Source organism: Subtercola sp. PAMC28395, from assembly GCF_018889995.1.
GTDB lineage: Bacteria > Actinomycetota > Actinomycetes > Actinomycetales > Microbacteriaceae > Subtercola.
The window spans coordinates 1,314,333-1,545,018 of record NZ_CP076547.1 but is presented as its reverse complement, the minus strand read 5'-3'; the positions used below and the strand labels follow the sequence as shown (position 1 = coordinate 1,545,018).

Genomic DNA, 230,686 nt, shown 5'->3' with positions numbered 1-230,686 from the left:
ACAGGTTCGCGGCGTCTTTGTCGAACGGGATGTAGCCGACCTCGTCGACGATGATCAGTCCGTACCGGCGGAGTTTGCCGAGTTCTTGCGGGAGCCGCCCGAGTGTGTGCGCGGTTTGCAGTCTTGTGATCCAGTCCGTCGCAGTGGCGAACAGCACCCGGTAGCCGGCGTGTGACGCTTTGATGCCCAGGCCGATCGCGAGGTGCGTTTTCCCGGTACCGGGCGGGCCGAGGAGGACGACGTTCTGGGCGTCGGCGAGCCAGCTGTTGGTGCCGAGGTGCGCGATGGTGTCGCGCTTCAGAGCGGGTTGGTGATCGAACGCGAAGTCCTCGATCGATTTACGTCCCGGAAACCCCGCAGCGCGAATCCGGAGCTCGGCGCCGGACGCTTCGCGGGCAGATACTTCACGAGAGAGCACCGCGGCGAGGTACTCCTCGTGCGTCCAGGAGGCGTCACGGGCTTGTATGGCGAGCCGGGCCGCGGCCTCCCGAATGCGTGGCGCTTTCAATGCTCGGGCGTAGTACTCGATTTGGCTGACGGTCTCGTTGCTCATCAGGCGACCTCACCGGCCGGGTCGAAGCTGACCCCGAACGCCTGGTCGTAGTCGGCGAGGTCACGGTCATACCGTTCCGGTACCGCAGGAGTTCGGGTTTGAAACAAAGTCCGTAACGTCTTGGCTGAGCCAACATGGGTTGGGTCGGCGATCGACTGACCCCTGGCCCATACCCGGTCGTGCTGCGCGAGCAACTTCCCGTCGAGGGTGACGGTCACGGTACGCAAGTTCGCGCGCACGTCAACCATCCGGCCGATACCAGCAGGGTCGACGGAATAGTCGTTACCGAGCACGGTGACGTAGTAATCCCTCGGCAGCCTGACCTTCGAGCTGAAGCCAACGTTCGGCGCGATCGGCGGCAGCGGCACCATCGCAGCACGGTCCACGCCGATCAGCTCGGAAGGTTTCGCGGCGAGGCGGCGAACCTGCCGGTTATTGGCCCGCCGCAACCACACGACCAGCTGGTCGTTGAAATCGGCGGGTGAGGTGAACGTACGGCCAGGTAGGAACGAGGTTTCTAAGTATTGGTTCGCTCGTTCAACGATGCCCTTGGATTCCGGGTCGAACGGTTTCAGCTGCACGATCCGGGTCGCGAGGGTACCGGTGAACGAGGCAACACCTTCGGCGAACGAGTTCCGCCGGCCGATCCCGGCCTCGTTATCCCAAATCAGCCGATGCGGCACGGCCCCGAGCTGACCCTGCAGCAGCTCCCACATCCCAGCGAGCAGATCGGGTGTCGTGCGGGTGGGCAGCATCATCGCGGTGATGAACCGTGAATTCGAGGGCACGATCACAAGTACCGGCGGTGACCCTGTTTGACCGTGACCGAGCGGGATCTTCACCGGCGGGAACCACAGATCACATTGCGCCTGATCACCCGGCCGGTAGCTGAGCCGGTCAGCCGGGTCAGCGGGTGCGTACTCCGGGCGGAGCCGGGCCACATTCTGACGAAACCAGGTGATCGAGCCCTGCCAACCCAACCGCTCCGCGATCACCGTCGCAGGCATCCGCGGATACGCCTTCAGCAATTCCCTGATCGCCGGCTCGAGATCGCGCACCTCCGACGGCCTCGGCGGCCGGACGTACTTCGGTGGCCCATCAGTACTAATCGCTTTCGCGACCGTGTCCCTGGCCAGCCCGAGCCGTTTAGCGATCTCTCGCTGCGACAGCCCCTCACCCTTATGAAGGCGACGAATCAACGCCCAATCTTCCACTGTGATCACCCAATCAATCGTTCCTCGGGTGGCCTAGTTTTCGACCGTCGATCCTGGCCTACATTTCAACCGTCGCTGACAAGGACCAAGCGCCCGCCTTCCTATCTTCGAGGGCACGACCCGGCTGAGGCGTTCATACAACGGAGCGATCGAGGACAGGGGCATCGGGGTGATCGACGGCCACATCAGAGCGATGCCTTGGGATGAAGTTCTGCGCTATCGAGCGGCCGCTCATCAACTTGGACAGGACCTGCAGCCGAACGGGTGGGCTGCAGCGAAAGGCTCAAGCTCCGAGACGAAGCCCGTCGCCAACTAAATCGAGGATGACACCGTGTTCAATCAGCGTCGGATGAAGGATGGGTACACCTTCGATAGTGATGACGACCGAATCCGGTATTTCCACGTACCGGGCTGGCATGAGCATCCAATCCAGGATTGGCAGTCCGACAAGTTGCCGATAGATCTCGGAGTAGGCGCAAGCCCCGCATCGAACAAATCGTCGCCGGTAAACTCGGGCTCGTCACGCGTTACTTCATCGATGAAATCGAAATCGGGGCCAACCGCGCGGAGTTCATTGGAGAATGCTGCAAGGCAGTGTTGGCTGGAGGAAACATCTCCGATCGAAATAGCGTCTGCAACTTGTCGAGCCGCCACCATCGCTTTCAAAGCTTCCTCCGTTCGAATCGTTGCAAATTTCTAGTCTCGCGCATTGACTCCCATATAGAGAAGCTGAAGACATTGCGCTCTGAAAGCGGGCGTCAAGGTTTGTCGCTGCTCAGTCCGCTTTAGAGTCATTCAATTTGCTCAACCGGGACTTACGCTTCTCGTACAGTTCAGTAATCTCAACCGCCAGGGTCTTGAAGAACGAGATCCCCAAGGCTCCGGCGACCGTAATCGCGATGCCGCCGACAAATATCTGCAACTCTCGTGTTGCCTGTCCCGCACTATCAACATATTGAAGAGCTAAAGGTTGAGTTGAAACCTCTGGGCGCTGGACGTCCCAGGACTGAAGACTTGAACTGTACTGCAGATTGCCAGATGCTTGAGTTACGGCATCTCCTTGCGCCTGAGTTAGTCGGTCCAAGACTGGGTCAACACTTTCTACCGACCGCCAATCACTAACTACTGATGCACTGGTACCGTCGCCTGGACTGACAGCCGTTTGCATTGGATAGTCGAAAGCGTTGAAACCGGCTCCCGGCTGCCAGAGCCCGACCTTTGCAAACGTGCAGGTGAATGAAGCGAAGTATCCGTCGTAATATCGATCCCCACTATCTTTCGTTAGGTTCCAGCTCCACCGATAAGCCTTGAACACGCTCGGCTGAAGCACGGTGTATTTGAGCGCACTCGCCTGGTCAGCCGGCGTTTGAGTGAGCTGATCCGCCTGAAGATTGGGAGCAGGCTGGCTTTCGCTCGGGCTACCCGCAGTGTTTGAGATGCTCGTCAAAGACACGACTGCTCCACGCTGTTCAGCGGTGCTCAGATCTTCGTATGACAGATTTCGGGTGACCCGCACCGATAGGTCGTCACACGATTGAAGCGACTCCGCGATCGCTCCGCTTAGAACTACCGACACTCCCGCTGGATCTTTGGTCAAGCCGGTTTGGTCTATTGGCTGAGAATGTAGGCTTCTCGTCTGTAGATCGGGCGTCTGAAGTGCGACGTCTTTCTGAGACGCGTGACCATAGCTCATTCCGAAAAATATACGAGGTAGATCCGTCGCGGCCGGATCGACATTGAGCATTTTGGTCGTTGTAGCGAGCGCGGTGGCGGGATCGTTTTGGGCAAACGCTACAAATTCTGAGCTCAGCTGGGTTGAGCTTGGCGGAACTGAAAGCGCGGCAAGGCCCGGAGCAACAAACGCAAGGCAGATTATCGCGATCAGGATCGCCGCACCAATAAGGCGCACCCAAGGTTTCATCAGCCGTCTTTGCCTTTGCGGGCTTGCGGCCACCAAGAAACGACACGATCGCTCGTCCAGTCGGCTAAATGCTTGAGGATAGCGATCAGCAAAGTTGCGCATGTCGCGAACGCTAGACCGAGGAAAAGGAGTTGGAGATCACGCTGATTTTGAGCGTCGGCTTTTTGGTAGGTGGCCTGGAACTGGTTGAGGGACATCCTGTCGTGCGGTGCAGATGGCTGCGTGTTCCACGCTTCCCATGACCCTTCAAACGTTGTCAGGCCAGTCGATCCGTAGTCGGGCTTCTGGCTCGAGAACTGTAAGGGATCTGCTCTGTCATACTTCAGTACTATCTTGCGGTCGATGTAGAGCGACGAGTCCCCACCACTGAATCCGGTTTCGGTAAACAACGAAGGAAAGGTGAAGATCTGCTGATCCCCTTGTGACGACCAGAACGCCTCCGGCTTGATACTGCAAGTGAACTGAGTCTCAAAAGAGTTGAGGGTTCGATTCACTGACTGGGTCGCATCAACGGCACTGGTGCCAACAAACGTGCGTTGATCGGGCAAGTACACCGTCGGAACCAAAACAGAATAAGAACGTCCTTCGGCCTGATTTCGCGCATCAGACTCACTCATTATTCGGCCGTCCTCACTATCGTCTGTCAGCCCAGTGGTCGAGGAGAATTGGAGGGAATCAAGCACACTTGCTTTCTGAAAGTCTGTTAGAGCGGAATACGAACTGAGCTTTTCAGACCAGGTCAGACCGTCCCCATAACAAGTTCCCACATTTCTTGCTATCGGTCCAGATAGAACGAAGGCTGCAGAGCTTTCGGTGCCTGTGGAGGGAATAGTGGTCGAAACGGCGAAACGGAGAACGACTGTGTCGGTATGTTCGGGGTCCAACGACCCATCACTGTAGACCCAGCCCCATGCGGCTCCTGACTGTTGAGGCAGCGCTAGCACGACGAGACTACCGGTTGTCTTGTTGCCTGATGACTTCTGGAATACAGCAGATGTTGAAGAGATAGCCCAAATAATGTATGCAAGCACCACAAAGAGCGTCGCTACTGCGCCAAAGAAGAGCACGCGTCGCGTCAGCCTCGATTTCCCCTCCATGATGTGATGTTAGTGGGTAATTTCGCCACCCCGGGGGGGCTCGGAGTGCAGCAGTCGCCGTTCCGCTGTTGGAGTACATCCGTGGCTATTAATCATTACTCAGCTTCAATGGGGTGATGACAGGGTCGGAGCGTGGTGTGTCGTCGGGTGTTGTGCGGAAGAAGCCGACCGAGCAGTCGTATGCGAACGAGCTAGGAATCGTCGTGATCCACTCCGTTTGCGCCAAGCAATTGAACGCAGTTAGGGCCGGTAGCGCTTTAAAGCAGTCAACCGATCAGTTTCAGGGCATGCTCCACCTGTGCTCGTAAAGTAGGCAACAGGGAAACGCGTCGAATTGCTTTTGGAATGCGGTTCATTCTTTGCGGGGTGGGACATAAACGTCCAATAAAAGAAGTGCCATCGCGTCGGCTGCAAGGTGGCGGCCTTCACGACCAGAGGAAACGGCTCGGCGGGGCCTTGAAGTTGCACGCAGACAACTGACAAACGACAAACTTCACATCGCGCAGTCACCGCGGGCCGCCCTGCGGTCGGCAACATAGGAGAGCTGAACTTGGAGAATCTCAGCTGGCGTGAGCTGCAAGTGACCCATGTGTCTCGGCGGCCGGGACGCACGCTCAATGTGGAGAAGTTGTACCTAGACCGGCCTGGGTCCGATGTGGAAGAGGGTTACCAACTGTGAGCGCCGAGCAAGTTGGATTCGCCCGCGACTTGGGTGAGAACGGCTACGCCGAAGCACATATCAGAGAGGCTGCGGGTCTCGGAGTAACGAACATCTTCCATTTCGGAAGCTACGGGTTGGCCCATGGTGGGCGGGGCGAAATCGACAAAAACGGGCGCAATTGGACCCTCGAACATATTGAGGGTCTGTGCGTCGAGTTTGGTGTCACCGGTATCTTCATCACGCCGAGCGGCGGTGACAGACTCGCCCTGGCCAACTCGGAACCTGGCGATGGGCTGCCTCTCCGACCGCACGCAGCAAGGCGCCAAGTGATCGCTCCTGCGGATGCTGTCATCTGGTTCGCGAAGGAACTCGCAAGGCCGCCGTCGCGCCTTCTCCAAGTGACAGCTCTGGGAAGTGACGGTCCCCGAGGAGGTCCATCTCCAAAAGACGATCTAAGCGTGACGCGTTGCGGTACACCTTCGAAGTGTTCGAGCGGCATGAATCGATTCTCATCACCTATCAGTGGAAGCCGTTCGCCGTCATTCGGCCTATCGACACCCACTTCCCTGTCACGATCACGCGCGGCCAGCTCGTCCGGCTGAGTGCGCTCTTCGGCGACGAGCTCACGCCACCGCAACTTGCCGAACTGGCTATCACTACGTTCACCGAGCGCCTCCCCGAGTAGCCCCGACCAAGACAGGTAGCTCGACCGGGGCAGGATCGAGAGCTAAATGAGGAGCGTAGTTTCATCTTGAGAAACAGATTCTTCCGCCTTCGTTGTGGGGTCGGCAGCCTCCGCCTCGCGTCGAAGCTCGTCTAGCTCGCCGGGAACCTCAAACAAATTGCGCAATACCTGCGTGGTGAAACGAAGTGAACGCTCAACCTCGGGCGCCGTAAGCCTCTCATCCGTGTAGTGCGCACCGCTGTTTCCGATCTGACGAATGTGAGTCATGACATCCTTGAAATCGAGTGTCACGTAACCCTCCTCGACCAGTTTCCTGATCGAACTAACGAGCTGCTTCTCTTTAATTCCTTTATGAGCAGCAGCAGCCTCGAGCGTCTTTCGAAGTTGCACCGCCGCGGCGTCTGGCACACCGGCTTGGAGAACCCTCGAGGCGTCCTCATAGAACCCACGAACGTCGTCGGGGAGATGACTTACCGCCACAGCGGGGTCCTCGCCGCTGGGCGTCGCGCGCAAGGCGGTCACATCAGATCTCGGACTAATGCTTGAGTCGCCGGAATTGACATCGTCCTGCATGGACATTTCAACCAGGGTGACGCGCCCGCATCGAGGACAAGAAAGGGCGGCCCAGTAATGTTGAACGTTCTGGGCGTCCTTCAGTCTCCGATCCGACCACTGCACAGTCATCGCTACCTGTACCGTTCGACAATAGCCACAATCGCGATACTTGACTTCCTCGAATTTCATAAGTACATCTTGGCCCAACGGTACGAGTCGCGCAGACCAGTAACGTGTGCACTTGCACCTGACGGCGGTGTCTCGTATCTCTAGAGATACACGACACAGTCAGCGCCCTGTTCGAGCGGCATTGTCAAAAGGAGGCCAATTGTCGAGGCTCTGCTGACTCGTAATCGCAGTAAATGGGCGAGAATACCGACTCGCGTCTAATACGACCGTTCATCGAAACGAAAAAAGCCCCGAAATTCCCGGGGCTTTGAAGCTGGGGTACCTGGACTCGAACCAAGAACAAAAGAATCAGAATCTTCCGTGTTGCCAATTACACCATACCCCAAGGGCCCCAACCGAAGCTCGGGCGCCAGCTATCGACTCTAGCTTATGGCGGCCGTACTCCCAAACCGGCGCGGGCCGCCGGGAGAGTCTGCCGCTGTCAGACGGCTTCTAGAGAATGCCGATCAGGTGCCGGTTGATCGCGGCCGCCACCTTGGCACCCTCGCCCGCCGCGACGATGAGCTGCTGCGCGCCTGGCGGGGTCGAGTCGCCGGCCGCGAAGACGCCGGAAACCGAGGTGCGCCCGTTGCCGTCGACCACCAGCAGGTTCTCGTCGTCGGTCTGAAGGCCGAGCATCGATTCGTAGTCGAGGGCGGTGGTCCACTCGGGGCGCACGAAACCGCCGCTTCGCGCAATGACGGTGCCGTCTGTGAGGGAGATGCCGGTCATCCCGCTGCGGTCGCCCTCGATGTCGGCGATCGGGCGGCGTTCGACGCCGATTCCGCGCGCATCGAGCGCTGCCGCGTCTGCCGGGGTGAGCACGTCGGCCCCATTCGTGAACACGATGAGGTCGTTCGACCACTGCGAGAGCAGCAGGGCCCGTTCGGCGAGGTCTCCGGTTTCGCCGATGAGGGCGAGCGGGGCATTCGACTTCTCGTAGCCGTCGCATTCGGTGCAGCTGTGCATGCTTGTGCCGTAAAAGGCCCGGATGCTCGGCAGCGCCGGCAGCGTCTCGAGGAGCCCGGTCGCAATGAGCAGGGTGCGGGCCGTCGCCGTTCGGTCGCCCGAACCACGGATGCCCTTGGAGTGCACCACGATCAGCTCGCCCACCGGCTCGCCGTCTGGGCCGGGCTCCTCGATGCGTTCGATCGAAATGACCATGGCCTGGTGGAAGCTGGCTTCGGGGTACTTCTCGAACTCCTCACGGCCGAGCTTGCGCAGCAGCAGCGGGGGCACGCCGTCGCGGGTCAGGAACCCGTGCGACATGAGGGTGGCCGAGTGTCGGGGTCGATTGCTGTCGAGCATCAGCACGCGGCGGCGCGCCCGCACCAGGTTGAGCCCGGCGCTGAGCCCGGCCGGACCCGCGCCGATGATGATGACGTCGAACACCTCGTCGGCAGCCTCAGTCACGTCAGCGCTCCTGCGTGAGACGCACGAGTCGCGCGATCGACTCCTGCTTGCCGAGGATCTGCATCGACTCGAAGAGAGGCGGCGAGATCTTGCGCCCACTCAACGCGACCCGCAGCGGCCCGTACGCGATGCGCGGCTTGAGGCCGAGCCCGTCGATGAGCGCGATGGCGAGGTCGTCTTTGATGCGCTCGTGCGTGAAATTCTCGAGTTCGATCAACTCGAGGGCCCCGACGGCAGCGGCCAGAATGACGCCGGTGTTCTCGGGGAGGGTGGCCAGGGCATCCGGCTGGTACTCGACATCGGCGGCCTGCTGGAACAGGAAGCCGAGCATGGCGGGCGCCTCGCCGAGCAGGGCCATGCGCTCCTGCACGAGGGGGGCTGCTTCGGCGAGAACGGTGGCCTGGGCATCCGTCAGCGGTTCGGTCAGGATGCCCGCGCCCACCAGGTACGGAACCGTGCGTGCGGCGAAGTCATCGACCGCGAGCAGGCGGATGTGGTCACCGTTGATCGACTCGGCCTTCTTCAGGTCGAATCGCGCGGGGTTCGGGTTGACATCGACCACGTCGAACGCGGCGACCATCTCGTCGATCGAGAACACGTCGCGGTCGTGGGTGAGCGACCAGCCGAGCAGGGCCAGGTAGTTGATGAGGCCTTCGGGAATGAAGCCCCGGTCGCGGTGGTGGAAGAGGTTCGCCTCGGGGTCGCGCTTGCTCAGCTTCTTGTTGCCCTCGCCCATGACGTACGGCAGGTGACCGAAGCGCGGGATGAACGTGGTGACGCCGATCGACACCAGGGCGTCGTACAGGGCGATCTGCCGCGGGGTCGAACTCAGCAGGTCTTCGCCGCGCAGCACGTGGGTGATGCCCATCAGGGCATCGTCGACGGGGTTCACGAAAGTGTAGAGCGGGGCGCCGTTGGGGCGAACGACGACGAAGTCGACGAAGCTGCCGGCCGGGAAGGTGATCTCGCCGCGCACGAGGTCGTCGAAGCTGAGGTCGGTGTCTGGAACGCGCAGGCGGAGCGCGGGCACGCGGCCCTCCGCACGGAAGGCCTCGCGAGCGGCATCGGTCAGGGTGCGGTCGAAGTTGTCGTAGCCGAGCTGCTTGGCGCGGCCGTTCGCCTCGTTGCGAGCGTCGATCTCTTCGGCGGTCGAGAAGCTCTCGTAGAGGTGGCCGCTAGCCTTCAGCTTCTCGATGATCTCCTCGTAGATGCTGGTGCGCTGCGACTGCCGGTAGGGGGCGTGCGGACCGCCCTTGACGACACCCTCGTCCCAGTCGATGCGCAACCAGGTGAGCGCGTCGAGCAGCTGCTCGTAGCTCTCTTCGGAGTCGCGGGCGGCATCGGTGTCTTCGATGCGGAAGATCAGCTTGCCGCCTGTGTGGCGCGCATACGCCCAATTGAACAGGGCGGTTCTGATCAGGCCGACGTGCGGCGTACCGGTGGGCGACGGGCAGAAACGAACACGAACGTCGGTGCCGGTTGCGGTGGAGAACGGGGGGAGCTCTGAGATTGACATACTGTCGATAATTCTACCGCTCGGCCCCGGGGTGGCCAGTGCAGGGCTGGGTAGCCCGTCTTGCCTCGGGCATGGGTCAGAGGCCGCGTTCGACCATGTCGAGCAGGCGCACGGTGGCCTGGTCGACGAGGTCGTCGCTGAGGCCGCGCAGCGGCCCGTCGATCACGAGCATCCCGAGCCCGTGCACGGCAGACCACGCGTACAGCTCGGCGTACGCGCGACGCTCCGGCGGCAGGATGCCCGCGGCCGACCATGCGTCGAGAGCCGCGCCCAGTATCTGGAACGGCGTGCGGCCCGCGACACCGGCTTTCGCTGGGTCGCCGCTGTTGGCCAGGTGGTCTGGCACAGAGAACGCGGCACGGAAGAGGCCGGGTTCGTCTCGGGCGAACCGCAGGTAGCCGGTGCCGACGGCTCGCAGCAGCAGTCGGGCCGCGACGGCGGGCGCGGTGACGGACGGCGAGCTGGGTGACATCGGCAGTGCCGCGATCTCCGCCTCCATGCAGTCGGCAGCCGTGCCTTGCGCGGCGTCTGACACGGCTCGCAGCAGCGCCTGGCGGTCGGCGAAGTGCCGGTAGGCCGCGTTCGGTGAAACTCCCGCGCGGCGGGTGGCCTCACGCAGCACGACGGCATCGGGGCCGCCGGAGCGTGCCATGGCGATGCCTGCCTCGACGAGCGCGTCGCGAAGGTCTCCGTGCCGATAGGTCGAACGGCTTGACGCAGCCGAGGGGGGCAGGCTCATCTTTCTGCACGCTCCCTCTAGACTTCAGGCCGCGCACGTGTGATCGTGAAGAGCGGCGCTGATGTGAACATCGTACACATTACCGCGGGAACGTGTCTGCGCCGCTGGAGCCCGCGAGCCGCGCGGTTTCACCCCAGCTCTCTGCACTTCCCGCACCACCCAGCACCACCCCGCACCACACCGAGATCAGGAGCCACCATGTTCACTGCAGCACACGCATTCAGCGGATTCTCCGTCACTGACGTCGCAGCCGCCCACACCTTCTACGGAGAGACGCTCGGCCTCGACGTGAGCCTGAACTCGATGGGATTCCTCGAATTGAACCTGGCCAGCGGTGGCAAGGTTCTCGCGTACGGCAAGCCCAACCACTCCCCCGCATCGTTCACGATCCTGAACTTTCCGGTCGACGACATCGAGTCCGCTGTGGATGATCTGATCGCCCGGGGTGTCGAAACGAAAATCTACTCCGACGATGAGTTCCCGACCGACTCCAAGGGAATCGCCCGCGGCAACGGCTACGGCCCCGACATCGCGTGGTTCCGCGACCCGGCAGGCAACGTGCTGGCCGTGATGCAGGCCAGTTAATCGCGCAAGAACGCACAATCCTCGCTATCGCGGCCGTGCACGTAGCTATTTGGCCAGCTGCATGCCCAGTTTCGTGCACGCATCGATGGCCGGAGGCAGCGGCGGAGCACCATCGGTGAGTGTCAGGTTGTCAGAGTTCTTGATACCCCAGGGAAAGTCAAGGTTCGGCGACATGACTGAATGAGCGGGGTCGTTGAACGGAATGTGGCCAAACCCGAGCACGTGAAGAATTTCATGGGCCACGGTGCGCTCAGTCAGGTCGGCTGGGCGCGACGAGAGGTAGAGGGTCCCGTTCTTGTAGTGCCTCAATCCGTCAGGCGTCGTTTCGAACTCTCGCGGAGCCGTCTCGGCCGCGTCGATCCTGTCGCCGATGTGCGCTGTTCCGTCTTCGAACGAGATCGTTGGCGTCTCGGTTCCGGTGGCGAGCTCGATCTTCGGAAGAGTGGTACCCACCCTGGCCTCATCGTAGGCGAGTAGACCGCCCATGATCGTGGTTCGCTGCTCAGCCGTCAGGCCTTCCTTCAGTGAATACGTGATCGTTCCCGTACCTCCGTCAGGCTTAGGGATCGGGGCCAGCCAATAGTTGTACGTCGAGCTTCGATTGTCATCTTCCGTCCACCGAACCGGGTATACCTGACAGGCGTCAGAGATCACAACGGAATCTCTCGCCGAGACAGCTCGGGGTTTCGCACTCAGCGCCTTTTGCGCATAGTCGACAAGTGGCCTCCAACTGACCGGATCCGTGTACAGCTCGCGGGCCTTCCGATAGGCGTAACCATCAGCGGCGTAGGGGTTGACCGAACCGTACCCTGAATAGTCGAAGCTGACCAGCCGAGGCTCGGAGATGACCATGTGTTCGTCGTAGGAGTAGTAGGTCGCCGTGGTCTCCCATCGACCGCTGTCAGTGCACACCTGCACCATCATCAACGTGTCACCGGTACCCCCACCCTGAACCATCTGAGTCGCCTTCGGGTCGCACTCGCCGTCTTCGTGATACCCGGCGAAAGCAGGTTGCGCCCACGCAATACTGCACAGCAGGAGCACAGCGGCCCCACCGGCGACACCCTTCCGGATGCCAGCCCGACGCGAAGCTTCAGCGTCCACGAACGTCTTCTTAGCGAACATGAATTGTCACCGTTCCGATGTTTGAATCCGAATGGGCATCAGGGCCGTACGCCCTGTACCGAAAAACCGCATCCCCGGTGAATCCCGGAGCTGGGGAATAGACGAAGGCCCCCGTTTGGTCATCGATCTTCACCGTCCCGTGGTCTGGAGGATTGCCCTCGTCCAAATGCCATTCGGCTCGGTTCGTCGGGAAGATGTCGTTTGATAGGAGCCCGTGTGCGGCGTCGACGACTAGATCTTCGCCGACCCGCGCGGTATAGGGATCGTCGAGGGCGAGCGCAGGCGACCCGACGGCGACAGCAATGGCGGTAGGAAGACTGACGCGACCAGCAGCATCGGTGGCTTTGACCTCGAGCGTCTCTGGCCCGCGGTAGGCGGAATCCGGAGTGTACGTCAGTACGCCACTTGCCGTCGCAGAGGCAACACCGTGAGGCGCGACAGCGCTGATGGTTGCCGACTCCGAAAGGCATTGCACTCCGCGAAGCGCTGTTGCCAGGCCCGCGATGATCACAGGGGGTTGACCGGTGGTGCCAGCGCAGACTGGCGCACTCGGCCGCACGATGAGGCTCGTGGAAGCGGTCGCACCGTTCACCTCTGCTGTGACACTGGCCTTTGCCGGTGCTCCCGTGTCAACCTCGGTGACCGTCAACGCGAACTCTGCGACATCTCCAGCCGACACGTGCGCCTTCGTGAAGGTCAGCGTGCCAGCGACGTCGTCGGTCGCGCGATCCCAGCCGGTGGGGATGCTCGGCACAGCATCGATCGAGAGGTGGTCGAAATCGTATTCGACGACGGCCGAGCCCGAAGTATGTGCCGTGACAGTGAGTTGATACGTCGTTCCGCTGGTGCCTGCGCTAACGGAATCTGTCGAGAACCGACCGGTGGCTGAGAGCTGTGCAGGCTTCTCCTTGAGCGAAGGCAGAGAGGTGGTACGAGTGTTGTACTCCACGGATTCCGTCTGCCTGGTTGCCAGGGATCCGGTTGCGACTGCTCCGGGATGGAGGTGCGACGCGAAGCCGTTCGTGTCCGCCTGAAACAGCCGGACTGTGGTCGGCGTCGAACCGGGGAATCCTCCGTCGAGATAGTGTGGCACCCACATGGCTCCGGCGGCCGCAGTGTCATCCTTCCAGCGAGGCTTTGGTGCTGGGTTGAAATCAAGATCACCCGCAAGGACCTTACGTGTGGAGTCCCAGCCGCGGAGGTCATCCGCGATGGAGCCGAAGACGACAGTCTGCCCATCTGCTGTCACGGGCGTCGTGCCATCGGCAATGGAATCGCCAGTGCCTGTATCCGAGTTCAACGCATAGGCGACGCCCAAGCCGTCGGTACTGAAGTCGTCGAGATTCTTACGCATCGACACGGGCTGAACCGACTGCGGCCGCCCCTCGGGGGACAACCCGACCGAGTAGACGTCGAGGGCGTCATTGTCATCCACAAAGGTCTGACACCCGCTGCAGTCGCCCGTGATTGAGAGGAGCGGATTGATCGACGTCACGACCACGCTTGCTCCGTTCGCTGCAATCGACACGGCGATCGACCCTCCGAATGCTTCCAACCAGCGCCGCGTTCGGTGCGTCGATTGAGCTTTGGCTGCGACCTCGGCGTCTGACGGAGACGCTGAATCGTCGAGGAGGAGAGACACGCGATGCGTGTGTGCTGACGTCAGGTCACGCACGTAGGCATCGAGCATCTGACTTGTCTTCGGAAGATCACCCGACTCAACCAGATCGGACGCGCCAGACATGAACGCAACCCGGGAGCCGTCTGCCGAGATGCTTGGTCGCGATGAGTCACCGTCAGCGGGTGACGCTGTGCCTGCCGCATTCGAGACCATCGCCGCAGTTGCGTCGACGCGATCGTAGCGGAAGACCTGTGAAGGCTTGGGCTTGTCAGCGCCTGGTGCGCCGGTCTTGCCACTTTCGGCAGACGCCGTACCCGCACCAGAGGTGAAAGCGATGTACCGACCGTCTGCGGAAATCGACGGCTGGCGGCCCTCGTGCACGCTGGTGACGTCGTCGGTCTCACTGTCGTAGACCTCGATCGTCGGTACCCCCGTGAAGTCTGGACCGAGGTTGTTGACGCCCGGAACGGTCGACACGAATGCGACGTGACGACCGTCTGCAGAGATGACGGGCGACGCATTCTCGCCATCGTCGACCTGTGCTCGAGCGGCCAGCGTTTCTGTCTCTGGCGCATGCCGAGAGGTGATGAGGCGAGCGGAGGCCTCGTTCATGTCTCGATACGCGATCTGTGCGCCGCCATTCGGGCCAGGGTCACTGGAGAACACATCCCGATCGGTCGTCATGAAGGTGACGAAGCGGCCGTCGCCAGAGATCGATGCAGAGAACGACGAACCGGTGGAAGTGGAGTCACGTGCGTGCGTGGACACCAGGTCGACCGAGCCGGACACGGTGTTCTTACGGTAGACGTGTCGTTCGTCGCCCTGAGCATCCGGAGTGAGCTTTGCGGTTGATTCGAACACCGTATATGCACCATCGCCCGAGATTGACACTGTTGTGCCCGTTTCGACCAGCGAGGGGCCTGAGTTCTCCCAGACGTTTCGTGGCACGTAATAGTCCGAGTGTGGACTCGCGAATGCCATTGGTGCGAAAGCGACGATGGCTGAACAAACGAACGCGGTGCCCACTACGGCGCGAGCGAGAGGTCGTATTCGGGCAGGAGAGTGACAGGGAGAAGGATCGGGTTTCATCACAGACTTTCGACGGCGGAGGCACAATGCGTTCCACAGAAGAGAGTCTCGAACCTTCAATCCATTACGGCACTTGCCCGAAGAAGGCTCACCCTGCCATTCTCATGCCCCCGGAGCGGCCACCGAATCTCAGGGGGCGAGCGCCACTTCGACCGCAGCGATCTCGGCCGCATCGAGCGCGGGGGCAGCGAGGGCCGCAACGTTCTGCTCGAGCTGCTCGACCGAGCTCGCGCCGATGATGGCCGAGGTGACGGGCGAGGTCTCACCCTGCTGCCGCAGCACCCAGAGCAGGGCGAGCTGGGCGAGGGTCTGGCCCCGGGCATCCGCGATCTCGTTCAGAGCACGGGCCTTGCCGAGGTAGCCCTGCACCTTCTCGGGAGTGAGGAAGTGCCCGACCGCGGCTCGCGACGACTCGGGAATGTTGCCGTCGAGATAGCGGCTGGTGAGCAACCCCTGCTCGAGCGGTGAGAAGACGATTGCGCCGATTCCCTCTTCACGGACAGTGTCGAGCAGGCCGGTTTCTTCGGGTCGACGGTCGAGCATCGAGTACCGGGGCTGGTGGATGAGCAGCGGCACCTTGTGCTCGGCCAGGGCAGCCTTCGCGGCGAGGGTCTGCTCAGGTGAGTAGTTGGAAATGCCGACGTAGAGCGCCTTGCCCTGGTGCACGGCCGTGGCGAGCGCGCCCATGGTCTCTTCGATCGGGGTCTCGGGATCGGGCCGGTGCGAGTAGAAGATGTCGACATAGTCGAGCCCGAGGCGGCCGAGGCTCTGGTCGAGCGACGAGAGCACGTACTTGCGTGAGCCGAAATCGCCATACGGGCCCGGCCACATGTCGTAGCCGGCCTTCGACGAGATGATGAGCTCATCGCGGTACGGCTTCAGGTCTTCGGCGAACAGGCGGCCGAAGTTGGTCTCTGCTGAGCCGTAGGGCGGCCCGTAGTTGTTTGCGAGGTCGAAGTGGGTGATTCCGAGGTCGAACGCCCGGCGCACGATGGCGCGCTGCACGTCGAGCGGCTTGGTGTGGCCGAAGTTGTGCCAGAGCCCGAGCGAGAGCGCCGGGAGCTTGAGCCCGCTGCGGCCGACCCGGCGGTACTGCATGTCGTCATAGCGGGTGGAGTCGGCTAGATAGGTCATGGAGTAATTCTGCTTTCGGAAGAGGTGGTGGAGCCCAGCGTACTGATGCCACCGGCACGAGCGGATGCCCGACAGAAGCTGTTCGAAAAGAGTTCAGTTCAGTCGGCTGCGAGGGAGAAGCTGAGCGCAAACGCGGGGGTGTGAACTCGAATGGCAAGGGTTAACGCACGGGGTTCGACAGCGTGCCGATTCCCGCAATGCTGACGTCGACGACCTGGCCCGAAGTGATCGGCCCGACTCCGGCGGGAGTGCCCGTGAGAATCACGTCTCCCGGCAACAGCGTGAACACCCGCGACACGAAGGCCACGATCTCGGGAATGCCGAAGATCATGTCTGCTGTGGTGCCCTGCTGCTTCACAACTCCATCGACGCGGGCCTCGATGCGGGCATCCGTGAAGTCGAACTCGGTCTCAATCACCGGGCCGAGCGGGCAGAACGTGTCGTAACTCTTCGCCCTGGCCCACTGGCCGTCGAGCTTCTGGATGTCGCGCGCAGTCACGTCATTCGCCACCGTGTAGCCGAACACCACCGATGCGTAGTCCTCTGCGCGCACGTTCTTCGCCACACTGCCGATCACGATGGCAAGCTCCGCCTCGTGCTCGACCTGCTCGCTGTCTGACGGCAGAACGATCGCGTCGCCGGTACCGATCACCGAGGTGTTCGGTTTGAGAAAGATGATCGGATGATCGGGCACCTCCCCGCCCATCTCCCTGGCGTGGTCCGCATAGTTCTTGCCCACCGCGACCACCTTCGACCTCGGGATGACCGGGGCAAGCAGTTTCACGCCCGCAAGCGGCACCCGCTCCCCCGTGGTCTCGAACCCCTGGAACATCGGGTCGCCGACCAGCACGACCAGGTCGTCGCCGTCGGGCCCGCTGTCGAGGATGCCGTACCGCGGGTCGTCGCCCGCACTGAATCGCACAATTTTCACCCGTTCAGCCTATCCCCGTGCATCCAAAGTGCACTTCGGGAGGAGGTGAACGGATTCGCGGCCACCAGCCGCCCACAGTGCCCGTTCTCCGCCCGAAGTACAGGGTGGTTCAGTGGGAGGAGGTCGGCGGTGCGCCGCGGGCGTGTCAGCGAGCCGGCGTCAGGCGTCGAGCCGCGTAAGCCAGCCGTGGCGGTCGGGGATGCGGCCGTACTGGATGTCGGTGAGCTCCTGGCGCAGTGACATCGTCAGCTCGCCGGCCGGAGCCCCCGCGGTACCGAGCGCGAAGTCCTCGCCGAGCAGCTGGGCGACGGGCGCGATCACAGCCGCCGTTCCGCAGGCGAACACCTCGACGATGTCGCCCGACGCCGAGCCGGCCTTCCACTCCTCGATCTCGACCTGGCGGATCTCGACGTTGTGGCCGCGATCCCGCGCGAGCTGCATGATGCTGTCGCGCGTGATCCCCTCGAGGATGCTCGACGACGCGGGCGTGACGAGCGTGCCGTCTTTGTAGACGAGAAAGAGGTTCATTCCGCCGAGCTCTTCGAGGTATTTGCCCTCCTGCGAGTCGAGAAAGAGAACCTGCGCGCAGCCCTTCTCGTAGGCGAGCTCCTGGGGCAGCAGCGACGAGGCGTAGTTGCCGCCGGTCTTCGCCGCACCCATTCCCCCGCGGCCGGCACGGTTGAACTCCGTCGAGAGCCAGATGTTCACCGGGGCGACTCCTCCGGTGAAGTAGGTACCCGCCGGGCTGGCGATCACGTAGAACCCGACCTTGCGAGCGGCACGCACGCCGAGAAAGCTCTCTGTGGCGAACATGAACGGCCGAAGGTACAGGCTCGTCTCCGGGGCATCGGGGACCCACGAGCCATCGACGGCGATCAGCTGCTTGAGCGATTCGACGAAGTCCGTGGTCGAGAGCTGGGGCAGCGCGAGGCGGCCCGCAGAGCGCTGGAGCCGGGCCGCATTCGCCTCGGGCCGGAAGGTGTGGATCGACCCGTCGGCGTGCCGGTAGGCCTTCAGCCCCTCGAAGATCTCCTGCGCGTAGTGCAGCACCGAAGCCGCGGGGTCGAGCGAGATCGGCCCGTATGGCATCACCTCGGCGTTGTGCCAGCCGTCATCGATGGTCCACTCGATCGAGACCATGTGGTCGGTGAAGTGCTTGCCGAAGCCGGGGTCGGCAAGGATGGCCTCGCGCTCGGCCTCTGCCCGGGCATCCGTCGACGGAGTGAGCTGGAAGGCCAGCGGGAATTCGGTTGCCGATTCGCCGGCAGTGGGGGCTGGTGTCGAAGCGGTGGTCGTCATGGGGTGTGTCCTCAGGTCATGAAATGGATTTCGAGGGGTGGTGCAGCGCCGGTTGGGCTGGCTGGGTGTGCGCCGATCAAGGTCAGTGTGCGGCGACCGCAAGCGATCCGAGCGCCGCCACGATCGCATCGCCCACTTCTGCAGTGCTCCGTGCGGGCAGTGCGTCAGCACCCGAGACTCTGGATGCTGCACTCGCCCGCTCCGCAAGGTCGCCGGTCACAGCATCCCGAATGCGGGCCGCTGCCCCAGGTAGCCCCTGCTGGTCGAGCAGGAGCGCCACCGACAGGATCGCGGCAGTCGGGTCGGCGATCTGCTTGCCTGCGATGTCGGGTGCAGATCCGTGCACGGGTTCGAACATGCTGGGGAAGGTGCCGGTCGGGTTGATGTTGCCCGAGGCCGCCAGCCCGATGCCGCCGCTGATCGCGCCGGCCAGGTCGGTGAGAATGTCGCCGAAGAGGTTGTCTGTGACGATCACGTCGAATTTAGCAGGGTTCGTCACGAAGAAGATGGTCGCTGCGTCGACGTGCAGGTAGTCGACGGAGACGTCGGGGAACTCGGCTGCGATTGCGTTGACTGTGCGCTGCCAGAGGCTGCCCGAGAAGACCAGCACGTTCGTCTTGTGCACGAGCGTGAGCTTCTTTCGGGGGCGGCTGGCGGCGAGTTCGAACGCGAAGCGCACCACGCGTTCGACGCCGTAGGCCGTGTTGACCGAGACCTCGTTGGCGATCTCGTGGGGCGTGCCGACGCGGATCGCGCCGCCGTTGCCGACGTACGGCCCCTCTGTGCCCTCGCGCACGACCACAAAGTCGACCTCGCCGGGATTCGAGAGCGGGCTCGTCACACCCGGGTAGATCGTCGTGGGTCGCAGGTTCACGAAGTGGTCGAGGGCAAAACGCAGCCGCAGCAGCAATCCGCGCTCGATGTTCGCGTCTTTCAGGCGCGGGTCGCCCGGCACCCCACCGACCGCACCGAGCAGAATGGCGTCGTGCGAGGCGATGGCGGCGAGATCCTCGTCGGTGAGCACGTCACCGGTCTCGAGGTAACGCGCAGCCCCGAGCGAGAAGTGTGTCTTCTCGACGGTCACTGCTTCGTCGGACGCCACGGCACCGGATGCTCCGACCGCCGCATCGAGCACCTTCAGTGCCTCGGCGATGACCTCGGGGCCGATTCCGTCTCCGGGGATGACGGCTAGGCGAATGACACGAGGCATGACTGGCTCCAACGCTGGAATGAAAAGGTTCACCCCAGATTACAGCCCGCCGCCTTCCGCACCTGCGGTGACCTTCCCGGGCGAGTGATCAGGCGCGCGCCTTGCGCAGCGTCACCAGGGCCAGGATGGTCGCGGCGACCATGAGCGCAGCGCCAATGGCCGAGGTGGTGACCACGCCACTGTCGAAGGCCTGTCGCGCGGACTCGAGCAGCACCGTGCCGAGGCTCCACGGGATCTCGCCCGAAACACCGACCGCTCCGCCCAGCGTCTCTGACGCCGAAGTGGCCTGCTCGGTCGTGAGCCCGTGCGGCAGCACGATGCTCGAACGGTAGAACGCCGTGAGAATGCTGCCGAGCACGGCCGTGCCGAGCACTGCACCGAGTTCATAGGCGGTCTCAGACACGGCCGAGGCCGCTCCTGCCTTCTCTTCTGGCACCACAGAGATGATCAGGTCGTTAGAGATCGTCTCCGCAGCCCCGATCCCGAGGGCGAGCACCGCGAAGGCAATGGCGAGGGTCCCGGCCGTCGCTCCGGCGCCGGTGAGCATGACGATCACGTAGGCGGTCGCCGAGAGCATCAGCCCGCCGGCAACCACGATGCCCGGTTTGACGAGGCGCACGAGCGGAACGACGGCAAGGCCGGCCACGACCATCACGATGAGGCCCGGCACCAGGGCGAGCGCAGCATCCATCGGCCGCAGCCCCAGCACCAACTGGAGGTGCTGCGACACGAAGAAGAGAAAGCCGACCAGCGAGACGACGCTGAGCAGGTTGACGAGCACTGCGCCGCTGAAAGCGCCGACGCGGAACAGCCTCATGTCGAGCATCGGGTTCTCACGTGAGAGCTGGCGCCGGACGAACGCGCACCCTGCGGCAAGCCCCAGGGCGAACAGGCCGATGGATGCCCAGCTGAACCCCTCGATGGCGAACTCCTTGATCGCATAGACGATCGGCACGAGCATCACGAGCGAGAGGCCGATGCTCACGAGGTCGAGCTTGCCCGGGTTCGGGTCACGCGATTCGGGAATCAGCAGGGGCGCGAAGATCAACAGAGGAATCAGCACCGGTACGGCGATGAGGAAGACGGATCCCCACCAGAAGTGCTCGAGCAGCAGACCGCCGACGATCGGGCCGAGGGCGGCTCCCGCAGCGAAGCCGGAGGCCCAGATCGCGATGGCGAGACGGCGTTGCTGCCGGTCGGCGAAGATGTTGCGCAGCAGCGAGAGCGTAGAGGGCATGAGCATCGCGCCGAAGAAAGCGAGGGCCGCGCGGGCGGCGATGAGCAGTTCGGCTGTTGGCGCGAACGCAGCGATGATCGAGACGACTCCGAATCCGACGGCACCGATCAGCAGAAGCCTGCGGCGGCCGATGCGGTCGCCGAGGTTGCCCATCGAGACGAGCAGGCCGGCGAGCACCAGCGGGTACATGTCGATGATCCACAGCTGCGCGGTGGCGCTGGGGTGCAGTGACTCGGAGATGACGGGCAGAGCGAAGCTGAGCACGGTGTTGTCAACCGAGATGAGGAGCACAGGAAGCATCAGGACGGCCAGCGCGAGCCAGCCACGCAGGCCGACGCGGAGGTCTGGGGCCGACGAACCGGTCGTCTGGCTGGATGCGACCGCGTCGGGGCGTGCGGGACGGACCGGCTCACCCTGGGTCGGAAGAGTGCGGGGGCGGGTGGGCGCGGAGACGGAGTTCGCCGCGGAGAGGTGATTCGTGGTCGAAACGGGGTTCGGGGTGAGGAGGGAGCTGGACATGAGGAGACCTGGTGTGCGTTCTGCTTCGGTGATGCTGGTGGTGCCCGGACAGGGGCGTTCAGACAATGCCCGGGTTGATCATCCCCTAGTATACCGTCTAGTCGGTACAGTAAGCCACTTCGTGTGTAATTGCTTGTCGAGCACGACTCCACGGGCGCGCTCAGCGCAGGTCGGTACGATGTGGGGATGACTTCAGCGCCGTCTGCTCGCGATCGGGTTCTCGACGCCTTCGAGACGATCCTCATCAACCAGGGTGAGCGCGCAGCGACGCTCGATGCTGTGGCAGCAGAAGCGGGCGTGAGCAAAGGCGGGTTGCTCTACCACTTCGGCTCGAAAGATGCCCTCGTCGACGGCCTGATCGAACGGCTGTCGGCGCTGGTCACCGAAGACGTCGAGAACATCCGCACGGCTCCTGCCGGCGTCGTCGACTACTTCATTCGCAGTTCGGTCAACATCGAGAGCCCGCTCGACCGGGCGATCATCTCGGCAACCCGGCTCGCCCAGGGCTCGCAGCCCAAGGCCCAGGAGGCCTTGAAGTCCATGCAGCGCGACTGGTTCGACGTTCTGGCCACGGCCGTGGGCGACGACGCCGTTGCCCGCACGATCATGCTCATCAGCGATGGGCTGTACTACAACTCGGCGCTGCTGCCGTCTGCGCTCACCGAGACCTCGAGCCGAGTCACTGCGAACATGAATGAGCTGGTTGCGATCGCCGAGGGACTGGTCGCATCACGCCGCACGGGCGCGAACGAGACTCGCTGAACTGACGCATGCGCGCTGCCCTTCGCGCGATAAGCGTCGCGGATGGGCCTCGGGTTGAAGGAAGTGACACGAAATGCTCTGACCGATCATCCGGAGCGCAGATCACGTCACTTTCTTCGACGTCAGTCGGTGATGTCGATCTCGGTGAGCACGTCGGCGTCGATCGCGATGCGCACACGCTCGAGCAGCGCCTCGGGCGCCGGTGAGTCGATCGTGAGAACACTCAGGGCCTTGCCGCCCGCGTTGGTTCGCGCGATCTGCATTCCGGCGATGTTGATGGATGCGTCGCCGAACTCCTTGCCGTAGATGGCGACGATGCCGGGGCGGTCGTCGTAGATCATCACGAGCAGGTGTTCGGCGAACGGCACCTCGACGTCGTAGCCGTTGATCTCGACGATCTTCTCGATCTGCTTGGTGCCGGTGAGGGTGCCTGAGACAGAGAGCTGCGAACCGTCGCTGAGGGCACCGGTGAGCGTGAGGATGTTGCGGTACTCCTCGCTTACCGGGTCGGTGATCAGGCGAACGGTCACCCCACGCTGCTCGGCGAGCAGGGGTGCGTTGACGTACGAGACGCTCTCGCTGACGACGTTCGTGAAGATGCCCTTGAGGGCTGCGAGCTTGAGCACACTGACATCGAAGGCGGCGATCTCGCCGCGAACGACGACATCGACGCTCGTCAACGGGCTCTTCGCGAGGCCCGAGAAGACCTGGCCGAGCTTCTCGATGAGCGCGATGCCGGGGCGCACCGACGGGTCGATGACACCGCCGGCGACGTTGACCGCGTCGGGAACGAGTTCACCCGAGAGCGCAAGGCGCACCGAACGGGCGACCGAGACGCCGGCCTTCTCCTGCGCCTCATCGGTCGACGCACCCAGATGGGGCGTGACGACGACGTTCTCGAGGCTGAGCAGCTTCTCGTCTTTCGGCGGCTCGCTGACGAAGACGTCGAGGCCTGCGCCGGCGATCACTCCGCTGGTGAGGGCGCGGTAGAGCGCGTCTTCGTCGATGAGGCCGCCGCGGGCGACGTTCACGATGAAGGCTGTCGGCTTCATGAGGGCGAGCTGGGCATCCGAGATCATGCCGGTGGTCTCCGGCGTCTTGGGCATGTGGATGGTGATGAAGTCCGACTCGGCGAGCAGCTCCTCGAGGCTGAGCAGGGTCACACCGAGCTGCTGGGCGCGGGCGGAGGTGATGTACGGGTCGTACGCGACGACGTTGACGCCGAAGGCCTGCATGCGGGCGGTGATGAGGGCGCCGATGCGGCCGAGGCCGATGATGCCGAGGGTCTTCTCGTAGAGCTCGACGCCGGTGTACTTGGAGCGCTTCCACTGGCCCTGGGCGAGAGCGCTGTGGGCCGCCGGAATGTGGCGGGCAAGGCTCAGGATGTGGCCGACGGTGAGTTCGGCGGCCGAGATGATGTTCGACGTGGGGGCGTTGACGACCATGACACCGGCCACTGTCGCAGCCTTGATGTCGACGTTGTCGAGACCGACACCCGCACGCGCAATGACCTTCAGGTGGGGCGCTGCCGCGATGGCCTCGGCGTCGACCTTCGTCGCCGATCGCACCAGGATGGCACTGGCATTCGCCAGTGCGGCAAGCAGGGCCGGCCGGTCGGTGCCGTCGACATTGACGACCTCGAAGTCGGGGCCGAGTGCGTCGACGGTGGCGGGCGAAAGTTCTTCTGCGATCAACACGACCGGTTTTGACACGAGAGTGGGTTCCTTACGGTGGGTGCGCCGGGCTGTGGCGCTGGATACACGCGGCACGGCGGCGTGACCACTCAACTTTAGTGCCTGGCGCTCCGGCGGGTCGCACTGTGACGAAACGCCCCTCACGGCACGGTGCACCGCAGAATGGGAGCATGAACCCTGAAACCGTGACTGCTGTGAAACTCGGCGCGGCCATCGTGCTCGGCATCGTCTTCGTCGTGATGGGCATCAATCACTTTTTGCCGTCGGGGCGCCGGACCATGGCGGCGATGATCCCGCCCTCGATGAGACGGGCCGGGATACTCAGTCCATCGAATCTCGTTCTCTTCACCGGGCTCTGCGAGATCGCGGGCGGAGTCGGGTTGTTCCTCCCGGCGACGCGGCCCATCGCGGCGGTCGCCCTCGCGGTGTTCCTCGTGGCCGTCTTTCCGGCGAATGCCTATGCGGCCGCCCACAAGGACCGCTTCGGCGCCCTGGCCATTCCCCTTGTACCGCGTGCGATCGCGCAGGTTGTGCTCATTGCCATTCTGCTCTTCGTGGCCTTCGGCTAGCGTTGCCGGTCGGCTGGCCCGGCTGACCGTCGTGGGCTAAGCGGGAATCACGAGGGGAACGATGCCGCGGTAGAGGCTCTGCAGGTCGAGGGTGATGACGGCAACGACGGCGAAGCCGACGAGGAACACGAGCGCGGCCCGGCCTGCACCGACCCGGCGGGTACCCCAGAGAACGAGCCCGTAGACGACGAACGGTGCAGCGATCAGTCCGATCAGCGTCCAGAGGGCGTTGGCGGGCATCGCGACGTCGACCGACGAAGCGAAGGACTGGGTGAGGCCGATGAGGTTCGAGAGGGCCTCGAAAGCTGCGATGGCGAACAGGAAGGCGAAGACGATCGCCACGATCCATCCGCCGCGGCCACGAACGCGTTTCGCGGGAGCGCTTTGTTCGCTGCGGGCGGTCGTCGCAGCTGTCGTGCCAGCCTCTGCCCCATTGGGAGCGGCCTTGGAGTTGCCAACACCCGTACCGGAAGAGGGCGCGCTACCTGAACCGGCGGTCGAAGGCTCGTGGTTCTTCTCAGAATCGGTCATCGCTTCTACCTTCCAGTGATGAACGGCCAGGGGATGAGCACAAGAACGCCGATGATCAGCCACAGCAGCCTCACCGCAACCCTGCGCCGCGCCCCGAGGAGCAGTGTCGCCAGGAACCAGAGCGCCGGTGCGGCGATGGCCAGCACACCCTGCACATCTTGCACGATTTCGGCGAGGCCGGTCGGCGCGAGCCAGGTACGCGTGAAGACGACGAGCCAGCCCACGGTGTACAGCAGGTAGATGCCGCCGATCACCCCGAAAGCGATGAGCGCCGGCGAGCTCAGCTGCGCACCGGCCTTTTCAGCGGCTGCGAGTTCGTCTTCGGCAGCGGCGTCTTCAGCAGCTTCGGCCTGCTTCACTCGGGCGTCTGCCACCGCGGCTTCGTTGGCGGCAGCGAGTGCTGCGGCCGCTTTCGCGCTGTCGGCCGATGGTGGGGTTACGAGCGAGCCGGGTTCGGCAGCCGGAACCGAGTCGGGTGTTGAGACGACGGCGGGGGCATCCGGAGCTTTGGCGGCCTTCGCGGCAGTGCGGGAGTCGAACGCGTACGTCGGGTCGTTGTCGTCACCCCAACTGAGGGCGTCGTCATCAGGGTCGCGGGGCATGACTTCAGCGTACCCCGAGCCGAAACGACGAAAACCGACGAACCTCAGCCCCTCCGTCGCACACAGCGGGGAGGTCGGGCTGAGGTTCGTCGGTTTTCGGGCGCTACCTGCAGATGATCAGCGTGCAGCGCTGCCCTCGGTGTAGTCCGCGTCGGTCTGCTTCCAGGCGAAGAGGGCGCGCAGCTCGCGACCGGTCTCCTCGATCGGGTGCTGGGCACCCTTCTCGCGGAGGGCGAGGAACTCGGGTGCTCCGGCATCCTGGTCGGCGATGAACCGCTCGGCGAATGCACCGGACTGGATGTCGGCGAGAACGGCCTTCATGTTCTCCTTGACGTCGGGCGTGATGACGCGCGGGCCCGAGACATAGTCGCCGTATTCTGCGGTGTCGGAGACGCTCCAGCGCTGCTTGGCGATGCCACCCTCCCACATGAGGTCGACGATGAGCTTGAGCTCGTGAAGAACCTCGAAGTAGGCGATCTGGGGCTGGTAGCCGGCTTCGGTGAGAACCTCGAAGCCGTACTGCACGAGCTGCGATGTGCCGCCGCAGAGAACAGCCTGCTCACCGAACAGGTCGGTCTCGGTCTCTTCGGTGAAGGTGGTCTTGATTCCACCGGCACGAAGGCCACCGATGGCACGGGCGTACGACCAGGCGAGTGCCCAGGCCGAACCCGAGGCGTCTTCTTCGACGGCGACGATGACGGGAACGCCGCGGCCGGCTTCGAATTCGCGGCGCACGGTGTGGCCCGGGCCCTTGGGGGCGACGAGAACGACATCGGTACCCTCTGGTGCCTGGATGTAGCCGAAGCGGATGTTGAAGCCGTGGCCGAAGACGAGCGTCGAACCGGGCTTGAGGTTCGGGGCGATGTCGGTCGCGTAGATGCCGCGCTGGTGCTGGTCGGGCGCGAGGATGACGATGACGTCGGCCCAGGCGGTTGCCTCGGCGACGGAGAGAACCGTGAAGCCGGCCTCTTCTGCCTTGGCGATCGACTTCGAGCCTGCCTTGAGGGCGACGACGACCTCGACACCGGAGTCACGCAGGTTCAGTGCGTGTGCGTGGCCCTGTGAACCGTAACCGACAACGGCTACCTTCTTCGACTGGATGAGCGACAGATCGGCATCTGCGTCATAAAAGATTTCAGTCACGTGAGTTCTTGCTCCTTGTTTGTATGGCGGATGGTGCGAAAAATGTTGTGCATGGTGCGGGGTCGGCCGCGATTCGTTCGACGCGGCTGTGAAAGCGAGCGATCAGTTCTTGTAGACGCGTTCGGTGATCGATTTGCTGCCGCGACCGATGGCCAGGAGCCCCGACTGCGCCAGCTCCTTGATTCCATAGGGCTCGACTACGCGCAGGAACGCGTTCGTCTTTCCGGTGTCACCGGTCACCTCGATGACAAGCGCATCGCTCGACACGTCGACAACGCGCGCCCGAAAGAGGTTGACGGCTTCGAGAACGTGCGACCGCGTCGAGTTGTCGACCTTGACCTTCACCAGCAGGTGTTCGCGCTGAACGGACTGGCTCTGGTCGAGCTCGACGATCTTGATCACGTTGACGAGCTTGTTCAGCTGCTTCGTGACCTGCTCGAGCGGGGCGTCTTCGACGTCGACCACCACGGTGATTCGCGAAAGGCCTTCGATCTCGCTCGCACCGACGGCGAGCGACTCGATGTTGAACCCGCGACGGGCGAAGAGGCCGGCAACACGGGTCAGCAGACCCGGTTTGTCTTCGACCAGAAGGGAGAGTACGTGGCTCATGGTCTTTACTCCTCTTCCCACTCTGGGGCGTGCTCGCGCGCGTACTGAACAGATGAATTGCTGAGTCCCTGCGGAACCATCGGCCAGACCATCGAGTCGCGGCTCACCACGAAGTCGATGACCACGGGGCGATCGTTGGTCTCGATCGCCAGCTTGATCGCGGCGTCGACGTCTTCCTTCTTGGTGACGCGGATGCCCAGTGCACCGTATGCTTCAGCCATCTTCACGAAGTCGGGAATCATGATCGTTCCGTCGCCGGTGTTCAGGTCGGTGAAGCTGTGACGGCCGTCGTAGAAGAGGGTCTGCCACTGCCGCACCATGCCGAGCGAGGAGTTGTTGATGATCGCGACCTTGATCGGGATCTTGTTGATCGTGCAGGTGGCCAGCTCCTGGTTGGTCATCTGGAAGCACCCGTCGCCGTCGATCGCCCAGACTGTGCGGTCGGGGTTCGCGACCTTCGCGCCCATGGCCGCGGGAACGCCATAGCCCATCGTGCCGGCGCCTCCCGAGTTCAGCCAGGCGTTGGGGCGCTCGTATTTGATGAACTGGGCAGCCCACATCTGGTGCTGGCCGACACCGGAGGCATAGACGCCCTCAGGGCCGGTGATCTGGCCGATGCGTTCAATGACGTACTGCGGCGACAGCAGTCCGTCTTCAGGCTCGTCGTAGCCCAGCGGGTACTGGCGCTTGAGCTCGCGAAGGCGATCCCACCAGTCGGAGATGTCGGGCACAGCGTCGACGGTTGGCTGGGCCTGCACTTCATCGTCGGGTCCGGCAACCTCGGCAGCGGCAGCGGCAGCGCTGGCCGCACCAGCTGCGGCCTCGGCGGCAGCAACGGTGAAGGCGGCGATCAGGTCGATGATGACGTCTTTGGCGTCGCCCACGATCGGCACATCGGCCATACGGATCTTCGAGATCTCAGCCGGGTCGATGTCGACGTGCACGACCTTGGCATCAGGTGCGAACTCGCTGACCTTACCCGTAACGCGGTCGTCGAAACGCGCGCCGAGGGAGATGAGCAGGTCGCTCTCCTGCAGTGCGAGCACCGCGGGAACCGTACCGTGCATGCCCGGCATGCCGAGGGCCTGCGGGTGTGAGTCGGGGAACGCGCCGCGCGCCATCAGCGTCGTGACGACGGGCACGCCGGTGAGTTCGGCCAGGGCCAGCAGTTCGGCCGATGCCTCGGCTCGGATGACACCGCCACCCACGTAGAAGACGGGCCGCTTGGCTTCGACCAGCAGCTGCGCCGCAGCCTGGATCTGCTTGCCGTGCGCCTTGACGACGGGCCGGTACCCGGGCAGCTCGACTTTGGCCGGCCACACGAAGGGCGCCTTGTTCTGCTGGGCATCCTTGGTGATGTCGACGAGAACGGGGCCGGGTCGGCCGGTCGACGCGATGAGATACGCCGCAGCCAGGGTCGCCGGAATGTCTTCAGGCTTGGTGACGAGGAACGAGTGCTTCGTGATCGGCATCGTGATGCCGACGATGTCGACCTCCTGAAAGCCGTCTGTTCCCATCAGATGCGAGAAGATCTGGCCGGTGATGCACAGGAGCGGAACCGAGTCCATGTACGCATCAGCGATGGCGGTGACGAGGTTCGTGGCTCCCGGCCCTGAGGTCGCGATGGCAACTCCGACCTTGCCGGTCGACGACGCGTAGCCCTCTGCCGCGTGCCCGGCACCCTGCTCGTGGCGCACGAGGATGTGCCTGATCGTCGACGACGCCATCAGCTCGTCGTAGAACGGGATGATCGCGCCACCGGGAAGCCCGAAGACGTCGGTGACGCCGAGGATCTCGAGCGAACGCAGAATCGCGCCCGACCCGGTGAGAATTTCTGACTCCAGCTTCGGAGCAGCTGGCCTGGCCGTCGGTCGGGCGCCGGAGAACGCGGAATTCGACGGCACGGGAAGTGATTCCGTGGACATAGTGGGGGGTCCTAATACTTGCAAGCGAAGTGTTGACCGGTGCACACGCACCGACGCAACCTGGTGAGGGGCTTCGTTACCCGGTGATCGCGCCTTCTGCTGCAGAATGCACGAGCTTCGAGTACTTGGCCAGAACGCCACGGGTATAGCGCGGAGGAAGCGGAGCCCAGCCGTCTCGGCGGGCTGCAAGCTCTGAGGGCTCGACCAGTAGGTCAAGCGAGCGAGCTGCGATATCGACCCGTATTAGATCACCATCGCGCACGAAGGCAATCGGACCTGCGTCGACTGCTTCGGGTGCTATGTGGCCGATACACAGTCCGGTTGTGCCGCCTGAGAATCTGCCGTCTGTCAAGAGTAGTACATCTTTGCCGAGGCCTGCACCCTTGATGGCGGCGGTGATCGCGAGCATCTCCCGCATGCCGGGGCCACCCTTCGGGCCCTCGTACCGGATGACCACGACATCGCCGTGCTGGATCTCTCCGTTGGTCAGCGCATCCATGGCGGCGCGTTCCCGCTCGAACACCTTTGCGGGGCCTTCGAAGACGGACGCATCGAACCCTGCCGTCTTCACAACGCTGCCCTCAGGAGCCAGCGAGCCCTTCAGCACGGTGAGGCCACCGGTGGGGTGGATCGGGTTGTCGAGCGTGCGAAGCACTTTGCCATCGAGCGCGGGAATGTCGATCTCAGCGAGGTTCTCGGCCAGGGTCTTGCCCGTCACGGTGAGTGCATCGCCGTGCAGCAGCCCGGCATCGAGCAGCGCCTTCATGAGAACGGGCAGGCCTCCGTGGCGGTCGAGGTCGTTCATGACGTACTGGCCGAAGGGCTTCATATCGGCGAGGTGCGGGATGGTGTCGCCGATGCGGTTGAAGTCGTCGATGGTGAGGTCGACCTCGGCTTCGTACGCGATGGCCAGCAGGTGCAGGATGACGTTGGTCGACCCTCCGAGCGCCATAGCGACGGCGATGGCGTTCTCGAACGCGTCTTTAGTGAGGATGTCGCGGGTCGTGATGCCGAGGCGCAGCAGGTTGACGACGGCCTCACCCGAGCGGTGTGCGTAGTAGTCGCGACGGCGGTCGGCACTCGCGGGCGAAGCGGAGCCGGGCAGGCTCATGCCGAGGGCCTCTGCGACGCTCGCCATGGTGTTGGCGGTGTACATGCCGCCACAGGCACCCTCGCCAGGGGCGAAGGCGCACTCGATGCGCTTGGCGTCGGCCTCGCTCATGGTGCCTGCCTTGACCCCACCGACAGCCTCGAACGAGTCGATGATCGTGATGTCTTTCTCGGTGCCGTCGCTGAGCTTGACCCAGCCGGGCGCGATCGAGCCCGCGTAGAGGAAGACGCTCGCAAGGTCGAGGCGTGCTGCCGCCATGAGCATTCCGGGCAGCGACTTGTCGCAGCCCGCCAGGAGAATCGAGCCGTCGAGGCGCTCGGCCTGCATGACGGTTTCGACGCTGTCGGCGATGACCTCGCGAGAGACGAGCGAGAAGTGCATGCCCTCGTGGCCCATCGAGATGCCGTCGGAGACCGAGATCGTTCCGAATTGCAGCGGGTAACCGCCACCGGAGTGCACGCCCTCTTTCGAGGCCTGTGCGAGACGGTCGAGGGAGAGGTTGCAGGGGGTGATCTCGTTCCACGAGCTCGCGATGCCGATCTGCGGCTTGTCCCAGTCGGCGTCGCCCATGCCCACAGCACGGAGCATTCCGCGAGAGGTGGTGGCTTCGATTCCATCGGTGACGACGCGACTGCGCGGCTTCATGTCTATTTCGGGCATGTTACGAGTCTAGAACGCGCGGGGGCGGCATTCTGTCTGCTCAGGAGGGCAGAATCGCGTGTTTTTCGCGGAGTGACGCGAGGTCGTGGAGCACCGCGCCCACCTCGGCAGGCTTCGCCACACGGAATCCCGCGGCAGTCGCGCCTTGCCCGCACTTCAGGCCGAGGTCGTTCGGCCCGAGCACCCGGAACGCATCTTCGTCGGTGACATCGTCGCCGGCGTAGAAGACCGCCGTCGCGCCGGTGAACTCCGCGAGGTGTCGAAGGGCGTCACCCTTGGTGGCACTCCGCAGCGAGAACTCGATCACGTTCTTGCCGTCGCGAACCGTGAGAGCGTCGACCGCATCCGCCGTCTCTGTGAGCGCCGCCTCGTGTGCGGCACGGCTGTCTTCCTCTGACGCCAACCGGGTGTGCAGCGCAAAACCGGCGGGCTTCGTCTCGACCCAGACCTGATCGAAGCGCGCCGCAACGGCCTCGAGTGTCTCGCCCAACCGGTCGACCTGTTCGCGCTCCCCCGCGCTCTGGTCGAGGGTGATCTCAGGCGAGTCCAACCGGAATTCAACCCCGTGCGAACCGACGAGCAGCAGCGAGTCGGGTGCCTCTGCAACGTGCTGCAGACTGGCCATGGCTCGGCCCGACACGAGCGCGACGCGGGTGTCGGGCAGCTCGAGCAGGCGCAGGATGGCCGCGCGGGCCTCTGGCAGTGCGCGGGCGTTCTCGGGGGCATCCACCTCGGGAGCGAGTGTGCCGTCGAAGTCGAGCGCAACGAGCAGTCGTTCGGTTGCCGCGAGTTGAGTCAGCTTCTCAGCCAGGTCCGACGCGCCGGTCACTGTTCTGAGCCCTGGCCTGCGCTCGCTGTGCCCCGCTGGCCGGCGGCCTGACTCTCGTCGTCGCCCTCGTCATCGCGCCTATCAGACTCGTCACTCGCGGCATCCGCCGCTTCGGCAGCCGCGTCAGCGGCGCTCTGGGCGAGCGTCTGCGCGGCCAGAGCATCGAGGAACGACTGCGACCAGCGGGCGACATCGAATTCGATCACACGCTTGCGCATGCTGCGCATGCGACGCGAGCGCTCGTGGCGGGGCATCGCGATGGCCTTCAGAACTGCTTCCTTCAGGCCCTCGATGTCGTGCGGGTTGACCAGCAGCGCGGCTTTCAGCTCATCGGCGGCGCCCGCGAACTCACTGAGCACCAGCACGCCGTCGTTGTCGAAACGGCTCGCGACGTACTCCTTGGCTACCAGGTTCATGCCGTCGCGGAGTGCAGTGACGAGCATCACGTCGGCCGCCAGGTAGAGGGCCACCATCTCTTCACGCGGAAAACCCTGGTGCAGGTAGCTGATCGCCGCGTGGCTGATCGTCGAGAAGTCGCCGTTGATACGGCCCACCGTGAGTTCGATCTCGTCGCGCAGCATCATGTAGGTCTTGACCCGTTCGCGACTCGGGCTGGCCACCTGGATCAGGCTGGTGTCTTCGACGCTGAGCTTGCCGTCTTCGAGAAGCTCGCCATAGGCCTTGAGCCGGTGCCCGATGCCCTTCGTGTAGTCGAGGCGGTCGACGCCCAGCAGCACGACGTCGGGGTCACCCAGGTCGTGCCTGATCTCCCGTGCCCTCGCCTGGATCTCAGGGCTGCGCGCCAGTTCTTCGAAGCTCGCTGCGTCGATCGAGATCGGAAACGCACGGGCTTCGACGGTGCGAACCCGGATGCCCCGGCGCGACACCTTCGCCCTGGCCTGGTTGCCCTGCACCTCTGCCTCGTCGTCGATCGGCACGTCGATGTTCGTGCCCTTGGTGGTGTGGCCGAGCAGGCGCCGCACGGCACGGGTGAAGTTGCCCGCGTCGGCCACGCGCTGGAACCCGATCACGTCGGCACCGAGCAGGCCCTCGATGATCTGCGTGCGCCACGGGAGCTGCGAGAAGATGCCATATGCCGGAAACGGAATGTGATTGAAGAAGCCGATGACCAGATCGGGCCGCAGCTGGCGAAGCATCTTCGGAACGAGCTGGAGCTGGTAGTCCTGCACCCAGACGGTGGCCCCGTGGGCGGCAACGGCGGCGGCCGCGTCGGCGAAACGCTGGTTGACCGCCAGGTACGACTCCCACCAGTCGCGGTGGTACGTGGGGGGCGCGATCACGTCATGATAGAGCGGCCACAGGGTGTCGTTGGAGAACCCCTCGTAGTAGAGCTCGACGTCGTCGTGACTGAGCGCGATCGGAACGATCGAGATGCCATCGTTTTCGAACGGCTCGGAGTCATCGTCGGGCACTCCCGTCCAGCCGACCCAGGCACCTTCGCTGGCCTTCATGACCGGTTCGAGCGCAGTGACCAGCCCTCCGGGTGAAGCCCGCCAGGAGCTCGTGCCGTCGTCGGCGATGACCTTGTCGACGGGCAGCCGGTTGGAGACGACAACGAAGTCGTACTGTTCGGACTCCGTGCGACTGGCCGCCGACGGGTCGGCGTTCGGCTGGGGGGCGGCTGAAGTGATGGGAGGAGTCCTTACGCTGTCGAAAGTTCTCCCTCCACGGTATCAGGCACCCAACGGACGGTGTCGGGGGAGTGAATATGCTGTCAATCCCTGTCTTCTGCACGCGAGTGAGGTTTAGGCTTCACACGATGATTCGTGTAGGGATGAGTACGTCGTGCGTCTACCCTCTGGGGGTCGAAGAGGGCTTTCGGCACGCCAGCCTGGCGGGGTTTGACGGAGTCGAAGTGATGGTCACCCGGGATGAGGTGACACAGTCACCCGACACGCTTCTCGCGCTCTCGGAGAAGTACGGCGTGCCGATTCTCTCGATCCATGCGCCGGTACTGCTGCTGACCCACTTCGTGTGGGGCCGGGACCCGCAGATCAAACTCGAGAAGTCGGCCGAGCTGGCCAAGGCTGTCGGTGCCACAGCGGTGGTCGTGCATCCACCGTTCCGCTGGCAGGCCGGGTATGCCGAGAACTTCCTGCGGATCGTGCGCGAGACGACCGAGACCTTCGACATCGAGATCGCCGTCGAGAACATGTTCCCGTGGAAGGTCAAGAACACAAGCCTGAAAGCGTATTCTCCCGGCTGGGACCCCGTGGTCATGGACTGTGATGCGGTAACCCTCGACTTCTCGCACGCAGCGCTCTCAGGGCGCGATTCGCTCGAGATGGCCGAGGCCCTGGGTTCGCGGCTGCGGCACGTGCACCTCTGCGACGGCTCTGCCTCGCTCGACGAGGGTCGCATCTTCGACGAGCACCTGCTGCCGGGCTACGGCAGCCAGCCCGTGCGCGAAGTGCTCCAGTTCCTTCGCAGCACCGATTGGTCGGGCAACATCGTCGCCGAAGTGAACACGCGGAAGGCGAAGACTGAGGATGATCGGCTCGAGCTCCTGCGCGAGACAGCCGCTTTCGGTCGAGGGGAAGAGTGGCTGAAGGCCGAGGCAGCCGACGGAACGAAGCACACGCAGAAGAAGCGGAGCCAGAAGAAGCGGAGCCTGAAGAAGGCGGCACGTGCCTCAGCGAAGCTGGAAATCGAAGCGGACGGCCAGAATCAGGGCACGACGGCCAGAGGCGATGACACGAGCGTCTGGCCAGAGTTCAGGTCAGACGAGAAACTCGAGAAGCAGAGGGCGAAGGCGGTGAAGAAAGCGCACAAGCAGGCACGCCGGGCCGGTCAGTCTGCCTGAACGCAGCGCGAAGCGAAACCCCCGGCTGCCCTCTCGGCAGTCATCGCGCGTTTTGGATAACGTTGGTCTTCGACGGTCACAACGAAAGGCTCGCCATGCGTAAGTTCATTTTCAACACCAGCATCATCGGTGCCGTCGCAAGCGGATTCGCGGTCATCCAGACCTCTCGCAAGGGCCCGCGCGACTGGCGCCTCGTTCTCATGTGGATCAGCTGGGGCCTCACTGTCGCCCTCGCTGTCGGCAGCGTTCTTCAAGACGACAAAGACGCCCTCGAGCTGAACAGCTGACTCGGTCTTCGCACTACCCGACCGCTGCAGCCTCTGCTGCGGTTCGACTGTAGCGATAGTCGCGCGAAGCACGCACCAGGCCGGTGAACAACCGGAGATCGTCGGACGATTCTTCGGGGTGCCACTGCACTGCGACGGCGAACGGCGCGCTCTCGAGTTCTATGGCCTCCACGATCCCGTCGTCAGTGGCAGCGGTGATGCGCAGTCCGTCGCCGAGCTGGTCGATGGACTGGTGGTGGTAGACAGGCACGTTCAGCGCTCCCGGATCCGGGAGGAGACTGGCCAGTTTCGATGTCGGGTCGATATCGACGGGCACGGTGGTGAATTCTCCTCCACCGAGTCGGTATCGCGACCCGTCCACGAGGTCGGGAACGTGCTGGTGCAGGGTACCGCCGAGCGCCACGTTGAGCACCTGTGCTCCGCGGCAGATGCCGAGGAAGGGCAACTCCCGCTCGAGAGCCCCCAGCAGCAGGGCCTGCTCCCAGGCATCGCGATCTCGGCGGGGCGCATCGGTCGATGGATGCGCAGCCTGCCCGTACAGCGCCGGGTCGACGTCGGTACCCCCGGTGACGATGAGCCCGTCGAGTGCGTCGAGCACCCGGGCGGCGATCGCTTTCGAGGCCGGCTGCGGTGGAAGCAGAACGGCGATACCTCCGGCCCGAGTGACAGCCTCGACGTAGACCTGCGGCAGGTAGGCAGCGGGGTGATCCCACACGCCGGACTGCACCTGCTCGAGGTAGGTGGTCAGACCGATGATCGGCGCGCCGGACGGAGGCCGATCATCCGATTTGTTGCCTGTAGTCACTGTGCGAACTTCTCTCTGCCGCGATTCGGCCGATCGGCACGGTGCACTCTGCACTGTTCGGTCGGGTAACGCTGCGGCGTGTCACCGTGGTTCCGGGCGGAGTCGGCGCAAACTGATACAAATGTAACGCTGTGAGAGGTGCTCATCATGTTCAGTTGGCGTCGTAAAGCCAAAGCAGAGCGCGAGAACGTGATCAGCTCCGAGCGCCTCCACGACCTGGTCAACCAGGCATTGCTCAGCAACTTCGGGCCCCTGGGGTCGTACGCGATAGCGCGGCGATCGGCCAGCGACTGCGATGACATCTTCCACACCATGCTCGCCTCCTCTGTCGCCCGCAACATCGTGTCGAGCCTGATCGAGCACAAGGTCGTCATCGTGGCAGACGCGTCGCTGCCCTCAGCGCTGACTCCCGAGGTGCCGCAGCCGAGCGTACCGAAGCCGAGTGCGCCGAAGCCTGCCCCGCCTCGCCCGTCGTCATACGCACCGGCCTCGCTTGCGCCGATCGACGTCGTACCGGTTCCGCCAGACCTCGCTGCGGCCGTCTCTGAGCTCTCGCTGGGCCGCGATGTACACGTCACGCACGTGGCGATCAGCCTCGCCACGTCAGCTCCCGTGGACCGCGCGCACGACGAGTCTCGGTCGCGAGCTGATGAGATGATCGCCGGGGCGGCGCGCGTCGAAACCGGCCTCGAGGCCGAACTGCCCGGCCGTACTCACGCCGATCTTGTGCTGGCGAGTCTGGTGAACGCCGAATCAGACCGCTCAGAAGACGTGGCCGAACACGCGCCCGATCTCAGCGTCGCGAACTGACCCATCCGCCCAGCTCGGCGCCCGAAGTTCAGATGCGCGGCCAGAGCGCGGGGCCTGCGCTGCCGGCAGGGTAGTCGTCGATCGGCACCTCGTGCTCATGCCAGGCCTTCACGACCGGGCCGACGATCCGCCAGCCCTCCACGGCGGAGTCACCGCGCACCGACAGCGACGAGTCGCCGTCGAGGATGCCCGCCAGCACTTCACGGTAGGCCAGCAGTTGCCCGTCGCCGAAGTGGGCGTCGAGGCTGATGCGCTCGAGTTCGTAGGGATCACCCGGGCCGTTGATGTTGATCTCGAGCGACATCTCGTCAGGGGCGAGGAAGACCCGCAGCACAGTGGGATCGTTGTGACCCTTGAGCCCGACCGGGAGTTGCCTCGCCGGGCGGAACGTGATGACGATCTCGCGCCGACGTTCGGCCAGCGCCTTGCCCGAGCGCAGCGTGAACGGCACCCCGGCCCAGCGCCAGGTGTTGATCTCGAAGGTCACCTCGGCGAGCGTCTCGGTCTCGTGGGCAGGGTCGACGCCCTTCTCGTCGATGTACGAAGGCAGCTCGCGGCCCTGCACCTCTCCCGCGGTGTACCGGGCACGGCGGCTCGCCGCGATCGGGTCGCCCTGCCACACCTGGGTGGCCCGCAACACGAGTTGCTTGGCGTCGCGTAGGTCGTGCGAGCGCAGCGTAGAGGGTGGTTCCATGGCAACGACCGCCATCACCTGCAGCAGGTGACTCTGGATCATGTCGACGAGCGCACCCGCTTTGTCGTAGTACCGCGCGCGACCTTCGAGAGCGAGCTGCTCGTCGTAGATGATCTCGACCTTTTCGATGTGCTCGGCGTTCCACACCGGTTCGAAGATGCGGTTGGCGAAACGCAGGCCGAGGAGGTTGAGCACGGTCGACCGGCCCAGGAAGTGGTCGACCCGGTGGATCTGCTCTTCTGGCACCAGCTTCAGCAGCAACTCGTTGAGGGCGATGGCGCTGTGCTCGTCGGTTCCGAAGGGCTTCTCGAGCGCAAGCGTCGTTCCGCTGGGCAGGGTCACGTTCTGAAGTGCGGCGCAGGCCAGTGCCGCGACAGCGGGAGGCAGCGCGAAGTAGATCGCTGGCACACCCTCGCAGGCGCCGATCAGTTTCGCGAGGTCATCGGACTTGGTGACGTCGACCTGAAAGTAGTGAGACCCCTCGAGGATGCCCGCGACCGTCTCGCCCGAGGCATTCACTTCAGCGAATGAGGTTGTCACGACCTCGTGCCACTTCGTGTCGTCCCACTCCTCGGCGCCCGCGCCGATGAGCACCATCGTGCGCTCGGAATCAGCGGTCAGAAGCTGCGCCAGACCCGGAAGAAGTAGCCGCGCCGACAGGTCTCCACTGGCACCGAGAATGATGAGGGTGCCGATCAATTGACTCATGTGATCACCCTACCGAGCCGCGCGCCCGGAACGGATACGCGGCCCGGTTCGGTTCAGTTTCGTTCGGCTCGGCTCAGTCGGGGAGCCGGTTCGAGGCAGCAAGCTCGGCGTACCAGAGCGCGCTGTCTTTCTTGGTGCGCACCAGCGTGTCGTAGTCGACCCGCACGATCCCGAATCGCTTCGAGTACCCGTAGCTCCACTCGAAGTTGTCCATGAGCGACCAGACGAAGTACCCGCGGAGATCGACTCCCTGCTGAACGGCCCGGTGGGCGGCCGTCAGGTGTCGCCTCAGGTAGTCGATGCGATCGACGTCATGGATGGCACCGTCTTCGACGACGTCGTCGAACGCCGCACCGTTCTCGGTGATCATCATCGGCTGGCCGGGGAACTGGCCATGGAGCGACAGCAGCAGCTCTTCAAGCCCCGAAGGCTCGATGTTCCAGCCCATCTCGGTATACGGCCCTGGCTGCGCCAGGAACTCGACCCGCCCGGCCCCGGGCCACGGTGAGCCACCGACGTCTTTGTGGCCGTCGGCGTTCTGCTTGGGGCCGTCACCGGGCCACACACGCACGAGGTTCGTCGAGTAGTAGTTCACACCGAGCACGTCAAGCGGCTGGTTGATGATGTGCAGGTCGTTGCTGAAGACGAATGACCAGTCGGTGATCGCCTTGGTGTCTTCGAACAGGTCGGCAGGGTATGCGCCAAGGAGCATCGGGCCGGTGAAGGCACGATTGCCGAGGGCCTCGATCTGTCGCACCGCATCGGCGTCTTCGGCGGAGTCTGTCGCCGGCCGCACCACGTGGAGGTTGAGCGTGACCGAGAATTGCGGGTCGTTGCTCGCCACTTCGCGGATGGCCATGATGGCCAGCCCGTGGGCCAGATTCAGGTGATGCACGGCACGCAGCGCCGACTCGGGGTCGGTGACGCCCGGAGCGTGCGCCCCGGAACCGTACCCGAGGTACGCGGAGCACCACGGCTCGTTGAGAGTGGTCCAGGTGTGGATACGGTCACCGAAGGCCTCACCGACGATTCGGGCGTAGTCGCCGAACGCCTCGGCCGTCGACCGCACGCGCCAGCCACCTTCGTCTTCGAGGGCCTGCGGGAGATCCCAGTGGTAGAGGGTCGCCACTGGCCTGATTCCGCGGGCGATCAGCCCGTCTATCAGCCGCGAGTAGAAGTCGAGCCCGGCCTGGTTCGCGGGGCCGCGACCCGTCGGCTGGATTCGTGGCCAGGCAATCGAGAACCGGTACGCCTGCAGGTTCAGGGACTTCATCAGGTCGAGGTCTTCTTCGAGCCGGTGGTAGTGATCATCGGCAACGTCACCTGTGTCTCCGTCGACAACCAACCCGGGCGTGTGACTGAAGGTGTCCCAGATTGACGGCCCGCGACCGTCTTCGTTCACTGCACCCTCGATCTGGTACGACGCCGTCGCCGAACCGAAGATGAACGATGCGGGGAACTCCAGCCCACCGTCGCGGTAGTCTGCGTTGCCCGTATCGGGCTTGCCATGCGTCATAGCGAAAACACTGCCTCTCCGTTGACGGCCTCGATAGTCTGACCGTGCTCTATGACTTTAATGCTCCACGGGCGATCTGACGAAGAGGTCACGCGAAGCTGTTCAGAACTTCGCTCGATCACGAACTGTGCAGTAGTGCCGTCGGGGTTCGTCACCACCAGCTCACGAGTGGTCTGCTCCGCGGCCGAAGAGGGGTATAGCTCCAGGGTGAGCCCGTCGAGAAAGTCGTAGTCGGGTAGGTCTGTGCGAGCACCCACCGGCAACACGGCGCCGTCGCGTACGTAGAGCGGCAGCGTCACAAACCCGTGCTGCTCCGAACGCCAGACGGGCCCCGCGACTGTCTCACCGGTGAAGTAGTTCGTCCACGTGCCCGCCGGCAGGTAGAACTCGACACGACCGTCCGCAGTGAACACCGGTGCCACGAGCAGCTCTGCACCCAGAAGGTACTGTGCCTCGAGGTGACCGACGCCGGGGTCTGACGGAAACTCGAGTTGGGTTGGCCGCAGAACCGGAGTGCCCGTGGCCGTCGCTTCGAGGCCGGCAGCGTACAGATAGGGCATGAGCGCGAGCTTCAGCTTCGTGAAGACGCGCGTGACATCGACCGCCTCTTCGTCGAAGACCCACGGCACCCGGTACGAATCCGAGCCGTGAAAGCGGCTGTGCGACGAAAGAAGCCCGAACGCCGTCCAGCGCTTGAACACTCCAGCGTCGGGCGTGCCCTCGAATCCTCCGATGTCGTGGCTCCAGAACCCGAAACCGCTGAACGCGAGAGAGAGGCCGCCGCGCAGGGTCTCGGCCATCGACTCGAAGCTCGAAGTCGAATCGCCGCCCCAGTGCACGGGCATCTGCTGCCCGCCGGCGGTGGCCGAGCGGGCGAACAACACCGCGTCACCCTCGCCCCGGGCATCCTGAAGCACCTCGAAGACGGCCTGGTTGTAGAGGTGCGTGTAATGGTTGTGCATGCGCTCAGGGCTCGAACCGTCGAAATAGTCGACTTCGAGCGGAATGCGCTCACCGAAGTCCGTCTTGAACGCATCGACGCCCTGGTCGAGCAGTACGCGCAGTTTCGACTGGTACCACGCGGTGGCATCGGCGTTGGTGAAGTCGACGAGTGCCATGCCTGCCTGCCAGAGATCCCACTGCCAGACGCTGCCGTCAGGTCGCTTCACTAAGTAGCCGAGGGCCTTGCCCTCGGCGAAGAGCTGCGAGCGCTGCGCGATGTAGGGATTGATCCAGACGCAGACGTGCAGGTTCTTGTCGTGCAGGCGGGCGAGCATGCCCTCAGGGTCGGGGAAGACCCGGGTGTCCCATTCGAAATCGCTCCAGTTGAACTCGCGCATCCAGAAGCAGTCGAAGTGGAAGACACTGAGGGGCAGATCGCGCTCGGCCATCGCGTCGATGAAGCCGGTCACGGTCTCTTCGTCGTAGTTGGTCGTGAATGACGTGGTCAACCACAAACCGTACGACCAGGCCGGCACATGCGCTGGGCGGCCGGTGAGTGCGGTGTAGCGCTCGAGAATCGCCTTCGGTGTGTCGCCGTAGATCACGAAGTACTCGAGGCTCTCCCCCGGCACCGAGAACTGCACGCGTTCGACCGACTCGGAGCCGACCTCGTATGAGACGTGACCCTGATAGTTGACGAAGACACCATATCCGCGGTTCGTCAGGTAGAACGGCACATTCTTGTAGGCCTGCTCGCTCGACGTTCCGCCGTCGGCGTTCCAGATGTCGACGACCTGGCCGTTCTTCACGACGGGCCCGAAACGCTCCCCAAGCCCGTAGATGAGCTCCCCGACACCGAGTGAGAGCTGTTCGTGCACGTACGTGGGGTGCACCGAACCGGGGGAACGGATGCCCGTGGATGCACCGACCCGGGCATTTCCCACCAGCCCCGTGCTGACCTGGGCGTCGCCCGAAAGCTCCATGTACCCGACCGACTTCGCCCCGCTCGAGGTGAGCACGCGACCGCCGGCCGAGAACGTCAGGTTCCAGGGGGCGCCGTGGGTGACGGTAGCGGTGAGGGACCCTGAGGTGAGGGATCCCCGATCATCCACCACCGTCACCTCGCCGTGGCCCGCTTCAGCACCGACCAGCTCGAAACCCGGCTGGTCGAGGGTGCCCTGGAAGTGCTCGATCTTCACCCCGACGACATCGGGCAGGGGCGAGCTGAGGGTGACAGTGAGCAGCGGCCGGTTGAGTGTGTCGCCGCGGGTCGCGATCACTTTGGTCGGCGCCGTGACGACGAGCGAGTTCTCGCCGGCGACGATGTCGAATGCCTCCTGCGCGTACAGGGGCGTGACCCCGGGCCTGGTCTGCCAGAAACCGTCGGTGAACTTCATGAGCGGGTGGATCCTTACGTTGGGAAGTCGAACTATTTGACGGCGCCGGCGGTGATGCCGCGGGTCAGTGTGCGCTGGAAGAGGAGGAAGAACACGAGCGTCGGGATCAGTCCGAGCAATGCCGAGGCGCTGGTGGTCGTGACATCCATCAGCCGGTCGCCCTGCAGCACGGCGATCGCCACCGGTACGGTCTGGTTCGCGTTGCTCACCAGGAACGTGAGCGGAATCAGGAACTCGTTCCAGGTCCAGATGAAGAAGAAGATCAGAATCACGGCGAGCGTCGGGCGGCTGATCGGCACGATCACGCGCCACAGGATGGTCCAGCGGCTGGCCCCGTCGAGCGCGGCTGCCTCGAGGATCTCCTTCGGGAAGGTGCCGTAGACGCTCGACAGCAGGTAGGTGCCGAAGGCGCTCTGGATGACCGTGAAGATGATGATCACACTCCAGACGTTGTCGTAGAGCCCGACCTGCTTGAACATGAAGTACAGCGGGTAGAGGAGCGCCTCCTGCGGCAGAACATTCGCCAGCAGGAAGAGCACGACGATCCAGGTGCGGCCGCGAACCCGGCCGATGCCGATCGCGTAGGCGTTCAGCACCGAGACGATGACGGCGAAGATCGCCACCAGCCCCGAGATGAAGAAACTGTTCCAGAGCTTCTCCGGAAAGTTGACCCGGTTCCAGAACTTGGCCAGGCCGTCGAAATTCAGCGCCGTCGGCCACTGCAGCGGGCCGCCGGAGGCATAGTCGGCGGGCGACTTGAACGAATTGATCAGGATCAGGTAGAACGGGATCGCGATGGCGATGCCGATCAGGATCGCCGCAGCGAGAAGCGCCCAGTCGCCCGCACTGCGTTTCGACTTCTTCTTTCGCGGAACATACTTCACATTCGAGGGCGAACCCGCCCTGCCGCCCGAACCGTTGTCGCCGTCGGCCAGCCCGGCCTTCGCCGCCGCCGAACGCCTGCCGTCGTACCCGCGACCGCTTCGCCCGTCTGACGCCTGGTCAGTGATGATGCTCGCCATCAGCGCCCACTCTCCGCTCGCTCTGCCCGGTTCTGGGCCTTGATGAAGAACACAGCCACCACGATGGTCACGATCGTGAGCGCCGTCGCGATGGTCGCGCCGTAGCCGACCTGCTGGCTCTGGAAGAACTCGCTGTACGAGTAGTAGCTCGGCACGATCGTCGAGGTACCCGGGCCACCGCGCGTCAGCGTAAAGATCGGCCCGAAGACCTTGAGGGCCGCGATCGTGCTGGTGAGGGTGACCACGAAGATCTCGGGCCGGATGATCGTGACGGTGATCGACCGGAACCGCTGGAGCCAGTTCGCCCCATCCAGCTCCGCAGCCTCGTAGAGCTCGGGGTCGACCCGCTGCAGCGCGGCCATGAAGATCACGACCGGGTACCCGAGTTGCACCCACACCATCACGAACATGATGCTGAGCAGTGCCGTGTCGGGGCTGCCGAGCCAGTTGTGCTGCAGGTCACCGAGGCCGATGGCCGCGAGCACCTCGTTGAGCGCCCCGTTGTCTGGCCGGAGGATCCAGCCGATCACGACCGCCGCAATGGCGACGGGCAGAATCTGCGGCAGGTAGTAGGTGGCCCGCAGGAAGCTGGCCACCCGCCCACCGAACTTCTTGCCGACCAGGTCGAACAGCATCGCCGCGAGCACCAGGCCGACGAGCGTCGGGATGATCACCATGGCCACGATCATGGCGATGCTGTTGCCGAAGCTGGTCCAGAACTTCGTGTCGCCCATCAGCTCGACCCAGTTGTCGAGGCCGATGAACTTCGGCGGCTTGATGCCGCGGTACGAGGTGAAGCTCAGGTAGATGTTCCACACCAGGGGCACGATCACGATGGCGGTGAGCAGCACGAATCCCGGGATCAGGTAGAGCCAGAAGCCGCCCCCGCCTTTGCCGCTGTTCGGCAGCAGGGGTTCTTCGCGAACCCGCTCCTTCTTCGCTCGCGGCGGTCTGCCCGCTGCGGTGAGTGTCGCCATGATGCGCCCTTCGTGTCTCGTCTCAATGCCATCGACTTTCCCCGAGGTGCACGATTTCGCGCTGTTTGCTGCACCTTCGGGAAAGTCGACGGGGGTGGATGCCCGGGGCTGGGTGTCACGCGGAGTGACGCTCAGCCCCGGGCATCCGGTTGCGGGTTACGTCAGCCCTTGGTGATGGTGTCGACGCCCGCCTGGTACTCCGTGCCGATCTCGGTGAGGAAGTCGGTGGGGGTCTTGGTGCCGTTGACGAGCTCCTGCAGGCCGGCGTTCAGCTGGTCGTAGAAGGTCGGGGTGGGCCAGTCGGGGTAGAACGCGAGACCGTCGCGAGCGGTGAGCGTGTTGAAGTTGTCGATCAGCTCTTTGCTCTTCGGGTCAGTGATGTCACTCGCGGTCGCGGCCACAGGAATGCCACCGTTGTTGCCGATCAGGGCCTGCATCGGCGCGCTCATGGTGATGTCGATGAACTTGTACGCGAGATCTTTGTTCTTCGAGTTCTCGGGGACGACCCAGAGGTTTCCGCTGGAGCCCGGAGCCATGGTGGAACCGGGGAAGAGGAACGACGACCACTGGAAGTTCGTGATCTCCTTCACGAAGCGGCCGTACCACCAGGAGCCGGAGTAGAAGATCGGGTTGGTGCCCGCTTCGAAGGCGGTGCCGGCGTCTTCTGCCTTGAGGCCGGTCGCGCTCGAGGAGATGTAGCCCTTGTCGACCCAGTCCTTGATCGTGTTCGCGGCGAAGGTGAAGTCCTTGTCCTGGAAGTCGACCTTGCCGGTGTAGGTCTGGTAGTCGGTGACCCACTGGCGCGTGGCACTCGACAGGGCCAGCTGGTAGAAGAGCTGGCCGAGCGGGTATTCGGCTGCCGACTCTGCAAGAGGGGTGATGCCGGCGTCTTTGAAGGTCTTCAGCGCCGTCTCGAACTCGGCGAAGGTGGTGGGAACCGCGAGGTTGTACTTCGCGAACATGTCTTTGTTGTAGTAGACGTCGACGAACTCACCGTAGTTGGGAATGCCGTAGTAGCTCCCCGAGCCCATGATGCCCTTCTCGTCGTACTTCGCCGTGGTCTGCAGTGACGGGGCGAGCTTCTTGTCCCAGCCGTATGCGGCAACGGCGGCGTCGAGGTTCGACAGGAGGCCCTGGCTGGCGAGGAGGCCGGCCGTGGCGTTGCCCTTGTTGTATTCGAGGATGTCGGGGGCGGCGTCGGAGTTCAGGACCTGGCTCGCGGTGGAGCGGATGCCCTCGAAGCTCTTCGCCTCGAACTTCACCGTGGCGCCGGTCTCCTTCTCGAACTCTGCGATGGAGGCCTTCCAGGCCATTCCCATTGCACTGGTGTCGTCTTCGTAGTCCCACAGGGTCAGGGTCTTGCCCTTGCCGTCGGGGCTGGTGTTCACCGCGTTGCTGCTGGTACCACTGCTGGAGCCTCCAGAGCAGCCTGCGAGCAGTAGAGCGCTGGCCGCCAGAATGGCGCCTGTCGCGAGAAGTCTTCTTCGCATCACATACCTCCTTGTAAAAAAGGAGTGGATGCTGCGTGTGCTGGGCAGCCACTCCGATGCCGTTTGTTGATATCCACAACATACGCAGAGGAGTGCGCGCAGCGCAAGTCGAATTTCGCACCCCGTCAAGGCGATGACAGGCCTGAATTGGCCAAGAAGCCCGGATTATCAGGGATTGGAGGGATGGTAACGTCGCACCCGATATAAGTTTGTTACATAAACAATCGTAAAACACAAGGCAAAGAGAGCGGTTACATCTCAGTCAGAGGAAGCTCGGTGCCCATCGACGATGCCGGATCGAGCAGGAGCTGGGAGAAGACCAGCTCGCCGGCTCCGATCAGGAGCTGGTCGGCTCCCAGTTCCGCCAGCGCCACCGTGAGTTCCTCGCGCGGAGTCGAGAGAGCCTCTGCCGCGAGCCCGTCGCCGGTCGGAAACAGCGCGGTCAGAAACCCGCCGACGATGATCAACCTCGGGTTGAACAGGTTCACGGCGTTCCGCACGGCCACTCGCACCAACGCGACATCCCTGGCGACGAGTTCCGCGACAGCGGGGTCGTCCGATGCCTCGATCAGCCCCGCGAGCAGCTCGGCCTGCGCTGCACCGAGGCCTACAGCATCCAGAAGCTCAGACTGCGTCACCTCTGCCTCAAGACACCCCTGCGAACCGCACGTGCAGTCGGTGCCGTTCGTCGTCACGAACGTGTGGCCGAACTCCGCGGCATACCCGTCAGCCCCGGTGAGCAGTTGCCCACCCGTCACCACCCCACCGCCGATGCCACTCGCACCCCCGATGAGGTAGACCAGGTCATCCACCCCCCTGCCGGCGCCGAAGAGGCTCTCGGCGCGCATGCCGAGCTGCGCCGCATTGGCCGCCACCGTTCGATGCCCGGTGGCCATGGACATCATTTCGGTCAACGGCTCGTCGATCCAGTCGAGGTGGTCGGCAATGCGCACCTGGCCGTCGCTGCGGCGCACGAGGCCCGGAACGGCGAGGCCGATGCCGACGATCGTCAGTGCCTGTTCGGATCCGGCGACGAGGCCGGCGATCGCTGCCCGCGTCATCTCGACGACCTCGCGTGACGTCGGCGCGGCCTCGGTCTCGAGCCTGATCCGCTTCAGCACGCGCCCGCCGAGCGCGACGAGGCCGATGTGGATCGCGTCGACCTCCGGGTTCACGGCGATCGCCACGACAGACTGCGATGGATGCACGACCGGACTCGGCCGGCCGGCCCTGTTGCCCTCGCCGCTGCCGGGCATGGTCTCGAAGGCGAGGCCCAGTTCGCGCAGCTCAGCGACCAGGCCGCCGATCGTCGAACGATTCAGGCCGGTGAGACGCGTGAGCTCAGCTCGGGAGAGTGCTCCGCCCCGGTGGATCAGCGTGAGGATTCGGGCGAGGTTGCTTCGCCGGAGTTCTTCGGTGGTGCCGCTGCTTGCACTTGTGCGGGCAAAGTGGTCAGCACCAAGAGACATGAGTTGACCCTATAGGGTAGGGCGAGCATCCGGCCCGATCACAGGCGCCGAGTCAGTCGCAGGGCTCGTGCGGCACCCCGACGTGGCGTGGTCGTGCACAGCACTCTCGGTATACGCTTCCTCTGACCGCTCCTTCACCGGATGCCCTCACAGGAGGTCCTCGCCATTTCGACCACACCGGCGGCTGCACACCCGGGTCGACGGGTGCACTGGCTCGAACTCTTCTTCGACCTGGTCATGGCTGCCTACATCGGCCAGATCGCCCACACCATGCACGGGGATCCGTCATGGCTTGACGCCGTGGCATTCGTCGCCTTCCTGGCGGCGGCCTGGTGGGCGTGGGTGAACGCCACCGTCACCATGAATCTGTTCGGCGTGCGCATCACGCCGTCGATCTGGGTGTCGGTGACGATCGCAATGATCGCAATCGGTGTGATGGCTGCCGCGGTTCCCGACGCGCTCGGGGAACGGGCAGCCGCGTTCGCGGTCGGCAATGCCGTGATCCGTTTGATCTGGGCCGTGCCGTGGTTCGCCAATCGACGAAAGATCGGTGTGCCCTGGTGGCGATCGGTGCTCTACAGCATTGTTCCGGCATCGTTGTGGCTGGCGTCGATCGGGGTCGCGCCACCGTGGCAGTACGCACTGTGGGCACTGGCCGTGGCGATCGAGATTGTGCTGCTCAGCTTTCTCAGTGGCCAGCAGGCGTGGCTGCAATCGGCCCTCGATGTCGATCACCTCGCAGAAAGGGTGGGCCTGCTCGTCGTGATCGTCTTCGGCGAATCGATCCTGAGCATCATCGCCGAACTGAACACGCAATGGACTGCGCTGTCGGGCCTGGCCGCCGTGCTCGGTTTTGCAGCGGTCGCGATGCTGGCCTGGATCTACTTCGGCTACGCGACCTCCGCCGTCGAGCGCGGTCTGCGACAACTGCAATTGCGCGGGAGCATCGGGGGACTCCGCGATACGGTGATGTATCTGCCGTTCCTGCTCATCGCCGGCGTCACGCTTTTCGCCTCCGCTCTCGGCACTGCGGTTGCCGAGGCCGGGCACCAGCTGCCGGCAGGAGCCGCTTTCTGCCTCAGCGCCGGTATCAGTCTGTTCTTCGTGGCCAGCACAGCCGAGTCGCTCCGTTACGGCGCCCCACGCGGCGATGTCATTCTCTGGGGGCCGGCGGGCATCCTGCTGCCCTGGGTGCTGCCATTACTCTCGGCACAGATTGATGCAGAGGCGGTGGTCGCAGTGTGTGGCGGCATCATTGCCATCATGCTCGCGCTCACTGCTTTCAACTCTCGGCGCGTGCAAGCCCGGCTCGAGACACACGCAGCCCAGGAACAACAGTCCTAGCGTCGTTCTGCTCATCTTTGTCGCTCGTGAGGCTGTCGAATCGCTCGCCGGACTGATGCCTGTGAGTGCCGACAATCCCCCGGTGGCCTGGCATTCCGGCCAGAATGCTCTTGTCGCCGTGGCTAGTGCAGCACGGCGACAACGACGAGGACCGCCGTGATCGCGGTGAGAATGCTCAGCCCGGTGGCCGTGAAGACTCTCTTGATGCCCGCGTGCGGGTCGGATTCAGCTATGTGGCTCTGGGTCATGGCGGTCTCCTTTGACCGGTCAGATGGTGCTCACAAGGTGGTGCTCAGGCAGTGATGAAAAGTGCACCCCCCCGGACTTGAACCGGGAACCCACTGATTAAGAGTCAGTTGCTCTGCCAATTGAGCTAGAGGTGCGTAGCGCTACTTTTGTGAAAGCCGAGCCGGGGATAAACACTAGCATGAGATCAGAAGGCCTGCGAACTGCCGACCGAGACGAAAGAGAATCACTGTGACAGACACCTCCGAACGCCTGGTTGCCGGTGTTCAGGCTCCCGATTTCACCCTGCCGGACGAGAACGGCTCGCCCGTCTCGCTCGCCGATTTCCGCGGATCCAAAGTCGTCGTGTACTTCTACCCTGCAGCAGGAACACCCGGCTGCACCACACAGGCCTGTGATTTTCGCGACAACATCAACTCGCTGAAGAGTGCGGGTTACCAGGTGCTCGGCGTGTCGAAAGACGAACCGGCCGCTCTCGCGAAGTTCACCGCAGAGCAGGGTCTGAACTTTCCATTGCTCTCCGACGTCGACCTCGAGGTTCACCGCGCCTATGCCGCCTGGGGCGAGAAGTCGCTGTACGGCAAGACGGTCACCGGTGTTCTGCGCTCGACGTTCGTTCTCGACGAGTCCGGCGTGGTGACCCTGGCCCTCTACAACGTGAAGGCCACTGGGCACGTGGCATCGCTCCGCAAGAAGCTCGGCATCGACTCGTAGCTGCCGAACGACGGGGTGGTTGCCCCGTCACTGCGGTCGACCCTCAATGCTGTCGACCCTCATTGCTGTCGACCCTCAATGCGGTCGACTCTCAATGCTGCCGACCCTCAATGCTGTCGACCCGTCAGTCTCGTCGAGCCCTCAGACCTCGCGACGAGTCACAGCGACCACGCTCGGCGACAGCAGAAGGGCTATGCCCACAACCGCGACGATGAGCAGGGGCCACCCGTCGGCCGGTTCACCCAGCACTCCCTGGAAGCACGCCACAGCAACCACGATCTGCAGCACCTGCCAGGTGATCCCGGCGCCGCGAATCCACGGGCGCATGCGGTACGTGCCCACCGCGATGGCCAGGAGCCACGCTCCGGCAGCGAAGATCAGCACCAGGAGCGCGACGGCCGTCGCATACGATGCCGGGGGTGAGCTGACCAACTGCACCAGCGACCAGACACCCACGCCGAGTACAGTCACCGCCTCGGCAAACAGCACAAGCGTGAGCACCAGCAGCAGAACTGGTCGCCTCACAGCGGGTTCAGGATGCCCGGATCCGGGCTCACTCGGCATGCTCTGTTGCTCAGTCATCGCCCTACACCTTCGAAAAACTCTTGATTTGCCACTACCAGTATGCGACGATGTTCGAGGTCGATTGTTGCTCACAATGTCGTGGGGGTGCGACGTGAGAATTATCCCAAGCACCCAATGCTGGTCTTTGCAGACGCACCTTCTGAGGTGCGCCGGTCGAGTCTGAGATTCGGTCACAACGCGAACATGCTGGTTCTTACCCGACCTGCAGCATCGTGTAGTGGCAAGTCAAGCAGAAGAGCGGTCGAACGAAAAACCCGAACCTGAGGTCTGCTCGACCGAAGCACCCCGCAATACCAAGGAGTACCCCCCATGGACTGGCGCGACAAAGCAGCCTGCTTGACAGCAGACCCTGAGCTCTTCTTTCCCGTCGGCAACACCGGCCCCGCAGTCGACCAGATCGACAAGGCCAAATCCGTGTGCGCCCGATGCTCCGTCACCGAGATCTGCCTGCAGTACGCGCTCGAGACCGGGCAGGATTCCGGCGTCTGGGGTGGCCTCAGCGAAGACGAGCGTCGCGCACTCAAACGCCGCGCCGCGCGCGCCCGCCGCGCCTCCTAGTACCGTCACCTGCGCCAGCCTGTCGCGCCCTGTGGCACGACGATGCTCTGGCACTGCACCGAAATTCGGGCGAACCTCAGCCTGACCCATGCGCATAGCTCTCCGGTCAGGCTGAGGTTCGTCCGTTTTATGGACGCGACAGCTCCGCTCGGTGCGTCAGCGCTTCTTGAGCCAGCGGAACGGGATCTCGATGGTCACGACAGTTCCGCTGCCCACCATGGTGTGCCAGTCGATGATCCCACCGAGTTCACCCTGGATGAGCGTGCGAACGATCTGCGTACCGAGACCCGAACCGACTTTGCCCTCAGGCAGGCCTGAACCCGTGTCGCGAACCTCCACAGTGAGGATCTCCTCGGAACGACTGGCGACGATTTCGACTTCGCCCTCCTGGCCGGCGAGGCCGTGCTCGACGGCATTCGTCACAAGCTCGGTCAGAGCGAGCGCGAGCGGAGTCGCGTACTCACTCGGCAGCACTCCGAAGCTCCCGCTGAACTTCGGATGCACGGTGGTGTTGTGAGCCGAAGCAACCTCCGTCACCAGCATGAGCACGCGTGCGAAGACAACGTCGAAGTCGACCTTCTGGCTGAGGCCCTCAGAGAGCGTGTCATGCACCACGGCAATGGCCGCCACCCGTCGCATGGCCTGCGACAGCGCATCCTTCGCATCGTCTGAGTGCGTACGTCGTGCCTGGATGCGAAGCAGCGACGCGACGGTCTGCAGGTTGTTCTTGACACGATGGTGGATCTCGCGGATCGTCGCATCTTTGGTGATCAGTTCCCGCTCGTCGTGGCGCAGTTCGGTGACATCCCGGCAGAGAACGATCGCACCGAAACGCTGGCCCTTGGTGCGGAGGGGAATCGCACGGAGCGAGACGGTGACCCCTCTGGCCTCGACGTCTGTGCGCCACGGCGCACGGCCGGTGACGACGAGTGGGAGCGACTCGTCAACCACCAGGGTTCCGCTGAGCAGCCCCGTCGTGACCTCGGCAAGAGACTGCCCTTCGAGCTCTTCACCGAAACCCATGCGGTTGAAAGCAGAGAGCCCGTTCGGGCTCGCAAACGTCACCACTCCGTCGACATCGAGGCGGATGAGACCATCGGATGCCCGGGGCGCACCCCTTCGCGGACCCGTCGGCGCCCCGAGGTCAGGAAAGTCTCCGGCGGCGATCATGGCAAAGAGATCGTTCGCACACTCGTTGAAGGTGAGCTCCTGGCGACTCGGAGTCCTGGCTTCACTGAGATTGGTGTGACGGGTGACCACCGCGATCGGCTTGTCGGTCGTGGTGGTCTCGCTGGGCGTGAGACGGCGGAGAACGGGCACGGCACGCACACGGGTGGGCGTCTCCTCGTACCAGTCCGGCGCAGCGGTGTCGACGATCTGGGCACTCTCGAACGCGTCAGTGACCTGTTTGCGCCACTCGGCCTTGACGGCCTGGCCGACGAAGTCCCGGTAGAAGAGGGTCGCCGAACTGGAGGGGCGGGCATGAGCGACGGCAACAAAACTGCCGTCGTTCGACGGCACCCACAGAACGATGTCGGCAAAAGCGAGGTCGGCGAGGAGCTGCCAGTCCCCGACCAGGAGATGGAGCCACTCGATGTCTGCTTCGGTGGAGTTGCCCTGCGCCAGGACGAGATCGCTGAGTGTGGACACAGTTCCTAGACTACGGCTCTCGCGGGCAGGCTCGATCTACCCGCACACATCTGCGCGAGCCGCAGAATCTATCCACAGAGCATGACCGGCGCTTTACAGCGGCACACGCACCTGATTGAGTTGCTTCACCCGCAGAATCGAGGAACTCTCACCACATCATGCCTCTGTCCAGAGGTGCACCCACCCAGCGTGCCTCACCACGACACGGCCACATTTCGAAAGTACACAATGAGCCAAGCACTGCCCGTCGAACGCACGCCCACGCCGATGTTCGCGGAGCGCCCGGTACCGCCGAACGCGCCGCACCCCAGCAGTCGAAACCAGAATCCGCGCGAATTCATCGAGAACCTGACACGATGCGTTCTCGAAGTCCTGGCTGGCGTACGAGATCTCGACCAGCTCGCGAGATGGGTTTCCGATGACGTCTACCGGCACCTGTCAAAACGGGTCGTACTGTCGACACGGGCCCGACAACTCAAGGGCCAGCGCTCGATTCGCCCGACTTTCACCATCGGGCGGACCCTGCTCTCCGAGCCGTGCCCAGGGGTGATCGAGGGTGTCGTCATTGTGCACGGCAAGGCCCGCAGCCGCGCAGTCGCACTGCGCGTCGAACGGCTCGGTGCACGCTGGCGAGCCAGTGCGATCACAGTGCTGTGAGGCTGCCAGGCATAGTGCGCTTCCACTGCACCGAGTAAGGCGCGCGGAGCGGAGCACCGGCCCAGGTGTACCGAACAGGTGCTCCGCGCGAGGAGGCGGCTACTTCTTCTTCGTCTGGGCTCGCCTGTCGGCACGATTCACTGCCGGAGCCGCGTTCGCAGGGGTCTTCTGACCGAATGCGCCCGTTGTGGTGGGAGCTGGCCGCGAAGGCTGCGCAGTGGCGGCCGGCGCACGACGCTGGGAAGTCGACGCCTCAGAAGAAGCGGGTGAAGCATCCTGTTGCGCTCGCTGGGCGAGTGCGGTTGCTGCCTGCTCGAGCTGGCCGCGCTGGTTTCGCACTTCGACTCCGCCCGAGTCGCTGGGAGCGGTGTAACTCAGCCCGGTCTCTTCTGCACTGCCCGTCTCGAGCCCCTTGGCCTGCACGCTCGGTGCGTCGACCGACCCCGCGGGTGTGTTGACTTCGACTTCGAGGTTGAACAGGAATCCGACGGCTTCTTCGCGGATCTGGCCCATCATCTGCTGGAAGAGCAGGTAACCCTCACGCTGGTATTCGACGAGCGGGTCACGCTGGGCCATCGCCCGCAGGCCGATGCCGTCTTTCAGGTAGTCCATCTCGTAGAGGTGGTCACGCCAACGGCGGTCGATCACGGTGAGCACGACGCGGCGTTCCAGCTCACGCATCGCAGCCTCGCCCAGCGTCTCTTCACGCTTCTGGTAGGCGAGCTTGGCGTCGGACAGAATCTCTCGGCCGACGAACTCGCGGCTGATCTTGCCCCGGCTGCCGGCCTCGGCGATGACCTCGTCGATGGAGATGGAGACGGGATACAGCGTCTTGAGCTCGGTCCACATCGCGTCGAAGTCCCAGTCGTCGCCATTTCCCTCGCCCGCGTGGGTCTCGAGCACGTCGTCGACGACGTCGTGCAGGAACTTCTGTGCCCGCTCGTGCAGATCGTCACCCTCGAGGATGTGACGGCGGTCGCTGTAGATGGCTTCGCGCTGCCGGTTGAGAACGTCGTCGTACTTGAGCACGTTCTTGCGGATCTCGGCGTTGCGGCCTTCTACCTGTGACTGGGCACTGCGGATGGCGCGTGAGACGACCTTGGACTCGATGGCCAGGTCGTCGGGCACATTGCCGCGGCCCATGAGGCTCTCTGCGGCGCCGGCGTTGAAGAGACGCATGAGGTCGTCGGTCAGGGAGAGATAGAAGCGGCTCTCGCCCGGGTCACCCTGGCGACCGCTGCGGCCTCTCAGCTGGTTGTCGATACGACGCGACTCGTGGCGCTCGGTGCCGAGCACGTAGAGGCCGCCTGCTTCGACGACCTTCTCCGCCTCCTCTTCGACCCCGGCCTTGACCTCGGCGAAGACGTCGTCCCAGGCGAGCTCGTATTCCTCTGGGGTGTCGACCGGGCTGAGTCCGCGTGCGTTCATCTGGGCGACAGCGAGGAACTCGGTGTTGCCGCCGAGCATGATGTCCGTGCCACGGCCTGCCATGTTCGTCGCAACAGTCACCGCGCCGAGGCGGCCTGCCTGGGCGATGATCGCGGCCTCGCGGGCGTGGTTCTTCGCGTTCAGCACTTCGTGCCGCACGCCCTTCTTTGCCAGGAGCCTGGAGAGGTACTCACTCTTTTCGACACTCGTCGTGCCCACCAGAACGGGCTGGCCGGTCTCGTGACGCTTGACGATGTCTTCGACGACCTGCTCGAACTTCGCCTGTTCGTTCTTGTACACGAGGTCAGGCTGGTCTTTGCGCTGCATGGGCCGGTTGGTCGGAATCGCAACCACTCCGAGCTTGTACGTTCCGTTGAACTCAGCGGCTTCGGTCTCGGCTGTACCGGTCATGCCGGCGAGCTTGTCATAGAGACGGAAGTAGTTCTGCAGCGTCACCGTGGCAAGAGTCTGGTTCTCAGCCTTGACGACGACGCCCTCTTTGGCCTCGATCGCCTGGTGGATTCCCTCGTTGTACCGCCGGCCGGCGAGAATGCGGCCGGTGTGCTCGTCGACGATGAGGACCTCGCCGTTCATCACGACGTAGTCCTTGTCTTTCTTGAAGAGCGCAGATGCCTTGAGCGAGTTGTTGAGGAACGAGATGAGCGGAGTATTGGCGGATTCGTAGAGGTTGTCGATGCCGAGGTAGTCCTCGACCTTCTCGATGCCGGGCTCGAGAATACCGACCGTGCGCTTCTTCTCGTCGATCTCGTAGTCTTCGTCGGCCACGAGGCGGGTCGCGATCGAGGCGAACTCTGTGAACCACCTGTTGGCCTCGCCCGAGGCCGGCCCCGAGATGATGAGGGGCGTGCGGGCCTCGTCGATCAGGATGCTGTCGACCTCGTCGACAATGGCGAAGTAGTGGCCCCGCTGAACCATGTCGGAGGCCTGCCAGGCCATGTTGTCACGCAGGTAGTCGAAGCCGAACTCGTTGTTGGTGCCGTAGGTGATGTCAGAGGCGTACTGTTCGCGTCGCTCTGCCGGAGTCTGGCCACTGAGGATGACACCCGTCGTCATGCCGAGCGCGCGGAACACCCGCCCCATGAGTTCACTCTGGTAGTTGGCAAGGTAGTCGTTGACGGTGACGATGTGCACACCCTCGCCCGCAATGGCATTCAGGTAGGCCGGAAGCGTTGCGACGAGGGTCTTGCCTTCACCGGTCTTCATCTCGGCGATGTTGCCGAGGTGCAGCGCTGCTCCACCCATGAGTTGCACGTCGAAGTGGCGGAGACCCAACGTTCGCCGTGACGCCTCGCGGACCGCCGCAAACGCCTCTGGCAGCAGGTGGTCGAGGCTCTCGCCCTCTGCAAACCTCTCGCGCAGCCGCGGGGTCTCTTCTCTGAGCTCGTCGTCGCTCAGATGAGTGAAATCTTCTTCCAGCGCATTGATTGCCTTTGCGTAGTTCTCGAGGCGACGGAGTACCCGACCCTCACCGACTCGGAGAACCTTTTCCAGAACTGAAGCCACAATAAATCTCCTACCGAACCAGCCATGATCCAGCCGGTAATCATAGCAATACTAGTTGTCGTAGCTGAACGCCCACGGGACGGCAGAGCACTGGGGGCACAGCAACCGTGTCGCTGTGCCCCCAGGCGTTCTGCGGCGACCCTTCATCGAGGGTCGTGTGGGCCGGCCCTAGGAGAAGACCCGCTCGGCTTGACGACTTTCAGCCGGCAGCTCAGCAGAGGCGCTGTCGTCGAGGCCGATCACTCCGTAATCCCAGCCCTTCCGGCGGTAGACAACGCTCGGACGCTGTGTCTCAGCGTCGATGAACAGGTAGAAATCGTGCCCCACCAACTCCATCAGATACAGAGCGTCATCAACAGTCATGGGAGCCGCGGCGAAGACCTTCTTGCGGATCACCACGGGCGACCAGGCTTCTTCGGTCTCTTCCGCCTCTGCGGCTGCCGGCTGCACCGGCATTGTGCCCGTCGCGGCCCGAGCCAGAACATCCGCCTCGGCGGGAACCACATCGATGCCGCTGAAGTCGGCTGCGCTGGCTTCACGCAGCGAGACGGGCCGGTGCTGGCCGCGGTGGGTCTTCTTTCGATCTTTCGCGCGGCGCAATCGCTCGAGCAGCTTTGCGATCGCCAGATCGAAGGCAACGTACTTGTCAGAGCCGGCACTCTCGGCCCTCACTATCGGGCCAGGACCGATGAGTGTGAGTTCCACCCGGTCGTCACCACCCGAGGTGTTCGCCGAACTGTGGCGGCAGACTTTGACTTCAAGCGCGAGAGCACGATCCGCAAGGTGTTCGACCTTTTCGGCTTTCTCAGTTGCATAACTGCGGAACCGATCGGTGATTCCTAGGTTGCGGCCCGTGATGTTGATCTCCATGGCGATCTCCTAGTCTGAAAAGACACGCCGCCCTGGGGTCAAAGCGAGTTCTTCCGCGCCTTTTCCCCCACCGTAGTCGCGTCTGCACGCATCTGTCACTCGCGGGTTTGCTCTCTGGCTCGAGATCGCCGTGTTCCTGCCGATCCCGTGTCGTGAAGATGACGAACCGCCGAGAATCCGCTGCGGCTTTCTGTGTGTGCGAGTGTCACTGCTCCCAGACCGAAGCGCCAACCGCGTTCAGCACCCTCCGGCACTCGAGCAGAGTCGCCCCGGTGGTGATCACGTCGTCCACCAGCAGAAAATGCTGCCCCTCGAGGGAGCCTCCCGAGAAACGCCTGCGAAGCCCGAGAGCACCGTGCAGATTCTGGCGACGGGCGGCAACTCCGAGCCCGGCCTGGTCGGCGATGGCCGAGCGTACCCGAAGTGTGGCTACCAGAGGCGCTGCACGGTTTGCGCGGAATGCGCCTCCTCTGCGTGCGCGGTCAGCGAGAAGTTCGACCGGGTTGTAGCCGCGCTTTCGGTATGCCGCCCCAGACGAGGGAGCGACGGTGAGGTGAAGTATCTCGCCCGGCGGGAGCCTCGCTCGGGTCTCGGTGTATGCACGCCAGAGTGCCGGCGTGAGCGTGTTCGCCAGGGCTCTCGACACATCGGTGCGACCCGACTCCTTCAGCCCGGAAAGCAGGCTCGACACGACTCCCTGGTACGGGACGGCGGACCAGACCGCCAAGGGGGGTGCGCCCGGCTCTTCGACACTGAGGCGTGTCACTTCGCCATCGCCGCTCGCGAGCGCGGTGACACACGCCCTGCACACGGAGCGGTCGGGCGCGCCGCAGCCGGCGCAGGCGACCGGAAGCACGACCGCAAGGGCCGCGGCCACTGCTTCGGAGAGGGTGCGGGCGATGTGTCGGAGAACGGTCATGCCGTAATCCTCAGCAGCTGGGACACCCGATCAGCGCTCGGGCCATCGCTCTGTGTAGACCTGACGAAGAATTCGGATTGTGGAGGACAGACGCGCGACTCAGGTCTGCGTGGCGAGGAAGGAGATTCCCTTGGAGATCGTCTGCCAGCCACTGCCGCGCTGCTGCTGCAGATCCCCTGCCGAGGTGAGGAGCCAGAGCCCGTCGAGACTGTTGCCGCCACTCAGGGTCGTGGCGTTGCTCGGCACCCCGAGATTGCTCGAGATACCTCCGATCTGCTGTACCACAACGCGGTCGTCGCCGCTTGGCGAAACGGTGAGGGAGGCGACGTCGGTCTGGTCGACCCAGGTGGCATCGACCGGCGCCCCCGGGCCCGACGCGAGGACCAGCGGGTCACCGAGCCGCTGGGGCACTCCGTCTTTGTCGCGGATGATCGCGGCGACGATGAGGCTCGGCATACCGTCGGCCTCGGTGAAGGCGAGCACCCGCGTTCCGTCGCGTGAGACGTCGAGGGAGACGATGTTCGATGCGCCGTTCCAGTTCACGACGACGGAGTGGGTCGAGCCATCCTTTCCGTAGGCCTGCACTGCATTCGGGCTGCCGGCGGGAACCGACCAGACATAGCCCGCGGGGTCGAGCGACGGCGCGAGGAGGCCCGCCCGGGCATCCACCAGCACCGGGTCGTTGCCGCCGGGTTGCACCGCATACACGCCGGCAGCGGTTCCCACGGCGAAGACTCCCGACGACGAGGTCGCCGACAACGGGCCGAGTGCCTGGATCTTGTCATTGACCGACCCGATGGGCACGACGGCGTTGTTCGACAGGTAGCCGAAAGCCCCGGAGAGCTGCACCAGGGCCTTGTTGTCGACCAGTGGCGTGGTGATCGGTGGGGTGCCGGGCACGACTGTCACCGGGCTCTGGTTCACTGATATCGACACGCTGGCGACCGAGGCCACGCTGCCGAGGCTCTCATCGAGCTGGTACTGCATGCGCTGCAACGACACCTGCGACTGCGAGAGCACCTGGCTCGAGAGCGGAACATTCGCTGTACCGGAGTCGACGACCACAGGAGACGCCTCCGTTCCATCGGGGAAGGCCGTCACGACGGCCCCCTGCCCGAGCCACGGAGCCGGGCCAGCGAGCAGCGCTCGCACGACCCGCGTGCTGGTGGTTGTGTCTTTGGCGAACCAACGCACGTCGGGTACGAGGTACGTGTATGTCGGGTCGTAGAAGTACAGCGGGTGCGAGCTGAAGACCTGGTTGAAGCGCAGCTGCTCGAGAATGATCCCAGGGTTCGCGGTGTTGATGCGCCACTGGCCGTTCTCCTGCACGAAGGTGAACGGGAGGGTCACCGACGCGGCCGAGACGCTCTCTTTGTACTCGCCGGTCTGGTCGACCTCGGCTCTCGGGCTGACCGTGACCGACATACTCGTGTCTGAATTCGGCGTGAGCACGGGCTGGTTCGAGGTGATCAGAACGCCGGCATCGGGATCCCACTGTTTCGAGAGATCGGTCGTGAGGTACTCGCGGGCGATTTCGTAGTTCTTCTGCGGGCTCGCGGCGGCCTGCAGGAACCCGTTCAGTATCTGCGTCTGGTTCGCGCCCGGTGCAGGCCCGGCAGGCAGCAGGATGACGTCGTTGTCGTTGGGCGTCGCGCTGACCTCCTGGGCGTGCACACTGCCGCTGTCAGGGATGCCCGTGCAGCCCGCAAGCGCGAGAACGCCGCTCATCAGAGCGACCGCGGCTATCGAAAGCCGGAGTCTGCCCTTCCGTTCACTTCTGCGCGACATTCTTCGTTGTTCAGACATCTCGGTGGCTCCCCTCCACGTCGGTATGACCAGAGGGCATCGGGATCGGCGAGCTCTCGAGGCGCTGCCCGCGCACGCGGGGCAGGGTGAGCCGGAACATGCTGCCCTCCCCCGATTGTGACCACACCTCGAGCCAGCCATGATGAAGAGCGGCGTCCTCTAACGAGATGGCAAGGCCCAGCCCTGTGCCGCCGATCGTTCGTTTGCGCGACGGGTCTGCCCGCCAGAAACGCTCGAAGACCCGCTCGGCGTCGGCCGCGGTCATCCCGATGCCGTGGTCGCGGACCGCCAGGGCGATCGCTGAAACGGTGCTGTCGATGGAGACGTCGATCGGCCGGCCCTCGCCGTGTTCGATCGCGTTGCCGAGCAGGTTGCCGATGATCCGGCGGATGCGGCGGGCATCGAGGTCCACGTCGACGTACCCGCCCGGCGTCTCGAGCCGGATGAGCGTTCCGGTCGACTCGGCAAGGGGGCGCATCTGCTCGATCGTGTCTTCAGTGAGGTGCACCAGGCTCGTCGGCTCGATGTTCAGGTCGGCGGATCCCGCATCGAAGCGGCTGATCTCGAGGAGATCGTTCAGAAGCGATTCGAAGCGCACCGTCTGCGTGTGCAGGAGTTCCGCCGTGCGCCCGATGGCCGGCTCGAACGATTCGCGGTGGTCGAAGAGCACGTCGCCGGCGAGACGGATGGTGGTCAGGGGCGTTCGCAGCTCGTGCGAGACGTCGGAGACGAACCGTTGCTGCAGCTGCGAGAGCTCGGCGAGCTGGGTGATCTGGCCCTGCATGCTGTCGGCCATTCCGTTGAACGAGCGCGCGAGGGTGGCGATGATGTCTTCGCCCTTCTCCGGGATCCTCACTTCGAGCTGCCCGGCGGCGAGCTTCTCACTGGTCTCGGCGGCGACACGGATGGGGTCGATCACCAGGCGCACGATGACCCAGGCCACGAGGGCGATCAACAGGGTGAGCAGGAGGCCTGCGATCCACAGCGTCTGCTGCACGAAGCGGAGTGTCTGGTCGGAGTCGGCGAGGTTGTAGCCGAGATAGAGCTGGTACTGCCCCGCGCCCGGGATCGTGAGCGGAGTGCCGACGATGATGCCGGGCTCCGTGCCACCCGAGCCGTTGTCGAGCGCAACCGACTGCCAGTACTGGGTCTGCGTGCCGGCTCCGTCGGTCACTTCACGCCGGAGCTCGGAGGAGATGACCCCGTCGACGGTGAGTGCCGGGCTTGCGAACGGCAGAAAGGTCGTAGCACTCTGGTCCTGCCCGGGCGCTGCGTAGATCGCGATGAGCCGCGACGATGACGACGCCCTGATGCTGGTCTGGGCCGAGTCGAGGAGCGTACTCGCCGAGGACTCGTTGGTGGAGTCGGCCGCATCGAAGATCGACTGCGCCGCCGTCGCCGCGCGGTTCGAGTCGAGAAGCACCTGGCTCAGCCTCGACTGGAAGAGGTCGTTGCCGATACTGACCGAGGTGTAGATTCCCGCGCCCAGAAGCGCCACCGTGGTGAGCGTGATGGTGATGATGATGGTGCGGAACTGGAGCGAACTGCGCCACGCCACCGAAAGCTGCCGTGGCCAGGCGCGCCATTCTCTCGCGAGGAACGGCCCGATGTGGCTGCGCCTCACCAGCTGCGGCGAGGTGCGCGTCGTGGTCACACCACAGCGCCCGCGCGATAGCCGATGCCACGCACCGTCATGACGATCGCCGGGTTGTCTGGATCTTCTTCGACCTTCGCCCGGAGCCGCTGCACGTGGACGTTCACGAGCCGGGTGTCGGCCTTGTAGTGGTATCCCCACACCTGCTCGAGCAGCATCTCGCGCGTGAAGACCTGCTGGGGTTTCGCAGCGAGGGCGTGCAGCAGATCGAACTCGAGGGGCGTGAGGTTGATGCGCCCGGCGCCCCGCCTGACCTCGTGGCCCTGCACGTCGAGTTCGAGATCACCGATGCGCAGCGAGTCGCTGTTCGACGGCTGGGGTGTCTGGCGAAGCCGAGTACGGATTCGCGCCACCAGCTCCTTCGGGTTGAAGGGTTTCACGATGTAGTCGTCCGCGCCCGACTCGAGCCCCTTGACCACATCTGTCGTGTCGGACTTGGCCGTCAGCATGATGATCGGAATGCCCGATTCGGCGCGGATCTGCGTGCACACCTCGATGCCGTCTAGGCCGGGGAGCATCAGGTCGAGCAGCACGAGGTCGGGCTTCGACGAGGTGAAGGCGGCGAACGCCTCAGAACCGTCGGCGCAGAAGACGGGCTCGAAGTTCTCGGTTCGCAGAACGATGCCGATCATCTCGGCGAGCGCGGGGTCGTCGTCGACCACCAGTATGCGAGCATCCATGGGTGTAAGAGTACTGGAGGGTTGCCGAAACCATCCTGCACGCCGACGGATGATCGGCAGGGCATTCGCGGTCACCATCCAGTTGAGCTAAACTCATCTGGTGTTGCGGTCATGTTGTGTGTGGGCAGATTGTGCGAGCATGATGCGAAGGGCTGGGGTTGTGCGCAACCGGACGCCAGGAACGTGAGGATTCACCGGTGAGCGAGAACCCCCCGAGCGGCGCGCCCCAGGGCGAGAACCAGGCGCCGCCGATCGTGCCTGCGCCTGCGCCTCCCGCTGCAGCCGAGCCGGCGGCAGCAGCACCACCAGCACCACCAGCACCCGTGCAGCAGGCGGCTCCGGTTCCACCGGTTCCACCCGTTCCGCCCGTACAACCGATGTATGGCCAGTACGCGCCGCCGCAGACTCCCCCGGGGCCGCACGCTCCGCCAGCCCTACCGGCATACGGGCAGTACGCGCCCCCGCCGCCATTTGGGCAGCCCGCTTCGCCCCCTCCGGCTTATGGGCAGTATGCACCCCCGGCCTATGGCTCTCCGCCCGCCTCTGGCGCACCGCCGGTCTACGGCGCCCCACCGATATACGGGCAGCCGGCATACGGCCAGCCGGCGTATGGGCAAGCTGCGCAACCTGCGGCGCCGCAGCCCGGCCAGCAGTGGGCGCCACCGCCCAAGCCCGGGCTCGTGCCGCTGCGACCGCTCGGCTTCGGCACACTGCTGGGTTCGCCGTTCCAGGTGCTGCGGCGCAACACAGGGCCGACGGTCGGGAGTGCCCTGATCATCCAGTTCATCATCTACCTGGTCACCGGGGTGATCATCGGCGGCGCCGTGCTGCTGGCCGTCACGCGGATCAACCAGGCCTCGGCGAGCGACCAGGACGCGATCGCTGCCGGGTCGACGGTGATCATTCTGCTGTCGACGATCATTCCCCTGGCCGTCGGGCTGGTGGCGAGCGCTCTGCTGCAGGGCATCCTCGTCATCGAGGTCTCGCGCGAGGTGCTCGGCGAGAAACGCCGGCTCGGCGAACTGTGGCGCGCGGCCGGCAAGCGAGTGTGGCCGCTGCTGCTCTGGACCCTGCTCGAGGGCGCAGCGATCGTCGTGGTGCTCGTGGTGGTGATCGGCGTGATCGTGCTGCTGGCAAGCCTCGGCACCGTCGGGATCGTGCTCTCGGTGGTGGTCGGCATCGTCGGGTTCTTCGGGCTTCTGGCCCTCGCGGTGTGGCTCGGAACGAAGTTCGCTCTCGTGCCGTGTGCGATCGTTCTCGAGAGAATGACCGTGCGCCAGGCCATGGTGCGGTCGTGGCGCCTGACCTCGCGCTCGTTCTGGAAGACCTTCGGCGTGCTGATCCTCGTCAACGTGATCATGTACTTCGCGGCCCAGCTGGTTTCCACACCTGTCGCCTTTCTGCTCAGCCTCGGTTTCAACCTCGTCGACCCCAACGGCGCCAGCACCTCGACGGGCACGTCGACAGCCGGTCTCTCGAGTGCTGAACTCACGAACTTCGTCGTCACGTACCTGGTGCTCGGCGTCGTGCAACTCGTCGTTGGGGCGATCACTGCGGTGGTGCAGGCCGCTGCGGTCTCGCTGGTCTACATCGACCTGCGCATCCGCAAGGAGGGCCTCGACCTCGAGCTCATCCGGTTCGTGGAGGCGCGGCAGGCCGGGCTGGCGGCAGCGAACGATGACCCGTTCCTGGTGACCGGGCGGCAATGACCGTGGGGGTGTCGGCGGGTCTTTGCGCCGCAGTCAGTGCCACGGGCGCCACCAGTGCGCCCACTGCGGCAGTCACCGCGGCTTTTGAACCACTGGGCCCGAGTGCTCCCGACGCACGGCAGTGGCTGCTCACGGAGCTGGCAAAGCCGGAATACGAGGCCGCCAAACCGAGCTGGCTCGACCGGGCATCCGAAGGATTTCTGAACTGGCTGTCGTCGCTGGTGGTGCCCTCCGACGGAAATCTCGGTGGGTTTCTCCCCGCCGTCGTGCTCGTGATCGTGATCGCGCTCGTGGTCATCGCCTTCATCGTGTTCGGCCGGCCCCGGCTCGCGCGAAAGATGGCGGCAGACCAGACCGCGCTCTTCGGATCTCGAGACCTGCGATCCTCGGCGCAACTTCGTGCATCGGCTGCGGCCGCCGCCGACGCTGGCGACTACCGCACGGCGCTCGAGGAGCTCTACCGCGCCCTGGCCCGCCGCCAGGCGGAACGCACGATCGTGCGACTCACCCCCGGTACGACGGCCCACGGGTTCGCGGCCCAGGCCTCGGAGTGCTACCCGATGCACGCCGCGGGGCTCGCGCAGGCCGCCCGAACCTTCGACGACGTGCGGTATCTCGGCGGGGCGGCGACGCGCGAGGCATACCTGCAGCTGGTCGCGCTGGAGAAAGAGCTCCGTGACCGGCCACCCGTCTCCCGGCAGCCGGTGCCGGAGCGGGTGCTGCAGTGACGACGACGGATGATCGTCCCTCCGCGATCGGCGGCGCGGGTGCGGGCGGCATGCCTCCGGGCGGTGCGCCCCAGGGTGGTGAGCCCGCCGGCGCTTCCAGCGGTGTGCCCGGCGCCAGAAACGCACGCAGGAACGGCGGGGCCGAGGTTGCCTCGCCGGGCATCCGTGCCTCGCTGCGAAGCTCGAGCTTCTGGATCGTCGCCGGCATCCTGGTGCTGGCTGCCAGCGTGGTTCTGTTGTTGGTGAAGGGCATCTCGGGCACGGCGAGCTCTGCACCCCTGTCGATCGACAGTGCGGCGCCTGCGGGGAGCAGGGCACTGGCCGAAGTGCTGCGGCAGCACGGCGTGACCGTGACGGCTGCGCATTCGCTGGCCGAGGCACAGAAGGCCGCCACCGGCGATTCGACGGTGCTGATCTACGACCCCGACCAGCTGCTGCCGGGCGACCGGTACGCGGACGCCGCAGCCCTGGGGAGCCGACTTGTGCTCGTGGAGCCCGATGTGTTCGAACTCGAGGCGCTCGCGCCGACCATCGCTGCTGCGGGGGCTCCTGACTTCGCGGGCTCAGACAACGCCACGCTGAGTGCCCAGTGCGAGTTGCCCGCTGCACGCTCTGCCGGCACGATCAGCGTGTCGGGGACGACGTACCGCGCGGTCGGGGAAACGGCGGTGACGGAATCCTGCTTCCCGTCGTTCGGCACGTCGTACTCACTCGTGCGGGCCGGATCGGTGACGGTGCTGGGTGCGCCGGAAGTGCTCGACAACGGGCACATCACGCTCGCCGGCAACGCAGCGCTGGCTGTCGGGCTCCTGGGCACGAGCAGCAGCGTGGTCTGGTACACACCGTCGGCGGCCGATGTCACGGCGAACGGGCCGCCCTCCCTCGGCGCCCTGACACCGGGCTGGGTGACGCCGGCGCTCAGCCTACTCGTGCTCGTCTTCGTTGCGGGGGCCGTGTGGCGCGGGCGGCGACTCGGTCCGGTGGTTGTGGAGAACCTGCCCGTGATCGTCCGGGCCAGCGAGACCATCGGCGGTCGAGCGAGGCTCTATGCGCGGTCGGGCGCCAGAACGCACGCCCTCGATGCCCTCCGAATCGGCACGAGTACACGCCTGGCCGTGATGCTCGGATTGCCTAGGACGGCACCGCTCGAATTGATCATCACGCAGTGCTCGGCGGTCACGGGTATGCCGGCGACCGAGGTCGCGGCGACGCTGGTGAACCAGCTGCCGGGCTCTGAGGGCGATCTGGTCGAACTCGCGCAGCGTCTCGCGGGCCTCGAAGGGGCCGTGCGCGCGTCGCTGGGGCTCGGAGGGCCGTCATGATGCACTCCACCCGTCTACTCGCGCGCCATTCCTTCCGTCTGCGCCCCTCCTCCGCCGCCACCGCCGCATGCAGGCGACCGTGGACGACGGCCGTCCAGGCCTACAGCTTCTCGAACAAAGGACACTCTGAATGACTGAGACCTATCCCACACCGGCATCGACCAGCGATGCAGCACCGACGTCCGGATCGGCGCCCACCCCGGCCCCGGCCGTGACGACTGCGTCTGCAGTGACACCGGTCGCGGCGCCAGCGAGCACCAACGATGAGCTGAGGCTCGCGCTCTCGCGCGTGCGCACGGAGGTCGGCAAGGCGGTCGTCGGGCAGGACGGAGCCGTCACCGGTCTGCTGGTGGCACTGCTGGCCCGGGGGCACGTGCTGCTCGAGGGCGTTCCGGGTGTTGCCAAGACTCTCCTCGTGCGCTCCCTCGCCTCGGCACTCAGCCTCGATACGAAGAGGGTGCAGTTCACTCCCGACCTGATGCCGGGCGACGTCACCGGTTCGCTGGTCTACGACGGGCGTTCGGGCGAATTCGAGTTTCGTGAGGGGCCGGTGTTCACGAACATCCTGCTCGCCGATGAGATCAACCGCACACCTCCCAAGACGCAGTCAGCGCTGCTCGAGGCGATGGAGGAACGCCAGGTGAGCGTCGACGGGGTGAGCCGCCAGCTGCCCGACCCGTTCCTGGTCGCGGCGACGATGAACCCGATCGAATATGAGGGCACCTACATGCTGCCCGAGGCGCAGCTCGACCGGTTTCTGCTCAAGCTGACGCTCGATATTCCTGAGCGCGACGTCGAGATCGCCGTGCTGGCGCGTCACGCGGCCGGATTCAACCCGCGCGACCTCGGCGGGGCCGGCGTGACCCCGGTTCTCGGCGCGGCCCAGCTGCACGACGCGCAGGCCGCCGTTGCGCGCGTCGGCGCGACGGTGGATGTTCTGGCCTACGCCGTCGACCTCGCCAGGGCGACGCGGCAGAGCCCCTCGGTGAAGCTCGGTGTGAGTCCGCGCGGAAGCACGGCTCTTCTCGCGGCGGCGAAAGCGTGGGCGTGGCTCAACGGATTCGAGCGGATCACCCCCGACCACGTGCAGGCGATGGTTCTGCCCGTCTTCCGGCACCGCATCCAGCTGCGCCCGGAGGCCGAACTCGAGGGCGTCTCGGTCGACTCGATCCTGCGCGGTGTGCTGTCGCAGGTGCAGGTACCGATCTAGGGCGTGTCTCCCAACTCCGGGTCGAAGCGAGCAGCACGTCTCGAGGTGGCCTGCAAGGCCGAAGAGGAGTTCGCACTGGAAGTGCGTGCGACGATGAGAACGCCGCAGGGCTCCCCGAGACGCGCAGCGCAGCCGGCGCAGAGTTGGGAGACACGCCCTAAGCCCTCAGTTCCACCGAGACCATCCACACCGAGAAAGGAGAACACCATGGCGATTTCAGGGCGTTTCGTGCTGCTGCTGGCGCTCGGTGTTCTGCCGATCGTGGTGCTCGGGCAGGCCTACGGGCTGGCCGCCGAGGGCCTGGCAGCCTGGTTGACACTCACGGTACTGCTCGGCGTCGTCGATCTCACTCTCGCCGGCTCCCCGCGGCGCCTTGCGGCCGAACGTGTGCTGCCGCAGCGTGTGCGCCTCGGCGAGAGCGTCACGAGCGAGCTGTACCTCACCAACACCGGTCGCCGGATGCTCCGCGGCACAGTGCGCGACGCGTGGCAGCCCTCGGCCGGCGCCGCCACGACGAGGTCGGCCGTCGACATTCCGCGCGGCGAACGGCGTCTCGTGAGCGTCGAGCTCAGGCCGTTCAGGCGGGGGGAACGCCGGGTGGAGTTCACGAGCATCCGGTCGTTCGGGCCTCTCGGCCTGTGGGCCCGCCAGGCGACGCTGCGTGTGCCGGGGCGCATCCGGGTACTGCCGCCGTTCACCTCGCGCAAACACCTGCCATCGAGGCTGGCCCGGCTGCGGGAACTCGATGGGCGCACGAGCCTGATGATCCGTGGGCAGGGTACGGAGTTCGACAGCCTGCGCGAGTATGTGCGGGGCGACGATGTGCGGTCGATCGACTGGCGAGCCACCGCACGGCGCGACGAGGTCGTCGTTCGCACCTGGCGGCCGGAGCGTGATCGACGCGTCGTGATCGTGATCGACACGGGCCGCACGAGCGCCGCGCGCATCGACAACGAACCGCGCCTCGACACCGCGTTCGAGTCGGCGCTGCTGCTGGCAGCTCTCGCCACGAGGGCAGGCGACCGGGTGGATGTTCTGGCCTACGACCGGCGAACGCGCGCCCGTGTGCAGGGCGCCGTCGGGCCCGAGCTGTTGTCGCGCATGGTCGACGCCCTCGCCACGGTCGACCCCGAGCTTCTGGAGATGGACTGGAGCGCGATTCCAGCGCGGGTGCGCGAGATCACGAACCAGCGGGCGCTGGTGGTGCTGCTGACCTCGGCGGAGACGCCCGGGTCCTCGCAGGGTCTGCTTGCCGTGCTGCCGCAGCTCACCCAGCGGCACACGGTGCTTGTGGCGTCGGTCTCCGACCCGGAGACGTTTGCGCGCACCGCCCGGCTCGGCTCACGCGACGAGGTGTACACCGCGGCGGCGGCCGAACGTGCGCTGCTCGACGTTGCCCGCGTCTCTGCCGCGCTCCGGCAGCAGGGCGCCGACGTCGTCACGGGTTCCCCCGCCGACCTGCCCCCCGCCGTCGCCGACCGCTACCTCGCCCTCAAAGCCGCCGGCCGCCTCTAGCCCCTCACCCCCTGCCCGCTGCCCTCCGGCCCAATCGACTTGCCCGAATGCGCCAGGTTTTGCCTGAAATGTCGCTCATTCGGGCAATTCGATGGCGCTCAAGACTGGGGCGGGGCGGAGAGTGCGAAGCTATGCGGCGACGAGACGCTTCGCGCCGGCGTCGAAGTCGGCCAGGTCGCCCGTCTGGCCCGCGCGGGCGGCCCGGCCGCCGACGAACAGCATGTAGAACAGGAATGCGGCGAGCGCAACGGCTCCGATGCCGATCTTGACTGGCCACGGCCAGGGCTGCGGGGTGACGAAGCCCTCGATCACGCCCGAGACGAGAAGCACGAACACGAGCCCGATCGCCACCGTGAACAGCGCCCGCCCGTCTTCGGCGAGCGCCTGGCCCCGCGTTCGCGGGCCCGGGGCGATCCATGCCCAGAAGATGCGGAGCCCGGCGGCGGCCCCCACGAAGATCGCCGTGAGTTCGAGCATCCCGTGCGGCAGGATGTACTGGAAGAACACGTCGGCATGCCCGAAATGGAAGAGCACCGCGGCGTTCACGCCGAGGTTGATCGCGTTCTGAAGCAACAGATACGGCACGTAGACGCCCACGATGCCGAATGCCACACACTGCGCAGTGATCCAGGCGTTGTTCGTCCAGACCTGGCCGGTGAACGACGCCGCCGGATTGTTGGAGTAGTAGTTGACGAAGTCCTGTTCGGCGACCTTGCGGAGCTGGTCGTCTGTGCCGAAGTTGGCGAGCACTTGCGGGTCATTGAGCGCCCACACGGCATAGAGTGTGCTCACAGCAAGCGTGGCCAGCGCCACCACCAGCACGAGCCAGCGGATACGGTAGAGCGCGGCCGGCAGCTGCAGGGCGAAGAACGCCGGCAGCTGGGCGAGCACATTCGGGCTGGCACCGGTGAACCGCAGCCGGGCACGCGAGAGCGACACCGACAGCCGGTCGCCGACAGCCGTCGAACCCGCCGAGGTGGTGAGAGCCGAGAGTTGGGACGCGCCGGACTGGTAGCGCTCGATCAGCTCGTCTGCCTCTGCACCGCTCGGGTTCCGGAGTCGGCCGAGTTCATCGAGGCGATTCCATTCGGCTCGATGTGCTGCTGAGTATGCGTCAAGATCCATCTGCTTAGATGATAGCCATGGCTGAGCCACTTCTCGCTCCCCTCGGAGCGACACACTCACTCGAGCACAACGACGCGCTCCTCGTCACGGGCGAGGCCGTGGCTCTCGACGTGCGGCCCACCAGCTTCATCCTGCGTGCGGCCGGCACCATGATCGACGTCCTGTTCTCGGTCGGCCTGTTCATCGGGGCGGTGTTCCTGATCAGCTTCTGGCAGGCCTCGACCGGTGCCGACGACGCCATCACCCAGGCCGCCATCGTGACGAGCCTGGTGTTCTGCATCGTGGTGGTGCCGACGGTGGTCGAAACGCTGATGAAGGGCCGGTCGCTCGGCAGGCTCGCCGTCGGGGCGCGGATCGTGCGCGACGACGGGGGCGCAGCATCCTTTCGCCATGCCTTCATCAGGGCGCTCACGGGCGTGCTCGAGATCTACTTCACGCTGGGTGGCCTCGCCGTGATCGTGGCGCTGTTGAACCCACGATCGAAGCGCCTCGGTGACCTGCTGGCCGGCACCTACAGCCAGCACGAACGCGTGCCGAAGGTGGTCTCGCAGGCCGCGCCGATGCCGCCGCAGCTGTACGGCTGGGCACAGGTGGCCGATGTGGCGAAGCTGCCAGACCGGCTCGCCCGGCGCATCGCGCAGTTCCTCGCCGAGGCGAGCCACATGACTCCGGATGCCCGGCAGCGCCACGCCGCGGCCCTTCTGTTCGAGGCGGCGCCGTTCGTGTCGCCCGTGCCTCCGGTGCCGCCTGAGCTGCTGTTGCTCGGAATCGCGGCTCTCCGTCGCGACCGGGAGACCGCTGCCCTGCACCTCGAGTCGGCTCGGCTCGCACGCCTGTCGCCGCTTCTCTCGGGCCTCCCCCACGGCTACCCCCGCCGCTAGCCCGCCCTCGCTCGGCGCCACGTCGACTTTCCCGTTTGCGCAGGGTTTCGGCGAATTTCTTGCACATTCGGGCAACTCGACGGCTTGGCGCGCCGGAAGCGAGGGGGCACGCGAGATGACACGAATGCCCCGCGCGCGCTCCCGATTGGGCGGATGGCGTCATCTCAATAGCGCTTTTCTCCAGCGGCGCCACGTCGACTTTCCCGTTTGCGCAGGGTTTCGGCGAATTTCTTGCACATTCGGGCAACTCGACCGCGGGATGCCCGGGGCCCGGGCGCGACGCCGACTAGAAGTCGGTGCCTACCGTGGTGTAGCGCACGACCTGCCAGCCTTGGGGGGCCGAGAGCTTCTCGGTGTGCTTCGCGCACAGGTCGTAGCTGTGCGGTTCGTGCTGGAAGCTAAGGGGGCCGAGAACCGCGATGGAGTCGGCGTAGACGTAGGTGAACGTCGAGACGGCTTCGCCCTGGCAGGTGATGCGCGAGCAGGTTCTGGTGGTCATTGATTACAGACTATGCACGAGAGGGTGAACGGCCAGGCGGGCGCGCCGTAAGCTTGCTCTATGCCACGTCCACGGCGGAACACCGGAGCCAAAACTTCGCGCTACCGATACCGCAACCGCCATGGCCGTACTCTGCGTTCGTCGGTCACGGGGCCGCATCTGCCACCGCTTCGCACGCGAATCGACCTCTTCGAGATGACCGTGGCGTCGACCGCCGACTACCTCAAGGGCGTCTGGCCCGAAGAACTCGCTGATGTGATCTTCGAGATCGGCGCCGTGCCCCTGGGGATGCCTGCTGAGGGCGCCCCAGTGGAACGATGGAAGGTGATCGGCAATCGCATCATTCTGTTCCGGCTGCCCATCCAGCGACTGACCAAGCTGCACCGCGACGACGAGCTGCACAAGCGCATGGTGATCGAGAGCTGCGTGTTCCGCGGCGTGGCCGAGTATCTCGGGAAAGACCCCTGGGATCTGGCGCCCGACCGGTACCGGCACTTCTGAGCACCGGGCATGACTCGCTCGGCGAGTGCTGCCGCCTGACCCGCGAGCGCGGGTGAGTCAGGTTTCGACACGGCCGTTTCGTCGCCTACTCAGCCAGCGGGGTGGTGGAGCGGGTTTCGATACGGCCGCTTCGCCCCCTGCTCAACGCGGGACCACGTGCATTACCCGCGGTAGATCGTGATCGGCGAGGCGAGGGGGCTTGCCGGGCTCACAGCGAACGCCGAGATGAGTCCGTCGCCGAGGTAGCCCACAGATGCCGTGAGCGGCGCTGATGTGGTCACGGCGTATGTCGTCGCATTCGACAGCGGCACGCCCGTGGCACTGCCTGCCGCGACCGTGAGGGTCTGCGGTGAACCGCCGGCGTTCGGGGTGACGGTGACCGCAGCATCCGTGCCGCCGGTGTTGACCAGTTGGAGCTTCGGGTTCGGGCCCGTGGCCGTGGCGACGATGAACGATCCGGCGAGCAACGGGCTCGACTGGTACCAGGCGTAGTCGACGCCGCCGCTGACGACTGCCGAACGGGCCCCCGCGACCACAGGCTGGTCTGACGCCACTGTGACCGCATACGTGTCGTCGGTGAGCGAGGGGAACGGGAACTCCGTCACGATGCCGCCGGTCGCGCTGTAGTTCACGGTGGTGTCTGCCACGCCGAGCGTCTCACTCTTGAGGGTGACGGTGAGCGTCGCCGATTCCGAACCGGGTACATAGACCCGAAGCGTGGCAGGCAGGTCACTCGAGGCCGGGTCGGTCGCCCGTTCGGCGATGGCGCTCGTACTGACCACCTGGACCCCCGAGATCGTCTGGGTCAGCGCAGGGCCAGCAGTGGGGCCGACCACATCGATGCCGCCGGGAGTCAGTGACCGTACAATGCTCGACTGGAGCGACGCGAGCACGCTGCCCCCGGCGCTGGTGACATGGATGACCGGCGAAACCAGGTTCGGTGCGAGCCCCGCCAGCGACAGAGCCCGCTGCGAGTGCGGCTGGACGATGATGCCGCTTGTACCCGGCGCACTCACCAGCCCGGTCTCGCCGAAGATGCCGAGGGTGACGGTCGCCAGCACATCGCTCGGATTGCTCAGCATGACGAAGCTCGTGCGCCCGGTCGTTGTCGCACCGGCCACCAGCCAGCTGTCGGGAGTAGCCTCGGCACATTCCGTGCTCGCCAGTCCGACGAGGTCGCTCTCGGAGACCTGCACCGACTGGCTGCCTGCCAACAGGGTACCGTCTGCACCCGTCGCGGTGAGGCTTGTGGGGAGCGCTCCTCCGGGGCGTGAATCGGGCGTCTGGAGCTCAGAAGTGTTGATGCCGGTGGAGCTCGGGTCTGCGCCGGTCTGCAGCACCGGGGCGCCCACCGAGACGAGCGAGGGGGAACCCTGGGCGCGGTCCGCAGTGGCGCCGCCATCGATCTGCACCAAGGGGCCGGGGCAGGCCCGCGTCTGGTCGGAGGCCTCTGGCGTCACTGTCACACTCGGCACTCCGGCTGCGTGCTGCGGCAGGTCGAGGAACGCGGCCGAGGCGACCGTCGCCACCCCGAGCGCGAGCACCACCACGCTGGTCGCCAGCCGCACGCTGGTGCGGGCGACGGATGATCTACTCGCCACGGTGCGCCTCCTCAGTGGGCTCGGCAGAGGTTTCAGCTGAGGCATCTGCGCTGGTATCTGCGCTGGTATCTGCGCTGGGGCGCGCGCTGGGGCCAGTGCTGACGCCTTCAGCAGCGCTCCTGCCTTCAGGATCGGGTTCAGCATCAACAGGATCGGTCTCGGCACTATCAGGATCGGGCTCAGCGCCATCAGGATCGGTCTCGGCGCCATCAGGATCTGGCTCAGCGCCAGCCGCAAGCGCGCCCGACTCGTCAGGCTCCGCCAGCTCCTCGAGCTCCGCAGCCTCGTCGAGCGCCGTTGCGGCTCGCAGCCCATGGGCCTCGAGTCGCCCCGCAGGCAGTGCCAGCAACAACGCCAACCCGAAGACGACGGCCTGGATGATCAGAATGAGTACGCCCGTCGGAGTGCCGGTATTCGAGGGTGATGGCGCCGGCAACGCGGATAGTCCGGGGCTGCCGGTCACCTGCCAGAGCTTGCCGGCGAAGGTCTGCCCGATGGAGGTCAGTGAGGCGTTGCTGTCGAACGAGCTGGTGGCGCGGGCAGCGACGGCTTGGGCATCCGTCGACGAGGCAGTGGCAGCGGGCGGGGCGAGCACAACAAACTCGATGCCGAGCTGGGCAAGTTCTGCCGTGGGGTCTGTGCTGCTGCGGGAGGCAAGGTTGCCCACCAGGTTCGCCAGGTTCTGCTCGGCGGGCGACAGGCCGACAACGGTCGCGGCGAGCGTGGACTGCGTCTCGAGCGTGGCACCTGCGCCATGGACGACGGACGCCGCGAGGCCACCATTCGATTGCGGAACGAGCACCAAGGTGCCGACCCGGGGGTTCGACGTGGCCTCTGCCGTGACGAAAGCGGGAAGCGATTGACCGGTGCCCGGCCGCATTGCGCTCGTGCCGACCAGGGTGGACGTCGCCACAGGTACCGCGAGCACAGCGATGGCCACCGCAGCCACCACTGCGGGGAGAGCCGCGAGCCGGGTGAAGCTCGACAGGCCGATCGTCGCTGCACCGAGAAGGCCGAGCCAGAAGAGGCTGAGCCCGGCACCCGGCCAGATCGAGATCTCGAGCGCGCCGGTCGACGAGACCGAGATCATCGTGGCCGCGACCGCAGTGGCGAAGCCCAGCACAGCGACGAGGGCAGCGAGGGCGGCGGCATACGATCTCGGGAGGAAGAGCGCCACGAGAGCGATGAGCGCCAGGGGCACCACGAGCAGCACAGCGATGAGCTGCACGGTTGCCGAATCGAGACCGACTGCCGCGCCGATACCCGACCAGCCGCCGAGACCGCTCTGCGGCTGCCCGAGAAGCAGATCGATGAGGCTGACAGGGCCGTGCGCGTTCGGGAGTCCGGGGTCGGCGAGCAGGCCAAGCGGTGTGCCCCTCTGGAACTGGTCATACGCGAGGGGCAGGAAGAGCGCCAGCGCCGGAATCGGGATGCCGATGTACCGGGCAATGGCCCGGCGTGAGAAGACAACCGCGCCGAACCACAGCACAAGCAGCGCCGGCCAGAGCGACGGCGCTGCGGCGAGCACACCGGCGAAGAGGAGCGAAGCAATCGCAGAGGCAGGCCACGACCGCGCTGCAGACAGCGCTGCGAGAACGAGCCACGGCAGCAGGAGGTGCGCGATGATGGCACCGACCTGGCCGGCATCCATCGAGCTGAGGAACGGTGGAGCGATCACCCACAGCACGGCTGCGAAAACCCGCAGGCCCTGCCTCGAGGTGAGTTTTGCAGCGCAGAACCATGCTGCCAGGGCCGCCAGGGGGAAGGCAGCGAGGTACAGCACCACCAGCGCAACCGACGGCGACCAGAACGTGATCGAGCCGAAGACTGCCACCATGTAGGCGAAGGGGTCGGATGCGCCTACAAAGCCGAGCCCCAAGTCACGCCAGCCGTAACCGACCTGTGCCCACAGGCCTCCGACGTCGCCCAGGGGCAGGAACGATCCACCAGTGAGAGCCGCTGAGCCGAGCAGCGGAAAGAAGAGAGCAAGCCCAAGCACCGCGGCCGCGATGACGATGGCTGCACCTCCACCGGAGAAGAAGAACAGCTCCTCTCGCGAGCCTCGAGCACGCGACAGCGCGAGTTCACGCACCAGCGCATTGCGGCGGCGCACCTCGCCACCGGGAACACGGAGCGGGGCTACTGCCCCCCAGCTTGCGGACCGAGTTGTACGAATGGAGCGCCGCGCAGCACCGACGCGACCGCTGAAGGCCGTTCTGAACGCCGCCGCGAATTCACCGGTGACGGCGCCCGGCTGCTTGCGAAGAACCTGGAAGAACGTTCTCACGACGGCAAGAGGCACCAACGACAACCAGTGGAAGACCACTGCGAACGCGGGGGCGTAGACCAGGCGCCGGTGTAGTTGGGCCGCGCGCCGAGCCGACTGGCGCTTGCGGCGCTGGGAGCCCTTCGCCGAAGTACCGGGACCCGAGAGCCCGTCGCCCGCAGTCGCGACCTTCGCGTCGGGTACGGCCATGACCCGGTGGCCGGCGAGCCTCGCCCTGATCGAGAAGTCGAGGCCGTTGTCCGCAGTGTGAAGGGCGTCGTCGAACCCACCGAGCTGGTTCCAGACGGTGTGGCGAACCAGCATGCCCGCCGCACCGACGCCGAGAACGTCGCTCATCCGGTCGTGCTGCGCCTGGTCGAGTTCACGCTCGACCAGGGGAACACTCGACCCGAATCGAGTGATCGATTCGCCGAACCCGGCGATGTAGTCGCCGTTGTTCCACTCCATCTGCTTGGGGCCGGCGACCGCCACCGAAGGGTTCACTTCGACCGCAGCCAGCAGAGCCGCAAGCGCACCGGGTTCGGGCGCGCTGTCGTGTGCGAGGAGCCAGAGCCATTCGGAATCGGAGGAGGGAGGAGACACCACGCCGAGAGCGTGCGAGATCGCGACGCCGAAGGTGAGCCTGCTCGAGGCCGACAGGAACCCGGTGGGTTGAACCTCAGAGAGGAGTTTGGCCGTTGTATCGGTCGACGCAGCATCGACGACGACGAGAGCATCGGGTCGCCGGGTCTGGGCCTCGACGGCCGCCAGCGTACGCGGAAGACGCTCCGCGCCATTGTGGGCGACCAGTACGGCAGTTACTCGGGCTTGCATTCATTCGACTCTAGACGCGAGCCCCGTCGAAACGCCGATGCTCCACGGCGCGCCCCTATGCAGGTGTGCCTCCGAGCACGTCGAGGCCGGTGCGGAGTCACGCCGCGTGCGCAGTGAACCCTGTTCGCAGTGACGCTCGTGGTCACTGGAGCCGGGGGGCACCGAATCACCGGGCACCCCACCCAGTGGGCACGAAGCTAGTGGGCACCGAAGCCAGTGGGCACCGGAGCCAGTGAGCGCTGGCGCTAGCTGGCCTGCTTGCGGAGTTTGCGACGTTCCCGTTCGGAGAGCCCGCCCCAGATGCCGAAACGCTCGTCGTTCTGCAACGCATACTCGAGGCACTGTGCCTTGACCTCGCACGTCTGGCAGATGCGCTTCGCGTCGCGGGTCGACCCACCCTTTTCGGGAAAGAATGCCTCGGGGTCGGTCTGGGCGCAGAGCGAATCCGTCTGCCAGGCGAGCGGATTGTCTTCAGCCTGTCGGACCCCCGGAACACCGAGAATGACGGGGTCGACGAACCAGTCGTCTGGTGCCCCCGAGTGGAGGCCTGCTACTGGTGACATATCATGCCCTCCATTCTTCAAGACTTCGACGTGCCGAGCCTTTTCGAAAAACCCCTATAACTAATTACACCGATGTAGTTCGCTCTCGTCAAGTCGCAGATCGTAAACCCTCAACCCTTCATCTAAGGTTTGCGACAGGCCAGAATATCCGTCAATTTCGCCGGTGGGCGGACCTTATTTCAGAGAGCGGACCGTATTTGCGGGCCGACTATCGACTCGAGGGTGCGCGAGAACGTCTGGGTCAGATGATTGCTTCCGAAGTAGACGATGAATCCACCGATCACGACATGACAGGTTGTGGCATCGCAGAGATCGTCTGTCAGATCGATGAACGAGACCGACGGCATCTGGGCTGCCGCCGTCGACAGTGGGTCCTGTCCCAGGTCGAGAGTGGCGGTCGCTCGCGGCTGCGAACAGGGGTCGTACTGGGCGAGGTGGGTGGCGACACAGGCGGGAATGTCCTCCTTGTCGGCGTTCGGGAGATCGCGGATCACGATCACCCGTTTGCCCGCGTCGAGAAGCGGTTGCCACGCCTTCTCGAAGTCGCCCGCCGCGATCGGGCGCCCTCCGAGGCTCGGCGGTGGCTCGACATAGCTTCTGGTGTAGTCGGTGAACAACACCGCATTGATCGCGGCGTTCTGCGACACCGACGCAAGCACACTCCGCCCCCAATCGGTGCATGACTGCATGCGCTCTGGCACGTCATAGCCGAAGCTCGCCACATCTGACGCACCGGTACCAGCACACCAGGACTTCAGATAGGTGATGAAATGGATGTGATTCGCCTGCCCGTATTCATCCAGGGCCGTGAGGTACTGCCCAGCGTGCGAATCCCCGACCAGCGCGACAGTTGACGTAGCCGTCGCCAGGTCACCGATGTCGCAGGTCATGACGGCTGTTGCATCGAAGGTCTGCTTGCACTCGTCGACCGACTGGACACCGCGGCCGATGTCGGTCTCGGCGTAGGCAGGAGTCGTCAGGGTCGTGACCGCGTACGGCTGGGGGCACTGGTTCTCGGGAAGAGCTGCCGGCGCACCCGCGCATCTCGGGTTGTCCCGGATGGCAGCGGCGGCCGCTGCAGAGATCTGGTAGCTCGCGATGAAGGGCTGGCAATAGCCGAGCGTTGCTCCGAGCGCCACGATCACCGTGCAGCCCAGGGTGAGGGCGAGCGCCTTCCCTGCCCCTCGGCGGGTCAAGGTCGCGTGAACCCTGAACGGCTCCTCCACGAACCGCTTGGTGATGTACGCGAGCAGGATGGCGGAAGCCAGGATGAGCACCCGCGCCTTCCCATCAAGCGGCTGTGCCGTCACAAACGGGACCAACACGATCAATGGCCAGTGCCAGAGATACAGCGAGTACGACACTCCGCCCACCCACTGCACCGGCCTGAGCCCGAGCAGCGCGCCAGGAGACCACCGCCCTGTCGCAGAGCCCGCCCAGATCACCAGGAGGGTGCCCACCACGGGAGGAATCGCGCCGATGCCGGGGAAGGGGGTCGCCGCGGAGTAGCACAGCACCGTGATCGCGATGATGGTGAGGCCGAGCCAGCTCACCACGGCACCACGGAGGGGTCGAGAACGCGCAGCACCCTGTGTGAGCAGGGCAAGCAGTCCGCCTGCGCCGAACTCCCACGCCCGAGCGGTCGTGACGAAGTACGCAGCCGACGGGGTGACGGCGACCGCATAGATGGAGTACACGAGACTGGCCGCCGTCACAACAACCAGGACGCCGACAACGATGGAACGCCGCGAAGAGACTCTGCGCAGCCTGCCGACGGCCAGGAGAAGAACGATGACGAGCGGCCACGCGAGGTAGAACTGCTCCTCGACCGACAGCGACCAGAAGTGTTCCACCGGCGAGGGAGCATTCACCGCGGCCAGGTAGTCGACGGCGTTGTAGGCCAGCAGCCAGTTCTGCACGTAGAGCGCAGAGGCGCCGATCTCCGAGTAGAACTGCTGCCACTGCACGGTGGGCACGGCCATGAGTACTGCGAGCCCCGTGACGGCGAGCACGAGGAGGCTGGCAGGAAGGAGGCGTCGTGCCCGCCGTGCCCAGAAGACCAGCAGTCGCACGCTCCCCGTGCGGTCGATCTCCCGCATGAGGTGCCCGACGATGAGAAAGCCGGAGATGACGAAGAAGATGTCGACACCGACAAAACCGCCCGGCAGCCTCACGGGCCAGAGGTGATAGACCACGACCGAGAGAACAGCGATCGCGCGCAGAGCCTGGATCTCGGGTCGGATGCCTCCTCCCTTGATGGCGGCATCCTCGCGGATCTGGCGTCTGGTCATTGTCACGATGCGTCAACCGTATCAACGGTGCAGAGGCGGATCTGCCTCCGAACCCGGGGCGACCCCATCGTGCTTACGCAGCCCCCGGCCCCGCCAGAAAGAGCTCACCCTCGCCCGAGAACGTGAGCTCGCCCTCGTCTGGCGTCACGAAGAACGAGGCACCGTGCGCGACCATCGCCGAACCCGTCGCCGACGAGACAGTCACCCCACCCGAGGTGCAGATGACGATGGCCGGCCCGAGAGGCAGGTACCGGGCATCCACCAGCCCTGGCGTCACCCGCACGAGTTCGAAGTCGATCACGTCGGGCTGGTACACCTCGACACCCGCAGAAGGATGCCCGGGGTTCAGGTACGGCACGGGCAACGAGTCGAACACCAGCACACTCAGCAGCTCCGGCACGTCGATGTACTTCGGCGTGAGCCCGCCCCGCAGCACATTGTCGGAGGCGGCCATGAGCTCGACCCCGAGCCCCTTCAGATAGGCATGGATGTTGCCGGCCGGCAGGAAGAGCGCCTCACCCCGATTCAGCGTCACGCGGTTGAGCAGCAGCGAGATCACGACGCCCGGGTCGCCGGGGTACTCGGCCGCGAGGTCACGCACGGTCGCAAGCGCGGCCCCGAACTCACCCTCGAGCAGCCCCTCGGCCGCACCCTCGTCACCAGAACCGTCGCCGCCGACGAGCGACGTCACCTGCCGCACCAGCGCGAGCACCTCTTCGCCACCGGAGAGCAGCCACTCCACCGCAGTGCGCAGAGCCTCGTGGGTGTCGCCGCGCAACTGGCTCTCGAGGGCCGACAGCAGCTCGGGTTCGGGCACGGCGGCCCGGGCATCCGCCGCCTTCAGCAGGGTGATGATGCCGTGGATCTCTGAGACGGGCCGGAACCCGCAGAGCGCCTCGAATTTCTCGCTCAGCGCAAAGATGACCTCCGGCTTGTGCAGTGGGTCTTTGTAGTTGCGGTTCGGCGCGTCGGGCGCGAGACCCTCGGCGTTCTCACGTTCGAAGCCTGCCCGGGCAGCGCTCAGCGTCGGGTGCGCCTGCAGGGAGAGCGGTCGCTCGGCGCTCAGGATCTTCAACAGGTAGGGCAGGTGGCCATGGCTGCCGGATGCCCGTTCCGGGTCGTTCGCGATCCACTCCGTGAGCGTGCGGGCGCCGCCGGTCTGCGCGGGGTCGACGATCACGCTGGGCGAACCCGGGTGAGCGCCCAGCCAGAGCTCGGCCTGGGGAGAGGTGGAGGCGGGTTGGCCCAGAAGGTCGGTGATCGCACGCTCGGAGCCCCACGCGTAATCCCGGGGCGTGTTGGTGATCTGTACGAACATTCTGAAGAAACCCCTCCGTTGTTTTAGACCAAACTACCAACTGGGTTTGAGGGCTCTGGCACCGCCCCTAGGCTGATGCGGCCGTGACAGCGATGTGCGGCCACAGTGACACAGAACCGAACGGATGAACCCCATGACTTTCGAACCCCTCGCCAGCGACTTCTTCGGCTACTCGGCTCACCTGAGCGAACAGGAGAAGGAGTCGATCATGGCTCTGCGCAGCTACCTCGAGACCGAGGTCAAGCCGCTCGTGAACGGCCTGTGGGAGCGTGCGGAGTTCCCGCACCAGATCGTGAAGAAGCTCGCAGAGCTCGACGTGTACCGCTTCGGTTGGGAGTCGACCAAGCCGTTCGAGAACTCGGCCGTCTTCCGCGGATTCGTCGCCCTCGAGCTCGCCCGCATCGATGCCTCTGTCGCCACCCACGTCGGTGTGCACAATGGGCTCGCCATGGGGTCGGTGAACGTCGCCGGTTCAGACGAACAGCGCGCCGAGTGGCTGCCGAAGATGGCGACCGGCGAGATCGTCGGTGCGTTCGGCCTCACCGAGCCCGACTCAGGGTCTGACTCGGCCCAGGGGCTTCGCACTGTGGCCACGCGCGATGGCGACGACTGGATCCTGAACGGCTCCAAGCGCTGGATCGGCAATGCCACCTTCAGCGACATCACGATCATCTGGGCGAAGTCGGCCGAAGACGGGCAGGTGAAGGGCTTCATCGTGAAGACCGACACCCCCGGGTACACGGCCACCAAGATCGAGGGCAAGCAGAGCCTTCGCATCGTACAGAATGCCGACATCACCCTCGAGAACGTGCGCGTACCCGAGTCGATGCGCCTGCAGAACGCGAACAGCTTCCGCGACACCGCATCGGTCTTGCGCCTCACCCGTGCCGAGGTGGCCTGGGCCGCGGTCGGCAACTCGATCGGCGCCTACGAAGCGGCGCTCAGGTACACCAAGCAGCGTGTGCAGTTCGGCAAGCCGATCGCCTCGCACCAGCTCGTGCAAGACCTCCTGGTGAAGAGCCTCGGCAACATCACCTCGAGCCTGGGCATGGTCGTCCAGGTGTCACGGATGCTCGACGAAGGTGTTCAGCGCGACGAGCACTCTGCGCTGGCCAAGGCCTTCGCCACTGCCCGCATGCGCGAAACCGTCGCCTGGTGCCGCGAGGCCCTCGGCGGCAACGGAATCGTTCTGGAATACGACGTGGCCCGTCACTTCGCCGACGCCGAGGCGCTGTATTCCTACGAGGGCACCCGCGAGATGAACACTCTCATCGTGGGACGCACGATCACCGGCTTTGCTGCCTTCGTTTAGTCCCCACCACCGGGCCGAGTTGCGTCCTTCCTATAACGATTGAGGGGAATGCCCCCTACTCGGGGGCGTGAGTCTGGGTTGGCTGGGTAGCCTTGAGGACTGATGAAATCCTCTGTGCGCTCTGACGACCCGCTGCTGTACAGGCCGGCCTTCGTTGCCGCGGCCGAACCCACGTCGGGCGCGAAAGCGCGTGTACGGTTCGCCGGGTTCGTGCTGTTCACGGCGCTCGGGGGTGATGCCTGGCAGAGCCTGCTGGGCTGGCCGGCGTTCATCGTCCTGGTGGTCGGGCTCACGATCGCCTGCGCCGTGGTGCTGGCGCGGAGCCATCGAGTCAGCCCCGTGCGCTGGACGCGGTACTCCAAGCCGCTTGCCGCCTTCCTCGTGCTCTGTACGGGGTCGCTGCTCTGGTCCCAGTACACCGGCGCGACAGCGCTGGGCGTCACCGCCCAGTGGCTCGCAGCCATCGCCGGCGTGACCCTGGCCGTCACCCTCACCTGGCTCGAGATCCTCCGGGCGCTCGGCGTGGCACTGCGCTGGCTGCTGGGGTTGTCGTTGGTGTTCGAGGTCTACGTCGGCACGATCATCCGGCAGCCTCTGCATGCGCTGTGGATCTTCTCGGGTGGCCAGGGCGTGCCGCTGGAATACGAGTGGAGCTCGGCGGAGCTGCTGAACGGCGGGCCGATCCAGGGCATCGTGGGCAACCGGAACCTGTTGGCCTTCCTCGCTCTTCTCGCGCTCATCGTGTTCGCAATTGAGTGGGTCGAAAGAACCAGGGGCGCAGTCAACAGCGTCATCTGGCTCGCCGTGGCGCTTCTTGCCCATTCCCTCACCCGCTCGGCCACCGTGCTCATGGCCACTGTCGGTGTGGCCTTCGTACTGCTCATCGCGATGCTCATCCGCCGGGTGCCGGTTCACAAGAGACTGGCGATCTACCCGTTCGGCATTCTGGGGCTGGGCGGCGTCGCCTATGCGACGATCACCCTCTCTGACCAACTCTTCCCTCTGCTCGGGCGCGGCGACGACCTCACCGGGCGCGTCGACATCTGGAACACGGTGCTGAACCTGGCCTGGCAGCACCCGGTCTTCGGTTGGGGCTGGGTGAGCTACTGGGCACCGTGGGTGGAGCCGTTCAATGGCTTGGTCGTCATCGACGGCACCGAGTACCTTCAGGCGCACAATGCCTGGGTCGACCTCTTTCTTCAGCTGGGGTTCGTGGGCGTGTTCGTGTTCGGGTGTCTGATCGCCGCCACCACCGTGCGGTGCTGGTGGATGGCCGTTGATCCCACTCCGAGCGCCACCGTCGGCGGCACCCCCTCGCCGTACCAGGCCATCGCCCTGTTGCCGCTGTTGCTGCTCGCGGCCCTCGTGATCCAGAGCCTCACTGAGTCGCGGCTCCTGGTCGAGGGCAACTTCCTGCTGCTCGTACTCCTCGCCACCAAGGTGAAGCTCGACCCGCTGCCGCTCGGGCCACCGCCTCGCGCGGTGGCGGGCTGAACCCCATAGGCTGGTTGCGGTACTGCATCGGAGCCGCCCGGACTTCGTCAGCATGCCAGGAGAGCCGAGAATGCCCGTAGTTGACTTCGTCGAGACCACTGAGCCCGTCTGCAGCGTCATCGTTCTTGCCTGGCGCCTTGATGAACCGCTCATCGATTGCCTGAGATCACTGGCTGCGTCACAGGATGCGCCTGCGTTCGAGGTGATCGTCGTTCAGAACGGTGCAGACGACGCAGTGAAGGACGCGCTGGCGACAACGGTGACCGGGGCACGGATTCTCGATATTCCCGAGAACGTCGGCTTCGGTGGCGGGTGCAATGCCGGCGCCTCACTTGCCCGTGGTGAGTTCGTCGTGTTCCTGAACGACGACACCGTCGTCGACGAATTCTGGCTGGGTGCCCTTCATCGTGGCATTCTGTCGGACGACAGTGCGGGTGCGGTCGCCAGCCTTCTCCTGAATCCCGATGGCTCTGTGCAGGAGGCCGGGAGCCGGGTACTCGGCGACAGGGGCACGGTGCAGTTCGGAGCGGGGATGACACTCGACGAAGCGGCGGCTGCGGGTCTGCTCGAACGGCGCCAGATCGACTACGGGTCTGCCGCCGCGCTCCTGGTTCGAACAGAGCTGTTCCGCAGGGCCGCCGGATTCGACCCCATCTACGAACCCGCGTACTTCGAAGACGTCGACCTGCAATTCCGATTGCGGTCGGCCGGGGACGACGTCGTCTTCGAACCTCGCGCCCGTGTGGTTCACCTCTCCGGTGGCTCCACCTCGTCGGGCATCGCCTTTCGAACCTGGGCGGCGACCCACTCTGGCGAGATCTTCTCCGAGCGTTGGGCTTCGACGTTGGCCACCGCTCCCCGCAAGACGGATGCGCTCTCTGCGCTGTGTGACGTTCCGATCGACGACGACATCGTCAGCGGTGGCCGGCACCTCTCCACTGCCGAGCAGATCGTCGCAGGTTCGCACGTCACTGCCCTGACCATCGCGCGCGCCTTCACTTCGTGGATCTCTGTCAACTTCGACGAGCTCGAAGCAGGCCGGGTCGAGATCAGTCGCCTCCACCATGAGGTCCAGTTGCGCAATGAGAAGATCGAACGGCTCGAGACGGCCCTCGCTGGCGCCGAACGCGAGAACGCCGAGCTCACCGCCGAACGCGACCTTCTGGCTGCCCGATTGGGCGATCTGGATTCACGGGGCCCGATCGGCGTGATCAAGTGGCAGGCGGGCCTGTTCAGAAACCGCCGCGCGACAAACTGAGCCGCTCGACCAGGTGAACCGTCCCTGACAGAAGGGGTCAGTGCTCGAAGGACTCCCGGAGCGCCAGGATTCCCTCTGCCGGTCCACCGTCAAAGACCACATTCCCGTGCGAGAGCACGACGACCCGGTCGCACAGGTCTTCGACCTGCGCCGCAGAATGGCTCACCAGAATGATCGTGCGCCCCTCCTGCTGGAACTCGCGGATCTTGTTCATGCACTTCTCCTGGAACGGCTCGTCTCCCACAGCCAGAACCTCGTCGACCAGCAGTATGTCGGGGTCGACGTGAACAGCGATGGCGAAGGCGAGTCGTACGTACATGCCCGAGGAGTAGAACTTCACCTGGGTGTCGATGAAAGCTTCGATCTCTGAGAATTCGACGATGGAATCGAAGTACTCGTCAGTCTGCGCGCGGCTCAAACCGAGGATGGAACTGTTCAGGTAGACGTTCTCGCGCCCGGTGAGATCGGGATGGAACCCCGCGCCGAGCTCGAGGAGCGCGGCAAGGCGGCCGCGGCGCTGCACAGATCCGTCGTTCGGCTCGATGATGCCGCCGAGTACCTTCAGAAGGGTGCTCTTGCCTGAGCCATTGGCACCGACCAGGCCGATCGTCGACCCCGCCTTGATCTCGAACGACACGTCGCGGAGGGCCCAGAAGTCGTCTTTGTGCTTGTTGGACCGCCCGAAATTGACGATCCGCTCCTTCAGCGACTTGTCTTTACGAATGACAAAACGTTTGGAGACGTTCGTCGCCCTGACGACGGTCGGGGCGTTGGCGAGCAGCGGTGACGGCATCAGATCTCCTGCGCGAAGTTGCCCTGCAGGCGGGAGAAGATGCGCTGCGCGAAGTACAGCACAACAAGCCCCACCACGGCGCAGACGATGAGGCGCAGATCCATGTTTGCTGGCCATTCCTGGGGAGGAATGGTGTTGCCTTCAATGACCCGCGTCTGGCTGCCGGCCTGCCAGATGCCCCGCTGGAAGGCGAGGATCGCGAGGGAGATCGGGTTCAACAGGTAGACCTCGAGGAGCCAGCTGTGGTTCTTCACCGCGTTCACGACCAGTGTCCATGAGTAGACGATCGGCGAGGCCCAGAACAGCAGCAGCATTGCAACCTCGACCAGGTACTGGATGTCTCGCAGATACACGTTGAGAGCTGAGAGCAGGATGGCGAACGCCACGCCCCAGATCAGCACGATGACCACGGCTGCAGGTACATAGAGCAGGTTGAGTGACACCGGGAACTGCCCGAGAACGACCGTCGCAAGGATCAGGATGCCGAACTGGATCAGGAAGTTGAAGATAGCAGAACCGGTAGCGGCCAGCGGAAAGATCTCGCGAGGCAGGTAGACCTTCTTGATCAACCCGGCGTTGGTCACAATCGACGAGGTACCCGAAGCGATGATCTCGGAGTAGAGCCCCCACAGGGTGAGACCTGCGAAGACGAAGATGGCGAAGTCGGGAACACCACGCGAGGCCCCGAGCACAGTTCCGATGAACACGTAGTAGATCAGCAATTGCGTGAGCGGCTTGATCAGTGACCAGACGAACCCGAGGCTGCTGTCTTTGTAACGCGACTTCAGTTCGCGCCGGATGAGAAGGTCGAGAAGCTGGCGATGCGAGACGATCTCTTTGATCGAGGCGACGAAGCCCCCGACGGCCTTGGGGCCCGCGCTGACCGAAACCTCGAAGGGCAGTTCGGCCAATCGTGCAGCTCGTACCTCGGCAACGCTTGCCATTCGTGCTCTTTCCCGGGGACGTCAGGCGCATCCCACCGATAGATACTACGCGTTCAGAGCTGAACGTTGGCGTCTGCTGCTACGCGGACGGCGATGATCCGGGTACCGCTTCGAAATACTCCCACAGCTCGCTGGCGTAGTCCGACCAGTCCCTGGCCGGCAGATCCTGCGCCTCCAGCACCAGCCTGGCATGCAGTTCGTCGTCGAGGAGACCTGCCTTCAGACCGCGGAACACATCGTCGTCGTCGCGCGGGTCCACGAAGATCGCGCCGCCTGAGATGGCGATCTCCTTCATGCTCCCGAAGTTCGAGGTGATCACCGGCGTGCCTGCAGCCAGGGATTCCCCGACCGGCAACCCGAAGCCTTCGTTCAACGAAGGGAAGATCGTCACGCGGGCAAGCCGGTACGCACTCCAGAGCAGGCTGTCAGACACCGCTGAGATCGCGCGAACCGGTCGACCCTGGGTCGCAAGAGTGTCGAGCTGCGCGCGGAATTCGTCCCCGTGCCAGCCATTGCCTCCGATGAAGACCAACTGGAACGAGACGCCTTCGCGCCAGAGTCGTTCGGCTGCGAACAGAACCGCGAGGTGGTTCTTTCGCGGTTCGTGACTGCCCACGCAGACCACGAGCGGGTCAGAGCCTTCGACAAGTTTCTTCGTCGCCTCGGCGAATTCCGGGGCCGACACCTGTTCGGCGACGCTGGGCAACAGCAGGGGTTCGATCTCGGGGCCGGTCAGGCCCGCACCGCCGAGCATCCGCTTCCAGCCCCGGTATTCTGTCGCCGCCGCGACCGAGATCGTCGAGACCTGGTCGAAGTGGGCGAGAGCGGCGAGATTCTTGGCGAATGCCGCGGACATGCCTTCGCCGACGGTCTCTGACGAGGTGAGGGGAACGCAGTCGAAACCGATGACACCCGTGCGGTTTCCCGAGAATTCCGCGAAGCACTGGAGCCTCGCCGTGCGATCGGTCTCGATGGCGAGTTCAGGGAGGATGTATCGGCTCTGGTACGGAATCGTGAGTTGCCACTTCGACGCACGCGCGATTCGCGGCACCGAACCGTACAGCGCATTCTGTCGCTCCGGCGCCGAGAGCTGCCGAAGGCCGGTGAACCCGGGGTCCCAGCCCACGAGTTCGACGCCCGTCCGGTCGTTCCACTCCACGATCGTCTGGCGGACGACGCGCTGGATGCCCGTGGCGAGCCCGGTGCGGGAGGTGTGATGGACATCGACGAACACACCGCCGGTGACGATCCGCACCTCGACCGAACGGTTGGGTGCACGCAGCCGACGACTGTGCTTCACGGCCGCCTCGAGCGCGTGGACGGTTCCGTTCAGAGCGGCATCCCTCCGGAAGCGCTCGAAATCGGATACGAACGGGAACTGGGCGGAGATGGCTGCAAGGGCCAGCCACAGGCGTGCTGTGTCGGTCGCCACCGACTCCGCGATGCGCTCGAGTCGCACGCCCAGGGGCAGGGTCTCGCCGGAATCCACACCCAGAGTGCGGCCCAGGGTGAGGAGTCGGGAATCGAGTACGGAATCAGACATGTGTACCAGCCTCCAAGGGCTCCATGAGGTCGCGCCACAGCTCGCTGGCATAGTCCTGCCAGGTTCGTGGACTTCGGGCTAGAGCCTCTGCCACGAGCGAATCGTGAAGCGCGTCGTCGGTCAACAGTCGGCGCATCGTCGCGGTGATGTCGGCGTCGTCGCGTGGATCGACGGTGAGGCACCCTCCTCCGGAGGCGATCTCGAGAGTGCTTCCGAAGTTCGAAGTGATCGAGGGAACACCGAGCGCCAGCGACTCTGCAACGGGCAGGCCGTATCCCTCGTGGATCGAAGGGAAGATGGTGAACCAGGCCGACCGGTACGAGTCAGCGAGCACGTCGTCGCCGACCCCCCTCATGAGTTCGACGGCGAAACCGGCCCTGCGCAGACGTGTGACTTCACGATCGACGAGGCGCTTGTAGTCCGGGCGGGCGCCGCCGATCATCCGCAGCCTGAAGCGCAACCCCGAACGCCAGAGCGTCTCGGCAGCGAAGAGAACCGCGAGCAGGTTCTTGCGGGGCTCCTGGTTGCCGACAATCAACACCAGGCGCCCTGAACCAGGGGTACCAGCCTGGGCCGAGCCGGAGCGGGAGGCGGAGAGCGAGCCGCTTGCTGACGGTGCCGACACTGCCCCCGGTGGCTGGGCCGGCAGGAGTACAGCACTCACCTGGGGCCCGGAGAGTCCCTGCGCTCGCGCGGCATCGGTATAGCCCCTGAACTCCTCGGCCGCCGAAACACTGATGGCTGCGACGCGCGACGCGTGTTTCACGATCGTGGAGTAGCGCGCGAACTTCTCGGTCTCGGTGTCGGGAAGCAGGTCGGCGCTCACGAATGGAATGGCGTCGTAGCCGATCATGACCACCCTGTTGCCCGAGAATTCGGCGAGGGCGGCCAACCGTGCCGACACGCTCTCGCGTGCGGCCTCTGGCAGGATGACGGTGGTTCGGAAGGGCACGATCAGCACCGGAGCTGCAGCCTCGAGGCCCCGAACCGAGCTGTCGCCACTCGGCCCAGCGCTGCGCGTGTTCCACTCCAGCACGCGGTCACTCTCGACGCCAGAGAGAGCGCAGAAGGCGTCGTCGCCGTCGTTCCACCTGGCCAGAACGAGTGGATGCTCGGCATTCCACAATGCGACGGTCTCCCGAACGACGCGCTGGATGCCGGTGTTGTGCTCGTTGGTGGCGCAGAAGTCGACGTCGACCACCGGCGAATCCTGCACAATCCGGATGCTGCTCGCCATCGAGCGCAGCCATACCCCCGAGCGGCTGATGCCATCGAGAAGGGTGATCAGCGCAAGCGACGGTTCGGCCAACGACAGCTCGCGGCGCACCCTCGCCAGCAGCTCGGCTGCAGGGAACGACGCGGCGACTGCCGTGAGCAGGAGCCAGAGCTCGTCGACGCGCGCCGTCGACTGGACCTGCCGCGCGAGGGTGTCTGCGAGTACACCGGTTCCACGGGCTGCGACCCCGTCGATGTCACAGGATGCCGGCAACAGAACCTCGGCGGCCGCCCGCAGTCTCGACTCGAGCGCGCGTTCAGATTCTTCGACGAACGGTGCCGGGTCCTGTTCGAAGAGTGCCTTCACGAACTTCTGCTCGGCGAGTCATTTCGCTTGATCTGCAGGGACCTGACGGCCCGGAGCGGAGTGGTGACGCGCCAGGACAGCGTCTGCTTCATCGCGGCCAGCGCCGACGCATCGAAGTGCTCGGCAGTGAGCCATCGGCCCACCACCCGGTTTGCGATCGCATCGAGTTCGGCCTGCAGGTCATCGCGTTGTTTCTCGAGGGACGTCACGCGATCGCCGTCGGAGGTGTTGCTCTCGTGAGCGCTGTCTTGTGGCACCGCACAATTATAGGCGGCGCTTCTTGCGTGCGGCTTCGGCCGCGGCCGCCTCATCGTCTTCGAAGACCGCCGCTGCCGCAGACTCTGCCTTCTGCTCTGCGTCGAATTCCTCCTGGCCCGCTGCGGCGGCGTCGACGCGGTGGTGACCGAAGACCCAGTAGCGGTAGAGAACAAAACGGAAGACCGTCGCCAGGACGGTGCCGACGAGCTGGGAGGAGATGTTGTCGGCGAGGATCGACTGGAATCCCAGCACGTAGTGCGAGAACCACAGGCAGAGGAGGTTGATCAACAATCCCGAGACGGCCACGACCGAGAATTCAGCGAGTTCCCGCAGGTAGTTTGCGCGACGATGCTCACGGAACGTCCAGTACCGATTGCCGAACCACGTCACGACAGTGGCGACAGCGACAGCCACCACCTTGGCCCAGAGCGGCCCCGACAGCCAATGCGCCGAACCGATCCCGTTGATCAGCAGCCAGTTGAACACCACGAAGTCGACGATGAAACCGACACCGCCGACAACTCCGAATTTGAGCAGGTAACGGATGAGCTGCGAGTAGAGACGTGCGATGAAGGCGATCACTTGCAACCAGCGGCCGTCATCGTCGTCTTGGTGGGGTTCATCATCGGTGTCGCGGTGAAGACCGGCGGGCCGTAGGCGCCCGCGGCCCCCTGGAACGTCGCTGTGACCGTGTTGGTCTCACCGGGTGCCAGATCGACCTCGAAGTGGGCGACCGGTCGCCCGAGGTCACCCGCATTGCCCACATCCACCGCGTAGACGCTCGTCGAGCCCGCGTTTGTCAGGGTGACGTGCGCGTCGACCGGCCCATAGACGAAGACCTCTGTGCTGAACTTCTTCCCCTTGAACTTCGCCCCCGTCACGAACGGCGCGAGGCTCGACGCTTCTTCGGGCGTGATCGTCGAGTGCAGGGTCGTGGTCACAGTGAAGGTCGGGTTCTCGGAGTTCTGGCAGACATCAGTCGTGAGATCCGTCGCCGTCTCGAGCCAGAAATCGGTCTTCGACACACTCACATCGCGAAAGTAGGTACCGACGACCGTGGACTTCGTATTGTCGTTGGGCAGTACGCCCTGGAGTTTCGAGCCGTCCATGAGCTTCTGTTCGGCCGCGACCGGGCTCCAGGCCATGATGTTGCCCGAGTCGATCGCTGTGTTCAGCGCACCCAGGAGGGCCTGCGGATCAGCGGTGGTCGTCGTCAATCCGGCGAAGATGCTCTTCGCCGCGTCAGCGAAGAAGACATCGGTCTTTGCCTGGATCTCGTTTGCGGGGTACCGGAGATAGATGTCGTGAAGCAGAAGCGAAACGGCGTTCTCTGCCGTGATCTGCTCGCCGGATGCCAGGGTCACCGGGCCGGTGACGGCCAGCAGCTGCGAGAGGGCGATCGGGTTGATCGAGATCACACCGTCGACCTTCTCTGGCTTGTACTTCTCCCACCAGGCCTTGATCGTCTCTCCTGCTGTGGGGAAGTCGGGCCGGGCCGTCGACCAGTTCAAGGTCGAGTTGATGCCGGTGGAGTACAGGTTGATCAGGTTCGGGTCGATGTCCCTCACAGGCCCGTCGTTGGTGGGGAAGTTCTGGCTCGAGCCCTGGTCGGTGATGGAGAAGGCCCCATTGTCGACGGTGAGCAGTGAGAGCGAAGCCGGGCCTCCTCCGAGAGCAGTCGTCTCAGCATTGTTCAGGAAGGCAAGCACATAGTGGCGCGTGCCGTTCATTCCGAGGATGCCCTCTGCGGTCGCCAGTGTCGACCGCACCTTTGTGATCTGGTCGTGCGCTTTCGACAGCGCAGCGGTCATCTGCTTCTGCGCCGAAACGATCTGCCCGACGGTGTTCGACGTGTCGATTGCTGCGACGGTCGCCTGTTGTTCGACGAGCGACGCATCGGCGCTGGCGAGCGTGGCGTCTCCGGTGGTCAGGAGCGCCGTGTTCACGGCGCCGTTGTGCGGGCGGAGCGAATCGGGGGACAGCGTCTTCGAGAAGTCGACGACGGGCATCAGGGCCGTGCTGCCCAGCTGATCGAGAGAGGACGAGAGTTCGCGGACCGCGGCGAGGTTGGGCCCCACGACCGGCAGCGCTTCTGCGAGGCGGTAGAGCGGGTCATCCGTGTGCATGCTCGCCGCATGGGCGTGCGCTGCGAAGTCGGTGGCCGAGGTCGCCAGACCGGCGGTGTCGAGGCTGGAGAGCTGCGTCTGGATCTCTGACACCGAGGTCTGGGCGGCTTCGAGCTCGGACTTGGCCTGGAGTGTCTGGAAGGCAACCCACCCGACGACGCAGGCCAGCGCGATCACCACGACCGAGATCGTCGACCACACGATGATGCGCCGACGGCGTTTGGGCGAGCGCTGGCGGCGTTCAGCACGGCGCGTCACCCTGGACTCGGGTTCGCGCGAATCGTCGTCACGGGGGTTGGCGCTGTCTGCGGGTTCGATACTCGGCACTCCTCTTACGGCGAAGACAAGAAATGTCGGGGCTCTACGGGTCATCCCCTCGGGTGGCCCAAGTTTAGCAAGCCTGTGCTGACACGCAGCTGTGATGCTCCGGGGCCCGGACGAGTCGGGCACCGGTCACCGCGAGAGGCGGCGCCGCACAATCCGGAGTGCAGACTTCGACGCGGGGATGACGCCCATCTCGCGAGAGCGTACGACGAAGAAATGAACGAGCGGCCCGACCCGGGAGATCTTGCCCACCATCGAATTGCGCCAGGCCTCCCGCCGCTGCTCGGCGGCAGCGACCGCAACCCACCAGGCCGCGAGGATGTCTTCGCTCGGGAGCGTCGCTGCGAGAGCGCCCGCGCTGGGTGCCGCGCCCGTGTCTGCGTGGCCACCGCGGCGCGATTGGCCCTGCGCTGCCCGCAAAGCCAGCTCACGCTGGGCGGGCACCACCAACTCTGCCCACAGCTCCCCCGCATAGTCGTCCCAGCTGCGGAAGGACCGCTCAGCAGCTTCTTGACGCAACCGCTGGTACAGCTCGTCGTCGAGGAGCAACGACGCCATCGCGGTGCGCAGCTGTTCGTCATCGCGGGCATCGACCAGGAGGCAGCCGCCCCCTTCTGCCGCCTCTCGGAGGCTCCCGTGATCGGCAGTGATCACGGGAGTGCCGAGCGCCAGGGACTCGGCCACCGGAAGGCCGAAGCCCTCGTGCAGCGAAGGGAAGACGGTGAACCGGGCCTCGCGGTAGGAGTTGAGGAGCACTGCGTCACTGGCTCCCCTGAGTACTTCGACCGGCGCTCCCGTAGCCCTCAGCCGGTGGATCTGACCGTCGAAGCGGTGGATCGTGGCGGCACTGCCGCCCCCGATGAAGCGCAGCCGAAACGCCACGCCCTCAGCCCAGAGGCGCTCGGCTGCGAAGAGAATCGCGTCGTGGTTCTTGCGTGGCTCCTGGCTGCCCACGACGAGGATGAGCGGCAGAGCGTCAGTGTCGTTCCTCTGGTCGTCGACGGGGCGACTGGCCACCCGCGTGACCGGCCTGCTGGTCGGGGGGTTCATGGCCAGCGGCACGGCGACGACCTCCGGCCCGGTGATGCCCTGGGCCCTGAGCGCCGAGACGAATCCCGAGAACTCCCCCGCCGCCGATTCACTCACCCCTGCCACACGCGATGCGTTCTTCACGACCGTCAGATACCTCGCGAAACGCTCGATCTCTGGCGCATCCTGGCTGTCTGCGCTCACGATGGGAATGGCGTCGTGCCCGACCATGACGAGTGGGTTGCCCGACACGCCGGCCAGTCCTGCCAGAGCTGCGGCGACAGGCTGCTGGGCCACTTCGATCTCGACGATCACCGAATCGACCGGCACGAGGGTCGGTCTCGCCGCAGTGGTGGCCGCCTCGGCGGCTCTGCGGGCATCCGAGCCCTGGGTGGAATGCCCGGCCCAGTCGGTCACTCGCCGGGATTCGGTGGGGCCGAGGCGCCGCATCCCGGAGTTGTCGTCGTTCCAGCAGACGAGGGTCAGCTCATGCACGGCGCTCCACCGCGAAGCCGTCTCTCGAAGGACCCGCTGAACGCCGGTGTTGTGATCTGAGCGACCGCTGAAGTCGGCATCGAGCACCACCGCGTTCGCCACGACCTCGATGGGGTCATCCAGGTGGAATGAGCGCCGGATGATCGGCTCGAGCGCCTCGAGCAGTGCCGGCAAGGAGCCGCCCCTGCCTGTCTCACTGCCCAGACCCAGCGCGCGGCGAACGGCGCGATGCTCATCGGGCGTCGGGTACACGGCGGTGAACGCAACGATGACGAGCCAGACGTCCCTGTCGAGAATAAGGCCCTCTGAAGCTGAGACATCGCGCAGAATCGACTCGGCCAGCGCCCCGGGGCCGGGCGCGCCGGCAGCGTTCGCCGAAACGGAGCCACGGTCATCCGATCGCGCAGACAGATGCGGCCGGACGGCCAGCAACCGCGCGGCAAGTGAGTCGAGGAAGGCGTCGGTTGCCACGCCCGCGCTGTCGCCGGACGGGCGTGCTGCTGCTGGGGTGTTCGGCACGGCACCCCTTCCCGGTTCACGCATCATGGAATACTAGTTGATCGACTGCCCCCAGTATCATGGGCTGTCGCACGAGACCTTCGCAGACTCAGCTCCGCGCTCAGATTCACAGACAAACGAGGAACTATGCCCCGCGCTCTTATCACCGGTATCACTGGCCAGGACGGCCTCTACCTCGGCGAGCTGCTGCTCTCCAAGGGGTACGAGGTCTACGGTCTGATCCGCGGCCAGAACAACCCCAAGAGGGCCCTCGTCGAAGCGACACTGCCGGGCATCCACCTGCTCACCGGTGACCTCACCGACCTGTCGAGCCTGATCCGTGCCCTCGAGGCCGCCAAGCCCGACGAGTTCTACAACCTCGGCGCCATCTCGTTCGTCGCGTACTCGTGGGAGAACGCCTCGCTCACCACCGAGGTCACCGCGAAGGGTGTGTTGAACGCGCTCGAAGCTGTTCGCCTGTACTCCGGCGACGAGCCCGCGAAGGTGCGGTTCTACCAGGCCTCGAGCTCGGAGATGTTCGGCAAGGTTCAGCAGGTCCCCCAGAACGAAGACACCCTGCTCTGGCCGCGCTCGCCCTACGGTGTGGCGAAGGTCTTCGGTCACTACATGACCATCAACTACCGCGAGTCGTACGGCATGCACGCCTCCTCCGGTGTGCTCTTCAACCACGAGTCCCCGCGCCGCGGGCCGGAGTTCGTGACCCGCAAGGTCAGCATCGCCGTCGCCCGCATCTCGCTTGGCCTGCAGGACAAGATCGTGCTCGGCAACCTCGACGCCCGCCGCGACTGGGGCTTCGCCGGTGACTACGTCGAAGCGATGTGGTTGATGCTGCAGCAAGACGTCGCTGACGACTACGTCATCTCCACCGGCGAGACCCACTCCATCCACGAGCTCCTCGAGAAGGCATTCGCCGCCGCGGGCATCACCGAATGGCAGCAGTACGTGGAGCAGAACCCCGAGTTCATGCGCCCCGCAGAGGTCGACCTGCTCATCGGCTCCAGCGCGAAAGCCGAGAAGGCCCTCGGCTGGAAGCCCAAGGTCGGTTTCGAAGAACTCGTCACCATGATGGTCAAGAATGACATCGCCGAGCAGAAGACCCTCGCCGGGCTCTGAACAGATTTCAGGGAGCGCGCCAGACAGGCTCCCTCCGGTTCTGAACCACCGACAACGAAGGATGATCGACAACCCGTGCCAGTCGCCCTGATCACCGGAATCTCGGGCCAGGACGGCTCGTACCTCGCCCAGTCCCTGCTCGCGGACGGGTACGACGTGCACGGAATCGTCCGCAACCCTGCCGAGGAGAACCTCGCCGCGATCGGTGAGCACGCCCGGCTTACCCTGCACAGCACGGATCTGCTGGCCGTGGGTGCGCTGGAAGACCTTGTCGCCGAGGTGAAGCCGAATGAGCTCTACAGCCTCGCCGCAGTGAGCAGCGTGTTCGAATCGTGGCGGAGCCCGGTGCAGACCGGCGAGATCAACGGTCAGGTCGTCGTGCGCCTTCTCGACAGCGCATTCCGCCTGCACGAGACGGGGCACGATGTGCGGGTGCTGCACGCGTCGAGTGCCGAGATCTTCGGCCAGACCGAGGTGTCACCGCAGACCGAGAGCACCCCGATCAGGCCGTCTTCGCCCTACGGCGCGTCGAAGGCCTACGCTCACCTCTCTGTCGGGGTGTTCCGCGGGCGCGGTGTGCACGCCTCGAACTGCATTCTCTACAACCACGAATCACCTCGCCGGCCAGAGAACTTCGTCACCCGCAAGATCACCGCGAGCGTCGCCCGCATCAGCAGGGGCCTGCAGGACGGCATCGAACTCGGCAACCTCGATGCCCGCCGCGACTGGGGCTGGGCGCCCGACTACGTCGACGCAATGCGCCGAGCCGTCACAGCGCCCCGGGGCGGCGACTACATCGTCGCGACCGGTGTCTCCCACACCATCCACGACTTCCTCGACGCCGCCTTCGCGCGCGTCGGCATAACCGACTGGTCGGGCCTTGTCACTCAGAACCCCGAGTTCGTGCGACCCGTCGACCCCGCCGAGCAGCGCGGCGACGCCACCAGGGCCCGCGAAGAACTCGGCTGGACTCCCACCACCGACTTCACCACCATCGTCGAACGCATGGTCGACAATGACCTCGAACTCCTTGCGTGACACCCGCAGCCTGAAAGGCTTCAGCCGACCGCTGACCGTGTTGCTCGATGCCACGGCGATCCCCGCGAACCGGGGCGGCGTCGGCCGCTATGTCGAGAATCTGGTTCCTGAGTTGGTGAAGCTCGGCACGGCACTCGTCGTCGTCTGCCAGCTTCGAGACCGCGACGCCTTCGAATCGGCGGGCGTGCAACAGGTTGTCACCATGCCGCCGTGGGGTTCCAGGGCCAGGGGCCGGTTCGTCTGGGAACAGCTGAGACTTCCCGCGCTTGCCCGTGCGGTCGGGGCCACGGTCATCCACTCCCCGCACTACACCTTCCCGCTCTTCACGCGCCGGGCACGCGTCGTGACCATCCACGACCTGACCTTCTTCAGCGACCCCGAGCTGCACTCGAGACTCAAGGGCGTGTTCTTCCGCACCTGGATCCGGCTCGCACACGCCCTGCGTCTGACAGTCGTCACCCCGAGTATCGCGACGGCCGACGAGTTCCGTCGCGTCACGGGAGCCAAGCAGTCGCTCGTCGTCGCTGCGCAACTGGGCTACGACACGGCGGTCTTCCATCAGCCGAGTGATGACGAGCTTGCCGAGTTCCGTGCGTCACTTCACCCGGCTCCGGGTGAGTGGGTCGCGTTCCTCGGCACCCTTGAGCCCCGCAAGAATGTGCCGGCACTCGTTCGGGCATTCGTCTCGACAACGGCAACCATGACAGATGATCGCCCGGCACTGTTGCTCGCCGGTGGCGCCGGCTGGGACACCTCGGTCGCTGACGCGATCGCGCAGGCGCAGGCCGCCGGCTGCGACGTGCGCACCCTCGGCTACCTGCCGATCGACCACCTGCGTTCCCTGCTCGGCGGCTCGGTCGTCACTGCCTACCCGAGCCTCGGCGAGGGCTTCGGGCTCCCCGTGCTCGAAGCCATGGCCAGCGGAGCAGCCGTGCTCACAACACGTCGACTCTCGCTGCCCGAAGTGGGCGGCGACGCCGTGGCATACTGCGACGTCGACGAGGCCAGCATCGCCGGTTCTCTCACCGCGCTGCTGTCGAACCCGACTGAACGCCATCGCCTGGCAGAGGCGGGCCTTGCGCGAGCCACCCGGTTCTCGTGGCACGCCTGCGCCACAGCGCACCTTCGCGCGTATTCAGCCGCCCTCGGTAACGGGGTTACGCGAAATCCATCGACAGGAGCAGAGGCAGAATGAGCAGCGCCCTCGCCCTCGTGACCGTCAGCTACTTCTCTGGAGACGACGTCGTCACCTGCCTGGAGTCGGTGCCGGAGGCCAGCATCCGCAGCCCTGAAATCATTGTCGTGAACAATGCCGGGGCGGATGACCTGCGGCCCCTTCTCGAACAGTTCGACGGCTCTGCCACCCACCCCGGCGGGCTGACACTGCTCGAACCGAAGGCCAACCTCGGCTACGGCGGCGCAGTCAACTTCGCTGCGGCACGCCTGGCCCCTGAGGCCCTGTGGATCCTCATCACCAACCCCGACGTCACGTTCACTCCCGGCAGCATCGACGCGCTGCTCGCGGTTGCCGAAGCCGACGACCGCATCGGCATGGTCGGGCCCCGCATCACCAACGACGACGGAACCATCTACCCCTCCGCCCGCGACCTGCCCTCACTCACCGTCGGCGCGGGGCACGCTGTGCTGCATCGCATCTGGCCCGGCAACCCCTGGTCGAAGAGGTACCTCCGGGCAGACAAGTCGCACTCGGCACAGACCGAGCCGGTTCAGTCTGGTTGGCTCTCTGGCGCCTGCATGCTCGTGCGCCGGGCCGCCTTCGAGCAGGTGGGCGGGTTCGACGACCGCTTCTTCATGTACTTCGAAGACGTCGACCTCGGCGAGCGCATCGGCAACGCCGGCTGGAAGGTACTCTACGTGCCCACCGCCACAGTCGGTCACGCCGGTGGCACCTCCACCGCAGCCCACTCGGCCGCGATGACCAAGGCACACCACCGGAGCGCCTACCGGTACCTCGCAAAGCGCTACCACCAGTGGTACCTGCTGCCGGTTCGCCTGGCGTTGCGCCTGGGGCTGACTCTCAGGGCCCTCGTGGGTACCGTGAGAAATCATGGCTGAGTCGGTACCCCGCGAAGCAGAACCTGTCGACCGAACGGCAGGTGACGCCACTCCTGGTGGTGTGCAGCCCGTGACCGCCCAGCACAGCAGGCTGTACCGGCTGGATGCCCGGCTCACCACGATCGCCTTCTACGTGCTGCTCGCCGCCGGCCTCGCCTTCCGCATCTACCTCTTCTACACCCCCGCCTTCATCGTCGACTCCGACAACGCCGTCGTCTACCTCCAGACCAAACACATCTCCGAAGGCGAATTCACCTGGTTCTTCTGGGGCCAGAGCTACGGCGGCACCCTCCTCGACTACATCGCCGCAGCAGCAATGCTCGTCTTCGGAGCACACATCCAAGTGCTCTCCATCGTCAGCACCCTCATCTTCGTCATCGCCGTCTTCCTGATCCGCCACATCGGCACCCAGGCCTTCGACCGCATCACCGGCACCGTCGCCGCAATCCTCTTCTGGTTCTCCGGCTACTACACCCTCAAGATCTCCATCAGCGAATCCGGCTTCTACGGGCCGAGCCTCGTGCTCGGCCTTGCGACGATCGCCGTCGCGCTGCGAACCGGCGTACGCCGCCCATACCTGCAGTGGGCGATCGTCGGGCTGCTCGCGGGCCTCGCCTTCTGGCAGTCCCCGATGGGCGCGATGCTCGCCGCCCCGGCGCTGGTCATCCTGATCATCCGCCAGCGATCCTGGCGCCACCTGCTCGTCGGTGCCGTTGCGGTGGTCATCGGGGCACTGCCGTGGATCATCCAGTTCGCCACCAGCCTGTCAGCGGTGAAGCCCAAGGGGCGCCCAAGCCCTCGCAGCCTCGTCACCTTCTTCACCGAACTCATGCCAACCATCGTCAGCGCCGACGGGGTATTCGCCAAACTGACGGTCGCCGCCATCTGCATCGGGCTGCTGGCCTTGCTGGCTGTTCTCGCCGTGCGGCGCCGGAACGCGTGGCTGTTCTGCCTCGTTGCTGGCGCGTTGCTGGTCGTCTGTGTCGTCACCGTCGGGGCGGGGGTCGTTCTCTCGACCGTCGATGTGCGGTACGCGATCTTCGTCATGCCTGCACTGGCGATCGCTGCGGCCTGGATCATCACCCGGGTGCGCTTTCTCGGCATTGCCGCGATGATCGTTGCGGCACTGCTCACTTTCGGGCAGGTGAAACAGCTCTTCGGCGACCTGAGCACGACGGCGGGCTCGCAGTACATCGTCGGCGACATCCGTGGCCTAGGCGACTACCTCGAGCAGCAGAACATCACGCATGCCTTCGGCGACTACTGGGTCTCCTACGCGGTTTCGGCCGAGACGAACGAACGGGCCCAGGTCGCCTCTCTCTCCGGCGAACTCCGCTATGCCCCCTATGCCGTCGCAGCGGCCGCCCAGGATCCGGTCGTCGTGATCGTCCTGAAGGGCAACGACAACGACACGATGCTGCAGTCCAAGCCGATCGCCACGGCACCCGGCACCACGCGAACCGAAGTCGCTGGGTATGCGGTCTACCGCTTCACCCAGCCCATCGATGTCTTCGACTTCACCTGGGCGCTGTTCTGAGGTGACGCGCCTACCCTCGCTCCAACCCCCTGCCCGCTACTGTGAGAGACCATGACCAACCTCCTGCATGACGACACAGGCGCCGTCGAGCGAACTCCCGCCGGGCGCACCCGACCCGCCAGTGCTGAACCTCTGCCACACAGCAGGCTGTACCGGCTGGATGCCCGGCTCACCACGATCGCCTTCTACGTGCTGCTCGCCGCCGGCCTCGCCTTCCGCATCTACCTCTTCTACACCCCCGCCTTCATCGTCGACTCCGACAACGCCGTCGTCTACCTCCAGACCAAGCACATCTCCGAAGGCGAATTCACCTGGTTCTTCTGGGGCCAGAGCTACGGCGGCACCCTCCTCGACTACATCGCCGGAGCAGCAATGCTCGTCTTCGGAGCACACATCCAAGTGCTCTCCATCGTCAGCACCCTCATCTTCGTCATCGCCGTCTTCCTGATCCGCCACATCGGCACCCAGGCCTTCGACCGCATCACCGGCACCGTCGCCGCAATCCTCTTCTGGTTCTCCGGCTACTACACCCTCCGGATCTCGATCAGCGAGCCGGGCTTCTACGGGCCCAGCCTCGTGCTCGGCCTTGCTGCGGTGGCGGTGGGTCTGCGCACGAACGTGCGCCGCAGCTACCTGCAATGGGCGATCGTCGGGCTGCTCGCAGGGCTGGCGTTCTGGCAATCCCCCATGGGCGCGATGCTCGCCGTTCCGGCCGTCGTGGTGCTGATCATCCGCCAGCGATCCTGGCGCCACCTGCTCGTCGGAGCAGCCGCGGTGGTCATCGGAGCTCTGCCGTGGGTGGTTCAGTACACCTCGGCCATCAAGGCCGTCACTCCTCAAGGCCAGCCGCGCATCCTCAGCCTTGGCACTTTCTTCACCGAGCTTCTCCCGGTGACGGTGAGCGCGATCGAACGACCCGACCGATTGCTGGTGGCGGCGATCTCGATCGGCTTGTTCGTGCTTCTCACGGTTCTCGCGATCCGGCAGCGAAACGTGTGGCTCGCCAGCCTGGTCGGTGGCTCAGTACTCGTGATCTGCATCATCTCTGTGGGCGCGGGCACGCTGCTGACGAACCAACATGGCCGCTATGCGGTGTTCGTCATGCCCACACTCGCGATTGCCGCGGCCTGGATTGTCACCAGGGTGCGATTTCTCGGCATCGTCGCCATGGTGGTGGCCGCGCTGCTCACTGTCGGCCAGACGAGGGCGGTCTTCTCGGACCACCTCAGCCCCGGTCGCCAGAGCTACATCCTCGGTGACATCCCGGCCCTGGGCGACTATCTCATCGCGAACAGGATCACGCACGCCTTCGGGGACTATTGGATCTCGTACTCCGTGACCGCAGAGACCGAGGAACGCAGCCAGGTCGCGACGCTCTCCGGACCTCTGCGGTACCCACCGTATGCAGTGACTGCCGGAGCCCAGGATCCGGTGGTGGTGATCTTCCTCAAGGGCGAGGCCAACGACCTGATGGTGCAGGCAGGCCCGCTCGGCTCCGCGCCGGGAACGACACGCACGGTGGTTGCAGACTATGCCGTGTACACGTTCGCGCAGCCCATCAACGTCTTCGACACCCCCTGGGCGCTGTTCTGATCCGTCGGGCCGGGCTATGCTCGCCAGAGCTGTGCCGGGCGCGTGCGCAGCCGTGCTGGCTGGGTGGCTGGCTGGCCAGCTAGTAGATCTGAGCGCCGTCGACGAAGAGCGTGTTGTTCGTCGACGACTCATAGATCTCGAGCTTGAGGTCGGTGTGGTCCGGTTTGCCGATCGGCAGATCGACCCGCACCAACGTCCAGTCGGCACCCACAGTGAACGGCACCGACGCGCCTTCCGTCGCACCTCCGAGCCCCCACAATGCCAGCGTGCCGCTGAAGGTCTTCGCGGGGTCGGCCGACCTCAACCACACCTCGCCCGTGAAGTCGTCGCCGACGGTGGTCTGCCGGGCAACGGTGAGCGCGAGTGAACTGCCGGGTGCCTGGGTGTTGGTCGCGGCGAAGTAGGAGCCGAACTTCGACGCAACGCCTGTCTGCGCCGAGTTGTAGACGACGAAGTTGACCGTGCCATTCCCGGGGCCCCAACCCGAGGCTGAATTGTTCTCGAAACCGCCGGAGGGGGCGATGTTCCTGCTGAGGATGCCGTTGTCGAGATAGAGCGTCGTGTTCGTCGTACTGAGGTAGATCTCGGGTTTCAGCTGGGTGACGCTGGCATCGGTGATGTCGTAGCTGACGGTCACCTTCTGCCACGAGCTCCCCACGGTGTAGGGCGTCTGGGCAGCCGAATAGTGCGAGCCGAGGCCCCAGAGTGCGAGGCTGCCGCTGATGGGAGTGTTGGGATCGCTCGACTTCAGCCACATCGAGAAGCTGTACCGCTCGCCGACGGCCACCGAGACGTTTATCTGCTGGGCGAGCGAACGCCCGGGTACCGCCGTGTTACTCGCTGCGTAGTAGTCACCGGACTCGGCGACGGAGGAATCCTTGTAGAAGGCCCGGTTCAGAAAGCCGTTCCCGGCCTGCCAGAGACCCCATTGGCCGCCCTCGAACGACGGGTATGAGAGCAGGTTCTGCACGGGCGGCGCCAGCCCGAAGGCCATGGAGGCCGAGTCGATGTCCAGGGTTCCAGCTGTGGAGTACAGGTAGATGTCCAGCCGGATGGTCGAATGAGCCGATTGCCGAACCGGGAGTTTCACGGTGACCTGTTGCCACGTGTCGGTGACGGTGAAGGGAGTCTGGGCGGCCTCGGTCTGGCCGCCCAGCCCCCAGACCGTCACGGCCCCGGAGAACGGCATGCTGAAGGCCGATCTGAGCCAGACCGAGACCGTCACCTGGTCGCCCACCGAAACCTGGCGTGCGACATCCTGGGAGTTCGCTCTACCGGGAACAGCGGTATTCGTGGCCATGTAGTACGAGCCGCTCTGGGCTGTGGCCGGGTCGCGATAGACGGCCCGGTTGAGGTCACCATTGCTCGAGAACCACCCGTCGGAGGTTCCCCCCTCGAAACCGGGGGACCGCAGTCCGCCACCGGTCGGGTCGCCGAACCAGCTGCTGAAGAGCACCCAGAAGTTGCGGTTGCCGTAGGCCGAGCATCCGTCGCCGGTGCCGTAGAGGTTCGCCAGTGCCGCCGCATTGGGCTGGTACGGCGTATAGATGTAGAGGTTCGCGGTGGCCTGGTTCTGGATGTACACGGGCGAGGACCCGCAGGCGGTGTTCGGATTGTAGAGGATGTTGTTGATGCGACCCGGCTGGTAGGCCCACGAGGAGCTGTTCTGGGTGTAACTCTGGAACTGGCGTGCCGCCGAATAGACCTGGTTGAAGAAGCCCGCATAAGCGGGGTCACAGGGAGCGCTGTCGGTGCAGAGAAAGCCGAGGGCCGCGTTGTACATCGTGGCGGTCGGCGAGGAACTCGATACGAGCCCCTGCTCCTTCTCGAGCATGACGAGAAGCACCTGGGGATTGATTCCGCACGCCAGGCTCACCTTGGTGATCAACTGGGCGGCCGACTCACTCGCCGACCCGGAGTAGGCCCGGCAATAGGAGTTTGCCGGCAGCGTCGGCGTGGACTGCGAGTAGTTCCGCAGGCACGGTTGACCGTTGGACGCCGCACAGCTCGCGACCTTGCCGTTCAGGAAGGACTGGACCCCGTCGGAGTTCATCGATCCGGAGTTGAAGAAGGTCGAATCGCTGATGATGTTGCCGGGGCTGAACGAGCTCCCGCTGAGCGCATTGGCAGCTGGCGGCGCGACGGTGCCCACGGCTACGAGCATCGTCGTCGCCAGGAGCGCCGCACCGAGCGCGGCTGTCACTCGTGCAACTAGATTTCGTGCGCGACGGTTCACTGGCGGCCGCACAGTCAGTACCCCATTCACAGCTGTTGCCCTCTTCACTCTGGTTGTCACCCTCACGGAATGTCGACGGTTGTCGGGGCGGAGGTGCCCGCAGACGTCGACGAGAGATATTCGACAGTGACCTGCCACGAACCGGTCGTGAGCGAGGGTGACGAGAGCACCATCGCCCCGCAGTCCATCGAGGAGGCCGACTTCTTTGCGATCGCCGAGGAGGTGACCTTCGACTCGCCGAGCACGGCGACGGCTGTGCACGAACCGTCGGTGTCGGTGACTTCGGGAACGAACGCATTGACCTCGATCGCGACGGCTGTCGGGTTCCAGGACGCAGACGTCACGAACGGCGCAACCGAAGCGATCGGCCGCGTTGTCGGCGTTGCCGTCGGGGTGGGAGTCGCCGTCGGTGTCACGGTCGGCCGCGGTGTCGAGGCAGGAGACGTCGATGGCGTGGAGGTCGGCGTCACCGACGAGGAGGCTGTGGGGCTCGCTGACGGGTTTCGACCTGGTGCGGTCGAGAGCAGGACACCGGCGATCACGGCGGCGACTGCGACAAGAAGCACCACCACGACGATCACCCAGAGGAGGCGCCGCCGCGGATTCGGGTCGCGCGGCAGTTGTCGGTCATCCATCAGCGTCGACGGCCCTTTCAGATTGCGAGGAATGCGAGCGTGTGCGGGAATCGAGGCGGCAACCGCCGTTCCCGGCCAAGTCGACCAGCACACGACAGTTCGAAGCCTAAACGTGCGCCGGGGCGTCGGGCGGCCTGCCCCCTCGGTGAGTTGCAAAGTCCCGTTACCATGGAGACCATGCCTGAATACGCTCCAAGCACCTCTGTCGCGCACCCGAGCCGAGCCCAGGTCGATGCCTGGCTGACCGGCCTCGGCTCGCACATCGGCGAGAACACGCCGTCTGTCGAAGAGCTTCGAGCCAGTGTGAGCTGGCGCGTCACTGCCCCGCTCCGTGCGATACGGGCCCGTGAACGACTCGCTCGAGTACGATCGGGGCATCTCCCGGTCGGGCTCGGAACGCTGAGCGACGTCTCGAGCCTGAGCGCGAGCCGGGCGGCGCTTCACCAGAGACTCAACCAGATCGCGCCCCACCTCCTGGGCCCCGGTACCCCCGTCGGACCGGGCGAACCCTCACTCGAAGTCCTGTTGGGCCTGCTCTGCAGAGCCGCGCTCGCAGACGAGACTCTCGCCAAACTGTGGCTCCTCGTCGTCGGCGTCAGCGGGTGCTTTCCCGACCATGCGCTGCTGCTCGGGCTGAGCCGCGATGCGCATGGCCTCAGCGACCGTGAGGGCGCCGCTCGTGTTCTTCAGCACTGTGGGGTGTGGACGGCACGGTTCCGGTCGAACCTGCGCGAGATCGAAGTCGTCGACGACCGTGTGGTTGCCTTCGTGAACCTGACGGGCCGGTTCGGCTTCAACTCGGGCGTGCAGCGCGTCACACGCGAGACGCTCGCCAGATGGTACCCCTCGGGTGATGTACAACTCGCCGTCCTGACCGAAGACAACACCGGCCTGCGTGCACTCGGTCGATCGGAGATCGAGCGCGTCATCGACTGGGACCAGAGCAAGAGCGACGACGTCTCCGAACTCGACGACGACGATTTCCCTCTCGTCGTTCCATGGAACACGACCTTCTTCATGCCGGAGATCGTCTCCGGGCACGGCGCACTGACCCTCGGCGCCCTCGCTCGATTCACACCGACCCGGTCGGTGGCCATCGTGTACGACACGATCCCCGCCTCCAGCGGATTCTCCGTTCCGCGCCTGGAGAATCATCGTTTCACCACGTACCTCTCGATGCTGAAGTATTTCGACGAAGCCATTGCCATCTCTGCCTCCGCGGCCGAGGAGTTCGACGGATTCCGCTCGGCGCTGGCCGCCCAGGGCCTGGCCGGCCCCGTGGTCACGAGCACCCTTCTTCCCATCGAGCACATTCCGGCCGAGGCGCATGCAGGCGACGAGGCGAGCGACGACCTGCCGATGATCCTCTCGGTCGGCAGCAATGAACCGCGCAAGAACCAGATCGCCGTCGTCTACGCGGCCGAAATGCTCTGGCGCCAGGGCAAGCAGTTCCGGCTCCTGATCGTCGGCGGCCGCGGTGACACCGGGCTCACACAGATCGGTGACGCGGCAACGGCGCTGCAGTCTGCCGGGAGACCCATCGAGGTGATCAGGGACATCAGCGAATCGCGTCTCGCCGATGCCTACTCGCGAGCGCGGTTCAGCGTATTCGTCTCCTTCCATGAGGGCTACGGCCTTCCAGTGGCCGAGTCGCTCGCGGTGGGTACCCCCGTCATCGCGACCGATTATGGAAGCACTGCGGAGATCGCCGAAGGAGGAGGCTGCATTCTGGTCGACCCTCGCGACGATGACGCCCTGACCGAGGCCATGGGCCGGCTCCTCGACGACGACACCCTCCTGGCTACGCTGCACGAACAGATCGAAGATCGTCACGACACGAGCTGGGATGACTACGCCCGCGAGATCCGGAACGTCGTCTTCGTCTCGAAAGGGGCACTGAAATGACCGACACGACCAACTGGGACAACAACGTCGCCGCACTCGTTGTCGCTCTCGGCGACCAGGTACGCGGCAGCACCGCAGCGGAGCACATGGCGCAGCTGGGCGAACTGCTCGATTCCGATCCGGCCTACTCCCGGTTGTGGCTTGTCTGGGCTACCCAGCGCGGAGAACTCCCGGTCGAATCCGACGTTGTCAACTTCCGCCGCGACGTGAAACTGAACGGAGGGGCTGCCGCGCTGTCGTCACTGGGCAACAGGGCAGACTTCTCGATCTTCGGATATGCCACACGAGTCGAGATCGTGGCTGACGCGGTGATGGTCGACGTACACGACACCTGCCGGACCGACAAGATGTCGGGAATCCAGAGAGTCGTTCGTGAGACTGTCTCGCGGTGGGCCCGCGAACACGACATCCAACTGGTCGCCTGGACCAAGAACCGGCGCGCACTTCGGCGCGTCACAGAGATCGAATACGGCCGAGTCGTCGACAAGGTTGCCGCCTCTTCTGATGGCACTGACCCCGTCGAGACAGAACAGATCGTCGTGCCGCACGGTGGGCTGCTCGTTGTTCCCGAACTTGCGGCCGAGAGCGAACGCGCCGAACGTCTCCTGGCGCTCGGCAGGTTCTCGACGACGAGAACGGCGTTCATCGGGTACGACGTGGTGCCGATGACCTCGGGCGAGACGGCAACCGATGCCATTGCAGCGCACTTTCCGCTGTACCTCGACGCCGTTGCCTACTCCTCCAGGGTGGCGACCGACTCGGCGTCGACGGGTTCGGAGTTCGAAGCCTGGAAGCGGATGCTACCCGCATCCGGTCGGACCGGCCCGGAGGTGAAGGCAGTCGTGCTCGCCGGCGATGTCGACGAATCGACTGACGAAAGCCTTGCAGCGGCTCGCAGGCGCCTCAAGCTCGATGACGCACCGATGGTGCTGGTCGTTGGCACACATGAACCCCGCAAGAATCACCTGGTCGTTCTCCAGGCGGCCCGGATTCTCTGGCAGAGAGGCGAGCGCTTCCGTCTCGTCTTCATCGGCAGCTCATCCTGGGGCAGTGCCGCCTTCGACAATCTGGCGCAGGTGCTTCTCGACCAGGGTTATCCGCTCGTCATCGTGAAGGCAGCGAGCGATTCCCTGCTTGCTGCGAGCTACCGTCTTGCAGCCGTCTCGATCTTCACCTCCTTCCACGAAGGATTCGGTCTTCCCATTGTCGAATCCCTCCGCGCGGGAACACCCGTGATTGCATCGAACATCGGAAGCATGCAGGAGATCGCCGACATGTATCGCGGCGTGATCACCATCGATCCGCACTCGGACAGCACCCTGCAGTCCACCCTGCACAGCGTTTTGAGCGATGCGACAATCCTCCAGACGCTGCGCACGGAACTGGCGTCGAACACCTACCGGAGCTGGGACCAGTACGCAGCCGACGTCTGGTCGTTCTTCACCGCTCCGCATGACGCAGCCGCTCCGGGGCATTCCGCGGCTCCCGGCGCCTCCGCGCAGGAGGTGGCTGCCTGATGGAACCGACACGAACAGCCCTTGTCGCTGGTGGCGCAGGATTCCTCGGCTCTCACCTGTGCGATCGCCTTCTTGCTGACGGCTACCGTGTCATCGCGGTGGATTCGTTCATCACGGGGTCCCCGAAGAACGTCGCGCATCTCGCCGCGAACGAGAACTTCACGCTGGTCAACGCAGACGCAGCAGAGGCAGAGTCGATCGAGCAGAAGTTCGACCTGGTGCTGCACTTCGCCTCGCCTGCGTCGCCCCCGCTCTACATCAAGTACCCGCTGGAGACACTCCACGCAGGTTCGTCGGTGACCGAAGCCCTCCTCAACGTCGCACGACGAGACGGGGCCCGGTTCGTGGTCGCATCGACGTCAGAGGTCTACGGGGACCCGGCGGTGCACCCCCAGACCGAGGACTACTGGGGCAACGTGAATCCCATCGGTGTGCGGAGTGTCTACGACGAGGCCAAACGGTACGCCGAAGCCATCACCTTCGCCTACCGTCGCAGCTTCGACACGAACACGGGCATCGCAAGGCTCTTCAACACTTACGGCCCACGTATGGATGTCGGCGACGGGCGCGCGATACCGAACTTCATCGCGGCAGCCCTTGCCGGTTCGCCCATCCCCCTTCACGGGGACGGCAGCCAGACGCGGTCGCTCTGTTTTGTCGACGACCAGATCGACGGCATCCTCCGGCTCGCGCACAGCACAGAGCCCGGGCCCATCAACATCGGGAACCCCCACGAACAGACGTTGCTCGACATCGCCGAGACCGTCATCCGTCTGGCTGGCAGCACCTCGACGATCGAGCTGCTCCCCCGCCCCTCCGACGACCCGGAACGACGCCAGCCCGACATCACGAAGGCCCAGGCACTCCTCGGCTGGAACCCGGTGGTCGGCGTCGAAGAAGGGCTCGCCCGCACGGTCGACTGGTTCCGCCTCGACGCAGCCGGTGGGTCGCCGGCAGCGGTGACCTCATGAGCCCCTCCGAGGTCCCGGTCTCCCCGTGGCCGACGGCGAGCCTGTGAGCGACGCCAGCCCCCGCAGCCAGGCGCCGGCTCCCCCCGCTGGAATGGAGGGAAGCCCTGGCCTGATGCTCCGCATCGTGAAGGACTACCGGGTCGCCTTCCTGATCGTGGGTTCTGCGAACACGGTCATCGGGTTCGCCTGGTTCGCTCTCTTCCAGGCGACGATCGGGCAGCTGTGGGGCTACATGGCCACGCTCCTGTTCGCCCACGTCGCGAGCGTGCTGTGCGCCTTTGTTCTCTACCGGCGCTTCGTGTTCCGGGTTCGGGGCCATGTCTGGCGCGACCTCGCCCGGTTCGAGTCCGTCTACCTCGTGGCGCTCGGCATCAACGCCATCCTGCTTCCCCTGCTCGTCGAATTCGCCCACCTCATCCCCATCGTGGCGCAGGCACTGATCGTGTTCGTCACGACGCTGGTGAGCTTCTTCGGCCACCGCAACTTCTCCTTCCGCAGAAAACCGACCCCGTCCACCGAATCACCGGCCGAGCCGGGCACCGGCACGACCCCCGAGCAAGCGAGCACCGAATGAGCCCCAGAGTTTCTGTCGTCGTACCGGCGTACAACAATGCCGACTACATCGCGCTGACGATCGAGTCGATCCTCGCGCAGACCTTTGAAGACTTCGAGCTGATCATCGCCGACCACTCGTCGACCGACAACACCAAAGAGGTCATCGCCAGGTACTCCTCCGACCCGCGTATCACGATGCTCGACACGCCCTCGGGTGGGGGCGCCCTTCGGAACTGGAACCGCGTCACCGAGGCCGCGACCGGCGAGTACATCAAGCTCGTCTGCGGCGACGATCTGCTCTACCCCGACAGCCTCCTCACCCAGGTCGCAGCCATCGAGAGCGACCCCGCCGTCACCCTTGTGGCATCGACACGAGACATTGTGGATGCCCGGGGCACCGTTGTGGTGGCCAGACGCGGCCTCGCCGGCCTTCGCGGTACCGTTCGAGGTGCCGTCGCCGTCCGGCGCACAGTCGTCGTGGGCAGCAACATCTTCGGCGAACCGGCCTGTGTGCTGATCCGCCGCTCGACCCTGAAGAAAGTGGGGCTGTGGGACTCCCAATTCCCCTACCTCATCGACGAGACCACCTATGCGCGAGTCCTTCTCGAAGGTGACTTTCTGGCTGTTCCCGAACCGCTGGCCGCCTTCCGCATCAGCGACTCGCAGTGGAGCGTGCGGCTCGTCAGGGAGCAGTCGGCGCAGGCGTCGGCGTTCCATCGCTGGCTGAGGGCCGAGCATCCGGCCGTCATCTCGGCCCTCGACCTGCGTGTGGGCAACGCACGGGCCTGGCTGATGTCGCATGTGCGCCGGTTCGCCTATCTCTGGCTACGCAGGAGAATGAACACGATCGACGAGTGAGGGGTCTCCCAGCTCCGGTCTGCGCGGCGCCGGTATGCTACCCCAGTTGACCGGTGAGGCTGCGATGGCCGGGGCCACGTGGCCCACACCCTGGTTCGTAGAAGGATGAACGTACGTGACGAAGAACACCATAGTGCGCCCGGCAGGAGCCGCCGGCGGCGGCCGAGCTCGTCTGTCACGCATCGCGCGTTCAGAACTGCCCTGGTACGCGCTCACTGCCGGGCTGAGCGCACTGCTGACGTACTTCGCGCTCGGACTCAGCACTGCACGGCTCTCGGTTCCCTGGTACTACACCGGGGATGCCATCGCCTCGGCCGACCACTTCAAGACGACCCTGGAGCAGGGCTGGTACGAGCACAACCCTGACCTCGGGGCACCGGCGGGCCAGAACTACAACGACTTCCCGGTCGCAGACAACCTGCACATGATCGCCGCGAAGGTGCTCGGGCTCTTCGACGGGCGCTGGCCCGTCGTGGTCAACATGTACTTCTTTCTCGGTTTCATCTTCGCCGCGCTGGCGGCCTACTGGTTCTTTCGCGTCTGCCGCATCTGGCGCCCGCTCTCGGTCGCGCTCGGGATTCTCTTCGCGCTGGCGCCGTACCATTTCGTGCGTGGTGAAGGCCACCTGTTCCTCGCTTCGTACTACTGCATTCCGCTGGGCCTGGGTCTTCTGGTCTGGCTCATGCGCGGCGAGGCCATCTGGACGGCGAGGCCGTCCCGGTACCGCTGGTGGGGCATCCTGACAGGTCGCGGTGCATTCGCGGTCGTCGCCCTGGCGCTGCTGGCGACGTCGGCAACGTACTACGGCGTCTTCTTCATCATTCTCCTGGTCTTCGCCGCCGTGTTCGTGCTGGTTCGTGACCGCAACTGGCGCCGCTTCTTGGGGGCCGCGGGCCTGGGCCTGGTGACCGTTCTGGTGATGGCCATCAACTCGGCTCCCGACGTCATCTTCGGCTGGACCAACGGTCAGAATCCCGGCGGGTTCTTTCGTCAGGCCGATGAGACCGAGATCTATTCGCTGAAACTCTCGCAGTTGATCCTGCCGTGGAACGGAAGCAGAATACCGCTCTTCCATACCATCCGAACGTACTACGACCAGACCTTCCCACTGCCGAGCGAAGAGCCTGCACTCGGCCTGGTCGGTGCACTGGGCCTGATCATCAGCTTCCTGGTCATCGCCTACGCTGTTGTCGCCTGGCGGCGCACAGCGAAGCTCAGCACCCAGCCCCAGACCCGTGCCCAGAAGGAGGTGAACGGTCACCTCGAGACCATCGGGTTCGTCTCCGTGCTCACTCTGGTGTGCTTCCTCTTCGCGACAATGGGGGGGCTCTCGACCCTCATCTCCTTCTTCACCTCTGCACTTCGCGGGTGGAACAGAATGTCCATCGAGATGGCGGCGCTCTGCCTGGTGGCCTTCGGCCTCGCCCTGCAGCTCGCCATCACCTGGGTGCTGGCGCGCGTCAATGCCTCGAAGGTCATCGCGGGGGTCACCATCGGGGTGGTGTCGCTTGGAGTCCTCGGTGTGGGGTACATCGACCAGACACCGTCATCGTCAGGGCAGGACGCCTCACACGCTGCCGTCATCGCCACGTACGACTCCGACAAGGCGTTCTTCGCCGGTCTCGAAGCCCAGTTGCCCGCCGAGTCGATGGTGCTCCAGCTGCCGTACATCCCCTTCCCCGAGGCCGTTTCAGCGAACGGCATCCAAGCCAGCGACGAGCTGATTCCCTTCATGCAGACGACGCAGCTGCGGTGGAGTGCCGGGGGAATCAAGGGCCGACCCCAATCGAACTGGCCCTACCCGGTTTCGCAGCTTCCCACCGCCGATCTGGTGAAGCTGGCTGCTGCGTCGAACATGGCCGGCATCCTGGTGGACACCTGGGCCTTCGACGACCACGGCGCAGCCCAGATCGCCGCCCTCACGGCAACATTGGCCCAGACGCCTTCACAGAGCCAGGACGGCCACTGGGTCTTCTTCTCCCTCGCCCAGACCCGCGCCGATCTCCTCACTCGATACAGCGCAAGCGAATTGGATGCTGTGGGCAGGGTTGTGACCGATCCGGTCACGCTGAGCATGCTCCCCGATTTCAAGCCCACCTCCTCGGATGACCAGACAGAAGGCGGGTCGAAGAAGGCGGTCGCACCCCGGTTCACCCTTCTGAACGATCGCTCCGACACGGCGCAGATCGAGCTGACATTCACCCTGAAGGCGCCCAACAATCCAGCTGAGACCGCAACCGTCTCCTTCGCCGACGGTACGACGGAATCCGTCACCTTCGACGTTGATGGAGCGACGACAGTCACGCACGCGATGAGTCTGCCGCCAGGAAGCTCGACCGTGCAGATCGCGGTGGCAGGGGCCACGGCGACCAAACCACCCGAACTGCAGATCTCACATCTGACGATCCAGGAGAAGGCGGTCTCCGCGTTCCTCGGGAACGGCTGAGCAGATGTCAGGGTCAACGGTGATAAAGTCAGTCACCGTGCCAGACGACATCGGAGTGCCGACAGACAAACCGCACGAGATCTCTGTCGTGATCCCGGTCTACCAGGGTGAGAAGACACTCGGGGACCTCATGCGTGAGATCCTGCCGCTCACCGAAGTGCAGCACAGTGCGGCGAACTATCCCTTCGTCGTGCGGGAGACGCTTCTCGTCTTCGACAACGGCCCCGATGATTCGGCGAGAGTGATCAGGGAGCTGGTCGAGCAGTACTCCTGGGTGCGGGCAGTGTGGCTGAGTAAGAACTCCGGCCAGCATGCAGCGACCCTGGCGGGGATGGCCTCGGCCGGAAGCGAGTGGATCGTCACCCTCGACGAAGACGGGCAGCACGACCCGGCCGAGATGGGTTCCCTCCTCGATGCAGCCCTCGACGAGCAGGCCACAGTCGTCTACGCGAAACCACTCAACCCACCCCCTCACGGCCTCCTGCGGAACACCGCTTCGAAGGGGGCCAAATGGCTTCTCACGAAGCTCGTCGGCGGCAAGGCGGGCAACTACCAGAGCTATCGCCTTGTTCTCGGCAGCGTCGGTCGCAGCGTGGCGGCGTATTCGGGTTCGGGGGTCTATCTCGACGTCGCCCTGAGCTGGATCGCCGGCCATGTGGCAACCGCTCCGGTCACGCTCCGCCAGGAAGGCGACCGTCCCTCCGGTTATTCCGTCAGGCGGCTGTTCGGCCACTTCTGGCGAATGGTCCTGACCAGCGGTACGCGCGCACTCCGGATCGTGAGCTTCATCGGCATTCTCTTCGCCGTGGTCGGTATCTTCGTCGCGCTCTATATTCTCGCTGCCAGGCTCACCACGTCAGCGGTGCCTGACGGCTGGGCATCCACGATCGTCGTGGTGCTTCTGGGCACGGGGGCAATCCTGTTCTCCCTCGGGGTGATCGCCGAGTACATCGGCATCAATGTGAACATGGCAATGGGCAAACCTCCCTACCTGATAACGACCGACCCGGCGTTCGGCCCCCTCGGTCGGGCCCACCGGCGCAATGCACTGGCTCACGAACCGGCACCGTCACCGAACGTGACGATCGCGTCGCCGACGGCCGCTGTGGTGACCGAGGACCCGCACGTACTCGACCCGGACTCCGTTCCCTCCCGCACCGAGCCGACAGCATGAAGCTACTGGCACCATGACCCGCTTCGTGTGGGTGGTGGGCTCCGGCGGCCTCCTCGGTTCGGCGCTGCTGCGCTCGATTCATACCCGTCGGGGGTGGCGCCTGCTCGACCCCAAGCCGATGGTCTGGGGCGATGCACCTGCCGTCAGCCGAACAAGCTCCGCGCAACTGGACGCTCTCTTCGATGCCGTCACTCTCGACGATTCCGCGGCCGATGAATGGGCCGTAGTGTGGGTGGCAGGGTCAGGTGTGATCGGAACCTCGCGCGCGCAACTCGACGCAGAACTGCGACAGTTCCGCGACGTCATGAAACTGGTCGAGAGCAGGGCGACGACGGCCGGCGTGACCGGGAGGGGCTCGGTCTTTCTCGCCTCATCGGCCGGCGGAGTGTACGGCGGATCCAGGAATCCTCCCTACACCGAGGCAACGGCCCCCGTCGCTCTCGCACCGTATGGCGAAACAAAGCTCCAGATGGAGGCTGTACTCGACGAACTCCACACCCGCTCAGGCATCTCCGTCGTGAAGGGCAGGATCGCCAACATCTACGGCCCCGGCCAGAAGCTGACGAAGATGCAGGGCCTCATCTCCACCCTGGCAAAAGCACAGTTCTCTCCCACCCCGGCTTCGATCTTCGTGCCACTGGACACTGTGCGCGACTACCTCTATGTCGATGACTGCGCCCACCTGGTCTGCGACGTGGTCGACCGGCTCGGCACTGCCTCTTCAGCCGGGCGACCCCAGAACGTCACCAAGATCATCGCGTCTGGCGATGCCGTCACCATCGGCGCGCTTGTCGGTCACTTCCAGGCGCTCTCGCGCCGCAAGCCGCACATCATGCTCGGGAGTTCTCCGACGATCTCGATGCAGGCCCTTGACCTTCGTCTGCGTTCCATTGTCTGGCCTGAACTGGATGACCGGCCGCTGACTCCGCTCCCGGCCGGGATCCATGCCACCATGCTCGACATCATGGCGGGCATCCAGTCACCGCAGCCACCCGCGGCGACGGTCGGCTGACACCGCGGTCTCGTCAGGGCGCGCTCCGCTGGAAGAGCAGGTATCGCTGCTGCGGGTCGGTGCTGGTGATCGTCGGTGATGACGGGTCGGCACCGGCGGCCGAGACCCACTCCTTCCACCCGTCTGGGTTGCCCTGGTATGCGTAGGTGTCGACCATGACAGCGCACGCACCGGATTCGGCGACCGCCGTGCCGAACTGCGCCGGTGTGGTCACCGAGGCCCAGAAGTCGGCGTCCTTCGTGCCTTGGACTGCACCGTAGCTCCACCGCAGGTCATCGCTCGTTGCGTAGACGTAGGGCAGCATCTCGTCGTAGTCACCCATCGCGCCGATGGGGCCCGTCTCGGGGAAGCCCTTCAGTGGCAGCATGGCAACCCCGCAACCATCGGGAAGCAGGCGTTCCGCCGAGGCGGTGAACGACTCAAGGGAGGAGTCGGAGACGGCTTGCAACGGGAGGGTGAAGTTGATGAGCCTGGTCTGGTCGACGAGCGCCACTGCGCCCACCGCCACGAGGACGACCGCGAGGATCCACCTCCTGCGTGCCAGGGAGTCGACGAAGATGGCCAGCACTCCCAACGCGAGCATGCTCACGACGATCGACATGCGGGACCAGGAGCGAATCTCGCCACTGACGAAGAATGCCAGCGTCGTGCCGAGTCCCGAGACCATGAAGAACATCAGTGCCGTCACGAAGGCTACGACGAGGACACCCACACGCTCGTCCAGGAGAAAGGACGCGAGCCTGCCTCCGGGGGCAGCGTTCCCTGTGGGGCCAGAAGGGCGCCACACGATACGAACCAACAACACGAGCATGGTCAACACGATGGCGGCGATCGCCACGATTGCGGTGGCGGCACTCTCTGACGAGGGAAGCAAGGGGGAGGATTCCCGATACGACTTGCCGAGCTGCGCGAACAGCCCGATCCCGCTCTGCGACGAGGGAAGGATCAGGTCCATCCACTTGCCGCCGTAGAGTTCCGAGTCCGCGAAGGTCCGGGCTCCGAAGTATTTCGCGTACCGGTCACCGAAGTCCTGTGCGAGAAAGGCGAGCTGCAGAGCGATGAAGACGAAGAGGATGCCCGTGGTGACCGTGGGCCAGACGAGACTCCGCCAGCCACGCCCCTGCACCAGGGCAGTGATGGCACACACACCCCAGACCGACCCCACGATGAGTGCGGCGAAGACGAAGTAGTACGACTGCGTCCAGGCGACGGCTGCCCCCAGAACGACGATGGGAACCAGGCGGCGCGTGAGGCGATGCCGACGATCGGGCGCGCGCGCGATCCATGCTGCGAAGGGATTTGTGCGCTCGCCCGCGGCCATCAGCACCACAATGCCCGCCAGCGGCAGAGCCCAGTAGTTCGAGAGGAAGGGGTGCCCCATCGCCAGCTGCAGGAAGTGATAGGGAACGATCGCAAAGATCACGCCGAACACCACGGCGACGGGCCTGCGCACCCTCAGTGCCCTGAAGAAGAGGTACGAAGTGACACCGACAGCGAAGAAGCTCGAAACGTTGTAGACGTTCAGAGCCCAGATGCCGTTCGGCACCACAGGGCCGATCACCCAGACGAAGAGAGCGGACCAGATGTCGAAGAGCGGCGCGAAGAACAGATTCTGGGCGAGCGGAAAACCCAGATGAGTGTTCGGCAGAAACGGAAAGGCATCACGCGCGGCCGAGAAGATTCCGTAGTGCAACACCTGGTCGGAACCACCGGTGCCCCACCGCTCGGCGAGTTCCCGGGGACCGATGCGCAGCGCGAACATTCCGAGGACGAGAGACACCACGCCCGAAACGATCGAGAGAAGGATTTCCATCCCCACGAATCGCCGCATGCCTGCGCCGGCCACGGGGGTGCGCGAGGCCTCCTGCGCCGCTCTCGGGCCGGTCGAGCTGATACGTGTGCGGACCATCTGGTCTTCCACTGTACCTTCGCGGCAGTGCCGGTTCTGCAGCACGACGAGGCGGAATGCTAGTCTGAACGAGTTTTGTGCCCATCACCGCCCCTTGCCACACAACCCGTCGAATGCCGACCCACAGCACAGTCTGTGCTGAAAGGTAACCCGTGAAGCTCTCCGTACTCATGCCCGTCTACAACGAGCAGGCCACCCTGCAGAAGGTCCTTGGCAAGGTTCTGGCCATCGCCTGGCAACCAGAGATCGACGTCGAATTCGTCATCGTCAATGACGGCAGCCACGACGACACCCGTTCTATTCTCGACGCGGTTTCAGATTCGCGTGTCACGGTCTTTCACCAGCCCACCAACCAGGGCAAGGGCGCGGCCATCCGAAAGGCCGCACAACTCGCTACGGGCGACTACGTCATCATCTGCGATGCCGACGAGGAATATCGGCCCAGCGAGATTCCCGGACTGGTGCAGCCTGTTCTCGACGGCGAAGCGCTCGTCGTCTACGGCACGCGAACCTTCAGCAGCCACACCTCGTTCTCGTACTGGTACGTCATCGGCAATCGTGGGGTCAACCTCTTCACGAACATCCTGTTCAATGCCTACGTCTCCGATGTGGAGACGTGCTACAAGCTCATGCCGACGTCTCTGTACCGCTCCTTGCGCATCACCTCCAACGGTTTCGGCATGGAGGCGGAGATCACCGGAAAGCTCCTCGCTCGCGGCTACCGCCCCTACGAGATCCCCATCTCCTACAAAGCCCGCACACGCGCAGAAGGCAAGAAGATCACCGCCTGGGACGGGGTTGAGGCTCTGTGGATCCTGCTGAAGATCCGCGTCAAAGAGGGTTCGCGTCGCCAACCGCCCGTCACGACAGCGTGATCTGAACGCTCGCCCTGATTCGGCCGGGCCGCCGGCCCTCAGGGAGCGGGCACCAGCGCCTGATATGGTCGTGCCCAAGCACGGAGGCATGTTCGACCCGTCGCTCTGCTCCCAGTCAGTACTGGGTTCAGAGTGATCCCGAGCGGGAACGGACTCGCGCGCAGCTGCAGAAGAAGCCGGGTACGCTGACGGCCATCGGGATTTTGGAGATACATGGCAACGCTTCGCGTGATCGTCGACCAGATGGTCGCACCGGTTCCGGGCGGCATCGGGCGGTACACAGAAGAGCTCACCGCCGCGCTCATCCAGACGGCACCACGGGACTGCTCCGTCGAAGGGATCGTGTCGGCACAACCGCATGAAAAGCTGGCCGAACTGAGGACACGCCTGCCAGGGCTAGCAGAGATCACGAAGACCACTCTCGGGCGCCGCGAACTCGCGGCGGCCTGGCAGCACGGGTTCTTCACGGCAGCCAGCGACGGCATGGTTCACGCCACATCTCTCATGGCCCCGCTGTCGAAGCACGACCAGTTGCACCAGCCGGGCGAGCAGATCGCCGTGACCATCCACGACGTTGTGCCGTGGACGCACCCCGAGACCCTGACTCCCCACGGCGTGGCCTGGCACAAGGCGATGGCCAAGCGCGCCCGCAAGTACGCCGACGCGATCGTGGTTCCGACCCATGCCGTAGCCGAAGAGCTTGCGCACTACGTCAACTTCGGCGAGCGAGTACGGGTCATCGGCGGGGCCGTGAGCTCGAAACTGGTCGTACCCGTCGACGCGGATGCCCGGGCGGAGGCCCTCGGCCTGCCCTCGTCGTACGTGCTCGCTGTCGGCACCCTCGAACCGCGCAAAGGTCTCGCGTCACTCATCCAGGCGCTCGCCCGGCCGGAGGCGCCCGAGCTTCCGCTGGTGATCGCTGGGCCGAAGGGCTGGGGCGACCTCGACGTGGAGTCGGTCGCGGCTGCTGCAGGACTTGCTGCCGATCGCGTCCACGTGCTCGGGTTCGTCAGCGACGAAGACCTCGCGCTCGTCATCTCACGGGCTGACGTGTTCGTCTACCCGAGTATGGCCGAAGGGTTCGGGTTGCCCGTCATCGAGGCCCTGCACTTCGGTACCCCGGTCATCCACACCGACGTGCCCGCATTGATGGAGGTCGCCGACGACGCGAGCATCGTCGTCGCGCGGGAAGACGCCGAAGGACTGCCGGAACGTCTCGCCCACGCGATGACCCAGCTGGTGACGCACCCCGAGCTCGCCGCACGGCTGCGGATCGCCGGCTTCGACCGCGCACGGGGATTCAGCTGGCGCGACTCGGCCGAGAAGGTCTGGCAACTGCACGCCGACCTGTAACTCTCTACAGCTTGAGCTGCAGCGCCTCGTTCTTGTGCTCGACCGATGCGGTGAGTTGCTCGCGATAGACGGCCAGCTTGTCGGCGAGGGCTGCGTCTGAGATCGCGAGCATCGCGACAGCCAGCAGAGCGGCATTGGTCGCGCCGCCGATCGACACCGTCGCCACAGGGATGCCCGACGGCATCTGCACGATGGAGAGCAGGGAGTCGAGGCCGTCGAGTCGGGCAAGGGGCACGGGCACACCGACCACCGGCAGAGTCGTGACGGCTGCCACCATGCCGGGCAGGTGGGCCGCGCCTCCGGCACCGGCGATGATGACCTTGAGGCCCCGCTCGCGGGCTGTTCTGCCGTACCGGATCATCTTCTCGGGAGTGCGGTGCGCCGAGACCACCTCGACCTCGTGGGCGACACCGAAGTCGACGAGAACGTTGACGGCATCGCTCATCACAGAGAAATCAGAGTCGCTGCCCATGACGACACCGATCAGAGGGACGACGCCGGCGAGGGGTGTTTCGGTGCTCATGACATCATCGTAACGACCGAACGCACCCGCTGGACGAGTGAGCCCATGGGCCGGGCTCCCTCACGGGTGCCCGCGTTTCGATATACCGCTGCGCGGTTCCTCAACCAGCGAGGTCAGCACCCAGGAGTGCGGCGACAGAGCGTGCCTCGAAAGCGGCTTCGTCGAGCTCGTCGCCGGTTGCCGTGACGTGACCGATCTTTCGGCCGGGCCGCGGCTCTTTGCCGTAGTTGTGGACTTTGACGTTCGGCTGGTCTGCCAGGGCCTTCGGGTAGGCATCGGTGAGGTCGCCGGCGGCGGGGCCGCCGAGTACGTTCACCATGACCGTCCACGGGGACCTGGTTGCGGTGTCGCCGAGGGGCAGGTCGAGAACGGCGCGCAGGTGCTGTTCGAACTGGCTGGTCACGCTGCCCTCGATGCTCCAGTGACCGCTGTTGTGGGGTCGCATCGCGAGTTCGTTGACCAGCAGCCGGTCATCCGTCGTCTCGAAGAGTTCAACGGCGAGTACGCCGGTCACATCGAGGCTCTCGGCGATGGTGACGGCGATCGACCCGGCCAGGTCGACGAGGCGACTGGTCGTGCCGGGCGCGGGTGCGAACACCTCGCTGCAGACTCCGTGCCGCTGTACGGTCTCGACGACGGGCCAGAGCCGGGTCTCGCCCGAAGGGCGCCGGGCCACGAGCTGGGCGAGCTCCCTGCGAAAGTCGACGAGCTCCTCCACCAGCAGCGAGCCACCGCGACCGTCTTCGTCGAGAATGCGGAACCAGGCTGTCGACTCGCCGACATCGCGGATGAGGCGCACACCCTTGCCGTCGTAGCCGCCGCGGGCGGTCTTCAGAACCGCCTGGCCGTCGTGGTCATCGAGAAAGGCGGCAAGTTCGTCTTCAGAGCGCACTTCTGCCCAGTCGGGCACGGGAACACCGAGCTCAGAGAGCCGGCGACGCATCGCGAGTTTGTCCTGTGCGAACCGCAGGGCGTCTGGCCCGGGGTGCACCGGGTGCCCTGCGGAGACCAGTTCCCTGAGAATTTCTTCAGGCACATGCTCATGGTCGAACGTGATCACATCGACTGTTTTCGCGAACTCCAGCACGGTGGCCAGATCGCGGTAGTCGCCGACCGCTGTGGCGGCCAATTGGGCGGGCGAACCCTCTGCTTCGGCGAGAACACGCAGATCGATGCCCAGGTTCACCGCCGCCGGAACCATCATCCTGGCCAGCTGGCCACCACCAATTACTCCTACGCGCAAGCTCACCTCCCTACTTTACCCGGGAGCGCGCCCTCGCGTCAGGGGTACCCCGGTTCCCAGAAATCCCGAGGTCGGTACCCTATAGTCGACAGAACAGTTGTCATGAGCGAAGCATCGACCATCGTGTCTGCAGGGGCTTCGAGAAAGCACTTTCACTTTGAAGACGATCAAACGCCTTACACAGCGCCTCTGGGACGGGTTCCTGACGTACGCCCTGAAGTTCGGCGTGGTCGGCCTGCTCGGCATGGTGCTCGACGTGGGTATCTTCAATCTGCTCCTTCTCGGCGTCTTCGGAACCGACCATTTCTTCGCCACTGCGATCGGCGCCAAGCTCGTCAGCACCTCGATCGCCATCGTCTTCAACTGGGTCGGCAACCGCTACTGGACGTTCCGGGAGAACCGCCGCAAGAACGTAGGCCTCGAACTCGTCGAATACGCCCTTGTCTCGGTCGGCGGCCTCGCCATCGCAGAGGGCTGCATCTGGTTCACGCACCACGTGCTCGGGCAGACGAGCCTGCTGGCCACGAACATCGCGGCGAACGTCGTCGGTCTGGCCCTCGGCACCGCCTTCCGCTTCGTGCTCTACCGCTACTGGGTCTACGGCACCCATCGCAGCGACGGTCTGCACAACATCCAGGCCGCTGCCCTAGCCGTCGAGCGCGAAGAGTCGCTGGTCTGAGCTCCTCAGCCTGCGGTGGGCATGCGAACGAAGCCGTCGTCGCCGAGGTCAGTGAGTGCGCGAACGATGAGGCCCGCATCCGGCACGTCTCTCAAGACGAGCGGATGCCCGGTTCCCGAGTGGATCGTCACGTCACCACTGCGAAACAACGCCTGCAACCCGCGTCGCCGCACGGTCACGTCGAAACCGCGCCGGAGCGACACCTCCTGCCGCTCGCGAACGAACACCCCGTGCACGGCGATGACCCTGCGGTTCGTCACGGTGTAGCGGCGCGCCAGCCACGCGATCGTCGGCAGTAACCCGAGCAGCACTGTGAGCGCAATCGCTGCGCCCAGCGCGGTGAGGTTCTGCCACTCTTCGGGCAACCGGCCGAGGTAGTAGCCGCTCGCTGCGGCCACGCCCATCAGAACCAGAACGGGCCAGAACAGGCGTCTTCCGTGCGAACGGTAGCGGGCGATCACGCGCTCGGGCGCCTCTGGCCCCCGAACCGTCGTGGTGATGTCGTTCGTCACAGGCCGTCAGTGCCTCAGGTGAGTGACATCGCCCGCTGAGACGACCAGCGGGTCTGTGATTGAAGCTGCGTCTGCGTCTGCGTGTGCGTCTGGCGCGACCACGAGCCGGCCCAGGGCATCGAGCCCGGTCGCAGTGCCCGTCACGACAGAGCCATCAGGAAGCTCGACTCGCACCGAGCGATTCACCGTGCCACACGCGGCGGTGACGGCCTGGGCGATGCCGCTTGCGACCGCATCTCCGCCATAACTCACGAACGCGCCGTACAACCCGGTCAGCTCGCGCAGATAGGCGGAGAGCACCCCGTCGACGGTGAATTCGCTGTCGGCGACCAACGACAGCGATGTCGCCGTTGTCACGGGCAGCTCATCGGCGGCGAAGAAGAGGTTCACACCCGCACCCACAACCACATCGCGTGTTCCGGGCACCAGCTCAGAGAGAATTCCCGAGATCTTCAATCCGTCGACCTGCACGTCGTTCGGCCACTTCACGGAGGTGAGCCGACCGGCATCCACGAACGGGCGGAGTGCCTCAGCCATCGCCACCCCGGCGAACAGTGGTATCCATCCATAGCTGTCGAACGGGAGCGCAGCAGCACCGGCACTCGGGCGCAGCAGGACGGAGATGGCCAGGGTGCGACCTGCCGGGGCAACCCACTCACGCCCGAGGCGCCCACGACCCGCCGTCTGGTTGTCGGTGACCACCACGGAGAGGTCGGGCCAGCTGCCCGCCTCAGCGCCAGAAGCCAGCTCGACGAGCGCGGAGTTGGTCGAAGGCGAAGCGGCAAGCCACTCGAGCCGTGGCACGGCAGATCGGCTGGCAGAGAGGTGCATACTTCGACGGTACCGCCTCTGTACCGCCAGAACCTCCGGCAACACCGCGAGTATTTGGAGGTTAACGTCAAAGGGTTGCGCAGGGGGTTGGCCGGTAGAGTGAACTCCCGTGAGCGAAGAAACGACGCCAGGCCCTGACATGTACACCACGGCCGGCAAACTGATCGACCTGAAGAACCGCTACCACGAAGCGGTCACCCAGAGCGGCGAAGCGGCGATCGCCAAGCAGCACGCAAAGGGCAAGAAGACCGCCCGCGAGCGCATCGAACAGCTGCTCGACCAGGGGTCGTTCGTGGAGCTCGATGAGTTCGTGCGGCACCGCACCCACGCGTTCGGCATGGAGAAGAACCGGCCATACGGTGACGCCGTCGTCACCGGTACCGGCACCATCCACGGCCGGCAGGTCGCCGTCTACGCCCAGGACTTCACGATCTTCGGCGGCTCGCTCGGCGAGGTCGCCGGCGAGAAGATCATCAAGGTGATGGATCTCGCGCTGAAGACCGGTGTCCCGATCATCGGCATGCTCGACTCGGGTGGTGCGCGCATCCAGGAGGGTGTCGTCGCCCTCGGCAAGTACGGCGAGATCTTTCGCCGCAACACGCAGGCCTCCGGCGTCATCCCGCAGATCTCGATCATCATGGGCCCGGCTGCCGGTGGCGCCGTCTACTCCCCCGCCCTCACCGACTTCGTGATCATGGTCGACAAGACCAGCCAGATGTTCGTCACCGGCCCCGACGTGATCAAGACCGTCACCGGCGAAGACGTCGGCATGGAGGAGCTCGGTGGCGCCCTGACGCACAACACGGTCTCGGGCGTCTCGCACTACCTCGCGAGCGATGAGGATGATGCACTCGACTACGTGCGCACGCTGCTCGGTTTTCTGCCCGACAACAACATGGCAGAACTGCCGGTCTACGAGAGCAAGCCAGAGCTCGAGATCACCGATGCCGACCGCAAGCTCAACACGATCATCCCCGACAGCCCGAACCAGCCGTACGACGTGCACACCATCATCGAGCACCTCGTCGACCACGGTGACTTTCTCGAGACGCAGCCGCTGTACGCGCCGAACATCGTGGTCGGGTTCGCCCGAATCGAGGGCCGGTCTGTGGGCATCGTGGCCAACCAGCCGAACGCCATGGCGGGAACGCTGAACATCGAGGCAGGCGAGAAGGCAGCCCGCTTCGTGCGGTTCTGTGACGCGTTCTCGATCCCGATCCTCACCCTGGTGGATGTTCCGGGGTACCTCCCCGGTACCGACCAGGAGTGGACGGGCGTGATCAGGCGCGGCGCGAAGCTGCTCTACGCCTACGCCGAAGCAACGGTGCCGTTGATCACCATCATCACGCGCAAGGCCTACGGCGGCGCATACATCGTTATGGGTTCGAAGCAGCTCGGCGCCGACCTCAATCTGGCGTGGCCCACCGCCGAGATCGCAGTGATGGGCGGGCAGGGTGCGGTGAACATCCTGTATCGCGGGGAGATCAAGCGTGCAGAGGCGGCCGGTGAAGACGTGGCTGCAGTGCGCACGAAACTCGCTAACGAGTACACCTACAACGTTGCGAGCCCGTTCCTGGCAGCAGAGCGCGGTGAACTCGACGGCGTGATCGAGCCGGCCGCGACTCGCGTGGCCATCGTGAAGGGCCTGCGCGCACTGCGCACCAAGCGGGCGTCGCTGCCTGCGAAGAAGCATGGCAACATTCCCCTCTAACGCCACTGTGCCGTTATGGGGAGGTGCCGCTATGCGGAGGTGCCGCTATACGGAGGTGCTGTGATGGGTAATGCTGTGACGGGGAAACGCTGTGACGCGAAGGGTGGAACACGATGAGTGAATCTGCTGGAGACGAGAGCGCACCCGCTGAGGGCGCGCCGGTGATCGTCCGGTCGAAGAACGTGAGTGCAGTCGAGCTGGCCGCAGTGTCGGCCGTCGTCAGGGGCATGCTCGAAGAAGAGGGCGATTCGTTGCGCGCCGAGAATGTTCGAGGCCAATCGGCCTGGCAGCGCAGCCAGCGTGACCTGCGCGGCCCCGTCACTCCGGGTTACGGGCGCTGGAACGGCTGACCCCGCCTCTGGCTGAGGGTTCGCGGCGAGGCGCCTGGCCTCTCACCCCTGGCCGGCACGGCTGGCATGAAAAAACTGGGGGCCGGCGCAAGCGCCAACCCCCAGCTGTTCTTTCGAGACAATTCGCTAACCCGAATAGCTCCTTGCCTCGCCCCCAAGCACTCGCTCACTTACCCTAGACAGCGAATGTTTGGCGGTGTAACTCAAAGAGAGACACCTAGCACTACCAATAATGCACCTTCCCCCGTACTGGGGGTAGTCGGCACTTTGGGGGACACAGCGGGGGACCTGGGTGTCCCCACTTCTGTGCCCGGCTTTCTCCCAAATCACGGGGCTCCACCTACGTCTAACCGACGAAGCATAGCTTCGTCGGCGCTGGCGTCGCGGTGAGCACCCACTGGGTGCTCACTTAAAGCTCCAGCGCGCGCGGGATCTCCGTCCACTGCGCGACCTCGTCACCGTCGCCCTCCGCTCCCAACGCCACGGCGCTCCCGTCGTCTCCGACCCGGAGTCCGACCACGGTGACCGCCGCAGCGCCGTCGTCGGCGCCGGTGCGTACGATCAACCTGTCGGCCTGCGAGCGGGAGATCTCGGTGGCGAGCTGGGACTGGATCCTGGTCCGGGTGGCGTCGGTCACATCATCCAGACCGCCGTCGTCGAGCAGCGAGACGTCGATGCCCCGGCGGCGGGCGGCGAACACCTCGGCCCGCACCTCTTCATTCAGCAGCAGCCGGCCGCGGATCTCGTCCCGGATCGCTCCTTCGACGTGCAGGCACTCGCGCTGGTCTTCTGCACTCAGTTCACCGCCGGTGTCGACGATCAGGTGAAGCATGGGGCCCGCGACACGGTTGATGTAGTCGAGACGGTGCCGGCCTTCGGTGAGCTGTGCCTCGTGCGTCGCGTGCCAGGCCGCCGCTTCAAGCTCCGCACGGGCATAGAAGCTCGTATCACGCGCAGCACGTGCCAGGGCTCTCGTCAACGCGTGGGCCACGGCCACCCAGATCGCACTACCCGTCACACCCGTCGTGATGAGGGCGAGCGGATTCGCCCAGATCACGACGATCACAGCGAGCGCCGCGATACCGAGCCAGGCGAAGGCCGCCTGCTGGCGAACCGTGGCGATCGTCAGCAGCGTGCCCACTGCGGCGACCGACCAGGTGGCATAACCGTTGGACTGCGAGCCGTCGAGCTGCGAGAGCACCAGGATCGAGATCACGATCGATCCGCCGAACACCAGGGCGCCCATCCAGTTGGGCATCTGAAGCGGGCTTGTCGGCCAGAGGCTCACCACCGTCAGCCCCGCGTAGATCACCATGGCGAGCAGCACCGGCCACGGCGAGTGGGCGGTGCCGATCGAATAGGTGGCGAGTACCAGGTGGTAGGCGGAGAAGAGGGCCGCCAGAACGATCGCGAAGGCCCGGGGCAGCGAGATCATGAGCGCTGGTAGTCCTTCCACTCGATGATGACGGATGCCCCGCGACCCGGCGCCGATTCGATGCTCACGCTGCCCCCGACGGCCTCGACGCGCTCTCGTATCGACACTCTGAGGCCCAGGCGCTCGGACGGCACGGCCGCGGTGTCGAACCCGATTCCGGAATCGCTCACCCGGATGGTGATCTCGTTTCGGGGGGCAACCTGCAGCGTGACCGACCTCGCAACCCGGTCAGGCTCAGCTGTGCCCGGCCCTGCGTGCTGCAGGCTGTTGATGAGAGCCTGGATCGCAGCGGAGAAGAGGGCGTCTGCCACGCGGCCGGGCACCCCCCGATCGTCGAGCTGACCGACAGTGAAGGTGATGCGCGGGCTCAACAGGATGATGGCTGCGGCCAGCCGGTCAGAGAACGCCCGTAGGCTCACCTCGGAATCGGGATCAAAGGCGATCGGGGCGTGCTGCAACGTCTGCAGCGAAGACTGTGCCATTCGAGCGGCCCGCTCACGCTCGGCGGGCGTGACGGCCTTCGCCGCGGCGATGAGGGTCGCGAGCACGGTGTCGTGCACGAGAGCGTCGACTTTCGCTCTTTCGAATTCGACCGCGTGGTGGCGGGCGGCCCGCGCGACCTGCTGGGTCGCGGTGAGCTGGGCGGCATCCACCCGGTCGGCCGCGACCCGCAACGTGGTGATGAGCATGATCATGAACGCACCGATGAGCAGAACGTAGAGGCCGTCGAGAATCGCCAGCTGGGGGGCGGCACCGCCGCCGGCGGGCAGTGTTCGGATGACCATGTACTCGGCCGTCACGAATGCCGCGAAGGTGATGGCCCACCTGGTGGGCCAGACCAGCGCAGTGAAGGCCATGCCGAGCGTGACGAGGTACCAGAGCCACGGCTGCGAGAAGTGCGCGGCTCCGAGGTTCTCGACGCTCAGCGGCACCAGGGCGAGGGCGACGAGGTAGACGAGAGCGAACGCGGTCATGAGCAGTGTGACCCCGCGATTGATCACAGAGGCGACGACCACGAGCAATAGCAGCGCAAAGAGGACGGACGGAACACTCACAGCCCAGACAGGGTAGAGAAAGCTCGCCGACTGCACCGCTGCGACAATCGACTGGGCAGCGAAAAGCAGCGCGAACAGCGCGGCCGCGCGCACCATGATGAGGTCGACGCTCGACCTGCTGATGGCGCCGCGGAGGCGGTTCACGGGTGTTTCGCCACCCGCACCATGCTCCGGGGCGCCCAACGACCCTGAACCCGGCAGTCCCGACTCCGACGGCTCTGGGACGTCGTCAGCGCGGTGAGGTGCTGACATCGTCGATCGCCAGGATTCCGTCTTCGACCGCACGCCGCAGCAGATCGACCTTGGTGGGTGCCGGGCGCCCGACTTCCACGTATTTCGCCCGCACACGGTCGAGATACTCTCTGGCGGTCGACGGGGCGATCCCGAGCTGGGCGGCCACTGCCTTCAACGGGAGCCCGGAGGCGTACAGGTGCAGAACATCCTGCTCGCGTCGGCCCAGCTGCGCCTTGGCGAACTCCTGGTCGGCATCGATCGCGCTCGCCCACTCGAGATTGTTCAGAACCTCGCCCGCCGCCACCGTGGCAATTGCAGCCATGACGATGCGGGTCGAACTGGCTTTGGGAATCACGCCGGCGGCCCCGGCGGCGAGAGCTTCGCGAATGCTCGAGGTGCGATCGGCGATGCTGTGGATCAGCACCGATGCGCCGGTCGCCCTGGCCCGCAGAACATTGTCGGTCACGCTCGAGCCATCCCCGAGGCTCAGATCCATGACCACCACGCCGACAGGCTCGCCTTCGATGAGGGGCAGCAGGGCATCCACTGTCGCAGCGACAGCGACCACCTCGTACCCTGCCTCGCGGCAGGCGGCACGGATGCCCAGCAGCACCGATTCGTGATCGTCGACGATGGCCACACGAACCGGCTCCGGCGCGTTCGTCACGGACACTCCCCTTCGTTCAGCACGCAGTACGGGCGTCATTTCATCGTAGAGCCAGTTCACGTGCCACGACGCTTCGAGTGTCACCCGCGCGTCAGCACCCCGATCGCCTCGACGTGGTGCGTGTGCGGGAAGAGGTCGAACGCGCGCAGGTTGTGCAACTCGTAGCCGCCCTCGCGGAACAGCGCCAGGTCGCGGGCGAAGGCGACGGGGTCGCAGGCCACGTAGGCGATCTGCGCCGGCGCGAGGTCGAGCAGCTGACCGACGACCTGCTTACCGGCCCCGGCGCGCGGGGGGTCGAGAACCACGGATGCCCGGGCGAGCGCCGCCCGCTCCGCTGCAGTGACACCCTTCACCCGGTCGGCGAGGTATCTGTCGACGCGGGCGGTGACCGCTGTGGCGCCGTCGATGTCGCGAAGGTTGAACTCCGCGTTTGCGGTGGCGCGCCAGTCGCTCTCGACGGATTCGATGCGGATCTCGGTGCCGAACCGGTCGGCCAGCGCGCCGGCCAGCAGGCCGACACCACCGTAGAGGTCGAGGTTGGCCGCGGCGGGGTCGAAGAGTTCGGGCAGGAGTTGATGCTGCAGCGCGGCCGAGAGCGTGCCGGCGGCACCGTGGTGCACCTGCCAGAAGCCGAGCTCCTCAAGACGGAACTCGCGCTCGCCCACGCGTTCGACGATCTGTTTGCCGGGTTTCGGGGGTGCCGGGGTGTACGAAGGAATCGAGGCGCGCGCCTGGGCCGAGCTGCTCTGCCCGCGGCTGCCGGTGGTGGTGCGGGGCGAGTTCTTGCCCGACGAGTAGTCGGAGGCATAGTCGGAGGCGTAGTCGGCACTGGAGCGCGCGTCTCCGCCGGATTTCGCCGAGCTGCCTGACCCGCGGCCGCCCGCGGCCCCGGCCCTGGCGCCACCTCTGGCGCCGCCCCTGCCTGCACCACGTCCCCCGTCGCTGCCACTGCCACGTGCACGGCCGGCCGTAGACGCGTCGGCCCGATCGCCCGCCTCTGGCCGGTGGAGCACCACCCGCGCCCCGCGCTTGCCGTCGGAGATGACGTCGATACGATCGGCCCCGAAGACCCGCTCGTCCAGCGGAGCGGCGTATTCCACGGGCTGGGTGGCCAGCGGCAGGTCGGGCACGGCAACGACTCTGTGGGAGCGGGCGGCGTACGGGCCGACGATGCCCTGATCATCCACGTGCAGGCTCACTCGTGTGCGCCAACCGAGGCCGTTCGCCGCGTCATCACCATCCACCGCTTCGACGATCACTTCGGCCGCCAATGGAGTGTCGAGCTTGGCGAACCGCTGCAGGGAATCAACCAGAACCTGCCGTTTGAGCTCGCGCTGCCAGGCAAGCTCGATGTGGCCGAATTCGGCGCCCCCTGCGCGTCGGTCGGGGTCGCGCTCGATCGACGCCGACTCCCAGACGTGGGGGCGTCGGTGCGGAGACGGCACGATCACGTCGACGGCCTCGGCGCGCCAGAACGACTTGTGGTCGGCGGCGGAGATGCGCGCAAGCACGGTCTCGCCGGGCAGCGAGTCGGCGACGAACACCACGCGGCCGTCGAGCCGCGCAACCGCGACCCCGCCGTGCGCCACGTTGGTGACCTCGAGTTCGACGTTCGTGCCCACCAGTTCGCTCATGGCTCCAGCTTCGCACACCGGCCGCGCCCCTCCAGAGACAGGTGTACCGACTTCTGCTGCTCAGGGGCCGTCGATGGAGCAGAACCTGGCACACCGAAGCTCGGCCCGGGGGTGGGGGGGTGGGGGGGGTGGGGGGTGGGGGGTGGGGGGCACGTAGGATTGCTCGTCATGCGGCTCTATCTTGCTTCGACCTCACCCGCCCGCCTGACCTTGCTGCGCCAGGCCGGCATCGAACCGGTCGTCGTACCGTCGAACGTCGACGAAGACGCTGCGGTCGCTGCCGTCGAAGCCGAATCCGGGCCGCTTTCGGCCGGCGCACTCGTCATTCTGCTCGCCCGTCTGAAGGCCGAAGCCGTGCAGGACGCCCTGCCAGAGGGCGAACCGATCGACGGATTCATTCTCGGCGGCGATTCGGCCTTCGAGTTCGACGGCGTGATCTACGGCAAGCCGCACCTCCCCCACGTCGCCCGCGAGCGCTGGCTGCGGCACCGCGGCCGAAGCGGCGTGCTGCACAGCGGTCACTGGATGATCGACCACCGCCTGCCGCAGGCCACCCCTGCTGCGGCGTTCCCCGCCGCCGGCGCCGTCACCTCGGCCACCGTCGAATTCGCCTCCGACATCACCGAGGCCGAGATCGACGCCTACGTTGCAACAGGCGAGCCGCTCACTGTGGCCGGCGCCTTCACGATCGACGGACTCGCGGCACCCTTCATCACCCACATCTCGGGGGCACCCTCCACGGTGATCGGCATGTCACTGCCCACGCTCCGCGACCTCCTCGCCGAGCTCGGCGTGAGCTGGACCGACTTCTGGGCGACCGCCTGACGCTCGCTGGGTGCGCGCAACCGGCCCTGAACTAGCGTTCTCAGGGACGTTTTGGCGCACTCCGTACCCCCTGGGCTCGGTTTCGCCCGGGTCGCCTGCGCTGGGTGCGCGCAACCGTCCCTGAAGTCGCGTTCTCAGGGACGTTTTGGCGCACCCCGTACCCCCTGGACTCGGTTTCGCCCGGGTCGCCTGCGCTGGCTGCGCGCAACCGTCCCTGAAGTCGCGTTCTTGGGGACGCTTTCGCGCACCCCGTGCCGCGCGGATGCCAACAGCCCGCAAACGGACGTGTTGCGGCCACTCGATCTCGTGCGCGGCCCGAGCTTGACGCTCGAGGCAGAAGGCTGGATGGGCCGACGCTTTGTAGGGTCCCGCACCCGCCGGGCATCCAACTTTGTGGGCACATGCCAAAGCGGCGGGCGGGTTCGCGAATAGGCTAAGGGACTATGCCCCGAATTTCTAAAGTTGTGATTGCGAACCGCGGCGAGATCGCAGTGCGGGTGATCAGGGCAGCGCGCGACTCGTCGATCGCCTCTGTCGCTGTCTATGCCGACCAGGATCGCGACGCGCTGCACGTACAGCTTGCCGATGAGGCCTACGCACTCGACGGCTCAACGAGTGCCGAGACGTACCTCGTCATCGAGAAGATCCTGTCGATCGCCAAGAGGAGCGGCGCAGACGCCGTGCACCCGGGCTACGGCTTTCTCGCCGAGAACGCGAGCTTCGCCCAGGCCGTCCTCGACGCGGGCCTGATCTGGATCGGCCCCTCTCCCGACGCCATCGAACTGCTCGGCGACAAGGTCTCAGCGCGCCACATCGCTGAGCGTGTCGGCGCACCGCTGGCGCCCGGCACCATCGACCCCGTCTCCGGTGCCGGCGAAGTGCTCGATTTCGTCGCCCTGCACGGCCTGCCGGTCGCCATCAAGGCGGCATTCGGCGGCGGAGGTCGTGGGTTGAAGGTCGCCCGCACCGTCGAGGAGATCCCCGAGCTGTTCGAGTCCGCAACACGCGAGGCGATCGCCGCCTTCGGCCGCGGCGAGTGTTTCGTCGAGAAGTACCTCGACCGCCCCCGGCACGTCGAGACCCAGTGCCTGGCCGACGCCCACGGCAACGTCGTCGTCGTGTCGACACGCGACTGCTCGCTGCAGCGTCGGCACCAGAAGCTCGTCGAAGAGGCCCCGGCGCCGTTCCTCAGCGACGCGCAGAATGCCGAGCTCTACCGCGCCTCGAAGGCGATCCTGAAAGAGGTCGGCTACGTCGGCGCCGGCACCTGCGAGTTTCTCGTAGCCGTCGATGGAACGGTGTCGTTCCTCGAGGTGAACACGCGTCTTCAGGTCGAGCATCCGGTGTCTGAAGAAGTCACCGGCATCGACCTGGTTCGCGAACAGTTCCGTCTCGCAGAGGGCGGCATCCTCGGGTACGACGACCCTGCGCCCCGCGGGCACTCCTTCGAATTCCGCATCAACGGTGAAGATGCCGGCCGAGGCTTCCTGCCGAGCCCCGGGCCCGTCCACGTCTTCAAGGCGCCCGGTGGCCCCGGCGTTCGCGTCGATTCCGGCGTTCAGGCCGGCGACGTCATCTCCGGGTCATTCGACTCGCTGCTCGCCAAGCTCATCGTCACCGGTGCCACGCGCGAAGAGGCCCTTGAGCGCTCGCGCCGCGCTCTCGACGAGTTCGAGGTCGCCGGTCTCCCGACCGTGCTGCCCTTCCACCGGGCGATCGTGATCGACCCGGCATTCGCTCCGGATGCTGGCCAACCCTTCAGCATCTACACCCGCTGGATCGAGACCGACTTCGACAACACGATCGAACCGTGGAGCGGCTCCCTCGAACGCGACACTCCCGCCCAGACCCGCAGTACTGTCGTCGTCGAGGTCGATGGCAAGCGCATCGAGGTGGTGCTCCCCGACAGGCTGCTGAACGCGGCGTCCGGCGGCAGCGCGGGTGCCGGTTTCGGGCCCACTCTCGGCCCGGCCCCCCGGCGACGTGCGGGCGGCGCAGCGGGTCGTCACTCTGCCACCGGCAACGCGGTCAAGGCCCCCATGCAGGCGACGATCGTGAAGGTCGCTGTTTCAGAGGGCGACAAGGTCGTCAAGGGCGACCTCATCGTCGTGCTCGAGGCCATGAAGATGGAGCAGCCCATCCAGGCACACAAAGACGGGGTGATCGGCTCGATCGACGCCACCGTGGGCACAACGGTGTCGTCGGGTCACCGCCTCCTCGAGATCGCCGATCACGCGGCCTGAACCCCCGAAGTCCGAGCCCGGCTGCCGTACCCGCTTCAGGCGTGGTGCGGCCTTGTGCCAGGAATTGCCGCACCGAACTGACGCGACACACCCTTCGTCAAGGTCGCCCCGGGCGTGTCCCGTCATCTCGCGGGATGCTCGGGGTGGCGGGCAGTTCGCGGAGCAGGCGGGTCCTCCAGACGGGCCCCATCGGCCGCGGAGCCTGCGATCATTGACGTATGTCTGAGGCCGAGCATCCGTTCGTCGATGTCGCAGACATTGTTCGGCTCGTCGGGCGGATGTCGTTCGACCGGGCCAGGGCGTACTCGCGGGCTCCGGCGCTGACCGATCTCACCTGGGACCCTGCCAACGGGGAACTCTCGGCCCGAGTGCGGGGCACCCACGTGGTGCCGTACCGATGCAGGGTGTCCCTGGCCGCTGCGCCGGCCACCGGGCGCTTCACCGCCCGGGACGGAACGTGCACCTGCCCGGTGCAGTACGACTGCAAGCACGTTGCGGCCATGCTGCTGGCAAGCAATGCGGAACATCTGCGCGAGCGTGCAGCCGCCGGGGACTTCGGTGCTCCGGATGCGCGGACAGGCCTCAGCGCAGATGATGAAGTGACTCTGCCCACCGACCGGGTCGCAGGGCGACCGCCGGGGGGCCACAGGATGCCCGGCGTCGAGCCGTTCGATGGCGAGGGTTCGTTCGATGAGTCCGGAGCAGTGCTCGGGTCACCCTACGGCTCGGGTTCCGGGTCAGGTTCCGGCTCGTCTTCGGGGTCAGCAATGGAGCAGTGGTATCCCAGTGCTGCGAGCCTGCCGGCGGCGCCGGCCCGCGAAGCAGACCCCACCGACTGGCGAAGCGTGGTGGGGCGACTCACCGGAGTATCCACTGGATCTGATGCTCCCGAGCACGCCTCGAAGGCGCGCACTGCCCGGTCGACCAGGGGCCGCCCTGCACAGCCGACCCGCATGGGGTTGCAGTTCGAGATTCGAGAAATCGTTCCCCGCACGACCGAGCAGTGGCGCGGGCCCGTCTCCCGGCCGGCCAAAGCGCCTGGTCAGGCCGATGACACGCACGCCCTCCCCCGGCGACGGCTTGGGGTGCGCCCGGTAGTGCAGACGCCGACGGGCAGCTACATCAAAGCGAATGTCACCTGGACCTCCTTCTCGCACCAGATCAACCGGCTGGGCCTGGAGCCCGCCCATCACCGCTGGTTCTCCCAGTTCGCCGCCGTGCACCGCGCCACCAGGGAGCTCTTCACCGGCCACGACACCGACTGGGTATACCTCGACGACTTCGAGAGCCCCCTGCTGTGGCAGCTTCTGTTCGAGGCCGAGCGGCTGGGCATCCGGATGCTCGGCACCCGCAAGAACGCTTCGATCACCGTCTCACCCCTTGCCTCGGTGCGCCTCGAGGCCGTGACCCTGCCGTCGGGCGACCTGCAGCTCACGCCGGTCGTCGTCTTCGGTGCGGCACAGCCTGCCGGTACCGGCGGCGCGGCGACACGCGCTGCGGCAGACGCAACGTCGAGTGAAGGGGCGGGTGCGGCAGCCAGAGCCGACCAGCGTGCCGCAACAGCCACAACTTCCGGCTCGGTCGGGGCAGCCCGAAAGAACGCGGCGTCGGTCGTGGGCTCCCCGGCAGAGGGCGACAGCTCGAACAGAGCCGCGGGAGTCGGTTCGCACGGCAGCACGGGCGCCGGCTCGATCGGTGACCACGGGCTCTACGTCTTCGAGCTCGCGCCGCTGCCCACGGTGAGACTCGCGCCGCTCGCGGGCGCTCTTTCCGGCGCGGATGCTGGGCCGAGCGGCGGTCTCGGGGGCGGGCTCAGCGCCGAGGTGCGGGCCATGCTTCGCCGGGCATCCGACATCGTTGTGCCCGCCGCCGAGGTGGCCGAGTTTCTCGAGGACTTCTACCCGACCCTCCGCCGTGCAGTCGACGTGACGAGTTCGGATGCGACGATCGTGCTGCCGGAGATCGAGCCGCCCCTGCTGGTGTTGACGGCGAGATTCAGGCCGAAGAATGTACTCGCTCTCGATTGGGCCTGGCAGTACGGCGGCGATCGCAAGCCGACGCGACTCCCGCTTCATGCCGGGGACGACGAGGGCGACGAGGCGGCTGCCGGGCACGGCTCGGAGTCTCGCGACACCCGCGCCGAGCAGGCCATTCTCGCCCGCGTGGCCGGTGCGTTCACCGCCGAAGCCGACCCCGAGGAGTTCTTCGACCCAGCCGTGCCGCTCAACTCGAGCCTTGTTCTGCAGGGCTATGAAGCAGCCGTCTTCACCGAGAAGACGCTGCCGTCGATCGAGGCAGTCGACGGCGTTCGGGTCGACGTGGTGGGCAAGCGACCGGACTACCGCGAGCTCACCGGCGAGCCCGAAATGACGATCACCACCGTCGAGAGCGACAAGCGCGACTGGTTCGATCTCGGCATCATCGTCAACATGGGTGGGTACCAGATTCCGTTCGGGCCGCTGTTCAAGGCGCTCTCGCGCGGCGAGAAGAAGCTGCTCATGGTCGACAAGACCTACCTCTCGCTCGAGCACCCTGCATTCGACCGCCTGCGCGAGCTGCTCACCGAAGCGAACTCCCTCGACGAATGGGAGACGGGCACGCGCATCAGCCGGTACCAGGCGAGCCTCTGGGCCGATCTCGAAGAGCTCGCCGACGAGACCGTCCAGGCAGTGGCCTGGCGGGCGGCGGTGTCGGGGCTCAACGAAGTCACGAGCATCCGCCCAGTGCCGGTGCCCCTGTCGGTGCAGGCGACGCTGCGGCCCTACCAACAGGAAGGATTCCAGTGGCTCGCGTTTCTGCACGAACACGGGCTCGGGGGTGTGCTGGCCGACGACATGGGGCTCGGCAAGACCCTGCAGACGCTTACGCTCATCGCGCATGCTCGAACGCCGACTCTTCCCGCGCTCGGATCGGGCACGCCAGGAGTCAGCTTGTCGCAGCCGCCACCCGCACCGGATGCCCGGCCGCCCTTCCTCGTTGTCGCGCCGACGTCTGTCGTCTCGAACTGGGTCGCCGAGGCAACCCGTTTCACCCCCGGGCTGGAGGTTCGTGGTGTGACGACGACGCAGTCGAAGGGGCGCCTTCCGCTCGCCGAACTGGCTGCCGGCGCAGACGTCGTGGTCACAAGCTATGCCCTCTTCCGCCTGGACTTCGAGGTCTACCAGGCACTGGAGTGGTCGGGGCTGATCCTTGACGAGGCGCAGTTCATCAAGAACCACACCTCGAAGATCCACCGGTGCGCCACGGACTTCGATGCCCCCTTCAAGCTGGCGATCACCGGCACTCCGTTGGAGAACAACCTGATGGAACTGTGGTCGTTGTTCGCCGTGGTTGCGCCCGGGCTCTTCCCCTCTGCACAGAAGTTCACTGAGGGCTATGTGCGCCCGATCGAGCGCGCACAGGGGGACGAGTTGTTGCCGAAGCTCCGCCGCCGCATCAGGCCGTTGCTCATGCGCCGCACGAAGGAGCTCGTGGCTCCGGAATTGCCGGCCAAGCAAGAGCAGGTGCTGCAGATCGCGCTCGCCCCCGCCCATCGCGCACTCTACGACACGTTCTTCCAGCGTGAACGGCAGAAGCTGCTCGGACTCGTCGAAGACCTCGATCGCAATCGTTTCATCGTCTTCCGATCGCTGACCCTGCTGCGCATGCTCAGCCTCGACGCGTCGCTCATCGATGAGAAGTACAGTCACATTCCGTCGAGCAAGCTCGATGCGCTCTTCGAACAGCTCGACGACGTGATCGTCGAGGGTCACCGGGCGCTCATCTTCAGCCAGTTCACCTCGTTCCTCGGCAAGGCCGCGACGAGGATGGCGGCCGCCGGAATCGCGTACGAGTACCTCGACGGTTCGACAACGAAGCGTGCCGACGTCATCGCCCGGTTCAAGACCGGCACGGCGCCGGTCTTCCTCATCAGCCTGAAGGCCGGCGGATTCGGTCTGAATCTCACCGAGGCCGACTATGTGTTCCTGCTCGATCCGTGGTGGAACCCCGCGACAGAGTCGCAGGCGATCGACCGGACGCACCGCATCGGGCAATCCAAGAGCGTGAACGTCTATCGCCTGGTCGCTGGTGGAACCATCGAGGAGAAGGTCATGGCCCTCAAGGAGCAGAAGGCCAAGCTCTTCGATACCGTGATGGACGACGACGCCGTCTTCAGCTCGGCCCTCACTGCCGATGACATTCGCGACCTGCTCGACGTCTGACACGCGTCGACATCCCTTCCTTAGAGAGTGCAGGATTCTCGAAATCGCGGTGGACCCGTGCGTCAGAGGCCGCAGGGAAGGGGCGAGTACCAGCAGCCGGTGCTCCCCGTCACCGGCGCGATGGTCAGTGACACGTGCTGGGGGCCTGAGCGGCCGACGGAGTTCGTCGCGATCAGATCGAAGTCGAACGTCGCCGCCGTTGTCGGAGTTCCGGAGATCACCCCAGTGACAGGGTCGAGTCGCAACCCGAACGGCAGAGTGCCGGAGACCGTGAAGCCGGTCGGATCGAGGCCCGACGTTGTGGGCGCGGCCGACGCGTACGGCGCTCCGACCTGGCCGGTGCCGGGCGGCGGTGATGATGTCAGTTTCGGCGCGAGCTCGACACGGCTGATGCTGTTGGCCGAGAAGTTTGCGGTGAAGAGGGAACCTCTGGTGTCGGCGACAACGGATTCGGCGTCGGGAGTACCGGGGAGTGTCGCTACAGTCGCCGCGGGGCTCCCATCGGCGGCGAACAGCGAGATGGTGTCGTCACCGACATTGCTCGTATAGACGTTGCCCAGTGCGTCACTGGCGATTCCGAGGGGGTACGAGCCCGACAGATCGTACTCTGCAGCGAGATTCAGGCCCGGCGGTAGGCGCGTGTCGAACTTCGACACCGTCTCGTGGGCCGAACTCACGGAGTAGAGGTAGCCGTGGTGGTCGAAAGCGAGCGCCTGCGGTCGCACTCCGGGCCCGGCCGTCGCCCAGGCGGGCTCGACCACACCGTGGCCGGCGTGATCGAACACGATGCGCGAAATGGTGCCGTCGCCAGGGTTGGCGGTGAACAGTGAGCCGTCGTCGCCGAACACCAGGGCCTGAGTGCCGGCAGCCGGATCCAGCGAATATTCGGCGAGCACGGCCCCCGCCCGCGAGACCGCGACTACCCGCTGGTCGTCTGCAGCGAGCACGTAGATGGTGCCGGTGGCATCGGCCGCGACCGCTGAGGGGTGCCGTCCGTCGAAGCTGAGACCCAGGGCAGCGTCGAACGAGGTGTTGATCTCGCCAGAGCTGGCATCGATCATCCAGAGCTTGTCGAGCAGCGGGCTCGTGACGAGCAGTGCACCCTTCGAATAGACCAGCGTCGACGGAAGTGCACCAAGCGGGAGCCAACCATGAAAGGCCGGATCGGTGATGCCGGCGGGGCTGACCTTCGAGACAGCGTCTCGGCCACTGTCTGCGGTGAACACGCTGCCGTCGTCACCGAGCGCGATGGCACTCGGGCGGGAACCCGGGGCGAGACTCGCGAAGGTGCCAGTAACCACAGGGGTCGCCTGTGCGGCGGTCGCTTCGCCGACAAGAACGCTTCCGACGATGACGCCGACGGCCGCGAGGGAGGCGACCGCTGCGGCAACCGCCGAGTTCACCGACGAGCGGCCGGGCCGCTGGCCGGGCCGCCGCAGGGGCAAGCCAGTCTGCGACCGGGTTCTCCATCGACCGGTCACTACAGTCGCGACACTGCGGGGGCGCGGCACCGTTCTCGACATCGTTCGAACCTCTCCTTCGGGATGAACCGCCGGGTTGGGGTTCGTCTACTGAAAGAGAGAATAACTCAGAGAACACGGTTGACTCTGCGCCTGTGGATAACTTCGAACCATCCCGAGACGTGTGAACGAGTCAGAGACCTGTGAACAAGTCAGAGAACGATGTGCATCGCCCGCGCTGCGTCAGTGATCGACCCGGTGAGCGAAGGGTAGACCGTGAAAGCACGTGACACCTGGTCGACCGTCAACCGGTGCTCGACGGCCAGCGCGATCGGGAAGATCAGCTCGCTCGCCTTCGGAGCCACCACGACGCCGCCGATCACGGTACCCGAACCGGTGCGTGCGAACAGCTTCACGAAGCCGTCTTTGATGCCCATCATCTTGGCGCGCGGGTTCTCACTCAGCGGCAGCTTGTAGATGTCGCCCTGCGCGAGCCCCTCTTCGATCTGCCGCTGCGTCCAGCCGACGGTGGCGATCTCGGGCTGGGTGAAGATGTTGGAGGCGACGTTGCGGATCTCGGTCGGGTTGACGGCGTCGCCCATGGCATGGAACACCGCGGTGCGCCCCTGCATCGAGGCGACGGATGCCAGTGGCAGGAAGGTCGTGCAGTCCCCGGCCGCGTAGACATTCGGCACACTCGTGCGCGCAACCCTGTTGACGCGGATGTGACCCGATTCAGTGAGCTGTACGCCGGCTTCTTCGAGGCCGATGTCTGCGGTGTTCGGAATGGCGCCGACCGCCATCAGGCAGTGGCTGCCCTCAACCGTGCGACCGTCGCTGAGCGTTGCAACGACGCCGTTCTCCGTGCGCACCACAGAGTCGGCCCGGGATTTGGAGAGCACGGTCATGCCGTTCCGCCGGAAGACGTTCTCGATGACGGCGGCTGCGTCGGCGTCTTCACCGGGCAGGACCTGGTCGCGGCTGGAGATCAGGGTGACCTTGGCGCCGAGGGCGGTATAGGCCGAGGCGAACTCCGCTCCTGTGACACCCGACCCGACGACGATCAGGTGCTCGGGAATCGACTGCAGCGAGTACAACTGCGTCCAGGTGAAGATGCGCTCGCCGTCGGGCATCGCACTGGTGAGGAGCCTCGGGCTCGCCCCCACCGACACCACGATGGTGTCGCCTTCGATTCGGTCGAAATCGATGCCGTCAGGGCCTTTGTTCGTCGAGACGATGACGGCGTCGCGGCCATCCATTCGCCCCTCACCCTGAACGATGCGCACGCCGGAGCGGATCAGCGTGGACTTCATGTCTTCGGACTGCTGGCGCGCCAGCCCGAGCAGCCTCTTGTTCACGGCGGCGATGTTCACGGCCACGTCGGGGCGCACCGGGCGGCCCGCGTCGGTGCGACTGAAGAACTGCACCCCGAGGTCGGCCGCTTCGCCGATGGCACTGGCAGCCTCGGCGGTCGCGATGAGAGTCTTCGAGGGAACGACGTCAGTCAGCACGGCCGCGCCGCCCACCCCGACACGTTCGACGAGGGTTACTTCTGCACCGAGCTGGGCACCGGCGATAGCCGCTTCATAGCCTCCTGGGCCGCCCCCCAGAACGGTGATTCTCTGCTTGCGCTCGAATTCATAGGCCATGGTGGCTATTCTCCCGCAGCACAGGGTGCCCGGCCAAACTGCCCAGCGTGCAGCCGCCGATCACGAACACAGACCCGCGTAGTAGATGCCACCTCGTAACGCGACCTCTAAAGTAGGGGAATGTCTTCTGAAGCCACAAGCACCGCAGCCGGTAACCCCCTCGACAACCCTGAGCTCAGCCCGTTCGAGATCGCCCGCGAGGCGGCGGGCCAGATCGCCGAGCGCACCGGTGTCGACCGGCACGACATCGCCCTGACACTGGGCAGCGGGTGGTCGAAGGCCGCCGACCTGATCGGTGAGACCATCGCCACCATCCCCGCCACCGAGATCGTGGGGTTCGGCGCTCCCGCGGTTGTCGGGCACGTCGGGTCGATCCGGTCCGTTCGCCTGCCGAGCGGCAAGCACGCGCTGGTCATCGGCGCTCGCACCCACTACTACGAGGGTCACGGCGTTCGCCGCGTGGTGCACAGCGTGCGAACCGCCGCTGCAGCAGGCGCGTCGGTCATGATCCTGACCAACGGCGCAGGGGGCATCCGCGAGACCTGGAGCCCGGGCACCCCTGTGCTCATCAGCGACCACATCAACCTCACCGCCGACTCTCCCCTTGAAGGCGCAACCTTCATCGACCTCACCGACCTCTACTCCCGCCGCTTGCGCGACCTGGCCCGGTCGGTGGATGATTCACTCGACGAGGGCGTGTACACGCAGTTCCGCGGGCCGCACTACGAGACTCCGGCCGAAGTGCAGATGGCGAAAGCCATCGGTGGGCACATCGTCGGCATGTCGACGGCCCTCGAGGCGATTGCGGCCCGCGAGGCCGGAATGGAGGTGCTCGGAATGTCACTCATCACCAATCTCGCCGCCGGAATCTCACCGACGCCGCTCTCGCACGCCGAAGTCATCGAGGCAGGCCAGCAGGCTGAGACCGTGATCAGCGCGCTTCTGGCGCGAATCGTGGCGGCACTGTGACTGAGGCCGCAGGGCACGGCGCAACCTCTTCACCCGACGCTGACGTCTTCGAACTCCTCGGCCGCGCCTCAGCCTGGCTCGCCCAGGATCCTGACGAAGAGACCCGTGCTGAGCTGATTGCGCTGATCGCCGATGCCACAGGTGGCGGCGAGACGTCGATCGCCGAGCTTCACGACCGGTTCGACACGCGTCTGCCGTTCGGAACAGCGGGGCTGCGGGGCGCCATCGCGGCCGGTTCGAACCGCATGAACCGCGTGTTGGTGAGCCAGGCCGCTGCGGGTATTGCGGCTCACCTTCTCGAGAAGGCCGACGACGGTGAAATCCCGTCGGTGGTCATCGGCTATGACGGTCGCAAGAATTCTCGGGTCTTTGCAACCGACTCGGCCGAGATCTTCGCCGGCGCGGGCGTACGGGCCGTGCTCCTGCCTCGCATGCTGCCGACCCCGCTCGTCGCCTTCGCCGTGCGCGAGCTCGGGCTGAGCGCAGGGGTCATGGTCACCGCCTCTCACAACCCGCCCCTCGACAACGGCTACAAGGTCTACCTGGGCGGTGCCGACGAGGGGTCGCAGATCGTCTCGCCGTCTGACGAGGAGATCTCGGCTCACATCCTGCGGGTGGCCCGCGAGCTGACCGTGCCAGAACTTGCACGCTCGAGCGAGTACGAGATCGCGCCAGAGACACTGATCGACGCGTATGTCGCCAAGACCGCTGCCGTCGGGTGGTTGCCCGCCTCGGAGATCGGTGCGCAGCCCCGCGTCGTGTACACAGCCATGCATGGCGTTGGCTGGCAGACCTTCGCCGCTGTACTCGGGCGTGCGGGGTTCATCGAACCCGATGTCGTCGAGGCCCAGATCCACCCCGACCCGGCCTTCCCGACGGTCGTGTTCCCGAATCCCGAGGAACCGGGAGCGCTCGATCTCGCGTACGCGACGGCTCGCACGGAGGGCGCTCACCTCATCATCGCGAACGATCCCGACGCCGACAGGCTGGGGATCGCCATTCCCGATGCAGACAGCCCCGAAGGGTATCGCCGCCTCACAGGCAACGAGGTCGGCGCACTGCTCGGCTGGCGTGCGGCAGAACAGTTCGCCGCGACCGCCGACGACTCTGCGGGACCGGTCGATACGAGTGGGGCTGGGGCCCCGGCAACCCTCGCCTGCTCGGTCGTCTCCTCCCCTGCACTGGCCGCCGTTGCAGCCGCATACGGACTTCGGTTCCGCGAGACGCTCACAGGTTTCAAGTGGGTCTCGCGCGTACCCGGGCTGATCTTCGGCTACGAAGAAGCACTCGGGTATCTGGTGAACCCTGAGACCGTGCGCGACAAAGACGGCATCTCTGCCGCCGTGGCGTTCCTGTCCCTCGCCAGCGACCTCGCCGTCGACGGCTTCACGATCGCCGACCAGCTCGACAACTTCAGTGAGAAGTTCGGGCACTTCGGCTCTGCCCAGATCTCGCTGAGGGTGACCGATCTGAGTCGCATCGGGGCACTCATGCTGCAGCTGCGCACAACGCCACCGAGCGTGATCGGCGGCATTGCAGTGGCGAGCATCGAAGACCTCTCCCACGGCTCTGCTGAGCTGCCGGCGAGCGACATCCTGCGGATTCGCACTGTCGACGGTTCACGCATCATGGTTCGGCCGAGTGGAACCGAGCCGAAACTCAAGGTGTACATCGACGTCTCGAGCGACTCAGGCACACTCCACGAGCGAAAGGCCTCGGTCGCCGCCCGGCTGTCAGCGCTCGAAACCGGAATGCGCGAGCTGGTGTCATGACGGCGCGGCTTCGAACAGAGCGCCGTTCGCGTGAGTGAGCCAAGCCAGAACCTTGCCGGCGAAACCGAGTTGCCGGGGCCCAGCAGCGGGTTCGTTCAGTCTCTCGCGCGGGGGCTGTCGGTCATCCGGGTGTTCGACGGCGACAACCCCCTGCTCACCCTCAGCGATATCGCGCGTGGCACTGGCCTCAGTCGCGCAACCAGCAGGCGTTTCCTGATGACTCTCATCGAGCTCGGCTACGTTCGGACCGACGGCAAGACGTTCGCCCTCACCGCCAAGGTTCTCGAGCTCGGCTTCAGCTACCTCTCGGGGCTCACTCTGCCCGAGATCGCGCAACCGCACCTCGAAGACCTCTCGCACTCCATCGGGCAGTCGACGTCTGCCGCGATCCTCGACGGTTCAGACATCGTGTACATCGTGCGCGTACGAACCCACCGGATCATGTCGGTGGGAATCAACCTCGGAACCCGCCTGCCCGCGTACGCCACGTCGATGGGCCGCGTCCTGCTGGCCGGACTGTCAGAAGCCGAGCTCGCGGACTACCTGCACGAAGTGAAGCTTCAGGCACTCACGGAGCGCACCGTCGTCTCAGAGAGCGCGCTGATCGCGGAACTCGACCACGTTCGCGAGCAGGGCTGGGTTGTGGTCGACCAGGAACTGGAACAGGGGCTCCGCTCGATCGCTGCTCCGATCCGGGATGCTGCGGGCACAGTGGTTGCGGCCGTCAACGTTTCTACGGCGGCGGCGTCAGGCACGAGCGATTCCGTCCGTGAAGCCTACCTGGCACCCCTGCTGGCCACCGCGGCGAGGATCGAGTCAGACTTGGCGACGTCGCTGCGAACGCACTGACGAACGCACTGACGAACGCAGGCGCGAAGCGTCAGCCGAGCGCCGCTTCGAGCTTCGCCGTCAACTCGTCGACGTCGAAGTAGTTCTGCACCACGATGACGTCGGCGTTGGTCTTGCCGATCGCATCGACGAACTCCGGCGAGGTGAGGATCACCTGCGCGTCAGCAGCCGCAGTTGCAACGCTTGCCAGGTCGCTCGCAGTGACCTCGGCTTCGAGATCGAGCCGCGCGAGGGCGCGTTCAGCGTTCACCTTGAGAATGCCAGAGGTTCCGATGCCCGCGCCACAGATGGCGACGATCTTCACAATGAGCTCCATCCATTAGAGGCGAACACGACTTCTGAGCGAACCCGAACGTGTTCGATGTGCCTCGGAGAGAAGCCTAACGCTGCGGCTCCAACAGTTGCTGGACTTCAGCTGCCGACCGTGCGCCAGCCAGCCGGGGGATGACGCTCTCGTCGTTGAAGACGTTGGCAAGTTCGGCGATTCCCGTCACGTGCTCGTCGACCGACTGGACAGCGAGGCCGAGCACCACGCTGACCGGGTCGTTGTGCGCATGCCCGAAGATCACCGGGTTCGCGAGCGTCACCACAGCTAGACCTGCCGCCAGAACATCGGGCCCCGGCCTGGCGTGCGCCAGAGCGAGGCCCGGCGCGATCACAATATACGCGCCGAACTCCTCGACCATGGCGACCATGCGCGGCCCGTACTCGCTGGTGGTCGCGCCAGAAGCCGCGAGCGCCGAGCCAGCGAGCAGCACAGCAGCGCGCCAGTCGGCAGCCGACTGGCCGAGGAGTATCGCTGAATCAGGAAGGGGGAGCATCCGGTGACCGTCGCAGTTCTCGATGACTCTAGGCTTCGTAGAAACCCTCGGAGATGACGTCAGCCAGCTCCTCGCGGTCCTCGAGTGGAAGGAATGTCGCAGCAACCGCATTCAGTTGGAAGGTCTCGAGGTCATCGAGGTCATAGCCGAAAGCGTCAGACAATAAAGCGAGCTCACGGCTGATCGTCGTGTTGCTCATCAGCCTGTTGTCGGGGTTCACCGTCACCCTGAAGCCCAGCTGGTACAGCAGGTCGAATGGATGATCGCCCAGCTCGTCGCCCCAGGCGGAAATCGCCCCCGTCTGCATGTTCGACGACGGCGAGAGCTCCAGCGCGATCTCCCGGTCCTTGACCCACTGCGAGAGGGGGCCGAGGGTGACGTAGGTGCTCTCGTCGTCCTGTCGCTCCACGGTGATGTCTTCGGCGAGCCGCACGCCGTGACCGAGTCGGAGCGCCCGGCCGTCGAAGAGCGCGCTCCGGATGCTCTGGAGCCCATCGGCCTCGCCTGCGTGAACGGTGACCGGGAAATAGTGGGCGGCCAGGTAGTCGAACGCCTCACGGTGGTTCGCCGCGGGGAACCCGAGTTCGGCACCCGCGATGTCGAAACCGACGACCCCGCGTTCCCGGTTGCGAACGGCGAGTTGTGCCACCTCGAGCGAGCGATCGGCGTGGCGCATCGCCGTCAGCAGCTGCCCGACACGAATTCCGCGGCCCGCTGCGAGCGCGTCGTCGACACCTGCGTCGATGCCCGCCTGAACGGCCTCGACGACCTCGTCGAGACTGAGGCCGGCTGAGAGGTGCTGCTCCGGTGCCCAGCGCACTTCTCCGTAGACGACCCCGTCTGCGGCCAGGTCGGCGACGAACTCGGCAGCCACGCGGCTGAGGCTCTCCCTGGTCTGCATCACGGCGGTGGTGATCTCGAAGGTCTGGAGGTAGGAGACGAGCGACCCCGAGTCGGCACTGTTCTCGAACCAGTCTCCCAGGCCGTCGACACCGGAGGCCGGCAGAGCGAGCCCGATGGCGTCTGCCAGCTCGATGATGGTCTCGGCGCGCAGGGCCCCGTCGAGGTGATCGTGCAGCGAGATCTTGGGGAGCGCGTTGATCTGGATGTCGCTCCCCGCGAGAAAGTATTCTTCGTCCCGTGCAGACATCAGTTCTCTCCTCCTGTGGAGCGAGGCCGGGCGCCCCACCGCAACGTGCGCTACCCGGTGAGGGCCGCGCGGTTGCCCTTCACAATCTATCGGACCGCTGAGCGCATACGCTGGGATGATCATCCAGAACCCGATTCACAGCCCGAAAGGTCTCCTCACCACCGTGCCCCGGAAAATCATTCTCGACTGCGACCCCGGGCACGACGATGCCATCGCGATGCTGCTCGCGCACGGCAACCCCGACATCGAGCTCGTGGCGGTGACCACCGTGGTGGGCAACCAGACCCTCGAGAAGGTCACCCGGAATGCTCTCTCGGTTGCACGCGTCGCCGGAATCGCCGGTGTGCCCTTCGCCGCAGGGGCGAGCAGACCGTTGGTGCGGAACATCGAGATCGCCGATGCGATCCACGGCGACTCGGGGCTCGACGGCCCGGTGCTGCCGGAGCCCGAGATCGAACTCGACCCCCGGCATGCCATCGACCTCATCATCGACACGATCATGCAGGCCGAACCGGGCGAGATCACCCTGGTGCCCACGGGCGGCCTGACGAACATCGCGATGGCCGTGCGAAAGGAGCCCCGAATCGCGTCGCGGGTGCGCGAAGTCGTGCTGATGGGCGGCGCGTGGGGCGGCGGCAACTGGAGCGCCACGAGCGAGTTCAACATCATCATCGACCCTGAGGCCGCGCACATCGTGTTCAACGAGAAGTGGCCGCTCACGATGGTCGGGCTCGACGTCACCCACCAGGCGCTGGCGACCCCCGAGGTAGCCGCCACGATCGAGGCGATCGGAACAGGCCCTGCACTCTTCGTCGGCGAACTGCTGGAGTTCTTCGGTGAGACGTACCGTGACCACCAGGGGTTCGATTCACCGCCCGTGCACGACCCCTGCGCCGTCGCCTACGTCATCGACCCCACCGTGATGACGGTACGCAAGGCTCCGCTCGACGTCGAACTCACCGGCAGGCTCACGCTCGGGATGACCGTGGCCGACTTTCGCGCCCCAGCCCCGGCAGACTGCACCACCCAGGTCGCGGTGAGCCTCGACCATGCTCGCTTCTGGGCGCTCGTTGTCGACGCCCTCGAACGAATCGGCTAGTGCGCTGGAGCTGAAAGCGAGCATCCAGTGGATGCTCGCCACCGACACGGCCCGCCGACCCTGCGGATCGTCGGGAACCGGCGGCGTGGGCCCAGCGCCGAAGAGGCTACGCCTCTTCGGGATCACAGTGGCGTCATAACCCCAGCGCCTGCCTCGACATGCCACAAACGGACGAACGTCAGCCCCACCGATGCATATTGCAGCCCGGTTCGACTGACGTTCGTCCGTTTGCGTCGGCGGCGTTGCCCAACCAGCCTTACGAGATCCGCTCCGCTACCAGCGGCCCCCTCTGCACATACTCCGAGGCGTCACCGATCGCGTACGCCCCCTCCAGCGCCTCCAGCGCCCGCGCGAACCTCGACGGCTCGTCAGCGCTCACGGTGAACAAGGGTTGACCCGCAACGACGGCGTCACCCGCCTTGGCGTGCAGGTCGATTCCGGCGGCGTGCTGCACCGGGTCTGACGCGCGTGCACGGCCAGCTCCGAGACGCCACGCCGCGATACCGAAGGGCAACGCGAGCTGTTCGAGCAGTACCCCCGACCGTTCTGCGTAGACGACGTGGGTCTCCTGCGCGACGGGGAGCGCAGCATCCGGGTCGCCGCCCTGCGCCCGAATGACCTTGCGCCACGAGTCCATGGCCTGCCCGGAGGCGAGCGCACCCTCGACATCGGCGTCAGGGATGCCCGCCAGGGTGAGCATCTCGCGCGCCAGGGCGATCGTCAGCTCGACGACGTCGGCCGGCCCGCCGCCCGCGAGCACCTCGACAGATTCGCGCACCTCGTTGGCGTTGCCGATCGCCAGCCCGAGAGGTCGGTGCATGTCGGTGAGGAGGGCTGATGTGCGGACGCCGGCATCGTTGCCCAGATCGACCATCGTCTGCGCGAGCTCGCGAGATTTGGCGATGTCCTGCATGAAGGCGCCAGAGCCGAACTTGACGTCGAGCACGAGAGCTTTGGTTCCCTCGGCGATCTTCTTGCTCATGATCGACGAAGCGATCAGCGGAATCGCCTCGACGGTGCCCGTGATGTCGCGCAGCGCGTAGAGCTTCTTGTCGGCAGGCGCGAGCCCGCTGCCGGCAGCGCAGATGACCCCACCCACGTCACGCAGTTGCGCGAACATCTCCTCGTTCGTCAGCGACGCGCGCCAGCCCGGGATGCTCTCGAGCTTGTCGAGCGTGCCGCCGGTGTGACCCAGCCCCCGCCCCGACAGCTGCGGCACGGCAACCCCGAACGACGCCACGAGTGGCATCAGCGGAAGCGTGATCTTGTCGCCCACACCACCGGTGGAGTGCTTGTCGACGGTGGTCTTGCCGAGCCCGTCGAAGTTCATCGTCTCGCCACTCGCGATCATGGCAAGCGTGAGGTCACGGATCTCGGGTCGCCCCATGCCGTTCAGCAGAATGGCCATCGCCATGGCCGCCATCTGCGAATCTTCGACGTATCCGCGGGTGTAGGCATCGATCATCCAGTCGATCTGTGACGTGGTGAGGGTGCCGTGGTCGCGCTTCGTGCGGATCAGGTCGATGATGTCGTGCGCTTCGCTGCTCATGCCCACTTCTCTCTGTCGTTGGTGTCGACTTTCCCGAATGTGCAGCAATTCCGCGGATTCCTTGCACATTCGGGCAACTCGTTGGGGTTACTCGGCGTAAGCCTCGAGGGTGCGGGGGCCGAAGGCGTCGGGGAGCACTTCGTCGATGGTGCGGATTCCCGAGACCGTCTCGAGCAGCATGCCCTCTGCGGAGTGCTCATAGAGGAGCTGTCGGCAGCGACCGCAGGGCATGAGGGCGCCACCCTTGCCGTCGACGCAGGTGAATGCCACGAGTCTGCCGCCGCCGGTCATGTGCAGCGATGAAACGAGCGCGCATTCGGCGCACAGGGTGAGGCCGTAGGAGGCGTTCTCGACGTTGCACCCTGAGATGACGCGCCCGTCGTCCACGATTGCAGCAACTCCGACGGGGAAGTGTGAGTAGGGAACGTAGGCATGCGTCATCGCTTCGAGCGCGACGGACCTCAGGGCATCCCAGTCGATGTCAGGCATGTGGTGCTCGCTTTCTCGAGGTTCAGATGAATTCGGCCGGGCACGAAACCGCGGCGATGAGGTCGCTTGGTGCAGGCGATCGCCTGGCTGCACGAACTGAGGCCGGTGACCCAGCCCCAGTATCGCTGCCATCCAGAGCCGGTGACGTCGGGGAAGCGCGGGTGACGTCGGGAACCACAGTGCACTCGGAACCGCGCACCGACGCGCGACGGGATCTTCGCGCGAGGATCATGACTTGATGTACGGCCGCCCCGACGCAGCGGGGCCCCTCGACCTGCCGACCAGGCCTGCGACAGCGAAGATCGTCAGCACGTACGGCAGCATGAGCATGAACTCGCTCGGCACCGGCGAGCCGATGATTCCCAGCGCGTTCTGCAGGTTCGTCGCGAACCCGAAGAGCAGCGCGGCCAGTGTGGCCCTGATCGGATCCCACTGCCCGAAGATCACCGCCGCGAGCGCGATATAACCGGCACCGGCCGTCATCTCCTTGTTGAAGGCACCGACCGAACCGAGCGTGAAGTACGCACCACCCAGCCCGGTGATGGCTCCGGCGAGCAGCACGTTCCAGAACCTCGTCGAGTTCACGTTGATGCCCACCGTGTCGGCGGCCTGTGGATGCTCGCCCACTGCCCGCACCCGAAGCCCCCACTTCGTGTGGAACAACGCGAAGTACACGGCCGCAACCGCGATGTACATGAGGTACACGATGATCGTCTGGCGGAACAGCGTCGGGCCGATGATCGGGATCTCGCTCAGAATCGGAATGTTGATCCGGTCGAATCGCGGCGGTGAGTTCAGCAGCTCGGCATTCTTCGACAGCACCTGTGAATAGAGGAAGTTGGTCAGACCCACAACAAGCACGTTCAGCACGACACCGACGATGACCTGGTCGACCAGGTACTTGATGGCGAAGGCCGCGAGCACGAAGGCGACGAGCGCGCCGGCAACCGCTGCAACCGCAAGCCCCAGCAGGGGCTGGTGCGTGATGGATGCGACGACGGCCGACACGAAGGCACCGGCGAGCAGCTGGCCCTCGATGGCCACATTGACCACCCCGACCCGCTCGGAGATGACGCCGCCCAGGGCACCGAAGATCAACGGAACCGACAGCGACACCGTGCCCACCAGCAGCCCGGGGACCTGCACGGGCAGAGACGCCCCTGCAGCGACCCAGGCGAGGAACGCGAACAGGAAGACCACACCGAGAATGCTGGTGAGCCAGAGCGGTACGCGCCTGTCGGCGCGGACACGAAGATAGGCGATCACGGTGATGACGGCCAGGATGAGGGTCGCCACTATCCCCGTGACCCGCGCGTCGACGACGACGTTGGGCAGCTGGATGAGGTCGTCACTGCCCGACAGCGTGAAGGTGGAGTTGCCGTCGCGCCCGAGGATGACGAAGAGAACCAGCGCGATGGCGGTGAAGATCGCGAAACCGATCGGCGCCTTCCACGATTTCACGACCGTCTTCTCGAGCCCTCTGGTCGAATCAGCGTTCTCGTGCTGCGTGGCGGTCGACACGACGCCGGGCTCGATGACCCCGGTGCTCACACTGGGAACACCGAGCCCTGAGGGGTCTCCGGGTGCACCGCTGCCACTGCCGGTACCGCCGGTGGCGTTGTACCGTGGATCGCTCATTTCGCGACCACCGCCTCTGCGCTCTGGGCCGGTTTCGATGTCTTCGAAGGCGTATTGGCCTTGGGCTTCTGCGACACCCCTGGGGTCGGCAGCCGGAACACCGCCCTCACGAGAGGAGGCGCCGCGATGAACAGAACGATGAGCGACTGCACGACGAGCACGATGTCGACGGGGATGCCTTCACCGGCCTGCATGGCGAAACCGCCGGCCTTGAATGCCCCGAAGAGAATTCCGGCAACGAAGATGCCCCAGGGCTTGGAGCGCCCCAGCAGGGCCACGGTGATCGCGTCGAAGCCGATTCCGGCGTCGATGCCCGAACTGAAGCCCGACGTCACGGTACCGAGCACCTGGGCGACGCCAGCGAGGCCGACCAGCCCACCGGAGAGCAGCATGACGTAGATGTAGGTGCGTTTGACGTTGATGCCGGCGACCCGGGCGGCGTTCGGGTTGATCCCGACGGCCCGGAACCGGAACCCGAGGCTCGAGCGGGACAGCAGCCACCACACGAACACCGTGGCGGCGATGGAGACCAGCAGCCCGGCGTGCAGGTTGTAACTCGAACCGAGCAGGTCGGGGTAGATGGCGGTCGGCAGCATCGGGGGGGTCTTGGGGTTGTTCGACCCCGGTGCCTGCAGCGCACCCGGGGTACGCAACAGGAACAGCAGGAGGTACACCGCGATGTAGTTCATCATGATCGTCACAATGACCTCGTGCGCGCCCGTGCGGGCCTTGAGCAACCCGACGATACCGCCCCACACCGCCCCACCGACGACACCTGCAACGACCGCGAGCACCAGGTGGATTCCATACGGCAGCGGGAACGAGAACCCGACCCACCCTGCGCACGCCGCGGCGATGATCATCTGCCCCTGGCCACCGATGTTGAACATTCCGGCCCGGAAGGCCAGACCGACGCCGAGACCGGCCGCGATGAGCGGAGTCGCAAAGGTGAGTGTGTCGGTGAGCGGCTTGATGCCCTTGGCGAAGCCGGCGGCACCGAAGTTGTATACCGAACCCTGGAAGAGTGCGCCGTACGCACCCGACACCGCCGTCCAGATGGCGGAGAAGGTGTCACCGGGACGCGAGAAGAAGTACCCGGACGCCGCCTGCACGTTCTCGTCGGTCAGGGCGATCAGGATGCCGCCCGCGACAAGGGCGAGCACGACAGCGAGAATCGAGATGACCACACTGCCACCCATGATGTCCCGCAGGATCTGGTTCGACTTGGGAACCGGAGGCGCCGCATCGGGTGCGGTGCCCATGCCTCCCGCTGCGCCGCCCGCTGCGCCTGGCAACCCAGACCCAGCAGAGTCGATCGTGGTGTCGCTCACAGGAGTGCTCCTTCGACGGTGTTTGTCGTGGTGATGACGTCGGGCACTTCACCGGTCATCATGAGACCGAGTACATCACGCGAGGTGTTGCCGGGCACGATGCCGACGATGCTGCCGCGGTACATCACCGCGATGCGGTCGGCGAGCGCCGTGACCTCGTCGAGCTCGGTTGAAACCACGATCACGGGCACCCCCGAATCCCGTGTCGCGACAATCCGTTTGTGCACGAATTCGATCGACCCGACGTCGATACCGCGGGTCGGCTGGGCAGCCACGAACAACCGGAGGTCGCGGCTCAGTTCCCTGGCAAGGACGACCTTCTGCTGGTTTCCGCCCGAGAGGCGGCCCACCGGTGTCTGGATGCCCTGCGACCGTACATCGAACTCGCTGGCCTTCTCTTCTGCGAACACCTGCAGGAAGCCCAGCTGCAGGCTGCCCCGCTTGACGAACGGCTTCGAATCGCTGCGGTCGAGCATCAGGTTCTCGGCAATCGTGAACTCACCGACGAGTCCGTCTTCGTTGCGGTCTTCGGGAACGAACCCCACCCCGGCGTTCAGCACCTTGCGCACCGAGAGGCCAACGAGCGAGCGCCCATCGAGCGTCACAGAACCCAGAACACGCTCCTGCAGCCCCATGATCGCCTCGGTGAGTTCGGTCTGCCCGTTGCCCTGCACCCCCGCGATCGCCAGGATCTCACCTCGGTGCACCGCGAAACTGACCGAGTTCACGACGAGCTGGCCCACCGCATCGACCACGGACAGGTCTTTCACGACCAGGGCCGCCTCGCCCGGCTTCGCGACCTCTTTGTGCACGGTGAGCTCGACCGCGCGACCCACCATCATGGAAGCGAGGTCGGCGTTGGTCGCAGTCGGCTCTGCCTCGCCCACAACCTTGCCCAACCGGATGATCGTGATGCGGTCGGCGATTTCACGCACTTCGCGCAGCTTGTGGGTGATGAACACGATCGATGTACCAGCGTCTCGCAACTGGCCCATGATGGTCATCAGCTCGTCGGTCTCCTGGGGAGTGAGCACTGCCGTGGGCTCGTCGAAGACGAGCACCTTCGCCTCGCGCGAAAGCGCCTTGATGATCTCGACGCGCTGCTGTACCCCCACGGGCAGGTCGTCGACCAGGGCATCGGGGTCGACGTCGAACCCGAACCGGGCGCTGATCTCGCGCACGCGGGCCCGGGCCGCAGCCAGGTCGAGCCGACCGAGGCCCTTCGTCTGCTCGTGGCCGAGCATGACGTTCTCGGCAACCGTGAACACCGGGATGAGCATGAAGTGCTGGTGCACCATTCCGATGCCGGCGTTCATCGCATCGCCGGGGCCGGCGAAGTGCTGCACCTCGTCGTCGAGGAGGATCTCGCCACCGTCGGCCTGGTACAGACCGTACAGCACATTCATCAGGGTGGACTTGCCAGCGCCGTTCTCACCGAGAAGCGCATGGATCTCACCCGGTTTCACGACCAGCTCGATGTGGTCATTCGCAACGAGTGAGCCGAAACGTTTGGTGATGCCGCGGAGTTCGAGCTTCATGGATTCAATCTACACAGGGGCTGTTGGTCGGTGATGGTTCTGCACAGCGGGCTTGACGAAGACACGCGCTGTGGAGGAGAAGACGCGCTTAACAGGTGTGGGGAGCCAGATGTTCACCTGGCTCCCCACACCCTCGCATCCGCGGCCCAGCAGGGCCGGGCGGCTGCTACTTGCTGAGGTAGGACTTCACCGGGATCGTGCCCGAGATGATCCCGGCCTTGATCGTGTCGAGCTCGGCCTGGAGGCCCGGGTCGACCTTGCTGGCGAAGTTGTGGAACGGCGCGATGCCGACTCCGTCGTTCTTCAGGTTGCCGATGTACGACGTCACGTCGAACGTGCTGGCCGTGGCGGCCTGGTTGACGACATCACCGGTGGCCTGCTTGATGCCCTTGAGCACCGAGGTGAGGTACAGGTCTGCGTAGGTCGGGAAGGTGTTGAACACGTCGGCGTCAGCACCCAGCAGCGCGACACTCTTCTTGGAGTCGGTGATTGCGGCACCGGCACTCTGGAAGATGGGGCCACCGACGGGAAGCAGAACGTCTGCACCCTGGTCGATGAAGTTCTGCGCTGTGGTCTTCGCGGTGTCGTTTGCCTCGAAGCCGCCAGTGAAGGTCGCTGCATCGGGGTTGGCCGGGTCGTAGCCCAGAACCTGGACTGACTTGCCCTTCTGGCTGTTGAAGTAGCTGACACCCTGCGCGAAGCCATCCATGAAGATCGTGACGGTCGGGAAGTTCATGCCACCGTAGGTCGCGACCTTGCCGGCCTTGCTGTAGCTCGCCGAAGCGTAGCCGGCGAGGAAGGCGGCCTGCGCCGTGTCGAACAGGATCGGCTTGATGTTCGGAGCATCGGTCTTGCCGTCGAAGTTGTTGTCGGCCGCGTCATCGATGATCGCGAAGTCGACAGTCGGGTTCGCGAGCGCTGCGGTCACGGTCGCGGCAGACAGCGCAAAGCCGACCGTCACGATCAGAGTGCAGTTCTGCGAGACGAGGCTGTCGATGTTCGGCGCGTAGTCGGTCTCTGCGTTCGACTGCACGGTGATCGGCTTCACGCCGAGTGCAGCTGCCGCTTCGGTGAGGCCTTCGTAGCCCAACTGGTTGAACGACTTGTCGTCGAAGCCACCGAGGTCGGAGACCATGCAGGGCTTGAACCCGGCAATGGCGCTGGCGGTCGGGGTGCTGGTCGAGGTGGCCGGTGCCGAAGCGCAACCCGCGAGAAGTGCCGCGGTGGCGATCGTTGCCAGGCCGCCGAGGGCGAGGCGACGTTTGGTGATGCTCAAGGTGTCCTCCAAAGTGCTGGCCCGCCGAGAGGGCAGGCGCTGTGAAGGTCCACGTTACCGAATGTGACGCCGCCGCTTGCATCCCTCGGAGTCATTGCGACGTAAGCGTTACAAAGACGGGATGGCTACGTAATCTCGATGAAATGTCTACGACGAAATCGTGCGTCAGGCGCACGTTTCAGGCGCTATTTCGGCTGGCTCGGTGACGTGATGACGAGCGTTCCCGCCACGATGTCTGCCCGCAGCCCGTCGAGCTCCGTCGACAGCGCCGCCGGAACGCTGCTGGCCAGATCGTGGAACGGCGCAATGTCGACACCGCTGTTGGCCAGCGTTCCGATGTACGGAGAACTCTCGAACGTGCCCTTCGAGTCGTCGGTGACGATCTTCTCGACCGCGTCCCCCGTCTTCTTCATCACACTTGTGAGCAGAATCGGCTTGTACTCGGCCGAGAGCGTGTCGTAACCGTCGTTGTCGACCCAGATGAGCTTGGTGTGCCCTGACTCGAGCGCAGCAGCGGCCGCGCCCTCGCCCACCTGCCCCGCGACGGGCAGAATCACGTCGGCACCCTGGTCGATGAAGGCCTGGGTGACGGTCTTGCCCTTGTTGACGTCTTCGAAGTCGCCAGTGAACACGCCGTCCTGTGCTGCCTTGTCCCAGCCGAGCGCCTGCACCGTTGTGCCATGCACGGCGTTGTACTTCGCCACCCCGTCCACAAAACCATCCATGAACAGCGTCACGGGCGGCTGGTTTCCGCCCCCGAAGGTCGCCACCTTCCCGGTCTGCGTCACCCCGGCCGCGAGATACCCGGCCAGGAACGAGGCCTGGGCGGTGTCGAAGAGAATCGACTTCACATTCGGCGCCGTGATCTGGTCGTCCACAATGGCGAAATGCGTGTCCGGATGCCCGGACGCCTGTTCGGTCGTCGCCGCTGTCAGCTCGTAGCCCACCGTCAGAACGAATTGGCAGCCGCTGCCCACGGCCTGCTCCACATTGGGTGCCAGGTCGGTCTCGTTCGTCGAGACCAGCACCTCGGCAGAGATGCCGGCATTCTTCTCGGCGGCCTGGAGCCCGGCCCAGCTCGACTGGTTGAATGAACGGTCGTCGATGCCACCCGAGTTGGTCACCATGCGGGCGCAGTAGGCGCTGGCCGAGGAGGTCGATGGAGCAGGTGCCGGCGAGCATCCGGCAAGCACCAGGGCGGCCGCGGCCGCGATCGACACTACGCTGACAGCTCTCAGACGGCTCTTCATACCTTCAACGGTAAAGGCATCAGAGCATCGTCCCGACCGTCACGACGAAATTGGAACCCCGCCGTTACCGAACTGGCCGAAGTGGCAGGCGCTCAGCGGCCGGTGCCAGGCAGCCACAGCCGGGCAGCCAGTGGCAGGTGCGATCGCCTAGAGAACGTCGCCCGAACCCGAGAGGCGCAGCGCGTCGACGACGGCCTTCACCCGCTGGGCGTGGGCGCTCGTGGTCACGAGCAGCGCATCCGGCGTGTCGACCACGACGATGTCTTCGACACCGATCAGGCTGATCACCCGGTTGCTGTGCGAGACGACGACGCCGCTCGACGAATCAGACAGCACGCGGGCGTTCTTGCCGAGAATGGCCAGCTCCGACTTGCGGCCGCCAGAGTGAAGCTTGGCGATCGAGGCGAAGTCTCCGACGTCGTCCCAGGTGAAGTTGCCGGGAACGACGGCGAGCTTGCCCTCGAGCGCCGACGGCTCTGCGACCGTGTAGTCGATGGCGATCTTCTCGAGCTCAGGCCAGACCTGGTCGACGACGGCGCCACGGCGCGGGGTGTCCCACGCTTCGGCGAGCTTCAGGATGCCCTCCAGCAGTTCGGGCCGCGAGTGGCCGATCTGCTCGAGCAGGGTGTCGGCGCGCGCGATGAACATGCCCGCGTTCCACAGGTACGAACCGCTCTTGACGTACTTCTTGGCGGTGGCGAGGTCGGGCTTCTCGACAAAACTGTCGACGATCTTCGCGTCGGGTGCGCCCTCGACGACCAGCGGCTTGGTGGCATGGATGTACCCGAACCCGATCGACGGCTCGGTCGGCGTGATGCCGATCGTGGTGATGTAGCCCGCGTCTGCGGTCACGAGGGCCTGCTTGACGACTTCACGAAAGCGCTCAGGCTGGCTGATCACGTGGTCGGCCGCGAACGAGCCGATGATCACCCCGGGCTCACGACGCTCGAGAATCGCCGCAGCCAGCCCGATGGCCGCCGTCGATTCGCGCGGCTCGCTCTCGAGAACCACGTTCGCATCGGAAAGGCCGGGAAGCTGCTTCTCGACAGCTGCACGGTGCGCCCGCCCGGTGACGACCATGATCCGGTGCTCGCCAGAGAGGGGCACGAGCCGGTCCCAGGTGTCGCGCAACAGGCTCTGCCCCGACCCGCTCAGGTCGTGCAGGAACTTCGGCGCGTCGGCCCGGGAGAGCGGCCACAACCGGGAGCCGATGCCCCCCGCGGGAATCACACTGTAGAAACGGTCGAGCAAGTCGTCAGATGCAGCCATACGCCCCACCTTACTCAACACGCATTACGGCAAAGGATGCCCGATGTTAACGTGCGGTCAAGCCACCCGCCATGTCGGGTCAAGGTGCAGGGCGAAAACTTGCAGCATGCGGGTTGCGATCGTCACCGAAAGTTTTCTGCCCACCGTCAACGGAGTCACGAACAGCGTCTGCAAGGTGCTCGACTACCTTCGCGCGCACGGCCATGACGCCATCGTCATCTGCCCTGCCGCCCATGCGCCCTCGCAGTACGCCGGCTTTCCCGTCTACCAGGTGCCGGCGATCGCCTACCGCGAGTTCCCGGTGGGCATGCCGAGCCTGCAGGTGCAGCGCATTCTCGCCAACTTCTCTCCCGATGTGGTCCACGCAGCCTCTCCCTTCTTATTGGGGGCGCAGGCGATCGCCGCGGCGAACCGGCTCCGGGTGCCTTCCGTGGCCATCTTCCAGACCGACGTGGCCGGTTACGCCCAGCGCAACCACCTCGGGCCCGCCACGAAACTGGCCTGGCGCTTCGTCAAGTGGATCCACGACGGCGCGAGCCTCACTCTCGTTCCGTCGACCGCGTCGATGGATGATCTGCAGAGCCTCGGCGTGAAACGACTCGAGCGCTGGGCCCGCGGTGTCGACCTGCAGGCGTTCCACCCGAACAACCGTCTGCGCCCCGACGCCCGAGCCCTTCGCGAGCGCCTGAGCCCGGAGGGCGAGATCGTGGTGGGCTACGTGGGGCGCATCGCGCCCGAGAAGCAACTCGAGCGCCTCGTGCAACTGGCGCCGCTGGCGAAGCCGAGCCACGAGAGCGTCGACGGCCGCAGGGGGCTGCCGGGCATCCGGATCGTCGTCGTCGGCGACGGCCCCGCCCGCGGCCAGATCGAGACGCTCACCCGAGGCATGCCGGTCACGTTTCTCGGTCGGCTCCAGGGTGCCGAACTGTCTGCCGCCTACGCCAGCTTCGACATCTTCGTGCACACGGGCACGGAGGAGACGTTCGGCCAGACCCTGCAGGAGGCCCACGCCGCAGGGCTGCCGGTGGTCGCACCGCGCGCAGGCGGCCCCATCGACCTCGTGGACGACGGCAATACCGGGTACCTCTTCGACCCGGGGAGCCCAGACGAACTGCGCGACCTCGTCGAAGATCTGCTGGTCAGCCCGCTTCTTCGCCGACGCATGGGCGAGGCGGGCAGGCGAGCCGTGCTCGGCCGCACCTGGGAGCGGGTGTGCGACGAGCTCATGAGGCATTACGAATCCGTTCTCGACGTGCCTACACTGGGCACAGCCAGTGCGCATCGGGCACGGCTGAAGAGGTAGCTTGGCAGCAGTTTTGTTAGGCATGCCTTACAAGACATTTCACGATGCGAACACTATGCTGAAGAAGATTTCGCCGAAATATGTGCACTGGCCTGTTCGATGGGCCCGTTCGAACTGCGTCTGTTCGGGCACGGTGCCAGAGGGTCGGTGAACCATCCCGAACCAAAGGGGGTTGCTCGTGCCCAATGAAGAGGCAAGCACGCTCACCGTTGCTCGCAGTTCGTCCAAACGACCTGCTGGAACGCTGTACCGCGGCAACACAGGAATGTGGTCGTGGGTCCTGCACCGCATCACCGGTGTCGCCATCTACTTCTTTCTCCTCGTGCATGTGCTCGACACGGCGATGATCCGCGTGAGCCCCGAGGCGTACGACTCGGTGATGAGCACCTACAAGAACCCGTTGATGGGCCTCGGTGAGACGGCGCTGGTCATCGCGATCATGTTCCATGCGTTCAACGGCATCCGCATCATCCTGATCGACTTCTGGAGCAAGGGCGCGAAGTACCAGCGCGTCATGTTCTGGATCGTCATCGCGCTCTGGGTGATCGGCACCGCCGGTTTCGCCCCCATCCACCTCCACAACGTCTTCACGGAAGGCCAGTGATGTCAGCAATCATCGAGTCACCGCGAAGCCCGCAGACCCGCAGCCGCAAGGGCGGCGTCAACTGGGAGAAGTGGGGCTGGCTCTACATGCGGGCCTCCGGCGTGCTGCTCCTCATTCTCATCTTCGGTCACCTCTTCGTGAACCTGGTGCTCGGCCAGGGCATCAAGGGCATCGACTTCGCCTTCGTCGCCGGCAAGTACGCGAGCCCGTTCTGGCAGGTCTGGGACGTCGTCATGCTGTGGCTCGCCATGATCCACGGCTCGAACGGCATGCGCACGATCGTGAACGACTACGCGAACAACCGCACGGTGCGCCGCATTCTGCTCGCCGCGATCTTCGTCGCCTGTGTGGTACTGATCGTTCTCGGCACGCTCGTCGTCTTCACCTTCGACCCGTGCAGCACGCTCATCCCTGCAGACCAGGCTCTCTCGTTCTGCCCGGTTCCGTAACCCTGTTCGCATAACCTCCAGCTCCCCCGATTCCCAGCTCCCCCGATTCTCAGAAGGCACAGCAGTGACTGAATATGCAGACGGCGCCGTCGTAGACGGCGTGACCTACCACCAGCACGACGTCGTCATCGTCGGTGCCGGTGGTGCCGGGATGCGCGCGGCGATCGAGGCGGGGCCCAAAGCCAACACCGCGGTGATCTCCAAGCTCTACCCCACCCGCTCGCACACTGGTGCGGCACAGGGGGGCATGGCCGCGGCTCTCGCCAATGTCGAAGAAGACAACTGGGAGTGGCACACCTTCGACACGGTCAAGGGTGGCGACTACCTCGTCGACCAGGATGCCGCTGAGATCCTGGCCCGCGAGGCCATCGACGCGATCATCGACCTCGAGAACATGGGCCTGCCGTTCAACCGCACGCCAGAAGGCAAGATCGACCAGCGCCGCTTCGGCGGGCACACTCGAGACCACGGCAAAGCGCCTGTTCGCCGGGCCTGTTACGCCGCTGACCGCACCGGCCACATGATCCTGCAGACCCTGTACCAGAACTGCGTCAAGCACGGCATCAACTTCTTCAACGAGTACTACGTTCTCGACCTGATCATGGTCGAGGTCGACGGGGTCAGGCGCCCCGCTGGCGTCGTGGCCTTCGAGCTCGCGACCGGTGACCTGCACGTCTTCCAGGGCAAGTCGGTCGTCTTCGCCACCGGCGGTTTCGGCAAGATCTTCAAGACCACCTCGAACGCCCACACCCTGACCGGTGACGGCGTCGGCATCATCTGGCGCAAGGGCCTTCCACTGGAAGACATGGAGTTCTACCAGTTCCACCCGACGGGACTCGCGGGCCTGGGCATCCTGCTGTCTGAGGCCGCGCGCGGCGAAGGCGCCATCCTCCGCAACAGCGAGGGTGAGCGCTTCATGGAGCGCTACGCCCCCACCATCAAAGACCTCGCGCCGCGTGACATCGTCGCCCGCTGCATGGCAACCGAGATCCGCGAAGGTCGCGGCGGCGGCCCGAACAAAGACTGGGTCTATCTCGACATCACCCACCTCGAACCTGCCGTGATCGACGCGAAGCTGCCCGACATCACCGAGTTCGCGCGCACCTACCTCGGCGTCGAGCCGTACACGGAGCCGGTGCCCGTGCTGCCGACCGCGCACTACGCGATGGGCGGCATCCCGACCAACGTCAAGGCAGAGGTTCTCAGCGACAACGACACCATCGTGCCCGGCCTCTACGCGGCCGGCGAGTGCGCCTGCGTGTCGGTGCACGGCTCGAACCGTCTCGGAACGAACTCGCTGCTCGACATCAACGTCTTCGGCAAGCGCGCCGGCAACAATGCCGTCGAGTACGCCCTGACCGCCGACTTCGTCGAGCTCCCCCACGACCCGGCCAAGCCGATTCGTGAGCTCGTCGAGATGTTGCGCACAACCCAGGGCACCGAGCGCATGTCTGACATGCGACGGGAGCTGCAGGCGTCGATGGACCGCAACGCCCAGGTGTTCCGCACCGAAGAGTCCCTGCTCGAGGTCACCAAGGTCATCGAAGGGCTGCGCGAGCGGTACAAGAACGTCATGGTGCAAGACAAGGGCAAGCGGTTCAACACCGACCTGCTCGAGGCCATCGAGCTCGGCTTCCTGCTCGACCTCGCCGAGGTCACCGTCTACTCGGCGATGTACCGCAAAGAGAGCCGTGGCGGCCACTTCCGCGAGGACTACCCGAACCGCGACGACGAGAACTACATGGTGCACACCATGGCGTACCTCACCGGAGACGCGCACTCCGCCGACGCCGGCGATCACATCAGGCTCGACACCAAGCCGGTAGTGGTCACTCGCTACCAGCCCATGGAGAGGAAGTACTAAGGCTCATGGCAACAGCAACTGCAGACAAAGAGTCACCCGCCAACTCCACCACGAGCTTCACGGTCACCATGATGGTGCGCCGCTTCAACCCCGAGGTCGACGAAGAGCCGCGCTGGCAGGACTTCGATGTCGAGCTCTACCCGACCGACCGAGTGCTGGATGCCCTGCACAAGATCAAGTGGGAGCAAGACGGCTCGCTCACCTTCCGTCGCTCCTGCGCCCACGGAGTCTGTGGCTCCGACGCGATGCGTATCAACGGCCGCAACCGCCTCGCCTGCAAGACGCTCATGAAAGACCTCGACATCACGAAGCCCGTGTATGTCGAGGCCATCAAGGGCCTGCCGCTGGAGAAGGACCTCGTCGTCGACATGGAGCCGTTCTTCGCGTCGTACCGCGAAGTTCAGCCGTTCCTGATCGCAAGCTCGAAGCCCGAGAAGGAGCGCCTCCAGTCGGCCGCCGAGCGCGCACGCTTCGACGACACGACCAAGTGCATCCTGTGTGCCGCATGCACCTCATCGTGCCCTGTGTTCTGGACCGACGGGCAGTACTTCGGCCCGGCCGCGATCGTCAACGCCCACCGCTTCATCTTCGACTCGCGCGACGAGGCCTCGAGCGTTCGCCTCGACATCCTCAATGACAAAGAGGGCGTGTGGCGCTGCCGCACCACCTTCAACTGCACCGACGCGTGCCCCCGTGGCATCCAGGTGACCCAGGCCATCGCCGAGGTCAAGCAGGCCATCATGTTCGGCAAGCGCTGAGGTAGGCCTCCGCTCTCGCCGGCACCCGGCGACCATAGACAAGAGTCGCTTCCAGCGCAAGGCGCGGGGAGCGACTCTTCTTTGTGCCCGGCGCGATCTAGGCTGGGGGCTGTGAGCCCACCCGAGACCGCAACTGAGCCAGGCGAAACTGCCAGCGGCGTCGAGGCCGCGAAAGCCGATGATGGCGCGAAGAAGCCCACGGGCATCCCGGGCCTGATCGCCTGGGTGAATCGGGTGATCGCCTGGGTACAGACCCTCAAACCGGTTCGCGTGTTCACGAAGTACGGCGCCAACGGCGGGCCGTTGCTCGCGTCGGGCATGAGCTACCAGGCCGTCTTCGCGATCTTCGCTGCGCTCTGGGCCGGGTTCTCGATCTTCGGGCTCGCGCTGGCCTCCAACCCCGCACTGCAGAAGTCGCTGCTCGACCAGATCAACACCAGCGTGCCCGGTCTGATCGGCCCGGACGGCGCCATCAACCCCGACACCCTGCTCTCGACGCCGGCCCTGGGCTGGACGGGCGCGATCGCCCTGGTCGGGTTGATTCTCACCGCCGTGGGGTTCCTCGGCTCGACCCGCAGCGCGATCCGGCTGATCTTCGGGCTGCCGGGGCCCACCACGAACCCGGTGCTGCTGAAGCTCAAGGATTTCGCACTCGCCATCGCGTTTGCGGTCATCCTGGTCATCTCAGCGGCGATGTCGATCGCGTCGAGTTCGGCACTCGGCTGGGTGTTCGGGCTGTTCGGGTGGGACTCCGCATCGTGGGCCGCAGAGGGCATCGCGCGGGTGATCGGGCTTCTCGTCGTCTTCGTGTTCGACACGATCGTTCTCGCGGGCACGTACCGGCTGCTCTCGGGTGTGCCGATCCCGTGGAAGTACCTGCTGCCGGGCTCCGCGCTCGCGGCGGTCGTCATGGGCATTCTGAAGGTGCTCGGCTCGACCCTGCTCGGCGGAGCGACCTCGAACCCGCTCCTCGCGTCGTTCGCCGTGATCATCGGAATCCTGATCTGGTTCAACTTCATCTGCCAGGTCGTGCTCATCTTCGCCTCGTGGATCTCGGTGAGCATGGCCGACGCGCACTTCGACCCGCGCAACCTCACGCCGGAGCAGGCGAAGGCTCTCGCCGAGCAGCAGGCGAGCGCAGCGCAGCGCGAGGTTCTCAGGGCCACACGCGAAGAGACGCTCGCCGAGCTGACGGATGCCCGTGGCCTTCGCCGCAGCCGCCTCAAGAGGCTGCTCAAGCGCCTCGACGCCGAGCTCGCGGCTGGCATCGCCTCACCCCCCGCGCCCCGACCCTAGCCTGCACGCACTTCTCCCCTCAGTTCGATCGACTTTCCCCTTCGTGCGAGAAATCCCACGAAAAAGTGCACCTTCGGGCAACTCGATCTGCCCAAGAGTCTGCCCTCGCGATCGACTTTCCCGGATGCGCAAAGATTCCCACGAAAAAGTGCACCTTCGGGCAACTCGATCTGCACACTCGGCGCGCGCGGGGAGTCGGGGGCGCTGGGTAGGCTTGGTGCATGAGTTCCGGTTCCACACGCCTGCGCGTCGCCTCGATCAACACCAACGGCGTGCGCGCCGCCTACCGCAAGGGCATGGGGGCGTGGCTGGATGCCCGGGGCGTCGACATTCTCGCGATCCAGGAGGTCCGGGCATCCACCGAAGACCTCGAGGGGCTTCTCGGGCCTGAGTGGAGCATCCTGCACGATGCCGCGACGGCGAAGGGCCGGGCAGGGGTGGCGCTGGCGTCGCGCAGCAAGGCGAGCATCCACCGCGTGAGTATCGGCGACGAGGAGTTCGACAGCGCCGGGCGCTGGCTCGAAGCCGACTACGAGGTCAACGGGCAGATCGTCACGGTTGTGAGCGCCTACGTGCACTCGGGTGAGGCCGATACGCCAAAACAGGTCGAGAAGTACAAGTTCCTCGACGGCATGACGGCCCGGCTTCCCGAACTGGCAGCGCACAGCGAACTCGCGGTGGTGGTGGGAGACCTGAACGTCGGGCACAAGACGCTCGATATCAAGAACTGGAAGGGCAACGTCAAGCGCGCCGGGTTCCTGCCCAAGGAGCGCGCCTACTTCGACCGGTTCTTCGGTGAGGCCGGCAGCGTGGTCGAGGGTGTCGACGGCAGCACGGGCGCCGGTCTCGGCTGGGTGGACCTTGGCCGGAGGTTCGCCGGCGAGGTCGACGGGCCGTACACGTGGTGGTCGCAGCGTGGGCACGCCTTCGACACCGACACCGGCTGGCGACTCGACTACCAGATGGCGACGCCCGCACTGGCCGAGCGTGCGGTGAGCTACGAGGTCGACCGTGCCGCCTCCCACGCCGAGCGATGGTCGGACCACACCCCGGTCGTCGTCGACTACCAGATCTGAATATATTGGTGCGCCGCCGCTCCTGGGCCCACGCCGGCCAGAGGCTCCGCTCGCGGCGGGTGGAGAGGCAGGTGGGGACGGCGCACTGCCGGGAGAGCTTTGCGTAGCTGACGTTGATGGCCCGCAGGCCACCGAGCTCGCTTCGCTTCGACCGGAACTGTATCGAGTTCACGATAGAAGCCTCGTCGCCGTTGAACGAGAGCCTGCCGCGGTCAGACCAGACTCGGGGAGAGGGCGAACCTGATTTACTTGAGACAACCATTCTTTGAGGACAGACCCCATGAACAGCACGAAACCACGCCTGATGTCGGGCATGCAGCCCTCGGCCGACTCCCTCCACCTCGGTAACTACATCGGCGCGCTCCTGAGCTGGAAAGAACTGCAGGAGACGCACGAAGCGTTCTACATGCTGGCCGACCTGCACGCCATCACCGTTCCCCAGGAGCCGGCTGCCCTCCGCGAGAACACGCGCCGCACCGTGGCCCAGTACATCGCGGCCGGCATCGAGCCGAGCAAGTCGACCCTCTTCGTGCAGTCCCACGTGCCCGCCCACGCCGAGCTCGCCTGGGTGCTGAACACGATCACCGGTTTCGGCGAGGCCGGGCGCATGACCCAGTTCAAAGACAAGTCGGCCAAGCAGGGTTCAGACTCGACTTCGGTCGGGCTCTTCACCTACCCCATCCTCCAGGCCGGTGACATCTTGCTCTACAACGCTGTCGAGGTGCCGGTCGGCGAAGACCAGCGCCAGCACATCGAGCTCACGCGCGACCTGGCGACGCGGTTCAACAGCCGCTTCGGCGACACGTTCGTTGTGCCTGAGCCGTACATCCTGAAGGCCACAGCCAAGATCTACGACCTGCAGAACCCGACCTCGAAGATGTCGAAGTCGGCTGAGTCGACCGCGGGCATCATCTGGATGCTCGACGAACCGAGCGTCACCCAGAAGAAGATCATGCGCGCGGTGACCGATGCCGAGGGCGGCGTGGTCTACGACCCGGCGACCAAGGCGGGCGTCTCCAACCTGCTGACGATCTACTCGGTGCTCTCGGGCCAGTCGATCGCGTCGATCGAGGGCGAGTTCGCCGGTCGCGGGTACGGCGACTTCAAGAAGGCCCTCGCAGAGGTCGTCATCGGCACACTGGCGCCGATGCGCGAGCGTGCGCTCGAGCTTTTGGCCGACCCGGCCGAACTCGACCGCATTCTGAGCGCAGCCGCCGACCGCGCGAACGAGGTCGCCCAGGCGACACTCGACACGGTCTACGACCGCATCGGCCTCCTGCGGCGCGTCACCTACCGCCTCGTCTGACCCGGGCTCGCCTCACCGGGGACTCGCCCCACCCACCGACGGGCGGCAGCACTCTGCGTGCGGCCATACGTCCCTACACCGCCTTCTTTCGGGACGTTTCGCCGCACCACAATCCGACCCCACCGCCAGTCGGAGCGTGGGTGCGGCCGAAGGTCCCCAAACCACCCTCGTTCGGGACGTTTCGCCGCACCCACGCCCGGCCTCCGGACTGCTCAACCAGCGGGCAGTGGATAATGGACTCACCGACGACTCCGAGGAGCACCACCACGCCTGACATTCTCACGTTCCTCACGACGTGGCAGTTCAACGCCGTCGGTGTCACCGCGATCGGTGTCGCCGGGCTGATGTATCTCGCGGGCATCCTGACCCTCGCTCGGCGCGGCGAGCACTGGCGGATTGCCCCGACGCTGGGCTTCTACCTGCTCGGGCTCGGGTCGTTCGCCGTCGTCGAGTTCGGCTTTCTGGGCGTCTACAGCGCCGAACTCCGCTTCGCGTTCACCACGCGCATCGCGCTGCTGCTGTTCGCTGTGCCCGCCCTGCTCGCCACGGGCAAGCCGGTCTCGCTGGCCCGCGAAGCGCTGACCGGCGCACCGCTTGCAGCCCTCGAGGCCGTGCTGAACTCCCGCGTGGTCGGCATCATGGGCAACGCCGTGTTCGGCCCGGTCTTCGCGCTTGTCGCCTTCTCGATCTTTCTGACGCCGGTCGCCGGCACGATTCGTGAGTCCCCCTTCGCACAAGACGCGATCGCGATCGTCGTGCCGATGGTCGGGCTCATCATGGTGCTGCCGCTCACCGAACTGGTCGTCGCCCGCACCACACTGTTCATCGCGGCCGAGTTCATGCTCGCGTTCGTCGAACTGGTGCTCGACGCGATCCCCGGTATTCTGCTGCGGCTCAACGAGACCATCCTCGACCACGCCGGGCCCATCACCACGGCCGTACCCGCCTGGTTCCCGAGCCCCCTCCGCGACCAGCAGCTCTCGGGCGACCTGCTCTGGTTCATCGCTGAGATCGCCGACATTCCAATCCTGATCCTGCTGTTCGTCCGCTGGTCGAAGCACGACCGAAAAGAAGCCAAGCAGGTCGACGAACTCTCAGACGACGAAATGGATGCCCTCACCCAGGCTCATCTCAAATCCTTCGGCCCCGGCCGCGACTGAGGCCCTGAATGCCGCAGATCGCCACGCTCAGCGCTGCTCGGTTGCCTCCACGAGTTCTTCGTGGATTCGGCGAAGATCCTCCAGGAGGAACCCCAGCAACACCCAGTGCTCGCTGCGGGGCACGGCGATGGCCAGCGGTGCGGTGAGGGCCGGCAGATCATCCACCGCTGCCTCGGGCTCGGTTCCCGGGAGCTCGGCGTTCGCGATCACGAGACGCAGGTCGTGCGACGCCCGGCCCAGCTCTGCGACGATCTCACCCACGATCGGTTCGCCCAGGAGCTCGTCGTCATAGTGGTCGTAGACTCCGCGGGCCATACCCGTGACACGCGTGACCAGCACCGACAGCATCGCCAGCAGCTGCCCGTCACTCTCCAACAGGTCCCGGTGAACCGAGCGCCGCGGGTTGTACTTGAGGCTCTCCTCGCCCGCAGAGAGCGCCGCAGCCGCCTTCGCCCGCATCGGCGTCAGCAGGCGTGCCTCGACCAGCATCTCCGTGCGGTCAGACGCGGTGCTCGGTTCACTGAGTACTCGTGCGAGCGAGTCGAGGATGCCCGCCACCTCGTTTCCGAGTCGCGCGACAGCCTCGTGGACGGGCTGCAGTGCCACCGGCGGAACGATGAGCAGATTCACGGCAACTCCGAGCAGGGCACCGATGATGGTCTCGAGAATACGGTCGATGGCGTACCCCGGCGTCGATGCTCCGAGCGAGAGCACGAGCATCGCACTGATCGGGATCTGCACCGACGAGGTCGGCCCGAGGCGCAGTGCCCACCCCACCAGCAGGGCCACGATGACCGAAAGCAGAATCACCCAGGAGGCCTGGCCGAAGACCACGCCGATGAAGTAGGCGAGCACGACGCCGATGATCACGCCGACGCACCGCTCGAGGGCCTTGCCGAACGACTGGTTGACGCTCGGCTGCACGACGAGGATCGCCGCAATGACGCCGAAGAGCGGAGGCGCCCCCTGCAGGAGGAGCGTGCACGCGACCCAGGCGACGATGGCCGCAACCGAGGTCTTGACGACCTGAAGGAATGGCACGCGCGTGGTGGAGAGGATCAGCCGGGCATAGCGGTCGGGAGACAGGGCGGCCACGTTCATCCTGCGCCCTGAGAACCACGAGGTGGAGGTCGAGCGTGCGGGCGCGGAAGAGGCCTTGGATGTGGTCTTGGATGTGGTCTTGGATGACGAGCCGGATGAGGTCTTGGAAGCGCTGGGAGACGACTGTGAGCCGCGTTCTGGCGTGGAGTTGGTGGCGTTCACACATCAACACTAGGAGGCTGTGCCGTATATTGGACCGGTCGCCGATTTTCGCGCGCCGCCGCGAGAACCGTCGCACTGCCTCGTGAAGGCTGTTCTGGCTGCGCGTCACGGCACGCAAACCGTCAGATGACCGCGCTGCGCCGCTGTGCGAAGATCGTTAGAAAGGTGGCCCATTGCCTGGAGCTGTCGTCGTCATACCCACGTATCGCGAAAAAGAGACCATCGCAGCCATCATCGAGCGCGTACTGAAGTCCGCCGACGTGCACGTTCTCGTCGTCGACGACAACAGCCCCGATGGCACAGGCCAGATCGTCGACGCCATTGCTGCCACCGACGAGCGCGTGAACATCATGCACCGCACCGAGAAGAACGGCCTCGGCACCGCGTACGTCGCGGGGTTCGGCTGGGCACTCGACAAAGGCTACGACTACATCATTGAGATGGATGCTGACGGCTCCCATCAGCCCGAGGAACTCCCTCGGCTGATCAAGCTCCTCGACGCCGGCGCGAACCTGGGCATCGGCGCCCGGTGGATCCCGGGCGGCAAGACCGAGAACTGGCCGTGGTACCGCAAGCTCATCTCCCGTTCGGGTACCACGTACGCCCGCATCATGCTGAAGTCCAAGCTTCACGACATCACCTCGGGGTACCGCGGCTTCAGCGCTGAAACGTTGCGCGCCCTCGACCTCTCGCAGCTCGACTCGGCCGGTTACGTCTTCCAGATCGAGCTGGCGTGGCTCGTCGAACGCTCAGGCGGCGTCGTGCGGGAGTTCCCGATCACGTTCATCGAGCGCCTCGAGGGCCAGTCGAAGATGACGACCGGCATAGTGGTCGAGGCGCTGTCGAAGGTGACCACCTGGGGCATCGCTTCCCGCCTGGGTCGCATCCCCAAGTCGCAGTCGCTCGCCGCGCGCTGAGCTGCGGCTACCCGCCTTCTCTCGCCCGCGGCGCCGGCACTCGCCTCATCGAATCGGCGCATGCCAACGTCCACTCGTTCGTCCAGACGCGACGCCGCGTGCACACTGCACTTGACGCCGCGTGCGGACGAACGGACAACCGTCGCCACCTGCGTTTCCGCTGCCCGAAACGGCTACACGCGTAACAATTCGCATTCGCGCGCCATCGCAAAGACGCTCCCGCAGGACGAAATCGGTGGGGCGCGGCGGCGTGTACGTCGCGCCCCACGTTTACGCGGACTCAACGAGGGGACTCGTAACAATTCGCAGACAGTGCGCCGCAGGGGCGGCGGCGCACTACACTAGGACCGTGCTCCGGGGTCGGTGAGAATCCGAACCGGCGGTTATAGTCCGCGAACTGCGGTGCTCCTGGCAGCAATGCCATCCAGCGCCAAGGTTGATTCGGTGAAATTCCGAGACCGACGGTCATGAGGGTTTGCTTGTGTTCCCTCAGAAGTCCGGATGAGAGGTGCACGCGTGCGTGCCCGCGACCCTGTTGGCACCCATGAGCCGTTGACGCTACCCCGGAGTCTCTTGACAGACGAGGGTTGAGATGCGTTCGACAGAACACGACGGCGAGGGCGCTGCTGTGCCTTCTGTCCCTCCGCCTGCCGCCCCTCCGCCTGCCGCCCCTGTGCCTTCCACCCCTGCGCCTGCCGCCCCTGCGCCTGCCGCCCCTGTGCCTGCCGCCGCACTCACCATCGAGCCAGCCATGCGCCGCGCCATCGAGTTGGCGGCGAACGGCCCCGCGTGGGGCGTCAACCCACAGGTCGGCTGCGTCATCCTCAGCCCCGACGGCGTCGTTCTCGCCGAAGGCTGGCACCGCGGCGCGGGCACTCCGCACGCCGAAGTGGATGCCCTGGCCAACCTCAGCCGAGCATCCGACGCCATCGGCGCCACCGCCGTCGTCACCCTCGAGCCCTGCAACCACACCGGTCGCACTGGCCCCTGCAGCGAGGCTCTTGTCGCCGCCGGAATCAGCACGGTGTACTTCGGTTCCAGTGACCCCGGCCTGCGGTCCGGGGGCGGAGCCGGAACGCTGGCGGCCGCTGGAGTGTGCGTGCACAGCGGTGTTCTCGCCGCAGAGGTCGAGCGCAGCATCCACCCGTGGTTGACCGCGATGCGAAACGGGCGCCCCTTCGTCACCGTGAAATGGGCGTCGAGTCTCGACGGCCGGGCCGCAGCAGCTGATGGCACCAGCCAGTGGATCACAGGCCCGGATGCCCGAGCCGACGTTCACCTGCGCCGCAGCCGTGCCGACGCCATCGTTGTCGGCACGGGAACACTGCTCGCGGACGACCCGTCGCTCACCGCACGGATGCCCATCTCGACCGGCGAAACCGAGCCCGCCCTCTATCCGCACCAGCCACAGCCTGTCGTGATCGGCGAGCGCCGCATCGATCGCACCGCGCGAGTGTTCGGTCACCCGTTGCCGGTCACGGAGTACCAGACCCGCAACCTCCACGGCATTCTCGCCGACCTCTTCGATCGCGGAGTCCGCTCGGTGTTCGTCGAGGGCGGCCCGACCCTTGCGAGCGCGTTCATCAGGGCCGGATTGGCCGACGAGATCGTCGCCTACCTGGCACCTGTACTGCTTGGGGGGCCGATGCTCGCCCTCGGCAACATCGGCGTCGACGGCGTAGCGGATGCCCTGCCTCTCACGATCGTCTCGCTCGACCTGCTCGGCCCCGACCTTCGCATCGTCGCCGAGCCGCTCCGCGGTGCCAGCTCTGCTGCCTCCCTCGAGCGCCCGGTCTCCTCCACAGCAAGCGTCTCGTCCCCCAGAGCAAGCGCCTTCCCCACATCCTTCACATCCTCCCCGCCCGTCACCCCCTCCACCTCCGACCCGAAGGAGCACCACCTTGTTCACCGGAATCATTGAAGAAAAAGGCGAAGTCCTGGCAATCGAGCCGCGCGCCGACGTCGTCCGCCTGACGCTCCGCGCGCCCCTCGCCGTGTCGGGAGCTCGCCACGGCGATTCGATATCGGTGAGCGGCGTCTGCCTGACCGTGGTCGACCAGACCGCGGATTCATTCACCGCCGACGTGATGCAGCAGACCATCGACATGAGCACGGTCGGCTCGCTGAAACCCGGTGACGCGGTGAACCTCGAGCGCGCAGCGCTGGTCGGCGACCGGCTCGGCGGTCACATCGTGCAGGGTCACATCGACGGAACGAGCACCGTGCTCGCTGTGACGCCCGGCGAGGCGTGGAGCGTCCTGCGTTTCAGCCTGAGCCCCGAGCTCGCCCCGCTCGTGGTCGACAAGGGCTCGATCGCCGTCGCGGGGGTGTCGCTGACGGTGTCGAACGTCGATGGAGGCCACGGGCATCCCGGTGCGACTCCGCCCGCCACAAGCGACTCAGGATCCACGCACTGGTTCGAAGTGTCACTCATCCCTGAAACTCTTTCGGCGACCACCCTCGGCGCGCTTGCCGTCGGTGACGTCGTCAACATCGAGACCGACATTCTCGCCCGGCACGTCGAGCGACTGCTGTCCCTTCGAACCACCACCGAGCCCACGACCACTGACCCGACGACCACCGAGCGCTGAGGAGCCACCGATGTCACTCACCCCTATGCCCGAAGTCCTGGCGGCCCTGCGCTCAGGCAAGCCCGTGATCGTCGCCGATGACGAAGACCGTGAGAACGAGGGCGATGCGATCCTCGCGGCCGAGCTCGCCACCCCCGAATGGATAGCCTGGATGGTGCGCAACACCTCCGGCTTCCTCTGCGCCCCGATGACCGTCGAGCGCGCTGCTGCCCTCGAACTGCCCCCGATGGTGGAGCGCAACGAAGACTCCCGCCGCACGGCGTACACGATCACCGTCGACGCCTCGTCACCGATCGTCACCACGGGCATCAGCGCGGCCGACCGGGCCTTCACCCTCCGCGCGCTTGCCGACGGCACCTCGACACCGTCCAGCTTCATCCGCCCAGGCCACGTGCTGCCCGTTGTGGCCGTCGCCGGAGGGGTTCGCGAGCGCCCGGGCCACACGGAGGCGTCTGTCGAGCTGATGCAGCTGGCGGGCCTCGCGCCGGTCGGGGTGATCGGTGAGATCGTAAGCACCGACGGCTCCATGGCACGGATGCCCGAACTCCTCGAGATCGCCGCACGCGAGGGTCTGCCCGTGACAACCATCGAGGCGCTCATCGCCTGGCTGAACGACGCCGATGCGCAGGCAGAGGCCGATGCAGCTCTCGCCGTCGAGGGCAGCCGGACCGCACCCGTCGCCGGGACTGAGACCGCCCTCGCGGGCGCGGGCGCGGGCGCGGGCGGCCACGGCCCGAGCAGTACTGGCTCGACCAGTCGGGACGACCATTGGCTCACGCCGGAGTCGCGCCTTGACCATGTGCCCGTCGATCTCGTAGATCGAGTCGAGTTTGCAGTCGAGACCCTGGTGCCGACCGTCCACGGCACATTCCGGTTTCGCGCGTACCACGACCTGGTCTCCGGCGCGGATCACCTTGCCGTGATCGCCGGCGACCCGTCGGACCCGAGCTCCGTCGTGCGGATCCACTCTGAATGCCTCACCGGCGAGGCGTTCGGTTCGCTGAAATGCGAGTGCGGCCCTCAGCTCACCGCGTCACTCGACCTCATCGCCGAACTCGGCGGGGTGGTGATCTACCTGCGCGGCCACGAAGGGCGCGGAATCGGGCTCATCAACAAGTTGCGCGCCTACCAGCTGCAGGAAGACGGACTCGACACCCTCGATGCGAATCTCGCCCTCGGGCTCCCCGGCGACGTGCGCGACTACGGCGCGGCTGTTGCGATCCTCGAGAACCTGGGGCTCACACAGGTTCGCCTGCTGACGAACAACCCCGAGAAGGTGCGCCAGCTCGAGGAGCGCGGAATAACGGTCGTCGAACGTGTTCCGCTGGTCGTGGGTCGCGGTTCGGCAAACTCCGCGTACCTCGACGCCAAGCGCGACCGCATGGGTCACCTGCTGCCCCTCCCGACGTTCGTCGAGTAGGGCCGCGGGCGTCTCCTCGTCCCCTCACAGGGTGGCTCCTCCCTCACAGGCTGAGTCTCGTCCCTCACAGGCTGAGTCTCGTCCCTCGCAGGCTGAGTCTCGTCCCTCGCAGGCTGACTCCTCCTCCACAGGCCAGCTCGCCCACCCACAGGCCAGCTCGTCGCCCACAGGGCAGCTCGCCCCCCACAGGCTGACTCGTCCCCCACTGGCCAGCTCGTCCCCCACAGGCTGACTCTTCTCCCACGGGGCAGCTCGTTCCCCACAACCGCACACCTCGCTACACCCCGATCTCCAAATCCCCGATCTCCAACTCCCCGAACCCTGACCCGAAAGGATGCCCGCGCATGGCCGGCACCGGAATCCCCACCTCCACCACTCTCGATGGCACCGGACTCAAGGTGACGATCGTCGCCGGCCGCTGGCATGACGTGATCACCAATGGCCTGCTCGCCGGGGCCCACCGCGCCCTCGAGGAGGCGAACGTCGAGATCACGGAGATCCGCGTCGCAGGGAGCTTCGAGCTCCCGGTCGTCAGCCGCGCCGCGCTCGAGGCGGGGGCGGATGCGGTTGTCGCCCTCGGCGTCATCATCCGCGGTGGAACCCCGCACTTCGAGTATGTCTCCGACGCCGCGACGTCGGGCCTCACCCAGGTGAGCATCCTCACGGGCAAGCCTGTCGGGTTCGGCGTCCTCACGCTCGACGACGAGGCTCAGGGCCTCGACCGCGCGGGCCTTCCCGGTTCGAAGGAGGACAAGGGCCGCGAGGCCGCCGAAGCCGCCGTCGCCACAGCACTCACCCTGCGCGCCCTCCTCCCCGAGCATCCATAACCCCCTCCCCCTCCCCTCCCCCTCCCCCCTCCCCCCCCTCCCCCTCCGCTTCCTCCCGTTGGGTGTCCCAGCTTCTGCTGCCCTGGCTACTGAATCCCAGCAGAAGTTGGGACACCAACCCCTCGGCTCCGGGGGGCGGGTGGGGGGGTGGAGGGCGGGGGTGGAGGGCGGGAGCGGGGGCTTTGGTGCGGGGGCGGGAGCGAGTTGGATGGCGCGTATTGTAGATGGGCGGCCACCAGCCGCCTCACCGTCCCACCGTGGTCGACTACTCGCGCCCGATCGACGCGTTCTTGTCGGCGGTGATTGACCGTTCCACCGCTGAAATCTCCTGCTGAAAGCCGCTATGTCTTCGCCCACGCTCGCCCCACCCGCCGCCGTCAACACCCGTTCGAGAGTCGTTCTCGCCAGCCTCATCGGCACCTCGATCGAGTTCTACGACTTCTACGTGTACGCCACCGCCGCCGTGCTGGTGTTCCCGAAGCTGTTCTTCCCCACGACCGACCCGAATGTAGGCCTGCTGACCTCGTTCGCGGTCTTCGGGGTGGCGTTCGTGGCGCGGCCCATCGGCTCGATCATCTTCGGGCACTTCGGCGACCGCATCGGCCGCAAGAAGACTCTCGTCGCCTCGCTTCTGACCATGGGCATCGCGACCGTACTCATCGGCTTTCTGCCGACCTACGCCTCGATCGGCCTCTGGGCACCCATTCTGCTGACCGTGATGCGTTTCGCCCAGGGGCTCGGCCTCGGCGGCGAGTGGAGCGGCGCAGCGCTTCTCGCCACCGAGAACGCACCGGCAGGCAAGCGTGCGATCTACGGCACCTTCCCGCAGCTCGGCGCCCCGATCGGCTTCATCATCGCCAACGGCGTGTTCCTCTGGCTGAACCTCGGCATGTCTGCAGCCGACTTCGCGAGCTGGGGCTGGCGCGTGCCGTTCATCGCGAGCGCCGTGCTCGTCGTGATCGGGCTCTACGTTCGTTTCAGGCTGGTCGAGACGCCCGCCTTCCAGAAGGTCATCGACGCAGGCGAAGTCGCGACAGTACCGGTGGCACGGGTGTTCAAGACCAGCTGGCGCCCGCTCATTCTGGGCACGTTCATCATGCTCGCCACGTACACGCTGTTCTACCTGATGACGACGTTCACGCTGACATTCGGTACGGCGTTCTCGTCTGCCGCTGCAGCAAAGGCTGCTGCCGACAAGGCAGGCACGGCATTCAACCCGGCCACCTTCACGCCCGGGCTCGGCTTCAACCGCAACGACTTCCTGATCATGCTCATCATCGGCGTGGTGTTCTTCGGCATCTTCACCCTGGTGTCGGGCCCGCTCGCGGAGCGCTTCGGGCGTCGCAAGACGCTCATTGTCACGACGATCGGCATCCTGGTGTTCGGCCTGCTGTTCGTGCCCCTCTTCGGAGCCGGCACCGTCGGAACGATGGCACTGCTCATCATCGGCTTCACCCTCATGGGGCTCACTTTCGGCCCGATGGGCTCGGTGCTGCCCGAACTCTTCCCGGCGAACGTGCGGTACACCGGCTCGGCGATCAGCTACAACTTCGCGTCGATCCTCGGCGCGGCCGTGGCCCCGTTCATCGCCGTCGCACTCTGGCAGGCAGCCGGCGGCAGCCCGGTCTGGGTCGGCGTGTACCTGAGCGCGATGGCCGTGATCACCCTGATCGCACTCATCATCAGCAAAGAGACCCGAGACGTCGACTACGACTCCAACCTGTCCTGACGCGTGAACTGCACCATCGATCTTCCCGACGCGTGAACTGCACCATCGATCTTCCCGACGCGTGAACGGCACCATCGACTTTCCTGAAGGTGCAGCTTCTGCGGCATTCTGTTGCACAAACGGGCGAGTGGATGCCCGGCTCGCCCCGCGCGGAGTGAACCAGCGCACGGGGTAGGCCGGGCATCCATCACACCGTCAGCCGCGACCGATAGAAAGTACTCATGAGCACAGCAGAATCACGGGCCACCGCAGGCGCAAGCCGCACGAGCGCAGCCAGCCCACGGGGTCGCAGCCGGGGCGGGCGCGGCAGGCGCGACGCCGACAACGGCCCGCGCGCGAAGTTCGCAGACCTGCTGCCCTACCTGCTCGAGCACAAGAAGGTTCTCGCGCTCGTGATCGGGCTGAGCATCCTCGGGGCCGCGGCCAGCCTCGCCCAGCCGCTGCTCGTGAGCCAGGTCATCACCCAGGTCACGGCAGGCAACCCGCTGAATGGGCTCGTCTGGCTGCTGGTGGTTCTCGTCGTGCTGTCTGGTCTCATCAGCGGCTTTCAGCACTACCTGCTGCAGCGCACCGGCGAGGGCGTCGTGCTGTCGAGCCGCAAGCAGCTGGTGCGCCGGATGCTGAACCTCCCCATCCGCGAATTCGACACCCGTCGCACGGGTGACCTGGTCTCCCGCGTCGGCTCCGACACAACCCTGCTGCGAGCCGTGCTCACGCAGGGGCTTGTCGATGCCCTCGGAGGATCGCTGGTCTTCGTCGGCGCGCTCATCGCGATGCTCATCATCGACCCCGTGCTGCTCGGGCTCACCGTTCTCGTGGTGGGCGTGTCGATCGTGGTAGTTGTGCTGCTTTCGGCGCGCATCCGTGTGGCCAGCCGCCAGGCGCAGGAGAAGGTCGGCGACCTCGCAGCGAGTGTCGAGCGGGCCATCAGCGCCGTTCGCACGGTTCGCGCGGCCAACGCCACCGAGCGGGAGATCCGGGCCGTCGAGAAAGACGCAGAGGGCGCCTGGGCGATGGGCATCAAGGTCGCGAAGATCTCGGCCCTCGTGGTCCCGGTCGCCGGGATCGCCATGCAGGTGGCCTTCCTCACCGTGATCGGCGTCGGCGGGTACCGGGTTGCCAGTGGAGCGATCACCATCGCGTCACTGGTGTCGTTCATCCTGTTCCTGTTCATGATGATCATGCCCCTCGGCCAGGCTTTCGGGGCGTTCACCTCGGTCAACTCCGCCCTCGGTGCGCTGGGCCGCATCCAGGAGATCATCACACTGCCGAGTGAGGGTGAATTCGACCGCGAGCTCGCCCCTCTTGCGAGCAACGCCGAAGTGAGCACCGCCGCGTTCGCCCGCGCCGCCGCGAGCACGCCGATCGCGGTGGAGTTCGACGGCGTCGAGTTTGCGTACACGGAAGGTGCGGTGCCGGGTGACGGCGCTCCCGACGCGCAGGGCGTGCTGTCGGGGCCCGGCACCACGCTGCTCGCCGCGCACGAGCCGGCCGCCGGGGGCGCCGGCGTGGTCGGCCCGGGCGCCAGCCCTCGCGCCACATCTGCAGACACAACCGGCGCCCTGAACGACGTGCCCGGCGAGGTACCCGGCGATTTCCCCGACGAATCTCAGGGCACATCTGCTGGCGAATCTCTCAGCGCACTTCCCGGCGAATCTGCTGGCGACGATTCGGCCGAACCCTCGTCGGCGGCGAGCTACCTCGCCGACTCCGGTGCGCGCGGCGGCCCTGGGGCGGGCGTCGGCAGTCCGGGCACAGGCGAGCCGGGCATCCGCAACACCACCGTGCTGCGCGGCGTGAGCTTCAGCGTGCCGCGGGGCAAGCGTGTGGCGCTGGTCGGGCCCTCCGGCGCAGGCAAGAGCACCATTCTCGCGCTCATCGAGCGGTTCTACGACCCGACCTCGGGTGTCATCCGGGTGGGCGGCACCGACATCCGTCAGCTCGACCGCGAGGCCCTTCGCGCCCAGATCGGCTATGTCGAGCAGGACGCGCCCGTGCTGGCCGGGAGCATCCGCTCGAACCTGCTTCTGGCTTCGCCGGCGGCGACCGACGAGGAGTGCGTGGCCGTTCTGACGGCCGTCAACCTGCTCGAGGTGCTCGAGCGGTCGCCCGAGGGCCTGGATGCTGCGGTCGGCGAAGAGGGCGTGATGCTCTCAGGCGGCGAACGCCAGCGCCTGGCCATCGCCCGCGCGCTTCTCGCTGCCCCGCCGATCCTTCTGCTCGACGAGTCGACTTCGAGCCTCGACGGACTCAACGAGCAGATGCTGCGCGAGGCGATCGACGCAGTCGCCGAGAACCGCACGCTGATCGTGATCGCGCACCGGCTGTCGACCGTCGTCGACTCCGACGTGATCATTGTTCTCGACCACGGCTCGGTCGTCGGCGTGGGCACCCACTCGGAGCTCGTCGTCTCGACGCCGTTGTACCGAGAGCTCGCGAAGCGCCAGCTTCTGGTCTAGCAGGGCGGGGCGGGCGCGGCGGGCCGGAGCGCGGCTGCAGAATCGTCGGAAGATCCTCGCCACCTCGGCGAATACGGCGGTACCGGCGAAGTTTCTCCGACGATTTCAGACAGCAGTTATCTGGCGAGCTCGTACTGCAGCTCGGCGGCACGCAGGGTGTTCACCAGCAGCATCGCGATCGTCATCGGCCCCACACCGCCGGGAACGGGCGTGATGAGCCCCGCCACCTCAGAAGCCGGGCCGAAGTCCACGTCGCCTGACAGACCCTCGGGACCTCGGTGGATTCCCACGTCGATCACGGTCGCGCCGGGCTTGATGTGCTCAGCTGTGATCAGACCTTTCACCCCCACAGCCGCAACGACGACATCGGCCGTGCGGCACACCTCGGCCAGGTTGCGTGTGCGGGAGTGCGCGACCGTCACGGTCGCGTTCCGGTTCACCAGAAGCTGCGCAACAGGCCGGCCGACGAGCTCAGACCGACCGATGACAACGACGTTCGCACCCTCGATCGGCACGTTGTACGCGTCGAGCAGCTCGATGACACCCGCCGGTGTGCAGGGCCGCAGCCCGGATTTCTGCTGGGCGAGCCGACCGACACTCAGCGTCGTCAGGCCGTCGACATCCTTCTCGAAGGGGATGAGGTCGATCAGCGGCGCAGCGTTCAGATGCGCCGGAACCGGCAGCTGCAACAGGATGCCCGATACCTGCGGGTCGGCGGCGAGCCGACGCAACAGCGCCTCGACCTCCTCCTGGCTCGTGTCTTCGGGCAGGTGCTGGTGCAGGTCTGCCATACCCGCAGCGACGGTTGACCTGCGTTTGTTGGCGACGTACACCTCTGACGCAGGGTCGCCGCCGACGAGCACCGTAGCGAGCCCGGGCTGGATTCCGGTTCTGGCGAAGAACGCCGCGACATCGTCTTTCAGTGTCGCGCGAACGCGTGCAGCGACGGCTTTGCCGTCAATGATTCCTGCGGCCACTTGTCTACTCCCTCACAAAATGCTTCAATCACGTCGTGTGCACACATCAGCTCACTGACGGCTCGCTGATCACAGAATCGTGGTCGAATTCCGGTATGTCATCACACGGTCTTCACAATGCCACTGCACCGCACGCGCCAGAACGCTGCGCTCCACCTCGGCACCCCGACGCTCGAGCTCCGCCACGCTGTCGCGGTGCGAGACCCGAACCACGTCCTGCTCGATGATGGGGCCTTCGTCGAGGGTTGCCGTCGCGTAGTGTGCGGTCGCGCCGATCAGCTTGACTCCACGCTCCTTGGCCTTCAGGTACGGCCCGGCACCGGCGAACGCCGGCAGGAACGAGTGGTGGATGTTGATGACAGGGCAGCCGACGTTCTCGAGGAAGTCCGCGGAGAGGATCTGCATGTACCGGGCCATCACCACGAGATCGACTTTGCCCGCCAGCAGCTCGAGAGCGCGCGCTTCGGATTCCGCCTTTGTCGCTCGGCTGATGGGAATGTGCACGAAGTCGATTCCGAAGCTGGCCACGTCGGCGGCGAGGTCGGGGTGGTTCGAGATGACCATGGTCACGTTCATATCTAGCTCGTTGCGCCTGTTGCGCCACAGCAACTCGAGCAGGCAGTGATCGTACTTCGAGACCATGATCGCGACGCGCTTGGGTGTTGCCGCATCGGTGAGGGTGAACGTCATACCGAAGCGCTCGCCGACCTGGGTGGCGAACGCGGCGCTGAGGCCGGGCAGGGCTTCAGCGAGACCCTCGCGGTGGAAGACCGTGCGCTGGAAGAACTCGCCGTTCTCCGAATCGGTGGAGAACTGCCCCAGCTCCACGATGTTCGCACCGTGCTCAGCGAGGAACCCGGCGACAGCCGCCACGATGCCGGGCTGGTCTGCGCACTGGATCGTGAGGCGGCCGATGTCTTCGTTGGCCGCCGTCGATCCTGCGCCGGGTACGGTCTCTGTCGCCGTGGTGGCAAATACCCCCTGCGAGCTCGGGGCATCGTGCACTGCGCCGCCAGCGGGCGACTCTTCGGGCATCATCGGTGGACGCACTCCTTCGGAACAGTTTCGCTTCTAACGGTACCGGGTTCACAGGGGCACTCAGCGCCGCGGCGGCCTGCGCGCCCGCCTGTCAGCTTTCTTCCTGGGTGGGTGCGATGGTGTTCGGCGCGTGCCTCAGCCGGAGACAGCCCAGAGCGCCACCGCACTCGCCGCTGCCACGTTCAGGGAGTCGATGCCGTGCGCCATCGGGATGCTCACGATCGTGTCTGCCGCAGCCAGCGCGCTGTCGGTCAGCCCGTCACCCTCTGCACCGAGCACGAGGGCGAGCTTGCCTGGCTGCCCATCTGTGTGTGGGAAATCGCGGGCAAAGTCCCGAAGTGACACCGCGTCGGGCGACAGGGCGAGAGCAGCGATGTGGAATCCGGTCGTTCTCAGCTGGGGTTCCAGGGTGTCCCAGTCGCCAGACCTCGTCCACGGCACCTGCAGAACGGTACCCATGCTCACGCGGATCGCGCGGCGGTAGAACGGATCGGAGCAGCGAGGCGTGACGAGCACGGCGTCGGCTCCGACGGCGCCGACGGAACGGAAGATCGCCCCGACGTTGGTGGGGTCGGCCACGTTCTCGAGCACAACGACGAGTCGGGCATCCTGCAGCACATCGCCCACGGGCTGGAGGAGCGGCCGGTTCATCGATGCGATGATCCCGCGATGCAGAATGTAGCCGGTCAGCTCAGCGAGCAGCTCACCGGGGCCGACGAAGATCGGTACCGTCTCCGCCCAGGGTCCGAGGGCAGCAACGGCTTCGTCGAGCGAGCCGCCGAGGGCGAGAACCGACCGGGGCACGTGCCCCGCACCCACTGCCCGCTCGAGCACGAGGGCAGATTCGGCCAGGTACAGCCCGAATTCGCTGCTGCGGGCCTTGCGCAGGGCGACATCGGTCAGGTGCGAGTAGTCGGCCAGCCGCGGGTCGCTGAGCTCGGTGACTTCGACGACGTTCACCATTGGCACCGGCTCACTCGCTTGCGCTCCCGATTTTCGGGTTGCCGCGGCCTGTCGTTGTTTCCCTATCGATCATTCCTGGGCTCCCACCGCAGCCTCAGAGGCAACCAGCTCGGCACCGGCATGAGCCAGCTCGGCGAGCGCCGCGGCACTCGACTCCGGGGCCACGCCGGCGATCAGGTCGGTGAGTACACGAACCTTGCGGCCGTGTTCGATCGCATCGAGCGCCGACGCGCGAACACAGTAGTCGGTCGCGAGCCCCACGATGTCGATCTCCGTCACCGCGTGCTGGTCGAGAAGGTCATGCACCGTCGCGCCCTCCTCCGTCGTTCCCTCGTAGATCGAGTAGGCCGGTTCGCCCTGCCCCTTGTGCACGTGGAAGTCGATCCGTGCACCAGCCAGATCATCGTGGTAGGCCGCTCCAGGCGTGCCTGCAACGCAGTGCACGGGCCAGGTATCGACGAAATCCGGCCCCTCGGGCCCTGCGAAGTGACCGCCGTTGTCATTGTCGGCATCGTGCCAGTCACGTGAGGCGATCACCAGGTCATAGGCATCCGGATGCCCGGCAAGAAGCTGCGCGATGCCCGCCGCCACGGCGGCACCCCCCTCTACTCCCAGTGCCCCACCCTCGGTGAAATCGTTCTGCACGTCGATGATGAACAGCGCTTTGTGCATGGTCAGCTCCTCACACGATCTGTGCCGGAGCAGCCCCATGAGACCTCACTCCTGCGTTTCAAGTCTACGAGGTCGCTGAAATGAGTGACGTGAGCCCGCACGATCATCCATTCGCGAGCGCATCACCGCACTTGTAGATGCCGACCGTCAACGCATCAAGAGCCGCCCTGCCCCCGTCGATCGAGCTGTCGAGAGAGAAGAATGCGAAGGTCAGCGTGCTCCCGTCGGCCGCGTGCACGACCCCGGCAAGAGTGTTGGCCGTGTCGATCGATCCCGTCTTCGCCTGCACCTTGCCGTTCACGATGGAGTTCGCGCCGGTGAAGCGATACGACAGGGTGCCGGTCTGGTCGGCGACCGGCAGACCGTCGAGAATGACGCCGAGGTTGGCCTCCCTCGCGTTGATCTTGTCGAACAGTGCGGTCAGAAAGAGCGCGGAGACGGCATCGTCGTTACTCAGCCCTGAGCCGTCGACGATGACGAGGTTGCTGGTGTCGAGCCCATATGAGGAGTTGAGCGCTTTCGGGATCGCGGCCTGCAGGGAGGCGAAGGTATTGCCCACACCCAGCTTGATCGCGGTGAGCCTGGCGAGCATCTCTGCCTCGGTGTTGTCGGAGCGGAGCAATGCCTCCTGCACCATGGTCGAGACCGGCGCTGACTTCACCGCCCCGAGCGATGCGGCTCCCGGCGATGCGACACCGCCCACCAGTTTCGCCCCTGACGCGATCGAACCCAGGGCACTCTGGAATGCCTGGCCGGCCCGGCTGACCGGGTCCGTGCTCCGGGGAGAGGTGTCGGCAGACGGATTCGCCCTGTCGCCGTCGACCATCAGCGCGGTGACTTCGGCGGTCGAACCGTCGGTCTGCTCGATCCTGTCCCACGAGGACTGCCACGGGTCACCGCTGAACAGCGAGCTGTCGAGCACGATCGTCGAGATCGGCACCCCCGCACGCGCCGGGTCAGCAGACCAGGCCGCCTTCACCTGCTCGGCGAGCTGGCCCATGGTCGAGGCGTCGTGATAGATGTTCGACGACCCGCTTGCCAGCGTCACATCGCCCCCACCCACCAGAACCACAGTGCCTGGAGTGTCACCGGCGACCACCGAGGTCTGAACCCGGTAATCGGGCCCCAGCACTGCGAGCGCCGCCGACGACGTCAGTACCTTCATGACGCTCGCCGTGCGCGAATAGGTGGCACCGTTGCGGTCGAACAGGATTTCGCCCGTGTCGGCCTTGCGCACGGTGCCCTGGAACGTACCCATGCCCGAGGCGGCCGCCAACGAGCCGACCGAGCAGGTTCGCACGGCCTCTGGCGAGGCGGCGGCGGTCGGCTGCGGCCGCCTGGTCGGCACCGGAACGGTCGAGACCGGTGTGGTCGGAGTAGGCGAGCTGATTGCGAGAGCATCAGCCACGGCCGGGGGCTGGGCGTTCGCCACCAGCGCTCCCGTGGCGAAGGAGCCGGCCGCCAGCGCCGCAAAGGCCACCCACGCGCCGACGACCAGGAGCCCACGACGACGAGCGTTCACGGGGGTGCGGTGGCCGGGCATCCGATCAATTTACCAGCCGTGGCCGCAGGGCGACCTGGGAGCCGGGGTTGTGGGCGATGTCGCAGAGACGACGACACCGGCCGCCACACGCGCGGGGCCTCAGACTTTACTCGCCCGGGTAGACCAGACCGATCTGGCGGCGCACTTCGTCGAGGACGCCCATGATGGCAACACTCTCGCTGACCGGCAGCAGTTCGCTCTCTCTGAGACCCGCGTTCACGAGGCGCTCCAATTCGACTGCCTGGTACTGCATTCCCCGCGAGACAACCGGATGCTCGAAGCTCTCGATCACCGTACCCTCCGGGTCGATCACGCGGAACGTCGTCGGCGCATACCAGGTGTCGTCGATCTCGATGCGCGCCTCGGTGCCGATGACAGTGGCCACATTCGGGCCCCGCGAGTCGAGGGCACAGTGCAGCACAGAACGCCCGGTCTCTCCGTGCTCGAGGATGATCGCCGTCTGCCTGTCGACGCCGGTGGACGTCGTCGTGGCCGATGCGAGAATCCGTGTCGGCAGTCCCAGCACATCGATGGCGAACGACACCGGGTAGATGCCGAGGTCAAGCAGCGCTCCACCGCCCAGAGCGGGATCATTGAGCCGGTGGGAGGGGTCAGAGGGCAGCTTCTGGTCATGGTCGGCGAGCACGGTGTGCACCTCGCCGAGGGTTCCGGCAGCGATGATCTCGCGGATGCGCACCATATGCGGCAAGAACCGCGTCCACATCGCCTCGAGCACCACCAGCTTGCTTCGTTCGGCTTCGTCGGCGATGAGCTGCGCCTCGAGGGCGTTGAGGGTGAAGGGCTTCTCCACCAGCACGTGCTTTCCGGCTCGCAGGGCCAGCAGGGTGTTGGCGACATGCAGGGGGTGCGGGGTTGCCACGTAGATCGCGTCGACGTCAGGATCGGATACGAGCTCTTCGTAACTGCCGTGTGCGGTCGGGTTCCCGAATTTCGCGGCGAACTCCTCAGCACCTCCGACAGAACGCGAGCCAACTGCACTCAGAACGAGATCATTTGCGAGAAGGTCAGTTGCGAACGCGGAGGCGATCCCACCCGTGCCCAGAATTCCCCAGCGAATCGTGCGTGCCATCAGTTGCCAACCTCTCGTCGTGGCGCACGCGAGCGCGGCCAAACCATGAAGCCCCAGCGACCCTTACGGGAGACTGGGGCTTCGATGGGGCCGCCTATCAGAATCGAACTGATGACCTATTCATTACGAGTGAATCGCTCTACCGACTGAGCTAAGGCGGCATGGCTAAAAGCCGAAGTCGAGCCTACACCCTTCGGGTCGTTCGGTAGTTCGGTACCCCACATGATGTAGGTGAACAAGTCAGTGACGTTCATCTTGAGGTATGGGGCGAAGAGCTCGACGTCTTCGATGGTGATATCTGCTTGTCCGTTGCGGCGGCGGTTCACGTAGGTGTGAACGAGTCCGGCCTGCTTGGCGAGGTTACGTGACGACCATCGTTCGGCAGTCAGAAGCGCATCGAGGCGCTTGGCGCGTTCCATGTGGATCTCTTCGGAGCTATTTGCAGCAGCACTCAGGTTTGTCATGACACTTACTGTAGCAGTTTCGCCACACTTTGCAACCCTACAGCAAGTCTCATGAATCGAATGCGAGACATAACGTCGCAACACGCCGATTTTGGTGTTTGTGTTTGTAGCGTTTGTGTTCCACACTGATACCCATGAGATACGAAATGTCACCAGTGGCACCCAAGGTGCGAGGGATTGCCGCCGAAAAGGGTGTCTCCCAAGAAGGAATCGCGCAGATACTCGGCATTTCTCGAACCGCCGTATCAAAGCGACTGAATGCACGAGGTGACTTCACTGCCACCGAACTGCAGAAGCTTGCAGCAAGCTTCGACGTCAAGGTTGGCGCGTTCTTCGGGGAGATCAGCGCATGACTCTCGCCGTTCGTATCTACTCGAAGACCGAAGCGCAGCGCATAACCGACGATCTCAAGTCCGCGGGTGTTTCCGCCCGTCGCAGCCTTGACCGACTCTACGACCTCATGGATGAAGCCCGGAACGGCAACGTCTGGCAGGTTCTCGGCTACGCCTCGTGGACCGCATACCTGGCTGAAACGCTAGGCGGCTCACCAATGCGCTTGCCCCGTGATGAGCGGCATGAGGTCGTCTCACTGCTCGCTGGTGAAGGTATGAGCACGCGTGCTATCGCACCTATCGTCGGCGTTGACCAGAAGACGGTTGCTCGAGACATCCAAGGTGAGGCAAATGCCTCACCTGTCGCGCATCGCGAAACGCGCACCACTGAGGCCTCTGCCGATATTCGTGAGCGCACCCGCCCACCGCTCACGTCGGACTGGGTAGAGCCCGGCCCGATCGTCGCTAACACGTCAACGGGTGAGGTCATCGATGCCCCCGTGACGACGACGGAGACGCACACCGTCAAGACAGTCATCGGGCTCGATGGGAAGCAGTACAAGCAGGCACCTCGTGAATCTAAGCCTGTGATCACTGGTGATGCTGTGGTGAAGCTGAACGCTGAGACCGCATCTATCAGTATCGGTCGCGCTCTGGGAACTTTTCTCGCGTTCACGAACGAGAGTCACCGACGCCGCATTCTCACGGAGTGGTGGCCGCTCGGCGCTGAAGCCGTGCCGCCCGCTAACCGTGAACTTTTCAACCCTCAAGACATTCGCATCATCGCGGGCGCACTGACTGTGCTCGCTAACGAAATGGAGGCAACACTGTGACTGCATTCCAAGACACCATCATCCGCGTCTACCGTGAACAGGTTGGCACGTACGGGCCTGCTGGGGTGAACCGGCAGGAGGCTATCGAGTCGGCGTTGTCGATCCTGCACGCCGAGATCAGTTCGGGGCGCATCCAACTCGATCAGGATGCTGCGTTACGTGCGTTCCTGATGAACGCTGACGAGCGCGACGGTCGGAACGGTGACGCGATTCTGAAGCGCGCAGCTCGCGGTGAAGTCCCGTTGACACTGGCCGATTTGGACATTGTTGTCACTCTCGGCGGCGGTCACCGCAAGCAGTGGGCTGACGTGATGCTCGAAGACCTGAACGCGATGAACGACATCCGGTTCCGGAATTTCAAGGCCGCGCGTGACTCATATGCCGACTTCAACTCTTCGGTCCTCGCGGTGCGCCCGGTGCTTTTTCAGTACGGCACGTTCGGTGGCGCTTTCAAAAATGGCGGTTTCCCGCCTCAGACTGCGGCGTCTGCCGCTGCATAACTTGGCGGCTGCGCGGTGATGTTTACCTTCGCCCGCGCGGTCGTCGTCCAAAAAAGGAAACGGCCCGGTGACAGCCGGACCGTTCATAAGAAAGGGAGAAAAACCTTGTCTCAAAACACAGAATACACTACCACGGCGGTGACGGCATGAGCGAGACGCCGATCTATGACGAACTCGTCGTTGCCACATACGAGGAACCTGACCCGCATGTTGCGTCGTGGTTGGACGGTTTCAAGAAACTGTTCGGTGCCCGCTCATGACGGTGTGGGAGCAGTACCTGGCACGGGTTGACGCGGAGTCCGCTGCGACTGGCCGGGGGATCATGAATGGTCTGCTCGCGTCAATCCCTGTGTGGGTTGCTATCGCATTAGTTGTGTGGGCGGTGACCCGGTGACCGCTGTTCTGCGTCTCGCCGCCGTAGCAGTGACCGTGAGCGCCATCGTTGCTGTCCTGTTCGTTCTGGGCCTCACACAGCTCGCAGGGATGGGCGACTGATGTTCCACATCATGGAACGCCACACCGACTTCTGGACGGGGCAACCCACAGGCGAGTCCGTACACGAGTCGTACGACAACGAGTTAGAAGCAGACATCGAGATGCAGGACCTCGAACGCCGATACCCGGGCCGCTACTTCGTCACGGACGCATCCCAGTGACCGATTTTCTTACCCAGTCTGGTGCACCGTTCGACTGCCTCATGTTGGCCGTCATCATCTACTTCGCCGTCAAGGCATACAAACGCAAAATTCGAAAGGCACCAAAATGACCACCGCACAGAAGTACGAGTTCACTGGCGTCGAGAAGATCAACATCTTCGGCGTCACCGTAAAGCAGATCCGCGCCACAGAAGACATCCCCCGCACGTCCGTGAAAAAAGGTGACCTTGGCGGGTGGATCGAAAGTGAGCAGTTGACAAACGGCGACGCTCGGGTCTCCGGCGACGCTTGGGTCTCCGGCGACGCTCGGGTCTCCGGCGACGCTTGGGTCTACGGCGACGCTCGGGTCTCCGGCGACGCTTGGGTCTACGGCGACGCTCAGGTCTACGGCAACGCTCGGGTCTCCGGCAACGCTCGGGTCTCCGGCGACGCTTGGGTCTCCGGCGACGCTTGGGTCTCCGGAGACGCTCGGGTCTCCGGCGACGCTTGGGTCTCCGGCGACGCTCGGGTCTCCGGCGACGCTCAGGTCTACGGCAACGCTCGGGTCTACGGCGACGCTTGGGTCTACGGCGACGCTCGGGTCTACGGCGACGCTCGGGTCTACGGCAACGCTCGGGTCGAGTCGCGTGAGCACTGCATCGTCGTGGGTCCAATCGGCTCCGAAGGTGTTACCGCGACACTCTTTCGAACGAAGAACGGCAAGCACATCCTCAACGTGGGGTGCTGGTCGGGAACGCTAGGCACCCTCTCTGCTGAGGTGAAACGTCGCCGCGAGTCGTGGCGTGCCGATGAGGCCACGCAGGACAGGTGGGCGGCGCAGTACAAGGCCCTGAAAGCGCTTGGCCTTGCGACCGTGACCGCGTGGGAAACCACAGAGGTGACCATCTAATGTCTCTCCGTATTGTGAATTTGAAGGCTGACAACTACAAGCGCATCCGTGCCGTCGACATCACCCCCGAGGGGAATGTGGTGTTCATAGGTGGTCGGAACGCGCAAGGTAAAACGTCAGTGCTTGATGCGATCTGGGCTGCCCTCGCGGGCGGTGAAGCGTCGAAAGCTACACAGCAGCCGATCCGTGACGGCCAAGACACCGCCGTCGTGACATTGGATCTCGGTGAGTACATTGTTACCCGCCGTTGGACGAAGGATGACTCCGGCACACTCACGGTCACGGCCGCGGATGGTGCGAAGTACTCGTCGCCACAGAAACTACTTGACGAGGTGATAGGCGCCCGCGCATTCGATCCGCTCGCTTTCACACGCCTTTCTGGTCGCGATCAGGTTGCCGCGCTGACTTCCCTCGTAGAATTGCCGTTCGATCCTGCGCAATTGGAACGCGAACGGGTCGGGATCTTCGAAACACGCACGGAAGCATCCCGTGCAGTGAAGCAGATTGAAGGGCAACTCGCTGGTATTACCAAGCCTGAGGATGACACACCAACCACGGAAGTATCTCTATCTGAGTTGGTCGAGGCGTTCGAGGCGGCGCAGGCACAGAACCTCGAATTTGACCGGCGTGTAGCGGACGCTGAACGTACGCAGTCGAAGCGTGAGGAATGCGAACGGGTTATCGCATCACTGACGCAACAACTCGCCGGGGCGCAGTCTGATCTGGTCACGCTGAGAAGCGTCGAAGAACGTGCCGGATTATCGGTCACTCAGGCCGAGCGGGTGGACTCGTCCGAGATCAGTGCCCGCATGGCAACGGTTGAGGCGACGAACGCGACGATCCGTGAGGGTCAGGAGTGGGTGAGAGTCAACGGGCGGCTGCTCACGAAACGGCAGGAGGTCACTCAGTACACGGTGGCGTTGCATGCGATTGAGAAGCGGAAAGCTGATGCTCTCGCCGCCGTGTCGTTCCCTGTCGCCGGTTTCTCTTTCGATCAGACGGGGGTGACATTCAAGGGCATCCCGTTCTCGCAAGCCTCATCTGCTGAGCAATTACGTGTCTCAGTCGGTCTGGCGATGGCCGCGAACCCGAAACTCCGTGTGCTCCGCATCCTCGACGGCTCTCTGCTCGACGCCGACTCTATGGCACTGATCGCTGAGATGGCGTCCGAAAACGATTACCAGGTGTGGGTTGAGGTAGTCGACCAGACAGGAACGGTCGGTATCACGATCGAAGATGGCGCGGTTGTCGCATGACCGCGGGCATTGTCACTGATATGTCTGAGGCTGACTACCACGCAAGACCGGAACTGTCATCAACGCAGGCACGGTGGTTGCTGGACACACCTGCGACGTACCGGCACAACAAAGACAACCCGCAACCGCACAAAGTTGCGTTCGACCTCGGTACCGCAGTTCACACGAAAGTCTTGGGTGTCGGGTCGAACGTTCTCATCTGTCCCGACGACCACCTAACGCCTGCTGGTGCGATCTCTTCGAAGGCCGCGACGGCCGCATGGCTCGATGAGCAGCGCTCGAACGGCCTGATCGTTATCGGTCGGCAGCAGGCCGCATCTGTGGATGCAATGGCTGAGGCTGTTCTGGCGCACTCTGGGGCTCGCGCGCTGCTCGAGTCGATCGGTGGGCGTGAGGTGAGCATGTTCGCTGAGATCGATGGTGTGCCAATGCGTGCACGGTTCGATGTTTATGACGGGCGTAGTGCGGCTGATCTGAAGTCGGCTCGTAACGCTTCCCCCGGTGGTTTCAACAAAGCTGTGGGCAATTTCGGGTATCACGTTCAAGACCGTTGGTATTCGGAAGCTCACACCGCCATCACTGGCACCGAGCTTGACGTGTTCAAGTTCATCGTCGTAGAGCCGACCGCACCGTATCTCGTTGGTTTCTATGACCTCGATTTTATGTGGGAAGACGACGCGAAGAAGAAGGTCAGTCGCGCACGTGAACTGTACCTGCAATGCACCGAGACCGGCGAATGGCCGGGCTATCCGAGCATGACGCTCACGCCGCCGACGTGGGCTGTGTGGGAAGACGAGAACGAAGGGGAGATACAGGTCTGATGAATATTGCAGAGACGACCGCTCCGAAGAGCGATCAACAGAATTTCGATGACTACGGCGGTGGCCCGAAAACGGTCACGGTTACGGAGGTGAAGAATGGCAACGCGGAACAACCCGTCGAGGTTCATCTGGCGGAGTTCCCTGGCCGACCGTTCAAGCCGTCGAAGTCGATGAGGCGTGTTCTGCTCGCGTGCTGGGGTTCCGACTCGGCGGTGTATGCGGGCCGAAGAATGACACTCTACGGCGACCCAGAGGTGAAGTTCGGCGGGCAGAAGGTCGGCGGGATTCGGATCGCGGCGCTTTCGAATATCGACAAACCCGCCACCATCGCCCTCACCGTCACTCGCGCGAAACGGGAGCCGTTCACGGTGCAACCGTTGGACCCGCCGAAAGACACATCAGGCCGTGACTGGCTCGCTGAACTGAACACTGCGGGTGATGACATGGCTGCCGTGTTCGCGCTCGGTCAGGCCGCGAAAGAAGCCAACGCATCCCGCCAAGTCATGACAGTGCTCGGTGGTGTGTATAAGAAGCTCGAAGCCGCCGCGCTGGCCGCGCAACAACAAGTCGCCGCAACAGTCGCACCCGCACCTGTTGAGCCGGTATCAGCCGCCCCAAAATCTGCCGTTGACGATTACGAGGCGCAGGAGCGTGCCGAGTTCGACGCTGCCGTAGACCGTGGGGAAGTGAACCCGTGACCGGCCCGTACAAGGTGCGTGAGACCCGCCAGTACACGGAGGTCATCTACTACAACGCTGACGGCACAGAGGCATCCCGAGACACAATGCTCGATGACCAATCGTACGATGCTGAACCGCCAGAACCTATGACCGATGAAGAGATCGAGGACTGGCTATGACTCGCAGTAGAGCGTCAGCGAAAGCCGCAGGCTCATCGTTCGAGCGTTCCATCGCGGACTACTTGAAGGTGTGTCTGGCGGATGACCGTATCGACCGGCGTGTGAAACGCGGCAACAAAGACACCGGGCGGTGATCCACACACCGTAGCCACCGTAGCAACCCGGAACCGGGGGTCGAGATGTTTGCCGCATCTCGACCCCCTCAATCACACGCGAACCCCTTGCAAAGGAACCACGAGATGACCCTCGATTTTGGCACGCCAACGCCCACACAATCCACCCACGCACCACACAAGTGGAGCTTCGAACTCAACTACTCAAGCCCGCCCCCGGGCCTGTCAGCGAACGACACCGGGTCGAAGTGGAAGCGGATCAACAGCACGAAGCACATCCGCACCGAGGTCTACTACAAGGTGAAAGCGTTGCGCATCCCGACGCTGCAGCGCATCCGCGTCGAAGTCGAGTGGGTCGTGGTTGTCGACCGTGACCGTGACGCATCGAACCTGGGCCTGTTCACGAAACCCATCTACGACGGCATCGGTGCCAAGCACGAACCATCCGCGCACGTCGTCGCCGACGACACCGCAGCATTCATGGATACCCCGACACCCACGATCCGGTTGGCGCGAAACGAGCGGGCCAGATTCATCGTGACCATCACCGAAGTGGAGGTCACCAAGTGAGCCTCCTCACCCTGAACACTGGCGCCGACACCACCCTGACATACGCCGATTTCCTCCGAGAGAAGGTTGCGTTCGACAAGAGCTTCGGATTCGAGATCGACCCGGCCGAAGTCAACCCGATGCTGAAGCCACACCAGCGCGACATCGTCTGCTGGGCGGTGCGCGGCGGCCGGCGTGCGATCTTCGCGAAGTTCGGTCTCGGCAAGACGGTCATGCAGATCGAAGTACTCCGTCTGATCATGAAGCACCGTGGCGGTTCCGCGCTCGTCGTTCTCCCTCTCGACGTGCGGATCGAGTTCGCCCGCGACGCAGCGATGCTCGGTGTGCAAACGCAGTTCATCCAGACCACCGCATTCGGCTTGCCCGGTGAGGGCCTGTACCTCACGAACTACGAGTCAGTGCGCGAGGGCAAGGTCGACGTGAATCTCTTCATCGCCGCCAGCCTCGACGAAGCATCAGTGCTGCGCGACTACGGGTCGAAAACCTTCCAGACCTTCCTCACCCTCTTCAAGCACACCGAATACCGGTTCGTCGCGACAGCACTGCCCGCCCCGAACCGCCACAAGGAACTGATCCACTACGCCGCGTTCCTCAGCATCATGGACTCTGGTGCGGCTCTCACACGGTTCTTCCAACGCGACTCTTCCAAGGCCGGGAACCTCACGATCTACCCCCACAAAATTCGCGAATTCCATCTGTGGCTGAACACCTGGGCCGTCTTCCTGCAACGGCCATCGGATCTCGGCTATTCAGACGAGGGATATGACCTTCCCGACTTCGAGGTCAACTGGCACGAGGTCGGAGACCCGTCGACCTACGTCAAGACCGACCGCGACGGGCAAGCGGTGATGTACGCCGACGCAGCGCTCGGCATCGTCGACGCCGCCCGGGTGAAACGAGACTCGATCGGCAACCGTGTCGCCCGTCTCACTGAGCTCGTGAACGCGTCACCAGAAGATCACTTCCTACTTTGGCACCACCTCGAGGATGAACGCCACGAGATAGTCAAGGCGCTCCCTGAGACCGTGGACGTCTACGGTTCACAGGACCGTGACCTCCGCGCCCAACGCGTCATTGACTTCTCGGATGGCAAGTTCCGACTGCTCGCCACGAAACCGAGCATCTCCGGGTCCGGGTCGAACTTCCAACGGCACTGCCACCGAGCGATCTTCGTGGGCGTGAACTACTCATTCGACGGTATATACCAATCCATTCACCGCATCCACCGCTACCTGCAGACGGAGAATGTGATCATCGACTTCATTCACACCGAGTCGGAGCGCGGCCTGATCACGGAGCTTCTGGAGAAGTGGAAACGTGACGACGAGCTCACGGAGCGGATGTCTGACGTGCTGCGCGAGTTCGGTCTGAACCCGTCGGCGATCACTGCTGAATTGACTCGCGAGATGGGTATCGAACGGGAGGTTAGCTTCGGCGCTGACTGGAAAGTCGCGCTCAACGATTGCGTCGTCGAGACCGCCGATCACATGGAAACCGACTCGATCGACATGATTCTCACGTCGATACCGTTTGGCAACCACTACGAGTACTCGCTGAACTACTCCGACTTCGGCCACACCGATAACAACGCGCACTTCTGGTGGCAGAACGACTACCTCACACCGAACCTTCTGCGCGTCCTGAAGCCGGGCCGGATCCTCGCCGTGCATGTGAAGGACCGAATCAACTTCGGCAACGTCACCGGGGCGGGCCTGCCAACCGTCTCACCGTTCCACGCCGAAGCGATCGCGCACTATACACAGCACGGTTTCGACTACATGGGAATGATCACGATCACCACCGACGTCGTGCGCGAGAACAACCAGACGTACCGTCTCGGATATACGAAGATGCGGAAAGACGGCTCGAACATGGGCGTCGGCTCTCCCGAGTACGTGCTCCTGTTCCACAAGCCGCAGACCGACCGGTCGAAGGGCTGGGCTGACGAACGCGTCGTGAAGGAGATCTCCGAGTACTCGCTCGCCAGGTGGCAGATCGATGCTGCCGCTGACTGGCGATCATCGGGCGACCGGCTGCTTTCAACGGATGAGCTTGCAGCCCTGAAGCCAGAGATCCGGTCGCGCCTGTTCACTGATCAGTCGATGCGTTCCGTGTACGACTTCGATGCTCATGTGGCGCTCGGTGAGGCTATGGCTGCGAAGAATGCGCTCCCTGCTACGTTCGCTTCGCTCTCTCCGGGTTCGTGGTCTGAGAGTGTCTGGCACGACATCAACCGGCTGGCCACCCTAAACGGTGAGCAGTCCCGCAGGAACCTCGAATTTCATATCTGCCCGCTGCAGTTCGACATCGTAGACCGGCTCATCGAGCGGTATACGAACCCGGGCGAGTTGGTATACGACCCCTTCGGTGGTCTCGGAACTGTGCCTCTCCGGGCCCGGAAACTCGGACGCCGCGGACGCATGGCTGAACTGAATCCCACCTCATACCGTGACGCGGTCATGTACCAGCGGGAAGAAGACCGCCGCGGTGAAACTCCGTCCCTATTTGACCTGCTCGACATCGAAGACAGCGAGGCGATTGCATCATGAGCGCTGCAACAAACGCAAAGCCGAAGGTAAAGCGCGGCCCGGCCCGCCGGCGGCGAGTGCACGGCGAGACCACTGTCACTGATCTCTTCTGTGGCGCTGGCGGCTCAAGTTCTGGTCTGGCAACACTGCCCGGGGTGAAAGTCATCATGGCTGCGAATCACTGGCAGCTCGCGATCGACTCGCACCAACTGAACCACCCGAACACTGACCACTCGTCGGCTGATATCTCCCAGGTGGAGCCGTCGTGGTTCCCGACGACCGACATTCTGTGGGCGTCACCGGAGTGCACGAACCACTCGGTCGCGAAGGGCATCAAACGGCAGCGCGCCACGGAAGCATCATTGTTCGACCTGAACGAGGCACCTCTGCCCGACGCGGCGGCGATTCGGTCGCGGGCGACGATGTGGGATGTGCCCCGGTTCGCGGAGTACCACCACTACAAGGCGATCATCATCGAGAACGTCGTCGACGCGTACCGGTGGATACCGTTCCCCGCGTGGCTGCAGTCGATGGAGTTGCTCGGGTATCAGCACCAGATCGTGTGGTTGAACTCGATGCACGCGCAGGCGTACGGTCTGCCTGCCCCGCAGTCACGTGACCGCATGTACATCGTGTTCTGGCTGAAAGGCAACCGGGCCCCGGACCTGCAGAAGTGGACACGCCCGAAAGCGCTGTGTGAACGGCACGGTCTGATCAGTGCGGTGCAGACGTTCAAGAAGGCTGAGGAGTGGGGCCGGTACCGTGCGCAGTACCTCTACCGGTGCCCGCAGTGCGCGGCCGTTGTTGAGCCTGGCTGGTTGCCCGCGTCGTCGGCGATCGACTGGACCATCGAGGGCACACGTATTGGTGACCGGGAGAAGCCGTTGTCGCCGAAGACGATGACCCGGATCGAGAAGGGCATCGAACGGTACTGGCGTCCCACGATCGTGGAGGCGACCGGGAACACGTATGACTCCACCGATCCAAGACACCCGAACCACGGCAGCGACACCGGATACCTCCGTGCCTGGCCGATCGAAGAAACGTTCCGGACGCTGCATGCCTCGGAGTCGAAAGGTCTCGCCCTGCCGCCGCTGATCACTGACGGCATCCGCGGCGAAGGGACCGTGCAGTCTGCTGCAGATCCGATGCTCACGCAGACGACCGCGCAGACGAAGGGCATGCTCGTCCCCTCTGGCGGCACCTGGCGAGATATAGCAACCTCGCTCGCCGACGTGATGCCGACACGCACGACCGTCGAGACGGATGCGCTTCTGATCCCGGTTGAGGGCCGAGATGGCAAGACTGCCGCAGCCGCCGCTGATCCGCTGCGTACGCAGTCAACCCGCAACGAGACCGCGATCGTCGTGCCGCTCCGGAACCACGGAGTAGCGAAGGGCGCAGACTCACCGATCGACACGGTCTCAGCGAATGGCAACCACCACGCCCTGCTGATGCGGAACAACACCGCTCGAGGCGACCAAGGCCAGATGACCACCCCGGTGAGTGAGGTGATGCGCACACTCACAACGGCGGGCCACCAGTCACTGCTCGTGCCCTACAACTCTCGGGGTGGTGCAGCGCCGGTCAGCGACCCGCATAGGACCTTCACCACGTTGGATCGGTATTCGCTCCTGTCGGGCCCAGTCAACGTCGAGGACTGCATCTTCCGCATGCTCACCCCCGACGAGATCAAAGTCGGCATGGCATTCGCGCACACCTACACGTTGCTCGGCACGAAACGAGAGCAGGTCAAGCAGGCCGGGAACGCGGTCACGCCGCCCGCCGCACGCGACCTCGGAGCGGCCGTCATCGAGTCGCTCGGCATCGACATCGAGATGGCCGCATGATGCAAGTCGGATACGTCTACCAAGCCAGTGACGGATCGCAGTCGTCGCTGTATGTAGACCCTGGAATAGAGGTCCCGCAGATGATACGCGTTCGTGTGAAAGCGACCGGGGAGATCTTGGACTTGCAGCGAATCTCGGCGGTTCCGGAATGATCGCCCCGAAGTATGACCGTCAGCCTGCCCGTCGTCGGACGATTGGTGAGGAGTCGAAACGTCAGGTCAACGCGCAGCGTGCGGGTGTTCTGGAACGGGACCGTTACATGTGTGTGGCGGCGTCTCTGGGCGGTTGCATGGGCGACCTGACGATGCAGCACCGGGCAGCGAAGCAGGCCGGTGGGAGCGCCTTGTATGACGGCGCAGGGTTTCTTGTGGCTATGTGTTGGGGGCATAACGTTCGCGAAATGCAAGACGCCGATTTGCGACGCAAGTTCATCGCGAACGGATGGTCGGTCGCGAAGTGGATGGTTGAACCGAACCTCCACACAGGTGTGCCGATTCATGACATTTCGGAGATCCCGTTGCTGTACCCGGACGGGCGTTGGTACCGGAACTTCAACCAGTCATTCGGGCAAGCGTTCGAACCTGACGGGGTCGGTCTGATGGTCCGTTTGGGTATCCGGTCGGGCGGCGTACACGGACAGGAAGTGGTGTTTTGAGCGACAAAAAGTTATCCACAGATGTTGCTCTGATCAGGCGATTCGTCCCGCTGATGCCATCGGTAGCAGGTAGAATTGGGGTAACGAAAAACGGCCCCGAGCTGGATGCGGAAACATCCGAACTGGGGCCTAACCGAACACCCGGGAAGGGGTGGCGGCTGATGCCACAATACTACCTGTTTTCGCCTCCGATGAGAGGCAACAGATGAGCTACAAAGCAACTAACTGGGCGTATGACCTGCCGCTGACAGGTTCCGCGAAAGGTGTTCTCGTTGCCCTGGCCGACATGGCTGACGAAGAGAACAGTTGTTACCCCGGTCAGAAGAAGTTAGCTGACATGACAGGGCGCTCTCAGAAGACGATCGAGCGTGCTTTGAAGTATCTCGAATCGGTTGGGTTGCTTGAGCGAATTCATCGGCACTCGGCAAATGGGTGGAGAACAAGCGACCGGTACCTGCTGAAACTCGATGTTACCGAGATTATCCAATCCGACATTCTGCCTACTAGTCAGGTTGCCTACAAGGCAGAGAGCCTACAAGGCACTGTGTCCAGCCAAACAGACACCCTGTCCCAGCCAAACAGACAAGGTGACGGGGCAGAAGAGAACCATCAGGTTAACCATCAGTTAGAACCATCAGGTGTTGCGGAAACCGCAAAACCACCACGAGGGAAACGACTATCAGATTCATTCGAGGTCACACCCGAAATGGTTGTTTGGGCGAAAACTAACGCGCCGCTTGTAGACGGCAAGCGTTCCACGGCCAAGTTCATGAATCACTTCACATCGTTGACGGGGCGAGGCTCCACAAAGCTCAACTGGGTGAAGGCGTGGGAGAACTGGTTGACCACCGATCAGGAGCGTGCTGAGTTGCATCGTCCACGCCTCACTCCGACCGAACGCGCCATGACGACGCTCTCACTTGCTACCGACATTGACGTATTGGAGATCGAAGCCCGATGAACATCGAAGAGATGAAAGTTGTGCTCGCGAAGGTGCAGCTCGGCGACAACCGCCAGGTCGACAAGGCCACTCTCATGGAGTGGTTCGACACCGCCGGTTTTTTGAACGGCCCAGATGCGCTAGAGGCGGTCAGGATGCACCGTCGCGAGTCGACCGACTACCTGATGCCCGCGCACCTGATCCGGAACGTCGGTCGCATCCACGAGCAACGCGGGCGGCAGATGCAACTCAACAGCCCGGACCGTTGCCCGCACAAGTACACGGCGGACGGGTGGTGCCTGTTGTGCGCGACGGAGAAGGCCGCATGAACGAGGTGACGGTGACGATCGCGCTCCCCGCGGGTGTGTTCGAGGGTTTCTGTGATCTGGCAACAGAACTCGAGATGCCGGTCACGAACATGATGCAGCAAATCCTGATCACCGCCCGCCCGAAGACGCGGGAAGAGACGTTACGGGTCACGGGGTCCGGTCGACCCACGCCGTCGTTCATGGTCGCTGAGATAGCCCGCCTGAACCGGGACGGGTGCAACGACACCGAGATAGCCGAGCTGTTGCACACGACCGCGGTGAATGTTGGTCGTCACCGGCGGGCCATGCAGCTACCCACGCACTACACACGCAAGAACAAACGGAAGAGAAATGTCTAATGGCACGAGCAACTATCACGATCGAGGGTTACGTCGCGAAGGACCCGGAGACACGGCAGGTGACGGGGCACCGCATCACGTCCGTGACGGTCCCGGTGACACCGCAGAAGAAGGATGGCAACGGCGGGTACGTTGATTCGGGCGAGACGGTTTGGTACACGGCCGAGTTTTGGGATGAGCACGGTCTGTCCGTCGCTGAGGTGGTTCGGAAGGGCCAGCTCGTGACGGTCACCGGCAACCTGGACATCACACAGCGCGAGAAGGATGGGCGCACGTACGTGAATCAGACGGTCTCATTCGGGAACATCGCCGTACTCGTGCCACGCAAGCGTTCGTCGTCTCAGCAGCCGTCTCAGGCCCCGTCAGCGCCCGTAGATGATCCGTGGGCGCACCAGTCCACCCCGACCGGTTACAACGGCTCAGAGACGCCTTTTTGATCATGACGAACGATACGAAGATCATGCACGCGCCGGGTGATTGCCCCGACACCGGATACGGCGCCGACTGCGACGGCGTCGGGCATTTCGTGCCGAACCCGTTCGCATCGGAAATCTACGACGACGTCACTCCCGGCTGGTACTGCGACGGCGTTCTCATCGGATTGGCGCAGGACATCTGATGCTGACCTCTACCCCGAAAGGCGAAAACAAATGAACGAACAAATCTCCTACACCGATCAGGTTGCCCCGACACCGCACTGGGGTGACACAGACATCACCGATGGATGCGCTGATCCGGGCAAGGCTGCGCTCGCGCAAGCGGATCACGTCAGCGTCAGAACCGCCGAGGGTGCGGCTGCGACGATCGCTCAGGCGTCCGCTGAGATGCAGTACGGGGCTGGCGCGAACGCTGCCGCGATTGTGGAAAGCGGGCGGTTCTGATGTCTGGTGTTGTTGATGAACAGGTAACAGGCGACGAAATACGAATCTTGACCGTTCGGCAGCCCTGGGCATGGGCCATAATCCACGGCCAGAAGGATGTCGAGAACCGGGTGCGGAACATCGCCGGCGACTACAGAGGCCCAGTTGCGATTCATGCTGGCCTGGCACCGTTCGAGCAGAACAACATGGCGTCGAAGCTGCACGCGAATATGCACGGCGGTGAGACGGACACTCGCATTGTTTTTGGTGCGATCATCGGCACCGTCGATCTCGTGGATGTGCACACAGCCTCAGTGATCGGCGGGTGCGGGTGGCTGCGACACGACTGCCCAGAGCACGGCACATGCCGGGAGCATTGCTCGACGTGGGCCATGGGGCCAGCGCCCGAGGGATGGTTCCAACACCTTGTGTTCGCGAATCCGCGTCCGATAGCCCCGATCCCGTTCAAGGGTGCGCTGGGTTTGCGTCGTATTCCGGCGTCGTTGGTGGCTGGTGGTTCTCTCTCATGAGCAGCGAGAAGGGGGGCTACGAGCTTTTCGGTCACCCACGGAAGGCAAGTAACCCAATGACCGAAGAAGAACCCCTGCACTTCTGCATCACCAACACGATGACTGACGTTCGTTCGTGCACGGTGAAAGATGAGCACCAGATCGTTTGCGACGGCTACGAGTACCGCCGCAACCCTCAACACGGTGGCGAGGAAGCAACCGGCCGCGAATGCCGCGGATGCCTCCCACGCATCGCCCAAGTCGGTCTGCTCTGCTACTCCTGCTATGACAAGGTTCTGCACGCGTACAGTGCGTGGACGGAAGACCGCCGGCGGATACTCGCATCCATCGACAGGGCCGTGCAACGCGACAATGGCGGTGTGAGAACAGCGCAAGAAGGGTACGTGCCGCTACCGGGCACGATGCTCGCCCTCGATGAGGTCGCGTCGTACCTCAGAACAGACACCGGCACGTTCACCGAGTGGCTTTCCAAACCCGAGGGAGCAGCAGACTCGCTCCGGTTCGCTAGGGCCGTCACAGCGGCACAGAGAACACACGAGTTGGAAGAGAAAGCCCACCGTGTGCAACGCATCCGATGCCCGAAATGCCAACAACAATCACTGGTCTGGAAACCCACCATGAAACCCGACGACCATGTGACCATCACCTGCCAGAACAGTAGTTGTGACGCCGAACTCGACCAACCAACATTCGAACTCGAGGAATCACTACAGACCCACACAAACCGGGTGAACGTCCTCCCCGAAAACCAGGAAGGCCCCCTATATTTGGTGCGCAAAAAGTCCGCCTGATCAGGATTTATCTGTTAAAATCAGGTAACGAGATGAGGCTGACATGGCAAACGATCGGATCACCGTCAAAGACGCAGCAGTAGCAATCAACAGACACATCTCCCGCGTCTACGCATGGATACACGAAGAACGCCTCACAGTCTGGGAAAACGACTCAGGAGTCACCTACCTATCCCTCGCTGAAGTCCGAGAACTCGACGCACGCATGTTCAGACGCCGAAACAACCGCAAGACACACCACCAGCCCGCTTGAAATTCTTAGCAAAACCGCGCTAATCTGAACATGTTCGATGGATCTTTGCGTCCATCTCCTGAAAGCCCCGGACCATCACCCTCATGATGCCGGGGCTTTCGTCATTCCAGGGAGGTCAACGATGACCGGTTGGCAGATCCTCGAACCTCTCCACAGCCAGGACCAACACGTCGTACCCGTGAACGACAGTGTTGAGCACACCGCCGAAGAATGCCCATGCGGCACCACCACTGAGGCTGTGCAACGCAATGACGGCTCATACGGTTGGGTAGTCACCCACCACTCACTCGACGGCCGCGAGACATACGAATGACTTCCCGCAAATAGTGGGATAGACCGCGTGACGCGGGTTGAACGAAAGGGGCGAACGATGCCCAGAGAACAAATCAACGAACGCAAAACCTCCGACGATAACCAACTCGAACTCAGTTGGAATCGCATCGGATGGGTCCAAGCCGGTGTTTACCCACCCGGCTGGAAAGACACCGGCGACGCGGTATTCGTAGAGCTATACCCGAACGACATCGACAAGCTCATCAAAAACCTGCGCAAAGCGAAAAGGCAGGCGTACGGCGACGACGAATGATCATCCCGGTTGCCCTACCGCTGGTATCCACTACCACCCACCGGTCACACTCACCATCCGGTCAACACCCGACAAACTATTGACCGCGCAAACCGTCTACCAGCAACTCGGACACATCGCCACCATCCACGGCGACGAACTCCGCATCACCGCCAACCCATAACCAACCGAGACACCCACAGTCTCCCCCTAAGCAGCCAGGCGCTGCCAAAGGAGATAAAAACCAATGACTCGTGGCAGACCAGTCTCCCCAGAACTACGCGCCCGCATCATCAGCCTCATTGAGGCAGGCATGACCCGGAACGCTGTAGCACGCGAAGTGGGTATCGCCCCGTCCGCAGTGACCCGCATCGCCCAAGACGAGGAGCTCACCTTTGACCGGTCGATGTCGGCTGCGGCGGTTGCTGCGGCTCAGTCTGATGCGAAGGCTAAGCGTGCGGAATTACAGTTGATGCTCGTCGCGAAGGCTGAGGACTTCATAGTGTCGATCGATCAACCGTTTCTTGCATTCAGTTTCGGTGGGAAAGATAACACGTACGAGGAACACGAACTCGACGGTCCGCCGACTGGTGACATTCTCAATTTGATGCGGTCTACTTCGCTCGCGCTGAAAGAGGCTCGTGATCTTCGGAAGGATGATGACGATGAGGGTGTCGGTGAGGCGGAGAGCCTGCTGATGAATCTGATTCTTGAGTTGGGGCTTTCTGATGACGACTGAGCTGCTTGATGTTGATGGTGACCCGATTCCCGAGTCGTCGGTTCTGGGGCCGCAGCAGATCCGGTCATTGAAGGAGTCGAATGCGCGCATCAACATTTTCGAGGGCGCTATCCGTTCGGGTAAAACGATCGTGTCGTTACTCCGGTTTCTTATGGCTGTGCTGTTCGCCCGCGGTGGTGTGATCGTTGTTGTTGCCCGCACCCGCGACAGTGCTTTCCGGAACGTTTTCGAACCGTTGATGGACACTGCATTGTTCGGCCCGTTGGCGAAGCTCACCCATTACACTGCTGGGGCACCCACAGCCCGTGTGATGGGTCGCACAGTGCATGTGTTGGGTGCGAACGATAAGAAGTCCGAGAAAGTTCTCCGCGGCCTCACCGTCGCTCTTGCGTATGTGGATGAGATAACCGTCATCCCCGAAGATTTCTTCACCCAACTACTTGGTCGCATGTCCCCGCCGAACGCGAAAATGTTCGGCACCACGAACCCCGATTCGCCGGCGCATTGGTTGAAAGCTAAGTTCCTCGACCGCATCGGTGTGGACCTGAAGAACTGGCGCACATGGCATTTCACCCTTGACGACAACCCTGGCCTGTCTGAGGAGTACAAGAACCAGATCAAGTCCGAGTTCACGGGGCTCTGGTACAAGAGGTTCATCCTCGGAGAATGGGTTGCTGCTGAGGGTGCGATCTACGACATGTGGGACCCAGAAGTTCACACCATCCCCTGGGACGACTTACCACCGATGCGGGAACTTCTGTGTTGCGCGATCGACTACGGCACCACGAACCCGACCGTGGCAGGCATCCTCGGCATCAGTACCGAGATTGACCGGTGGGGCAAACCGCACCCCCGACTGTTCATGGTGGACGAGTGGACGTACGACTCGAAGGTGTCGCAGCAGAAACTCACCGATGCTGAACTGTCCCGCCAGATGCGCGCATGGTTAGACGGCGGCGGACATATCCCCCACGACACATTCCCTCCGATGCGACCCAGATACACCATCCTCGACCCTTCAGCGGCGTCGTTCCGGGTGCAACTCGGGCAGGACGGCATTATGTCCACGCAGGCTGACAACGAGGTGCTGTACGGCATCCGCACCGTCGCATCCTTGCTCGGCTCAGGGAAGCTACTCATTGCACGCCCAACGGTGAAGAACCCCGACCGTGGATGCCCCCGCTTCATCCAGGAAGCACCTGGGTATGCGTGGGACCCCGAGCAGACCCTCAAGGGCAAAGACCAACCCATCAAGGCCGCGGATCACTCGCTGGATCAAGGTCGTTACGGCATCGTCACCACAGAGAACCTGTGGCGTCAACACATCAAGCTCGCAACCTAAACGAATATCAGGAGGATATTGATGGCCTCCGACCCGACCGACCTGTGGCCCCCGTACCCGTTCAACATCGCCGCCGCCCGCCACCACGAACATGACGCGTGGTGGACCGGTGACACACAAGCCTTGTCGGTCATCTATTCGGGTTCCGGTGAGGTTGTCTCGCACCTCCACAACGGTGTCCCCTATCGGGGTGGTGTCCTCGGGTCGTTGACGAAGTTCTGGGTCGGGCAGCCTGTCGTCCAGAACGAAGACCGCACCAAAGCACACTTCGACATGCCCGGTGTCCTCGCGCGCCTCTCTGCGGCTTTGTTGTTCTCGGAGCGTCCGAAGATCCGGTACACGAAACCCAACGACACGACCGTACCCGACGCGAAAACACCGAAGTGGACACACCCCGGGCAGGACCGCCTTGACACGATCATGGCGTCCGATGAGACCCACGCTGAACTGCTGAAATCGGGTGAGTACGCGGCGGCACTCGGCGGAGCCTATCTTGCGGTGACGTGGGACACGAAACTCAGACATAACGTTCGCATCCGTGCGTACGCCGCGGACTGTGCGATCCCCGACTTCCAAGACGGCATACTCACAGGTTTCACGTTGTGGACGCAGTACGAACGCAACACGGACGTGTTCCGGTTGTTGGAGCGCCACGACTACGGAACGATCTCTTTCACCCTCCACAAGGGTGGGCCGAAGAACCTCGGCACGGTCGTCCCCCTGAACACACTGTCTGAGACTGCGCACTACAACGGGTTCAGAACCCCAGCAGAACTTGACGCCGCCCTCACCGACCCGCTGTCGTACTCCGAGACCGTGACCGTCGCAACCGGTGTCAACGAGCTCGCTGTCGTGTACTACCCGAACGACATGCCACAAACCGAGTGGCGGAAACTTGGCGTGCTCGCGAACCTCGGACGCTCCGACTTCGCAGGCAACGAGGAACGGTTCGACAACCTCGACCAAATTTTCTCTTCGCTTATGCGCGATGTGGAGAACGGCGGCGGGCGGGTCATCATCCCCGAGCAGTACCTTGAGGCAGGCGCCCCTGGGACGGGTGCGCAGTTTGACAAGAACCGGCAGTACTACTCCGGTATCAACGCCCTCGGTAACCCGTCAGACACTCTCTCATCCCAGTTGACTATCGCGCAGTTCGCTATCCGTGTCGAGGACCACCTCAGGGCTATGGACGCAGTGAAACACCTCATCGCCGCGAAGTGCGGGTACTCCCCGCAGCATCTCGGGTTGCAACCGAAGTCCGAGGGTTCAGGACCGAAGACCGCGACGGAAGTGTCCGCGGACTTCACCGCCTCCGAACTAACACGTGACAAGAAGTCGCTGTACGTCAAGCCTGCACTGTCGAAGCTGGCGCAGGTTGCCCTTGCGATCGATGGTGTTGTTTTCCCGGGTATGGGTGGTGGTCTGTACGAGGAGCTGCCTGATATCGAGTTCGCCCCGATCTCGCAGATCGACTTGCAGAAGAATGCGACGGTCGTGTCTCTTCTTTACACCTCGGAGTCTGCGTCGCGGAAACGGCGCGTTCAGATGGCTAACCCGACATGGGATGACATCGAAGTGTCTGAGGAAGTGGCTTTGCTTGAAGTCGAGTTCGCTAATCAGGCCGTCCCGCCGTTGGTGCCACCTGATTTCGGGCCGGTAGACGCAGGGGCGACCAGTGACACAGCAACCGCCGCCTAACTGGCAGCAGTACCTCGCAACGCTCCTGACGGCGTACATCACTGCGGAGGAGTCACTGTTGGGTGGGGTGGCCGGTATTCTCCGGTTGACCTCACCTGACCGGTTGTCGCAACTGCTCGCGTTGGGCAGGATGCGGGCGCTGAGCAATGGTGTGGTGCAGCAACTGTTCGACGCTGACCGGCTGATCGGCCCGTTGGTGTCGAAAGCTATCACCGCGGGCACACGGTCTGGGATGGTCGAGGTTCGCCGTGCAGGTGTCCCACCGCGACGCCCGTTCAGCACCGACTTGGCGTTGATCCCTGAACCGTTCGACTTCGGGATGCCTCACGGTATCCGTTCTGAGCGGGCGATCCGCGCCGATCTCGTATCTTCCTTGGATGATGTGAAGCGGCGCATCACACGCCTACCCGATGATGTGTACAAACTCATCTCCCCGGCCAGCGCTGCAGGTCAGGTGTTGGGTCGCGGGTACACTCCAGCGCAGGCTCAGGCGTATGCGTGGCAGGCGTATGTGAAACGTGGTGTGGCAGGGTTCACGGACCGTTCCGGGCGTGACTGGTCGTTGAGCGCTTATGTCGAAATGTCTGTGCGTACGGCGACGCTGCGGGCGTTCAACGACGCACATTTGCAGGTCATCACCGCGACCGGCTCGAACCTTGTCATTGTGTCGGATGATGGCCACCCGTGCCCGTTGTGTTTCCCGTGGCAGAACGTTGTTCTCGCTGTCGTCCCGGATGGTAAACACCCGTCGATCGCTGACGCTATCGCGGCGGGTCTTATGCACCCGAACTGTAAGCATGTGTGGACGATCTACATTCCCGGCATCACGGTACTACCCGCACCGCGTGAGTGGTCTGATGACGACGCCCGACTGTACAAGCTCACACAGCAGCAACGCCGCCTGGAGCGTGAGGTCCGGAATGCGAAGAAGCAACTGGAGTACGCCACCGACCCTGCGACCGCAGCAGACTCGCGTGCCGCTGTCCGTAAAGCGCAAGCGAACATGCGCCAGTTCATCGACCAGACAGGGTTCATCCGCCAGTCACGGCGTGAACAGGTCGATCTCGCCAACGACCGTCTGAAACTACCCGCCTAATTCACCGCCCCCAAAGGAGAAATTATGTACACAGTCTCGTACGACAAGCCGGATGGTATCTACCACCCCGGCGATACGGTCACCGCCACGTTCATCACCGACAACCCTGTGCCGCCTGTCACCGAAAGCCCCGTTTTTGGGATTGGTGATGAACAGGTTCAAGGCGGCGAGATCCAGATCATCCCCACGCTTCCCGCCATCGTGCTGAGCGACACGATTCTGGCGTGGTCTGTGGTTTCGCAGGACCAGAACACCATCGTCCTCAGCGCGACGATCCCCGCATAAACCTGCACCACCAATTCCCCATCACCCCGACTGAGCCAGGCGCTCAAAGGAGAACAATCATGACCACCACAGCACCCGTCTACGGCCCGCGGTTCGAGAACAAACTCGACTGGATGGGCATCAGGTTCATTGACGGTGACGGCGGTGACAACGGGACTGCGGGCGACGGGGCAGGCGACGCGGGCAGTAGCGCTGAGAGTGCCCCGTGGACGAAAGAGAACTTCGACCCTGAGCGGGCGTTCAAGCTCGTAGAGAATCTGCGCGGTGACCTAGCAGCGCAGCGTACGAAGTTCGAGGCCGACATCGCCACCGCAACCACGGCAGCAGGAGAGAAGGCGGCAAAGGATGCTCTCGCAGGTATCGCGAAACTTCTCACCGGGAGTGATGAAGTCGAAACCGACCCGGCGAAGCTCAGCGCGAAGATAACCGAACTGTCGACCAAGATCACGGAGCAGGACGGCAGCCTGACGAAGGCGCAATCCAATCTTGTCGCCCAGCAACTCTCAACCGCTGTCGCAGTGCAAGCCGCGGCGCTCGGCGGTTCCCCGAAACTACTCCTCGCAAACAAGGAGTTCATGACTTCCATCGCCTCGGTAGAACCGAACGATGAAGCGGCTATCACAGCCAAAATCACGGCGGCGATCCAGGCGAACGCAGCACTGAAGGCAACCCCTTCGAGTTCAGGTGGCTCGGAACATCAGGGTGGCCAAGCGCAAGCCCTCCAAGCGCAGCTCGCTGCCGCCGAGAAGGCGAACGACTACCAAACAGTCATCAGCCTCAAACGCCGAATCTCGGCTTTGAGCATTACCTCTTAGGAGTCATCATGGCCGGTATCGCCGGAATGGGTACGACCTTCGGTCTGCCCAACTATGTGGGAGAACTCTTCCACCTCACCCCCGAAACAACCCCGCTCCTGTCACTGATCGGAGGTCTCACCGGCGGTAAGAAAGCCGACGCGACCACGTTCACGTGGCAGACCGATGACCTGCGCAACGCAGGCCAGAACACACAGGTGGAAGGCGCCGTCGCACCTACCGCTGACAACCGTGTCCGCTCGGTCGTGTCGAACGTCGCAGAAATTCATCAGGAAAAAGCGTCGGTCAGCTACACCAAGCAGTCCGCGACTGGTGCCATCAACTCGATCAACGTCGCGACCGGTGTCCAGCCCGTGCAGAACGAACTCGACTATCAGGTCGCTGCGAAGATCAAGGAAATCGCCCGCGATGTTGAGTTCTCGTTCATCAACGGCCAGTACCAGTCCCCGACTGACAACACCACGCCTCGTAAGACTCGTGGGCTGTTGCAGGCGGTCCAGACGAACCTGATCACTGTTGCCCCGCTGATCCAGTCGACCGGCAAGTCGGCCTCGACGGACACGATCACGGACACCGCTACCACGTATGCGAACGGTGACAAGGTTATCTTCTCGGACGTGGGTGCATCCCCGACGCTTGTCGTTGGCCGAACCTACTATGTGGTCGCTCAGTCCACGAACGCGTTCAAGGTGGCATCTGCAGCAGGCGGCACCCCGATCACGATCGGCACGGCAACCGTGTCGCTGTCGAAGCCTGCCACAGCGACCACACTGTCCACTGACCTCTACAACACCCTCTTCCAGATGGTGTTCGACAACGGTGGTCTCGAAGACGGCGACATGGCGACGATCATCGTCAACTCGACGCAGAAGCGGAACATCTCGAAGACGTACGCATCCGCGTACGGACAGTTTCATGAGACCTCCCGAACTGTTGGTGGTGTGAACTTCACGACCATCGAGTCCGATGTTGCAACGTTCAACGTCATGCTCGACCGTTTCATGCCCGCCGACGCACTGCTCGTCACCTCGCTCGAGCAGCTCACCCCTGTGTTCCTCGAAGTCCCGAACAAGGGTCACTTCTTCGAGGAACCTCTCGCCAAGGTTGGGGCCTCCGATGAGGTCCAGATCTACGGCGAGATCGGGCTTGAGTATGGCAAGGAGACCGCACACGGTCTCTACCGCGGCCTGCCGCTGCTGTAACACCTTGCTGGGCGGTGGTGATCCTGCCGCCCAGCATCCCCACTTGATGAGGAGGTAACCGTGTACGACTGGACTGTCCCTGACACGTTCGCTACGGCGGAGGACCTGGCAGCATGGACGGGTGCCGTCGCGCCGACGAACGCCGTACCGTTGCTGCGGAAGGCAACATCAATGGTTTTGAAAGCGACCCGGCAGGCTGTGTACGCCACAGACACGTCAACCGGGCTACCATCTGACCCGAAAATTCTGAAGTGCATGAACGACGCGACATGCATCCAGGCTGCTGCTCTCGCCGCACTGAAAATCGACCCGCTCGCTGGTGGCATCCAGCAGGGCGGTGTGCGGTCTTCGAAGAAGATTTTGAGCGCATCAGTGACAATCGCGGGCGCTGAGCAGACCGCTGCTGCTCTCGCATCGGCCACCACCACACTTGTGCCGGATGCTGTTGAGAAATTGCGGCAGCAGAACCTCATCAGTTACTGGCCGTCTCGTGAGTACGGGTACGGTAACACTCCCGGTATTTGGCCGAATCTCGTCTGATGGACGACGATTTCGCAGAGTTCTACGTCCACACTGTGACGGTTGAACGGTTCCTTGGGCAGACCGGTTCCGGTGTGGATAAGTTCGCTATTCCCGTGGTTCTCGCGCCGCCGAATGGGTGCCTGGTGGAAATGTCCCGCAAACTTGTCCGCAACAGTGCTGGTGAGACTGTCCCGTCGAACACACACATTGCGACGTTCCCGGTCAATCTGCCCCTGTTCACCCCTGATGCGCGTGTCACTACCCCGTTTGATGTGGGCCGTGTGACCGCGATCTCGGTTGGTGACTCAGGTGGGTTGGGTTTGCCTGACCATATCGTCATCGACCTCACATAGGAGACGTCCGTGGCGATCGACTTCGGCCCGATTGATGCCAAGATCACCGCGGCGCTTCCCGGCATTCTCGCGAAAGCGATGGAACACGTCAGAGCAGTCTCCGCAGACCTGACACCCATCGAAACAGGGCACCTTGTGGGCTCAGCATCGGTCACAGCAACCACGGACGAAGCGCGACTCCTGTACCCCGGCCCGTACGCCAGATACCAGCATTACGGACTCGACTTCCGGCACACCCACGGTCAAGCGTTGTTCCTCGAACAACCGATGATCACTGAGGCGCCGAAAGTGTTGAAGATCATCGCTGACGAGCTCGGGAAGGTGATCTGATGAACTTCGACCTTCTCGACGGTCTCGCGAAACTAATCGCCAGTGCCGGGTTGGGTATCGACTACACCCCCGATGAGGTGTACACGGATTCGCAGACCGCGATAGTGCTGAAACTAAGGCCTGACAAACCTGACCGGATCGTCACGTTGACGGCGGTGAACCAGGGCGACTCGATCACGATGCCTGACGGTCAGGTCATGGTCCAACTCCGTGGCCGCGGTTTTCCCGGTGACCCGGTAGATGTTGATAATCTCCTCGATTCGGTTTTCCCGATCTTGCAGGGTCTCACCGGGTATGTGTGCGGCACGGTCACGATCACACAAATGTTTCGCCGCGTCTCCACACCGATGGGCACGGACGCCCTGAAACGTGATGACCGGATTGACCAGTACTACCTAGACGTTTCTGTTGCACCTTCCGTTCTGCGCCCCGCAGGCGGCTCGTGGTGACCATCTAGACCACCTCCCCCACAGGTCGCCGCAGTTGCGGCACTCCCAACCCCTCGGCATCCGTCTTGGGGCTTATTCATCATGCCCCGATGCCTTTAGGAGGCTCACTGTGTCAAAAGCTCTTGCCCGCAGGTTCAAGGTTGACGTGTCCGTTGACGGCGTGTCATGGACTGCGTTGCGTAACATCAACGACTTCGCACCGAAAGAGAACGCCACCAACCAGTCAACCGATGACTACGACAACGGCGGTTTCGCTGGGTTCGAGAAGACCCTCACCGGGTGGCAGTTGGTTGTGAAGTTCTCCCGCGACACGACCGGTAACATCCCCTCCGACCCCGGCCAGCTCATCCTCGAGAACACCCGGTTTCAGTTCGGTGACGCCGCCCGTGCGTATGTGCGCTGGTATGACAGGAACGGTGCCACGATCGGTAACTGGTCCGGTCGTGCGTTGGTCGACTGGAACCAGTCAAAGACAGGCATCGCGGACATTGAGGAAGTCACCGCCACTTTGCAGGGTGACGGCATTCTCACCACGATCACCAACCCGGGTGTCGCCGCCGCCGTCCCGAACGTGATCACTGCTGCGCCTCCTGCGGTGGCTGTTGGCGGTCAGGTCACTCTCGCCGGTACCGGTTTCACCGGCACGCTCGCTACGACCGGTGTCAAGTTCGGTGGTGTGAACGCGACGACATGGACGGTTCTTTCTGACTCGCTCATTGTGGCCGTGATGCCTGCCGGTTCAGCCGGTTCCGCACCGATCCTCGTGACAAACGCGGTCGGCCCTGACGCTACCCCGCTGCCCTACACACGCGGCGCGTAGTTAGACCCCTGGCCAGCCCTGTGTGGGGATGCAGGCTGGCCAGGCTCATCCCCAACGAAAGGTAACCCATGTTGAAGGACTATCAAGAGTTCACGGCGGGTCCGCTTGTGCTCCCTGTGAACGGTAAAAACTATACGGTCCCCCCGCTGAGCATTGAGGCTGGTATCCGCTTTGATGAGCTCGCTTCGGGCCGCGACCATGATGCTGCCCAGGCTGCACCAAACGAACTGTGGAAGCTTGTTCTCGGCCCGCTGTGGGAAGTGTTGCTGTCTGACGGTGTTCCGTCTAAGGCACTGGAACGCATCGGCCTCACCGCCGTAGCAGACCACCAGTACGGGCGCGATATGGCTGAGGCCACATGGGAGGCGGGTGTTGACCCAAATCGTTTAGCCGCCCTCCTGACGGAGAAGCAGGCGGCGACAGGCAACAGGGCTTCGCGGCGCTCGAACAGTACGGGTGGGGCGAAAAAGACGAGTACGGCAGGTACGAAGGGTACGACCTCCCCGACAACCTGACATCAGCTCAGGGTAGGCCGGTTTCGTTCGCTGAACTTGTTGAGGTGTGGCCGCTGGTTGAGTTCTCGTTCCACACCGTTCTGGGTGTGGACCTTGAGGACGTGTGGCATGTGAAGTCGTTTCGTTGGTTCAAGGCCCGTGTGAACGGGTTGCTTTCGACGGAAACACCGTTGTGGCGGCATTTCCAGACTTTCGAGGAAGAACCGGTGAGTGACGATGAGTGAAGGTCCCACAACGGTAGGCACCATTCAGGGCATCCTGAAAATGGATCGCTCCGACTGGATAAAAGGTGTCACGGACACTGAGGCGGAAGCGGAACGTTTGGGCCGCCTGTCCCCGACGATCACCGTTTCCGCTTCGACAGGTGAAGCGTTAGCGAAACTTGAGGCGTTGCATTCGGCTGCGGACGCTGCGGGTGCTGGTGGGCCGACAGTTTCCACGAACGTTGGGCCTTCTGCTGGTTCTGCTGCGCGTGTTGATGCGGTTGCTGCGGCTGAGAAACGTCTCGCTGTGGCGATGTCGGCGGCTGACAGTGCTTATGCGCGAGCAAGCCTGAACCAGATGAAGTTGGATGCTCTGCGTGAAAAGGGCAAAACGACTGACATTCAGCTGGCGTCTGCCGAACTCACACTGTCTGAGACGATGAAGCGTCTTGATACGGCGAACGAGAAAGCTACCGCCTCAGAACTCGCCTTGGTGGAGTCTAAGAAGAAGGCCGCTACCGCATCTCTGGAAGAAGCTGCAGCGAACGAGACTGTTGCAGCGTCCACGGAGAAGGCGGCAAGCTCGAACCAGAAGAACGCCTCACGAGCTGCCAAGATCGCGGGCGCGGTCGCGATCTTGTTGCCGATGATGGTGCCGCTCGCTGCTGGTGCTGTCGGTATCGCCGGCGCGCTTGCCGGTATGGGTACGGCTGGTGTTCTGGCGATCCTCGGTATCAGGAACGAGATGAACCAGGGCACTGTTGCGGGTGACCAGTTCCGTAACGGTCTTGGTGTGTTGCGTGGCGACCTGAACCAGTTGTCGCAGACTTCCGCTCTCACCATGCTGGGTGCTTTCAAAAAGGCTGTCGGTGACGCGCAAGCACAAATGCCGTTCCTGAACCAACAGATCGCCGATTTCTCGGGCCTGATGGGTAAGACGGGCGGCAACCTTTTCAACGGCGCTTTGACGGCGTTGAGGGTTCTGAACCCTCTGATGTTGACTGCTGGTGCGTATGTTGAGCGGCTCGCTGAGGGTTTCAACTCATGGACCCAGAACGGTGGGCTGCAAAGGTTCGCCACCTATGCAATGTCGGTACTCCCAACTGTGGAAGGCGTGTTGGGGCAGCTCGCGTCTATGGTGATGCACGTTCTTGAGGCTTTGGCGCCGATGGGGTCGGTGGGATTGCAAGTTTTGACGGTCCTTGCGGGCAGTATCAACGCAATCCCGGTCGATGTTCTGTCCGCCTTGATAGCTGCGATCACGTGGGGGACTATCGCTTTCAAAGCGTGGGGGTTCATCACCCCGATGCTTGAGGGTTTGCAGGTTGCTCTCGCTGGTGTGGGTGTTGCAACAGATGTTGCGCTTGGCCCTATCGGGTGGGTCGCGGCGGCTGTCGCTGCACTGTCGGCGGTGTTCATTGCCGTTTCAGCGTCGAACTCGCAGGCGACCGCTGCGATGCAGGATTACTCCCAAGCGGTGCAGGAAGATTCCGGCATCATAGGCGACAACATCAAGGCGAAAGCTGCCCAGCAGTTGCAGTCGTTGGGCGCGTATGACGCGGCGACCAAGCTGGGTATCTCCACGAAGTTGGTGACGGACGCGACTCTCGGTAATTCGGACGCGCAGAAGGAACTCAACCGGGATCTGTTGAACATCACTGACAGCATTTCGCAGGCAACGGCGAAGTCTCAGACGATGACGAACGAGCAGCAGGCGCAGCTTGACGCGGCCACGAAACTCCGCAACGGGTATCAGGACCAGTCGTCGGCTTTGCAGGCTCAGATCGCCGCGTACAACGTCTACCAGACCGCTATTGGTGGGGTGACGATTTCGACTGATGAGCAGAAGGCTGCACTGTTGGCTAATGCTGCTGCTGCTGCTGTTTCTGAGAGTGCGTATTTGTCTGCGATGTCAGGTCAAACCGATCTCGCGACCCAGACGGCTATTGCTACGGCGAAGATGTATCTGCAGAACGATGCGGCAGGTCTGCTCAAGCAGTCGCTAGATGCGCTGAACGGTAAGACGATCAGCGCGGCGGCGGCTCAAAACCAGTTCGATTCTCAGATCGCGAACATGGCTGACCACATGGACGCGGCGGGAAAGAACATCAACCGGGCTACGACATCACTGGATGACGGTAGCGCAGCGGCGGTGAAAAACCGAGGCGAGCTGATCAACCTTGTGCAAGCGGCTGAGGCGTCAGCACAGGCTTTCCGCGACAACGGCGGGTCTGTTGCTGACACCAAATCCAAGATGGAGTCGATGAAGCAAACGATCATCGATAACGCAATTGCGCACGGTGAGGACGCCGATCAGGTTCATAAGTACGTTGATGAGCTTTTCAAAATCCCGACCAACATTCCAACAACTCATGCTGAGTTCGAGGCCGACACTGCGAAGGCGAAGATTGACCAGTTCAACGCGAAGCTTGCGGAGATCCAGAAAACAATCCCGATCACCGTTGTGATGACAACGCAGCAGGTCACCCAGTACGTCAATTCACAACTGCCGACACCAGGCGACGGGTCAATGCTGAAAAAGGCTGACGGTGGGACCATCCCGGGTCTCGCTGGTGGTGGTCCCGGTGGCACTGTTTCTGGTCCCGGTAACGCATTCACCGACATGGCTGGCCTGTTCCGTCTCGCTGACGGGGAGGAAGTCGTTTCGAACAAGTTCGGGCAGGCAGATAAGAACCGGCCTGTGCTGAAGGCGATGAACGCAGGAATGGTACTCAAACCGTCTACTGGTAGTTCGAACGGTTCTCAACAGCCCATGTCAGTGACGGTCGAGGTGGTCAACAAGACCGGTATCGATATCACGTCTTTGGTGGATTTCAGGATCAAGAAAGCGGCGGCGGCGAACAAGTCGATCGTAATGTCGGGCCGTCAGGGGGGAACGTACTAATGGTGTACGAACCCACCCTGACCCCGTACATTCCCGACGAAACGGTGCCACTCGCAGGGGCCGGGCCGACAGTGTTGGTGCAGTTCTTCGCTCTCGCAGCAGGCACGCAGACGGTCAACGTGTACCGGGTCTCTGAGGGGCGACAGTTCCGTGTGCGTGGCGGTGTGAACTTGTACGCGGTCGGCGGTGCGACGGTCATGGACTACGAACCACCTGGCGGCACAACAATCACGTACCAGGCGGAACAGTTCAACTCGGCAGGCGTGTCGTTGGGTTTCACCGGCACCACGTCAACGGGCCTGTTCTTCACGCGCACATACATTCACCAACCGTTGAACCCGTTGCTGGCGGTGACAGCGAATATCATGCTCGGGTCCGCTGACGACTTCTCGAGGCCATCGCCCGGCAGTACGGTGTGGCCGGAAGGTGCAACTGTCGGGCGCACGATCGGCGGGCAACGTCGCGGCCTGACCGGTATGCCGTTACGGGTGCGTCTCCCCACAACGGCTGCGTTAGACACGTTCGGGCAAATGTTCGGCTCGTACACAACCAACTACCCGTCAGTGATCTGTATCCGAAACCCTGGCCCGGTTCGTATCCCGAGACTGCTGTTCGCTGGCTGTCTGGACCCGCACGAAACCATCGCGGGCGTGAACGCCCTGTTGACGTTCACGATGGCAGTCGATGAGGTTGCGCCGCCATATCCGGGCCTGATCATTCCCACGTTGCGGCGTGCAGATATTGATGCGGCATTCCCGACCCGTGGTGCGCGTGCCGCCGCCTATGCGACACGCGGTGACCGTGACGCGGATTTCAGCAAAGCGGGACTAGCTGGTTGATGAGAGGGGTCGTTCATGAGATATGGGACGCCTTCTCTCACCGGCGCTTTGACTGGTTCGTTCGATCACTGGTATGTCGTGGATGTCTTCTATGACGGTGTGCGTGTCCTACGCGACGTTGATGTTACGAACGTGACTGTTGATGATGATGCGACCGCTCTTGTGCAAGGTTCAGCATCTCTGACGATTGTGTATCAGGGTGCTTTCGCTGAGACCGTCGCACCGACCGCTATTGGTGACTATTTGTCCCCTTTCGGCACGAAAATCATTCTCTACGCGCTCGTGAACGTTGGACCGGGTTTCGCTGAGCGGGTGACGTTGGGGCATTACGAAATAGCGGAAACGCCGCATATTAATTCAACACAGTTCGTGTTCAACACGGCGATCCTGTCCAAGGGTGACCTGATCGATTTGACGTTGAAAGATGCGTTCGATGCGGTACAGGCAGACCGTTTCGACGTTCCCGGTTCACCACCGAACCTGTCCTCGGTGTGGACGGAGATTCAACGCCTGACAGGTCTACCGGTCACACGCACTATCACGGACGCCCCGATCAGTTCTTCGGTTGCGTACCAGGAAGACAAACTGCATGCCATCTATGACCTTGCAGGGTCGTTGGATGCTGTGGCGTATATGACCCCCGACGGGACGGTTTCGATGCGCCCGAACGTGTGGCCGTCGCCTGTGGACGTTTTGAAGGGCGGCGATGAGGGAACCCTTGTCGGTGTGACGCGGGGCATGTCGAACTCGTCAGTGTACAACCGTGTGGTTGTTAGGTCGTATGCGGGCACCACAGAGTCAGTACTTGCGTCAGGTGAGATCACGGACGGGCCTCTCAGGGCGCAGAACGTGGACGGTTCTTTGTCGCCGTTCCGACGCCGCCCCATGTTCTTCTCATCGCAGTACGTGAACACCCCCGAGGCTGCGATGAGCTTTGTGAACAACTGGTTGCCGCGTGTTTCGAAGTTGCGTTCGGTGGAGGTTGTGCTGTCCGAAATTTTCAACCCGTTGCGTGAACTCGGTGACGTGCTCGATGTTCGCCGCATGGTGCAGGGCGTTGTTGTGGACAATTTCTATGCACGGGTCACGAGAATGCGGCGCACACAGGACACGTTGCAGGACACAACAGTGGTGGTGCAGCCGTGATCGATTCTGATACCCAGAAACTGCTCATTGAGATCGCGAAGCGCACGAAGTTCACTTCGACGGTCGCACGGATGATCTCGGCCACGCAAACGCAGATGGTTGTGGATTCTGGCGGTGGGCCGTTCACCGCGTCTGTGGCATCCGACTACCTGCCCGAGGTCAACGACACCGTAATTGTGTGGTCCTTCGATGGGGTCCATTTTGTTGTTGGGTCTGCGGTGATGAAACCGGGGCAGGGCACAGTCGTTTCGGTGTCGGGCAACTTTGTGACGTTGGATACTGTTTTCGGTCAGGTGACGGTCCCGTTCATGCGCGGTATCACTCCTGCTGTCAGTGATGTGTGGATGCTGTCGTGGAACGGTGGCGGGAAGGCCGTAATTCCCCTCTCAACGTCTCCCGTTCCCGGTGTGCCGCCACCTGTTACGGATGGTGGGGCTGTGCAGCATGTGGACACTTTCACCGCCGTAGACGCCGGATCTTACGGGTACGGTTCGTGGAAACGCGGCCAAGTGATCTCATCAGATCATTGGCAGGGCGCATGGTTCTACGGGTCGAAAATCAGCGACACCCTCCCATCATCGGCAGTCGTAACGAAGGTGGAGCTTTACCTTTCGGTTGCGCAGATCATCGTCAACGCGAACACCAACATTGCCCTGCACGGCTACCAGTCGATGCCAGGCGGTGCGCCTTCATACGGCACGTCTGTTTCGGTCCCGCCGATCTCAGGTTGGGTGACGCTCCCGAACAGTTTCGGCTCTGCCCTGCAAACGGGTGGCGGTTCTGCCGGTGTCGGGACGAACACGGGCGGTTGGACCAACTTTTCAAGCCTCTCCCAAGACGGGCAGTCGGGCACTATCCGGATCTCGAGCAAATACTAAAAGGAGCGTCATGGCACGCGATAACACTGGCCCGAAGGGTGAACCTCAGTACACGACGTTGGGTGTTCCCGCTGACGCGGCAGACCTGACCGAGATCGGCGTTTACGCTGCAACGGTCGGTAACTACAAGGTGGGTTTAGCGTCCGACCGTGCAGCCCTGACTGGAGCGTTCCGGTGGGAAGGTCTGCGGTTCTACGAAACCGACACGGGCATCACGTACCTTTACCGGTCGGGCGGGTGGGTTGCCCAGACGCGTGTTGTCGCACAGCCTCTGGTCGCTTTCCCTCGCGTGTCTGCGAACGCGACCGACACGTTCACGTCAGGTTCGTTCGCGTCGCTGGCGGGTGGGACGATCACGGGCGCGCCGGCAGGTAATTACCTGATCGGGTGTAACGCTTCCCTGTTTGGTTCGGTTGCGTCTTTGGGGAACTTGCGTCTGCTTGCGGGTGGCGCGTCGGTGTCTGTTGACATTCAGCACGGACTGACGACCCAGCCGGAGGCGGTTTCGTACATTTCGCCGTTTGCGTGGTCGGGCGGTGACCTTGTGTTGGCTTTGCAGTACACGGCGGCGTCAGGTGTCGGTTCGATCAACAAGAACGGCACAAGCGTTTGGGCGATGTACGTTTCGCCGTAGCTTCATCCCCTAACTCCGGTCCGCTGCGTGCGGGCCTTTTTTTGTGCCACAAACGGAAGGCCACCCATTGGTTGCTCTAGATATTTCCTATGCGCAGGGGTTCCCGAACTATGCGCAGATGTCCGATGAGGTTCAGCTTGTCATCGCGCGCGCGGGAACGCTCGAGAGCGGCGGGATGCTTCAAGATTCCAAGCTCACATTCAACCGCGACAACGCGCGCCGGCTGGGTAAAAGTTTCGGAACCTACCTGTTCAACGGCCCCGTAGACCCTGTGCAAGCTGCCGAATGGTACGTGTCGATCATCGACTACCGGCCCGGCGATCTGACCGCGATTGATGTCGAATCGCCTAACGCATGGAACCCCGATCAGGTAATCGCATTCCATCAGCGGGTCAAGGAACTCATCGGCGTCACACCGGCAACCTATGGTTCGTCGTCGTTGCTGTTTCAGCCGCAGTGGAAGGCCGTTTCTGATATCGGTTCGCCGCTGTGGGTCGCGAACTACGGTGCGAACGACGGCACCCCTGGGAGGGACCCCGGCAACGGCCCTTGGGCAACACGCATTCTCTGGCAGTACACGTCGGTAGCGCGCCATGCCGGGTTCGGCGGGAGCGTTGACACCAACCTGATCAACTACGACGCACTTGCCGCGTACCTCGGGACGGTGCACGCCGACACTTCTGCCACCACGAATCAGGCAGACCTTGAACGACAGATTGAAGTCGCCAATTCACTACTCAGAAGGAGCAAAGGCATGATTATTCTCGGAACCCTGACGGGCGCAGCCTACCCGTACTACCTCGACTTCGCAGACGGCAAACGTCGCGTGATGACGCAGCTCGAGTACTCCATCGCCGTCTCGGGGGGTATCAGCGATGGCCACGGCCTCGTGAACGTCAACCAGCCCGACTTTGACGGCATCCCCAAGAAAGACGGCTCTGCGTAAACCCCTTTCCTGCACTCCGGGAGGGGTAACGCATGCCTAGTCTCGACTTTTCTCAAGCATGGCTGTGGCTGCAGTGGGTGATCGCCGTCTCTGTTGTTCTCGGGGTTGTGGGGGCTGGTATCAAAGTCATCCCAGCGTTATGGCGGATGCTGCAAGCGGCAGTGATTTTCACCCAGTCATTGACGGAACTTCCCAATTTCATGAAACGCACCGACGCGACCCTGAGCGAGCAGAACGCCACCCTCGATGGTCAGGGGGTAAAGCTTACGAAGATCGCATACCAGGTCGGCCCGAACGGTGGCGGTTCGCTGAATGACTCAGTATCTAAGGCTGTCGTGAAGCTCGCGGACCTTGAGGACGGTCAAGCCCAGATCCGCATTGACGTTGGTGCGGTGAAGATCGATGTCGGGCATGTGAAACGTCAGGCGATCGCGTTGAAGAAGACCACCACTGAAACGGCCGCGAAGCTAACCGAACACATCGAACTCGCCGCGTCCAACCGCATCATCGACCAAACCCCCAAACATAAGGAGTAACCCCATGTCTGTAGCATCAACACTTTTCCCTGCCGCGAACCGTGAGGCGGCGCTCGTAGCGGGTCTCCGCACTACATGGCAGGTCATCAAGGGCACCGGTCTGGTGACCTCAGCCGGTTACGTTGTTGTCACTGCGGGGCAGCTCGCCGCGATCGACCTGCGGACGGTTGGTTTCGCGGTCGGTGCTGTGGTGGTGTCCGCGGTGCTGTCTGGTCTGTTCTCGGCGTCGAACATTCTCGTGAATGGTCTGCCGTCGACGTACACGCAGACGGCTCTCGCGACGGTCCCTGCCGCTACGGTGGCCCCGACCCTCCCGACGTTCGTTGCCGCCCCTGTGCCGCATGCTGGGACCCCGCTCGTGCCGTTCGATGAGGTCGCAGCCGCCCCCGCATCACCTATCGACCCTGCCACAGGTTTACCGACTGGCGTCTGACCCCACCCATCGTTCTGCCTCCCGTGTGGGGCTTTTCTTTTTTAACCGGAAGGTCCCCGCACTGTGAGCAAAAGAACAATCCACTTCTCTGGCCTGTACGGGGCGGGGGCAACAATCCCTGACGGGGCAATAATCCTGATCGCTCCCGCCGCCGCGTTCGTTGACGGCACAGCCATCAACTACGCCCTCGCGCAACCATACATTTTCCAGTCCGGAACATGCACGATAACCAACGTCGAAGACACGTACCTTGGGCAACCGATCACGTGGGCGTTCAAGATCGTGCAGGGCAAAGGTGTGGGCGCGCAGGTCCTCGAGGTGGCCATGAAAACGTTCACTGGTACGACGGGTAACCCTGTCGAGTACACGGCCATGGCTTCGGGCGTTGGGCCTACCCCGTTCCCTGGGTTGTGGCCGTCATACACGGACTTCCAAACAGCACTATCGGCCACGATTGTGACGCAGGCGAAGTTCACTGCGACTGGTGCTTTGACGACAAACACCGCACCCGTTGTCGGTCAGATCAGCCGCTACAACGCCACTGCTGGCGGCATGACGGTTACGTTCCCGACACTCTCTGGCCTGAGCGTAGGCGACTCGATCGGCGTGCAGAAGGATGCCCTCGACACAAGCGCGAACGTCATCTCCTGCGCGTTCGCGGGTGCCGACTCGACGGACAGCGGCGCGACTGCCGCGTTCCTCAGCCTTGCCGGTCAGCTCTCGACCTTCCAGGTAGTCTCTATCGCGGGCGTCAAGACGTGGAAGATCACCAGCGGTCACACCCCGCTCAGCTCCACCGATAGCCGTTACGCCGGTTTCGCTGCCCTCAATGCCGTGTCGCCTGTCTATTCAGAGTTCCGCCAGTTCCCCACTGCTGTCATGGGAAAGCAGCAGATCAACTCCGGCAACGGTCGCTCGGTCACAACGACTGGGCCGAACGGTTCAGAATGGTCGGCGCGCTGGGATTCGTTGGGTCGCCCCATCGTCTCGAAATGGGATCCCAACACACGCTCGCACATTGAAACCGATCTGTCTCAGGTGCCCGGTAATCCTATGCGTTCACCCGCCGTGAACGACGGTCACAACGCCCTTGAACTGACGATCGACGGCAACGGGTACTTGCACCTGTGGGGCAACATGCACGACGTGAAGATGCGGTACGCGCGCTCCTCTAACCCGTACGACGCTAGCGCGTGGGTCTTCCCTGGCATGGTCGGCACGAACGAGAGCCAGTTCACTTACCCTGTGGGCGTCAGGTTGCCGAGTGGTAACCTGCTCGGCACTCACCGGAACGGGGTTTCCGGTAACGGTGATCAGTTCCTCCGAACCTACAACACGTCGTCTCAGACATGGGCAGACACGTTCACTGGTGGTTGTGTTTTCAAGGGCACCACCCCTGTGAGCCCTGACGAGTCGGCGTATCCGTACCGCCCCGTTGTTGGCCCTGACGGAACCATTCATTGGTTCTTCAACTGGCGGGTCGATGACACTGCGGCGTCGTCGCACGACTTCGGCTATATCAAGTCCGCCGACAATGGTGTGACGTGGAAGAACGCTGCAGGCACCACGATGACCCTGCCGCTTCTGCCATCGAACACGGCTGCAGTTATTCCCACCGCGGCCGGTACGATCACAGGTCTTGTTTCTGGTGGTAGCGCATCGGTGGACAGCAACAATGTGCCTCACGCGTTCAAATGGGTGGGGGTTGCGGGTAATTGGAACTTGCACCACTACTACCTCATTGGTACAACCTGGCATGACGACATCATTATTGCGAACAGCTCGAGCGGCGGAACGAACGTGGCCGCGTGGAGCAGTGGTACGGCGACGTGGGCGATTTACTCGGGGCTGAACAATCAGGCTCGAAGTGTGCGGGCGTACCCGACCGCCTCTGTGACCGGTGTGGAGGTGGTGCTCGCACCAGACCCCGTGTTTCAGTGGGAGGGCACGTCTGACCCTACCTATACGTCGGGTTACCGAACGTTCTTCGGGCCGTCGAACCCGAACGCCCCTCTGAATGGTGTGTGGGGTGGGGTTGCCACGTTCACGCCAAGCGCGCTGGATGGCACTGTACCCGCCGACCTGAAGATCCGCGCTCAGGTCGCCGCACCAGGGGCAACCCCGACGCCGCAGGTCGGCGTGCAAGCGATGACCCCAGGTTTTTATTACACCCCTCTCACGGGTGTACGTGCGAACGGAACGATGTTATTCAGTAGTGTTCTCGACTGTCGCGGTGGGGAGATTTTCACGGGGAACCCTGCGCATATCTCGTCGTTAGCATGGGGTGTTCGTTCGGCTGGGACGGGTTCGCCATGTCAGCTTCGCGGGTTGCTGGTAGAGATGTTGACGCCGGTCTCTGGTGTGATTCGGGCGGTCACGGCGCTTTATGATGCAACAGTCACGGGCACCCCTGAACTGTCTGTAGAGGGCGGTCTTTTCCCGAGCAACGCGGCACGCGGGGTGTCTATCATTCCTGCGGTGCAATGGGTTACGGGTACAGCCTCGCCTGCTGTGACTTCCATCACGAACGCTGTGACGAACTTGCAGAACACGGGAGTCGCAACGCTCACGGGCGCTCTCGGCGCTACCGTTTACGCCGGTTACAGCATCACCGCTGCTGGTGGCGGCACTTTACCCTCAACAGCAACAGTTGGCAATCTCGTGACCCTCACCCCTACCGGCACGGTGCCATTAACAGCGGTACACGTCACCGTCGAACCTTAGTTCCCACGGGGGCTGCCGGTAGCGTCCCACTTTGACTCACATAGCATCACAACGAAGCCCCTCAGTCAGTCCTTCACGGGACTGGCTGAGGGGCTTTTTTGCGTGCCCTGAGACGAGCCCACATCTTCATCACCCACGCCTGTGCAGGTCGTTCGATCGAGTAGTGGGCAAAGATCGCGATCGTGAAGAGGAGCCCGAACACGCTGGCCGCGATCGCCAGGCGCTCGAGCAGCGGTGACCCGTACCATTTCGCGAGAGGCAGCCACAGATACAGCAGCCCGTGGACCATATACACGGCGAACGAGATGCGCCCACCGAAGACCATCAGCCGACTACCGAGCACCCGCATGATGGGGCCTGACGCTGTCGACAGGAACCCGACGACCATGATGCATAGCGCCAGCCCGACAGCTGCCCGGCCCGGGCCCGATGGGATCAACCCAGTGCATGCGATCAGTGCCACGAGACTCACCGTCGCGATCGTGCCCGCCGCCCGCCCCTTCGGCAGCAGATCACGGAACAGGAACATCGCCACCCCTGCAGTGAAGGCCACGAGCACCCGCACGTCTGGCGCCGGCATCCCATCCGCGCCGCCGAGGAATACCGACCCGGCGACCTCTGCCCCGAGGAGCATCACGAGCAGGATCAGCAACCACTCCCTCGAAATGCGCGCCACACGCAGCACCATAGCGACGACGAGAGGGAAGAGTAGGTAGGCGAGCCACTCCGAGCTCAACGACCAGGCCGGATAATTCCACCCCTCCGACGGCACAAACCACCCACGCGTCAACGTCAGGTCATCAAGAGCCCCGCTCACCGAATAGAAGTCAGGGTAGTCGGGCTGATCCACGAATACGATCACGATCAGCACCGCCGTCGTGACGAACATCATCGGGTAGATCCGCGCCAACCGCCGCACAAGAAAATGCCGGTAGTCGCCCTGCCCTGCCTCGAACTCGCCCAGGTACTGATACGCGAGGATGAACCCGCTCAGCACGAAGAACAGATCCACAGCCAGATACCCGGTATTGCAGAGAAACGACAGCCCAGAAAGTTCAGGGATCAGCTCCACGAACTGGCCGTTGAAGTGGAAGAACACTACCCACAGTGCGGCGATAATCCTCAGCCCGGTCAGGGCGCGGATCTCTGGGCGATCGGACACAATCAAATTATGGCCCTACGCTGCGTGCTTGCGTTCGACCGGCGCAAAGAATCACCACCTAGTAGCGCCTCACCCGGCTCCGACGAGAAAGGTGAGGCGCTACCTTTTTGTGTTTAACCAGCGCTCAGGTCATTTCTTCGTGAATGCACCGTTTCGCGCCAATACCGCAATGACCACGAGGACGGCCATGAAAACCACGTACACCCATCCAAGCCATGCCCACCCGATACTGATAAGCCAGCCTGCGGGCGCGAAGATGAGCGCCCCGAAGAACACGACCAAAAACAGGGTTTGCTTGTCGCGAGTGGTGAACATGCTGCTTAGCATAGCCGCAGGGTCTCGCTGAGAGTGTTCCGTTATCACCGGCGCGACTGTGACCGTAGCACTACCGGTCACGCAGCGATCCGGTCAGGGAACCGCAGACGCACCATCGCCGCCCATCAGGGCCAATCCTCGGCGGCGGGTTTCGGTTTCGGGCGGGCGTCCGGCAGCTCGAACTCTCGCGGCTTCACGGGCACCGCCTCGCGCTCCCTTAGCGCGGCGTGTACGGCCGCTTTGACCACGAAGTAGGTGATCGCGATACCGACGATCAGCGAGGCGACCGCGACGAGGATACCGACCATGATGAGGCCACTGTAATCCGGCGTACCGTACATGACTCCCCCCCCATTTGGTTGACCAAAGCATAGCGCCGAACACGAACAAAGCCCCACCCCAGACTGAAACAGTCAACCGGGTGGGGCTTCTTCTCGCCGTTCAGCGACGAATACTACGCAGCCTCCGCCTCAACAATGCGCCGCCCGGGAAGGTAGAGAACATTCGTTGCGGCCTGCTGCTGCGGCATCTGCACCTGCGCATAAATCACAGTCGTCGCCGGCGAGCTGTGCCGCATCAACTTCTGCACAATCGCCAACGGCACATCGTTCGACAGCAACGTCGTCGCGTACCAATGCCTCATAGAGTGCGGTGTGCGCTTGTCTCCCGGGTGTTTCACCCCAGCCCGCACCATCGTGTCACTGATCGCTTTCGCGACCGCGTGCGACCGAATATGAGTCTGTCCAGCCTTCCCGTGCTTGTTGTCAACGTACGAGGGGAACCAGTACCCTGTGCGGGGTTGCTGTGCCGCCAACCGGGCGAGGAGACCTTGCACAGCGGTCGTCTCCGTCTTGTTGCCCTTCCCAATCACGGTGATGGTGTTCGCTCCGAGATCGAAGTCTTCGCCCCGTATCTTCGCGATCTCGTGCACCCGCAAACCTGACAGCAACGCGATCTGGATCATCAGGAGTGTGCGTTTCGTTTTCACCGCATCAAGCACCCGCGCCACCTCCTCGTCTGTCAGGGGGCGCGGTTTGCCGGGTGCGCGGCGGGTGCGCGGCGTTTTCAACGATGGGTCGTCTTCGCGCTGATCTGATTGCAGCAACCATGCGCAGTACGCGCGCACAGTCGCCTGGTAGCTGGCCTTAGACGCCTTACTGAGGTGCCCCTGAGACGTGTACCGAACAATACCCATCGGTGTGATCTTGAGCGGGTCTTCGCCTGTCATCCGGAGCATCGCACGAACAGTGATTGCTCTTTCACTGATGGTGCGTTCGCTGAGGTCTTGCGCCTCCTGCCAGAGCCGCCAGTTGGCTAGTAGGTCTTCAATCATTGCTGTGATTTCCCCCTGGAACTGTTACCCGGCACCGTTGCCGGGATGCCGACGTTACGCGCATCTACCGACCAACGGGTACACCCCAATAGTGGGATCTGGACGCCACCCGTCCGGCGGTAAAGTCTGATATCCATGTGAACTTTTACATTCTTGTAGGTATTCGAAAAATTGCCACAAGATGTTGTGGTTTAGTTTGCGTTTGTGAACGAACTAGGGGCTGGCCCGTCGGCGACGATGAGCACATATGTCGCTTTTGGTCGGTCATCGCCATCCGGAATTAGACGAATTTCGACCGTCTCAATCGTGCGCAGCTGACCATGGGACTCCATGAAAACGGGCTCGGTCACTCCGCGCCCGTCGAGCGCGTATGAAAGCAGCAGCTCGAGCAGCTGGCGGACGTTCACGCCGCCCACCGCCGGAGCTCAAGACGGACTGTTGACTCGTCGGGCGTGAGTAGACCGTCGCGGTACACAGCGGCCATTAGCGCCAGATCACGGGCGAGACCTACGTCGCCGCGCATCAGAACCTCGCCGATGTAGGTCTGGATGGCAGCGAGGGTCTGGTCGGAGAAGATCATGCCGCTGCACCAATCGGCGTGACCGGCGCGAGCCACTCAGGCTCTTCGAGAGGAAACTCGTCTGGCAACCCTGTCACGAGGTGGAGGCGATGGGGGGCCGCCTGGGAGAATCGAACTCCCGACCTATTCATTACGAGTGAATCGCTCTACCGACTGAGCTAAGGCGGCAATGGCCGATGGTTCGCACCGGCACAGCAAGCAAGCTTATAGGAGTGTACGGAGCTCGCGAAACGAGCTTGCCAGGAGCACGGGCATCGGCGGCGTGTCTGCCCGTTCGGCCCAGCAGCCCCAGGCGTGCCGCATCGCTGCAATCGCAATGAGGGCGTAGAGCCGGGATCGTTCATGAATGGCCGGATGATCGGGGGTTTCACTCTCGCCAGCTGGCCCCCGGGCGTCTCTTGACAGTCGCTTCTCAACGAGCTCGGTCAGTTCGACTTCGAACTCGCGAACGCTGCTGATTCGCTGCACGAGCAGCTGCGGATAGTCGCGAATCACGATCTTGCGAAGCGTGTGCATCTCGAAATCTTCGGTTTCTGCGTCGGACATCGAACTCAACAACGCGCGAAGGCCGTCGAGGACAGGTTCGTCGGGGCCGGCGTTCAGGAATCGCTCGGCATGTTCTGGCGTGATGTCGAAGGGGGTCTCGCCAAGAACGGCGGCCTCTTTCGACGGGAAGTAGTTGAAGAACGTGCGCGGAGAGATATCAGCATGGCGACTGATCTCGTCGACGGTGACATTGTCGAGGCCCTTGTCACGGCTGAGCTCGAGAACAGCGAATTGGATGCTGCGGCTGGTCGCGAGTCGTTTGCGTTCACGTAACCCGGGCATTGCCGTTTCAGGCACCGTGATTTCGGTGCCGGTAGCGTCGGGAGCCGCAGCGTCGGGCTCGAAGACTTCCGGCGCGCCTGGGTGCTGGGCTCTGGTCACGGTTGAGTTCGTCACAAGATCAATTATTGCAGACTCCGCAATTTTGCACCCACCTCATGCCTGCGCGTTTGCCTGATATCGCGCACGTCGTCGGCGAAGGGTCACCTCAGTTCGTGCATTTCGGGTCGCTCGCTGGCACGGCACCCGTCAGGAAGTACTCGTTCACGATCTTCTTGACACAGGTCGAGGTGTTGTAGGCCGTGTGACCCTCACCGACGTAGGTGATGAGCTGCGCACTGGTGAGCTGCTTCGCCACCGACTGGGCGTCTTCATACGGGGTGGCAGGGTCGTCGGTGGTGCCGACCACCAGGATCGGCTTTGCGCCGACGGCACTCACCGGCCCCGGGGTGCGTGTTGCCGGCACCGGCCAGGCGGCGCAGCCGATGTCGCCATAGGTCCACCACGGCCCGAACGTGGGCGAAGCCGCGATCAGTTCGGTGTTCTGCTGGGCGATCGTTGCGGGATCGGTCACGGCAGGATAGTCGAGGCAGTTGATCGCGGTGAAGGCCTCGGTCTGGTTGTTCTGGTACGTGCCGTCGGCGTTGCGCCCGTTGTACGCATCCGCGAGCTGGAACGCCAGGTCGGCCTTGCCCTGTTTGACCTGCGTCACCATCTGAGTGAGATACGGCCAGCTGTCCTGGCGGTAGAGGGGGTAGAAGATCGCCGTGAGCAGCGATGCGGAGCCGAGTTCGCGCCCGTCACTGGCGCGGATCGGGCTCGCATCGACAGCGTTCAGCAGCGTCTGGACCTGCTTGGACGCGTTGTCGACGGTGCCCGAGAACGGGCACCCGGAACCCGCGAGGCAGTCTTTGAGGTAGGCACGCATCGCGCCCTCGAAGCCCTTTGCCTGGCCGAGTGTCGAGGCGAATCCGGTGGAGGTCGGGTCGACGACCCCGTCGAGCACGAGACGGTTCACCTTGGTCGGGAACATGTCGGCGTACACGGCGCCGATGAAGGTGCCGTACGAGTAGCCGAGGTAGTTGAGGCCAGTGTCACCGATCGCCGCGCGCAGCGCATCGAAGTCACGCACGGTGCTCTCGGTGTCGACGTGGCCGAGCAATGCACCTGTCTTGCTCAGGCACCCGGCGCCGAACGCCGTGGCGCTGGCCTTCGCGCCGGCCTGCCACTCGGCAGAGCCGTGCGAGCCGGGGATGACGTCGTAGAGATAAGCGTCCATCTGGGAGGGTGTCACGCACGTGACCTCGGTCGATGCCCCGACGCCCCGCGGGTCGAACGCGACGATGTCGTACTGCTGCTGAAGCTCGGGGTCGACGGCGAAATCCACGCTGTCTTTCACGAAGTCGACGGCCGAGACTCCGGGGCCGCCGGGGTTGACGAAGAGGCTGCCGAGACGGGTGCTGCCCTTGGCCGGCTGCTTGATCAGGGCGAGGGAGATCGTGTCGCCGGTGGGCTTGCTCCAGTCGAGAGGCACCACAGCCTTCGCGCACTGGAATCCCCCTCCGCAGTCGGCCCAGGCGAGCGACTGGCCGTAGAACGGCTGCAGCGCCGCGTCGACCTTCTCGCCTGTTGGCGTCGAGTTGCCCGCGGGCTGGCCTGTGGAGGAGGTGCCACCGGTTGACCCGAACCACGTCGAGCAGCCGGAGAGCACCAGGGCAAGTGCGGTTGCCGCGGCGGCGAGGCCGAGCATCCGGTTGCGGGTGCGGATAGGTGACCTCACAGTTGGGCCTTTCGGGGTGCGGATGGAAGCGCCACGGTGATGAGCATGGCCTCCAGCGAGAGTGCGGGGGTGACGTTTCGCGAGATTCGGGTGCGCGCGACGGCGATCGAATCCATGATCGCCAACGTCTGTGCCGGTTCAGTATCGCGTGCGGCGGCCTCGATTTCGCTGTGAATCGCGAGGTTGATCGGCTCGAGCGTCGATTCGAGCTGCCGAAGCAGAATGTCACGGTAGAGCGACAGCAGGTCGACGAGAATGCGGTCGATGCCGTCTCTCAGGCTTCGGGTGGCCCGGCGCTTCTGGTCTTCTTCGAGGGTCTTCACCTGAGAGCGCAGCCCCATCGGCACTGCCTGGCCAGGTTCGACACCCAGGCTCCGGAGGGTGCTCTCGCGCTCTTCGGCGTCGCGCTCCTCGGTGATGGCTTCGGCATCGGCTTTCGCGAGCTCGAGCAGGCGCGCGGCGGCGAGCACGGCTCCGGGCACGCTCCGGATGCCCAGGGCCACCTTCAGCGTCTCATCACGCCGCGCGCGGGCCTCGTGGTTGGTGGCGAGCCTGTGGGCCATACCGATGTGGCTCTGCGCCTCGCGGGCCGCGCGTTCGGCCGTCGCCGTGTCGACCCCGTCGCGGCGTTCGAGGAGGCGAGCGACATCGTCGGTGCTCGGGATCCGCAGGCGCACCGACCGCACGCGCGAACGGATCGTGGGCAGCAGGTCTGCCTCGCTGGGCGCACAGAGGATCCAGACCGTGCGCTCCGGCGGCTCTTCTAGTGCCTTCAGCAGCACGTTCGAGGTGCGCTCCGCCATACGGTCGGCGTCTTCGATGACCATGACCCGGTAGCGCGAGACAGACGGCGAGAACTGCGAACTCGCAACGAGGGTGCGGACCTCCTCGATGGAGATGATCACCCGGTCGGTGCTGAGCACGGCGAGATCGGGGTGCGTTCGTGCGGCGACCTGGCGGCAGTCGGCGCACACTCCGCAGCCGCCGTTGCGGCACAGCAGCGCAGAGGCGAAAGCGTAGGCGAGGTTGGAGCGCCCCGAACCGGGCGGGCCGGTGATCAGCCACGAGTGCGTCATGGCACCGTGGCTGGCGGCTGCGTCGTTCGAGGCGCTGGGCGCTTCGCCTTTCGAAGCTACAGCGGCCGGAGCACCAGCCGCCGGAGCACCAGCGAACGGGGCCGAAGCCACTGGAGTCGAAGTCGACCGGGAAGCACTGGCCCGGGAACTTGCCTCCCGTGAGGCGCTGGCCGGAGCGGCGCTGGCCGCGGCCGCGCGGAAGACCTCGATGGCCTCGCTCTGGCCGGTCAGCTCATCCCACACGCTCATACAGACAACCTACCCGGCGGCGCCGACAGCCCGGCAACCGCGCCAACTCTGAGAGCAGCCCCCGCGGCTTCTCTCACAGCAGTTCGCGGGGCAGCTCTCAGCGTCGCTCTCGGAACCGCTCGCAGGCCAGCTCTCAGCGCCGCTCTCGGGACTGCCGCTCGCAGGTCAGCTCGCTTGGCAACTCTCAGCGCTGCTCTCAGCGCAGCTCTCAGAGCAGCTCTCAGAGCAGCGTGCTGATGCGATCGCGGATCAGCTGCGCGATCACGTCGGGCGGCTGCGTCGCATCGATCACAATGAACCGCGACGGGTCGGCCGCAGCAATAGCCAGGAACGACTCCCGCACGCGACGATGAAAATCGCTCTTCTCGGCCTCGAGCCTGTCGAATCGCTTCTGGGCATTGTCGAGACGCGCGCGGGCCTCGTCTTCGTCGAGATCGAGCAGGATGGTGAGATCGGGCCGAAGATCTTCGGTCGCCCACTCCGAGATCTTCCGCACTTCGTCGCCGTCGAGAATCCGGCCGGAGCCCTGGTAGGCGACCGACGAGTCGATGTACCTGTCCTGGATGACGACATCGCCGCGGGCGAGCGCTGGCCGTACCTTCGTCGCAATGTGCTGCGCCCGGTCGGCCGCGTAGAGCAGTGCCTCGGCCCGGGGAGTGATGTGGCCCCGGCTGTGCAGCACGATTTCGCGCACCTCGAGCCCGAAGTCGGTTCCACCCGGCTCCCGGGTATGGATGATCGTGCGCCCCTGCCCGGCGAGCCAGCCCTCGAGCAGAGCTGCCTGGGTCGACTTGCCCGAGCCGTCGCCGCCTTCGATCGTGACGAACAGGCCGTGCGGCGCACGTTCGGTATCCAGATCCGGGCTCACTTCTTGGGGGCAGCCTTCTTCGCTGCAGCGGCTTTCGCAGGAGCAGCCTTCGCAGGAGCCTTCTTCGCCGTAGCCTTCTTCACCGGGGCTTTCCGAGCCGTCGTCGCCCTCGCAGCGGTGGTGCGCGGCTTGGCCGGCCCCTTTGCGCGCTTGTCGGCGAGGAGCTGCACGGCCCGGTCGAAGTCGATGTCTTCGATCATCTCGGCCTTGGGAATCGTGGCATTCGTCACGCCGTCGGTGACGTAGGCGCCGAAGCGACCGTCTTTGATCTTGATCGCCTTGCCGCTTTCGGGGTCAGGCTCCTCGAACTCCTTCAACGCACTGGATGCCCGGCGCGCACCATATTTCGGAGCAGCGAACAGTTCGAGGGCACCTGGCAGGTCGATCTCGAAGATCAGGTCTTCGCTCTCGAGCGACCTCGTATCGGTTCCGCGCTTGAGGTACGGGCCGAATTTACCGTTCTGGGCTGTGA

The 230,686-nt window shown here is 64.4% G+C and carries 208 protein-coding genes, 4 tRNA genes and 2 pseudogenes (2 of these 214 only partly in view); 111 read left to right on the top strand and 103 right to left on the bottom strand.

The window, feature by feature from the left end:
- The 4 genes from istB to KPL76_RS07110 form a co-directional block, all read right to left on the bottom strand.
- Positions 1–553, bottom strand: partial view of an IS21-like element helper ATPase IstB gene (istB, locus tag KPL76_RS07125; protein WP_216333198.1) — the 5' portion only. The gene continues 230 nt to the left of window position 1, outside the view; 553 of the gene's 783 nt are visible here — the first part of the coding sequence; the start codon lies at positions 551–553; its stop codon lies beyond the left edge, outside the window.
- Positions 553–1,776, bottom strand: a complete 1,224-nt coding sequence (istA, locus tag KPL76_RS07120) for an IS21 family transposase (protein ID WP_216333196.1) — start codon at positions 1,774–1,776, stop codon at positions 553–555. Before istA ends, istB begins: the two co-directional genes overlap by 1 nt.
- Before the next feature lie 766 nt (positions 1,777–2,542).
- Positions 2,543–3,790, bottom strand: a complete 1,248-nt coding sequence (locus KPL76_RS07115; RefSeq protein ID WP_216335749.1) for a hypothetical protein — start codon at positions 3,788–3,790, stop codon at positions 2,543–2,545.
- Positions 3,688–4,785, bottom strand: a complete 1,098-nt coding sequence (locus tag KPL76_RS07110) for a hypothetical protein (protein ID WP_216335748.1) — start codon at positions 4,783–4,785, stop codon at positions 3,688–3,690. The genes KPL76_RS07115 and KPL76_RS07110 overlap by 103 nt, the downstream gene beginning before the upstream one ends.
- A 1,145-nt stretch (positions 4,786–5,930) precedes the next feature.
- Between KPL76_RS07110 and KPL76_RS07105 the strand changes: the two genes are divergently transcribed.
- Positions 5,931–6,131: a hypothetical protein gene (locus tag KPL76_RS07105; protein ID WP_216335747.1), complete on the top strand. Its 201-nt coding sequence runs from the start codon at positions 5,931–5,933 to the stop codon at positions 6,129–6,131.
- 42 nt (positions 6,132–6,173) lie between these two features.
- Here KPL76_RS07105 and KPL76_RS07100 read toward each other — a convergent pair whose 3' ends face one another.
- The 5 genes from KPL76_RS07100 to KPL76_RS07080 form a co-directional block, all read right to left on the bottom strand.
- Positions 6,174–6,875: a DUF4145 domain-containing protein gene (locus tag KPL76_RS07100; RefSeq protein WP_216335746.1), complete on the bottom strand. Its 702-nt coding sequence runs from the start codon at positions 6,873–6,875 to the stop codon at positions 6,174–6,176.
- A 253-nt stretch (positions 6,876–7,128) separates the two neighbouring features.
- A tRNA-Gln gene (locus tag KPL76_RS07095) sits at positions 7,129–7,200 on the bottom strand.
- A gap of 107 nt (positions 7,201–7,307) precedes the next feature.
- A complete protein-coding gene (locus KPL76_RS07090) occupies positions 7,308–8,267 on the bottom strand; it encodes an NAD(P)/FAD-dependent oxidoreductase (protein ID WP_216335745.1) in 960 nt (319 codons plus the stop codon).
- Between the two features lies 1 nt (position 8,268).
- The gene (gene gltX, locus KPL76_RS07085) at positions 8,269–9,783 is read right to left on the bottom strand and encodes a glutamate--tRNA ligase (RefSeq protein WP_216335744.1); all 1,515 of its coding nucleotides are present in this window, start codon (positions 9,781–9,783) and stop codon (positions 8,269–8,271) included.
- Between the two features lie 76 nt (positions 9,784–9,859).
- Positions 9,860–10,522, bottom strand: a complete 663-nt coding sequence (locus KPL76_RS07080) for a TetR/AcrR family transcriptional regulator (protein ID WP_216335743.1) — start codon at positions 10,520–10,522, stop codon at positions 9,860–9,862.
- Positions 10,523–10,720: 198 nt separating this feature from the next.
- Here KPL76_RS07080 and KPL76_RS07075 point away from each other — a divergent pair, with 198 nt between their 5' ends.
- Entirely contained in the window at positions 10,721–11,107 is a 387-nt protein-coding gene (locus KPL76_RS07075) for a VOC family protein (RefSeq protein ID WP_216335742.1), read from the top strand.
- A gap of 45 nt (positions 11,108–11,152) precedes the next feature.
- Here KPL76_RS07075 and KPL76_RS07070 read toward each other — a convergent pair whose 3' ends face one another.
- The 7 genes from KPL76_RS07070 to KPL76_RS07040 form a co-directional block, all read right to left on the bottom strand.
- Positions 11,153–12,211 (bottom strand): hypothetical protein, encoded by a 1,059-nt coding sequence (locus KPL76_RS07070; RefSeq protein ID WP_216335741.1) that lies wholly within the window; start codon positions 12,209–12,211, stop codon positions 11,153–11,155.
- 10 nt (positions 12,212–12,221) lie between these two features.
- Positions 12,222–14,714: an Ig-like domain-containing protein gene (locus KPL76_RS07065; RefSeq protein ID WP_216335740.1), complete on the bottom strand. Its 2,493-nt coding sequence runs from the start codon at positions 14,712–14,714 to the stop codon at positions 12,222–12,224.
- A 357-nt stretch (positions 14,715–15,071) separates the two neighbouring features.
- Positions 15,072–16,076, bottom strand: coding sequence for an L-glyceraldehyde 3-phosphate reductase (mgrA, locus tag KPL76_RS07060; protein ID WP_216335739.1), 1,005 nt, complete (start codon positions 16,074–16,076; stop codon positions 15,072–15,074).
- A gap of 160 nt (positions 16,077–16,236) precedes the next feature.
- Positions 16,237–17,007: a fumarylacetoacetate hydrolase family protein gene (locus tag KPL76_RS07055; protein ID WP_216335738.1), complete on the bottom strand. Its 771-nt coding sequence runs from the start codon at positions 17,005–17,007 to the stop codon at positions 16,237–16,239.
- Between the two features lie 159 nt (positions 17,008–17,166).
- Positions 17,167–18,306, bottom strand: a complete 1,140-nt coding sequence (locus KPL76_RS07050) for a branched-chain amino acid aminotransferase (protein ID WP_216335737.1) — start codon at positions 18,304–18,306, stop codon at positions 17,167–17,169.
- An 82-nt stretch (positions 18,307–18,388) separates the two neighbouring features.
- Positions 18,389–19,516 carry a 3-isopropylmalate dehydrogenase gene (locus KPL76_RS07045; RefSeq protein WP_216335736.1) on the bottom strand — a complete coding sequence of 376 codons (1,128 nt, stop codon included), beginning with the start codon at positions 19,514–19,516 and terminating at the stop codon, positions 18,389–18,391.
- A gap of 88 nt (positions 19,517–19,604) precedes the next feature.
- Positions 19,605–21,272: an MFS transporter gene (locus KPL76_RS07040; protein WP_253202215.1), complete on the bottom strand. Its 1,668-nt coding sequence runs from the start codon at positions 21,270–21,272 to the stop codon at positions 19,605–19,607.
- Between the two features lie 186 nt (positions 21,273–21,458).
- Between KPL76_RS07040 and KPL76_RS07035 the strand changes: the two genes are divergently transcribed.
- The gene (locus tag KPL76_RS07035; RefSeq protein WP_216335735.1) at positions 21,459–22,034 is read left to right on the top strand and encodes a TetR/AcrR family transcriptional regulator; all 576 of its coding nucleotides are present in this window, start codon (positions 21,459–21,461) and stop codon (positions 22,032–22,034) included.
- 122 nt (positions 22,035–22,156) lie between these two features.
- Here KPL76_RS07035 and serA read toward each other — a convergent pair whose 3' ends face one another.
- Positions 22,157–23,746 (bottom strand): phosphoglycerate dehydrogenase, encoded by a 1,590-nt coding sequence (serA, locus tag KPL76_RS07030; protein ID WP_216335734.1) that lies wholly within the window; start codon positions 23,744–23,746, stop codon positions 22,157–22,159.
- Between the two features lie 152 nt (positions 23,747–23,898).
- Here serA and KPL76_RS07025 point away from each other — a divergent pair, with 152 nt between their 5' ends.
- Complete coding sequence (locus tag KPL76_RS07025; protein ID WP_216335733.1) at positions 23,899–24,297, top strand: DoxX family membrane protein; 399 nt, start codon at positions 23,899–23,901, stop codon at positions 24,295–24,297.
- Positions 24,298–24,333: 36 nt separating this feature from the next.
- Here KPL76_RS07025 and KPL76_RS07020 read toward each other — a convergent pair whose 3' ends face one another.
- From KPL76_RS07020 to KPL76_RS06985, 8 genes are all read right to left on the bottom strand, one after another.
- Entirely contained in the window at positions 24,334–24,828 is a 495-nt protein-coding gene (locus tag KPL76_RS07020) for a hypothetical protein (RefSeq protein WP_216335732.1), read from the bottom strand.
- 5 nt (positions 24,829–24,833) lie between these two features.
- Positions 24,834–25,430: a hypothetical protein gene (locus KPL76_RS07015; protein WP_216335731.1), complete on the bottom strand. Its 597-nt coding sequence runs from the start codon at positions 25,428–25,430 to the stop codon at positions 24,834–24,836.
- A 117-nt stretch (positions 25,431–25,547) separates the two neighbouring features.
- Complete coding sequence (gene ilvC, locus KPL76_RS07010) at positions 25,548–26,573, bottom strand: ketol-acid reductoisomerase (RefSeq protein ID WP_216335730.1); 1,026 nt, start codon at positions 26,571–26,573, stop codon at positions 25,548–25,550.
- A gap of 102 nt (positions 26,574–26,675) precedes the next feature.
- On the bottom strand, positions 26,676–27,182 hold the full coding sequence (ilvN, locus tag KPL76_RS07005) for an acetolactate synthase small subunit (protein ID WP_205110499.1): 507 nt from the start codon (positions 27,180–27,182) through the stop codon (positions 26,676–26,678).
- Positions 27,183–27,187: 5 nt separating this feature from the next.
- A complete protein-coding gene (locus KPL76_RS07000; protein ID WP_216335729.1) occupies positions 27,188–29,107 on the bottom strand; it encodes an acetolactate synthase large subunit in 1,920 nt (639 codons plus the stop codon).
- 76 nt (positions 29,108–29,183) lie between these two features.
- On the bottom strand, positions 29,184–30,878 hold the full coding sequence (gene ilvD / locus KPL76_RS06995) for a dihydroxy-acid dehydratase (RefSeq protein WP_216335728.1): 1,695 nt from the start codon (positions 30,876–30,878) through the stop codon (positions 29,184–29,186).
- Positions 30,879–30,918: 40 nt separating this feature from the next.
- On the bottom strand, positions 30,919–31,707 hold the full coding sequence (gene otsB, locus KPL76_RS06990) for a trehalose-phosphatase (protein WP_216335727.1): 789 nt from the start codon (positions 31,705–31,707) through the stop codon (positions 30,919–30,921).
- Complete coding sequence (locus KPL76_RS06985; protein WP_216336185.1) at positions 31,704–33,359, bottom strand: trehalose-6-phosphate synthase; 1,656 nt, start codon at positions 33,357–33,359, stop codon at positions 31,704–31,706. The genes otsB and KPL76_RS06985 overlap by 4 nt, the downstream gene beginning before the upstream one ends.
- A 143-nt stretch (positions 33,360–33,502) precedes the next feature.
- Between KPL76_RS06985 and KPL76_RS06980 the strand changes: the two genes are divergently transcribed.
- Together KPL76_RS06980 and KPL76_RS06975 are read left to right on the top strand one after the other, a co-directional pair.
- Complete coding sequence (locus KPL76_RS06980; RefSeq protein WP_371733945.1) at positions 33,503–34,531, top strand: sugar phosphate isomerase/epimerase family protein; 1,029 nt, start codon at positions 33,503–33,505, stop codon at positions 34,529–34,531.
- A 95-nt stretch (positions 34,532–34,626) separates the two neighbouring features.
- The gene (locus KPL76_RS06975) at positions 34,627–34,818 is read left to right on the top strand and encodes a hypothetical protein (RefSeq protein ID WP_216335725.1); all 192 of its coding nucleotides are present in this window, start codon (positions 34,627–34,629) and stop codon (positions 34,816–34,818) included.
- 13 nt (positions 34,819–34,831) lie between these two features.
- On the opposite strand, the gene KPL76_RS06970 is transcribed toward KPL76_RS06975, so the two are convergent.
- Positions 34,832–35,623, bottom strand: a complete 792-nt coding sequence (locus tag KPL76_RS06970; RefSeq protein WP_253202214.1) for a gamma-glutamyl-gamma-aminobutyrate hydrolase family protein — start codon at positions 35,621–35,623, stop codon at positions 34,832–34,834.
- Positions 35,624–35,770: 147 nt separating this feature from the next.
- Between KPL76_RS06970 and KPL76_RS06965 the strand changes: the two genes are divergently transcribed.
- Positions 35,771–36,433: a hypothetical protein gene (locus KPL76_RS06965; RefSeq protein WP_216335724.1), complete on the top strand. Its 663-nt coding sequence runs from the start codon at positions 35,771–35,773 to the stop codon at positions 36,431–36,433.
- A 28-nt stretch (positions 36,434–36,461) separates the two neighbouring features.
- On the opposite strand, the gene KPL76_RS06960 is transcribed toward KPL76_RS06965, so the two are convergent.
- From KPL76_RS06960 to KPL76_RS06940, 5 genes are all read right to left on the bottom strand, one after another.
- The gene (locus KPL76_RS06960; RefSeq protein ID WP_216335723.1) at positions 36,462–37,835 is read right to left on the bottom strand and encodes a glucose-6-phosphate dehydrogenase; all 1,374 of its coding nucleotides are present in this window, start codon (positions 37,833–37,835) and stop codon (positions 36,462–36,464) included.
- Between the two features lie 73 nt (positions 37,836–37,908).
- The gene (locus KPL76_RS06955; RefSeq protein ID WP_216335722.1) at positions 37,909–39,351 is read right to left on the bottom strand and encodes a GH1 family beta-glucosidase; all 1,443 of its coding nucleotides are present in this window, start codon (positions 39,349–39,351) and stop codon (positions 37,909–37,911) included.
- A complete protein-coding gene (gene yicI, locus KPL76_RS06950; protein WP_216335721.1) occupies positions 39,348–41,690 on the bottom strand; it encodes an alpha-xylosidase in 2,343 nt (780 codons plus the stop codon). The genes KPL76_RS06955 and yicI overlap by 4 nt, the downstream gene beginning before the upstream one ends.
- A 32-nt stretch (positions 41,691–41,722) precedes the next feature.
- The gene (locus KPL76_RS06945; RefSeq protein ID WP_216335720.1) at positions 41,723–42,712 is read right to left on the bottom strand and encodes a carbohydrate ABC transporter permease; all 990 of its coding nucleotides are present in this window, start codon (positions 42,710–42,712) and stop codon (positions 41,723–41,725) included.
- Positions 42,712–43,689: a carbohydrate ABC transporter permease gene (locus KPL76_RS06940; RefSeq protein WP_216335719.1), complete on the bottom strand. Its 978-nt coding sequence runs from the start codon at positions 43,687–43,689 to the stop codon at positions 42,712–42,714. Before KPL76_RS06940 ends, KPL76_RS06945 begins: the two co-directional genes overlap by 1 nt.
- 25 nt (positions 43,690–43,714) lie before the next feature.
- Here KPL76_RS06940 and KPL76_RS06935 point away from each other — a divergent pair, with 25 nt between their 5' ends.
- Positions 43,715–43,864 carry a hypothetical protein gene (locus KPL76_RS06935; protein WP_216335718.1) on the top strand — a complete coding sequence of 50 codons (150 nt, stop codon included), beginning with the start codon at positions 43,715–43,717 and terminating at the stop codon, positions 43,862–43,864.
- On the opposite strand, the gene KPL76_RS06930 is transcribed toward KPL76_RS06935, so the two are convergent.
- Both KPL76_RS06930 and KPL76_RS06925 read right to left on the bottom strand, forming a co-directional pair.
- The gene (locus tag KPL76_RS06930; RefSeq protein ID WP_216335717.1) at positions 43,851–45,179 is read right to left on the bottom strand and encodes an ABC transporter substrate-binding protein; all 1,329 of its coding nucleotides are present in this window, start codon (positions 45,177–45,179) and stop codon (positions 43,851–43,853) included. The two genes, KPL76_RS06935 and KPL76_RS06930, sit on opposite strands and share 14 nt — an antisense overlap.
- A gap of 251 nt (positions 45,180–45,430) precedes the next feature.
- Positions 45,431–46,648 carry an ROK family transcriptional regulator gene (locus KPL76_RS06925; RefSeq protein WP_216335716.1) on the bottom strand — a complete coding sequence of 406 codons (1,218 nt, stop codon included), beginning with the start codon at positions 46,646–46,648 and terminating at the stop codon, positions 45,431–45,433.
- A gap of 141 nt (positions 46,649–46,789) precedes the next feature.
- On the opposite strand from KPL76_RS06925, the gene KPL76_RS06920 reads away from it, so the two are divergent.
- Positions 46,790–47,992, top strand: coding sequence for a low temperature requirement protein A (locus KPL76_RS06920; protein ID WP_216335715.1), 1,203 nt, complete (start codon positions 46,790–46,792; stop codon positions 47,990–47,992).
- Between the two features lie 122 nt (positions 47,993–48,114).
- Here KPL76_RS06920 and KPL76_RS14875 read toward each other — a convergent pair whose 3' ends face one another.
- The gene (locus KPL76_RS14875; RefSeq protein ID WP_256438730.1) at positions 48,115–48,240 is read right to left on the bottom strand and encodes a hypothetical protein; all 126 of its coding nucleotides are present in this window, start codon (positions 48,238–48,240) and stop codon (positions 48,115–48,117) included.
- Between the two features lie 62 nt (positions 48,241–48,302).
- A tRNA-Lys gene (locus KPL76_RS06915) sits at positions 48,303–48,375 on the bottom strand.
- 94 nt (positions 48,376–48,469) lie between these two features.
- On the opposite strand from KPL76_RS06915, the gene bcp reads away from it, so the two are divergent.
- The gene (bcp, locus tag KPL76_RS06910) at positions 48,470–48,952 is read left to right on the top strand and encodes a thioredoxin-dependent thiol peroxidase (RefSeq protein ID WP_216335714.1); all 483 of its coding nucleotides are present in this window, start codon (positions 48,470–48,472) and stop codon (positions 48,950–48,952) included.
- Between the two features lie 141 nt (positions 48,953–49,093).
- Here bcp and KPL76_RS06905 read toward each other — a convergent pair whose 3' ends face one another.
- Entirely contained in the window at positions 49,094–49,534 is a 441-nt protein-coding gene (locus KPL76_RS06905) for a hypothetical protein (protein WP_216335713.1), read from the bottom strand.
- A gap of 312 nt (positions 49,535–49,846) precedes the next feature.
- On the opposite strand from KPL76_RS06905, the gene KPL76_RS06900 reads away from it, so the two are divergent.
- Positions 49,847–50,095 carry a WhiB family transcriptional regulator gene (locus KPL76_RS06900; RefSeq protein ID WP_085020097.1) on the top strand — a complete coding sequence of 83 codons (249 nt, stop codon included), beginning with the start codon at positions 49,847–49,849 and terminating at the stop codon, positions 50,093–50,095.
- A gap of 156 nt (positions 50,096–50,251) precedes the next feature.
- Here KPL76_RS06900 and KPL76_RS06895 read toward each other — a convergent pair whose 3' ends face one another.
- Positions 50,252–51,745, bottom strand: coding sequence for a sensor histidine kinase (locus KPL76_RS06895; RefSeq protein WP_216335712.1), 1,494 nt, complete (start codon positions 51,743–51,745; stop codon positions 50,252–50,254).
- A 228-nt stretch (positions 51,746–51,973) separates the two neighbouring features.
- Between KPL76_RS06895 and KPL76_RS06890 the strand changes: the two genes are divergently transcribed.
- A complete protein-coding gene (locus KPL76_RS06890; protein ID WP_216335711.1) occupies positions 51,974–52,402 on the top strand; it encodes an Rv3235 family protein in 429 nt (142 codons plus the stop codon).
- Positions 52,403–52,501: 99 nt separating this feature from the next.
- On the opposite strand, the gene secA is transcribed toward KPL76_RS06890, so the two are convergent.
- From secA to mtrA, 6 genes are all read right to left on the bottom strand, one after another.
- Positions 52,502–55,354: a preprotein translocase subunit SecA gene (secA, locus tag KPL76_RS06885; RefSeq protein ID WP_216335710.1), complete on the bottom strand. Its 2,853-nt coding sequence runs from the start codon at positions 55,352–55,354 to the stop codon at positions 52,502–52,504.
- A gap of 168 nt (positions 55,355–55,522) precedes the next feature.
- Complete coding sequence (hpf, locus tag KPL76_RS06880) at positions 55,523–56,224, bottom strand: ribosome hibernation-promoting factor, HPF/YfiA family (RefSeq protein ID WP_216335709.1); 702 nt, start codon at positions 56,222–56,224, stop codon at positions 55,523–55,525.
- Between the two features lie 205 nt (positions 56,225–56,429).
- Positions 56,430–57,143 carry a ComF family protein gene (locus tag KPL76_RS06875; RefSeq protein ID WP_216335708.1) on the bottom strand — a complete coding sequence of 238 codons (714 nt, stop codon included), beginning with the start codon at positions 57,141–57,143 and terminating at the stop codon, positions 56,430–56,432.
- 99 nt (positions 57,144–57,242) lie between these two features.
- A complete protein-coding gene (locus KPL76_RS06870; protein WP_216335707.1) occupies positions 57,243–58,871 on the bottom strand; it encodes a GerMN domain-containing protein in 1,629 nt (542 codons plus the stop codon).
- 70 nt (positions 58,872–58,941) lie between these two features.
- On the bottom strand, positions 58,942–60,603 hold the full coding sequence (mtrB, locus tag KPL76_RS06865) for an MtrAB system histidine kinase MtrB (protein WP_253202213.1): 1,662 nt from the start codon (positions 60,601–60,603) through the stop codon (positions 58,942–58,944).
- Complete coding sequence (gene mtrA, locus KPL76_RS06860; protein ID WP_216335706.1) at positions 60,600–61,283, bottom strand: MtrAB system response regulator MtrA; 684 nt, start codon at positions 61,281–61,283, stop codon at positions 60,600–60,602. The genes mtrB and mtrA overlap by 4 nt, the downstream gene beginning before the upstream one ends.
- A 197-nt stretch (positions 61,284–61,480) precedes the next feature.
- Between mtrA and KPL76_RS06855 the strand changes: the two genes are divergently transcribed.
- The 5 genes from KPL76_RS06855 to KPL76_RS06835 all read left to right on the top strand — a co-directional run bounded on the left by KPL76_RS06855 (position 61,481) and on the right by KPL76_RS06835 (position 67,767).
- Complete coding sequence (locus KPL76_RS06855) at positions 61,481–62,992, top strand: glycerophosphoryl diester phosphodiesterase membrane domain-containing protein (RefSeq protein WP_216335705.1); 1,512 nt, start codon at positions 61,481–61,483, stop codon at positions 62,990–62,992.
- Positions 62,989–63,720: a DUF4129 domain-containing protein gene (locus tag KPL76_RS06850; protein ID WP_216335704.1), complete on the top strand. Its 732-nt coding sequence runs from the start codon at positions 62,989–62,991 to the stop codon at positions 63,718–63,720. The genes KPL76_RS06855 and KPL76_RS06850 overlap by 4 nt, the downstream gene beginning before the upstream one ends.
- Complete coding sequence (locus KPL76_RS06845) at positions 63,717–65,042, top strand: DUF4350 domain-containing protein (protein ID WP_216335703.1); 1,326 nt, start codon at positions 63,717–63,719, stop codon at positions 65,040–65,042. The genes KPL76_RS06850 and KPL76_RS06845 overlap by 4 nt, the downstream gene beginning before the upstream one ends.
- A gap of 130 nt (positions 65,043–65,172) precedes the next feature.
- Positions 65,173–66,252 carry a MoxR family ATPase gene (locus tag KPL76_RS06840; RefSeq protein WP_216335702.1) on the top strand — a complete coding sequence of 360 codons (1,080 nt, stop codon included), beginning with the start codon at positions 65,173–65,175 and terminating at the stop codon, positions 66,250–66,252.
- 207 nt (positions 66,253–66,459) lie between these two features.
- Positions 66,460–67,767, top strand: a complete 1,308-nt coding sequence (locus tag KPL76_RS06835) for a DUF58 domain-containing protein (RefSeq protein ID WP_216335701.1) — start codon at positions 66,460–66,462, stop codon at positions 67,765–67,767.
- A 129-nt stretch (positions 67,768–67,896) separates the two neighbouring features.
- Here KPL76_RS06835 and KPL76_RS06830 read toward each other — a convergent pair whose 3' ends face one another.
- Entirely contained in the window at positions 67,897–68,892 is a 996-nt protein-coding gene (locus tag KPL76_RS06830) for a stage II sporulation protein M (RefSeq protein ID WP_216335700.1), read from the bottom strand.
- A 17-nt stretch (positions 68,893–68,909) separates the two neighbouring features.
- Between KPL76_RS06830 and KPL76_RS06825 the strand changes: the two genes are divergently transcribed.
- Positions 68,910–69,773: an RDD family protein gene (locus KPL76_RS06825; protein ID WP_216335699.1), complete on the top strand. Its 864-nt coding sequence runs from the start codon at positions 68,910–68,912 to the stop codon at positions 69,771–69,773.
- Positions 69,774–70,059: 286 nt separating this feature from the next.
- Here KPL76_RS06825 and KPL76_RS06820 read toward each other — a convergent pair whose 3' ends face one another.
- Complete coding sequence (locus KPL76_RS06820; protein WP_216335698.1) at positions 70,060–70,272, bottom strand: DUF3499 family protein; 213 nt, start codon at positions 70,270–70,272, stop codon at positions 70,060–70,062.
- Between the two features lie 60 nt (positions 70,273–70,332).
- Between KPL76_RS06820 and KPL76_RS06815 the strand changes: the two genes are divergently transcribed.
- Positions 70,333–70,773 carry a metallopeptidase family protein gene (locus tag KPL76_RS06815; protein WP_216335697.1) on the top strand — a complete coding sequence of 147 codons (441 nt, stop codon included), beginning with the start codon at positions 70,333–70,335 and terminating at the stop codon, positions 70,771–70,773.
- 161 nt (positions 70,774–70,934) lie between these two features.
- Here the strand turns inward: KPL76_RS06815 and KPL76_RS14720 are convergent, their stop codons facing one another.
- The 5 genes from KPL76_RS14720 to manA form a co-directional block, all read right to left on the bottom strand.
- A complete protein-coding gene (locus tag KPL76_RS14720) occupies positions 70,935–72,374 on the bottom strand; it encodes a DUF5719 family protein (protein ID WP_253202212.1) in 1,440 nt (479 codons plus the stop codon).
- A complete protein-coding gene (locus KPL76_RS06795; RefSeq protein WP_216335693.1) occupies positions 72,364–75,474 on the bottom strand; it encodes a glycosyltransferase in 3,111 nt (1,036 codons plus the stop codon). The genes KPL76_RS14720 and KPL76_RS06795 overlap by 11 nt, the downstream gene beginning before the upstream one ends.
- 245 nt (positions 75,475–75,719) lie before the next feature.
- A complete protein-coding gene (locus KPL76_RS06790) occupies positions 75,720–76,037 on the bottom strand; it encodes a WhiB family transcriptional regulator (RefSeq protein WP_216335692.1) in 318 nt (105 codons plus the stop codon).
- A gap of 179 nt (positions 76,038–76,216) precedes the next feature.
- Positions 76,217–78,328 (bottom strand): acyltransferase family protein, encoded by a 2,112-nt coding sequence (locus tag KPL76_RS06785; RefSeq protein WP_216335691.1) that lies wholly within the window; start codon positions 78,326–78,328, stop codon positions 76,217–76,219.
- 73 nt (positions 78,329–78,401) lie between these two features.
- On the bottom strand, positions 78,402–79,646 hold the full coding sequence (manA, locus tag KPL76_RS06780) for a mannose-6-phosphate isomerase, class I (RefSeq protein ID WP_216335690.1): 1,245 nt from the start codon (positions 79,644–79,646) through the stop codon (positions 78,402–78,404).
- Between the two features lie 133 nt (positions 79,647–79,779).
- On the opposite strand from manA, the gene KPL76_RS06775 reads away from it, so the two are divergent.
- From KPL76_RS06775 to KPL76_RS06765, 3 genes are all read left to right on the top strand, one after another.
- On the top strand, positions 79,780–80,958 hold the full coding sequence (locus KPL76_RS06775; protein ID WP_216335689.1) for an acyl-CoA dehydrogenase family protein: 1,179 nt from the start codon (positions 79,780–79,782) through the stop codon (positions 80,956–80,958).
- Positions 80,959–81,060: 102 nt separating this feature from the next.
- Positions 81,061–82,452, top strand: coding sequence for an O-antigen ligase (locus KPL76_RS06770; RefSeq protein WP_216335688.1), 1,392 nt, complete (start codon positions 81,061–81,063; stop codon positions 82,450–82,452).
- A gap of 70 nt (positions 82,453–82,522) precedes the next feature.
- Positions 82,523–83,710: a glycosyltransferase family 2 protein gene (locus tag KPL76_RS06765; protein WP_216335687.1), complete on the top strand. Its 1,188-nt coding sequence runs from the start codon at positions 82,523–82,525 to the stop codon at positions 83,708–83,710.
- A 43-nt stretch (positions 83,711–83,753) separates the two neighbouring features.
- Here the strand turns inward: KPL76_RS06765 and KPL76_RS06760 are convergent.
- The 8 genes and pseudogenes from KPL76_RS06760 to KPL76_RS06725 all read right to left on the bottom strand — a co-directional run.
- Positions 83,754–84,503 (bottom strand): annotated as a pseudogene (locus KPL76_RS06760) (ABC transporter ATP-binding protein); the annotation flags it as partial.
- Positions 84,503–85,447, bottom strand: a complete 945-nt coding sequence (locus tag KPL76_RS06755) for an ABC transporter permease (protein WP_216335685.1) — start codon at positions 85,445–85,447, stop codon at positions 84,503–84,505. The pseudogene KPL76_RS06760 and the gene KPL76_RS06755, both read right to left, overlap by 1 nt.
- Before the next feature lie 79 nt (positions 85,448–85,526).
- A complete protein-coding gene (locus KPL76_RS06750) occupies positions 85,527–86,990 on the bottom strand; it encodes a glycosyltransferase (protein WP_216335684.1) in 1,464 nt (487 codons plus the stop codon).
- Complete coding sequence (locus KPL76_RS06745; RefSeq protein ID WP_216335683.1) at positions 86,983–88,572, bottom strand: glycosyltransferase; 1,590 nt, start codon at positions 88,570–88,572, stop codon at positions 86,983–86,985. Before KPL76_RS06745 ends, KPL76_RS06750 begins: the two co-directional genes overlap by 8 nt.
- Entirely contained in the window at positions 88,569–88,829 is a 261-nt protein-coding gene (locus KPL76_RS06740; protein WP_216335682.1) for a hypothetical protein, read from the bottom strand. The genes KPL76_RS06745 and KPL76_RS06740 overlap by 4 nt, the downstream gene beginning before the upstream one ends.
- A 7-nt stretch (positions 88,830–88,836) precedes the next feature.
- Positions 88,837–89,412, bottom strand: coding sequence for a GtrA family protein (locus tag KPL76_RS06735; RefSeq protein WP_253202211.1), 576 nt, complete (start codon positions 89,410–89,412; stop codon positions 88,837–88,839).
- The gene (locus KPL76_RS06730; protein WP_216335680.1) at positions 89,409–91,283 is read right to left on the bottom strand and encodes a DUF4012 domain-containing protein; all 1,875 of its coding nucleotides are present in this window, start codon (positions 91,281–91,283) and stop codon (positions 89,409–89,411) included. Before KPL76_RS06730 ends, KPL76_RS06735 begins: the two co-directional genes overlap by 4 nt.
- Positions 91,284–91,409: 126 nt before the next feature.
- Complete coding sequence (locus KPL76_RS06725; RefSeq protein ID WP_216335679.1) at positions 91,410–93,323, bottom strand: glycosyltransferase family 1 protein; 1,914 nt, start codon at positions 93,321–93,323, stop codon at positions 91,410–91,412.
- Between the two features lie 126 nt (positions 93,324–93,449).
- Here KPL76_RS06725 and KPL76_RS06720 point away from each other — a divergent pair, with 126 nt between their 5' ends.
- From KPL76_RS06720 to KPL76_RS06695, 6 genes are all read left to right on the top strand, one after another.
- Positions 93,450–94,436 (top strand): GDP-mannose 4,6-dehydratase, encoded by a 987-nt coding sequence (locus KPL76_RS06720; protein ID WP_216335678.1) that lies wholly within the window; start codon positions 93,450–93,452, stop codon positions 94,434–94,436.
- 75 nt (positions 94,437–94,511) lie between these two features.
- Positions 94,512–95,474, top strand: coding sequence for a GDP-mannose 4,6-dehydratase (locus KPL76_RS06715; RefSeq protein WP_216335677.1), 963 nt, complete (start codon positions 94,512–94,514; stop codon positions 95,472–95,474).
- The gene (locus tag KPL76_RS06710; protein ID WP_253202210.1) at positions 95,452–96,669 is read left to right on the top strand and encodes a glycosyltransferase family 1 protein; all 1,218 of its coding nucleotides are present in this window, start codon (positions 95,452–95,454) and stop codon (positions 96,667–96,669) included. Before KPL76_RS06715 ends, KPL76_RS06710 begins: the two co-directional genes overlap by 23 nt.
- Positions 96,666–97,550 carry a glycosyltransferase family 2 protein gene (locus KPL76_RS06705; protein WP_216335676.1) on the top strand — a complete coding sequence of 295 codons (885 nt, stop codon included), beginning with the start codon at positions 96,666–96,668 and terminating at the stop codon, positions 97,548–97,550. Before KPL76_RS06710 ends, KPL76_RS06705 begins: the two co-directional genes overlap by 4 nt.
- Positions 97,543–99,087: a glycosyltransferase family 39 protein gene (locus KPL76_RS06700; RefSeq protein WP_216335675.1), complete on the top strand. Its 1,545-nt coding sequence runs from the start codon at positions 97,543–97,545 to the stop codon at positions 99,085–99,087. The genes KPL76_RS06705 and KPL76_RS06700 overlap by 8 nt, the downstream gene beginning before the upstream one ends.
- A 51-nt stretch (positions 99,088–99,138) precedes the next feature.
- On the top strand, positions 99,139–100,680 hold the full coding sequence (locus KPL76_RS06695; protein ID WP_216335674.1) for a glycosyltransferase family 39 protein: 1,542 nt from the start codon (positions 99,139–99,141) through the stop codon (positions 100,678–100,680).
- A gap of 79 nt (positions 100,681–100,759) precedes the next feature.
- On the opposite strand, the gene KPL76_RS06690 is transcribed toward KPL76_RS06695, so the two are convergent.
- The gene (locus tag KPL76_RS06690) at positions 100,760–102,883 is read right to left on the bottom strand and encodes a carbohydrate binding domain-containing protein (protein ID WP_216335673.1); all 2,124 of its coding nucleotides are present in this window, start codon (positions 102,881–102,883) and stop codon (positions 100,760–100,762) included.
- A gap of 95 nt (positions 102,884–102,978) precedes the next feature.
- Positions 102,979–103,551 (bottom strand): hypothetical protein, encoded by a 573-nt coding sequence (locus KPL76_RS06685; protein WP_216335672.1) that lies wholly within the window; start codon positions 103,549–103,551, stop codon positions 102,979–102,981.
- Positions 103,552–103,728: 177 nt separating this feature from the next.
- Here KPL76_RS06685 and KPL76_RS06680 point away from each other — a divergent pair, with 177 nt between their 5' ends.
- From KPL76_RS06680 to KPL76_RS06645, 8 genes are all read left to right on the top strand, one after another.
- On the top strand, positions 103,729–105,456 hold the full coding sequence (locus KPL76_RS06680; RefSeq protein WP_216335671.1) for a glycosyltransferase: 1,728 nt from the start codon (positions 103,729–103,731) through the stop codon (positions 105,454–105,456).
- The gene (locus KPL76_RS06675; RefSeq protein ID WP_216335670.1) at positions 105,453–106,973 is read left to right on the top strand and encodes a glycosyltransferase family 1 protein; all 1,521 of its coding nucleotides are present in this window, start codon (positions 105,453–105,455) and stop codon (positions 106,971–106,973) included. Before KPL76_RS06680 ends, KPL76_RS06675 begins: the two co-directional genes overlap by 4 nt.
- Positions 106,973–107,944, top strand: coding sequence for a UDP-glucuronic acid decarboxylase family protein (locus KPL76_RS06670; protein ID WP_216335669.1), 972 nt, complete (start codon positions 106,973–106,975; stop codon positions 107,942–107,944). The genes KPL76_RS06675 and KPL76_RS06670 overlap by 1 nt, the downstream gene beginning before the upstream one ends.
- A gap of 43 nt (positions 107,945–107,987) precedes the next feature.
- Positions 107,988–108,518 (top strand): GtrA family protein, encoded by a 531-nt coding sequence (locus tag KPL76_RS06665; RefSeq protein ID WP_253202209.1) that lies wholly within the window; start codon positions 107,988–107,990, stop codon positions 108,516–108,518.
- The gene (locus KPL76_RS06660; protein ID WP_216335668.1) at positions 108,515–109,357 is read left to right on the top strand and encodes a glycosyltransferase family A protein; all 843 of its coding nucleotides are present in this window, start codon (positions 108,515–108,517) and stop codon (positions 109,355–109,357) included. Before KPL76_RS06665 ends, KPL76_RS06660 begins: the two co-directional genes overlap by 4 nt.
- A gap of 115 nt (positions 109,358–109,472) precedes the next feature.
- The gene (locus KPL76_RS06655; protein ID WP_216335667.1) at positions 109,473–111,803 is read left to right on the top strand and encodes a hypothetical protein; all 2,331 of its coding nucleotides are present in this window, start codon (positions 109,473–109,475) and stop codon (positions 111,801–111,803) included.
- 37 nt (positions 111,804–111,840) lie between these two features.
- A complete protein-coding gene (locus KPL76_RS06650; protein ID WP_253202208.1) occupies positions 111,841–112,977 on the top strand; it encodes a glycosyltransferase in 1,137 nt (378 codons plus the stop codon).
- Positions 112,978–112,990: 13 nt separating this feature from the next.
- Positions 112,991–113,989: an NAD(P)-dependent oxidoreductase gene (locus KPL76_RS06645; protein ID WP_216335665.1), complete on the top strand. Its 999-nt coding sequence runs from the start codon at positions 112,991–112,993 to the stop codon at positions 113,987–113,989.
- Positions 113,990–114,002: 13 nt separating this feature from the next.
- On the opposite strand, the gene KPL76_RS06640 is transcribed toward KPL76_RS06645, so the two are convergent.
- Entirely contained in the window at positions 114,003–115,898 is a 1,896-nt protein-coding gene (locus KPL76_RS06640) for a hypothetical protein (RefSeq protein ID WP_216335664.1), read from the bottom strand.
- Between the two features lie 152 nt (positions 115,899–116,050).
- Between KPL76_RS06640 and KPL76_RS06635 the strand changes: the two genes are divergently transcribed.
- Both KPL76_RS06635 and KPL76_RS06630 read left to right on the top strand, forming a co-directional pair.
- Positions 116,051–116,773 carry a glycosyltransferase family 2 protein gene (locus tag KPL76_RS06635; protein WP_216335663.1) on the top strand — a complete coding sequence of 241 codons (723 nt, stop codon included), beginning with the start codon at positions 116,051–116,053 and terminating at the stop codon, positions 116,771–116,773.
- Positions 116,774–116,986: 213 nt separating this feature from the next.
- Complete coding sequence (locus KPL76_RS06630) at positions 116,987–118,126, top strand: glycosyltransferase family 1 protein (RefSeq protein WP_216335662.1); 1,140 nt, start codon at positions 116,987–116,989, stop codon at positions 118,124–118,126.
- 4 nt (positions 118,127–118,130) lie between these two features.
- Here the strand turns inward: KPL76_RS06630 and purE are convergent, their stop codons facing one another.
- Both purE and KPL76_RS06620 read right to left on the bottom strand, forming a co-directional pair.
- Positions 118,131–118,649 carry a 5-(carboxyamino)imidazole ribonucleotide mutase gene (gene purE, locus KPL76_RS06625; RefSeq protein WP_216335661.1) on the bottom strand — a complete coding sequence of 173 codons (519 nt, stop codon included), beginning with the start codon at positions 118,647–118,649 and terminating at the stop codon, positions 118,131–118,133.
- A 100-nt stretch (positions 118,650–118,749) separates the two neighbouring features.
- Complete coding sequence (locus KPL76_RS06620) at positions 118,750–119,898, bottom strand: 5-(carboxyamino)imidazole ribonucleotide synthase (protein WP_216335660.1); 1,149 nt, start codon at positions 119,896–119,898, stop codon at positions 118,750–118,752.
- 151 nt (positions 119,899–120,049) lie between these two features.
- Here KPL76_RS06620 and KPL76_RS06615 point away from each other — a divergent pair, with 151 nt between their 5' ends.
- The gene (locus tag KPL76_RS06615; protein WP_239518326.1) at positions 120,050–120,571 is read left to right on the top strand and encodes a GtrA family protein; all 522 of its coding nucleotides are present in this window, start codon (positions 120,050–120,052) and stop codon (positions 120,569–120,571) included.
- A gap of 5 nt (positions 120,572–120,576) precedes the next feature.
- On the opposite strand, the gene KPL76_RS06610 is transcribed toward KPL76_RS06615, so the two are convergent.
- Both KPL76_RS06610 and KPL76_RS06605 read right to left on the bottom strand, forming a co-directional pair.
- The gene (locus tag KPL76_RS06610) at positions 120,577–121,083 is read right to left on the bottom strand and encodes a PH domain-containing protein (protein ID WP_216335659.1); all 507 of its coding nucleotides are present in this window, start codon (positions 121,081–121,083) and stop codon (positions 120,577–120,579) included.
- A 6-nt stretch (positions 121,084–121,089) separates the two neighbouring features.
- On the bottom strand, positions 121,090–121,914 hold the full coding sequence (locus KPL76_RS06605; RefSeq protein ID WP_216335658.1) for a biotin--[acetyl-CoA-carboxylase] ligase: 825 nt from the start codon (positions 121,912–121,914) through the stop codon (positions 121,090–121,092).
- A gap of 139 nt (positions 121,915–122,053) precedes the next feature.
- Between KPL76_RS06605 and KPL76_RS06600 the strand changes: the two genes are divergently transcribed.
- Both KPL76_RS06600 and KPL76_RS06595 read left to right on the top strand, forming a co-directional pair.
- On the top strand, positions 122,054–123,625 hold the full coding sequence (locus tag KPL76_RS06600; protein ID WP_216336168.1) for an acyl-CoA carboxylase subunit beta: 1,572 nt from the start codon (positions 122,054–122,056) through the stop codon (positions 123,623–123,625).
- 113 nt (positions 123,626–123,738) lie between these two features.
- Positions 123,739–123,975 carry an acyl-CoA carboxylase subunit epsilon gene (locus tag KPL76_RS06595; RefSeq protein ID WP_216335657.1) on the top strand — a complete coding sequence of 79 codons (237 nt, stop codon included), beginning with the start codon at positions 123,739–123,741 and terminating at the stop codon, positions 123,973–123,975.
- A gap of 409 nt (positions 123,976–124,384) precedes the next feature.
- On the opposite strand, the gene KPL76_RS06590 is transcribed toward KPL76_RS06595, so the two are convergent.
- The 4 genes from KPL76_RS06590 to KPL76_RS06575 all read right to left on the bottom strand — a co-directional run bounded on the left by KPL76_RS06590 (position 124,385) and on the right by KPL76_RS06575 (position 129,000).
- Entirely contained in the window at positions 124,385–125,410 is a 1,026-nt protein-coding gene (locus KPL76_RS06590) for a hypothetical protein (RefSeq protein ID WP_216335656.1), read from the bottom strand.
- A complete protein-coding gene (locus KPL76_RS06585) occupies positions 125,407–126,609 on the bottom strand; it encodes a sensor histidine kinase (RefSeq protein WP_216335655.1) in 1,203 nt (400 codons plus the stop codon). The genes KPL76_RS06590 and KPL76_RS06585 overlap by 4 nt, the downstream gene beginning before the upstream one ends.
- A gap of 85 nt (positions 126,610–126,694) precedes the next feature.
- Complete coding sequence (locus tag KPL76_RS06580) at positions 126,695–127,366, bottom strand: response regulator transcription factor (RefSeq protein WP_253202207.1); 672 nt, start codon at positions 127,364–127,366, stop codon at positions 126,695–126,697.
- An 80-nt stretch (positions 127,367–127,446) separates the two neighbouring features.
- Complete coding sequence (locus KPL76_RS06575; RefSeq protein WP_253202206.1) at positions 127,447–129,000, bottom strand: class I SAM-dependent RNA methyltransferase; 1,554 nt, start codon at positions 128,998–129,000, stop codon at positions 127,447–127,449.
- Positions 129,001–129,168: 168 nt separating this feature from the next.
- Between KPL76_RS06575 and KPL76_RS06570 the strand changes: the two genes are divergently transcribed.
- The 3 genes and pseudogenes from KPL76_RS06570 to KPL76_RS14960 all read left to right on the top strand — a co-directional run.
- The gene (locus KPL76_RS06570) at positions 129,169–129,825 is read left to right on the top strand and encodes a nucleoside triphosphate pyrophosphatase (RefSeq protein ID WP_216335654.1); all 657 of its coding nucleotides are present in this window, start codon (positions 129,169–129,171) and stop codon (positions 129,823–129,825) included.
- A 443-nt stretch (positions 129,826–130,268) separates the two neighbouring features.
- The gene (locus KPL76_RS06565; RefSeq protein ID WP_216335653.1) at positions 130,269–132,068 is read left to right on the top strand and encodes a biotin carboxylase N-terminal domain-containing protein; all 1,800 of its coding nucleotides are present in this window, start codon (positions 130,269–130,271) and stop codon (positions 132,066–132,068) included.
- Between the two features lie 218 nt (positions 132,069–132,286).
- Positions 132,287–132,577, top strand: a pseudogene (locus KPL76_RS14960) (SWIM zinc finger domain-containing protein); the annotation flags it as partial.
- A gap of 680 nt (positions 132,578–133,257) precedes the next feature.
- Here the strand turns inward: KPL76_RS14960 and KPL76_RS14955 are convergent.
- On the bottom strand, positions 133,258–133,401 hold the full coding sequence (locus KPL76_RS14955) for a CxxxxCH/CxxCH domain-containing protein (protein WP_371733952.1): 144 nt from the start codon (positions 133,399–133,401) through the stop codon (positions 133,258–133,260).
- Positions 133,402–133,405: 4 nt separating this feature from the next.
- Here KPL76_RS14955 and KPL76_RS06560 point away from each other — a divergent pair, with 4 nt between their 5' ends.
- Complete coding sequence (locus KPL76_RS06560) at positions 133,406–136,270, top strand: DEAD/DEAH box helicase (RefSeq protein ID WP_371733951.1); 2,865 nt, start codon at positions 133,406–133,408, stop codon at positions 136,268–136,270.
- Positions 136,271–136,332: 62 nt separating this feature from the next.
- Here the strand turns inward: KPL76_RS06560 and KPL76_RS06555 are convergent, their stop codons facing one another.
- A complete protein-coding gene (locus KPL76_RS06555) occupies positions 136,333–137,793 on the bottom strand; it encodes a putative Ig domain-containing protein (protein WP_216335651.1) in 1,461 nt (486 codons plus the stop codon).
- A 149-nt stretch (positions 137,794–137,942) separates the two neighbouring features.
- A complete protein-coding gene (locus tag KPL76_RS06550) occupies positions 137,943–139,379 on the bottom strand; it encodes an NAD(P)H-quinone dehydrogenase (RefSeq protein WP_216335650.1) in 1,437 nt (478 codons plus the stop codon).
- 120 nt (positions 139,380–139,499) lie between these two features.
- On the opposite strand from KPL76_RS06550, the gene KPL76_RS06545 reads away from it, so the two are divergent.
- The 3 genes from KPL76_RS06545 to KPL76_RS06535 are packed head-to-tail and all read left to right on the top strand — an operon-like array spanning position 139,500 to position 142,969.
- Positions 139,500–140,348, top strand: coding sequence for a purine-nucleoside phosphorylase (locus KPL76_RS06545; protein ID WP_216335649.1), 849 nt, complete (start codon positions 139,500–139,502; stop codon positions 140,346–140,348).
- The gene (locus tag KPL76_RS06540; RefSeq protein ID WP_216335648.1) at positions 140,345–142,120 is read left to right on the top strand and encodes a phospho-sugar mutase; all 1,776 of its coding nucleotides are present in this window, start codon (positions 140,345–140,347) and stop codon (positions 142,118–142,120) included. The genes KPL76_RS06545 and KPL76_RS06540 overlap by 4 nt, the downstream gene beginning before the upstream one ends.
- Positions 142,121–142,150: 30 nt before the next feature.
- Entirely contained in the window at positions 142,151–142,969 is an 819-nt protein-coding gene (locus KPL76_RS06535; protein ID WP_216335647.1) for an IclR family transcriptional regulator C-terminal domain-containing protein, read from the top strand.
- Between the two features lie 31 nt (positions 142,970–143,000).
- Here the strand turns inward: KPL76_RS06535 and KPL76_RS06530 are convergent, their stop codons facing one another.
- The 3 genes from KPL76_RS06530 to KPL76_RS06520 all read right to left on the bottom strand — a co-directional run bounded on the left by KPL76_RS06530 (position 143,001) and on the right by KPL76_RS06520 (position 144,940).
- Positions 143,001–143,273, bottom strand: a complete 273-nt coding sequence (locus KPL76_RS06530; protein ID WP_216336164.1) for a PTS sugar transporter subunit IIB — start codon at positions 143,271–143,273, stop codon at positions 143,001–143,003.
- Positions 143,274–143,349: 76 nt separating this feature from the next.
- On the bottom strand, positions 143,350–143,790 hold the full coding sequence (locus KPL76_RS06525; protein ID WP_216335646.1) for a PTS sugar transporter subunit IIA: 441 nt from the start codon (positions 143,788–143,790) through the stop codon (positions 143,350–143,352).
- 28 nt (positions 143,791–143,818) lie between these two features.
- Positions 143,819–144,940, bottom strand: a complete 1,122-nt coding sequence (locus KPL76_RS06520) for an adenosine deaminase (RefSeq protein WP_216335645.1) — start codon at positions 144,938–144,940, stop codon at positions 143,819–143,821.
- 115 nt (positions 144,941–145,055) lie between these two features.
- Between KPL76_RS06520 and KPL76_RS06515 the strand changes: the two genes are divergently transcribed.
- Positions 145,056–146,039 carry a nucleoside hydrolase gene (locus KPL76_RS06515; RefSeq protein ID WP_216335644.1) on the top strand — a complete coding sequence of 328 codons (984 nt, stop codon included), beginning with the start codon at positions 145,056–145,058 and terminating at the stop codon, positions 146,037–146,039.
- 256 nt (positions 146,040–146,295) lie between these two features.
- Here KPL76_RS06515 and KPL76_RS06510 read toward each other — a convergent pair whose 3' ends face one another.
- From KPL76_RS06510 to KPL76_RS06475, 8 genes are all read right to left on the bottom strand, one after another.
- Positions 146,296–147,588: a thymidine phosphorylase gene (locus KPL76_RS06510; RefSeq protein ID WP_216335643.1), complete on the bottom strand. Its 1,293-nt coding sequence runs from the start codon at positions 147,586–147,588 to the stop codon at positions 146,296–146,298.
- 87 nt (positions 147,589–147,675) lie between these two features.
- Entirely contained in the window at positions 147,676–148,209 is a 534-nt protein-coding gene (locus tag KPL76_RS06505) for a cytidine deaminase (RefSeq protein ID WP_216335642.1), read from the bottom strand.
- A 96-nt stretch (positions 148,210–148,305) separates the two neighbouring features.
- The gene (locus KPL76_RS06500) at positions 148,306–149,598 is read right to left on the bottom strand and encodes an ABC transporter permease (protein WP_371733950.1); all 1,293 of its coding nucleotides are present in this window, start codon (positions 149,596–149,598) and stop codon (positions 148,306–148,308) included.
- A gap of 113 nt (positions 149,599–149,711) precedes the next feature.
- A complete protein-coding gene (locus KPL76_RS06495) occupies positions 149,712–150,977 on the bottom strand; it encodes an ABC transporter permease (protein WP_216336162.1) in 1,266 nt (421 codons plus the stop codon).
- A 65-nt stretch (positions 150,978–151,042) separates the two neighbouring features.
- Positions 151,043–152,584 carry an ABC transporter ATP-binding protein gene (locus KPL76_RS06490; protein WP_216335640.1) on the bottom strand — a complete coding sequence of 514 codons (1,542 nt, stop codon included), beginning with the start codon at positions 152,582–152,584 and terminating at the stop codon, positions 151,043–151,045.
- Between the two features lie 166 nt (positions 152,585–152,750).
- Positions 152,751–153,860 carry a BMP family protein gene (locus KPL76_RS06485; protein ID WP_216335639.1) on the bottom strand — a complete coding sequence of 370 codons (1,110 nt, stop codon included), beginning with the start codon at positions 153,858–153,860 and terminating at the stop codon, positions 152,751–152,753.
- A gap of 185 nt (positions 153,861–154,045) precedes the next feature.
- Positions 154,046–155,110: a BMP family protein gene (locus KPL76_RS06480; RefSeq protein ID WP_216335638.1), complete on the bottom strand. Its 1,065-nt coding sequence runs from the start codon at positions 155,108–155,110 to the stop codon at positions 154,046–154,048.
- Between the two features lie 147 nt (positions 155,111–155,257).
- Positions 155,258–156,379: a mannose-1-phosphate guanylyltransferase gene (locus tag KPL76_RS06475; protein ID WP_216335637.1), complete on the bottom strand. Its 1,122-nt coding sequence runs from the start codon at positions 156,377–156,379 to the stop codon at positions 155,258–155,260.
- A 106-nt stretch (positions 156,380–156,485) separates the two neighbouring features.
- Between KPL76_RS06475 and KPL76_RS06470 the strand changes: the two genes are divergently transcribed.
- The 9 genes from KPL76_RS06470 (at position 156,486) to KPL76_RS06430 (ending at position 166,195) form a co-directional block, all read left to right on the top strand.
- Positions 156,486–157,682 (top strand): glycosyltransferase family 1 protein, encoded by a 1,197-nt coding sequence (locus KPL76_RS06470; protein ID WP_216335636.1) that lies wholly within the window; start codon positions 156,486–156,488, stop codon positions 157,680–157,682.
- A 178-nt stretch (positions 157,683–157,860) separates the two neighbouring features.
- Positions 157,861–158,286 (top strand): succinate dehydrogenase, cytochrome b556 subunit, encoded by a 426-nt coding sequence (gene sdhC, locus KPL76_RS06465; protein WP_256438729.1) that lies wholly within the window; start codon positions 157,861–157,863, stop codon positions 158,284–158,286.
- Entirely contained in the window at positions 158,286–158,735 is a 450-nt protein-coding gene (locus KPL76_RS06460; protein ID WP_216335635.1) for a succinate dehydrogenase hydrophobic membrane anchor subunit, read from the top strand. The genes sdhC and KPL76_RS06460 overlap by 1 nt, the downstream gene beginning before the upstream one ends.
- Positions 158,736–158,799: 64 nt before the next feature.
- Entirely contained in the window at positions 158,800–160,599 is a 1,800-nt protein-coding gene (gene sdhA / locus KPL76_RS06455) for a succinate dehydrogenase flavoprotein subunit (protein ID WP_216335634.1), read from the top strand.
- A gap of 5 nt (positions 160,600–160,604) precedes the next feature.
- Entirely contained in the window at positions 160,605–161,357 is a 753-nt protein-coding gene (locus tag KPL76_RS06450) for a succinate dehydrogenase iron-sulfur subunit (protein WP_216335633.1), read from the top strand.
- 111 nt (positions 161,358–161,468) lie between these two features.
- The gene (locus KPL76_RS06445; RefSeq protein ID WP_216335632.1) at positions 161,469–162,653 is read left to right on the top strand and encodes a YihY/virulence factor BrkB family protein; all 1,185 of its coding nucleotides are present in this window, start codon (positions 161,469–161,471) and stop codon (positions 162,651–162,653) included.
- Positions 162,654–162,874: 221 nt separating this feature from the next.
- Complete coding sequence (locus KPL76_RS06440; protein ID WP_216335631.1) at positions 162,875–163,729, top strand: exodeoxyribonuclease III; 855 nt, start codon at positions 162,875–162,877, stop codon at positions 163,727–163,729.
- Between the two features lie 280 nt (positions 163,730–164,009).
- Positions 164,010–165,035 (top strand): tryptophan--tRNA ligase, encoded by a 1,026-nt coding sequence (gene trpS, locus KPL76_RS06435; RefSeq protein ID WP_216335630.1) that lies wholly within the window; start codon positions 164,010–164,012, stop codon positions 165,033–165,035.
- 233 nt (positions 165,036–165,268) lie between these two features.
- Positions 165,269–166,195, top strand: a complete 927-nt coding sequence (locus tag KPL76_RS06430) for a cytochrome c oxidase assembly protein (RefSeq protein WP_253202205.1) — start codon at positions 165,269–165,271, stop codon at positions 166,193–166,195.
- A gap of 27 nt (positions 166,196–166,222) precedes the next feature.
- On the opposite strand, the gene KPL76_RS06425 is transcribed toward KPL76_RS06430, so the two are convergent.
- Positions 166,223–167,458: an aromatic acid exporter family protein gene (locus KPL76_RS06425; RefSeq protein WP_253202204.1), complete on the bottom strand. Its 1,236-nt coding sequence runs from the start codon at positions 167,456–167,458 to the stop codon at positions 166,223–166,225.
- Between the two features lie 173 nt (positions 167,459–167,631).
- On the opposite strand from KPL76_RS06425, the gene KPL76_RS06420 reads away from it, so the two are divergent.
- From KPL76_RS06420 to KPL76_RS06390, 7 genes are all read left to right on the top strand, one after another.
- Positions 167,632–168,375 (top strand): polyprenol monophosphomannose synthase, encoded by a 744-nt coding sequence (locus KPL76_RS06420; RefSeq protein WP_216335629.1) that lies wholly within the window; start codon positions 167,632–167,634, stop codon positions 168,373–168,375.
- A gap of 751 nt (positions 168,376–169,126) precedes the next feature.
- Positions 169,127–170,296 (top strand): bifunctional diaminohydroxyphosphoribosylaminopyrimidine deaminase/5-amino-6-(5-phosphoribosylamino)uracil reductase RibD, encoded by a 1,170-nt coding sequence (gene ribD / locus KPL76_RS06415; protein ID WP_216336149.1) that lies wholly within the window; start codon positions 169,127–169,129, stop codon positions 170,294–170,296.
- Entirely contained in the window at positions 170,277–170,966 is a 690-nt protein-coding gene (locus tag KPL76_RS06410) for a riboflavin synthase (protein ID WP_216335628.1), read from the top strand. Before ribD ends, KPL76_RS06410 begins: the two co-directional genes overlap by 20 nt.
- 10 nt (positions 170,967–170,976) lie before the next feature.
- Entirely contained in the window at positions 170,977–172,386 is a 1,410-nt protein-coding gene (ribA, locus tag KPL76_RS06405; RefSeq protein WP_216335627.1) for a GTP cyclohydrolase II, read from the top strand.
- Positions 172,387–172,730: 344 nt separating this feature from the next.
- Positions 172,731–173,213 (top strand): 6,7-dimethyl-8-ribityllumazine synthase, encoded by a 483-nt coding sequence (gene ribH, locus KPL76_RS06400; RefSeq protein ID WP_216335626.1) that lies wholly within the window; start codon positions 172,731–172,733, stop codon positions 173,211–173,213.
- 343 nt (positions 173,214–173,556) lie between these two features.
- Positions 173,557–174,942: an MFS transporter gene (locus tag KPL76_RS06395; RefSeq protein WP_216335625.1), complete on the top strand. Its 1,386-nt coding sequence runs from the start codon at positions 173,557–173,559 to the stop codon at positions 174,940–174,942.
- A gap of 221 nt (positions 174,943–175,163) precedes the next feature.
- On the top strand, positions 175,164–177,401 hold the full coding sequence (locus KPL76_RS06390; protein ID WP_216335624.1) for an ABC transporter ATP-binding protein: 2,238 nt from the start codon (positions 175,164–175,166) through the stop codon (positions 177,399–177,401).
- A 116-nt stretch (positions 177,402–177,517) separates the two neighbouring features.
- On the opposite strand, the gene folD is transcribed toward KPL76_RS06390, so the two are convergent.
- From folD to KPL76_RS14950, 8 genes are all read right to left on the bottom strand, one after another.
- Positions 177,518–178,378 (bottom strand): bifunctional methylenetetrahydrofolate dehydrogenase/methenyltetrahydrofolate cyclohydrolase FolD, encoded by an 861-nt coding sequence (folD, locus tag KPL76_RS06385; RefSeq protein WP_216335623.1) that lies wholly within the window; start codon positions 178,376–178,378, stop codon positions 177,518–177,520.
- Between the two features lie 69 nt (positions 178,379–178,447).
- Entirely contained in the window at positions 178,448–179,416 is a 969-nt protein-coding gene (gene purU / locus KPL76_RS06380; protein WP_253202203.1) for a formyltetrahydrofolate deformylase, read from the bottom strand.
- A 135-nt stretch (positions 179,417–179,551) separates the two neighbouring features.
- Positions 179,552–180,376 (bottom strand): TrmH family RNA methyltransferase, encoded by an 825-nt coding sequence (locus KPL76_RS06375; RefSeq protein ID WP_371733949.1) that lies wholly within the window; start codon positions 180,374–180,376, stop codon positions 179,552–179,554.
- Between the two features lie 72 nt (positions 180,377–180,448).
- Positions 180,449–181,051, bottom strand: coding sequence for an isochorismatase family protein (locus tag KPL76_RS06370; protein WP_216335622.1), 603 nt, complete (start codon positions 181,049–181,051; stop codon positions 180,449–180,451).
- A 103-nt stretch (positions 181,052–181,154) separates the two neighbouring features.
- On the bottom strand, positions 181,155–182,594 hold the full coding sequence (locus tag KPL76_RS06365; RefSeq protein ID WP_216335621.1) for a D-alanyl-D-alanine carboxypeptidase/D-alanyl-D-alanine-endopeptidase: 1,440 nt from the start codon (positions 182,592–182,594) through the stop codon (positions 181,155–181,157).
- Positions 182,595–182,700: 106 nt separating this feature from the next.
- Entirely contained in the window at positions 182,701–183,684 is a 984-nt protein-coding gene (locus KPL76_RS06360) for a Gfo/Idh/MocA family protein (RefSeq protein WP_216335620.1), read from the bottom strand.
- Positions 183,685–183,769: 85 nt separating this feature from the next.
- Positions 183,770–183,845 (bottom strand) — tRNA-Thr (locus tag KPL76_RS06355).
- Positions 183,801–184,103, bottom strand: coding sequence for a helix-turn-helix domain-containing protein (locus KPL76_RS14950; RefSeq protein ID WP_371733948.1), 303 nt, complete (start codon positions 184,101–184,103; stop codon positions 183,801–183,803). Before KPL76_RS14950 ends, KPL76_RS06355 begins: the two co-directional genes overlap by 45 nt.
- Positions 184,104–184,282: 179 nt before the next feature.
- Between KPL76_RS14950 and KPL76_RS06350 the strand changes: the two genes are divergently transcribed.
- The 46 genes from KPL76_RS06350 (at position 184,283) to KPL76_RS06125 (ending at position 222,026) form a co-directional block, all read left to right on the top strand.
- A complete protein-coding gene (locus tag KPL76_RS06350) occupies positions 184,283–184,501 on the top strand; it encodes a helix-turn-helix domain-containing protein (RefSeq protein WP_216335619.1) in 219 nt (72 codons plus the stop codon).
- Positions 184,498–185,313, top strand: a complete 816-nt coding sequence (locus KPL76_RS06345; RefSeq protein WP_216335618.1) for a hypothetical protein — start codon at positions 184,498–184,500, stop codon at positions 185,311–185,313. The genes KPL76_RS06350 and KPL76_RS06345 overlap by 4 nt, the downstream gene beginning before the upstream one ends.
- Positions 185,310–185,813, top strand: a complete 504-nt coding sequence (locus KPL76_RS06340; protein ID WP_216335617.1) for a hypothetical protein — start codon at positions 185,310–185,312, stop codon at positions 185,811–185,813. Before KPL76_RS06345 ends, KPL76_RS06340 begins: the two co-directional genes overlap by 4 nt.
- Positions 185,814–186,307: 494 nt before the next feature.
- Positions 186,308–186,469: a hypothetical protein gene (locus KPL76_RS06335; RefSeq protein ID WP_216335616.1), complete on the top strand. Its 162-nt coding sequence runs from the start codon at positions 186,308–186,310 to the stop codon at positions 186,467–186,469.
- Between the two features lie 106 nt (positions 186,470–186,575).
- Complete coding sequence (locus tag KPL76_RS06330; protein ID WP_216335615.1) at positions 186,576–187,358, top strand: polymer-forming cytoskeletal protein; 783 nt, start codon at positions 186,576–186,578, stop codon at positions 187,356–187,358.
- Positions 187,358–188,614, top strand: coding sequence for an AAA family ATPase (locus KPL76_RS06325; protein WP_216335614.1), 1,257 nt, complete (start codon positions 187,358–187,360; stop codon positions 188,612–188,614). The genes KPL76_RS06330 and KPL76_RS06325 overlap by 1 nt, the downstream gene beginning before the upstream one ends.
- Positions 188,611–189,435 (top strand): PD-(D/E)XK nuclease-like domain-containing protein, encoded by an 825-nt coding sequence (locus KPL76_RS06320; RefSeq protein WP_216335613.1) that lies wholly within the window; start codon positions 188,611–188,613, stop codon positions 189,433–189,435. The genes KPL76_RS06325 and KPL76_RS06320 overlap by 4 nt, the downstream gene beginning before the upstream one ends.
- Positions 189,351–190,133: a hypothetical protein gene (locus KPL76_RS06315; protein WP_216335612.1), complete on the top strand. Its 783-nt coding sequence runs from the start codon at positions 189,351–189,353 to the stop codon at positions 190,131–190,133. Before KPL76_RS06320 ends, KPL76_RS06315 begins: the two co-directional genes overlap by 85 nt.
- Positions 190,130–190,294, top strand: coding sequence for a hypothetical protein (locus tag KPL76_RS06310; protein WP_216335611.1), 165 nt, complete (start codon positions 190,130–190,132; stop codon positions 190,292–190,294). Before KPL76_RS06315 ends, KPL76_RS06310 begins: the two co-directional genes overlap by 4 nt.
- Entirely contained in the window at positions 190,291–190,428 is a 138-nt protein-coding gene (locus KPL76_RS06305) for a hypothetical protein (RefSeq protein WP_216336585.1), read from the top strand. The genes KPL76_RS06310 and KPL76_RS06305 overlap by 4 nt, the downstream gene beginning before the upstream one ends.
- A gap of 105 nt (positions 190,429–190,533) precedes the next feature.
- Positions 190,534–190,977 (top strand): hypothetical protein, encoded by a 444-nt coding sequence (locus KPL76_RS06300; protein ID WP_216335610.1) that lies wholly within the window; start codon positions 190,534–190,536, stop codon positions 190,975–190,977.
- Positions 190,974–193,526: a DNA methyltransferase gene (locus KPL76_RS06295; RefSeq protein ID WP_216335609.1), complete on the top strand. Its 2,553-nt coding sequence runs from the start codon at positions 190,974–190,976 to the stop codon at positions 193,524–193,526. The genes KPL76_RS06300 and KPL76_RS06295 overlap by 4 nt, the downstream gene beginning before the upstream one ends.
- The gene (locus tag KPL76_RS06290; RefSeq protein ID WP_216335608.1) at positions 193,523–195,355 is read left to right on the top strand and encodes a DNA cytosine methyltransferase; all 1,833 of its coding nucleotides are present in this window, start codon (positions 193,523–193,525) and stop codon (positions 195,353–195,355) included. Before KPL76_RS06295 ends, KPL76_RS06290 begins: the two co-directional genes overlap by 4 nt.
- A 148-nt stretch (positions 195,356–195,503) precedes the next feature.
- On the top strand, positions 195,504–196,010 hold the full coding sequence (locus tag KPL76_RS06285) for a hypothetical protein (RefSeq protein WP_216335607.1): 507 nt from the start codon (positions 195,504–195,506) through the stop codon (positions 196,008–196,010).
- Between the two features lie 205 nt (positions 196,011–196,215).
- Positions 196,216–196,971: a helix-turn-helix domain-containing protein gene (locus tag KPL76_RS06280; RefSeq protein ID WP_216335606.1), complete on the top strand. Its 756-nt coding sequence runs from the start codon at positions 196,216–196,218 to the stop codon at positions 196,969–196,971.
- Positions 196,968–197,279, top strand: a complete 312-nt coding sequence (locus KPL76_RS06275) for a hypothetical protein (protein ID WP_216335605.1) — start codon at positions 196,968–196,970, stop codon at positions 197,277–197,279. Before KPL76_RS06280 ends, KPL76_RS06275 begins: the two co-directional genes overlap by 4 nt.
- Positions 197,276–197,617 (top strand): hypothetical protein, encoded by a 342-nt coding sequence (locus KPL76_RS06270; protein WP_216335604.1) that lies wholly within the window; start codon positions 197,276–197,278, stop codon positions 197,615–197,617. The genes KPL76_RS06275 and KPL76_RS06270 overlap by 4 nt, the downstream gene beginning before the upstream one ends.
- On the top strand, positions 197,617–198,054 hold the full coding sequence (locus tag KPL76_RS06265) for a single-stranded DNA-binding protein (RefSeq protein WP_216335603.1): 438 nt from the start codon (positions 197,617–197,619) through the stop codon (positions 198,052–198,054). The genes KPL76_RS06270 and KPL76_RS06265 overlap by 1 nt, the downstream gene beginning before the upstream one ends.
- Positions 198,055–198,056: 2 nt before the next feature.
- A complete protein-coding gene (locus KPL76_RS06260) occupies positions 198,057–198,236 on the top strand; it encodes a hypothetical protein (RefSeq protein ID WP_216335602.1) in 180 nt (59 codons plus the stop codon).
- A gap of 31 nt (positions 198,237–198,267) precedes the next feature.
- Positions 198,268–198,498, top strand: a complete 231-nt coding sequence (locus KPL76_RS06255) for a hypothetical protein (protein WP_216335601.1) — start codon at positions 198,268–198,270, stop codon at positions 198,496–198,498.
- Complete coding sequence (locus tag KPL76_RS06250) at positions 198,498–199,007, top strand: hypothetical protein (RefSeq protein WP_216335600.1); 510 nt, start codon at positions 198,498–198,500, stop codon at positions 199,005–199,007. Before KPL76_RS06255 ends, KPL76_RS06250 begins: the two co-directional genes overlap by 1 nt.
- Before the next feature lie 56 nt (positions 199,008–199,063).
- Positions 199,064–199,798: a hypothetical protein gene (locus KPL76_RS06245; RefSeq protein ID WP_216335599.1), complete on the top strand. Its 735-nt coding sequence runs from the start codon at positions 199,064–199,066 to the stop codon at positions 199,796–199,798.
- A gap of 43 nt (positions 199,799–199,841) precedes the next feature.
- Positions 199,842–200,051: a hypothetical protein gene (locus KPL76_RS06240; protein ID WP_216335598.1), complete on the top strand. Its 210-nt coding sequence runs from the start codon at positions 199,842–199,844 to the stop codon at positions 200,049–200,051.
- Positions 200,052–200,421: 370 nt separating this feature from the next.
- A complete protein-coding gene (locus tag KPL76_RS06235) occupies positions 200,422–200,637 on the top strand; it encodes a hypothetical protein (protein ID WP_216335597.1) in 216 nt (71 codons plus the stop codon).
- Positions 200,638–200,863: 226 nt separating this feature from the next.
- On the top strand, positions 200,864–201,355 hold the full coding sequence (locus KPL76_RS06230) for a helix-turn-helix domain-containing protein (protein WP_216335596.1): 492 nt from the start codon (positions 200,864–200,866) through the stop codon (positions 201,353–201,355).
- On the top strand, positions 201,345–202,697 hold the full coding sequence (locus tag KPL76_RS06225) for a PBSX family phage terminase large subunit (RefSeq protein WP_216335595.1): 1,353 nt from the start codon (positions 201,345–201,347) through the stop codon (positions 202,695–202,697). The genes KPL76_RS06230 and KPL76_RS06225 overlap by 11 nt, the downstream gene beginning before the upstream one ends.
- 21 nt (positions 202,698–202,718) lie before the next feature.
- A complete protein-coding gene (locus KPL76_RS06220) occupies positions 202,719–204,395 on the top strand; it encodes a phage portal protein (RefSeq protein ID WP_216335594.1) in 1,677 nt (558 codons plus the stop codon).
- Positions 204,373–205,491, top strand: a complete 1,119-nt coding sequence (locus KPL76_RS06215; protein ID WP_216335593.1) for a phage minor capsid protein — start codon at positions 204,373–204,375, stop codon at positions 205,489–205,491. Before KPL76_RS06220 ends, KPL76_RS06215 begins: the two co-directional genes overlap by 23 nt.
- A 24-nt stretch (positions 205,492–205,515) precedes the next feature.
- Positions 205,516–205,776 carry a hypothetical protein gene (locus tag KPL76_RS06210; RefSeq protein ID WP_216335592.1) on the top strand — a complete coding sequence of 87 codons (261 nt, stop codon included), beginning with the start codon at positions 205,516–205,518 and terminating at the stop codon, positions 205,774–205,776.
- Positions 205,777–205,835: 59 nt separating this feature from the next.
- The gene (locus KPL76_RS06205; protein ID WP_216335591.1) at positions 205,836–206,591 is read left to right on the top strand and encodes a hypothetical protein; all 756 of its coding nucleotides are present in this window, start codon (positions 205,836–205,838) and stop codon (positions 206,589–206,591) included.
- Between the two features lie 8 nt (positions 206,592–206,599).
- Positions 206,600–207,793: a DUF5309 family protein gene (locus KPL76_RS06200; RefSeq protein ID WP_216335590.1), complete on the top strand. Its 1,194-nt coding sequence runs from the start codon at positions 206,600–206,602 to the stop codon at positions 207,791–207,793.
- A gap of 255 nt (positions 207,794–208,048) precedes the next feature.
- A complete protein-coding gene (locus KPL76_RS06195; protein WP_216335589.1) occupies positions 208,049–208,333 on the top strand; it encodes a hypothetical protein in 285 nt (94 codons plus the stop codon).
- Positions 208,333–208,668, top strand: coding sequence for a hypothetical protein (locus KPL76_RS06190; protein ID WP_216335588.1), 336 nt, complete (start codon positions 208,333–208,335; stop codon positions 208,666–208,668). The genes KPL76_RS06195 and KPL76_RS06190 overlap by 1 nt, the downstream gene beginning before the upstream one ends.
- Positions 208,669–208,677: 9 nt before the next feature.
- Positions 208,678–208,998 (top strand): minor capsid protein, encoded by a 321-nt coding sequence (locus tag KPL76_RS06185; RefSeq protein WP_216335587.1) that lies wholly within the window; start codon positions 208,678–208,680, stop codon positions 208,996–208,998.
- Positions 208,998–209,447 carry a minor capsid protein gene (locus tag KPL76_RS06180; RefSeq protein WP_216335586.1) on the top strand — a complete coding sequence of 150 codons (450 nt, stop codon included), beginning with the start codon at positions 208,998–209,000 and terminating at the stop codon, positions 209,445–209,447. The genes KPL76_RS06185 and KPL76_RS06180 overlap by 1 nt, the downstream gene beginning before the upstream one ends.
- Positions 209,448–209,556: 109 nt before the next feature.
- Entirely contained in the window at positions 209,557–210,267 is a 711-nt protein-coding gene (locus KPL76_RS06175; RefSeq protein WP_216335585.1) for a phage tail tube protein, read from the top strand.
- 68 nt (positions 210,268–210,335) lie between these two features.
- Positions 210,336–210,782 (top strand): hypothetical protein, encoded by a 447-nt coding sequence (locus tag KPL76_RS06170; RefSeq protein WP_216335584.1) that lies wholly within the window; start codon positions 210,336–210,338, stop codon positions 210,780–210,782.
- Between the two features lie 210 nt (positions 210,783–210,992).
- Positions 210,993–213,890 (top strand): hypothetical protein, encoded by a 2,898-nt coding sequence (locus KPL76_RS06165; protein ID WP_216335583.1) that lies wholly within the window; start codon positions 210,993–210,995, stop codon positions 213,888–213,890.
- Positions 213,890–214,729 carry a hypothetical protein gene (locus KPL76_RS06160; protein ID WP_216335582.1) on the top strand — a complete coding sequence of 280 codons (840 nt, stop codon included), beginning with the start codon at positions 213,890–213,892 and terminating at the stop codon, positions 214,727–214,729. The genes KPL76_RS06165 and KPL76_RS06160 overlap by 1 nt, the downstream gene beginning before the upstream one ends.
- A 15-nt stretch (positions 214,730–214,744) precedes the next feature.
- A complete protein-coding gene (locus KPL76_RS06155; protein WP_216335581.1) occupies positions 214,745–215,875 on the top strand; it encodes a hypothetical protein in 1,131 nt (376 codons plus the stop codon).
- A complete protein-coding gene (locus tag KPL76_RS06150; RefSeq protein ID WP_216335580.1) occupies positions 215,872–216,753 on the top strand; it encodes a hypothetical protein in 882 nt (293 codons plus the stop codon). Before KPL76_RS06155 ends, KPL76_RS06150 begins: the two co-directional genes overlap by 4 nt.
- A gap of 10 nt (positions 216,754–216,763) precedes the next feature.
- Positions 216,764–217,387: a hypothetical protein gene (locus tag KPL76_RS06145; protein WP_216335579.1), complete on the top strand. Its 624-nt coding sequence runs from the start codon at positions 216,764–216,766 to the stop codon at positions 217,385–217,387.
- Between the two features lie 43 nt (positions 217,388–217,430).
- Positions 217,431–218,333 (top strand): glycoside hydrolase family 25 protein, encoded by a 903-nt coding sequence (locus KPL76_RS06140; protein WP_256438728.1) that lies wholly within the window; start codon positions 217,431–217,433, stop codon positions 218,331–218,333.
- 32 nt (positions 218,334–218,365) lie between these two features.
- Positions 218,366–218,869, top strand: coding sequence for a hypothetical protein (locus tag KPL76_RS06135; protein WP_216335577.1), 504 nt, complete (start codon positions 218,366–218,368; stop codon positions 218,867–218,869).
- A 4-nt stretch (positions 218,870–218,873) separates the two neighbouring features.
- A complete protein-coding gene (locus KPL76_RS06130; protein WP_216335576.1) occupies positions 218,874–219,302 on the top strand; it encodes a hypothetical protein in 429 nt (142 codons plus the stop codon).
- Between the two features lie 63 nt (positions 219,303–219,365).
- Positions 219,366–222,026, top strand: coding sequence for a BNR-4 repeat-containing protein (locus KPL76_RS06125; RefSeq protein ID WP_216335575.1), 2,661 nt, complete (start codon positions 219,366–219,368; stop codon positions 222,024–222,026).
- Between the two features lie 73 nt (positions 222,027–222,099).
- Here KPL76_RS06125 and KPL76_RS06120 read toward each other — a convergent pair whose 3' ends face one another.
- The 11 genes from KPL76_RS06120 to topA all read right to left on the bottom strand — a co-directional run.
- Positions 222,100–223,188: an acyltransferase gene (locus tag KPL76_RS06120; RefSeq protein ID WP_216335574.1), complete on the bottom strand. Its 1,089-nt coding sequence runs from the start codon at positions 223,186–223,188 to the stop codon at positions 222,100–222,102.
- 129 nt (positions 223,189–223,317) lie between these two features.
- Positions 223,318–223,503 (bottom strand): hypothetical protein, encoded by a 186-nt coding sequence (locus KPL76_RS06115; protein WP_216335573.1) that lies wholly within the window; start codon positions 223,501–223,503, stop codon positions 223,318–223,320.
- A 125-nt stretch (positions 223,504–223,628) separates the two neighbouring features.
- Positions 223,629–223,844 (bottom strand): hypothetical protein, encoded by a 216-nt coding sequence (locus tag KPL76_RS06110; RefSeq protein WP_216335572.1) that lies wholly within the window; start codon positions 223,842–223,844, stop codon positions 223,629–223,631.
- Positions 223,845–223,957: 113 nt separating this feature from the next.
- Positions 223,958–224,836, bottom strand: a complete 879-nt coding sequence (locus KPL76_RS06105; protein ID WP_216335571.1) for a site-specific integrase — start codon at positions 224,834–224,836, stop codon at positions 223,958–223,960.
- A gap of 403 nt (positions 224,837–225,239) precedes the next feature.
- Positions 225,240–225,416: a hypothetical protein gene (locus tag KPL76_RS06100; protein WP_216335570.1), complete on the bottom strand. Its 177-nt coding sequence runs from the start codon at positions 225,414–225,416 to the stop codon at positions 225,240–225,242.
- Positions 225,417–225,511: 95 nt separating this feature from the next.
- Positions 225,512–225,584 (bottom strand) — tRNA-Thr (locus KPL76_RS06095).
- A gap of 36 nt (positions 225,585–225,620) precedes the next feature.
- A complete protein-coding gene (locus tag KPL76_RS06090; protein ID WP_216335569.1) occupies positions 225,621–226,358 on the bottom strand; it encodes a TetR family transcriptional regulator in 738 nt (245 codons plus the stop codon).
- Positions 226,359–226,449: 91 nt separating this feature from the next.
- Complete coding sequence (locus KPL76_RS06085; RefSeq protein WP_253202202.1) at positions 226,450–228,021, bottom strand: alpha/beta hydrolase; 1,572 nt, start codon at positions 228,019–228,021, stop codon at positions 226,450–226,452.
- Positions 228,018–229,346, bottom strand: a complete 1,329-nt coding sequence (locus KPL76_RS06080) for a DNA polymerase III subunit delta' (RefSeq protein WP_216335568.1) — start codon at positions 229,344–229,346, stop codon at positions 228,018–228,020. The genes KPL76_RS06085 and KPL76_RS06080 overlap by 4 nt, the downstream gene beginning before the upstream one ends.
- A 220-nt stretch (positions 229,347–229,566) precedes the next feature.
- Positions 229,567–230,214: a dTMP kinase gene (tmk, locus tag KPL76_RS06075; RefSeq protein WP_253202201.1), complete on the bottom strand. Its 648-nt coding sequence runs from the start codon at positions 230,212–230,214 to the stop codon at positions 229,567–229,569.
- A protein-coding gene (gene topA, locus KPL76_RS06070; RefSeq protein WP_216335567.1) for a type I DNA topoisomerase crosses the window boundary here: on the bottom strand, positions 230,211–230,686 show its final stretch. The gene runs 2,446 nt beyond the window's last position; the window shows 476 of its 2,922 coding nt (coding positions 2,447–2,922); its start codon lies off the right edge, out of view — the gene reads right to left on this strand; it ends in the stop codon at positions 230,211–230,213. Before topA ends, tmk begins: the two co-directional genes overlap by 4 nt.

Coding starts and splice junctions, on each gene's coding strand:
- hpf (WP_216335709.1), bottom strand. CDS start 56,224: ATGGAGATCAACATCACGGGCCGCAACCTAGGAATCACCGATCGGTTC.
- KPL76_RS07035 (WP_216335735.1), top strand. CDS start 21,459: ATGACTTCAGCGCCGTCTGCTCGCGATCGGGTTCTCGACGCCTTCGAG.
- KPL76_RS06100 (WP_216335570.1), bottom strand. CDS start 225,416: ATGATCTTCTCCGACCAGACCCTCGCTGCCATCCAGACCTACATCGGC.
- KPL76_RS07045 (WP_216335736.1), bottom strand. CDS start 19,516: ATGCCTCGTGTCATTCGCCTAGCCGTCATCCCCGGAGACGGAATCGGC.
- KPL76_RS06710 (WP_253202210.1), top strand. CDS start 95,452: ATGACCTCGAACTCCTTGCGTGACACCCGCAGCCTGAAAGGCTTCAGC.
- KPL76_RS06270 (WP_216335604.1), top strand. CDS start 197,276: ATGAACGAGGTGACGGTGACGATCGCGCTCCCCGCGGGTGTGTTCGAG.
- KPL76_RS06765 (WP_216335687.1), top strand. CDS start 82,523: ATGCCCGTAGTTGACTTCGTCGAGACCACTGAGCCCGTCTGCAGCGTC.
- KPL76_RS06920 (WP_216335715.1), top strand. CDS start 46,790: ATGCCCTCACAGGAGGTCCTCGCCATTTCGACCACACCGGCGGCTGCA.
- KPL76_RS14950 (WP_371733948.1), bottom strand. CDS start 184,103: ATGGAACGCGCCAAGCGCCTCGATGCGCTTCTGACTGCCGAACGATGG.
- KPL76_RS06390 (WP_216335624.1), top strand. CDS start 175,164: ATGAGCACAGCAGAATCACGGGCCACCGCAGGCGCAAGCCGCACGAGC.
- KPL76_RS06475 (WP_216335637.1), bottom strand. CDS start 156,379: ATGGCTGCATCTGACGACTTGCTCGACCGTTTCTACAGTGTGATTCCC.
- KPL76_RS06875 (WP_216335708.1), bottom strand. CDS start 57,143: ATGACCGTTCTCCGACACATCGCCCGCACCCTCTCCGAAGCAGTGGCC.
- KPL76_RS06820 (WP_216335698.1), bottom strand. CDS start 70,272: ATGACCACCAGAACCTGCTCGCGCATCACCTGCCAGGGCGAAGCCGTC.
- ribH (WP_216335626.1), top strand. CDS start 172,731: ATGGCCGGCACCGGAATCCCCACCTCCACCACTCTCGATGGCACCGGA.
- KPL76_RS06130 (WP_216335576.1), top strand. CDS start 218,874: ATGTCTGTAGCATCAACACTTTTCCCTGCCGCGAACCGTGAGGCGGCG.
- KPL76_RS06510 (WP_216335643.1), bottom strand. CDS start 147,588: ATGAGCAGCGAAGCGCACGACATCATCGACCTGATCCGCACGAAGCGC.
- KPL76_RS06395 (WP_216335625.1), top strand. CDS start 173,557: ATGTCTTCGCCCACGCTCGCCCCACCCGCCGCCGTCAACACCCGTTCG.
- KPL76_RS06370 (WP_216335622.1), bottom strand. CDS start 181,051: ATGCACAAAGCGCTGTTCATCATCGACGTGCAGAACGATTTCACCGAG.
- KPL76_RS06195 (WP_216335589.1), top strand. CDS start 208,049: ATGAACGACGCGACATGCATCCAGGCTGCTGCTCTCGCCGCACTGAAA.
- KPL76_RS07110 (WP_216335748.1), bottom strand. CDS start 4,785: ATGGAGGGGAAATCGAGGCTGACGCGACGCGTGCTCTTCTTTGGCGCA.
- KPL76_RS06190 (WP_216335588.1), top strand. CDS start 208,333: ATGGACGACGATTTCGCAGAGTTCTACGTCCACACTGTGACGGTTGAA.
- KPL76_RS06595 (WP_216335657.1), top strand. CDS start 123,739: ATGAGTGAATCTGCTGGAGACGAGAGCGCACCCGCTGAGGGCGCGCCG.
- KPL76_RS06965 (WP_216335724.1), top strand. CDS start 35,771: ATGTTCAGTTGGCGTCGTAAAGCCAAAGCAGAGCGCGAGAACGTGATC.
- KPL76_RS06670 (WP_216335669.1), top strand. CDS start 106,973: ATGGAACCGACACGAACAGCCCTTGTCGCTGGTGGCGCAGGATTCCTC.
- KPL76_RS06490 (WP_216335640.1), bottom strand. CDS start 152,584: ATGAAGCTCGAACTCCGCGGCATCACCAAACGTTTCGGCTCACTCGTT.
- KPL76_RS06240 (WP_216335598.1), top strand. CDS start 199,842: ATGGCAAACGATCGGATCACCGTCAAAGACGCAGCAGTAGCAATCAAC.
- KPL76_RS06280 (WP_216335606.1), top strand. CDS start 196,216: ATGAGCTACAAAGCAACTAACTGGGCGTATGACCTGCCGCTGACAGGT.
- KPL76_RS07050 (WP_216335737.1), bottom strand. CDS start 18,306: ATGACGACCACCGCTTCGACACCAGCCCCCACTGCCGGCGAATCGGCA.
- manA (WP_216335690.1), bottom strand. CDS start 79,646: ATGTTCGTACAGATCACCAACACGCCCCGGGATTACGCGTGGGGCTCC.
- KPL76_RS06350 (WP_216335619.1), top strand. CDS start 184,283: ATGAGATACGAAATGTCACCAGTGGCACCCAAGGTGCGAGGGATTGCC.
- KPL76_RS06245 (WP_216335599.1), top strand. CDS start 199,064: ATGACCGAAGAAGAACCCCTGCACTTCTGCATCACCAACACGATGACT.
- KPL76_RS06695 (WP_216335674.1), top strand. CDS start 99,139: ATGACCAACCTCCTGCATGACGACACAGGCGCCGTCGAGCGAACTCCC.
- KPL76_RS06700 (WP_216335675.1), top strand. CDS start 97,543: ATGGCTGAGTCGGTACCCCGCGAAGCAGAACCTGTCGACCGAACGGCA.
- KPL76_RS06705 (WP_216335676.1), top strand. CDS start 96,666: ATGAGCAGCGCCCTCGCCCTCGTGACCGTCAGCTACTTCTCTGGAGAC.
- KPL76_RS07080 (WP_216335743.1), bottom strand. CDS start 10,522: ATGAGCCTGCCCCCCTCGGCTGCGTCAAGCCGTTCGACCTATCGGCAC.
- KPL76_RS06775 (WP_216335689.1), top strand. CDS start 79,780: ATGACTTTCGAACCCCTCGCCAGCGACTTCTTCGGCTACTCGGCTCAC.
- KPL76_RS07020 (WP_216335732.1), bottom strand. CDS start 24,828: ATGACCGATTCTGAGAAGAACCACGAGCCTTCGACCGCCGGTTCAGGT.
- KPL76_RS06935 (WP_216335718.1), top strand. CDS start 43,715: ATGCCATCGACTTTCCCCGAGGTGCACGATTTCGCGCTGTTTGCTGCA.
- KPL76_RS07015 (WP_216335731.1), bottom strand. CDS start 25,430: ATGCCCCGCGACCCTGATGACGACGCCCTCAGTTGGGGTGACGACAAC.
- KPL76_RS06660 (WP_216335668.1), top strand. CDS start 108,515: ATGAGCCCCAGAGTTTCTGTCGTCGTACCGGCGTACAACAATGCCGAC.
- KPL76_RS06770 (WP_216335688.1), top strand. CDS start 81,061: ATGAAATCCTCTGTGCGCTCTGACGACCCGCTGCTGTACAGGCCGGCC.
- KPL76_RS06795 (WP_216335693.1), bottom strand. CDS start 75,474: ATGCAAGCCCGAGTAACTGCCGTACTGGTCGCCCACAATGGCGCGGAG.
- KPL76_RS06220 (WP_216335594.1), top strand. CDS start 202,719: ATGGCCTCCGACCCGACCGACCTGTGGCCCCCGTACCCGTTCAACATC.
- KPL76_RS06180 (WP_216335586.1), top strand. CDS start 208,998: ATGAACTTCGACCTTCTCGACGGTCTCGCGAAACTAATCGCCAGTGCC.
- KPL76_RS06750 (WP_216335684.1), bottom strand. CDS start 86,990: ATGTCTGATTCCGTACTCGATTCCCGACTCCTCACCCTGGGCCGCACT.
- ribD (WP_216336149.1), top strand. CDS start 169,127: ATGCGCCGCGCCATCGAGTTGGCGGCGAACGGCCCCGCGTGGGGCGTC.
- KPL76_RS06300 (WP_216335610.1), top strand. CDS start 190,534: ATGACCCTCGATTTTGGCACGCCAACGCCCACACAATCCACCCACGCA.
- KPL76_RS07040 (WP_253202215.1), bottom strand. CDS start 21,272: ATGTCCAGCTCCCTCCTCACCCCGAACCCCGTTTCGACCACGAATCAC.
- KPL76_RS06930 (WP_216335717.1), bottom strand. CDS start 45,179: ATGCGAAGAAGACTTCTCGCGACAGGCGCCATTCTGGCGGCCAGCGCT.
- KPL76_RS06600 (WP_216336168.1), top strand. CDS start 122,054: ATGTACACCACGGCCGGCAAACTGATCGACCTGAAGAACCGCTACCAC.
- KPL76_RS06450 (WP_216335633.1), top strand. CDS start 160,605: ATGGCAACAGCAACTGCAGACAAAGAGTCACCCGCCAACTCCACCACG.
- KPL76_RS06505 (WP_216335642.1), bottom strand. CDS start 148,209: ATGGCAGCGATACTGGGGCTGGGTCACCGGCCTCAGTTCGTGCAGCCA.
- KPL76_RS06315 (WP_216335612.1), top strand. CDS start 189,351: ATGGCCGGGCTATCCGAGCATGACGCTCACGCCGCCGACGTGGGCTGT.
- KPL76_RS06260 (WP_216335602.1), top strand. CDS start 198,057: ATGACGAACGATACGAAGATCATGCACGCGCCGGGTGATTGCCCCGAC.
- KPL76_RS06835 (WP_216335701.1), top strand. CDS start 66,460: ATGGCGATTTCAGGGCGTTTCGTGCTGCTGCTGGCGCTCGGTGTTCTG.
- KPL76_RS07115 (WP_216335749.1), bottom strand. CDS start 3,790: ATGCGCAACTTTGCTGATCGCTATCCTCAAGCATTTAGCCGACTGGAC.
- KPL76_RS06900 (WP_085020097.1), top strand. CDS start 49,847: ATGGACTGGCGCGACAAAGCAGCCTGCTTGACAGCAGACCCTGAGCTC.
- KPL76_RS06825 (WP_216335699.1), top strand. CDS start 68,910: ATGGCTGAGCCACTTCTCGCTCCCCTCGGAGCGACACACTCACTCGAG.
- KPL76_RS06940 (WP_216335719.1), bottom strand. CDS start 43,689: ATGGCGACACTCACCGCAGCGGGCAGACCGCCGCGAGCGAAGAAGGAG.
- trpS (WP_216335630.1), top strand. CDS start 164,010: ATGAACAGCACGAAACCACGCCTGATGTCGGGCATGCAGCCCTCGGCC.
- KPL76_RS06105 (WP_216335571.1), bottom strand. CDS start 224,836: ATGATTGAAGACCTACTAGCCAACTGGCGGCTCTGGCAGGAGGCGCAA.
- gltX (WP_216335744.1), bottom strand. CDS start 9,783: ATGTCAATCTCAGAGCTCCCCCCGTTCTCCACCGCAACCGGCACCGAC.
- KPL76_RS06785 (WP_216335691.1), bottom strand. CDS start 78,328: ATGACCAGACGCCAGATCCGCGAGGATGCCGCCATCAAGGGAGGAGGC.
- KPL76_RS06170 (WP_216335584.1), top strand. CDS start 210,336: ATGTTGAAGGACTATCAAGAGTTCACGGCGGGTCCGCTTGTGCTCCCT.
- KPL76_RS06145 (WP_216335579.1), top strand. CDS start 216,764: ATGGCACGCGATAACACTGGCCCGAAGGGTGAACCTCAGTACACGACG.
- ilvD (WP_216335728.1), bottom strand. CDS start 30,878: ATGCCCGAAATAGACATGAAGCCGCGCAGTCGCGTCGTCACCGATGGA.
- KPL76_RS06905 (WP_216335713.1), bottom strand. CDS start 49,534: ATGACTGAGCAACAGAGCATGCCGAGTGAGCCCGGATCCGGGCATCCT.
- KPL76_RS06345 (WP_216335618.1), top strand. CDS start 184,498: ATGACTCTCGCCGTTCGTATCTACTCGAAGACCGAAGCGCAGCGCATA.
- ilvN (WP_205110499.1), bottom strand. CDS start 27,182: ATGAGCCACGTACTCTCCCTTCTGGTCGAAGACAAACCGGGTCTGCTG.
- KPL76_RS06790 (WP_216335692.1), bottom strand. CDS start 76,037: ATGTCACCAGTAGCAGGCCTCCACTCGGGGGCACCAGACGACTGGTTC.
- mtrA (WP_216335706.1), bottom strand. CDS start 61,283: ATGGATGCTCGCATACTGGTGGTCGACGACGACCCCGCGCTCGCCGAG.
- KPL76_RS06520 (WP_216335645.1), bottom strand. CDS start 144,940: ATGTCTGCACGGGACGAAGAATACTTTCTCGCGGGGAGCGACATCCAG.
- KPL76_RS06460 (WP_216335635.1), top strand. CDS start 158,286: ATGTCAGCAATCATCGAGTCACCGCGAAGCCCGCAGACCCGCAGCCGC.
- KPL76_RS06755 (WP_216335685.1), bottom strand. CDS start 85,447: ATGGCAAGCGTTGCCGAGGTACGAGCTGCACGATTGGCCGAACTGCCC.
- KPL76_RS06980 (WP_371733945.1), top strand. CDS start 33,503: ATGAGTACGTCGTGCGTCTACCCTCTGGGGGTCGAAGAGGGCTTTCGG.
- KPL76_RS06155 (WP_216335581.1), top strand. CDS start 214,745: ATGAGATATGGGACGCCTTCTCTCACCGGCGCTTTGACTGGTTCGTTC.
- KPL76_RS06555 (WP_216335651.1), bottom strand. CDS start 137,793: ATGTCGAGAACGGTGCCGCGCCCCCGCAGTGTCGCGACTGTAGTGACC.
- KPL76_RS06360 (WP_216335620.1), bottom strand. CDS start 183,684: ATGGCACGCACGATTCGCTGGGGAATTCTGGGCACGGGTGGGATCGCC.
- KPL76_RS06210 (WP_216335592.1), top strand. CDS start 205,516: ATGTACACAGTCTCGTACGACAAGCCGGATGGTATCTACCACCCCGGC.
- KPL76_RS06870 (WP_216335707.1), bottom strand. CDS start 58,871: ATGAGCGGCGTTCTCGCGCTTGCGGGCTGCACGGGCATCCCTGACAGC.
- KPL76_RS06200 (WP_216335590.1), top strand. CDS start 206,600: ATGGCCGGTATCGCCGGAATGGGTACGACCTTCGGTCTGCCCAACTAT.
- KPL76_RS06815 (WP_216335697.1), top strand. CDS start 70,333: ATGCCACGTCCACGGCGGAACACCGGAGCCAAAACTTCGCGCTACCGA.
- KPL76_RS06320 (WP_216335613.1), top strand. CDS start 188,611: ATGACCGCGGGCATTGTCACTGATATGTCTGAGGCTGACTACCACGCA.
- KPL76_RS06975 (WP_216335725.1), top strand. CDS start 34,627: ATGCGTAAGTTCATTTTCAACACCAGCATCATCGGTGCCGTCGCAAGC.
- KPL76_RS06330 (WP_216335615.1), top strand. CDS start 186,576: ATGACCACCGCACAGAAGTACGAGTTCACTGGCGTCGAGAAGATCAAC.
- KPL76_RS06230 (WP_216335596.1), top strand. CDS start 200,864: ATGACTCGTGGCAGACCAGTCTCCCCAGAACTACGCGCCCGCATCATC.
- KPL76_RS06680 (WP_216335671.1), top strand. CDS start 103,729: ATGCCTGAATACGCTCCAAGCACCTCTGTCGCGCACCCGAGCCGAGCC.
- KPL76_RS06225 (WP_216335595.1), top strand. CDS start 201,345: ATGACGACTGAGCTGCTTGATGTTGATGGTGACCCGATTCCCGAGTCG.
- KPL76_RS07000 (WP_216335729.1), bottom strand. CDS start 29,107: ATGTCCACGGAATCACTTCCCGTGCCGTCGAATTCCGCGTTCTCCGGC.
- yicI (WP_216335721.1), bottom strand. CDS start 41,690: ATGAAGTTCACCGACGGTTTCTGGCAGACCAGGCCCGGGGTCACGCCC.
- KPL76_RS14955 (WP_371733952.1), bottom strand. CDS start 133,401: ATGCCCAGCCGCTCGGCCTCGAACAGAAGCTGCCACAGCAGGGGGCTC.
- KPL76_RS06160 (WP_216335582.1), top strand. CDS start 213,890: ATGGTGTACGAACCCACCCTGACCCCGTACATTCCCGACGAAACGGTG.
- KPL76_RS06115 (WP_216335573.1), bottom strand. CDS start 223,503: ATGTTCACCACTCGCGACAAGCAAACCCTGTTTTTGGTCGTGTTCTTC.
- KPL76_RS06955 (WP_216335722.1), bottom strand. CDS start 39,351: ATGACGCATGGCAAGCCCGATACGGGCAACGCAGACTACCGCGACGGT.
- KPL76_RS06545 (WP_216335649.1), top strand. CDS start 139,500: ATGTCTTCTGAAGCCACAAGCACCGCAGCCGGTAACCCCCTCGACAAC.
- KPL76_RS06945 (WP_216335720.1), bottom strand. CDS start 42,712: ATGGCGAGCATCATCACTGACCAGGCGTCAGACGGGCGAAGCGGTCGC.
- KPL76_RS14875 (WP_256438730.1), bottom strand. CDS start 48,240: ATGACCCAGAGCCACATAGCTGAATCCGACCCGCACGCGGGCATCAAG.
- KPL76_RS06840 (WP_216335702.1), top strand. CDS start 65,173: ATGACTGAGACCTATCCCACACCGGCATCGACCAGCGATGCAGCACCG.
- KPL76_RS06960 (WP_216335723.1), bottom strand. CDS start 37,835: ATGAGTCAATTGATCGGCACCCTCATCATTCTCGGTGCCAGTGGAGAC.
- KPL76_RS06570 (WP_216335654.1), top strand. CDS start 129,169: ATGCGGCTCTATCTTGCTTCGACCTCACCCGCCCGCCTGACCTTGCTG.
- KPL76_RS06110 (WP_216335572.1), bottom strand. CDS start 223,844: ATGTACGGTACGCCGGATTACAGTGGCCTCATCATGGTCGGTATCCTC.
- KPL76_RS06440 (WP_216335631.1), top strand. CDS start 162,875: ATGAGTTCCGGTTCCACACGCCTGCGCGTCGCCTCGATCAACACCAAC.
- KPL76_RS06430 (WP_253202205.1), top strand. CDS start 165,269: ATGGACTCACCGACGACTCCGAGGAGCACCACCACGCCTGACATTCTC.
- KPL76_RS06285 (WP_216335607.1), top strand. CDS start 195,504: ATGATCGCCCCGAAGTATGACCGTCAGCCTGCCCGTCGTCGGACGATT.
- KPL76_RS06205 (WP_216335591.1), top strand. CDS start 205,836: ATGACCACCACAGCACCCGTCTACGGCCCGCGGTTCGAGAACAAACTC.
- KPL76_RS06925 (WP_216335716.1), bottom strand. CDS start 46,648: ATGTCTCTTGGTGCTGACCACTTTGCCCGCACAAGTGCAAGCAGCGGC.
- KPL76_RS06365 (WP_216335621.1), bottom strand. CDS start 182,594: ATGCCCGGCCACCGCACCCCCGTGAACGCTCGTCGTCGTGGGCTCCTG.
- KPL76_RS06080 (WP_216335568.1), bottom strand. CDS start 229,346: ATGAGCGTGTGGGATGAGCTGACCGGCCAGAGCGAGGCCATCGAGGTC.
- KPL76_RS06890 (WP_216335711.1), top strand. CDS start 51,974: ATGAGCCAAGCACTGCCCGTCGAACGCACGCCCACGCCGATGTTCGCG.
- KPL76_RS06640 (WP_216335664.1), bottom strand. CDS start 115,898: ATGGTCCGCACACGTATCAGCTCGACCGGCCCGAGAGCGGCGCAGGAG.
- KPL76_RS06630 (WP_216335662.1), top strand. CDS start 116,987: ATGGCAACGCTTCGCGTGATCGTCGACCAGATGGTCGCACCGGTTCCG.
- KPL76_RS06675 (WP_216335670.1), top strand. CDS start 105,453: ATGACCGACACGACCAACTGGGACAACAACGTCGCCGCACTCGTTGTC.
- KPL76_RS06235 (WP_216335597.1), top strand. CDS start 200,422: ATGCCCAGAGAACAAATCAACGAACGCAAAACCTCCGACGATAACCAA.
- KPL76_RS06325 (WP_216335614.1), top strand. CDS start 187,358: ATGTCTCTCCGTATTGTGAATTTGAAGGCTGACAACTACAAGCGCATC.
- KPL76_RS06135 (WP_216335577.1), top strand. CDS start 218,366: ATGCCTAGTCTCGACTTTTCTCAAGCATGGCTGTGGCTGCAGTGGGTG.
- KPL76_RS06850 (WP_216335704.1), top strand. CDS start 62,989: ATGACCGTGGGGGTGTCGGCGGGTCTTTGCGCCGCAGTCAGTGCCACG.
- KPL76_RS06255 (WP_216335601.1), top strand. CDS start 198,268: ATGAACGAACAAATCTCCTACACCGATCAGGTTGCCCCGACACCGCAC.
- KPL76_RS06525 (WP_216335646.1), bottom strand. CDS start 143,790: ATGCTCCCCCTTCCTGATTCAGCGATACTCCTCGGCCAGTCGGCTGCC.
- KPL76_RS06560 (WP_371733951.1), top strand. CDS start 133,406: ATGCTCGGCACCCGCAAGAACGCTTCGATCACCGTCTCACCCCTTGCC.
- KPL76_RS06265 (WP_216335603.1), top strand. CDS start 197,617: ATGGCACGAGCAACTATCACGATCGAGGGTTACGTCGCGAAGGACCCG.
- KPL76_RS06335 (WP_216335616.1), top strand. CDS start 186,308: ATGTTCCACATCATGGAACGCCACACCGACTTCTGGACGGGGCAACCC.
- KPL76_RS06645 (WP_216335665.1), top strand. CDS start 112,991: ATGACCCGCTTCGTGTGGGTGGTGGGCTCCGGCGGCCTCCTCGGTTCG.
- mgrA (WP_216335739.1), bottom strand. CDS start 16,076: ATGACCTATCTAGCCGACTCCACCCGCTATGACGACATGCAGTACCGC.
- KPL76_RS06590 (WP_216335656.1), bottom strand. CDS start 125,410: ATGATCTCGCTGCCCCGGGCCTTCGCGATCGTTCTGGCGGCCCTCTTC.
- ribA (WP_216335627.1), top strand. CDS start 170,977: ATGTCACTCACCCCTATGCCCGAAGTCCTGGCGGCCCTGCGCTCAGGC.
- KPL76_RS07100 (WP_216335746.1), bottom strand. CDS start 6,875: ATGAAATTCGAGGAAGTCAAGTATCGCGATTGTGGCTATTGTCGAACG.
- KPL76_RS06515 (WP_216335644.1), top strand. CDS start 145,056: ATGATCATCCAGAACCCGATTCACAGCCCGAAAGGTCTCCTCACCACC.
- KPL76_RS06830 (WP_216335700.1), bottom strand. CDS start 68,892: ATGGATCTTGACGCATACTCAGCAGCACATCGAGCCGAATGGAATCGC.
- purU (WP_253202203.1), bottom strand. CDS start 179,416: ATGATGCCCGAAGAGTCGCCCGCTGGCGGCGCAGTGCACGATGCCCCG.
- KPL76_RS07025 (WP_216335733.1), top strand. CDS start 23,899: ATGAACCCTGAAACCGTGACTGCTGTGAAACTCGGCGCGGCCATCGTG.
- KPL76_RS06480 (WP_216335638.1), bottom strand. CDS start 155,110: ATGAAGAGCCGTCTGAGAGCTGTCAGCGTAGTGTCGATCGCGGCCGCG.
- KPL76_RS07075 (WP_216335742.1), top strand. CDS start 10,721: ATGTTCACTGCAGCACACGCATTCAGCGGATTCTCCGTCACTGACGTC.
- KPL76_RS06290 (WP_216335608.1), top strand. CDS start 193,523: ATGAGCGCTGCAACAAACGCAAAGCCGAAGGTAAAGCGCGGCCCGGCC.
- KPL76_RS06685 (WP_216335672.1), bottom strand. CDS start 103,551: ATGGATGACCGACAACTGCCGCGCGACCCGAATCCGCGGCGGCGCCTC.
- KPL76_RS06605 (WP_216335658.1), bottom strand. CDS start 121,914: ATGCACCTCTCTGCCAGCCGATCTGCCGTGCCACGGCTCGAGTGGCTT.
- KPL76_RS06495 (WP_216336162.1), bottom strand. CDS start 150,977: ATGGGCACCGCACCCGATGCGGCGCCTCCGGTTCCCAAGTCGAACCAG.
- KPL76_RS06565 (WP_216335653.1), top strand. CDS start 130,269: ATGCCCCGAATTTCTAAAGTTGTGATTGCGAACCGCGGCGAGATCGCA.
- KPL76_RS06305 (WP_216336585.1), top strand. CDS start 190,291: ATGACTCGCAGTAGAGCGTCAGCGAAAGCCGCAGGCTCATCGTTCGAG.
- KPL76_RS06720 (WP_216335678.1), top strand. CDS start 93,450: ATGCCCCGCGCTCTTATCACCGGTATCACTGGCCAGGACGGCCTCTAC.
- KPL76_RS06250 (WP_216335600.1), top strand. CDS start 198,498: ATGTCTGGTGTTGTTGATGAACAGGTAACAGGCGACGAAATACGAATC.
- KPL76_RS06275 (WP_216335605.1), top strand. CDS start 196,968: ATGAACATCGAAGAGATGAAAGTTGTGCTCGCGAAGGTGCAGCTCGGC.
- KPL76_RS06550 (WP_216335650.1), bottom strand. CDS start 139,379: ATGGCCTATGAATTCGAGCGCAAGCAGAGAATCACCGTTCTGGGGGGC.
- purE (WP_216335661.1), bottom strand. CDS start 118,649: ATGAGCACCGAAACACCCCTCGCCGGCGTCGTCCCTCTGATCGGTGTC.
- KPL76_RS06575 (WP_253202206.1), bottom strand. CDS start 129,000: ATGAGCGAACTGGTGGGCACGAACGTCGAACTCGAGGTCACCAACGTG.
- KPL76_RS06470 (WP_216335636.1), top strand. CDS start 156,486: ATGCGGGTTGCGATCGTCACCGAAAGTTTTCTGCCCACCGTCAACGGA.